This window comes from Blautia fusiformis (assembly GCF_020686995.1).
Lineage (GTDB): Bacteria > Bacillota > Clostridia > Lachnospirales > Lachnospiraceae > Blautia_A > Blautia_A fusiformis.
This window is the reverse complement of the sequence record NZ_JAJEPT010000002.1, coordinates 1-230,686: the sequence shown is the minus strand read 5'-3', so window position 1 is coordinate 230,686 and position 230,686 is coordinate 1. Positions and strand designations below refer to the sequence as shown.

The 230,686-nt window shown below is 43.9% G+C and carries 215 protein-coding genes, 1 other RNA gene, 6 pseudogenes and 1 riboswitch (1 of these 223 cut by a window edge); of the genes and pseudogenes, 24 read left to right on the top strand and 198 right to left on the bottom strand.

Going from position 1 to position 230,686, the window contains the following annotated elements:
- Window positions 1-497, bottom strand: partial view of an N-acetylmuramoyl-L-alanine amidase gene (locus LKD46_RS03005; protein ID WP_110102449.1) — the 5' portion only. 268 nt of this gene lie to the left of the window's left edge; 497 of the gene's 765 nt are visible here — the first part of the coding sequence; the start codon lies at window positions 495-497; its stop codon lies beyond the left edge, outside the window.
- Between the two features lie 226 nt (window positions 498-723).
- On the opposite strand from LKD46_RS03005, the gene LKD46_RS03000 reads away from it, so the two are divergent.
- From LKD46_RS03000 to LKD46_RS02990, 3 genes are all read left to right on the top strand, one after another.
- On the top strand, window positions 724-1,701 hold the full coding sequence (locus LKD46_RS03000) for an ABC transporter substrate-binding protein (RefSeq protein ID WP_044960660.1): 978 nt from the start codon (window positions 724-726) through the stop codon (window positions 1,699-1,701).
- An 89-nt stretch (window positions 1,702-1,790) separates the two neighbouring features.
- Entirely contained in the window at window positions 1,791-2,705 is a 915-nt protein-coding gene (locus LKD46_RS02995; protein ID WP_021650367.1) for an ABC transporter permease, read from the top strand.
- 2 nt (window positions 2,706-2,707) lie between these two features.
- The gene (locus LKD46_RS02990; protein WP_021977269.1) at window positions 2,708-3,502 is read left to right on the top strand and encodes an ABC transporter ATP-binding protein; all 795 of its coding nucleotides are present in this window, start codon (window positions 2,708-2,710) and stop codon (window positions 3,500-3,502) included.
- A gap of 162 nt (window positions 3,503-3,664) precedes the next feature.
- On the opposite strand, the gene LKD46_RS02985 is transcribed toward LKD46_RS02990, so the two are convergent.
- The 13 genes from LKD46_RS02985 to LKD46_RS02925 all read right to left on the bottom strand — a co-directional run bounded on the left by LKD46_RS02985 (window position 3,665) and on the right by LKD46_RS02925 (window position 12,570).
- Window positions 3,665-4,597: a DUF5688 family protein gene (locus LKD46_RS02985; RefSeq protein ID WP_110102448.1), complete on the bottom strand. Its 933-nt coding sequence runs from the start codon at window positions 4,595-4,597 to the stop codon at window positions 3,665-3,667.
- A gap of 306 nt (window positions 4,598-4,903) precedes the next feature.
- The gene (locus LKD46_RS02980; RefSeq protein ID WP_227573794.1) at window positions 4,904-5,374 is read right to left on the bottom strand and encodes a low molecular weight protein-tyrosine-phosphatase; all 471 of its coding nucleotides are present in this window, start codon (window positions 5,372-5,374) and stop codon (window positions 4,904-4,906) included.
- A 167-nt stretch (window positions 5,375-5,541) separates the two neighbouring features.
- Window positions 5,542-6,018, bottom strand: a complete 477-nt coding sequence (locus LKD46_RS02975) for a hypothetical protein (RefSeq protein WP_227573793.1) — start codon at window positions 6,016-6,018, stop codon at window positions 5,542-5,544.
- Window positions 6,019-6,024: 6 nt separating this feature from the next.
- Entirely contained in the window at window positions 6,025-6,579 is a 555-nt protein-coding gene (locus LKD46_RS02970; protein ID WP_117796110.1) for an SLATT domain-containing protein, read from the bottom strand.
- 21 nt (window positions 6,580-6,600) lie between these two features.
- Window positions 6,601-7,419 (bottom strand): SMODS domain-containing nucleotidyltransferase, encoded by an 819-nt coding sequence (locus tag LKD46_RS02965; RefSeq protein WP_227573792.1) that lies wholly within the window; start codon window positions 7,417-7,419, stop codon window positions 6,601-6,603.
- Window positions 7,420-7,545: 126 nt separating this feature from the next.
- Window positions 7,546-8,595, bottom strand: a complete 1,050-nt coding sequence (locus LKD46_RS02960; protein ID WP_408611425.1) for a site-specific integrase — start codon at window positions 8,593-8,595, stop codon at window positions 7,546-7,548.
- A gap of 142 nt (window positions 8,596-8,737) precedes the next feature.
- Window positions 8,738-9,043, bottom strand: coding sequence for a hypothetical protein (locus tag LKD46_RS02955; RefSeq protein ID WP_227573791.1), 306 nt, complete (start codon window positions 9,041-9,043; stop codon window positions 8,738-8,740).
- 19 nt (window positions 9,044-9,062) lie between these two features.
- The gene (locus LKD46_RS02950; RefSeq protein ID WP_227573790.1) at window positions 9,063-9,353 is read right to left on the bottom strand and encodes a hypothetical protein; all 291 of its coding nucleotides are present in this window, start codon (window positions 9,351-9,353) and stop codon (window positions 9,063-9,065) included.
- Between the two features lie 3 nt (window positions 9,354-9,356).
- Window positions 9,357-9,986, bottom strand: coding sequence for a hypothetical protein (locus LKD46_RS02945; protein ID WP_227573789.1), 630 nt, complete (start codon window positions 9,984-9,986; stop codon window positions 9,357-9,359).
- An 83-nt stretch (window positions 9,987-10,069) separates the two neighbouring features.
- The gene (locus LKD46_RS02940; RefSeq protein WP_227573788.1) at window positions 10,070-10,483 is read right to left on the bottom strand and encodes a primase-like DNA-binding domain-containing protein; all 414 of its coding nucleotides are present in this window, start codon (window positions 10,481-10,483) and stop codon (window positions 10,070-10,072) included.
- Entirely contained in the window at window positions 10,480-11,076 is a 597-nt protein-coding gene (locus LKD46_RS02935) for a phage/plasmid primase, P4 family (protein ID WP_331465960.1), read from the bottom strand. The genes LKD46_RS02940 and LKD46_RS02935 overlap by 4 nt, the downstream gene beginning before the upstream one ends.
- Window positions 11,060-12,361, bottom strand: coding sequence for a phage NrS-1 polymerase family protein (locus tag LKD46_RS02930; RefSeq protein WP_227573787.1), 1,302 nt, complete (start codon window positions 12,359-12,361; stop codon window positions 11,060-11,062). The genes LKD46_RS02935 and LKD46_RS02930 overlap by 17 nt, the downstream gene beginning before the upstream one ends.
- Window positions 12,362-12,393: 32 nt before the next feature.
- Window positions 12,394-12,570, bottom strand: coding sequence for a MerR family transcriptional regulator (locus LKD46_RS02925; protein ID WP_227573786.1), 177 nt, complete (start codon window positions 12,568-12,570; stop codon window positions 12,394-12,396).
- Between the two features lie 266 nt (window positions 12,571-12,836).
- Here LKD46_RS02925 and LKD46_RS02920 point away from each other — a divergent pair, with 266 nt between their 5' ends.
- The 5 genes from LKD46_RS02920 (at window position 12,837) to LKD46_RS02900 (ending at window position 19,589) form a co-directional block, all read left to right on the top strand.
- A complete protein-coding gene (locus tag LKD46_RS02920; protein ID WP_227573785.1) occupies window positions 12,837-13,940 on the top strand; it encodes a hypothetical protein in 1,104 nt (367 codons plus the stop codon).
- 212 nt (window positions 13,941-14,152) lie between these two features.
- A complete protein-coding gene (locus LKD46_RS02915) occupies window positions 14,153-14,998 on the top strand; it encodes a DNA adenine methylase (protein WP_227573784.1) in 846 nt (281 codons plus the stop codon).
- Window positions 14,999-15,011: 13 nt separating this feature from the next.
- Window positions 15,012-16,646 carry an McrB family protein gene (locus LKD46_RS02910; RefSeq protein WP_227573783.1) on the top strand — a complete coding sequence of 545 codons (1,635 nt, stop codon included), beginning with the start codon at window positions 15,012-15,014 and terminating at the stop codon, window positions 16,644-16,646.
- 16 nt (window positions 16,647-16,662) lie between these two features.
- Complete coding sequence (locus tag LKD46_RS02905; protein WP_227573782.1) at window positions 16,663-18,228, top strand: LlaJI family restriction endonuclease; 1,566 nt, start codon at window positions 16,663-16,665, stop codon at window positions 18,226-18,228.
- Window positions 18,229-18,347: 119 nt separating this feature from the next.
- Window positions 18,348-19,589, top strand: coding sequence for an IS256 family transposase (locus LKD46_RS02900; RefSeq protein WP_227573781.1), 1,242 nt, complete (start codon window positions 18,348-18,350; stop codon window positions 19,587-19,589).
- Window positions 19,590-19,750: 161 nt separating this feature from the next.
- Here LKD46_RS02900 and LKD46_RS02895 read toward each other — a convergent pair whose 3' ends face one another.
- Window positions 19,751-19,927 (bottom strand): hypothetical protein, encoded by a 177-nt coding sequence (locus tag LKD46_RS02895; RefSeq protein WP_161215702.1) that lies wholly within the window; start codon window positions 19,925-19,927, stop codon window positions 19,751-19,753.
- Window positions 19,928-20,155: 228 nt separating this feature from the next.
- Between LKD46_RS02895 and LKD46_RS02890 the strand changes: the two genes are divergently transcribed.
- Entirely contained in the window at window positions 20,156-21,304 is a 1,149-nt protein-coding gene (locus LKD46_RS02890; protein WP_129974451.1) for an SLC13 family permease, read from the top strand.
- Between the two features lie 226 nt (window positions 21,305-21,530).
- Here LKD46_RS02890 and LKD46_RS02885 read toward each other — a convergent pair whose 3' ends face one another.
- The 5 genes from LKD46_RS02885 to LKD46_RS02865 form a co-directional block, all read right to left on the bottom strand.
- Window positions 21,531-21,878: a nucleotide-binding protein gene (locus LKD46_RS02885; protein WP_330383230.1), complete on the bottom strand. Its 348-nt coding sequence runs from the start codon at window positions 21,876-21,878 to the stop codon at window positions 21,531-21,533.
- A 22-nt stretch (window positions 21,879-21,900) separates the two neighbouring features.
- Window positions 21,901-22,095, bottom strand: coding sequence for a hypothetical protein (locus tag LKD46_RS02880; protein WP_173775303.1), 195 nt, complete (start codon window positions 22,093-22,095; stop codon window positions 21,901-21,903).
- Window positions 22,096-22,111: 16 nt separating this feature from the next.
- Window positions 22,112-23,929 (bottom strand): cobaltochelatase CobT-related protein, encoded by a 1,818-nt coding sequence (locus LKD46_RS02875; RefSeq protein ID WP_227573780.1) that lies wholly within the window; start codon window positions 23,927-23,929, stop codon window positions 22,112-22,114.
- A 6-nt stretch (window positions 23,930-23,935) separates the two neighbouring features.
- Entirely contained in the window at window positions 23,936-24,868 is a 933-nt protein-coding gene (locus tag LKD46_RS02870; protein WP_015524504.1) for an AAA family ATPase, read from the bottom strand.
- An 85-nt stretch (window positions 24,869-24,953) separates the two neighbouring features.
- A complete protein-coding gene (locus tag LKD46_RS02865; protein WP_092070354.1) occupies window positions 24,954-25,724 on the bottom strand; it encodes an ATP-binding protein in 771 nt (256 codons plus the stop codon).
- A 168-nt stretch (window positions 25,725-25,892) separates the two neighbouring features.
- Here LKD46_RS02865 and LKD46_RS02860 point away from each other — a divergent pair, with 168 nt between their 5' ends.
- On the top strand, window positions 25,893-26,540 hold the full coding sequence (locus LKD46_RS02860; RefSeq protein WP_227573779.1) for a TetR/AcrR family transcriptional regulator: 648 nt from the start codon (window positions 25,893-25,895) through the stop codon (window positions 26,538-26,540).
- Here LKD46_RS02860 and LKD46_RS02855 read toward each other — a convergent pair.
- Entirely contained in the window at window positions 26,462-27,088 is a 627-nt protein-coding gene (locus LKD46_RS02855) for a DUF3786 domain-containing protein (RefSeq protein ID WP_227573778.1), read from the bottom strand. The genes LKD46_RS02860 and LKD46_RS02855 overlap by 79 nt on opposite strands.
- A gap of 390 nt (window positions 27,089-27,478) precedes the next feature.
- Between LKD46_RS02855 and LKD46_RS02850 the strand changes: the two genes are divergently transcribed.
- Together LKD46_RS02850 and LKD46_RS16840 are read left to right on the top strand one after the other, a co-directional pair.
- Window positions 27,479-27,934: an Rrf2 family transcriptional regulator gene (locus tag LKD46_RS02850; RefSeq protein ID WP_110102406.1), complete on the top strand. Its 456-nt coding sequence runs from the start codon at window positions 27,479-27,481 to the stop codon at window positions 27,932-27,934.
- A gap of 226 nt (window positions 27,935-28,160) precedes the next feature.
- Window positions 28,161-28,400, top strand: a complete 240-nt coding sequence (locus LKD46_RS16840; RefSeq protein WP_110102405.1) for a helix-turn-helix transcriptional regulator — start codon at window positions 28,161-28,163, stop codon at window positions 28,398-28,400.
- A gap of 151 nt (window positions 28,401-28,551) precedes the next feature.
- On the opposite strand, the gene LKD46_RS02835 is transcribed toward LKD46_RS16840, so the two are convergent.
- The 52 genes and pseudogenes from LKD46_RS02835 to LKD46_RS02580 form a co-directional block, all read right to left on the bottom strand.
- Window positions 28,552-29,835, bottom strand: coding sequence for a cytidylate kinase family protein (locus LKD46_RS02835; protein WP_110102403.1), 1,284 nt, complete (start codon window positions 29,833-29,835; stop codon window positions 28,552-28,554).
- Window positions 29,836-29,849: 14 nt separating this feature from the next.
- Window positions 29,850-30,272 carry a MarR family winged helix-turn-helix transcriptional regulator gene (locus LKD46_RS02830; protein ID WP_110102401.1) on the bottom strand — a complete coding sequence of 141 codons (423 nt, stop codon included), beginning with the start codon at window positions 30,270-30,272 and terminating at the stop codon, window positions 29,850-29,852.
- 452 nt (window positions 30,273-30,724) lie between these two features.
- On the bottom strand, window positions 30,725-31,009 hold the full coding sequence (locus LKD46_RS02825) for a helix-turn-helix domain-containing protein (RefSeq protein ID WP_227573777.1): 285 nt from the start codon (window positions 31,007-31,009) through the stop codon (window positions 30,725-30,727).
- Window positions 30,999-31,265, bottom strand: a pseudogene (locus LKD46_RS02820) (cupin domain-containing protein); the annotation flags it as partial. The pseudogene LKD46_RS02820 and the gene LKD46_RS02825, both read right to left, overlap by 11 nt.
- Entirely contained in the window at window positions 31,160-31,396 is a 237-nt protein-coding gene (locus tag LKD46_RS02815; RefSeq protein WP_227573776.1) for a hypothetical protein, read from the bottom strand. The pseudogene LKD46_RS02820 and the gene LKD46_RS02815, both read right to left, overlap by 106 nt.
- Window positions 31,386-31,707: pseudogene (locus LKD46_RS02810) on the bottom strand (carboxymuconolactone decarboxylase family protein); the annotation flags it as partial. The pseudogene LKD46_RS02810 and the gene LKD46_RS02815, both read right to left, overlap by 11 nt.
- Window positions 31,708-31,731: 24 nt before the next feature.
- Entirely contained in the window at window positions 31,732-32,154 is a 423-nt protein-coding gene (locus LKD46_RS02805) for a cupin domain-containing protein (protein WP_008400007.1), read from the bottom strand.
- Between the two features lie 286 nt (window positions 32,155-32,440).
- The gene (locus LKD46_RS02800; RefSeq protein WP_227573775.1) at window positions 32,441-32,824 is read right to left on the bottom strand and encodes a DUF6262 family protein; all 384 of its coding nucleotides are present in this window, start codon (window positions 32,822-32,824) and stop codon (window positions 32,441-32,443) included.
- Complete coding sequence (locus LKD46_RS02795; protein WP_015535740.1) at window positions 32,790-34,307, bottom strand: tyrosine-type recombinase/integrase; 1,518 nt, start codon at window positions 34,305-34,307, stop codon at window positions 32,790-32,792. Before LKD46_RS02795 ends, LKD46_RS02800 begins: the two co-directional genes overlap by 35 nt.
- Window positions 34,300-36,051 (bottom strand): tyrosine-type recombinase/integrase, encoded by a 1,752-nt coding sequence (locus LKD46_RS02790; protein WP_173703543.1) that lies wholly within the window; start codon window positions 36,049-36,051, stop codon window positions 34,300-34,302. Before LKD46_RS02790 ends, LKD46_RS02795 begins: the two co-directional genes overlap by 8 nt.
- 12 nt (window positions 36,052-36,063) lie before the next feature.
- A complete protein-coding gene (locus tag LKD46_RS02785) occupies window positions 36,064-37,182 on the bottom strand; it encodes a tyrosine-type recombinase/integrase (protein ID WP_015533399.1) in 1,119 nt (372 codons plus the stop codon).
- Window positions 37,183-37,351: 169 nt separating this feature from the next.
- Window positions 37,352-39,328 carry an ATP-dependent DNA helicase gene (locus tag LKD46_RS02780; RefSeq protein ID WP_227573774.1) on the bottom strand — a complete coding sequence of 659 codons (1,977 nt, stop codon included), beginning with the start codon at window positions 39,326-39,328 and terminating at the stop codon, window positions 37,352-37,354.
- A gap of 21 nt (window positions 39,329-39,349) precedes the next feature.
- Window positions 39,350-40,075 (bottom strand): DUF4240 domain-containing protein, encoded by a 726-nt coding sequence (locus tag LKD46_RS02775; protein ID WP_173773845.1) that lies wholly within the window; start codon window positions 40,073-40,075, stop codon window positions 39,350-39,352.
- Between the two features lie 529 nt (window positions 40,076-40,604).
- Entirely contained in the window at window positions 40,605-41,099 is a 495-nt protein-coding gene (locus LKD46_RS02770) for a DUF3846 domain-containing protein (RefSeq protein WP_227573773.1), read from the bottom strand.
- A 56-nt stretch (window positions 41,100-41,155) separates the two neighbouring features.
- Window positions 41,156-41,596 carry an ECF-type sigma factor gene (locus LKD46_RS02765; RefSeq protein ID WP_008400020.1) on the bottom strand — a complete coding sequence of 147 codons (441 nt, stop codon included), beginning with the start codon at window positions 41,594-41,596 and terminating at the stop codon, window positions 41,156-41,158.
- A gap of 272 nt (window positions 41,597-41,868) precedes the next feature.
- The gene (locus tag LKD46_RS02760; protein WP_006428314.1) at window positions 41,869-42,588 is read right to left on the bottom strand and encodes a winged helix-turn-helix transcriptional regulator; all 720 of its coding nucleotides are present in this window, start codon (window positions 42,586-42,588) and stop codon (window positions 41,869-41,871) included.
- 30 nt (window positions 42,589-42,618) lie between these two features.
- On the bottom strand, window positions 42,619-43,035 hold the full coding sequence (locus LKD46_RS02755; RefSeq protein ID WP_006428313.1) for a metal-dependent transcriptional regulator: 417 nt from the start codon (window positions 43,033-43,035) through the stop codon (window positions 42,619-42,621).
- A gap of 18 nt (window positions 43,036-43,053) precedes the next feature.
- A complete protein-coding gene (locus LKD46_RS02750) occupies window positions 43,054-44,802 on the bottom strand; it encodes an ABC transporter ATP-binding protein (protein WP_148462904.1) in 1,749 nt (582 codons plus the stop codon).
- A complete protein-coding gene (locus LKD46_RS02745) occupies window positions 44,803-46,587 on the bottom strand; it encodes an ABC transporter ATP-binding protein (protein ID WP_227573772.1) in 1,785 nt (594 codons plus the stop codon).
- Window positions 46,588-46,603: 16 nt separating this feature from the next.
- On the bottom strand, window positions 46,604-48,070 hold the full coding sequence (locus LKD46_RS02740) for an ABC transporter ATP-binding protein (protein ID WP_227573771.1): 1,467 nt from the start codon (window positions 48,068-48,070) through the stop codon (window positions 46,604-46,606).
- A 2-nt stretch (window positions 48,071-48,072) separates the two neighbouring features.
- Window positions 48,073-48,846: an energy-coupling factor transporter transmembrane component T family protein gene (locus LKD46_RS02735; RefSeq protein ID WP_227573770.1), complete on the bottom strand. Its 774-nt coding sequence runs from the start codon at window positions 48,844-48,846 to the stop codon at window positions 48,073-48,075.
- A gap of 113 nt (window positions 48,847-48,959) precedes the next feature.
- A complete protein-coding gene (locus LKD46_RS02730) occupies window positions 48,960-49,562 on the bottom strand; it encodes an MptD family putative ECF transporter S component (protein WP_227573769.1) in 603 nt (200 codons plus the stop codon).
- 146 nt (window positions 49,563-49,708) lie between these two features.
- Entirely contained in the window at window positions 49,709-50,674 is a 966-nt protein-coding gene (locus tag LKD46_RS02725) for a helix-turn-helix domain-containing protein (protein ID WP_055056950.1), read from the bottom strand.
- 114 nt (window positions 50,675-50,788) lie between these two features.
- A complete protein-coding gene (locus tag LKD46_RS02720) occupies window positions 50,789-52,780 on the bottom strand; it encodes a lysozyme family protein (RefSeq protein WP_227573768.1) in 1,992 nt (663 codons plus the stop codon).
- 31 nt (window positions 52,781-52,811) lie between these two features.
- Window positions 52,812-55,142, bottom strand: a complete 2,331-nt coding sequence (locus LKD46_RS02715) for a VirB4-like conjugal transfer ATPase, CD1110 family (RefSeq protein WP_331465958.1) — start codon at window positions 55,140-55,142, stop codon at window positions 52,812-52,814.
- Window positions 55,135-55,569 carry a PrgI family protein gene (locus tag LKD46_RS02710; RefSeq protein WP_055056947.1) on the bottom strand — a complete coding sequence of 145 codons (435 nt, stop codon included), beginning with the start codon at window positions 55,567-55,569 and terminating at the stop codon, window positions 55,135-55,137. The genes LKD46_RS02715 and LKD46_RS02710 overlap by 8 nt, the downstream gene beginning before the upstream one ends.
- Window positions 55,570-55,577: 8 nt before the next feature.
- Complete coding sequence (locus LKD46_RS02705; RefSeq protein WP_015513380.1) at window positions 55,578-56,015, bottom strand: DUF4313 domain-containing protein; 438 nt, start codon at window positions 56,013-56,015, stop codon at window positions 55,578-55,580.
- A gap of 12 nt (window positions 56,016-56,027) precedes the next feature.
- Complete coding sequence (locus tag LKD46_RS02700; RefSeq protein ID WP_173906683.1) at window positions 56,028-56,867, bottom strand: VirB6/TrbL-like conjugal transfer protein, CD1112 family; 840 nt, start codon at window positions 56,865-56,867, stop codon at window positions 56,028-56,030.
- A 74-nt stretch (window positions 56,868-56,941) separates the two neighbouring features.
- Window positions 56,942-57,316, bottom strand: a complete 375-nt coding sequence (locus LKD46_RS02695) for a hypothetical protein (RefSeq protein WP_008400039.1) — start codon at window positions 57,314-57,316, stop codon at window positions 56,942-56,944.
- On the bottom strand, window positions 57,316-59,049 hold the full coding sequence (locus LKD46_RS02690; RefSeq protein ID WP_055056943.1) for a VirD4-like conjugal transfer protein, CD1115 family: 1,734 nt from the start codon (window positions 59,047-59,049) through the stop codon (window positions 57,316-57,318). Before LKD46_RS02690 ends, LKD46_RS02695 begins: the two co-directional genes overlap by 1 nt.
- 23 nt (window positions 59,050-59,072) lie before the next feature.
- Entirely contained in the window at window positions 59,073-59,324 is a 252-nt protein-coding gene (locus LKD46_RS02685; protein ID WP_015513377.1) for a DUF4314 domain-containing protein, read from the bottom strand.
- A gap of 30 nt (window positions 59,325-59,354) precedes the next feature.
- Entirely contained in the window at window positions 59,355-59,669 is a 315-nt protein-coding gene (locus LKD46_RS02680) for a hypothetical protein (RefSeq protein ID WP_015513376.1), read from the bottom strand.
- Between the two features lie 96 nt (window positions 59,670-59,765).
- A complete protein-coding gene (locus LKD46_RS02675) occupies window positions 59,766-60,704 on the bottom strand; it encodes an ArdC-like ssDNA-binding domain-containing protein (RefSeq protein WP_055057446.1) in 939 nt (312 codons plus the stop codon).
- A 3-nt stretch (window positions 60,705-60,707) separates the two neighbouring features.
- Window positions 60,708-61,547, bottom strand: coding sequence for a PcfB family protein (locus LKD46_RS02670; protein ID WP_215634685.1), 840 nt, complete (start codon window positions 61,545-61,547; stop codon window positions 60,708-60,710).
- A gap of 5 nt (window positions 61,548-61,552) precedes the next feature.
- On the bottom strand, window positions 61,553-62,848 hold the full coding sequence (locus tag LKD46_RS02665; protein WP_055214189.1) for a relaxase/mobilization nuclease domain-containing protein: 1,296 nt from the start codon (window positions 62,846-62,848) through the stop codon (window positions 61,553-61,555).
- A 3-nt stretch (window positions 62,849-62,851) separates the two neighbouring features.
- Window positions 62,852-63,160: a plasmid mobilization protein gene (locus tag LKD46_RS02660; protein ID WP_044920349.1), complete on the bottom strand. Its 309-nt coding sequence runs from the start codon at window positions 63,158-63,160 to the stop codon at window positions 62,852-62,854.
- Window positions 63,161-63,289: 129 nt separating this feature from the next.
- Entirely contained in the window at window positions 63,290-63,667 is a 378-nt protein-coding gene (locus LKD46_RS02655; protein WP_025577043.1) for a DUF3789 domain-containing protein, read from the bottom strand.
- Between the two features lie 142 nt (window positions 63,668-63,809).
- Window positions 63,810-64,133: a DUF7768 domain-containing protein gene (locus LKD46_RS02650; RefSeq protein ID WP_019162195.1), complete on the bottom strand. Its 324-nt coding sequence runs from the start codon at window positions 64,131-64,133 to the stop codon at window positions 63,810-63,812.
- A gap of 149 nt (window positions 64,134-64,282) precedes the next feature.
- Window positions 64,283-65,095 carry a DNA-methyltransferase gene (locus tag LKD46_RS02645; protein WP_227573766.1) on the bottom strand — a complete coding sequence of 271 codons (813 nt, stop codon included), beginning with the start codon at window positions 65,093-65,095 and terminating at the stop codon, window positions 64,283-64,285.
- A 66-nt stretch (window positions 65,096-65,161) separates the two neighbouring features.
- Window positions 65,162-65,941, bottom strand: coding sequence for a hypothetical protein (locus tag LKD46_RS02640; RefSeq protein WP_227573765.1), 780 nt, complete (start codon window positions 65,939-65,941; stop codon window positions 65,162-65,164).
- Window positions 65,941-66,906 carry a DUF3991 domain-containing protein gene (locus LKD46_RS02635; RefSeq protein WP_227573764.1) on the bottom strand — a complete coding sequence of 322 codons (966 nt, stop codon included), beginning with the start codon at window positions 66,904-66,906 and terminating at the stop codon, window positions 65,941-65,943. The genes LKD46_RS02640 and LKD46_RS02635 overlap by 1 nt, the downstream gene beginning before the upstream one ends.
- Complete coding sequence (gene metK, locus LKD46_RS02630; protein WP_055214212.1) at window positions 66,906-68,066, bottom strand: methionine adenosyltransferase; 1,161 nt, start codon at window positions 68,064-68,066, stop codon at window positions 66,906-66,908. The genes LKD46_RS02635 and metK overlap by 1 nt, the downstream gene beginning before the upstream one ends.
- A 234-nt stretch (window positions 68,067-68,300) precedes the next feature.
- The gene (locus tag LKD46_RS02625) at window positions 68,301-69,098 is read right to left on the bottom strand and encodes a class B sortase (protein ID WP_055214194.1); all 798 of its coding nucleotides are present in this window, start codon (window positions 69,096-69,098) and stop codon (window positions 68,301-68,303) included.
- Window positions 69,095-69,556, bottom strand: coding sequence for a gamma-glutamylcyclotransferase family protein (locus LKD46_RS02620; RefSeq protein WP_006428280.1), 462 nt, complete (start codon window positions 69,554-69,556; stop codon window positions 69,095-69,097). The genes LKD46_RS02625 and LKD46_RS02620 overlap by 4 nt, the downstream gene beginning before the upstream one ends.
- A 34-nt stretch (window positions 69,557-69,590) precedes the next feature.
- On the bottom strand, window positions 69,591-75,920 hold the full coding sequence (locus LKD46_RS02615) for a SpaA isopeptide-forming pilin-related protein (protein ID WP_227573763.1): 6,330 nt from the start codon (window positions 75,918-75,920) through the stop codon (window positions 69,591-69,593).
- Between the two features lie 85 nt (window positions 75,921-76,005).
- Window positions 76,006-76,956, bottom strand: coding sequence for an amidoligase family protein (locus LKD46_RS02610; RefSeq protein WP_334297929.1), 951 nt, complete (start codon window positions 76,954-76,956; stop codon window positions 76,006-76,008).
- 5 nt (window positions 76,957-76,961) lie between these two features.
- Window positions 76,962-78,262, bottom strand: a pseudogene (gene dcm / locus LKD46_RS02605) (DNA (cytosine-5-)-methyltransferase).
- A 75-nt stretch (window positions 78,263-78,337) separates the two neighbouring features.
- Entirely contained in the window at window positions 78,338-78,910 is a 573-nt protein-coding gene (locus LKD46_RS02600; protein ID WP_227573761.1) for a hypothetical protein, read from the bottom strand.
- 218 nt (window positions 78,911-79,128) lie between these two features.
- The gene (locus tag LKD46_RS02595; RefSeq protein WP_227573760.1) at window positions 79,129-79,422 is read right to left on the bottom strand and encodes a plasmid segregation centromere-binding protein ParR; all 294 of its coding nucleotides are present in this window, start codon (window positions 79,420-79,422) and stop codon (window positions 79,129-79,131) included.
- Entirely contained in the window at window positions 79,410-80,318 is a 909-nt protein-coding gene (locus LKD46_RS02590; RefSeq protein ID WP_227573806.1) for a ParM/StbA family protein, read from the bottom strand. Before LKD46_RS02590 ends, LKD46_RS02595 begins: the two co-directional genes overlap by 13 nt.
- Before the next feature lie 240 nt (window positions 80,319-80,558).
- Window positions 80,559-83,063, bottom strand: a complete 2,505-nt coding sequence (locus LKD46_RS02585) for a DEAD/DEAH box helicase family protein (RefSeq protein WP_227573759.1) — start codon at window positions 83,061-83,063, stop codon at window positions 80,559-80,561.
- A 209-nt stretch (window positions 83,064-83,272) separates the two neighbouring features.
- Window positions 83,273-83,623 carry a hypothetical protein gene (locus tag LKD46_RS02580; RefSeq protein ID WP_117808214.1) on the bottom strand — a complete coding sequence of 117 codons (351 nt, stop codon included), beginning with the start codon at window positions 83,621-83,623 and terminating at the stop codon, window positions 83,273-83,275.
- Between the two features lie 131 nt (window positions 83,624-83,754).
- Here LKD46_RS02580 and LKD46_RS02575 point away from each other — a divergent pair, with 131 nt between their 5' ends.
- On the top strand, window positions 83,755-84,006 hold the full coding sequence (locus tag LKD46_RS02575) for a helix-turn-helix domain-containing protein (RefSeq protein WP_227573758.1): 252 nt from the start codon (window positions 83,755-83,757) through the stop codon (window positions 84,004-84,006).
- A 52-nt stretch (window positions 84,007-84,058) separates the two neighbouring features.
- Here LKD46_RS02575 and LKD46_RS02570 read toward each other — a convergent pair whose 3' ends face one another.
- The 43 genes and pseudogenes from LKD46_RS02570 to LKD46_RS02365 form a co-directional block, all read right to left on the bottom strand.
- Window positions 84,059-84,667, bottom strand: a complete 609-nt coding sequence (locus LKD46_RS02570) for a DUF6664 family protein (RefSeq protein WP_227573757.1) — start codon at window positions 84,665-84,667, stop codon at window positions 84,059-84,061.
- Between the two features lie 272 nt (window positions 84,668-84,939).
- Window positions 84,940-85,419, bottom strand: coding sequence for a flavodoxin (locus tag LKD46_RS02565; protein ID WP_227573756.1), 480 nt, complete (start codon window positions 85,417-85,419; stop codon window positions 84,940-84,942).
- Window positions 85,420-85,464: 45 nt separating this feature from the next.
- Window positions 85,465-86,097 carry a flavodoxin family protein gene (locus LKD46_RS02560; RefSeq protein ID WP_006427000.1) on the bottom strand — a complete coding sequence of 211 codons (633 nt, stop codon included), beginning with the start codon at window positions 86,095-86,097 and terminating at the stop codon, window positions 85,465-85,467.
- An 18-nt stretch (window positions 86,098-86,115) separates the two neighbouring features.
- Complete coding sequence (locus LKD46_RS02555; RefSeq protein ID WP_182465507.1) at window positions 86,116-87,003, bottom strand: aldo/keto reductase; 888 nt, start codon at window positions 87,001-87,003, stop codon at window positions 86,116-86,118.
- 117 nt (window positions 87,004-87,120) lie between these two features.
- Complete coding sequence (locus tag LKD46_RS02550) at window positions 87,121-88,047, bottom strand: prolyl oligopeptidase family serine peptidase (protein ID WP_110102365.1); 927 nt, start codon at window positions 88,045-88,047, stop codon at window positions 87,121-87,123.
- Window positions 88,048-88,064: 17 nt separating this feature from the next.
- Window positions 88,065-88,757 (bottom strand): DUF4405 domain-containing protein, encoded by a 693-nt coding sequence (locus LKD46_RS02545; protein ID WP_110102363.1) that lies wholly within the window; start codon window positions 88,755-88,757, stop codon window positions 88,065-88,067.
- 158 nt (window positions 88,758-88,915) lie between these two features.
- Window positions 88,916-89,890: a LysR family transcriptional regulator gene (locus tag LKD46_RS02540; protein WP_330409186.1), complete on the bottom strand. Its 975-nt coding sequence runs from the start codon at window positions 89,888-89,890 to the stop codon at window positions 88,916-88,918.
- Window positions 89,833-91,754, bottom strand: a pseudogene (locus LKD46_RS16835) (recombinase family protein); the annotation flags it as partial. The pseudogene LKD46_RS16835 and the gene LKD46_RS02540, both read right to left, overlap by 58 nt.
- 38 nt (window positions 91,755-91,792) lie before the next feature.
- On the bottom strand, window positions 91,793-91,939 hold the full coding sequence (locus LKD46_RS02530; protein WP_199579958.1) for a hypothetical protein: 147 nt from the start codon (window positions 91,937-91,939) through the stop codon (window positions 91,793-91,795).
- A 29-nt stretch (window positions 91,940-91,968) separates the two neighbouring features.
- On the bottom strand, window positions 91,969-93,708 hold the full coding sequence (locus tag LKD46_RS02525; RefSeq protein ID WP_199579957.1) for a recombinase family protein: 1,740 nt from the start codon (window positions 93,706-93,708) through the stop codon (window positions 91,969-91,971).
- Window positions 93,709-93,889: 181 nt separating this feature from the next.
- Window positions 93,890-94,051, bottom strand: coding sequence for a hypothetical protein (locus LKD46_RS02520; protein WP_158526416.1), 162 nt, complete (start codon window positions 94,049-94,051; stop codon window positions 93,890-93,892).
- A 148-nt stretch (window positions 94,052-94,199) separates the two neighbouring features.
- On the bottom strand, window positions 94,200-94,430 hold the full coding sequence (locus LKD46_RS02515) for a hypothetical protein (RefSeq protein WP_021650484.1): 231 nt from the start codon (window positions 94,428-94,430) through the stop codon (window positions 94,200-94,202).
- 4 nt (window positions 94,431-94,434) lie between these two features.
- Window positions 94,435-94,755, bottom strand: a complete 321-nt coding sequence (locus LKD46_RS02510) for a DUF6508 domain-containing protein (RefSeq protein WP_044960788.1) — start codon at window positions 94,753-94,755, stop codon at window positions 94,435-94,437.
- A 463-nt stretch (window positions 94,756-95,218) separates the two neighbouring features.
- Complete coding sequence (locus LKD46_RS02505) at window positions 95,219-95,932, bottom strand: succinate dehydrogenase/fumarate reductase iron-sulfur subunit (RefSeq protein ID WP_330384935.1); 714 nt, start codon at window positions 95,930-95,932, stop codon at window positions 95,219-95,221.
- The gene (locus LKD46_RS02500; RefSeq protein WP_110102355.1) at window positions 95,929-97,473 is read right to left on the bottom strand and encodes an FAD-binding protein; all 1,545 of its coding nucleotides are present in this window, start codon (window positions 97,471-97,473) and stop codon (window positions 95,929-95,931) included. Before LKD46_RS02500 ends, LKD46_RS02505 begins: the two co-directional genes overlap by 4 nt.
- The gene (locus tag LKD46_RS02495; protein WP_009203875.1) at window positions 97,470-98,009 is read right to left on the bottom strand and encodes a hypothetical protein; all 540 of its coding nucleotides are present in this window, start codon (window positions 98,007-98,009) and stop codon (window positions 97,470-97,472) included. Before LKD46_RS02495 ends, LKD46_RS02500 begins: the two co-directional genes overlap by 4 nt.
- A 10-nt stretch (window positions 98,010-98,019) precedes the next feature.
- Window positions 98,020-98,538, bottom strand: coding sequence for a DUF6921 family protein (locus LKD46_RS02490; RefSeq protein WP_021650478.1), 519 nt, complete (start codon window positions 98,536-98,538; stop codon window positions 98,020-98,022).
- A gap of 16 nt (window positions 98,539-98,554) precedes the next feature.
- Window positions 98,555-100,909 carry a heavy metal translocating P-type ATPase gene (locus LKD46_RS02485; protein WP_110102353.1) on the bottom strand — a complete coding sequence of 785 codons (2,355 nt, stop codon included), beginning with the start codon at window positions 100,907-100,909 and terminating at the stop codon, window positions 98,555-98,557.
- Between the two features lie 58 nt (window positions 100,910-100,967).
- Complete coding sequence (locus LKD46_RS02480; protein ID WP_021650476.1) at window positions 100,968-101,327, bottom strand: ArsR/SmtB family transcription factor; 360 nt, start codon at window positions 101,325-101,327, stop codon at window positions 100,968-100,970.
- Between the two features lie 492 nt (window positions 101,328-101,819).
- A complete protein-coding gene (locus tag LKD46_RS02475) occupies window positions 101,820-103,334 on the bottom strand; it encodes a glucosaminidase domain-containing protein (protein ID WP_110102350.1) in 1,515 nt (504 codons plus the stop codon).
- Window positions 103,331-103,747, bottom strand: coding sequence for a phage holin family protein (locus LKD46_RS02470; RefSeq protein WP_021650473.1), 417 nt, complete (start codon window positions 103,745-103,747; stop codon window positions 103,331-103,333). The genes LKD46_RS02475 and LKD46_RS02470 overlap by 4 nt, the downstream gene beginning before the upstream one ends.
- A gap of 92 nt (window positions 103,748-103,839) precedes the next feature.
- Window positions 103,840-105,240, bottom strand: coding sequence for a hypothetical protein (locus LKD46_RS02465; protein WP_021650472.1), 1,401 nt, complete (start codon window positions 105,238-105,240; stop codon window positions 103,840-103,842).
- The gene (locus tag LKD46_RS16890; RefSeq protein WP_244094845.1) at window positions 105,240-105,413 is read right to left on the bottom strand and encodes a hypothetical protein; all 174 of its coding nucleotides are present in this window, start codon (window positions 105,411-105,413) and stop codon (window positions 105,240-105,242) included. Before LKD46_RS16890 ends, LKD46_RS02465 begins: the two co-directional genes overlap by 1 nt.
- 15 nt (window positions 105,414-105,428) lie before the next feature.
- A complete protein-coding gene (locus LKD46_RS02460) occupies window positions 105,429-107,237 on the bottom strand; it encodes a hypothetical protein (RefSeq protein ID WP_331465931.1) in 1,809 nt (602 codons plus the stop codon).
- Window positions 107,238-107,401: 164 nt separating this feature from the next.
- The gene (locus tag LKD46_RS02455) at window positions 107,402-107,686 is read right to left on the bottom strand and encodes a hypothetical protein (protein WP_021651675.1); all 285 of its coding nucleotides are present in this window, start codon (window positions 107,684-107,686) and stop codon (window positions 107,402-107,404) included.
- A 44-nt stretch (window positions 107,687-107,730) separates the two neighbouring features.
- Window positions 107,731-108,333 (bottom strand): alpha/beta hydrolase, encoded by a 603-nt coding sequence (locus tag LKD46_RS02450; RefSeq protein ID WP_110102471.1) that lies wholly within the window; start codon window positions 108,331-108,333, stop codon window positions 107,731-107,733.
- Between the two features lie 34 nt (window positions 108,334-108,367).
- Complete coding sequence (locus LKD46_RS02445) at window positions 108,368-108,835, bottom strand: hypothetical protein (RefSeq protein ID WP_110102348.1); 468 nt, start codon at window positions 108,833-108,835, stop codon at window positions 108,368-108,370.
- A 123-nt stretch (window positions 108,836-108,958) separates the two neighbouring features.
- Complete coding sequence (locus LKD46_RS02440) at window positions 108,959-109,561, bottom strand: Type 1 glutamine amidotransferase-like domain-containing protein (RefSeq protein WP_021651673.1); 603 nt, start codon at window positions 109,559-109,561, stop codon at window positions 108,959-108,961.
- Window positions 109,562-109,765: 204 nt separating this feature from the next.
- Window positions 109,766-110,800 (bottom strand): annotated as a pseudogene (locus tag LKD46_RS02435) (phage tail tape measure protein); the annotation flags it as partial.
- Window positions 110,801-110,947: 147 nt separating this feature from the next.
- The gene (locus tag LKD46_RS02430; RefSeq protein ID WP_110102981.1) at window positions 110,948-111,328 is read right to left on the bottom strand and encodes a DUF4825 domain-containing protein; all 381 of its coding nucleotides are present in this window, start codon (window positions 111,326-111,328) and stop codon (window positions 110,948-110,950) included.
- Between the two features lie 21 nt (window positions 111,329-111,349).
- Window positions 111,350-111,541, bottom strand: coding sequence for a DUF6019 family protein (locus tag LKD46_RS02425; protein ID WP_110102982.1), 192 nt, complete (start codon window positions 111,539-111,541; stop codon window positions 111,350-111,352).
- 63 nt (window positions 111,542-111,604) lie between these two features.
- Window positions 111,605-111,952: a DUF2116 family Zn-ribbon domain-containing protein gene (locus tag LKD46_RS02420; protein WP_110102983.1), complete on the bottom strand. Its 348-nt coding sequence runs from the start codon at window positions 111,950-111,952 to the stop codon at window positions 111,605-111,607.
- A 64-nt stretch (window positions 111,953-112,016) separates the two neighbouring features.
- Window positions 112,017-112,208, bottom strand: a complete 192-nt coding sequence (locus LKD46_RS02415; RefSeq protein ID WP_110102984.1) for a DUF6440 family protein — start codon at window positions 112,206-112,208, stop codon at window positions 112,017-112,019.
- Between the two features lie 210 nt (window positions 112,209-112,418).
- Window positions 112,419-112,550, bottom strand: a pseudogene (locus tag LKD46_RS16705) (SymE family type I addiction module toxin); the annotation flags it as partial.
- A 670-nt stretch (window positions 112,551-113,220) separates the two neighbouring features.
- The gene (locus LKD46_RS02405; RefSeq protein ID WP_110102986.1) at window positions 113,221-113,583 is read right to left on the bottom strand and encodes an AEC family transporter; all 363 of its coding nucleotides are present in this window, start codon (window positions 113,581-113,583) and stop codon (window positions 113,221-113,223) included.
- A gap of 27 nt (window positions 113,584-113,610) precedes the next feature.
- On the bottom strand, window positions 113,611-114,645 hold the full coding sequence (locus tag LKD46_RS02400) for an alcohol dehydrogenase (protein ID WP_227573755.1): 1,035 nt from the start codon (window positions 114,643-114,645) through the stop codon (window positions 113,611-113,613).
- 84 nt (window positions 114,646-114,729) lie between these two features.
- Window positions 114,730-115,878, bottom strand: coding sequence for a beta-aspartyl-peptidase (gene iadA, locus LKD46_RS02395; protein WP_118513287.1), 1,149 nt, complete (start codon window positions 115,876-115,878; stop codon window positions 114,730-114,732).
- A gap of 32 nt (window positions 115,879-115,910) precedes the next feature.
- A complete protein-coding gene (gene yfcC, locus LKD46_RS02390) occupies window positions 115,911-117,431 on the bottom strand; it encodes a putative basic amino acid antiporter YfcC (RefSeq protein WP_118513288.1) in 1,521 nt (506 codons plus the stop codon).
- A gap of 230 nt (window positions 117,432-117,661) precedes the next feature.
- Window positions 117,662-118,879 (bottom strand): carboxynorspermidine decarboxylase, encoded by a 1,218-nt coding sequence (locus LKD46_RS02385; protein WP_227573754.1) that lies wholly within the window; start codon window positions 118,877-118,879, stop codon window positions 117,662-117,664.
- Complete coding sequence (locus LKD46_RS02380) at window positions 118,879-120,138, bottom strand: saccharopine dehydrogenase family protein (protein WP_118624505.1); 1,260 nt, start codon at window positions 120,136-120,138, stop codon at window positions 118,879-118,881. Before LKD46_RS02380 ends, LKD46_RS02385 begins: the two co-directional genes overlap by 1 nt.
- A gap of 42 nt (window positions 120,139-120,180) precedes the next feature.
- The gene (speB, locus tag LKD46_RS02375; protein ID WP_118624503.1) at window positions 120,181-121,038 is read right to left on the bottom strand and encodes an agmatinase; all 858 of its coding nucleotides are present in this window, start codon (window positions 121,036-121,038) and stop codon (window positions 120,181-120,183) included.
- A 3-nt stretch (window positions 121,039-121,041) separates the two neighbouring features.
- Window positions 121,042-121,896, bottom strand: coding sequence for a polyamine aminopropyltransferase (speE, locus tag LKD46_RS02370; RefSeq protein WP_118513292.1), 855 nt, complete (start codon window positions 121,894-121,896; stop codon window positions 121,042-121,044).
- 5 nt (window positions 121,897-121,901) lie between these two features.
- On the bottom strand, window positions 121,902-123,368 hold the full coding sequence (locus LKD46_RS02365; protein ID WP_118624593.1) for an aminotransferase class I/II-fold pyridoxal phosphate-dependent enzyme: 1,467 nt from the start codon (window positions 123,366-123,368) through the stop codon (window positions 121,902-121,904).
- A gap of 572 nt (window positions 123,369-123,940) precedes the next feature.
- On the opposite strand from LKD46_RS02365, the gene LKD46_RS02360 reads away from it, so the two are divergent.
- Entirely contained in the window at window positions 123,941-125,326 is a 1,386-nt protein-coding gene (locus tag LKD46_RS02360) for an MATE family efflux transporter (protein WP_227573753.1), read from the top strand.
- A gap of 90 nt (window positions 125,327-125,416) precedes the next feature.
- Here LKD46_RS02360 and LKD46_RS02355 read toward each other — a convergent pair whose 3' ends face one another.
- The 3 genes from LKD46_RS02355 to LKD46_RS02345 all read right to left on the bottom strand — a co-directional run bounded on the left by LKD46_RS02355 (window position 125,417) and on the right by LKD46_RS02345 (window position 130,121).
- Window positions 125,417-126,883 carry a sensor domain-containing diguanylate cyclase gene (locus LKD46_RS02355; RefSeq protein ID WP_227573752.1) on the bottom strand — a complete coding sequence of 489 codons (1,467 nt, stop codon included), beginning with the start codon at window positions 126,881-126,883 and terminating at the stop codon, window positions 125,417-125,419.
- Between the two features lie 193 nt (window positions 126,884-127,076).
- Window positions 127,077-128,813, bottom strand: a complete 1,737-nt coding sequence (locus LKD46_RS02350) for an adenine deaminase C-terminal domain-containing protein (protein WP_227573751.1) — start codon at window positions 128,811-128,813, stop codon at window positions 127,077-127,079.
- 15 nt (window positions 128,814-128,828) lie between these two features.
- Window positions 128,829-130,121 (bottom strand): NCS2 family permease, encoded by a 1,293-nt coding sequence (locus LKD46_RS02345; RefSeq protein ID WP_227573750.1) that lies wholly within the window; start codon window positions 130,119-130,121, stop codon window positions 128,829-128,831.
- A gap of 137 nt (window positions 130,122-130,258) precedes the next feature.
- Between LKD46_RS02345 and LKD46_RS02340 the strand changes: the two genes are divergently transcribed.
- Window positions 130,259-131,167 carry a LysR family transcriptional regulator gene (locus LKD46_RS02340; protein WP_227573749.1) on the top strand — a complete coding sequence of 303 codons (909 nt, stop codon included), beginning with the start codon at window positions 130,259-130,261 and terminating at the stop codon, window positions 131,165-131,167.
- 265 nt (window positions 131,168-131,432) lie between these two features.
- Here LKD46_RS02340 and LKD46_RS02335 read toward each other — a convergent pair whose 3' ends face one another.
- The 3 genes from LKD46_RS02335 to LKD46_RS02325 form a co-directional block, all read right to left on the bottom strand.
- Entirely contained in the window at window positions 131,433-131,936 is a 504-nt protein-coding gene (locus LKD46_RS02335) for a gamma carbonic anhydrase family protein (protein WP_227573748.1), read from the bottom strand.
- Window positions 131,937-132,023: 87 nt separating this feature from the next.
- Window positions 132,024-133,055 (bottom strand): LacI family DNA-binding transcriptional regulator, encoded by a 1,032-nt coding sequence (locus tag LKD46_RS02330; RefSeq protein WP_227573747.1) that lies wholly within the window; start codon window positions 133,053-133,055, stop codon window positions 132,024-132,026.
- 225 nt (window positions 133,056-133,280) lie between these two features.
- The gene (locus LKD46_RS02325; protein WP_227573746.1) at window positions 133,281-134,771 is read right to left on the bottom strand and encodes an AAA family ATPase; all 1,491 of its coding nucleotides are present in this window, start codon (window positions 134,769-134,771) and stop codon (window positions 133,281-133,283) included.
- Between the two features lie 277 nt (window positions 134,772-135,048).
- Here LKD46_RS02325 and LKD46_RS02320 point away from each other — a divergent pair, with 277 nt between their 5' ends.
- A complete protein-coding gene (locus LKD46_RS02320; RefSeq protein ID WP_227573745.1) occupies window positions 135,049-136,422 on the top strand; it encodes an MATE family efflux transporter in 1,374 nt (457 codons plus the stop codon).
- A gap of 119 nt (window positions 136,423-136,541) precedes the next feature.
- Here the strand turns inward: LKD46_RS02320 and lpdD are convergent, their stop codons facing one another.
- Genes lpdD through LKD46_RS02305 form a run of 3 tightly spaced genes read right to left on the bottom strand, consistent with a single transcriptional unit; the run spans window position 136,542 to window position 138,939 of the window.
- Window positions 136,542-136,922: a prenylated flavin chaperone LpdD gene (gene lpdD / locus LKD46_RS02315; protein WP_227573744.1), complete on the bottom strand. Its 381-nt coding sequence runs from the start codon at window positions 136,920-136,922 to the stop codon at window positions 136,542-136,544.
- On the bottom strand, window positions 136,907-137,476 hold the full coding sequence (locus tag LKD46_RS02310) for a UbiX family flavin prenyltransferase (RefSeq protein ID WP_227573743.1): 570 nt from the start codon (window positions 137,474-137,476) through the stop codon (window positions 136,907-136,909). Before LKD46_RS02310 ends, lpdD begins: the two co-directional genes overlap by 16 nt.
- Window positions 137,473-138,939, bottom strand: a complete 1,467-nt coding sequence (locus LKD46_RS02305) for a UbiD family decarboxylase (RefSeq protein WP_227573742.1) — start codon at window positions 138,937-138,939, stop codon at window positions 137,473-137,475. Before LKD46_RS02305 ends, LKD46_RS02310 begins: the two co-directional genes overlap by 4 nt.
- Before the next feature lie 135 nt (window positions 138,940-139,074).
- On the opposite strand from LKD46_RS02305, the gene LKD46_RS02300 reads away from it, so the two are divergent.
- Complete coding sequence (locus LKD46_RS02300) at window positions 139,075-139,950, top strand: LysR family transcriptional regulator (protein WP_227573741.1); 876 nt, start codon at window positions 139,075-139,077, stop codon at window positions 139,948-139,950.
- Between the two features lie 10 nt (window positions 139,951-139,960).
- Here the strand turns inward: LKD46_RS02300 and feoB are convergent, their stop codons facing one another.
- The 35 genes from feoB to LKD46_RS02125 all read right to left on the bottom strand — a co-directional run bounded on the left by feoB (window position 139,961) and on the right by LKD46_RS02125 (window position 174,456).
- Window positions 139,961-142,339, bottom strand: coding sequence for a ferrous iron transport protein B (gene feoB, locus LKD46_RS02295; protein WP_227573740.1), 2,379 nt, complete (start codon window positions 142,337-142,339; stop codon window positions 139,961-139,963).
- Between the two features lie 329 nt (window positions 142,340-142,668).
- Window positions 142,669-144,114, bottom strand: a complete 1,446-nt coding sequence (gene glgA, locus LKD46_RS02290) for a glycogen synthase GlgA (RefSeq protein ID WP_118513306.1) — start codon at window positions 144,112-144,114, stop codon at window positions 142,669-142,671.
- A gap of 58 nt (window positions 144,115-144,172) precedes the next feature.
- Window positions 144,173-144,979, bottom strand: coding sequence for a sporulation transcription factor Spo0A (spo0A, locus tag LKD46_RS02285; protein WP_118513307.1), 807 nt, complete (start codon window positions 144,977-144,979; stop codon window positions 144,173-144,175).
- Window positions 144,980-145,304: 325 nt separating this feature from the next.
- A complete protein-coding gene (gene spoIVB / locus LKD46_RS02280; protein ID WP_227573739.1) occupies window positions 145,305-146,510 on the bottom strand; it encodes a SpoIVB peptidase in 1,206 nt (401 codons plus the stop codon).
- 150 nt (window positions 146,511-146,660) lie between these two features.
- Window positions 146,661-148,346 (bottom strand): DNA repair protein RecN, encoded by a 1,686-nt coding sequence (gene recN / locus LKD46_RS02275; RefSeq protein WP_227573738.1) that lies wholly within the window; start codon window positions 148,344-148,346, stop codon window positions 146,661-146,663.
- 42 nt (window positions 148,347-148,388) lie between these two features.
- Window positions 148,389-148,850: an arginine repressor gene (gene argR, locus LKD46_RS02270; RefSeq protein WP_021650687.1), complete on the bottom strand. Its 462-nt coding sequence runs from the start codon at window positions 148,848-148,850 to the stop codon at window positions 148,389-148,391.
- A 16-nt stretch (window positions 148,851-148,866) separates the two neighbouring features.
- The gene (locus tag LKD46_RS02265) at window positions 148,867-149,727 is read right to left on the bottom strand and encodes an NAD(+)/NADH kinase (RefSeq protein ID WP_015524460.1); all 861 of its coding nucleotides are present in this window, start codon (window positions 149,725-149,727) and stop codon (window positions 148,867-148,869) included.
- Between the two features lie 23 nt (window positions 149,728-149,750).
- The gene (locus LKD46_RS02260) at window positions 149,751-150,560 is read right to left on the bottom strand and encodes a TlyA family RNA methyltransferase (RefSeq protein ID WP_021650688.1); all 810 of its coding nucleotides are present in this window, start codon (window positions 150,558-150,560) and stop codon (window positions 149,751-149,753) included.
- 84 nt (window positions 150,561-150,644) lie between these two features.
- Entirely contained in the window at window positions 150,645-152,531 is a 1,887-nt protein-coding gene (gene dxs, locus LKD46_RS02255) for a 1-deoxy-D-xylulose-5-phosphate synthase (protein ID WP_182465472.1), read from the bottom strand.
- A gap of 22 nt (window positions 152,532-152,553) precedes the next feature.
- Complete coding sequence (locus LKD46_RS02250) at window positions 152,554-153,441, bottom strand: polyprenyl synthetase family protein (protein ID WP_044960972.1); 888 nt, start codon at window positions 153,439-153,441, stop codon at window positions 152,554-152,556.
- Window positions 153,431-153,649, bottom strand: coding sequence for an exodeoxyribonuclease VII small subunit (xseB, locus tag LKD46_RS02245; protein WP_021650691.1), 219 nt, complete (start codon window positions 153,647-153,649; stop codon window positions 153,431-153,433). The genes LKD46_RS02250 and xseB overlap by 11 nt, the downstream gene beginning before the upstream one ends.
- Window positions 153,649-154,854, bottom strand: coding sequence for an exodeoxyribonuclease VII large subunit (gene xseA, locus LKD46_RS02240; protein WP_022426367.1), 1,206 nt, complete (start codon window positions 154,852-154,854; stop codon window positions 153,649-153,651). The genes xseB and xseA overlap by 1 nt, the downstream gene beginning before the upstream one ends.
- A complete protein-coding gene (gene nusB / locus LKD46_RS02235) occupies window positions 154,851-155,327 on the bottom strand; it encodes a transcription antitermination factor NusB (RefSeq protein ID WP_015524454.1) in 477 nt (158 codons plus the stop codon). The genes xseA and nusB overlap by 4 nt, the downstream gene beginning before the upstream one ends.
- A 32-nt stretch (window positions 155,328-155,359) precedes the next feature.
- Window positions 155,360-155,746, bottom strand: a complete 387-nt coding sequence (locus LKD46_RS02230; RefSeq protein ID WP_015524453.1) for an Asp23/Gls24 family envelope stress response protein — start codon at window positions 155,744-155,746, stop codon at window positions 155,360-155,362.
- 80 nt (window positions 155,747-155,826) lie between these two features.
- On the bottom strand, window positions 155,827-157,416 hold the full coding sequence (locus LKD46_RS02225) for a peptide chain release factor 3 (RefSeq protein WP_227573737.1): 1,590 nt from the start codon (window positions 157,414-157,416) through the stop codon (window positions 155,827-155,829).
- Between the two features lie 87 nt (window positions 157,417-157,503).
- Window positions 157,504-158,328 carry a SpoIIIAH-like family protein gene (locus LKD46_RS02220; protein WP_118513315.1) on the bottom strand — a complete coding sequence of 275 codons (825 nt, stop codon included), beginning with the start codon at window positions 158,326-158,328 and terminating at the stop codon, window positions 157,504-157,506.
- 11 nt (window positions 158,329-158,339) lie between these two features.
- Entirely contained in the window at window positions 158,340-158,654 is a 315-nt protein-coding gene (locus LKD46_RS02215; protein WP_227573736.1) for a SpoIIIAG-related protein, read from the bottom strand.
- On the bottom strand, window positions 158,620-159,192 hold the full coding sequence (locus LKD46_RS02210) for a stage III sporulation protein AF (protein ID WP_173746070.1): 573 nt from the start codon (window positions 159,190-159,192) through the stop codon (window positions 158,620-158,622). The genes LKD46_RS02215 and LKD46_RS02210 overlap by 35 nt, the downstream gene beginning before the upstream one ends.
- A complete protein-coding gene (locus LKD46_RS02205; RefSeq protein WP_215638397.1) occupies window positions 159,189-160,331 on the bottom strand; it encodes a stage III sporulation protein AE in 1,143 nt (380 codons plus the stop codon). Before LKD46_RS02205 ends, LKD46_RS02210 begins: the two co-directional genes overlap by 4 nt.
- Entirely contained in the window at window positions 160,328-160,714 is a 387-nt protein-coding gene (locus tag LKD46_RS02200) for a SpoIIIAC/SpoIIIAD family protein (protein WP_021650699.1), read from the bottom strand. Before LKD46_RS02200 ends, LKD46_RS02205 begins: the two co-directional genes overlap by 4 nt.
- A 16-nt stretch (window positions 160,715-160,730) precedes the next feature.
- On the bottom strand, window positions 160,731-160,925 hold the full coding sequence (gene spoIIIAC / locus LKD46_RS02195; RefSeq protein ID WP_021650700.1) for a stage III sporulation protein AC: 195 nt from the start codon (window positions 160,923-160,925) through the stop codon (window positions 160,731-160,733).
- Between the two features lie 58 nt (window positions 160,926-160,983).
- Window positions 160,984-161,502, bottom strand: a complete 519-nt coding sequence (locus LKD46_RS02190; RefSeq protein ID WP_215638399.1) for a stage III sporulation protein AB — start codon at window positions 161,500-161,502, stop codon at window positions 160,984-160,986.
- The gene (gene spoIIIAA / locus LKD46_RS02185; RefSeq protein WP_015524435.1) at window positions 161,487-162,419 is read right to left on the bottom strand and encodes a stage III sporulation protein AA; all 933 of its coding nucleotides are present in this window, start codon (window positions 162,417-162,419) and stop codon (window positions 161,487-161,489) included. The genes LKD46_RS02190 and spoIIIAA overlap by 16 nt, the downstream gene beginning before the upstream one ends.
- A gap of 84 nt (window positions 162,420-162,503) precedes the next feature.
- Window positions 162,504-163,652 (bottom strand): YncE family protein, encoded by a 1,149-nt coding sequence (locus LKD46_RS02180; RefSeq protein WP_215638400.1) that lies wholly within the window; start codon window positions 163,650-163,652, stop codon window positions 162,504-162,506.
- Window positions 163,653-163,669: 17 nt separating this feature from the next.
- Window positions 163,670-164,218 carry a 4'-phosphopantetheinyl transferase family protein gene (locus tag LKD46_RS02175; RefSeq protein WP_022426374.1) on the bottom strand — a complete coding sequence of 183 codons (549 nt, stop codon included), beginning with the start codon at window positions 164,216-164,218 and terminating at the stop codon, window positions 163,670-163,672.
- Window positions 164,215-166,041 carry an ATP-dependent helicase gene (locus LKD46_RS02170; protein ID WP_129974469.1) on the bottom strand — a complete coding sequence of 609 codons (1,827 nt, stop codon included), beginning with the start codon at window positions 166,039-166,041 and terminating at the stop codon, window positions 164,215-164,217. The genes LKD46_RS02175 and LKD46_RS02170 overlap by 4 nt, the downstream gene beginning before the upstream one ends.
- Window positions 166,042-166,063: 22 nt before the next feature.
- Window positions 166,064-167,518, bottom strand: coding sequence for a glutamate--tRNA ligase (gene gltX / locus LKD46_RS02165; RefSeq protein ID WP_015524432.1), 1,455 nt, complete (start codon window positions 167,516-167,518; stop codon window positions 166,064-166,066).
- 174 nt (window positions 167,519-167,692) lie between these two features.
- Window positions 167,693-167,926, bottom strand: coding sequence for an acyl carrier protein (gene acpP / locus LKD46_RS02160; protein WP_015524431.1), 234 nt, complete (start codon window positions 167,924-167,926; stop codon window positions 167,693-167,695).
- A gap of 141 nt (window positions 167,927-168,067) precedes the next feature.
- A complete protein-coding gene (locus LKD46_RS02155) occupies window positions 168,068-169,228 on the bottom strand; it encodes an FtsW/RodA/SpoVE family cell cycle protein (protein WP_110103029.1) in 1,161 nt (386 codons plus the stop codon).
- Window positions 169,229-169,344: 116 nt separating this feature from the next.
- Window positions 169,345-169,690, bottom strand: a transfer-messenger RNA (tmRNA) gene (gene ssrA, locus LKD46_RS02150).
- A gap of 261 nt (window positions 169,691-169,951) precedes the next feature.
- A complete protein-coding gene (gene efp / locus LKD46_RS02145) occupies window positions 169,952-170,509 on the bottom strand; it encodes an elongation factor P (RefSeq protein WP_015524430.1) in 558 nt (185 codons plus the stop codon).
- A gap of 86 nt (window positions 170,510-170,595) precedes the next feature.
- On the bottom strand, window positions 170,596-171,105 hold the full coding sequence (locus LKD46_RS02140; protein ID WP_015524429.1) for a shikimate kinase: 510 nt from the start codon (window positions 171,103-171,105) through the stop codon (window positions 170,596-170,598).
- Window positions 171,102-171,608 carry a YqeG family HAD IIIA-type phosphatase gene (locus tag LKD46_RS02135; protein WP_110103007.1) on the bottom strand — a complete coding sequence of 169 codons (507 nt, stop codon included), beginning with the start codon at window positions 171,606-171,608 and terminating at the stop codon, window positions 171,102-171,104. The genes LKD46_RS02140 and LKD46_RS02135 overlap by 4 nt, the downstream gene beginning before the upstream one ends.
- A 21-nt stretch (window positions 171,609-171,629) precedes the next feature.
- Entirely contained in the window at window positions 171,630-172,991 is a 1,362-nt protein-coding gene (locus tag LKD46_RS02130) for a citrate/2-methylcitrate synthase (RefSeq protein WP_015524427.1), read from the bottom strand.
- 247 nt (window positions 172,992-173,238) lie between these two features.
- Window positions 173,239-174,456 carry an aminotransferase class I/II-fold pyridoxal phosphate-dependent enzyme gene (locus LKD46_RS02125; protein ID WP_015524426.1) on the bottom strand — a complete coding sequence of 406 codons (1,218 nt, stop codon included), beginning with the start codon at window positions 174,454-174,456 and terminating at the stop codon, window positions 173,239-173,241.
- Window positions 174,457-174,676: 220 nt separating this feature from the next.
- Between LKD46_RS02125 and gdhA the strand changes: the two genes are divergently transcribed.
- Window positions 174,677-176,011, top strand: a complete 1,335-nt coding sequence (gdhA, locus tag LKD46_RS02120) for an NADP-specific glutamate dehydrogenase (RefSeq protein ID WP_118752526.1) — start codon at window positions 174,677-174,679, stop codon at window positions 176,009-176,011.
- Between the two features lie 192 nt (window positions 176,012-176,203).
- Here the strand turns inward: gdhA and nrdR are convergent, their stop codons facing one another.
- Entirely contained in the window at window positions 176,204-176,653 is a 450-nt protein-coding gene (nrdR, locus tag LKD46_RS02115; RefSeq protein ID WP_021976805.1) for a transcriptional regulator NrdR, read from the bottom strand.
- 138 nt (window positions 176,654-176,791) lie between these two features.
- Between nrdR and LKD46_RS02110 the strand changes: the two genes are divergently transcribed.
- Together LKD46_RS02110 and sigG are read left to right on the top strand one after the other, a co-directional pair.
- Window positions 176,792-177,046 carry a YlmC/YmxH family sporulation protein gene (locus LKD46_RS02110; RefSeq protein WP_015524424.1) on the top strand — a complete coding sequence of 85 codons (255 nt, stop codon included), beginning with the start codon at window positions 176,792-176,794 and terminating at the stop codon, window positions 177,044-177,046.
- A 113-nt stretch (window positions 177,047-177,159) separates the two neighbouring features.
- The gene (gene sigG, locus LKD46_RS02105) at window positions 177,160-177,939 is read left to right on the top strand and encodes an RNA polymerase sporulation sigma factor SigG (RefSeq protein ID WP_015524423.1); all 780 of its coding nucleotides are present in this window, start codon (window positions 177,160-177,162) and stop codon (window positions 177,937-177,939) included.
- A 64-nt stretch (window positions 177,940-178,003) separates the two neighbouring features.
- Here sigG and pap read toward each other — a convergent pair whose 3' ends face one another.
- On the bottom strand, window positions 178,004-179,476 hold the full coding sequence (gene pap, locus LKD46_RS02100) for a polyphosphate:AMP phosphotransferase (protein WP_118752541.1): 1,473 nt from the start codon (window positions 179,474-179,476) through the stop codon (window positions 178,004-178,006).
- 269 nt (window positions 179,477-179,745) lie between these two features.
- On the opposite strand from pap, the gene LKD46_RS02095 reads away from it, so the two are divergent.
- Window positions 179,746-180,114 (top strand): hypothetical protein, encoded by a 369-nt coding sequence (locus LKD46_RS02095; protein WP_015524421.1) that lies wholly within the window; start codon window positions 179,746-179,748, stop codon window positions 180,112-180,114.
- Between the two features lie 20 nt (window positions 180,115-180,134).
- On the opposite strand, the gene LKD46_RS02090 is transcribed toward LKD46_RS02095, so the two are convergent.
- Window positions 180,135-181,316, bottom strand: coding sequence for a PP-loop family protein (locus tag LKD46_RS02090; protein WP_092070442.1), 1,182 nt, complete (start codon window positions 181,314-181,316; stop codon window positions 180,135-180,137).
- Window positions 181,317-181,530: 214 nt separating this feature from the next.
- On the opposite strand from LKD46_RS02090, the gene LKD46_RS02085 reads away from it, so the two are divergent.
- Complete coding sequence (locus LKD46_RS02085; protein WP_118752525.1) at window positions 181,531-183,663, top strand: glycogen debranching protein; 2,133 nt, start codon at window positions 181,531-181,533, stop codon at window positions 183,661-183,663.
- A 59-nt stretch (window positions 183,664-183,722) separates the two neighbouring features.
- Entirely contained in the window at window positions 183,723-184,547 is an 825-nt protein-coding gene (eutJ, locus tag LKD46_RS02080) for an ethanolamine utilization protein EutJ (protein WP_015524418.1), read from the top strand.
- On the opposite strand, the gene rlmD is transcribed toward eutJ, so the two are convergent.
- From rlmD to eno, 19 genes are all read right to left on the bottom strand, one after another.
- Entirely contained in the window at window positions 184,544-185,716 is a 1,173-nt protein-coding gene (gene rlmD / locus LKD46_RS02075; RefSeq protein WP_059085471.1) for a 23S rRNA (uracil(1939)-C(5))-methyltransferase RlmD, read from the bottom strand. The genes eutJ and rlmD overlap by 4 nt on opposite strands.
- Before the next feature lie 102 nt (window positions 185,717-185,818).
- Window positions 185,819-186,664 carry a class II fructose-bisphosphate aldolase gene (locus LKD46_RS02070; RefSeq protein WP_227573735.1) on the bottom strand — a complete coding sequence of 282 codons (846 nt, stop codon included), beginning with the start codon at window positions 186,662-186,664 and terminating at the stop codon, window positions 185,819-185,821.
- 160 nt (window positions 186,665-186,824) lie between these two features.
- Window positions 186,825-187,724, bottom strand: a complete 900-nt coding sequence (gene iolE, locus LKD46_RS02065; RefSeq protein ID WP_015524415.1) for a myo-inosose-2 dehydratase — start codon at window positions 187,722-187,724, stop codon at window positions 186,825-186,827.
- 25 nt (window positions 187,725-187,749) lie between these two features.
- Complete coding sequence (gene iolG / locus LKD46_RS02060; protein WP_015524414.1) at window positions 187,750-188,763, bottom strand: inositol 2-dehydrogenase; 1,014 nt, start codon at window positions 188,761-188,763, stop codon at window positions 187,750-187,752.
- Between the two features lie 675 nt (window positions 188,764-189,438).
- Window positions 189,439-190,482: a LacI family DNA-binding transcriptional regulator gene (locus LKD46_RS02055; protein ID WP_173753273.1), complete on the bottom strand. Its 1,044-nt coding sequence runs from the start codon at window positions 190,480-190,482 to the stop codon at window positions 189,439-189,441.
- A 15-nt stretch (window positions 190,483-190,497) separates the two neighbouring features.
- Window positions 190,498-192,084 carry a response regulator transcription factor gene (locus LKD46_RS02050; RefSeq protein WP_173723202.1) on the bottom strand — a complete coding sequence of 529 codons (1,587 nt, stop codon included), beginning with the start codon at window positions 192,082-192,084 and terminating at the stop codon, window positions 190,498-190,500.
- A complete protein-coding gene (locus tag LKD46_RS02045; protein ID WP_110103013.1) occupies window positions 192,084-193,823 on the bottom strand; it encodes a cache domain-containing sensor histidine kinase in 1,740 nt (579 codons plus the stop codon). The genes LKD46_RS02050 and LKD46_RS02045 overlap by 1 nt, the downstream gene beginning before the upstream one ends.
- Window positions 193,824-193,957: 134 nt before the next feature.
- Window positions 193,958-195,325, bottom strand: coding sequence for an MFS transporter (locus tag LKD46_RS02040; protein ID WP_015524410.1), 1,368 nt, complete (start codon window positions 195,323-195,325; stop codon window positions 193,958-193,960).
- A 304-nt stretch (window positions 195,326-195,629) separates the two neighbouring features.
- Window positions 195,630-196,577, bottom strand: coding sequence for a substrate-binding domain-containing protein (locus LKD46_RS02035; RefSeq protein WP_110103014.1), 948 nt, complete (start codon window positions 196,575-196,577; stop codon window positions 195,630-195,632).
- A gap of 119 nt (window positions 196,578-196,696) precedes the next feature.
- Complete coding sequence (locus LKD46_RS02030; protein ID WP_015524408.1) at window positions 196,697-197,848, bottom strand: iron-containing alcohol dehydrogenase; 1,152 nt, start codon at window positions 197,846-197,848, stop codon at window positions 196,697-196,699.
- A gap of 138 nt (window positions 197,849-197,986) precedes the next feature.
- Window positions 197,987-198,772 carry a 5-deoxy-glucuronate isomerase gene (locus LKD46_RS02025; RefSeq protein ID WP_110103015.1) on the bottom strand — a complete coding sequence of 262 codons (786 nt, stop codon included), beginning with the start codon at window positions 198,770-198,772 and terminating at the stop codon, window positions 197,987-197,989.
- A 16-nt stretch (window positions 198,773-198,788) separates the two neighbouring features.
- Window positions 198,789-200,720, bottom strand: a complete 1,932-nt coding sequence (gene iolD / locus LKD46_RS02020; RefSeq protein WP_110103016.1) for a 3D-(3,5/4)-trihydroxycyclohexane-1,2-dione acylhydrolase (decyclizing) — start codon at window positions 200,718-200,720, stop codon at window positions 198,789-198,791.
- A gap of 18 nt (window positions 200,721-200,738) precedes the next feature.
- The gene (gene iolC, locus LKD46_RS02015; RefSeq protein ID WP_015524405.1) at window positions 200,739-201,773 is read right to left on the bottom strand and encodes a 5-dehydro-2-deoxygluconokinase; all 1,035 of its coding nucleotides are present in this window, start codon (window positions 201,771-201,773) and stop codon (window positions 200,739-200,741) included.
- 409 nt (window positions 201,774-202,182) lie between these two features.
- Window positions 202,183-203,211 carry a LacI family DNA-binding transcriptional regulator gene (locus LKD46_RS02010; protein WP_110103017.1) on the bottom strand — a complete coding sequence of 343 codons (1,029 nt, stop codon included), beginning with the start codon at window positions 203,209-203,211 and terminating at the stop codon, window positions 202,183-202,185.
- A gap of 138 nt (window positions 203,212-203,349) precedes the next feature.
- On the bottom strand, window positions 203,350-204,735 hold the full coding sequence (gene larC, locus LKD46_RS02005) for a nickel pincer cofactor biosynthesis protein LarC (protein WP_110103018.1): 1,386 nt from the start codon (window positions 204,733-204,735) through the stop codon (window positions 203,350-203,352).
- Window positions 204,736-205,479 carry a nickel pincer cofactor biosynthesis protein LarB gene (gene larB, locus LKD46_RS02000; protein WP_022426321.1) on the bottom strand — a complete coding sequence of 248 codons (744 nt, stop codon included), beginning with the start codon at window positions 205,477-205,479 and terminating at the stop codon, window positions 204,736-204,738.
- Between the two features lie 149 nt (window positions 205,480-205,628).
- Window positions 205,629-206,366 carry an ABC transporter ATP-binding protein gene (locus LKD46_RS01995; RefSeq protein WP_021651749.1) on the bottom strand — a complete coding sequence of 246 codons (738 nt, stop codon included), beginning with the start codon at window positions 206,364-206,366 and terminating at the stop codon, window positions 205,629-205,631.
- A 12-nt stretch (window positions 206,367-206,378) separates the two neighbouring features.
- Window positions 206,379-207,155 carry an ABC transporter permease gene (locus LKD46_RS01990; protein ID WP_044961662.1) on the bottom strand — a complete coding sequence of 259 codons (777 nt, stop codon included), beginning with the start codon at window positions 207,153-207,155 and terminating at the stop codon, window positions 206,379-206,381.
- A gap of 139 nt (window positions 207,156-207,294) precedes the next feature.
- Entirely contained in the window at window positions 207,295-208,590 is a 1,296-nt protein-coding gene (gene eno, locus LKD46_RS01985) for a phosphopyruvate hydratase (RefSeq protein WP_044961624.1), read from the bottom strand.
- Between the two features lie 488 nt (window positions 208,591-209,078).
- Here eno and LKD46_RS01980 point away from each other — a divergent pair, with 488 nt between their 5' ends.
- The gene (locus tag LKD46_RS01980) at window positions 209,079-209,570 is read left to right on the top strand and encodes a DUF2798 domain-containing protein (protein WP_110103019.1); all 492 of its coding nucleotides are present in this window, start codon (window positions 209,079-209,081) and stop codon (window positions 209,568-209,570) included.
- 125 nt (window positions 209,571-209,695) lie between these two features.
- On the opposite strand, the gene LKD46_RS01975 is transcribed toward LKD46_RS01980, so the two are convergent.
- The 16 genes from LKD46_RS01975 to LKD46_RS01905 form a co-directional block, all read right to left on the bottom strand.
- A complete protein-coding gene (locus LKD46_RS01975; RefSeq protein WP_110103020.1) occupies window positions 209,696-211,027 on the bottom strand; it encodes an MATE family efflux transporter in 1,332 nt (443 codons plus the stop codon).
- Window positions 211,028-211,038: 11 nt separating this feature from the next.
- Window positions 211,039-212,028: a RelA/SpoT-related domain-containing protein gene (locus LKD46_RS01970; protein WP_015524396.1), complete on the bottom strand. Its 990-nt coding sequence runs from the start codon at window positions 212,026-212,028 to the stop codon at window positions 211,039-211,041.
- A gap of 83 nt (window positions 212,029-212,111) precedes the next feature.
- On the bottom strand, window positions 212,112-212,972 hold the full coding sequence (locus tag LKD46_RS01965; protein WP_110103021.1) for an alpha/beta hydrolase: 861 nt from the start codon (window positions 212,970-212,972) through the stop codon (window positions 212,112-212,114).
- A gap of 157 nt (window positions 212,973-213,129) precedes the next feature.
- On the bottom strand, window positions 213,130-213,492 hold the full coding sequence (locus tag LKD46_RS16510) for a YitT family protein (protein WP_021651754.1): 363 nt from the start codon (window positions 213,490-213,492) through the stop codon (window positions 213,130-213,132).
- Window positions 213,479-213,967 carry a YitT family protein gene (locus LKD46_RS16505; protein ID WP_255620649.1) on the bottom strand — a complete coding sequence of 163 codons (489 nt, stop codon included), beginning with the start codon at window positions 213,965-213,967 and terminating at the stop codon, window positions 213,479-213,481. Before LKD46_RS16505 ends, LKD46_RS16510 begins: the two co-directional genes overlap by 14 nt.
- Window positions 213,968-214,160: 193 nt before the next feature.
- Complete coding sequence (gene gnpA, locus LKD46_RS01955) at window positions 214,161-216,323, bottom strand: 1,3-beta-galactosyl-N-acetylhexosamine phosphorylase (protein WP_110103022.1); 2,163 nt, start codon at window positions 216,321-216,323, stop codon at window positions 214,161-214,163.
- Window positions 216,324-216,356: 33 nt separating this feature from the next.
- Complete coding sequence (locus LKD46_RS01950) at window positions 216,357-217,472, bottom strand: phosphotransferase enzyme family protein (protein WP_015524392.1); 1,116 nt, start codon at window positions 217,470-217,472, stop codon at window positions 216,357-216,359.
- A gap of 89 nt (window positions 217,473-217,561) precedes the next feature.
- Entirely contained in the window at window positions 217,562-219,586 is a 2,025-nt protein-coding gene (locus LKD46_RS01945) for a beta-galactosidase (RefSeq protein WP_110103023.1), read from the bottom strand.
- Window positions 219,587-219,767: 181 nt separating this feature from the next.
- A complete protein-coding gene (locus LKD46_RS01940; protein WP_021651760.1) occupies window positions 219,768-220,598 on the bottom strand; it encodes a carbohydrate ABC transporter permease in 831 nt (276 codons plus the stop codon).
- On the bottom strand, window positions 220,591-221,490 hold the full coding sequence (locus LKD46_RS01935; protein ID WP_022426329.1) for a carbohydrate ABC transporter permease: 900 nt from the start codon (window positions 221,488-221,490) through the stop codon (window positions 220,591-220,593). Before LKD46_RS01935 ends, LKD46_RS01940 begins: the two co-directional genes overlap by 8 nt.
- 90 nt (window positions 221,491-221,580) lie before the next feature.
- Complete coding sequence (locus LKD46_RS01930) at window positions 221,581-222,870, bottom strand: ABC transporter substrate-binding protein (RefSeq protein WP_015524390.1); 1,290 nt, start codon at window positions 222,868-222,870, stop codon at window positions 221,581-221,583.
- A gap of 318 nt (window positions 222,871-223,188) precedes the next feature.
- Window positions 223,189-223,701, bottom strand: a complete 513-nt coding sequence (locus tag LKD46_RS01925) for a DUF6106 family protein (protein ID WP_021651763.1) — start codon at window positions 223,699-223,701, stop codon at window positions 223,189-223,191.
- Window positions 223,702-223,788: 87 nt separating this feature from the next.
- Complete coding sequence (locus tag LKD46_RS01920; protein WP_227573734.1) at window positions 223,789-224,724, bottom strand: helix-turn-helix domain-containing protein; 936 nt, start codon at window positions 224,722-224,724, stop codon at window positions 223,789-223,791.
- 157 nt (window positions 224,725-224,881) lie between these two features.
- Complete coding sequence (locus LKD46_RS01915; protein WP_044961632.1) at window positions 224,882-225,982, bottom strand: glycerol dehydrogenase; 1,101 nt, start codon at window positions 225,980-225,982, stop codon at window positions 224,882-224,884.
- Window positions 225,983-226,162: 180 nt separating this feature from the next.
- A complete protein-coding gene (locus LKD46_RS01910; protein ID WP_110103024.1) occupies window positions 226,163-229,369 on the bottom strand; it encodes a hybrid sensor histidine kinase/response regulator in 3,207 nt (1,068 codons plus the stop codon).
- Between the two features lie 232 nt (window positions 229,370-229,601).
- Window positions 229,602-229,692, bottom strand: a riboswitch (cyclic di-GMP riboswitch).
- A 493-nt stretch (window positions 229,693-230,185) separates the two neighbouring features.
- Window positions 230,186-230,686 (bottom strand): IS110 family transposase (locus tag LKD46_RS01905; RefSeq protein WP_227573733.1); only part of this gene is annotated, 501 nt, incomplete at its 5' end.

Below are 230,686 nucleotides of genomic sequence, written 5' to 3'. Positions count from 1 at the left end.
CTTCTGGCAATCTCTTCGAATTTTTTTTCAAAAAGCTGATTATCCTTTTCCGAGTTTATAAATCCGGTCTCGATCAAAAGTGCCGGCATTTTTGTGCGCCGGAGCACTACCAGCCCCGGACGTTCTTTTACGCCCAGTTCCCGAAACCCCAGTTCTCCCAATGCTCCCAGGATATTCTGTGCCATCTGATATTTAATGCCTTTCTTATCATAGACCAGTACTTCAACTCCATTGTATTGTTCCGGCTTGGAACTGCTGTTGCGATGAAAAGAAATAAAAAAATCTGCTCCAGCTTCATTTGCAGCTTTCGCTTTTTCAAAAGGAGTCTGATAAACATCTGTAGTCCTGGTATAAACCACATCCACGCCGTTCTCTTCCAGGATCTTTCCTACTGCAAGGGTCAGTTTCAGATTGTCATCCTTTTCCTTGCGATCTTTATAAACAGCACCCGGATCTTCTCCACCATGTCCGGCATCCAGAACGATTTTATATGCCATGTTCTTTCTCCTTGAGAATTTCATTCACAATATGATATGACTGTATGTTTTTTCCTGTGCCTGCATTTCATTTCATGCTTTATTTTGTTTTCCGGATCTGTTTACTCAACATATTTTCACGTTAATTCTTCTTGACTTTTAAGCGTTAAAGTGTTATATTAACACAATCAGCGTTGTATTTTTAAATAATCCAAAAATGCAGCAACATCGTGAGGAGGAAAACAATATGAAAAAGCGTATTTTAACAGCTGTACTCGCAGCAGCTCTTGTAACAGGAACCTGTGCTGCCACAGTAAGCGCCAAAGAAGAAAAGACTTACACAATAGGTATCTGCCAGCTGGTCCAGCATGACGCACTGGATGCCGCAACCAAGGGTTTTGAGGATGCCATCACTGAAAAGATGGGTGATTCCGTAAAATTTGACGAGCAAAATGCACAGGGTGATTCTAATACCTGTTCTACCATTATCAACAGCTTTGTTTCAGAAGGGGCAGACCTGATCCTTGCAAACGCAACCGCATCTCTTCAGGCTGCAGCTGCCGGAACTTCCGATATCCCAATCCTTGGAACAGCCGTTACCGAATATGGTGTCGCTCTTGGAATCGATGACTTTGACGGAACAGTAGGCGGGAACATTTCCGGTACTTCTGATCTTGCTCCTCTTGATGAGCAGGCCGATATGCTCCATGAGCTTTTCCCGGATGCAAAAAATGTCGGACTTCTCTACTGCTCAGCAGAGCCAAACTCCCAGTATCAGGTAGATACAGTAAAAGATGCTCTCGAGAAGCTTGGTTATACCTGTGAAGATTATGCATTCTCTGATTCCAACGATCTTTCATCCGTTGTTACCACAGCTGCCAATGACAGTGATGTGATCTATGCACCTACAGATAATACTGTAGCATCCAATACTGAGATCATCAACAACATCTGTCTTCCGGCAAAGGTCCCGGTAATCGCTGGTGAAGAAGGTATCTGCCAGGCATGTGGTGTTGCAACACTTTCCATCAGCTACTATGATCTTGGATACAAAACCGGCGAAATGGCAGTCAGCATCCTTCAGGATGGTAAAGATATCTCCAAAATGCCGATTGAATATGCACCAAAATTCACAAAAGAATACAACAAAGACATCTGTGACGAGCTTGGTATTAAAATTCCGGATGGATATGAAGCAATCGAAACAGATAAAACAGCTGAATAATCGGTAAAAAACCTATTATACACTGATACAGCGAGAAGGGAGTTCCCCTTCTCGCTGTTCGTGCATAAAAAAGAGGAGGATAATTTAACATGCAGATTATGAGTTTAATAACCGCACTTCCAGGAGCTGCCGCACAGGGGCTTATCTGGGGAATCATGGCGATCGGTGTGTACATTACATTCCGCATTCTTGATATTGCGGATCTTACCGTTGACGGAACTTTATGTACAGGCGGCGCTGTTTGTATCATGATGATGCTCAGCGGACACAATGTATGGGTGTCCATGCTGGTTGCAACAGGAGCCGGACTTCTGGCCGGTCTTGCCACCGGTATTTTTCATACCTTTATGGGCATCCCGGCTATCCTTGCCGGAATCCTGACACAGCTTTCCCTTTACTCTGTCAACCTGAAGATCATGGGAAAAGCAAACCAGGCGATCAATGTTGATAAATTTAATCTTCTGGTATCCCTTCGACGTGTCAAGGGTGTTGCTCTGACACAGAATACGCTTTTTATCGTAGCAATTATGATCATCATTCTGATTGCAGTCCTTTACTGGTTCTTCGGAACTGAACTCGGATGTTCCCTGCGTGCGACCGGATGTAATCCAAGCATGTCCCGTGCACAGGGTATCAACACAGACCGCAATAAGGTTCTGGGACTGATGCTTTCCAACGGACTTGTTGCTCTTTCCGGCGCTCTTCTCACACAGTACCAGGGATTTGCAGATATCAACATGGGACGTGGTTCTATCGTTATCGGTCTTGCTGCAGTAATTATCGGTGAAGCGATCTTCAGCCGTATTTTCCGCAACTTTGCACTGAAGCTGTTAAGCGTTGTATTTGGTTCTATTCTTTATTATCTGGTACTTCAGATTGTTATCTGGATGGGAATTGATACAGACCTTCTGAAAATGCTTTCCGCACTCGTCGTTGCATTTTTCCTTGCTTTCCCATACTGGAAGGGCAAATACTTTACAAAAGCCAAACAGGGAGGTAAATGATCATGCTGAAACTGATCGATATACATAAAACATTTAATCCGGGCACCATCAATGAAAAGGTTGCTTTAAACGGCGTGGATCTTCATCTGAACGAAGGTGATTTTGTTACAGTCATCGGAGGAAACGGCGCCGGAAAATCTACTATGCTGAATGCAGTTGCAGGTGCCTGGCCTGTAGATTCCGGAAAGATCATTATCGGTGGAACCGATGTCACAAAACTTTCCGAATATAAAAGAGCCGCGTATCTTGGCCGTGTATTCCAGGATCCTATGACCGGAACTGCTGCAACTATGGGAATTGAAGAAAATCTCGCTCTTGCCAAACGCCGCGGAAAATCCCGCCTTCTCCGTCCGGGCATTACCCGCCAGGAACGGGAAGAATACCACGAACTCCTGAAGATTCTCGGTCTTGGTCTTGAGGACCGGCTCACTTCCAAAGTCGGACTCCTCTCCGGTGGCCAGCGTCAGGCATTGACACTTCTGATGGCAACTTTAAAGAAGCCTCAGCTTCTTCTTCTGGATGAGCACACTGCTGCTCTTGATCCGAAGACTGCAGCCAAGGTTCTCGAGATCACAGACATGATCGTAAACCGCGATCATCTGACAACCATGATGATCACCCATAACATGCGTGATGCAATCACTCACGGCAATCGTCTGATCATGATGTGGGAGGGAAAGATCATTTTGGATATCCAGGGCGAAGAAAAGAAAAAGCTTACAGTCAAAGATCTCCTGGACAAATTCGAAGAAGCCAGCGGTGAAGAATTTTCCAACGATTCCGCACTTCTCAGCTAAACCACAAAAAAAGAACTCTTATAATAGTTAAACAAACAGCATAACACATGGAAAAAACCTGGCCGGAATTTCATTCTTTATGATGGATTCCGGCCTTAATTTCTGTTCTAATGCCAAATAACGATAAACTCAAAGCACTTCCACATGTCACCTCTCTTTAGCTCATTTCAATTCCACAGAGAATTCACCACTCCTTCTGCTGTATCGATAAATGGAAGATGTCAGATAATCCTCTTCCGGAGTTGCTTTCTCGAGCGTATCACTTAGAACTTCTTTCAAATCTTCCGGATAAACCACATCCGCATTATGGACCATTACTTCATGAACACTGGTAAAAACCAGATACAGGTCTGACCCCAGAAGTTCAGAAAGACGTCTGGCTACCCCGGGCAAAAAGATTGCTGCCGCTCCATTAGTACGCTTTTCTGTACTCAGGCAATTCCCGGCAATCCCTTTATTTGGATGGTATGTTCCAAGGATATCCATGAAATTATCTCCTTCATATGTTTTATCAAACAGCATTTTTTCCCAATGATAGATTCTTGGTGGACTGATAAAATATGTATTTATTAGAGCAGCTTCGAAAACAGTATCCGCATCTTTTCCCCATTTCTCCACAAAGCTTTTCTTGATCTTTGCACTCAGAACATATCCCTCTTTTTCTCCTGCAAGATAATAAACCACTAAAGCAATATCTCCGATTTTGTGATGAACCAACTCCTTCAGTATAGTCCTGTTTTTATCTGCATTCAGAAGTCGAATAAAAAGTCTGCTTTTTACCTTCTCATAATCTTTCAGATCATCCAAATCACATAGCACACAATTTTCACTGACTTTTTTTATCTCCCTAACACAATCATGAACGATATTTTCAAAAGAATCTTCCTGACAGTACCTTTTATAAAGCTCTTCTGTATGCAACCCGCAGACTGTTTTTGCCTTTTCCATATGACCACTCTCTACAAATAGCCTATCTCCCAAACAGCCATATTTTTCTCCATCGTTTGAAAAATAAATTTCTTCTTCCTTCAGGTCCATAGCCGCAAGAAGAAGCTTTCTCAGGTCCGTGACAAAAGTTTCATAACTTTTTTCCATATTTAATTTCCTTTCTGTGAAACAAAGCGGACGAATGTCCCGACAAAATCCTGTGCGCTCTCACAACGACGCACAAAATGATTCTGATCTGATAACATGATTAGATATTTCTGTGGAAAGAACTTCCACTGTAGAATTGCAGAGAGCAGATTTCTCTGCTGAATTTGAGTTGCTTGCTGTATGGACAAGTATAATAGAAGTTTTCAGATTTGTAAAGAAGTTTTCATCGACAGAAAAAGCAGCTTCCGCTGCCTTTTGCTGTCATACCTTTTGTATTGTTTCAGATTTGTGTCTCATTCCGAAATATCAGTAATGGATTTCTCCATGTTTCTCCAGATAATCCAGAAATCCCTCACAACCTTCCTGTATATCTTCATAAGTTTCGTCAAAATTTCCTGTATACCAAGGATCCGCAATATCCCGTCCTGATCCGGCAAAAGTCAGAAACTTATAAAGCTTCTCTTCCGGGTCATTCTTCAGCATCCTGTTAAGATTACGCATATTAGCAGAATCCATACCAATAATATAATCGGATTTTTCATAATCTGCCCACGTAATCTGCTTCGCTCTGTGCGGAACCAGTGGTATTCCCACTTCTCTCAGCTTGTTCACTGTTCCTCTGTGAGGTGGATTCCCAATCTCCTCTGTACTTGTTGCAAAACTATCGATCAAAAACTGATCTGAAAGGCCGAGCGTTTTTACCTTGTGCGTAAAAACACTCTCGGCCATGGTTGATCTGCAGATATTGCCGTGGCATACGAAAAGTATTTTAATCATAGTTTTGTTTCTCCTTGATTTGTCCCGGAATGCCCCGTTTTGCAAGGGTTTCCGGGGTTATTGTGATATGCTCTGAAATTACAGATTGTGGCAAATCAGAGCAGAATTAAGCAAGTTATTACTACCTGTTAGTAGTAAAATTGGTAGTAAAAGGGAAAGGTTTACTACTAAGGATTTTGAATAAATTCTTTTGTTTCTTTTTCTACATCCTGCCATATATTAGAAGGCATCTCAGCAAAGTTATAATAAGTTCCAAAAGAACCATATGACGAATCTGCATTTTCTGGTTTTACAATCCCTCCCAAGCATCTTGAATCATTAAAATCTACTGCAAGTCTGTACATCGTCCTAATTGCTAACATATATTCATCAACATTTTTCAAAGAATTATCAGCAAAAAATGCTTTTGCACTACGCTTTGCCCTTTCAATATCTTTAAATTGAAAATATCCTTGGACCTCACAAGTACTAGGCACCCTATACTTCGGTGCATTCAACGAAATATCAGCAAATTTTTCACACACATTATAAAAATCCATGTATTTTTCTTTTAATACATTGAAAATCTCCATATCCTTTAGTCTTTCATTTTCAATCAATGAATAATAAAATTGTTCTTTTGAATTGCTTATTCTTCTTCCCATTATGCGTCAACTCCTTTTCTTCCTGCTTGCTACAGGCAAAAAATTTTCAGCTTCTCCCTCATTAAAAGTCTGTTCCTCTTCATCTTTCAATGACTTTTGAGCCTCTTTGTATCCTTTTTTATCTGTTCCCGGATATTTTTTATTTATCTCTGACCATATGCACTGAATTTCATCTCTTCTTGACCTTATATCACTCAAAGGCAAATCACAAAAATCTGTTATCAAAGACGAATATGCTTCTCGAACATCCCACAATTCATCTGCTGCATCCTTATGTTTTTTTATTCGATCATCCAAGTTACTATCTTTCATATATAAATTAAATCCTAATGACAATGCTGATGTAATCCCACCTATCCACGCTAACAGATACTGATTTGTTATAACAGTCGCCAAAAATCCTACCGTTGAAACTGCCGTAAGTATTATCTGACTAATCTTAACTCCTTTATTTATACGCTCTAATCTATTCTGTATTTTATGGTGAGTTGTGTATGTATAAACAACCTTCCCATGCAAATCTATTATCTGATTCAATAATAATTCCTGATTTTCCTCCATAGCACTTTCTACCTTTCTGCACTATACCATATATCTAAGCACTTTTCCCAATACATCCCAGCCTTTTGATGCATCCACCTTCATATTGCTTCCGGGTGCTTGTATCTGCGGTGTAATATATCCATTCAAAGAAATTTCATTATAATATTTCAACATTGCTTCCTCGAAAGTTTCTCTACATCCAGACGGTTGCTCTCCATCACGTAAAAAATGCCATCCCTTAATAGCATTGTGCATAAAAGAATCAATCAATATTCCTGACAAATGATAACTTTGGAAATTGTTGTCTCTAATATAACCAATATGTTTACACGCATCATACAGAAGTCCATTCGATTGTTCATTTTTTTCTTTTATCGCATCCTGCTCTGCTTTGGGATTGGTTGACATCCAATTTCCTCCCATATGGCTATCCGGATATTTATATGTTCCATCCCATCCCCAAATAGTATTATTTTTAAAAGCTGGTAATATTTCAAATTTCATACCATCCGAAAACTTTATAACAACAACTTGTCCATCTCCCCTAATATCTGTTCTAGGATATGTGTCCAATATTGCATTTTTAACAGACTGTAAAAGTCTTGATGGTCCATTTCCATATATATTCGAAAAGTGATTATATTCGGCATCTGGTAATTCAATTAACACATCCAAATCACTTGTATTGATTGCTGTTCCTCTTCCATATGATCCGACATAAAAACTATGTGCCGTATCACTTATACTATTCCAAAATGTCTGATTCACCGCTTTTGTAATTCTTTTATATCGCACTGATATCAATGATCGTGTATCTAAATCAATCACATGCTCATTTTTAGTAACTCTATAGCTCATATAATTTCACCCTTTCTGAATATAATTTCAATATTGTCTGTTTCAATTATTATATCGTCTTTTTCACTTCTTTTCCATAGAAAAAAAACGCCCTAGCCTAAGCCAGAGCGTCATCCCATTTCCATATTATACAACTTTAAACATTTTCTGTGACATCGGTTTCTCCTTCTTCTGCTCAACCTCCGCCTGTGCTTTCCTAAACTCTTCCATCCGTTTCAATTCTTCCTCTGCATCATCAAATCCGATATGCGTGTACACATTCATTGTGACCGATATATCCGAATGCCCCATGAGGTACTGCAGTGTCTTTGGATTCATTCCCGATTTTGCCATATTCGAACAATACGTATGTCGGCATACATGAGGTGTAATGTTTGGCATCTGCACCCGGTAGATGTCATTGTATCTGCCGACCATATGATTGAAACGATGTTGCCAGTGCATTGCCACAAGTGGCATTCCATTATCATCGTAAAACAGGAATCCGCTATATCCGTCTATAGCTTTCTCCACTTTAGGTGCATTTCTGTCCTCAATGATTGCCTGAAACATCTGTGCCACATCCTCTGTGATTGGCAATACTCTTGTTCCGGCATCCGTCTTTGTGCTTTCTATGATATACCGCATATCTGATGTTCTCTGCAACTGATGGTCGATATTTACAGTTCTGTTCTCAAGATCAATATCCTTTAGTGTCAGTCCACAAAATTCCGATATTCGCATTCCTGTATGAAAGAGTATGTACACAACTTCATAGTATTTACAGTACACCACATCGTCATGCACAAACTTTAGGAACTTTCTCATCTGGTCTTTGGAAATTGCCTCTCTTGTGACTGCGTCATTTACCAATACTCCGGCAAGCTGAAATCCGAATGGATTCTTTACCAGAATGTCATCATCCACCGCCATCTGAAAGGCTGGTCGCAACACTCCCCTGATGGTATGAATGGAACTGTAGCTTTTTCCATCTTCCTGCTGTAATTTAATAAGGAACAGCTTTGCATCGGATGTTTTCACACTTCGTATCATCTTTTTGCCAAATGTTTCCTTCGCAAGTAATCTCTGTACTGTAACATATCCCTGTTTCGTGCTTTGCCTTACTCCTGTCTTTGGTTTCAAATCAGATTCCTTTTCAATTTCATTCATAACCTTTCCGGCTGCAACAGTCGGCATACTGTAAGTTCCTATACTAATATCCCTACCCTTTGCAAGAATATCCTCTCTCGCCTCTTTGTTTCTCATCGCATTCCAGAACTGAATATCATATTCTGGCTGTGCCGTAATCTGTGTATTGCTAATCATGCTTTTCTCCTCCTTAATTTCTATCACACACAGGACATTTATAAAGTCCAAGTGTATTTAATGTCAGCTGTCTTCCAATCTGTTTCAAATGATTGCCACACTTCGGGCAATGAATTTCATACGCAAATGCCATTTCCTCTGTATGATCATTGCTCGCATGAAGTCTGTACGTTTTCTTTATCTTTCCATTCTCATCCCGGCTCAGTTCATCCGTCAGATATAAACTGCACATTCTCTGTGCATATTCTTCAGAATAATATGCATTTGACGCATTCAACAATGTTCCTTCCTTATTCAGTTTAGTTAATGGAAATACCATAATAAAATCCTCCTTCGCTCTATCGTCTGCACTTATCACAGGTGTACAGACCAAGTTTATTTGCATCATGATTCTGAGCCATCTGCCTTAATACTGCACCACACAAAGGACAGTGAATTTCTATGCTGTCAGTAGCATTCTGGCTCATCGGCTCTTTTGAATAAAGCCTGTAATAATTGGAAATAATCTCCGACAGGTACATTCTACTGTTCTGCCATACTGTTTCCTTGTCTGTTGATAAAAACATCGGTACCTTTTCCAGTCCATCTGTATCTCCATCAATCAGAGGATGGTATCTTATCATCTGCATCCACTACACCGCCTTTCCATCTAATCTTGTAAATCTATCTCTGCAGAAATCCATTGCATCTTCATAAGTAGGGAACACCAGACACGAAAATCCATACTGCACTTTCCATATTGGAAAATTCTTATCCTGCTTCTGAGATACCACCACAGGCAATCCTGCCCTTCCCTGCAATAAATCCTTGCATTCATATCCCTCTCTTGAAAACATCTTCTTATCAGAATCTGTCAACTTGAAATCAGTTCCATAAAATATTCTGTGTGTCATGTTCTTCACTCCTCCTGCATAATTTATTGTTTTTCCATATTTTAAGCGGAATAACTTATCGTAGCGGTCATAGCCTTGTGCAATCAGCAAATTACTATATTTCATCAGTTCTTCAACACTCTCGCCAATCAGCTCTCTTGGAATATCTCTGACAGTTTTTACGATGATGCATTCGGTCATTGTATCTCCATACCAGAGATATATTGTTGCCTTTTTCTTCATGCTGGACGTATGCATTCCACTGATTTCTACGTTAAATCCATTTCCAAAATCTCTGTAAATTACTCTTTCAAAATCTATAGTTGTTACTCTGTAATCAACTCCGAGGCTCTTACATAATGCTCGGATCATTGTGTCTCGTTTCGACATCTTCTTCTCTCCTTCCTTTTATCTGTGGGTAGCAGTTCTATCTTCCGAGGTAGCAGTACAGGTAGCAGCAATTCTTGTAACTGCTACCCGGCAAGGAACTCTGTTTCCTCATATCCATATTCCTTGGCATAAAGTTCCTTGGTTTCCTCTGTTATCGTGAAATTTTTGTAATAGGTATTACCCTTCTGCCTTGTTGTCACATCAGCAAACGTACCACCAAGATATCCTGCAAGCTGTTCTCTGAACTCTTTTGCAGTTCTGGTATAACCATGATTGTTCTCCCTGCACCATGCCTGATATACCTTGTATATTCTCCCTGTGGTACAATGTCTGACAATCTTTCCATTCTCCCAAGGGCACATACATTCTTTATAAAAAGATATCACGGTACTGTTTGCGCTCTGGTAATCTCTTCTTGCCTCTGCAATGCTGTCCGGCTCTGTAAATCGATATCCATTTGCTATAACAGTCTGCAACGCTTTCACAGCTTTTTTCACAATACCTCTGCGCTCTGCATACATTTTTCTAAAAGCTGCTTGTCCTGCTGTTCTTTCGGTATCACATTCGGGCAATCCACCACCATGATGCGGTCATATACCCATTTGCCGTCATCTCCCCCGAACTTCGGCAGCCGGTTCATGCAGAACCACAGCAATCCATTAAATGTAAATTCAAATGCCTGCTGTCCTTTAAATTCTGCAAAAAGGCTGTCCCCGCCTGTCATTTTCTTGAATGTTTTCAGTTCATCCACAGACAAAAAACTCATATCCGAACTTCCTGCAAGCCTTGTTCCATACACTGCCCCTGTTCCAAACCGGGATTCAATTTCTTTCAGATCAATGCCTATAAAGTTGCCCCTGCCAAGCAGACGCTCCACAAGGCTTTTAAGCTGTGATTTTCCTGTATCTCCCTGCCCTACAAGAAATAATGCTTTTTTCATCCGCCAGCCTTTCACATTGGAAATACAGACACCAATAAATTCCATCAGCAACTGCTTTACCATCTCATCTCCATTGGTAAGCGTGTCCATATAAGAATCAAATACAGGTGCATCAATATCCTCATCTGACCATTCACAAGGAAGTTGTATAGTGGAAAGTATATCTGCTGAATGTGGTATCAGTTGCAGTAATCTTCAAAATTCCATTCTGGAAATTGATGATATCCTCATCTGCATTCAATGCATCCTGACTTACATATGTAAGGTCTGTGGTAATATGCAAAAGCACCTCATTGACCTTACTCATCTTTACAAGTTCCTCGTCATAATCAGCAATATACTTTTTTATGATTCCAAGCAGCATATTATCTGCATAAAGCCTGTAACATCCACCTTCATATACATATTTCAAAAGTCCCTGTTTACCATTGTCCCGGACTAAAATATATTGCAGATGTTCTCTTACATATTTTGCAAGAAGCGGTACACTCACATATGGTTCTCCTGTCTGTTCATTAAACTTTATGAAATCAGGATGTTCCATTTTTGACCTGTGAAACACACCATTACAGACTGAAATTCCTGCATTGATTGTGTTTTCCCTGTAATCGTCCCTTTCCCATTTGCTTCGGTATAAAGCAGAGCTGCGAAACACTTCATCAATCGCATCCGGGTCTGCTCCTGTCCTAAATGCTATCAAAGCACAAAGGGCAGCATCCGCCTCAGACTGGGAACCATATTCACTGAAATCACCTTTATCATAAAGCCGGATGAACTTATCTCCGTTCTTCTGCTTACGAAGATCACAGACAATATCAAATACGGCCCTATCACCATCACGCTTTGCACTGTACTTCGCTTTCGGCTTTTTCCTCATTTCCTTATCCAATGTGGTAAGAACCGCCTGTGTACAGTCAGCTATCGGCAGACTGTTAATCGCATTTCCTGTAAAAGTGCCATATCGGTTTGTAATATCACCGATATAAAGTTCCAATCCAATATCAGAGCGTTTCTGATAATATTCACTATCCAGCACAAGTCTCTTCCTTCTGTCATCAAAATGTACCGGAAGTTTTGTAATATCACACTGACCAATAAGATGAATTCCTTTGCCACTTGGAGATACTTCTGCATAGGAAGAAAACCGAGATAACATAAGCTGTGCAAATGGATCTGAAATATCCTTATGGTCTATATCTAGTAAGAAGAAACCTGTCGGAATCTTCAAGCCAATCCCCGATGCCTGAAACTGATTTCTGGCTGATTCTGCATCATCAAAAGATACCCATGTTCCCTTATGTGCATCATCTGTTCCTGTAGCTCCTCCGTTTGCTGCGAATGGAACTTTGGTAACTTTCCCATTCTTGCCGGGTTTCGCTGACCATAAAAACCACAGCTTTTTACTCTTTAATTCATCCACTGTCATATCTCCCATCCTGCTCACCTCCTCCTTTTCTGCAATTCTTTTTAATGGTTAATAGATGTTCTTACAAGCCATTCTTTATAGGCTTCAATCGGAATCAGAATTCTGACTCCGATTCGTATTGTAGGAAATCCCGGTGTCTTTACCAGTTCATATGCCTTTGGCAGACTGATTCCCATCTGTGCAAATAATTCCTGCACACTCATAGTTGTTTTTTCCATAAGATGTTGTTCCTTTCTTAGATTTTGTTGCGTCCGTCTCTTCAATGGTCGTTTCTCTGCTACCGCTCTTGGCGGCTACCAGTCCCCGCAGTAACAAAGGCTTGTTCATTTAGAACGGGATGAAATTGTCAAAGTACAAATCCGTTACATCATTTTGTGTAACTTTTTATTGTTTTCATGAATATTTTAAGCTATAATGTAACCGAAGCCCAAAAACTGACGGTAACGCTAACGGTTACGAATTAACGATTGGAATGAGGTATGATATGCCATTAAACTGGAATGATGAAACGATTCCATCCGAAACAGATAAAACAACAGATATATTAGGATTTAAAGAAGTCGGTGGTATCGGACAACTGATTTATCACCCTTTTCGTTTCAAAAAATACGAACTTGATATTGATAAAAGCAGTGATTACTGTGCAATACCATTTTGCCGTCCCGGATATGAACCAGTTTTCCCTAAAGAAGATTTTCTTTCCGGGCAGGGACTGCTTGCCAGCCTTTGCAATCTAGCAATGCAGATAAACAGCTTTGATAACAAAATCCCATATACTCAGCTCATAATGAAATGGTGTACAAATAATATGCATCCATATAATATTGATTTCATCTATTCTGAATTGAATGAATCATTTGATATAAACAGCTTCGATGCAGAAATGGTAGAACGAGACGGAACATTTGAGATTAACACCTTCCTAGATGATCTTGGGAAATTATATAATGCAGTCATGTTTTATGTTGCTCTCGAAGGTGTCTGTATTGCCGATGACGAAGCTGCATACAATTTATCAAAAGAAGGAAAATACTTTGAAGGCTACTCTTTCTTTGATAAATATAAGCATCCTATTATTGCAGTACCGGATGACTTAGATTATGGGGATGCAAAAGGAAATCTCATAGAAGAAATGCGAATTGATAATGAGTACATTAAAAATCATCCGGCAGAAAAACCTTCAACTGGAGAATTTGCTACTACACCATATGACGATTACGATGAATTAAGGAATGCACTTATTGACATCATCCCGGAATTTACCATGAAATTAAAGGTAGATCCACGCACTAACCGATTAGAATTTTCTACCGATATTAATTCTGTGTTTGATATTGCATGGCTGACACTTGCAAGAATGCTTTCCGAGGATCCTGCACCAGAAGATAAAGGGAAATCAGATAATCGTCCAGAAGGCATTATGATTCGTTGTCGGAACTGTGGTAAATTCATAATCCGAAAAAGCAATCGACAGGAATTTTGTGACGCCGAAGAATGCCAGAAGGTTCGAAATGCCCGAAAGCAAAAAGCCTATCGTGAGCGAAAAGCCATCGAAAAGGCTCAAAAAAGCAAGAAAAATGCACATTAATTTATATGATTTGGCGAAAAAGCAAATAGATTATTGTATCTGATGTCAGCCAGTTACATGCAATTATGTGCTATGATATTATATAAAATATGTTAAAGGACACCGGAATCCCCCCCTATGCAATTTCGCGAAAAAACGTATTTGAGGGGGAATCGGTCTTTAAGATGAATAGTCACAAAGATAATACTCCCCCTGGGGGTAAGGAGGAATACATGGAGCCATTACTTAAATATAGAGGTGGAAAAAGACGTGAAATACCAAATTTCAGAAATCTTATCCCTCAAAACTACACAACATATATTGAACCATTCTTTGGTGGAGGTGCAGTTTTTTTTGATCAAGAACCAGTCCAATCAATTATAAACGACATAAACCATCCATTGATTAATTTTTATCAGCAAGTTGCCAACAATTATCCTCAGTTAATGCAAGAACTAACTGAATTACATGTGCTCTATGAGCAAAACGAAACTGAATATGCAAGGCAAAAGACCTTACATCCCGAAGCCAGAGTGCCAAATGATAATGAGCCCTTATATTATCAATTGCGTGATATGTATAATGGATTAACACCTTCCCCTTACTTAGATGGCACCTTGTACTATTTCATTAATAAGACAGCCTACTCTGGAATGATTCGTTATAATGCTCAAGGCCAATATAATGTTCCTTTTGGAAGATATAAACATTTTCGCGTAAATAACATATTACCTCAACACAGTACATTACTTCAGAATGCGCAAATATTGCAAACTGATTTTGAAAATATATTTGCACTAGCAAATGCAAACGATTTTATGTTTTTAGATCCACCATATGACTGTATATTTCACGACTACGGCAATATGACAACTAATTTCGGTGAAGATGAACACAGGAGACTAGCTTCTGCTATACAAAACGTCAATTGCAGAATTCTTATGGTAATTGGAAGAACTCCATTAACCGAAGAATTATATGCCGGACATATTGTCTCAGAATATCCGGTAAGATATTCCGTTAACATCCGAAATCGTTTTGATACCGACACCACTCATATTGTTGTCACTAATTATTAGAGGAGGCTTGCTTATGAATTCAACAGATATTATAAGAGACTATATAGACAATCAATTAGGATATACAAGAACTATACGAAATAGTAGTTTGAATATGGATGAAATTATACTCCCTTCCGGAGAAAATGTAATCATCTCATATGTCGATGTTTCTATCACTGGCACAAATAGATCAAAGCCACAAATCAGAATCTTTGCAGACAAGGCAGTTGAAGCCTTTAAGACTGCACGCACCGAAGGAAAACGCTTTTTTTGTTTGACTATTTATAGTAAAGCAATGACATATGTAGCATACATGTCCAATATCACACTAGATGAATACATTATTTCTATTGAAACAAATATGAACAATATGTCAGGTCGTATGGATATCAGAAGCCTATACGAATGGTTAGATAATTATACCGCCACCCACGGTCCACAAGACTATGTAAGATGTAATAAATCAGACCATACCTGTAGCATCTTCCAGGCATCTTTCATAAGAATCAAAAATAGAACCACTAATTTGACCACAAAAATGAAAGAATACTTTGGAATGTTTGATTTGAGGCCATATTTTGTAACTGCATTAAGAGCTTTCAACTATGAACCAAACACAAATACTGATAAGAAAAACATAATTGCATTTGGAGCACCTGGAACAGGGAAAAGCTATGGTTTCAAGAAAAAACTTGATGATTTGGGCGTTTCGTCAACAAATTACGAAAGAGTTACTTTTTTTGCAGACTATTCTTACTCTCAATTTGTTGGAACTTACAAACCTATTGAAATTGGTGGCACAATTACATATAAATTCGTTCCCGGTCCATTTATGAGAATATTAAAAAAAGCATTAGAAAGTGGATTAACCAACACACCCGAAAATTTTTACCTTATTATAGAAGAAATAAATCGTGCAAAGGCTGCTGCCGTATTTGGAGATATGTTTCAACTTTTAGATAGAGACGACAGCGGCAAAAGTGAATACTCGATCAATGCTAGTGAAGATGTCAGAGCATACTTGGCCGATACTTTTGGCGGATCGTCAAATGATTACTCTGAGTTGCGTATTCCAAACAATATGTATATCTATGCTACTATGAACAGCGCTGACCAAGGTGTATTTCCTATGGATACTGCATTCAAACGTAGATGGGGATTTAATTATATTGGTGTAGATGATGAAGAATTTAAAATTGTACCAATTCCTGGAAGCGGAGGTCATGTAACACCTGTAGAGAATCAAAATGACACATTCAACTTAGCCGATGGACCAATTGAATGGAATGTTCTAAGAAGAGCAATAAATCTGAAACTTTCAAATGAAAAAATAAGAATGCATGAAGATAAACTAATGGGACCTTTCTTTATAAAAATATTAGATGCGAGTTGCAATAGTATCTTTTCTCCTGCAACGAAAGATGCAGATTTCATTAAATTGTTCTGTGACAAAGTGCTTATGTACCTATTTGAAGATGCTGCAAAGACCAAACGACCAGACCTATTTGAAGGCATTCGCCCGAAAGAAAAGCTAAACAGATATTCTTTTGTCTGCTCAGAGTTTAGACGAATAGGTCTTGGTATTTTTGGTGACAATTTTAGGACTAAAGAATATGCCAATCAAGAAACAGAACGAAATAATAAAAGAATCGATTTAACACACTAATTAAGGAGTTGATACTATGTCTGTTATTTCCGCTTATGTAAGGGAAGACTGGTATTATTCCATCGAAAGCATTAAGGAGATGTTTCTTTTCAATAAAGAAAGCTACTCCACAGAGGAAGAAGCCTCTAGGCATTTGAAATCTTATATAAAGGAATTACTCAGTAGAAATATTTTAAAAGCCGAAAAAAAACAACAACCTGATGAAGCCGATATCGAATTTGAAAATTATGATGATAGCGATCTTGTTGCAAATACTAAAAGATATAAATTTTCCTTTGTGGGCATAGCCATATGCCAAAATCGAATAATATATGTTTATCCCAAATATATCGGAAGCGCCACTGCTCTTCCAACTTATGAGCCTCAAAAAGAATTAACACAAGTTGTACGTGTTATTGAAAAGTATAGTAGAGAAAAAACAAAACAGGATATTCGAGATATAAATTTATTTGTTGATGAAGATGATAACGGCAAACCGAACACCTTATCTGTAATGTTATTTCTACTTGAAGATTACGCTACGAACGGTCCTTATGAAACAGATGAAGCTATTATAGAAATAAATGGTAGTGATAATATTTTGTGGCAAAAAACAATCGATGATACATATCCTATTATCACAGATAACAGGCCTTTGTATGTCGAATTATACACCCAACGCAATGTATGTGATGATTACGATTTTATTAAAAGACTGCATGCCTATGTTGTAACATCCTGTTCCTATGAAATAGATGCTGCTGGATTAAGTGATTTTTTTAGCCTACCGTATGCTGAAATCTCAGATGATGAAATAGATTCATTTGGTGACACTGATTATATTCTTGAAAAATTAGATTTAGCTTTATCGGAGACATTTGATGATCGAAAGATAATGGTATTAAAAGCTATGAAATTATATTTCAAGAGTAGTAAAATACTTGTTGGTGATACTGAAATCCAACTTATAGGAACTCGTTCTTTCAACTTAATTTGGGAAGAAGTATGCGCAAAAGTATTCAAAAGTCAAAAAGCTGATAAATCCAGACATCCTGACGTAACAGAGATTGAGCCTAATATAGATTACTCCGTTATAAATAAGGAATTTGCACAAAAACCACCGACTTTAGTTGAGCTAATAAAGCAACCAATATGGAAAAAATATAAAAAAGGAAGTACCGGGCTTCCTACCGCTACTTTAAAACCTGATTATTTAAGATTCGAAAATACAGGGCAGAGAAATCACTATATTTTTTATATCTTAGATGCCAAGTACTACTGCCCTGTATGGACTGATAATAAAATTGAAGGTCAACCTGGTGTTGAGGATGTGGCAAAACAATACATGTATTTCATTGCATACAAAGACATACTGAAGCAACTTCGCGAGGTTCAACATCAAACAGTGGAAGTAAAAAATTATTTTCTCATGCCACAACGCGAGAACGATCCTAAAGTAATGGGCTATGTGAAATTCAATGTACTTAAAGACTTAGATGTTAATATTGGTCTAGGTGTAGTCGAGGTTCGTATGCTTTCACCTACTTTTATGTTCAATCACTATCTCAATAACACAACTGCAAATTTAGCCGACTTGCAATAGCTATGTTAGTAAAAGCCACAATCCCTGTGTTCTTGCGAGAGTATGAAACTTTTTCTGTAAAATAATGTTTATAAGGTTCTTCTATGATACAATAAATATCATTAGGAGGGCCTTTTATTATGGCAAGACAAAAGAAACCTGTACATCGTGTACAAATGACAGAAGGAAAACGAAACATCATCCATCAGCTCCTGGAAGAGTACGATATCCAATCTGCAGAAGACATTCAGGATGCGCTCAAGGATCTTTTAGGCGGCACCATTAAGGAAATGATGGAAGCTGAAATGGATGATCATCTTGGTTACGAAAAATCCGAACGCTCAGATAATGATGATTCTCGCAATGGTTATAAGCGGAAACAGGTCAACAGCCGGTATGGCTCGATGGAAATCGAAGTGCCACAGGATCGCAAATCAACGTTTGAACCACAGGTTGTGAAAAAACGTCAGAAAGATATTTCCGATATTGATCAGAAGATCATTTCCATGTATGCCAAAGGAATGACTACCCGGCAGATTTCCGAAACCATCGAAGATATTTATGGCTTTGAAACTTCTGAAAGCTTTATTTCTGATGTGACTGATAAGATCCTGCCACAGATCGAAGACTGGCAGAACCGGCCACTGGACGAGGTCTATCCCATTCTCTACATTGATGCAATCCATTATTCTGTAAGGGATAATGGCGTGATCCGAAAGCTTGCTGCTTACGTGATTCTGGGAATCAACACGGAAGAAAAAAAAGAAGTTTTAACCATCAGTATTGGCGATAATGAAAGCGCAAAATACTGGCTTTCTATTATGAATGAACTGAAAAATCGTGGTGTCAAAGATGTATTAATCATCTGTGCCGATGGTTTAACCGGAATCAAAGAAGCGATCGCAGCAGCTTTTCCAAAGACGGAATACCAGCGCTGTATTGTACACCAGGTAAGAAACACGTTGAAATATGTCCCGGATAAAGACAGAAAAGCCTTCGCTACAGATCTGAAAACCATTTATCAGGCCACGGATGAAAAGAAAGCTCTGGCAGCCTTAGAGCGTGTAACAGAAAAATGGACACCGAAATATCCGAATTCCATGAAGCGCTGGAAGGATAACTGGGACGCAATCTCGCCGATCTTTAAATTTTCAACGACGGTCAGAACGGTGATTTATACTACAAATGCTATTGAATCCCTGAATTCTACCTACCGGAAACTGAATCGCCAGAGAAGCGTATTTCCAAGCGATACAGCTCTATTAAAGGCACTGTATCTTGCCACATTTGAAGCTACGAAGAAATGGACCAGTACGATCCGCAACTGGGCACAGGTGTATGGTGAACTGAGTATTATGTACGAAGGACGCCTCCCAGAGTAACGAATAAACAGGCGAATAAGACGGGCGGAAAACCGCCTGCTCTTGACATGCCATTCAATAACTGTTATATATAAAACAAGGGTGAGAAGCCTGATTTTCAGGCTTGCCACCCTTGCATATCATAGAAGAATCTTATTTACAGACTTTTTCTCACAGTCTCTTCATGGAATGAAAAATATGCATACTTTTTTTGTTTCGTTGTCCTTAAAATATCCGCACATATCGTAATGCCCCGTCTCAAAGGTAATAAGCCTTAATCCATATTTTGCGGCATTAATTTTCATGCTCTTTTTCATGTCATTTGCAAAATCTATAAATTCCTTGGAATTTTTTCCCATAGTCATCTTTTATTGTTTTTCCCTGATATTTTCTGTATAGTTCTTCCAAAACGTTTTCCTTTCATATTCTGAACTTTTGAAATGATGTCGCCATTGATAACATTTTTATTATACAGGAATGAGGCGGTAATCGCAAACACAATCCACAATACAAAATGATATTCTTTTTTTCTGGATGTTTCTGTGATATACTTATACGCGATCGTATCAGACCGGAAAGGAAATATTATGTTACAAAAATTATATGTTTTTTTCAGGAAAGAAACCGTTTTGTCAATTGCAGTGATCCTGGCGCTTCTTTCTATGTTCTGGGTCAGACCGGATAAGGCTTATTTTACTTATATCGATTTCAGGACTCTCGGGCTCCTATTCTGTTTGATGGCAATTGTAGCTGGTTTGAAGGCTGTTGGTGTTTTTGATATACTTGCCAAAAAATTGCTTATGGGAACATCGGGAACTGTGGGTGTGATCAGGCTGTTGGTACTCTTATGTTTCTTCCTGTCAATGGTGATCACCAATGATGTGGCATTGATTACTTTTGTTCCTCTTGCACTGATCATTGTGCATAAACTGCCAAAGGAACTGGGCAATTACTGGCTTCTTAAAATAGTAGCCATGCAGACAATCGCTGCTAATCTCGGAAGCATGCTCACACCAATCGGAAATCCGCAGAACCTTTATCTATATGCCAGAGCAGGGATGTCCGCGGCAGAATTAATAACCCTGATGCTTCCCTATTCCGCCACAGCACTTATCATTCTTCTGATATGGATACAGGTAGCTGCTGCCAAAGCACCTCACGCATGCGGTTCCGAAAAAGATAAAACTCTTTTGGGATTCTCTGACAGAAAAGAACTTAACATGGAATACCTGGCCGCTTACCTGATCTTATTTACAATCTGCCTGCTCACTGTTGCACGTATCATTCCATACCAGATTCCTCTTGTATTGGTTCTTATATATATGCTGCTAAGAAACAGGGAAAATATAAGCAGGGTGGATTACTCCCTGCTTGCCACCTTTATCGCATTATTTATTTTTATCGGCAACCTTGGAAGGATTCCGCAATTCAGCAGTTTTCTGGAAAGAATCATGGCAGGAAGGGAAACACTTACTGCTGTTCTTGCCAGTCAGATTATGAGCAATGTTCCCGCTGCGCTTCTTTTATCCGGCTTTACAGATAATTACCGGGCTTTAATTGTCGGAACCAATATTGGAGGTCTCGGCACTCTGATTGCATCCATGGCAAGCCTGATAAGTTTCAAATATATTGCAAAAGAAAACAGGAATCTGAGAGGGAAGTATTTGGGAATATTCACAGCCTCCAATATTATATTCATGATATTCATGTTAATATTGTATTTTTTTCTTAGATAAAGGTTTTCCCGGAATTACAAAAGCTATAGCAATTCTTTCTTCGCAAAAAATTCTCCGCGGCACTCTCACATCCTGGAAGAAAAGCCGCGGAGAAATAAATATATTTTCGGTGCCAATACAAAGATCATTAATCTTTACACCACTTTACAACTTTTTCATAAAAAAATATCGTACAGGGCTTTCTGATGTATAATGAGTTTGCTCCAACAGCAGATATTTTGTTTTTTTAACTTGTACTAAATCTTGACATAGGACCAGTTCCCAGAACCAGAAGTCGAACACCATTATTTTCTTTTCCGTAAATTTCAGGAATATCATCCACTTTTGGATTGACTTTATAAAAAGTATTACTTTTATCTGCACCTGTTCTCTCCTCAATCAACCTTCTCATTTTACTGATAGGCGTAATACTCTCCAGTTCTTCCTCTGAAAAACCCAGTGCAAGTCCAAGATTTGCATCTGGATCCACATCTACAGCAAATACTTTTTTCCCTTCTTCTGCATACAGCCGTGCTAATACTGCAGATATCGTGGTTTTCCCTACTCCGCCTTTTCCAGTTACAGCAATTTTCATCTGTTATCTCCTTAAATGCTTCTTACTCCACTTCCTCCAGTTCTGTTCCTTCTGGAAGAATATATCCGCAGTTATCACATACTCCATCCTCTGCAAGTATTCCGTCTTTCACAAAGGCTTCAATGCCTCCCGTTTCATGACAGCGTGGACAATCTAATTCCCGTATCTTTTTCTGATTTCTTACATCCTGGCAATTGGCAAATCCAATTTTACCCATAGTGATTCCTCCATTTTCATTCCATATCAATTTGTCTTCGCAAAAAAGTTCCTACCATACGGGAAAAATTGCTGATATTACGAATATAGGCAAAATCTTTTCCATAGATTCTCTTTTCCACGGAGAGTTCTTCTTCATTCCCTACAAAAATACCAATTACGAAAATTCCCTGATTTCTGGCTCGGCGCACCTCATATGCAGTATCTTTCACAGCTCCTTCTCCGTCATAGATCTTGGGCTGGCGGGTTCCTGGTCGTTGTATGCTCATATCACATGGTTTTCCATCACTTAATACGATTAAAATCTTATTTTTTTCCGGTCGCTCCATGAGAGAGGAACAAACGTTTTTCAGTGCAAGCCCATCTCTGTTATTGGCATATGCCCGAAATTGAAAAATTCTTTCATTTGTTTCCCTTGGATCTTCATAATCCCGAAATCTCTGAAGTACTGTATATCCCCAGAAAGCACAGTATCCTGTCACCCGATGAGGAATTCCTGCCTGGCTTAATGCTTCACTGATAATATATCCCTGCGCCGCTACCTGAGCCTGTCTGCCAGCTTGGGAACCACTGGAATCAATCAGGACGTCTATTACAAACTCAGAATCTTCTGATCTCTTTTTTCTATTAAATAACTTGTCATCGTCTGTTCTTCCAATTTTCCATAACCTTTCAGGAACAAGCTGCCCTGCATCAGATCTGCTGACAAAATCATCCTTTCGGATTATAAGTGCCCGTTTCAGTGACTCTGCCAACACAGAAATATTTCTTTTGATGATCCAGTGATTATTTCCATAATAGGCTTTATTTTTTTCAAACTGCAGCTGAGAAAAACGGTATTGATTATTTTTTATCACAGGGTTCTGTAAAATTCCATCTGTAAGATACAGGATACAGTTTTTGTGGATTCCTGTACAAAATTTCCGGTTGACTCTGGCCTGCTCCGATTCACTTAGATACGATTTTCCGTAATTCAGTTCCACATATTCCCGTATCCGTCGCACTGCCTGTGGATTTATATTCTCCGAGTTTTCCGGAACTTCTTCATTTTCCGGAGAGAAATAAAATCTTTTTTTCTTTTTGTTTCTGATATCCAGACTCATCATCTTTTTTTTGAGATTAGAAAGATATTTTTGAATGATGTCTTCCATCTGTTCATCCGTCATGCATTCCTGCCACGCGTCATTGGCCAATGCCATATCCGGTAAATTCAGAATCTTCTCCAGATTTCCATTCCTTTTTTCAAAAGAGGGATCCAGAACATGATTATAAATCTCATCTATCACGTTTATGACCTCTTCCGTATTTTCCGCATCCTTCAAAGAAAGAATCTTGTACAATGCAATCTCTGCCTGTGGATCCATTCCCTCATCGTCTGTGTTCTCCAGAACATGCCTTATATACAGAAGCCTAATCCTGTGAATCAGGTCTGTTCCAGCTTTGTCTGATACCTGCTCTTCCTCGGCCTTTTCCAATTCTCTGAACGCCCGTTCTCTGATTTCCTTTGTTCCCAAACGTTCTCGAATGATAAAACGATTCACTGCAGCATCCATGCATAATCCGGCAAGAGGCAAAAGCATATCTTCTCCAGCAGAAAAATGTAATTTTTTCATCAAATACATGCCAAGTTTCTTCTGATCAAAATATCGTGCAAAGGCACCCTGCTTCACTGCCTCATACAGAACTGTTTGTTTTGAATAAACATATTTTTCTGTATCCGGTTCAAATTCCATATCATAATCACCACTGACTGTCCAAAAAAGATTTCTGATACGATTGCTGATCTCCAGACGATGTTCTTCCAGTTGTTCCGCCGGCCATCTGACATCCTCCATACAAGCTTACCCCCATATATCTTTTCCGGTCCAGGAAGATGGGATTCTGGTAGAAACCACATCTTCTACGATCTCTTTTTCAAATACATCAAAACTTTTATTTATGATCCCCATCTGGATTGCATCAATTGGAGAAAGTCCGCTTCTTGTTGCTTTTACAGCAGAAACCAATCCTCTCAGGTCAAGAGATTTTGTTGAGATTTCTCCATGATAAGCTTTGATCTGCAAATCCAGAAACAGTCCTGCAAAGGCTTTCAGTGCACTTTTTTTCCCATCTGGAAAATGTTGTCTTAATACAAAAAGGACACTATCCTCATCCATTTCAGGCATATCAATTACCATAAACCTTGAAACCAATGCTTCATTTAGCTCTCTGGTACCTGCGTAACCATAATTCATCGTGCCGATAAATCGTGTTGCCGGATGAAGTAAAATCCTGTTATATCCTGGAATATCGATTCTGCGCCGATGATCCAGTGTGGCATGCAATACAGAAACCGCATCATTTTTTGCCATATTGATTTCATCCAGGATTCCAAATCCTCCAAATTCCGCGCATTGGTAGATGGGGCCTTTCCGAAGGCGAACCTCATTATTTATAAAGGTATCCGTTCCGATCAGATCGGCACTGTCTGTATTTACATGAAAAGAAATGTCGTATTCCGGTCTTCCGAATATCCATGCCAGTGTCTCGCATAGTACATTTTTTCCTGTAGCTTTCGCACCGGAAAGTAACAGGTTATCTCCCTGAAGAAGCGCTGCTATTGACATTTCCAGAATCTTTTTCCCATAAAATAGGATATCCGGTTTTTCTACCCGTTCCTTTACCTGATCCTTTACCTCATAACGCATGTGAAAATCTCTCAGTTCTCCAATCAGTTCCTGCGCTATCTTCTGGTCTTCTAAATATTTTTCTATTTCTGTCCAATGATTTCTCATGAGGATTTTCCTTTCTTTGCAATTGGTTATACCAAATCAGATAATATTTCTGTTTACTTAATCTTCAAACTTTCAATCCTCCAACTCACAATCCTAATTTCTTTACAATTTCTCCCAGTGCACTTCTTACAGGAGAATCTTTCGGAAGCCGTATGATCGGCTTTCCAGCACAGTCATACTGATATACCTGGTCATCATGTGGTACAACCCCTAACAGTTCCAGTCCCTGATTTCGGATTTCTTCCAGAGTTCCGGCATCCAGTTTTCCATCTGGAACACGATTCACGATCAATCCGGTTTTCTGTGGTTTAAAGTTTAACTCCTTCATCAGCTTTGCAATACGTCCGGCCGCCTGAACACCTCTTCTGGAACAGTCACTTACAAGAATCGCAACTTCCATCATTGGCAGGATTCCTCTGCTGATATGTTCCATACCTGCTTCGTTATCAACCACAATATATGGATAATGGCTTTGCAGTTTCTGAACCTGGGTCTGCACAAGACCATTTACAAAACAATAGCAGCCCTGTCCCTGGGTTCGCCCCATTACCATCAAATCATAATCATCTTCTTCTGCAATTGCATCGGAGAGACGCATTTCCAGATAAGCCTGTTTTGTTATTCCTGTCGGAATCTGATACCGTGGATCAACTCCTGCACGTTCAATCTCTTCTCTCAGTTCTCCGAGTGTAATCTCCGGTTCAACGCCGAGCACTTCATTCAAATTCGCATTTGCATCTGCATCTACAGCTAAAACCGGATGTTTTCCATTTTCACATAAATATTGAATCAACAATCCACAAAGGGTTGTTTTCCCTACACCGCCTTTTCCTGATACAGCAATTACATGTCCCATGTTTTTCCTCCTAAAATTCTGAACAATCTGTTGACTTTTTCTTTAAATCTCATTATAGTTGTTACTATATAAATTACAATAATCAATCTGTGAGATTTGTATGGCTACTCAACACATCAGAAAAATTGTTGAGGAATCATATGATACCAATTCATACAGGAGTATATAATGTCAGAAAAAACGAGAAAACAAGATCGCCGTACCCGCTATACCAGGCAAACCATAAAAGATACGTTCTTAGAATTGTTAAAACAGAAGAGTTTTACGAAAATTACAGTTACAGAGATCTGCAAAAATGCTGAAATCAACCGTGGCACTTTTTATCTTCATTACTACGATATCCATGATGTATTATCAGATATTTTTAATGATATGACTCAGGATATGTTAACAACTGTAGATCATTTATTCTGTCTAAATCAAAAAAGCTGTTCCTATCCGTTCTGTCAGAAAATACAGATGGAATCACAATACAGGGCACTGTTTCTGGATGATGCAATTGCCCCCATTCTTCTGGAAAAATTAGCAGAAAATACAAAAGAAGGCTATGTGACCTGGCTTATGTCACACAGCCTCCTGACCTTTGAGCAGGCAGAATCGGTTTTTTATTTTCAAATGAATGGCTGCCTTTCCATCAACAGACTGATGCTACGTAATCACTGTAATGACTGGAAACAGATTCAGACAACAATTGACAAATTTATCAAAGCCGGACTGGAAAGTTTTCTGATCCATGATCAGAGGGAAGAAAATGCTTCCGATAATTTTTGCAGCAAAATTTCTCCAACTGTTACCGCAACTTCTACACTCAGATAATGATCGGCATGATCCTGAAGAAATATTTTGCCAGATGCAGGAAATTCTTCATCTGCAAACCATATCTTTAAAGTTACCGGATATCTTGGCAGGACTGGAAAAACAGCACACAAATCCGCCTTTGTCTCTGTGAATTCTGCACCCAGGTTTTTACATGCTTTCTGAATTTTCTCAGGATCTTTATCCTGCAAAAGCTTTTCCAGTTTCTGCTCTGCAGTCCGGTCAAACTTGGTTCCTCGAATCAATCCATCTTTCAGGTTACCAAAAGTAATGAGCTTCTGTGAACCTTCTGTTCCATCGGCCATATCCAGATAATGCAGCAATGTCAGATAATGCCATTCGTCCATGTTTGAGTTAATACGAAACTCAGGGAGTTGAATTTCAATCGTTTCATAAAAACTCAGTACTTCAAGCACATTTCGACTGCTATGAAAAACAGCCCCACTTTTTGCAGCAAGATCCTCTCCGGAACGATTTTGCAGCCGTTTTACTGCTGACTGCAACATTTCCTGAAATGCACGATTTTCTGTTTGATTTTTGTATTCCATAAGCTCTCCTTTGTGAACATTTATAGTATCATGTAATAATCAATGTTTATACAAGGATTTTAGTGTTCTCATAAATCTAACTTTGTCCGGATTCTCTTTTATCCATTCTTGGACAAAACTCATTACCTCAGTCATAGTTTCATAGATTTGTCTACGATCAGCATATTATACACTCCTCCGTAAGTTTCATTACTGTGTTGACTTTTCCTTTAAATTTCATTATAGTTGTAATTATATTATTTACAATCATCAAAATAATAAATATGCACAGTTTCTCAACACATTGAAAAGAACTGTTGAGAACTTGAAATGTTTTAGACAAACCAGAAATATTTTTGTCTCAAAAATGTGAAAAAAATCATTATATCATACTATAAGGAGTTTCTTATCATGAAATATTCAACAAAATTAAGCGATACTGTTCATGTGATGGTTCTGATTGCTATCAACCAGGAAAAATCTCTCTCCAGTGCCTCAATTGCAGAAAGTGTCCATACAAATCCCGGCTTTGTACGCCAGCTTATGTTAAAACTAAAAAAAGCCGGACTTATGACCAGTGTAGCCGGACATGCCCGTCCTTCTCTTTCAAAACCTGCAGATCAGATTACATTGCTGGATATTTATAAAGCAGTTGAAGGTGAGAAGCCGCTGCTTCATTTAGATACTCATACCAACCCTGATTGCGGCGTTGGCATTAATATTCAGTTGTCTTTACAGGAATTCTATAATGAAATCCAAAAAACTGCTGAAGAAAAAATGAATATGATTACTTTACAGGATATCATAGATACCTATTATCAGCGAACATCAATCCTCAATATCTCCCCGGTTAGCCATCACGGTTAAATTTTCATCCCGATTTACGGAAAGTGTTCCTACTACATCCGGTTCACCTTCCTTATGACCGGATTCAGGTTTCCCATAAATACTTCCTGCACAGCCGGATCAGGATTATCAAATCTTGCATCTATGGCTATCTGCATTTCTCTGCGTACCTCTTCTGGTGTTGTGTTGTACTTTTCTGCAATCTTTTCATTTATTATGAGTGTAGACATGCACAGTTTACGCTTTCATCTCGGTAATTGATTGCCGAGGATTCCTGCTTTTTATCCTAAAAAATTATACGGGACAGACTTTTTCTTCTCTTATCCAGAATATACGTCTGTCCAGAGCGGCGAAAATGTTAAAGCAGCCTGATCGTTCTGTTACTGCTGTCATGGAAGAGATCGGTTATTCCAACATTACGCATTTTTATAAAATTTTTGAGAAAAAGTTCCATATGACACCAGCGGAATACCGAAATACTTTATAAGTCCTGTATGTGTCTTATCTGTATACAATAGAAAAGAAAAAGCCTTATAATATTACTGCAAATAATATGTCCCTCAAATATGATTTTTAGATTGACTGTTCCTTAAGGGGCTATATCATTTACGACAAATATTATAAGGCTTTATATATTTTTACAGTTTCATAGCACTGCGGATGCAGTTCTCAATATATTCTTCTCCCAAATCTGTATTCAGGCTGAGATCAAAGTTTCCGGCTGCACCCCACATACGGCGGGTGTAATAACGGTAGTTATCTGCACGGAGTTTTTCATTTTTCTGAACCGTAGCTTTGGCTTCTCCCTCGGAGATATTCTGTCTCTGTGCCACTCTTCTAATTCTGCTCACAAGAGGCGCTGAAAAAAATACTTTCAGACAGTTTCCGGAATTTCTGAGAACGTAATCTGCACAACGGCCTACTATCACGCAGTTGCCTTTTTTCGCAAGATTACGTACAACCTGACATTCTGCCTCGAAAATCTTATCCTTCGGTGCTTCATCCTGCATATCCGCATTCAGATACATCTGATTAACCAGATCATAGATGAGACTGTTTGTCATGATCTCTTCGTTTTTCTTGATAAATTCCGGTGTGTATCCGGTGGTTCCTGCTGTCATCTGGATAATCTCCGCATCATAAAAATCATATCCCAACTTTTCTGCAAGAATCTTGCCAATATCGTGGCCGCCACTTCCAAACTGTCTTCCAATGGCGATAACATTTTTTCCATAGGTTCCTGCTGTCTGTTCTTTTGCTTCGTTCTCGTTTTCTGCAGATACGCTTTCCGGGAAAATCATATCTTTCAGGAATACAAGTTTCTTACCGATGAGTCTAGCGATAAAGCCTACCAGAAGGGCAGCAATAACGGTACCTTCTCTTACACCAGCCAGTCTTCCTGCAAATACGAAAGAAAGTACAGCAGCGATCACTGACATGGATACATCAAAACAGATCTTGGTTGTTCCGAAATTTGTTTTCCATGTAAGAACAATAGCACGGACAAAAGATTCTCCCGGAAGCATGACAACGTCTGCCAAGACCTCCATATATACACCTACGCCAAGAATCAGACATCCCATGAGAAGATATACAATCTTCATGATGTACGCTTCCGGATTGACCCAGGAAAAAAGAATCATGGTAAGATCAATAAAATATCCAAATATGATGGATACCGGAATCTGAAGGATGTGCTCCAATTTAAAGTTCTTTCTCAGGATGATCAACTGCAGTACGATCAGAAAGATACTGAAAAAGATGGTAAAATTTCCAAGTGTAAATGGAAAATTAAGACTTAATACGTAAGGAATTGATGAAATCGGGGATGTTCCTAGGTTTGCCTTTGTGATCAGACTGACTCCCAGGGAGTTTACAAACAATCCCACCAGAAATATTAAATATCGTTTTAGTTTCTCCATTTTTTATTTCCTCCTCATTTCATATCTGCAAGATTTCGATAGATCCGGCAAAAAATATCCATAAACAACTTCTGCTCTTCTTCGGAAATACCATTTAATGCAGTTTTTTCTATTTTCTTAAAAGCCTCCTCCACAAGCTTCTGATTTTTCTTTCCGGATTCTGTCATAAAAATATGAAAAGTACGACGGTTTCCATTGAGCATTTTTCTTTCGATCAGACCTTTTTCTTCCATACGGTTCAAAATGGACGTTAAAGATCCTGCCTCGATGAGGCATCCTGCCGCAATCTCTTTCTGGCTGGCACCATCGCGATCTTTCAGGTAATCCAATACTTTGGGCTGTCCCAAGGTAAGGCCTGTGTCTGCCAGCTGTTCCATTAGTTTTTTCTGGACAGTCATATGGTTTATCATAGACAGGTAGTGAAATGAATCATCCATTTATTATTTAGCTCCTTCTTTTATCATATAAATAGTTATAATTCAAACATTTGGAATTATAACTATATTTGTGGCGTATGTCAATAACTTTTTTAGTATATTGGAATCTTGTACAATGTATTACCCTCTTGATAATATAGTGTCTTTGTTTCAGGGTAATACCATGATATTAGCTCAAACTAAATCGTAATTGATACCTCATCAGCATTTTTCTTTTTTATTATTGTAAAATATTTTTTTACATTTTAACACTATTTTCCTCTTCTATTTGTTTGCAAAAAAAGCCATAAGATTTTCTTTTCAAAATCTTACAGCTCTTCTATCATGTTGCATCCCAAACATCATCTATACTTACATGTAATCCTGAGCGAAAGACACCTAAAAATTTCAACATCCCGGAGACGGAAACCCGGCATCCAGCCTTTTTGGCAGTTTCCGTCTTCTCAGACACTTCAAAATAAATGACTTCCGTCATTTTCCCAGAATGTTGATTGCTTTTTTAACACATCAAGTGCATCTTGGGCATCACGTAATTCACGTCTGAGACGGGCAATTTCCTTCTGCTTATCAGATGCATAATTACCAGAACCACGAACAGGAATATCACCTGATTCCCGGAAGTCTTTCAGCCATTTTGTTAATGTGCTGTATCCGATGCCAAGATTTTCTGCACATCCACGTATTCCGAGATCTTTGTGATCCTGATAGTACTGGACTGCATCAAGTTTATTTTCCATATATCTCATCCGTTACTGTTTCACACCATTCGGATGATGTTTTTTCTCCCGGTACTTCAATTGCCAGATGTGAAAACCATTCATCTGGTGCTGCTCCATGCCAGTGTTTTACTTCTGCCGGAATATTGACACAATCTCCGGGTTTCATTTCTACTGCTTCTTTTCCTTCTTCCTGATAGTATCCACGTCCTGCAATGCAGATAAGAATCTGTCCGCCTCCGCTTTTTGCATGATGAATATGCCAGTTATTCCTGCATTAAACTGGACTACCTCTCCGCAATCTCTTGTAGTTGCTGGCTTTAACGGCATACACATCTGTGCTTTGTGCGAATCTGTCCTGACGAGCAGTTTCTGCCAGGTTATTTTTCTGTTTCTTCCTCGTTCCAAACCTCTTTTGCAAGGTTGAATACTGCCCAGCCCTTTGGCCATCCTGCATAGAATGCTACGTGAGTAATAATCGCTGCGATTTCTTTTTGTGTTACCCCATGATCCTTTGCATTCTGTAAATGGAATTTTAAAGAAGAATCTGTAATTCCCTGTGCCATCAGTGCTACGACTGTGATAATGCTTCTTGTCTTTAAATCAATATCTTCATTGTTCCAGTTCTCTCCGAACAGAACATCATCGTTGAAATGTGCAAACTCCGGTGCAAATGTTCCCAGAGCATTTCTTCCTGCTGTCTGTGTAATCTTTGCCATGACATCAAACCTCCGTCTTTTTATTTATGGTAATTTGTTGTACTCTTCTTCTGGTAAAAACTCCAGCCATTCGTTGGAAGCTCCCTCTGCTGGAACTTCAACAGCCAAATGCTGGAACCAGCTGTCTTTCGCTGCCCCGTGCCAGTGTTTTACTTCTGGTGAAATATTTACTACATCTCCAGCTTTCAATTCACGAGCTGGTTTTCCTTCTTCCTGGTACCATCCTCTTCCACCAGTAACCAGAAGGATCTGTCCACCTTTATGATGGATGTGGTATGCATTGATTGTTCCCGGAGCGAAAGTAACCAGACCAACTGGTACTCTCTCTGTTGTAAGCATATTCAAATAGCATTCACCTGTAAAATACTTTGCGAATGCTACGTTTTCTTCACCGATTGGAAATACGTTACCTCCACCTAAGTCTTTTTTCATCTGTTCGATATCCATAAAAAATTCCTCCTTGCTCTTTTTATTTTATGGTACAACCTGAAGTAAGCTCTAGGTCAATAGATTTTGCAACTTTTTACATAAAGTTCATAATTTTTCTGTGACAGTTTGCATTTCAGGTACACTCTATTTCTTATCGGTATCATCATACTCCCATATTGCTTTCTATGTCCAATACCCATTATTATGGGTTGCTTAATGCCTTTTAAGCATAATCTGTTTCTATATCACAATGCAAAACAGATCTGCTGTATTCTGGCAGACCTACTTTGCATTATGATATAGCTTAAATCTGTTTGATAAGATTCAACTCTTTCTTGGATAGTGCTTTTTTTAACTTCTGGTTTTCCTTTATTAGATTCTCATTTTCGCTTTTCAGTTTCTGTAGCTGTTGCCGGAGCAGATTCATTTCCGCTTCCATCGCCTGACTGATAATGTTTCTCCTTGGATCCACCATACCAGCCTGCTGTTCCATTGCTGTATCAATCTCACCTCTTACAATCGGATTCTTGTAAAAGAATCCTCTAGATAAACCAGTCTTTTGCATCAGTGCTGGTACGGACACCTTTTCTCTCTCCAACACCATTGTCCGTATTGTCAGGACTGCCCGTTCCACTTTTTCTTCGCTCTTTCTTTTATTCAATTCCAGCATCTTGTCGTATTTGCTCATATTCTTCTCCCCATCCGTCCAGATTTGCTAAGATAATCTGTGACATAAGATTTCTTACTTCCCTTGTCTCATCTGCCAGTCGCTGATTGCTCATTTTCCGGTAGTACTGGACGCTTTTCACTCCTTTATGACCCAGGAGCTTTGCTATGGTCCAATCATCCACATGGAGTTCTGTCAGCTTTACCCCATAACAGTGCCGGAACATATGCGTTCCAAATCCGAATAATTTCCCGCTGTCATCTCGGATATCTTTTTCATAGATCATTCGAAGCACTTTATCCTGCAAGGTTTGGTAACTGATTGGTCTCTCCGGTTTGTTCTCGTCCGCAAAGATATAAATGCTTTCAGGATAATGCTCATTTGCATAACTGACTGCCTTTCCAATCAGCTGTGCCAGCTCCCGGCTGATCGGTTTTTCATATCTTCTTGTTTTCGGCTGGTATATGATAATCATATCCTGACGGTCATGTTTATAAAGGCAGTCTTTCCGCAAGGTCAGCGTGTCGGAAATTCTGGTTCCAAGCATCTGGTGGATGATCATTGCCCTTGCTATCTGCTCTTCCATTTTTACAATCTGGGCATTCAGTCTTTTCAGCTCACTGTCCGAATAAGATTTGAATTCTGCTTTCCGTTCTGGCGGAAAATCAGATTTTAAAAACAGTTTTGTAAGATGTGGAAAATCATAAATTTTTCCGATTGTTTCCAGCACATTTCGAAGCTTTAGCAGGTCATCCCGGATGCCATTCCCTCCGTTTGATTCTACCTTGATGTTGATTAAAAATTGTTCTATGATCTCCCGGTCAATCTCTTCGCAGGTGCTGATCTTGGAATGCTTTTCATCCAAATACTTTGAAAATTTATTCATGGCGGACAGTTCACGTTTTATACTGCCAAGGGCTTCGGTTTTCAGATGATGGTAAATTGCTTTTTTTACTTCTTCCCGAATATCTGGTTGCCGGATTCCTCTGAAATTTAGTGTCTTATGGTTGACAATCGGATTTGTCCGCAGGATAAGCGGAAGCCTTTCCAGATGCCAGATATCCTTTGCCAGCTCATTGGTTTCTGATCGGTCCAGTGTAAATTCCAGAAGGCTTTCAAAATACCGGATCAGGGCAGCTTTTTCCACCGATTCAGTCTGAATGTTCGTCACTTTATGCTTCGTCAAAGCCCTACCGTTTTGTATCATCCACATTTTCAACTGCTTTATCCAGAAGTCTTTTTCTCTGTCAAGCAGGCTGTTTTCCTGATGGGACGACTTCTGAAAAAATTCACATAAGCTGTTAAAATAATGCCTTTCCCTTTTTATGGTCAGGATGGATACCTGCGTTCCACGGTAGTAAATGTATTCGACAAATTCTGTCTGAAGCTGGTTTCCCGGCAGTTTATCCAGATCAAAATATTGTTCCTTATTCAGCTTTTCCTTTTGCTCATCGGTAGCCAGCTTATAACATTCCAGTTGTTGGAATTTCAGTTTATTATCCATGCTTCTCTCCTTTCTGCATACAGGCAAGCAGGCTGTTTTCCTCTTCCTCAAAGTATGCGTCATTTTCTTTAGCAATTTTTCTTGGCATATAATCTATATACTGCATGGTCATTTCCTCAAACGTATGTCCCAGATAGTCCCGGATGCTTTGGATTGATACGCCATGCTCATAAAAATTGGTTGCTACGGTATGTCGGTAATCATGAGACTTAAAAATATATTCTCTATTCTGTATGCCTATCTGGGAGCAGTATTTTTTCATCTGCCCCATGAAGGTGCTTTTGGAAAATGCTCCACCTTTCCGATTCCGAAAAATGTATGCTTCTTTTTCGGTAGGGTGCTTTTTCAGATAAACCTGCATCAGACGATACAATGTTACCGGAATGGGAACCCTTTTATAATTTTTCATTTTCACCTGGTAGACCTTCATCCAGCAGTCACCATTCTGGATATAATACGCATCCCCTTTTAAGGTGCAGACCTCACTGATCCGGAGTCCCACACACCAGAGATGTAAAAACATCATTCTCAGGTGTTCAGGAAACTGTGAGAGGTTTTGGATAATTTCCATATACACATCCTCTTCCACACTTCTGTCATGGTGGACTGGGATCTGTTTTTCCAAGTAATACGATGCATAAAACGGAACCTTTTTTATATACCCCTTTACTTCCAGAAATTTCATAAAAAACTGTATTCCCGAAACATTGGTATTAAATGTCTTTGCTCCCATAGCACCATTCTGCAAATTCTTTAAATATACATCAATCAGGCTGGCATCACACTTGGTAACTTCCAGTTCGCTGATCTCCTGCAAAAAATTTCGAATGGTTCGGAATCTTTCGTACACCGTACTGAGCGCCAGTTCTCCGATTCCAATTTCGTACTTCATATATTCCTGAAGCAGCAATCGATTCTTGGGCTGTAAAACTTCCTGAAATGATATTTTTTCTATACTGTCACTCTGGTTTATTCTTTCTTTGGCAATACGAAACCGCTCTAAATACCAGATGGTAGCATCCCATCTTGTTTCATCAGTTTCTATAAAAATCACTTTACGGGCAGTTTCCACAATGCTCTTCAGTCGTTTTCGCCGTTGCTCTTTCTCGACTTTCTGCTTCAGGTAGTCCTGAAATGCTGTTTCCTGTTCCAGCTCCAGAAGCTGGATATCTGTAATCTGCTCCCGGATGCAAAATTCGTAAAAAAGCTGTAGCCCGGTCAGTTTATATTCCCTCAGTCTGGAAATTTCATAATTCTCCAGAATATATTCCAGCACGGTAAAAATCTGACGTTTCAGTTTCTCACTGGCTGCCGCTTTAAAATTCCAGACCATGTTGCTCCGACACCGTACCGTTTCCACACTCTTTACGATTACAGGATCTGAGTGGTATGGAACAAAAAGTATTTCATTTTTATATTTCCATTCACATTCCCTCTGTCCAGCCGGAGTTTTCATCCGTTCCCGGATGTACGCCTGCCGTATCCGGTCGAACGTTCCGGTATATCGGTAAATGTAATTTCGCTTTATCAGCGGTGTTATGTATAATTCAAATTTCATTCGCAGTTCATAATCTATTTCCGAAAGATGTTCTACCATCTCATCTGCCAGAAACAGCAGAATCTGTTCTGTAATGGAACTTCCTGCTTCCTCTTTTGCAAACTCCCGGATTTCTTTTCGTAGCTGCTCAATCCGCCTGCTCCGTTCTTGTTCTGCCTCTATAAAAGACTGTAAAAACGCAGGCATAAAAACCACCTCCTATAGCAATTCCTCAATCCCATACAGGGAGGAGTGTTTCTCGTAGAATTCCTGGCTGGCATCCAGCAGTTCATCATCCACAATGTCCAGATAATTGATGGTTGTCTGGATGTGGCGGTGTCCATAGGCCAGCTGTATCAGTTCCAGCGACCATCCTGCTTTTCTCCGCTCATTTCCAAAGTAATGCCGGAGCATATGAGGCGTGATCTTAATCCCTGTTTTCTTATCCATTCTTTTTAGCATGGAGTATACTGCTTCCACGTTCATTGGTTTTCCGATATTATCCCCGGAAATATTCACAAACAGGCTTGTCTGGTGCTGAAGTAGTTTTCGGTACTCTGCGATATACAGATTTAAAAAGCCGAAGGTATCTTTGCTGATCTTCGCACTTCGGTATTCTGCATTCTTTGCTCTCGCTCCATTTTCATTGTCCTCACGGAAATATACCCGGATTATGTGGTTCTGATAATCAATGTCCTTACTGTAATCAATTCCTAAGATCTCACCGATTCGGTAGCCTGTCTCTGCCAGAAGCAGCATGAGAAGCCGATCTCTTATATTGGTACACGCTTTCAAGATTTCCACAATTTCATCTTTCTTTGCTGCTCTCGCCTTATGCTCTTCCTCTTTTAAATAGCCTTTGAAACTCTTTGATCGTATGCTTTTCTTTACGCCTACTGCATCCACGGCTACAAAATAATTATAGGACAGGACTTTCAGCTCCCCGAACTGCTGGTACTCTTCTTCTATAAAAAGATAGAACCTGAACACATCTCTTAAGTATGCGTTGCAGGTTCCATTGTTTGGAGATCTGTGATTTTTATCTCTGGTATGCTTCCCGGCTTTCAGCCAGTATAAAAATTCCACAAAGTGATTTGTCTGTTCAACATAAGGCATTTGATATACGTCTGTCAATTCCTTTTTCTTTTCATGGATGTATTCCAGATAGTACAGGATTGCAAGTGCGGAGCGCCGCACCGTATTCGGTGAACATTTACTCCGTATCTTGTGCATCAGATATTTGGTTGGAAGCAGGACGATATCCAGTGTTTCCACATCTCTGATAAAGAAATAAACGGTGGAACCCTCTCTTTCTTTTTCCAGTTCATATCGTCTCATTCCTGCTCACTTCCTTTCCTCTAACGCTATACACAGTATACCCAACTCATGCCGATAAAGCTATCACAAATACCACCAATTCGTTCAAAACCGCTCCTGAAATACCACTAAACTTTTTGTCTTATTTTCTGTCCAGATCTGGGCAGAACCAACAACACCACGGATGTTATCAGCTGTAGTAACGCTCCACTTTCCGGCTTCGGATAAAGTCCTCTACTTCATCGATTTTTTCTGCCATCTGGCACTTTGGCAGGGCGTCCAGAACATCTCCCCGGTACTTTCCTTTCTTTGCCGCTCGGTGGTCTAAAATGGACACTACACAGGTGTCCTGCTCCGTCCGGATCGCCCGTCCGAATCCCTGGCGCAGTTTCTTCTGCATATCTGGAACAACAACATTTTGAATGTAGGATTCCAGTGATCGGTATTGTTCCCTTTGTGCTTCATGGATGGGATCCGGTACAGCAAACGGCAATTTTACAATGATCAGGGACGATACCATATCCCCCGGAAAATCCACACCTTCCCAACAGGAGCCGGCTGCAAACAGAACGGCATTTTCCATCTTCTTAAACCGTGCGATTTCTTCCTGTGAGTTTCTCCATACCTGCACCATCGGGAACGGGATCTGATCCCGCAGGAGCTGCTGCACATTTCCCATCAGGGTATAAGATGTAAACAGTACCAGTGTATGCCCAAAAGTAGAACACACCAGATCACGGATCTGGCCTGCAAGTTGCTCGGCCTCTTCCCGGCTTCCCTTGAGCGTCGCTTTTAAATTCTCAGGAATATAAAGCAGACAGTTCTCTCTGTAACAAAATGGGGATTCTGCTACACACTCCCGGACTCTGCTTTTCTTTTCCAGCCCGGTCATCTGTCTGGTCCTTACAAACCCATTTCCGGCTTTTAAAGTTCCACTGGTGAGAATCGAGGGAAATCCCCTGTCCCATAAGGAATCATGGAGAAACCTTGGAATCTCTCTGCTAACAGCCATAAACACAGGATCTCCCCTGCCGTCTGGCTGAAGAAATAAAACGTATCTGGTATCCTTCTTCAGAAACCAGCCGAACAGCTCTTCCATCTCTTCCAGCCGCCGGAAGATCCAGTAAGGGACATTTCCAGCAAGTCTTTTAAGCATAAGACTGAGATTCCCCCTTACCTGCTCCAGAGAAGATCGGCACTTTGCCGGAAAATAGAAATTTTCTTTTCCAGCTATGTCATCTCCCATCCCGGCCTGATCCTTACGGATTTCCATTGAAAGTGTATTAAACCAATCCTGTAGTCTCTTACCTTCCGAACTTTTATGCTCCCTGTTTAAGAAATGCGAGATTTCCTGCACATCCTCTCTTCCAATACTTCTCCCATACATCTGGCTGGCAGCTTCTGGGAGCTTATGTGCTTCATCTACTACCAATGCTCTGTAATCTGCCAGCAGAGGCCGGTATTCATTCATCCGGTGCATGGCGTCTGCCAGAAGATAATTGTGATTGCATATCTGTATAAAAACTTCCTCTTTTTTGGAAACATCCAAATATTTCTGATAACGGCATCCTGCTTTCCCCGGACACTCCCTGGAGCAGAATTTCGGTACGCACACCAGCCTGCGGTCAAAACCGCTCAGGTTATGTACGGAATCTAAATCAAAGTTATGCCGGAGGGACTTCAATGCCTCCATCTGTGCCTGATTTTTATTCTTATCCCGGACTGCCTCCAGTCTTTGGGCCAGCCTGTAATCGCACACAAAATGTTCCTTTCCCTTGCGGACAACTGCCTTTAATTCTCCCTGAAGCAGATCTGCTTTTAACAGTACATCCGATAAAAAAGGAACATATTCCTCTATGATAGCTTTCTGTAGGGCAATGCTGGAAGTGGATACCACCACAGGCCGCCTGTCACATCCCGAATAACCGGAATGCAGTACACTATATTTCCGCATCAGGATGCAGGCAGTCAGATAGGCATAGGTTTTTCCAATGCCCACTCCTGCATCACAGAGCGTGATCTCATTTTTCATAAGGGCATCCAGCATTTCATGGCAGAGACGGATCTGTTCTTCTCTTACGTGAAGCCCGGCTTCCGGTAGAAGCTCCCGAAAGATCTGTTCCACTTCGCCATGTGCCCTTTTCTGATATTCATTTTTATAACACATTACTTCTCCTTGCCAGAAAGCTTATCTTACCGTACCCTTACGGACGAGTCTGGTCGCTTCCGGTGTATTCTGTCCCTGTTCCTGCATTTTCTTTATGGCAGCATTCCCTCTTGCCATCATCCTTCGGATATCCGTCCGGGAAACATTCCATGTCCTTACTTTCTGAGGAGCTTTCCTTACCTGCTCGGACAAATGGCATTCACAGAGTTTCGGATATACCACCATTGCTTCCGGTAATTCCAGCGGATACTCGATCATGGGATGGTACACAATATCCCGGATCACCTGCTCATAACATTCCATCTGCATTCTTGCCGTACTGTCCTGATAGATATTTTTCCCTTTCATGGCACTGTAGACCTGCGATGAGATGTATCCCAACGCTTCAAAACTACAGTACCCATACGGAGTCACGCCGGAAAGGGAATCCGGATCTTTTAAGGCATTCAGATAAACTTCTTTTCCCTGGGCGATCAGCCACATCCGAAAATCGGAAAAACTGTCATCACTGCACCCTGCTTCCATCATAATACCTGCCGCTGTCCATAAGCCGTACTTATAAGCCGCATCCCGGTAACTGTAAACAAGATTGTGGAATTGCAGGACATCTTCCGGTGTCATATAGAAAAGCTGCTGTTTAATCCATACTGCTGAAGCATCCAGATCAGTACCACAGACTTCCTTTGCCTTTTCAATCAGATTCCAGAATTGATCCTTGCTCATTCCACTTCTTTTTGTTTCTTGCATCTTTTCTCTCCCCTTGATGTGACGTTAATACCACAGGAATGCGGCTGTAGTTTCCCACAGCCGCATGGTATCTGATATCAACGACACACTTCTTCATTGATTTCTGTTATTTTATCTTGTTGTTCCGCATTTAACCTCGCACCCCCGGAACCATCCCTGCTTTTCTTCTGGGAAAGGGGACACTACAGGCGGGCGGCTGGCCTGCCGCCTCTCACAGATGTCCTGAGGGTCTTTCTGATTACAACCCGGAGTCCATCTTCCGCTCTTTGGCTGGTAACGTGTATCATTATCCCCCGTCCGTGATCCTGGCGAAAGGCTGCCACCGCCTTATTCACAGCTATGCTTCCTCGCTCCAAGTCTAAGAATCTTTACCCTATACTTAATCATGGCGCTCATGCTGTCACGCTTCTACGGTTGGGAACGTACCTGTAGTGCCGATATTCACTTGCCAAAGAACAGCCGAGGGATGTCCCTCTGCTTACTAGCCGATGGCAGTGTATATTTTTATTCATCCTACAGAAAAATTTTTTTATCTTGCATCCCCGGATCTTTTTTTCTTCTTTGCCGGATGCTTCTGCTGTGCATCGTTCTTCTGGCTTTTCTTCTGTTCTTTTTGTTCCTGCGGCGGCATCTTCATCACATGGAGTTCTCCGTTAAACAGAGTAAAAATTTCCGGTGACTGATATTTTTCTTTAAACTTTTCAATCTGCTCCGGTGTCAGCGAAGTAAAATCATCTTCTGTCAGCCCTACCACAAGGAAAGTTCCGGCTATGGCATCATAAATCTGTCCGTGGTCATCATATAACGCCCGATTCAGTGGCAATCCCTCAAATTTTCCATTACCGTTTAAAAGGATTCCAACTTCATCTTCAAACGGATAGGTCATTTCAATGTCACCGCCTACTGCCTGCTGCAGATTCTCCAGCTCATTCGGGATGCTTTTGACATAAGGTGCTTTCATCGGCTCAACTACCAGTACCGTCATCATTTCTTCCTGCATTTCGGACACTTCTTTCTCATCCATCGTATCAATCCTCCTGTCTGTTCGTTCTAATAGTCAGCCGATGAGAACCTTTTGTTTTATTCAAATTTCATGGACTTTTTGATCTTTTCCCTTAATCTCCGCAGTCTTGTATAAACCGTCTGCTCCGGCAGTTCCATGTGATGACTGATCTCTTTTGGTGCATATCCCATCATCTTCAGGACAATCATCTGAAGAGTTTTCTTATCAGTTGATAACAGGATCTGAAGCAGTTCTTCGTTCTCCACGGTATCCAGCAGAGCTTCCACGCTCTCCGGCTGGGATTCTTTCGTTTCTTTTTCTTCCAGGAGCAGTTCCATACAGTCCAGAAGCGAGGTCTGGTGTTCCCGGAATCTCCGCTCTGCATTGAAATCGTCCCAGTCATACTCCCGAAGCTTCTGGATCGTCTCTTCATCCACGCCCTGTTCACGCAGGATCTTCTCTTCCTCTGCTTTCCACTGGTTCCATCTATATTCTTCTTTTGCTTTATTGTAAGCCACTTATGTTTTCCTCCGATCTGAATTTTTGCGAAATCAAATCGGAGTGTGGCGGTGCTCTGGTCCGTTCTTCCTGTCTACAGGAATGTCCGGCATTTCTGCTGTCTCCCTGCAAACACGGATCTCCTTTGTAATCATATCTTTACAAAGGCACAGTGTATCGGATGCACCTGTCAGTTAACGGTCAGAAAACTGTCAATTGACGGTCAGTTTTTATCACCTTCTTTCCAGAATAAGTAAAATAAGACGAACAATCTTTTTACGGATCATTCGCCTTACTGTTGTTCGTTTTCTTTATTCAATTCAAATTTGTAACCTATATCCCTGACACTGACGATACAATTCCCAGCACCATCTTCAACAACATTCAGCTTTTTTCTCAGTCGCTTTACCAGACACCAGATGATATTTTTAATATCACCAACAGGATAATCTTTCCAGACAAGCTGGTAAATCTGTTCAAACGTGTATACTCTCATCGGTGTCGCCGCTAATAAGTATAAAAAATTATATTCTTGTCGTGTTAAATGTAACGCTACATCATTCCAAAATACTTTATGTTTCTTATGATCCATTACAAGTTTTCCCTTATTAATCATCGTTTCGGATTGCTTTTGAGTTATTTTTTGTTTATTGTTTCGTCGTGCCAATGAAAAAATCTGCAGATCTACTTCTTCTATAGTGCTATTTATATCCATTACACAATCTGCACCAGCGTATATTAATTCTTTTTTCCATGACATACACAATAAAGAAGATGCATCCGTCAAAATAATAATTGGTATCTGCGTTATCTTTCTAATAGCAGATATAATATTACTTATGTTCTCTTTATAAACGATTACTCCTATTACAAGCATATCATAAGAAAATAAACTCAAATTATGCAGTAAAATTTGTAGATTTTCTGCATAATCTGAGTTTATCTCATTGAATAGTTTTCGATATGATTGATTGTCAAAATATGCTAATATCTTGTATTTTGTGTCTTTCATATTTAATCTATTTTAGCAAAGCAACATTTTCTACTTCTTCACAGGAAAATCATCAAATGTATTGTCAATTTTTTGTGAAGCAATCTCTCTCATCGCATGCTCTTTCAGTTTTTGAAAACTTTCATCACTGACTGCATGTTCCATGCGACAAGCATCAACTTCTGCAATTTGTGGATTAACTCCAACGGATATAAGTTGATGAGTAAAAAAACAATGGCGTTCGTAAATTTTTTCAGCCACATCCCAGCCAAGGTCGGTCAGGTGTATATAATGGTTTTCGTCTGTTGTCAAAAAGCCACCCTCTCGTAAAGTTCCTACTGCGTAACATACGCTGGGTTTTGAAACTTCCATGTACCGGGCAACATCCACAGAGCGCACCATACCGAGCTTCTTTTGGAGTATAAGCACGGCCTCCAAATAATCCTCTCCGGCAGTATGAAGTTTCATAGGCAGCTCCTTTCGCCATTAAGCAAGACTCCATCCAGCCGCACTCTTTCGGATATTGACAAAATCCTGATAGATACCGGGCTGTTTCAAAAGTTCCTCATGGTTTCCTTGCTGTGCAATCTGGCCGTTGTCTATAACTAAAATCTGATCAGCAGTTTGGATCGTATTCAGACGATGAGCAATTACAAGCAGGGTCTTTCCCTTCACCAATTCGGAAATAGCTTCCTGAATATAGCTTTCATTGTCTGTATCCACACTTGCGGTAGCTTCGTCCAAAATGACGATAGGCGCGTCTTTCAGGATACAGCGGGCAATCGAAATGCGCTGCTTTTCGCCCCCAGAGAGTGTCGCACCGCCTTCGCCAACCACCGTTTTGAACCCATCAGGCAGAGCCATAATGAAATCATAGCAGCGGGCTTTTCTGGCAGCCTCATAAACTTCTTCTTCCGTAGCATCCGGTTTTCCCATACTGATATTGTTGTAAATGGTGTCCTGAAACAGATACACACGCTGGAATACCATGCTGATCTGATCCATCAATTCCGACAGAGGTACATTGCGAATATCCACGCCCCTTATCGTCACATTGCCAGATTTTACATCCCAAAGTCGCGCCAGCAAGTTTGCAATGGTGGACTTACCACTACCGGATGGCCCAACCAGTGCTGTCATAGAATTTTTCTTCATGGCAAAACTGATATGATGCAGAACCTCTTTGTCCTGATAAGCAAATGTAACATCGTTGAACTGGACTTCTGGCTGTCCTGGCTGTGCCTGAGCTGGAATATGCTGCTTGCCATTGTCGGAAAGTTCTGGTTCGTCCAGTACCGCTTCAATGCGATCAAGGGCAGCGTTCATAACGGTCAGTCTGGATGCTTCTCCATAGAGAGCCTTCAACGGGCCAAAAAGATCAAATACAAACAGCAGAACACCCAACACATAAGCCAAAGAAAGCACACCGCTCTGTTCCAACACAATAGACAGACCGAAAATTGCCGCAATACCAATACCATAAAGGATATTCAGCCCCATTGTCCACGGGGTCATTTTCTGTTCAAAGTCAAGCGATGTATTTCTGGAACGCTTGAAATTGCCGGACAGTTCTTCGGATTTTTCTCCAAGCAGGTTATAGCTCTTAATAACACCAATGCCCTCCACAAAAGACAGCACCGCATCGGTCAGCCGTTCGCTCTGCTCCTGACGGCCTGCTGCTTCTCGCAGGGAAACTTTGTTCATCCCCTTAGATACCAGCCATGCCAAAATAGTAACTATCAAGGCAATCAAGCCAAGCTGCCAATTCAGATAAAACATGAACGCCAGCAAAACCAACGAGGATAGCAGATAGCTCATCATGTTTCCCAGCGTACTCATAGCAACTTCTTCAATGAACACCATGTCGGTACTGAGGACTGAACTGATCTTGCCAATATTGCCGGAAGTGAAGTATCCCATTGGAAGTTTCCTCAGATGGCCGCCCAATTCGATACGCTTGTCGGCAAACATCAAATATCCCGCTGCACTTTGCAGGCTGTCACTAAGATAGTGGACGAACATCTGAACCAGCACAATAGCGACAAGGCCAAGTCCCACATAAAGACAAGTCTGCCCGGTAATTGTCTTATTTGCAAATCCACTCAAAACCACAAAGGCCAGAAAAATCGGCATTTTGGACAGAATGGATTCCAGAAACGCACAAACAAATGCGCCCTGAATACGGCTCTTATAATGGTCGGAAAGTTTCAATATTCTTGAAAACAAAGCAAACATTTATTTCCCCTCCTTTGCAGTATGTACTTTCCACTCGGCGCTGTCCTGTGCCGCTTTCCACAACTTTTGATATTCTGGGCAGGACTGGATCAGCTCCTGATGTTTGCCCGTTGCAACCAGCTTTCCGTGATCCATAACACAAATCTGATCTGCGTTCATAATGGCTGGTAATTTGTGCGCGATAACCACAAGGGTCTTACCTTTTACAAGCTCTGCAATGGCAGCTTCCATCTTTTCCTCATTTTCGGGATCGGCATAGGCAGTTGCCTCGTCAAGCACCACAATAGGAGCATCTTTTAAGATTGCCCTTGCCAGAGAAATACGCTGGCGCTGACCGCCGGAGAGCATTTTTCCTGCATCACCAGCCATCGAATGAATACCCTGCGGAAGTTTCTCAAGGAACTCCATACACTGAGCTTTCTTTGCAGCCTCCACCACTTCTTCATCCGTTGCGTTCAGCCGACCAAGCCGAATGTTTTCGAGCAGAGAGGTGTTGAACAGGTATTGATCCTGCGCCACATAGGAAATACGGCTGTTGAGTGCTTCAAGGCTCATATCGCATAATTTCTGCCCACCGATGGAAATACTGCCTTTCTGTGGGTCATAATAGTGAATCAGCAGTTTCGCTAATGTACTCTTGCCGGAGCCAGATTCACCAACAAGGGCTGTTTTCTGTCCAGCTTTTGCCGTAAAGGAAATGTCATGGAGAACTTCATCCTCAATTACAACAGGCTTTCCATCCGGGCCGGGCTGTGTGGTCTGATAAGCGAAAGAAACATGGTCATAAGTAATGGTGTCATCTTTCCCGTAGAACGCATCTTCTGTCTGCTGGAGCTCTGGCGCATCCAACACCTGCTCCAATGCAGAAATTTTATAGTTGAGCTGGGGCATGGTAGGCAGGAAACCGAGAGATTTCAGCAGTGGCATACCAATACTTAAAGAAAGACACAGTACCAAGATCAAATTAGGCAGAGTAGACCAGCCAGAGAGAACGAACCATGCGCCAACAGGCAAAGTCAAAATAATGGTGCATGGAAGCAGACTGCTGTAAATTGCCATCCACGGCCACGCCGCCTTGTACCACGCCAGAGTATAGTCCCGATAATCTGATACATCTTTGCGGAACCGCTCATAGGAATCTGCGTCCTTATTGAATACCTTGACAACTTCCATACCGTTAATGTACTCAATAATGGTATTGTTCATCTTCTGTCCGGCCATGTAGTAAGGCCCCATTTTCTTCATGCCGACGGAATACATCGTCATCATGGCAATCAGACTGATCGGAATAGATGCCAGCGACAGAAGCGCCAGTTTCCAATCCACAAAGAACATTGCCACATAAACCGCAATAGGGATCATCAGATTTGCAATTCCCTCCGGCATGGAGTGAGCCAGTAAAACTTCCAGACTGTCTACATCATCCACGAACAGCTTTTTGACTGTGCCGGTGCCTTTATCCTGAATGACACCGAGGGGCAGCTTTTCAAACCGTTTTTGAAGTGCCGTTCGCAGACGGAGCAGCGTGTCATAAGCGGCTTTGTGAGAAAGATTCAGTCCCCAGCCATAGAAAAGGGCTTGCAGCACCAGACACGCCAAGACAAGAGCCACGCGCGAAATGATAAAGGATGCTCCAATAGATTCACCCATGACCAGCGGCGCTATCACCTGATAAGCCAACACAAAGGGCAGGACACCCATCAGGACGCTGACCAGCACGATGGCCGTTGCTGCATAAAGCCCCTTCTTATGAGGTCCTGCATACTCAAATACTTTTTGAAACATAATTCCAACCTCCTTATCAGTTAAAATATTTTTCGGACAGCGTTTTCAAAATTTCTGGTGAAAGCCTTTGATTTTGAATATCCCCGTCATCATCCAACTGAACCACCTCCGTACAGGTACGAACAATAAATTCAAAATCGTGTGACACCACAAACACGATCACACCAGAGCTTGAAAGTTGTTCGATCAGTTTGCTGACACGCACCATAGAATCGTAGTCCAAACCACTGGTAGGCTCGTCAAAGTAGATCACTGGGCTGCCCTTTACGATTGCCGCACCGATAGTAACCCTCTGCTTTTGACCACCTGAAAGGGATGCCGGATGCCGTTCACGGTAATCTGACAGTTCCAGTGCTTTCAGCGTTTCATCCACTTTTTCTTTGCAATCATCCTTCATACCAAGGGATAGTTCTTCCTCCACACTGCTGGCAAAAAGCTGATAATCCGTATCTTGCATGACAAGATAGGAAAGTGCCCGCCGCTGGCGTGGTGTAAGTTTTTTACCGTCAAAGCAGACCTCGCCACGCTGCTGCTTTAGCAGACCCGTTAGAATAGATAAGAGGGTTGTTTTTCCGGCTCCGTTATGGCCCAGAATACCGATCACATCTCCTGCATGAACTTCAAAGCTGACATTGTGGAAAATATCCGGCCCTTTCTTGTAGGCAAAACTTAAATTGTGAACTTCCAGCCGATGTGTCTCGTCCTTTGTATGTGGCTTTTCCTGATAATGTTCTGCATCGCGTTCCGGGTATGCTGTCCGCAGACCATAAGAAATTCGTGTTTCTTCGGGCAAAGAGCAAAACTGTTCCCCTGTGAACTCATGCTCAATTTTTCCGTTCTGAATCAAAAAGGCTCTATCAATCAGATCGCGCAAATAATAAAAACGATGCTCTACCACAAAAATTGTGTATCCAGCGTGTTTCAGTTTTCCCATAATTTCTGCCAACCGTTTGGTAGCGGCATAGTCCAGATTGGCCGATGGTTCATCAAAAATATATACTTTTGGCCCCAGCGCATAGACAGAACCGATTGCGATCTGTTGCTTCTCCCCGCTGGATAAAGCAAAGATACTTCTGTTTAAGTAATCTACCAATTCCAACTCTTTCGCCGCTTTTGCAATACGGTCAATCGTTTCCTCGCGTGGCAGTCCGAGATTTTCGCAGCCGAAAGCCAATTCCCGCGTGGTATCCGTCATAAAGAACTGAGAGCGTGGATCTTGGAATACCGTTCCAACCTGTCCTGCCAATTCAGACGGCTTCATTTCCAGCAGCGAATGGCCATCCATGAGCAGATCGCCTTGGATTTCTCCGGGATAAAAGTGCGGAATCAGACCATTGAGTGAACGGATCAGGGTTGTTTTGCCGCAGCCACTTCGCCCAGTCAAAAGAATAAATTCTCCTGTCTGTACGGTCATATCAATGCCACGGAGGGTAAAGTCTTTGCTTTCTTCATAACGAAAGCTAAAATTCTGAAATGAGATCATCGTCACACCCTCCATAAAATGATTTCCCCGATTTTAGTCTGGTCAATAAACAGCAACCCGACCAAAAAGAGGATACCCAACAGTGATACCACAATTTCCCGCCACGAAAAACGGATTGGCCGCAGCGCGTATCGTTTGCACTCCAACTCCAGACCGCGTGTTGTGCCGGATGCTGCCAGTTCATCAGTGACTTTCAAGCACCGCATCAGCAGAGGTATCAAAATGTATTCTATGGTTGCTAACGGATGGGATACCCGTTTCCACACGGTATCACTGATACCGCGAATATCCATTGTGCTTCGGATTTGTCGGTATTCAATCCGTAAAGTAGGGATATATCGGAACATAACAACAAGGGGGATTGTAACTGCCTGGGGCAGCCGCATCCGTTGAAGTGCCACCATTAAGTCATCCATGTATGTAGTTCGCAATATCCAAAGTCCCATCATCATGATAGGGATCAATTTTAAGACCGTCACGCCGAACACACTCATAATCACACTTAAAACCGGAACTTGAACATAACGGAGCAGAGCATTGAGATAAGCAACAACAATATATGTCACTATCATTTTAGCAGCCCATTTTCCACCGTTACCCAAGGCAATAAACAGCCCATACACCAGCATGAGCGCGAGACTGACAACTTCTCCGGCCAGAAAATAACTGACAAAACCAATGCAGACCAAAAGAAGTATCTTGCAGCGTGGGTCGAGGAGCGCAGAGCCATGTAGAGGCTGACGCTCAATTATTTGTTTAATTTGTGCTTCTTCCATTCAAATGTCTCCCTATAAAAATCAAAGCGCGGGACTGTTCTCAGCCCCACGCTCTGAAGTCAGGCAGCCCGCTGGCCTGTATTACCAGATAAAGTTTCAGGGGGCTGATCCTGTTATTTTACTGAAACAAGTCCAGCTTTGATAAAGTGTTTTTTCAATGCTTTCTGACCGATAAAGCCACCAATCAGACCGCCCACCAATCCTGCAGCGACAATGACTACCAGCATGGGAACGGAAGTAATGCTCAACATCCCCTGAATGTACTCCGGGGCAATATTGTTTTTCTCCATTGCTCCGACAAATGCGCTTTGAAGAAATTTGATAGGGCAGATAGCACTAAAAGCAAAAATAGCACTGAACAGCGCATAGGCTGCCATCATGGACTTCATTGTAATTTCATTCCGGCTCATAACCAGGAAATCGCAGATGACACCGCCAATTATCAAACCGATAGGAATGAACCAGAAAGCACCCACCAGCAGAAACAGGATAGCCTGAATTGCGGCGCAAATGGTAAACACGCCTTTCTTCGGTACCTTAGCCAGTAGAAGCATCATAACGATACCATTCGGGATTGCAACAACGGATGGGTAAAATACATTTGTTACTGGGCCAGCCACGCTCATAATGGTGCTGATAATCATGCAAATAATCCACATGAGGGCCGTTAAAACACCGATGAGAATAAAATCTTTCGCATTTAACTTTTGTTTCATAATACTTATTCCTCCTCCCTTTATTTGGAAAATAAAAAATGCGATGTAGTTAATCTTCTCTAACCACATCGCAAATTGTACCAATTTTCGTCGTTACATCCAACCCAAACTCGATTTCATTCTACCCAAAATCGGTATTTTTAGGTTTAGCCAATCGTATTTTCATCTTTATAATTCTTGGGTATTACCCCATATTTCTTTTTGAATGCAGCCGCAAAGTTGCTTGGTTTTGAATATCCAACCAGCATCGCGATCTGACTTACGTTCAAGTCACTTTCCAAAAGAAGCCCCGCAGCCTTTTCCAGTCTTTGATCTATAATATATGCGTGAACCGATGTTCCAAATAAAGAATTAAATCCTTTCGTCAGTTTAGAAACACTGATATTTACCTTTTTCGCCAATTCCTCACAGCTTGGTGCAAAAGCAAGCTGACTGTCAATAATCCTTTTTGCTTCGGTAATCGAATCCCTGTCACTTTTGGAAATGCTAATATGATTCGATGAAAGAATACTGAGTTCCAATACTTCACTTAAATATACAGACAGCAATTCAAAAACTTTACTTTCCAAGAATAGATACCCTAAACCACCTCGGTATTGCGTAAAATCTTTTACCTCCGCAAAAATGTGCTCCATATACGGGGTAACGCTCACTTTTGAAATCCCTGTCAGTAATTTCTTTTCATAAGCGTTTATTTCACTATCTTCAAAGTAGTCATTCAAAATTTTGTGAAAATATGGCATGGGAATTTTTATATTCTTAAAAAGGAAATCTTTCTTCCCAGAATAACACAAATATTCCATTTTACCATGTCCCCGATAAATGCAGGATTCGCCTTTCTGGATGCTGACACTTTGACGTGCATCTGCAATATTCCACGATACGCCATCATTGAAGCAGAATAAAAGTTGAATATAATCTTCGCAGCTTACACCCTGCACATTCATATCTGAAAAATAGTTCATTTTCCAGTCTGATACAACAGCTCCTTGCTTTGTAACAACTTGCGAAATCTGACCTGTTCCCATATCAGCCGGAATATCTATTGTCACTGTCTGTGGAGAGTTGGAGAGCAGATCATGATACAGCTTCGTCATATATTGGTTTGTCATCGTGCGCCCTCCTTTTCTAGTTAGTTGAAGCTAATCACATAATACTTTATATTTGTTTTTTAGTCAAGGTAATCTAAACTATTGACTACTCTCTAAGAGTCAACATATTAATTTTCAAAGTATGCCGTATCCCATGATCGTTCCGTTATTGATATCATAGCTTCTCTTGTTCACGGCATCACTGGAGTTTCCCTCTACCGTATATACGGTACTTCCCTCAGTTTTCTCCACGATTCCCACATGGTCTGAGGTTCCGTCCCCGTTCCAGTCAAAGAAGATCAGGGTTCCGGGTGCTGGCGAGTATCCTCTGCTCTTCCATTTCCCCTTGCTCTGGAACCATGCGATTCCGTCATCGCACAGGGAGAACTTCGGCATCTTGCCGCTCTCGATCAGTCCTGCCTGATCCCCACACCAGCTGGCAAAGCAGGCACACCACGCCACATGGTTGTCAAATCCATACCATGACCAGAACTTCTGGCCTCCTTCATTTCCAAGCTGGGTAAGTGCCACGGATACGATCTGGCCGTTGCCTCCAAACAAGCCGGCAAACAATCCGCCGCTGGAATAATACCGCAGAACGTGAGGGACGTATTCTGGATCACCATAGGCACTCCAGCCATGCGAAGCAGCCTGCTCATTGGAAAACTGCAGGGCATTTTCTGCACTGTAGCCGCCATATTTCTGAATCGCCCACGTTATGTACCCGTTTCCGTAGTTATACCCTTGCAGGGACAGCTTCAGCTTGTCCATGTCCTGTGGGCTGGTGCATCCGGCTTCTCTTAGGCAGTCCGCATAATACTGGATTCCTACCTGTATGGAGTAGTCCGCATCCTGGATGGCATTCGGGCTGTTGGAATACCGGGTGTTGTATGGGCACTCACTGCTCTGCATGGGATCGGTCCCCCGGCCGCCAGATTCCTGCATCATGATTGCCTGTATCACGGAAACGTATTCGGGGATTCCATACTGGTTGGCGTATTTCTGGATGGCTGCCGTATAGGAAAGTACTTCCTGGCTGAGTGCTTCGTTGCTCTCTGAGCTTCCAGAGAATGCCGCACCGCCAATGATCCCGACCATGATAACCAGAAGCAGAACCATGACCGCTCCGGCCGCTCCCAGTGCAGCTATCATGGACTGCACGGTTTTCGCTGCCACTTCCACGGCGGCCCTAGCTGCCTTGAATGTATTCTCCCCTGCCCTTGCCGTTTTCTGTATCCGACGGATTCCATCAGAAGTCTGCAAAGCTGCTTTCTTCGCCGCCTGTTTCGCTGCCCTTCGTTCCATCTGCTTCTGCATCCGGGTTGTCAGGGCATTGGAACTGGCTACACGGAGCTTCTGCTCTGGCTGGATGCTAATCTTCGCAGATGGAGGGGCGGTCTTAATAGTACGCCGCTGTATGGTCTTCGGCTCCAACTGTTTCCGTGGCTTTTCCTTGATCCGGATGGTTTCCGGCTGTTTCTGGCGGATGGCATTCTGTCTTGCAGTATCTGCGGCTGCCTTTTTCCGGCTCTGGTCTCGGATGGAGAACTGCTTCGTTCCTGATAGTTCCTGTCCATTCTGGATTCTCGGTGTCTCTCTGGCTACCCGAATCTTCTGTTCTTTTGTTTTGACAGCATCTGAAACCGCCTTTTGCCGCTTGGCTTTCTGGATCTGGACATCTTTGATCTGTGCTTCCTGAGCTTCCCGGCTTTTAATCTTCACGTTCTCAGATGTCTGTTCCCGGTTCTTTTGCTCTGGTGCTTCCCGACTGACCGGATCGGGAGCCTGTGTGTCCCCTGTTCCTCTGGCGGCTTCTTCCTCCGCTTCTTTTCTGCCAGCGGCTCTCAGTTTGATCTTCTCGTAGGAAGTCTGTGCTGCTGTCTTTCCGGCGCTGGTTACAGTTCTGCCAGACTTTCTGGCAGCCCATTCCTCTGCGAATGCGACTTTTCCACTGGCATACTCGGATGGGGACTGTTCCTCCATGTCATTATCCCTGGCATTTGCGATGGTCTGGGACTTTTCCTTGCTCTCCAGTATGGCCGTCCGCATCAGCTCCTTCGGGATTCTGGAGGCAGGATTTTTAGTCTTTGGTTTTGTTGTGACTTCTTTGGTTTTGATATCCTTCATCTCTCACCTCCAGTCCCGGTCTGTACTGCTCTTACGCTTCGCCCGGCTTGGTCGTCATCAGACGGTACAGCTTTGTATTTCTTGGGAACGAATTTTCAAACGGCACCAGATTCCCGGAGCAGCGGATCAGTCCGTGGCCGGCACCCACATTGGTGATGTAGGATAACTGATTGTCCGAGATATTCAGAAGTGCCGCAAGCTCGTCCCGGTCGGTGGTTGCCTGATTCAAAAGGATCAGGAACTCACTGTTTGCCAGCATCAGGCGGGCGGTATCGGATTTCAGAAGTTCCTCTACATTCTGGGTAAGCCCGGTCACAAATCCCGAATACTTACGGATACGCTTGTACAGGCGGTAGAAAAAGTCTGCACTGTATTCATAGCGGAACAGCAGATAAAACTCATCCGCAAAGATCCATGTCGTTTTTCCCTTCTTCCAGTTCTGGATCACACGGTTAAAAATGGAATCCAGTGTGACCAACATTCCAAGTGGCATCAGCTGTTCGCCCAGCTCCCGGATGTCATAATCGATGATACGGCTCTTCGTATTGACATTGGTTTCCTGGGCAAAGGTGTTCAGGCTTCCGTTAATAAACAGTTCCGAAGACAATGCCAGCCCTCTGGCTTCTTCCTCCAGCTGGAGCATGAGCTGTCGGTACAGATCCTTTAGGGTCGGCACCTGCCCTTGGTATCCGCCCCTCATATAATCCCGGTACACGTCTGCGGTGCAGCGGTCGAGAATGGATTTCTCCTTTGCCGAAAGGTTCCCGGCTCCTACGAGCTGCTCAAACAGGGACAGGATGAATTCGGACTTTTCAATCAGAGGGTTACGGTCATTTCCATAGGCGGAGTCCATGTCCAGTGCATTCAGATGGGTATCGGACGTTGCCGAGATCCGGATGACCTCGCCGTTTAAGGCTTCCACTAGTGAAGCAAACTCGGACTCCGGATCGAGGATAAGGATGTCATCTTCCGTGGAAAGGGCAAGGTCTACGATCTCTTCTTTTGCCGAGAAACTTTTTCCAGAACCGCTGACTCCCAGTCGGAAGGAATTTCCATTTAACAGCTTTCTTCGGTCTGCCACCAGCATATTTTTGCTGACTGCATTCTGCCCATAATAAATGCCGCCCGGCTGCATGATCTCCTGTGTATGGAACGGAATCAAGACGGCAGTGGACTCTGTGGTAAGGGTACGCACCGCATCGATCTTCCGCAGACCATACGGCAGGACGGTATTCAGTCCATCGACCTGTTGCCATTTCAGGGTTGCCATCTGGCAGAGGTGTTTTCTTGCAATGGAATACAGGGTTTCCGTATCAGAATCCAGTTGTTTCTTGCTTTCTGCCATATGTACCATTGTCAGGATACCGAACATCATCCTCTGGTCCCTGGTAGTCAAGTCGTCCAGCATCTCCTTGGTTTCTTTTCTCTGAAGCTCCATATCATAGGGAACCACGGCGGAAAAATTATTGTTTGCATTCTGGCGTCTCTGCCAGTTCGTTACGTTGGTCTCTACGCCCAGCAGTCGATTCTGGATCTCACGCACTGCTTCATCTGTTGGTACCGGGATGATGTCAATAGACAGCATCAGATTCCTGCCAAGGCTGCACAGTTCGGAGATCATCTCGTCTTTCACATAGCTGGCGTAATCTTCCATAAAAAGAACTCTGCCGTACTGCTCGCCCAGCTTGAAATGGTCGTTGTGGAACTCCATCGTGTCCGGGCAGATCCAGTCCTTGAAGCTGTGTCCCTTTTTCGCAAAGGCTTTCATGTCAAACGGAAAGCTCTGCGGAACGTCTGCCTTGAAAAAGTCCCGGAAGATCTGGATCCTCTGTTCTGCATCCAGCTCTTCCCCGATGGAGGACAGCTTGGCCAGATGGGTGATGATATCCGTTCCCACACGGGCAAAGTATGTCCTGGCTTCATCGATGTTCTTCTTGTGGACGCTGACGGTCAGATAGCGTTCCTGGTAAATGCTGTTGTTGGTACCGGAGATCTTGGAAAGGAGCATATCGTTATACTCTTTCCGGTACTCGTCCAGTCCATCTCCTTTCATTGGAATCAGCAGGGACTGCTCAAACTCTTCCTTGTTGATCTTACGGTTGTTCAGGGTAATCTTCGCCGTACAGCCGGAATCCAGTGCATTTAAAAGTTCGGAGTAGTCCAGGAACATCTCTGTCTTATCCGCTTTGCTGGCAATGGAATAGTTGATATCCGTAAACCGGAATGTCCGGGAATACTTGCTCTCCACCTGAAAAATACCGTCCGGCCAGATCTTGCGGATCGGGATCGCCTGCTGGACAGACCTCGGTACTTTGAATTTTTCTTTGTCCTGTTTCAGTGTCTGACTCAAGGTTTTAATCAAAGGCATCACCCCTTCCTCCTGGCTTCTTTGGTTTCTTCTGTTTCGTCCGCTTCTTCTCCAGAAGCTCCGCTCCGTTTCCCATCATCTTTTCACCCAGCCGCAGGCTCTCTTCCATGCAGGAAAAGTACAGGTTCTCCGACTTGAATACCAGCCTTTTCGGATACAGCAGTTCAGATTTGATGACTGCCCATGCAAACTGTTCTGCCGTCATGCCGTGGTAACGGAAAAAGCCGCAGGCTGCAAAGGGAGCCGCCCCAAGCACGCACAGCCATCCGGTTACCTGTTCCCCGGCATATTTCCGGGTGAGGAAATAAATACCAAGGGCTGCCAGAATCGCCAGTACCGAAAATAGGCACTGCCGGAAACTTAAGCCCCAGAACATTGACTCCTGATAGTCTCGGATTTCTTTATTCATTTTCACTTCCATGTTGTTTTCTACCTTTCTCTTTGTAATCTCTGTTTTTTCTTTTGTTTCTGTTTTGGTACATCCCTTTGCCGGATGCCATTTCTTTCCATAAATCTTTTTGTTCCTTCCGGATCAAGCTCTGCCAGTTTTTTCAGGTCGAATGCAACCCTCTGGAAAATGCAGTAACCGGAGGATGCGGTATCCGGCTGTATCGTTCCCAGCTTATGCTGCTTTATAAAACGAAGCTTTTCTTTGCTGAAATTGTGGTCGATATAGGCTTCATTGATACCGCCCAGCGGAGCAAAAGGCAGGTTTACCGTAAGGTCTGCAAAGCTTTCCGGGTATCCATCTTCCATATGGTAAAGCCCGATATAGAGATTGTCATCGCTCATGTAACTGTCTACCCTGAGAAATAATTCCTCCCGGCCATACTGCCAGTCGTAGCTCAGTGTCTTTGGTTCTTCCATTTTTTTCGCCTCCTATAATCCCATGATTTCTTTTACGATCCGGTCGGATGCCTTGACTGCCCCGACAAGTACAAGCAGGTTAAAGACCAGTTCCCCGACATAATTCCAGACAATGGTCACGGCGGACAGGCTGGTGTCCCCGATGGCCGGCGGACTTGCCGCAAATACCGAAAAGATGATGCAGGCCAGTGCGATGATGGCTCCTTCCAAACATACTCCGGCATAGGAACGGATAAAGTTCTTTCCTACAGACTGGGTTGGCTCCCCAGCAAAGGTTGCCAGCGGAATCGGTGCGATGGCCGTGTACATGTACAGCTTGAACATTCTTCCATATACGGTCAGGATCATTACAAAGGAAAGCACGGTAATTAGCAGACTGCCTAACAGGGTTACGATCCACAATGGGATGGATTCCAGCATCCCGACCGCTTCGATCTTGTCCACGATCTCCGAGGGCAGTTCCGTTACGGTTCCCCCTGCCATCCCAGAGTGGGACATGATGTTTGTCACGATGCCCTGCACAATGGAAAAGATCGCAGTCAGAAGCTCCATGCCGGACATAACGGCTCCCTGTGCCAGTGCAAAACGGATAAAGGCTTTCACTACGTGTTCCGGCTTTTTCATATCCGTGAAGCTCCCACAGGTTTTTACCAGCCCTGCCGCAAAGAACAGAACCAGCAGGCCGTACCCGATGGCTTTCAGTCCACCGTTGATGTTCGTCATCACGCTCCAGATTGCCCCGCCCTTGAAATTCTCCGGGCTTTGCGTCAGCAGTGTCCAGATTTCAGCCAGCTTGTCGCTCCAGGTCTGCAAGGCAGAATTTAGATTCTGTACGATCCAGTTATCACTCAAACAGTTTCACCTCCCATCCTCAAAAGTGAGCAGGGAGCCGGCATTTCGCATGGCTCCCCTTCTGGACTCTTCTCCTATCCCATGATCAGGTCCAGGATCTCTTTTGCAAAGGTAATGATGATACCGCCTGCCAGTGTCAGAAATCCGTTTGCCCTCTGGCTTGGATCGTGGCTCTTTAAGGACAGACCGACCTGCACGATACCAAATCCCAGCAGGATCAGGCCAATGGCGCGGATCAGGGAAAAGATAAACGTGGACAGGTTATTGACTACGGTCAGCGGATCGCCTGCGGCATAAACGCAGGTCGCCCCAATGCAGATCGACAGTACCATGACTGCATACAGAGCAAACAGTTTCTTCTGCCCTCTCTTCATCTTCAGCGGTGCGGTCTCTTTCCTGATTTCTGTGTGTTTCTTATTTTTCAGTAAATTCATTGGCATTCCTCCCATCAAAAAAGCTCCCCGATGATGTCCTCATCCAGAAGCAGTTCGTAATCGTCATATCTTGTTTCGTCAAATGTAAAATCGTCATGCGCCAGCGGTGCTTTCGCATAATTGAACGGGCCGGCACCTCCGTCCTCGGTATACCGGATGTTGGGATGCTTCATCAGGTCATACTTGGCATCCAGTATGGGCCGCTCCCCGCGGATAAACAGAAGTGCATTCTGGTTATCCAGCATACGGACTTCATCCGGCTGTAACAGCTCCCTTCCGCTCTGCTGGAAGTTGGTGGAGTAGCTGCCGGATTTTCCTTTGGTCTGCCCGTAGGTGTTGGTGTCTATGGTTTCTTTCCCCAGTAATTCTGATACATATTTGTGTGTCTCTTTTTCATTGCCGCCCAGGTACAAAAACTCATCGCAGTTGCCCACCAGACTTTCCCAGGAGTCCTTGAACAGAGCCTTTAGCTGGCTCATGTTCTGGATGATGATGCTGCAGTAAATGGAACGGGAACGGCAGGTTGCCAGGATCTTCTCAAACTCATTTGGCAGGGATACGTTTGGAAACTCATCCATGATGCAGTTGACCGGAACCGGGAGGGCACCGCCATGCACACGATCTGCCATGTAATAAAGCGTCTGGAAAAGCTGGCTGTAGATCATGCCTACCAGATAATTCAAAGAGGTGTCTGCATCCGGGATACAGCAGAAAAGGGCAACTTTTCTTTCTCCCATGCTGGAAAGATCCAGTTCATCAGTATTGGTCAGCTTGGCGATCTGCGGCAGATTGAAGGCTGCCAGCCGGACACCTACACTGATCAGGATGGACTTGGCGGTCTTTCCTGCCGCCTGCTTGTAAATGTGATACTGCTTGACGGCAATGCTGTCCGGGTCCCGCATCTCCAGACGGTCAAACAAAATGTCCAGAGGGGACTCGTAGTCCTCGTCCTCTTCTTTTACCTGTGCCGAGCCTAACATCTCCATGATCATGGCGAAGTTCTGTTCTTCCGGCGGAGCTTCGTGGAGCAGATACAGCATCAGTGCCTGAAGCAGTGCGGTTTCGCTCTTCTCCCAGAAGGGATCAGAGGACTGGGAACCTTTGGGTGTGGTGTTTTGTATCAGATTGGAAATAAGACGAAGCACGTCTTTGTCATCGTGGACATACTCGAATGGATTGTAGCAAAAAGATGTGTCGGGATTGATGAGGTCAAAGACACGCACCTCATATCCTTTCTTTTCCAGCAGACCGCCTGTCTTTCGGAGCAGCTCGGCTTTCGGATCGGTGATGACCATCGAACAGCAGCACTGCATGATGTTTGGCAGGGCAAAGCCTCTGGATTTTCCTGCACCGGAGCCTCCCACTACGAGAATGTTGAGACATCTGCGGTGCTTGTGGGTGTCAAGGCTAATGCGGAAGTTCTGTGTCAGCAGGATGTTCTGGGAGTACGGCTTCTGGCTATATTTCTTACAGATCTGCCGGGCATCGCCCCATCTAGCAGAGCCATGTTCTTCCCCTCTGCGGTAGTTCTTCTGACTGGAATAAAAAATGCCGATCCCGGCTGCGTAAAGTAACGTGCAGACCAGCATCGACTTGATGGTATATTCCGTATAATGAAACTGGAAGGGATGGTTCAGCTTTTCTGTGAGAACCTCCATCAGCTCGAAAAGATTCCTGCCCGGCTGGATGGCATCCGCAAGCAGGATTGCTACCCACCAGATGACAGGCAGTCCGGCAAGCCAAATCACCCAGTCTGACTTCCGGCTGTTTGTTACCGGGATGGCTGCTGTTTGGGCCTCTCTGCTCTTGGCAGGTCCGTAATGTGGAAGCTGTCCACTCCCGGAACGAGGGCAAGGCTGCTTCCATTCTCCCAGTTTACGTGGATCTGCCCTGCATCGTCTACCATATCCACCTTACCTTTTAAGCCGGGTGGCATGTGGCTCTCCCCCTCCATGCTGTTAAGCGTGACCTCGGTTCCCGGCGGATATCTTCTCCGCATGGCTTCTATTCTTTCTTGTGTCATATTTCTGTATATTTGTACCACATCCTTTCTTCATCTTCCCCTTCCACGGTATGGGCGGTATCTGGATTTCATGATCTTTAACAGGACGCTGTCGATCCCATCGGAATAGCGTCCGTTTTTCAGGTATGTGTCCCGGAGCTGGTTTAAGGCTTCCACGGATTTGCTGTGTTCGGCTTCTGTCAGGTAGAGCTTTCCCTCTTCCTGCTCTGCCAGCTTCAGAACCAGATCCCGTGTGGTATCCACCGGAAGCCCCTGTTCTTTTTCCTGCCGGAACACTTCCCGGAGTGCATGGATCAGCATGTGGTTCATGATCCGGTCCATCTTTACATATCGCATTCTTGTCATAGGCGAGCCTCCTTTTTTCCTCTTTTTTCTCAACCACAACATACCACACTTCCTCCCGGAAAGCTACTGCAAAAGAGCCGGAAAAGCCCCTTTTTATCAGCGTTCCGGGGACTTTTTACTCTTGGCAGGTTTCTCCGTTTTTTCCTCCGGGATGGCAAATTCATCGGTCATAAATTCCTGCTCGCTTTTGCCAAGGTTGCGGTCTACCTGCTTGCCAATGGAATAGGCTGCACTCTTTACATCCTGGATAAAGGAGCGGAGTTCTTTCGGATCTTTCTGTCCGAATGCCTGCATCTGGCATACCTTGTCAAAGGAAAAACCGGAGACATCCACGCCGTATTTCTGTGCTGTCACATACGCCGCACAATAGGCCTGTGCCGATACCCCTGCCCGGCTGTAGCTTCCATCGTGATGGTCAAGGGATGCACAGGCCAGCTCCCGGCTGATGGAATGGAACGTTGCATTTTCGCTCATGCCATTTCGGACATAGATCGTCCGCTTGTTCGGGATGTACTGTGCCTGTACCTTATCCGGCAGATTGTCTGCGATCTGAATCCGTACCTCGCTGTCGGTCAGCAGTGCTTCCATCAGCTGGTCCATCGGCTTTGGCTCTGCCTCTTCTGGCTGCTTGGTACGGATCTGGCTGATGTCATAGGCTTTCTGGATGGAGTACCCCTGCTGGATGACACCGTCCTTTTCATATTCCTGTCCGACAATAAAGTTGTATCCCTTGCTTCCGGTCTTGACTACCTTGCCTTCTTCCTTCCATTTTTCAAAGGTCTTGACCTGCCGGATCTCCGGATTCTGTGCATAAAGCAGGAACAGGTTGTCTGTCCTCTGCGGCTTGCACTGTCCCATAAAATCAAGGAATCCTTTTAAGGAGTCCCCATTCTGGAAGACCTCCTGTGCCTTTCCATCGATCATACCCCAGATTTCTTCCCTCTCCTGCTTTTTCTGTGCGGCGTATTCCTCTTTCGATAACCGCTGGGTGGACGGTTCCTGTGTGTCCTGCCCTAAAAATTTTGTCAGGTCCATCTTCTACCTCGCTTTCACCTTTCGTTTATTTCTTGCTTTCTTCTGCGTTTTCTTTGGTCCACGGTTCTTTTCCCGGCTCCGCTTCTGGGATTCCTCTGCTTTCTCCCGTTTGATGTTCTCCAGCTCCCGGCGGACACTGGGACGTTCCGGTTCCCTTGGCTTTGCTCCATCAGTCCCGTTTTCCTGCCCGGTAGAAATATTTCTGCTGTGCAAGGAAGAGCCGGACAGATTCTCTTCCCCCTCTTCCTGCACCGGGATAAAATTTTCCAGTTCAGAAAACTCCTTTTCGGGGTGGTTCTGATTCTTTTCCCCTTCCGAAAAATCCATATCACCGACCTGGAATGCTTCGTCCAGATCGCTGATCTCGAACTGCACCTCACCCTCCGGCATCTGTACGGTTTCCTGTACTGCTTCGGTTTCCGGTGCTTCCATTCCGGCAGTTACCTCATGGACAGCTTCCCCGACTTCGCTTCTTACAAAATCAAGGTTCATCTTATCCATGACACGGTTGACTTTGGCTGCGTCATCGGCAAAGACCATGACCTCGCTCATCTCCGGGTTCTTTTTATCCCGGATGATCACATAGAGCAGTCCCCGTTTCCTGCCCTCACTGCAGAATTCTCTCAGGCGGTCGGACGGCACGGTAAAGAACTTCAATGGCTTGTTCTCCTTTAACATCCGCACCATCCGGGTTCTGCCCCTCGTTTTCTTCTGGTCTTTTAATACGGCGGCAACAAATACCGCCAGATGCTTTGCCAGCGTACCCGAAAGCCTGAGCCCGTGGTCCACGCCGTCCAGCGAATACCGGACGATCTGGTCCGCCGCATCGCCTCCATAATTCATATCATTCACCTGCTTTCTGTTCTCGGTTGTCTGTTTTTCTCCGTCTGCTCTTCCTGTTCTGCCTGCCTCTGGATCTGCTCTGCCAGACGCATCTTTTCTTCCATCTCTCTGGACTGCTGTTCGATCCGGATACAAAGGCGGATATCCTTCCGAAGCGGCTTTAGTTCTTCGGTGATCTGACCGATCCTGGCACTGTCCGGTTCGCTCCGGTAGAGCCGCTTCCGTTCTTTGGTGAGTGCCTGCACCTGTTCTTCCAATGGAATTCGGTAGACAAGCAGCTCTTCACGGGTAGTGATCTGATGCTTCTGTAGAAATTCCATCTGCTCGATCCTGGCATCCAGTTTTCGGATGTCTGCCCGGAGCACCGGGGAGATCCTTTTCGGCTTCTGCTTTAGGGCACCCATCTGGTACAGATAGGAATAGTACAGGGCCTGTATCCCTTTTAACTTCTTTTTCGGGGATCTGGAATCTCCTTCTTTTCCAACAGGTATCCTGCTCTTGGGCTGCAAGATCCACTGCCGGATGCTCTCTTCCAAGTAATGCTTCCCAAGGCTCCGCAGACGGATATACCGTTCCATCCCCGGTGCTTTTAATGCAATGTACTTCCGGTTCAGCTTCCACTGGTATCCCCTCTGCTTCATCTGTTCCAGAAACTGTTTCCATGTGAAGCTCTCTGCCACAGCATCCCGGATGTCCAGACGGATCGAGGTTCTCCAGGTCGGCTTTCCGTCCTGTTCTGCCATCCACTGTGCATAGGATTTCCCTTTGCCGTTTTTCGGTTCGATGACAGATAAGCCGTATTTCAGGCATAAGGCATCCGAAGCTTTCCTTACATCCTCATAGTAACTCCTGCTGTTGCTGTGGTACTTTTTCCCATCTTCCATGCTCACGGAATTAAACACGATGTGGTTGTGGTAATGCTCCGTATTCAGATGGGTGGTGATGACTGCTTCGTATTTTCCCTGAAGGAGCCTTTCTGCCATTTCCATGCCGATCTGGTGAGCAAGCTCCGGGGTGACTTCCCCTTTGACAAAGCTCTGCACCAGATGGTACCCCTGTACTCCGTCCATCTTGTGGTATCGTTTCTTCGTAGCTACCATATCTTGATAGGCAGTCTCACAGACGCAGCCGATGGCATCCTCAAAAACGGAACGCTCCGTCTTGTCCCGATTCATGGCGTAATCGATGGCTTCTTCCAGAGAGCCGGCACTCTGCCCTTTCTTGGTGGTCTTATCCTTGTTTCGGATGTACGTGATGGAATTGTCCAGACGGCTGACCGGGATGATACTGGTGTATGCCATCGGCTACCATTCCTCTTTGACCAGCCTCCATGTCTCTTTCGTCATGCGGAGCATTTCCCGGATACTCTCTTCCCCGGCCATCCCACAGCCGTTGGCTACATGGGCAAGCTGGTTGGCATTGTTGCACAGACCGGATATTTTCCGCAAAAGCTCCGTATGATGCTCACAGGGTCTTGCCCGGACTTCGCCGCCCATGACAAGGGAACGGATATATTCCTCACGGGACAGGCCGCTTTTCTCTACCTGCTCTTCCAGAAAACGCAGCTCCTTCGCATTGAGGCGGACTGGTATCACATGGTTTCTTTTTCTCATCTCTTCACCTGCTTTCCAACGGGTTATTGGTTGTTGCTCCATTACATTTCACGATTTTTCCAGATCAGGAAACCTGCCAGGACGCCGATGGCTACCGCTGCAGCAATGATTTTTTTCTTCATATGGGCCTCACCCCCTTTCCGATACCTGGCACAGCTCCATCGGGGCGAACATGATCCCTCTCTTTTCCATCTCTTTTGCGAATTCCAGGAGGTTCCATTTTTTCCCATCAATCATAGCAGAATCGGCATCCAGATAGTGGCAGGTGGATACGTTCCGCTCTCCATTTGGGGCATTCTGCACAAGGCTTTCCCCGTCTGCCAGACGGAACAGTTCCTCTCCCTGGCTGTTTACAAAACAGATGCACACGCCGTGGTCAATGATCTCCTTTGGTTTCATCCGGCACCGCTCCAGTGCCTCATCCTCACGTTTTCCAGCTATGAAAAGACACATTGCAAAAACGCCCATTACTCCTCCGGTCATTGTGCCAAGTATAAATCCCAACATTTTTTCGTTCTCCTTTCGTCTGTTTACGGCTCGGTATGGGGGATTGGGGTTCTCCCCAAAGTGCGTTTGGATATCCAAACGCTATGCTTGCAAAACCAGTCGCATCCGGTTTCGTCCCCTCTGAACCAGTCGTTTTTCTGAATCATTCATTTTCCTTGATTTTGCTCAACCCATCCAGTGTGGTACAGATGATATGGAGTCTGTCAGCCATGCTGATCTCCGTGTTCATCGTCCCGGTGGTCTCTTTTCCGCAGACAACCACCATCCTGCACCGCCTTAATATCTGGTGGGACATTCTCCGCATGGCCTGCATATCCTCTGCATCCCCGTCATCAAGGAATGGGGAAAAGCTGTACTGCGGGCAGATCGGCACATATCCCAGTTCGTAGATCTTCCGGCAGTACCGCTGTACTTTGGTCTTTCCTTCTTCTGCAGAACAGCAGACATAAGCAAGTGCCTGTTCCAATACGACCATCTCCTTTCCTGGCCGGACAGGTTTCCTCTGCCCGGCGTTTTTCCAAAAAGAAACACCCACAAAGCATTCCGGCTCTGTGGATGTCTTGTGGACATCTGGATTCTTTTCTTCTCTTTTTCAGATGTCTGCCAGACATCCGGCTACTGTGGTTCTTTGTTTTCCGCTTCTTCCCCAGCTTCCAGTGCAATGCGGACACGGTCGCTTCCCAGCTTATAATACGCATCGGTCACTTCAATGCCGACTGCCTGAAACCCCGACTCTGCCGCCGCAAGGATGGTAGTACCAGCTCCGGCAAACGGGTCTAAGATCAGGCCGCCCGGCTCACAAATCTGGATGACATCCTTCATCAGCTGGAGCGGCTTTTCTGTCACATGGATGCGGTTCTGGGGATTCCCATAACGGAACACACCCGGAAGGCAGGACACCGGGCGGTTGATCGGCATCGGTCCGTTGCTTCCCCATACAATATATTCTGCCTGCTGGCGGAATCTGCCTTTCTGCGGACGGGAGTTCCCCTTGTCCCAGACGGCAGTCCCTCTCCAGATCCACCCTGCCCACTGGAGGGCATCGGTGATGGACGGGTACTGTCTCCAGTCAATAAAGAGGCAGATCGGAGCCCCTCTCTTGCAGGCTTTCCGCACATCGTACAGCCATTCTGCCATCCAGTGGGTCCAGGAACGTTGATCCTTGTTATCCCCATCAAAATCCGGCAGGGCATTCTCTGCTTTCATGCTGCTGTATTTCTGGTTAGTGGTGCGGTTGCGTTCATTCTGCTTGGTTCCCCCGGACGCATAAGGCGGATCGGTCACGACTGCATCAAAAATTCCCGGCAGGAATCCTTTGACCAGTTTTAAGGTATCTCCATGCAGGATACGCCAGTTCTCCCCTCCGGCAGACTCATCCGGCACACAGTCCGATTTTAAAAGATCTTCAAGTTTCAGGGTATTTCCCATAGGCATCATCCTTTCGGTCGCTTATTTTCCAGATTTCTCTGGAAGTGCTTTTCTTTATGGAACTGCTCATCGGCAGGTATCCTCTTTTTTCAGTGTTTCTTTTCTTGGCGTTCTGGGCTGTTCACGGTGGTCCGACAGCTCGGTTTCCACGTATTCGCTGATGATTCCCAGCGCTTCATAGTAATTGCTGCTCTTGTGGACACGATCCGCCATTTCGTTGGCCTGTTCGGACATCCCGGCACGTCTAAGCAGTCTTGCGGCATCCCCAAGGATTGAGAAAATATTTCCGTCATGCCCTAAGAGCTTAAGTTCTGGACGGGACGGCTTTTGTTCCGGCTGCTTTTCCTGCACACCGTTTTCCGGTGCTTTCACCTGTATCTGGAAATCCGAGCCGGCACCAACATAGAAATGTAAGTATAATTCACCGCCGTCTACTTTGATCTCCCGTTGTTCCAGACTTTCTCCCCAGCCATCGCTGTACTGGCCTCTCAGATACTGCCCCACCACACGGTATTCCTCTGGTGTCAGATTCTCCCGGAGTGTCAGGTTTGCACAGCCATATAAAACACCATCCTGTTCTTTTACCGCCATTGTAATGCGTTCCACTTTTTCCTTAATGTCCTTGTTTCGTTCAAAATAATCAATCAAGTTGCATGGCTGGTTGTCAGGCATACCGAGCCGGTTGATCTCGTCAACTTTTTCTGCTATAGCTGGCTGATACTGCACCAGGTCAGGTCCTTCCAATGGTTCCGCATCATCCAGATCCACAATGTCTGAATAGTCAGAGATAAACTCTGCCATCAGAGGGGACAGCATTTCCACTTCTATTTTTTCTTTGATAGACATCACCTCACTTCCTTGCTCTGCCGTTTCTCCGGTGTCCGGGCAGCCATCTTTGCCATGTCCGCCCAGTCTGCCCCTTCGATCTCTGGCAGGTTCTCGATGATCCGATAGCTTCCCTCATAGGCTTTTCGGATATGTTCACACGCCCACCGTCCGGCAAAGTCATTGTCGGTACACACTTCGATCTCGGTGATCTCCGGATGTTGGGATAGAAAATGTTCCAGTGCCTGCGGCTTTTTCATACTCCGCTGGCTCTGTCCTTCTTTTGGTGCACTGATCCCGCCAAGCTCCAGACGGTACTTATCCCGGCTTCCCTGTTCCAGTGTCATGTGAGCCAGCACATCCACACAGGCTTCATAAACGGCAACCCGTCTGCATCCTGTTTGTGCCGGAACACAAAAAGCGTATGCCTTTTCGCTTCCGGCCTGTTCCATCTTAAAAGACTTTCCGCTGGCATCGTAAATCCCACGCAGGAAAGCATACCTTGCCACCTGATTTTCGTCCCGGCCTACGAACACAGCATTGTGATAGGGCAGGCTTTCATATAAGATTCCCAGATGAACACACCGCTGTAAGACCTCGCTGCTGATGCCCCGCTCTTTCAGGTATCGGAACACCCTGCGGCAGTCCGGGCTGGCCGGCGGCAGGACAAACGGCTTTTTAGGCTTTGTCTCCACAGGCGGAGGGATATAGGCAGGATACTCATCTTTCAGCATTTGCACTGCCTCCAGAAAAGAACACCCGTCTACATGAATCAGGAAATTTAAAGCACTGGTGCCCCCGATATCTCTGGATTTCCAGTGCCACTGGCTGGTGAGCTCGTTGATTTTAAAGCTGTCGTGGTCTGTCAGCTCCCATTCATTTCTGGCTGAAGATTTTTTCAGGCGGTTCGGCTGGTATTTCTTCAGGTACTCAATGGCGGTGATCTCCCTTGCCCGTTTGATCTCTTCTTCCGGAATCCACGGCATTACATCACGGTATCCCGGAGCTGCTCTGCCTTATCCGTTTTCTCCCACGGGAATTCCTTTCTTCCAAAATGCCCGAACACCGCACTCTGTCGGTAGATTGGCCGCTTCAGGTGCAGGGTGTCACAGATCTGGCTTGGGGTAAGCCCGAACACCAGAGGGATCGCTGCGGCGAGGCAGTCATCCGCACAGATCTTTCCCGTTCCAAAGGTATCCACCTGCACCATGACTGGCTGGGCAACCCCGATGGCATAGGCAAGGGACACCTGGCATCGGCTGGCAAGTCCGGCAGCTACCATGTTTTTGGCGATGTAACGGGCCATGTATGCCCCGGAACGGTCAACTTTGGAACAATCCTTCCCGGAGAATGCACCGCCGCCATGCGGTACCAAGCTGCCGTAGGTATCCACCATTAGTTTCCTTCCGGTCAGTCCGGTGTCTGCATCCAGACCTCCGCACACAAATCTGCCCGATGGGTTAATCAGGATCTTGGTATCCTCATCCGGTGGCAGCATACGGAGTGCCGGGCGTAACACTTTCTCCCGGATCTCATGCTCCAGCTTCCGAAGAGATTTTTCCTTTTCATGCTGACAGGACACAACGACCGTATCCAGACGGACAGGTCTGTCATCTTCGTATTCCACGGTCACCTGTGCCTTTCCGTCTGGCAGGATTCCCGTGATATATCCACTTCTGCGGCTTGCAGACAGTTCCCTCACAATGCGGTTCGCCAAAACCACTGGCATTGGCATGAGCTGCGGCGTCTCATCACAGGCGTAGCCAATCATGATGCCCTGATCCCCGGCACCGCTGGCAAGTCCGCTCTGAACAGAAACAGTCCCTGCTCTGCGTTCTCTGGATCTCTCCACTGCCCCGGCGATATCCGGACTCTGTTTGTGGATGAGGGCATCCATGTGGATTTCCTCTGCTTCATAGCCTGCACTCTCCAGCACCTTTTTGATGATTTCAAACACCTGTGGCTCAAATCGGCTGGTAATCTCTCCTGCCACAATGATGTTCCCTTTGGTCGCCAGCACCTCGCAGGCCACCCTGGAATTTTCGTCCTCTTTCAGACACGCATCCAGAATGCTGTCTGCGATCAGGTCGCAGAGCTTATCCGGATGTCCTTCTGTTACGGATTCTGCTGTATAAAATCGTTTCATAATCGTTACCATCCTTTCCAAGTAAATAATAACGGCAGGAAACGCTCCTTTCTGGAACACTTTCTGCCGGATCTGGGTTATAAGTTGTCTCACATTCTGCACTTTTCTGGTACTTTCAGACACTTTTTTCAACCTAAATACTACCAATGCACACCCTTACATAATCCCCCTGTTTTGAACACATCCCTGCCCGTGCGGTCATTATTTGTCTCATTTTCTGCACTTTTCGGGTACTTACGAACACTTCTGACTCCACACTGCCCCGGAAACCGGCACCGCCAGGACGATGTTCCTGGCACCGCTCCATTCATATGAACACGTGACGAGCGTCAAAACCTTATCGTATATACACTTCAGGTAATCATCTCCGGTTTCGAACACTTCCCTCTGCTTAGCTGCTTTTAAGTACTCCTGCACTGCCGCCACATCTGGAAGTTTCTGCTGGAACGGGAACAAATTCCTGTCTGCTTTCAGCACCGTGACAATTCGATATTCCTGAATGCTATCCTCTGTCTGAAGATAAGCAAAGGGATGCTCCTGATAATATGTTTCATCTGCATAGAAGTCCAGATTTCCGAACATTGCCCCACTGTTCATGTTGTGACCGTAAATGATAAGGTTCCGACTTTCAGACACTTTGCAGTCTGCCTGTAAAAACAGGCTTCCGTTGATGTCATATTCCTTTTTGTAATTCCGTTTCAGGTAAAACTCCCCATTCTCCTGTTCGGACTGAAGCACCGGGTAATCGATTCCGGTATCTGGTATCGTCAGCCATCCCTGCACATCCAGGTATTGTTTCCGAAGAGTAACAAGGTCTACCGTAGCCACCGGGCATTTTCTTCCAGCTGGTTGGTCTTTCTTTTCAGAGCCTGAGGCTCCCGGAGCTTCCGGCTCCGGGAAATTCCCTTTCAGCTCTGCCACCAGCTTTTTGTTTTCCATTGGAAGATATACCATGTGGTAAATCAGAAATCCGGCACTTAAGAAAAGAGCAGCAAGACATACCGCTTGAAAAAGTTTTTTCACGATTTTCATCGTTCCTGTCCGGCTTTTCTCTTCTTTGGCTGACTCTTCTGTGTCTGTCCCGGCACAGGCGGTTTCCTTGCTGCTTTCAGGATTGGTTCTGTTGGGATCTGATTCTGCCTGCAGCCCTTTAAGATTCCGGTCAGGTACGACCGTCCGGGCGGATTAAAGTTCTGCATGTAATCTTTTGTCATGATATAGACAATGGCTTTGATCTCTCTTCCGCCTTTATTCTTGACGGTGATTTCCTGTTTGTCGTAAAAATCAGGATAGCCTTCATAAAGATCCAGGCTCTTTTCGCAGTCCCCGGTCAGTGACCAGAGGACGCCGTCCACATGGCTTCCCTCTTCCGGAAAGATGGTGGCAAGACCGCTTCCTGCGGCTGCAAAAGTCAGCCGATACCCCTCCAGGCGGACGGTTTCTACCACCTCCGCCTTTGGGCACCGATATGCCATCTGGTCCAGATCCATGTTGCTTCCATACGCAAAATATAATTGTTTCAGCCTATCTGCCCCCTTTTTTCTTCTTTCTTCTGGATGCCACACCCATGCCGATCAGACCGCCTGTGGAAAGGATCAGGCACAGGGCCGGAATCCAGAGGTTGGTGTCATCGCCTGTTTTCGGGTTACTTACAGACGGGGTGTCCTCCGGCAGCTTCTCGTTCGTCATTTTCTGGATGACTTCAATCACTGGGGTTTTGTCATCTACATAAGTAAATGTCACTTCATGCTTGGTCTCATCCAGCTGATATCCTTCCGGTGCTTTGGTCTCAACCAGATAATAAGTGGCTGCCTTATCAAATTTGCCATCCTTATAAGTTCCGATTGCAAGCAGTCCGCTGGTTGCATGACCGTTTTCATCAGTGGTCAGGGTTTCTACCACTTTGCCATCGGCATCCCTCAATTCAAATTCCGCACCTTTCAGTGCAACTCCGGTATCCTTGTCCGTTTTCTCAATGATCAGACGTCCCTTTGCGGTATCATCTTTCATGGCTACCTTCTGGATCTCTGCGGTGTCTGCCACCTCGAAGGTGATCTCTTCCGAAACGACATAACCGTTTGGAGCCTGCTCTTCTTTCAGGGTGTATTTACCGATTGGAAGTTTTTCGATATAATGCGGCTCTTTACCGGAAGTCCAGGTTTCTACGATATTGCCATTTTCATCTATGATGGTCAGTTTGGCTCCTTCGATCTCAGTATCTCCGGTAATATCCGTTTTGCTGATCTCCACTTTGGTCACATCATCTTCCATTACCTGTTTCTGGATCTCTACAGTATTCTCCACGGTGAATGTGATGCTTTCCGCAGTGGCATATCCATCGGCCGGCTTGGTTTCTGTCAGGGTGTACGATTTTCCTACAACCAGTTCTTTGATGATGTGCGGCTCCTTGGTGGATGTCCATTCCTCAACAACAGCCCCGTTTTCATCCGTCAGCTGTAATCTGGCTCCCGGCAGTTCCTCGCCTGTGGTCAGATCGGTTTTGGAAAGTTCCACGGTTGTCGGCTCATCTTCAAATACGAACTCATAGGACACTTCTGCTTCTTTGTCTCCCTGGTACTCAAAAACAAATTCCTGCTCTTCTCCGGTGGTGACAAATCCATCCGGTGCATACAGCTCCTTCACATAATAGGTTCCGTCGATCGGCAGGTCTGCAATAAAGGAAATCTTTCCATCTGCATCTGTTGTTTTTAACTCGATCAGGGTATCTGCTTCCATCAGCACCTTTCCAGATGCGGACAGGATGTCGTTTCTGGTGTACAGTCCAAAGATGCCGCCTTTTAATACACGGTCGGTATCCTTTTCTTTCTTCAGGACGTTCACTTTTACTTTCTGACGGTTGTTCTGCCAGTCCTCATCGTATACGACAACCGGGGTATCCTGGTCACGGTAGGAAAGATCTACATATCGTGGTTCTTCATCCAGCACATAACCATATGCTGTGCCCACCTCTTTGACATAGTATTTTCCAACCGGAAAGTCAGATACTTCTGCAACACCGTTTGCATCAGTAGTCACGGTTGCCACCAGCTCGTCCTTAGCATAATAATCCGGGCTTACACCATCGGCTGCTTTGATATCCTCTGCAGCGTAAATCTCAAAGGTAACGTCTGACAGGCTTCCTGTGATGTACTCAAACAGATGCTCTACAACGCCTTTGACATTGTCCAGCAGGGTGATCTTATCAAGGAATTCACCCTTCTTGTTTACGATCAGCAGGGCTTTCGGCACATCGTCTTTCATTTCCACTTTCTGTACTTTTGCGGTATCCTGAACGGTGAATTCCACATCCGTGGTCTTTAAATAACCAAGCGGTGCAAGAGATTCACGGAGGGTATAAGTTTTTCCAACGGTCAGGTATTTGATCACATGAGGCTCATCCTTTACGGAAGTCCAGCTGTCGATCACATTTCCATCCTTGTCCAGAACAGAAAGGGATGCCCCGTTCAGCTCTACGCCTGTGGTCAGGTCGGATTTTGTCACCTCGATGGTGGTCGGCTGGTTCTTCTTCACAGATTTCAGCTTGATGGTCGGAATGTCCTGCCCCTGATAGGTGGCATCAAATTCCAGTATCTCGTCAGAAGATACAAAACCATCCGGTGCAGAAATTTCTTTCACATAATAAGTTCCAAGCGGCAGGTCCAGGGTGAAGTGTGCCTGTCCTTTTTCATCGCTTGTGATCTCCTGTAATAAGGTATCTGCTTTCACAATAATCTTGTCACCGGATTTGATCTCGTTCTTATTGTAAAGACCGAATGTAGCTCCAGCTACCGTGCTTCCTGTTTCTGCATCCTGTTTTTCCACGGTGATGCTTACTTTCTGGCGTTCATTGGTAAAAGTCACTTCTTCGTCTACGACTGGGGTATCCTGTCCGGCATAGGTAAAAGTTACTTCTTCGCCTTTGGCATTCCAGGTGTAGCCCTCCGGCGTTTTTTTCTCTTCTACACGGTATTTGCCGAGCGGAATGTTCTCTACTACGGCACTTCCGGTTTCATCGGTTGTCACCGTTGCCACCAGTGTGTCTTTGGCATATTCCAGATAACGGTTGCCGTTCTCATCTTTCTGATGGTCTGCGGTATAGATATCTTCTGCGGCATAAACCTCAAACACGGCTCCTGCAAGGCTGGCTTCCTCATAGGTGAAATCCTTGTCAAAACCTTTGACTACTTCTCCTTCCTTGTGGATGGTCAGTCTGCCTTTTGCCGGGTGGTTCTCGAATTCCACCTCGATGATCAGGTCACCGCTGACCGGATCTTCCTGGTATGCAGTATCGCTGTCTACCTTGATTTCCACGGTATTGGCACTGTGGGTGTATCCATCCGGTGCAGTCACTTCTTCGATGCGGTAATTTCCACAAGCCAGATTCTGTGGCAGGATCAGGTATCCATTCTCATCCGTAAAATAAGATTTATGTACCATAGTAGATGGGTAGGTGGTCACCTGTTCCACATATTTCTTGTTATCCAGATCGTATACTTTAAACTCAGTATTCGGAACCAGGACAGATTTCTTTGTCTCGTCATCTTTTTTGACGATCTTTAATTTTGCTTCAAACTCTTCGTCCAGAAGCACACGCCATACCTGCGGCTGATCCGGATTGTTTTCCAAGATCACAACCTTAAAGTCATCGACTGGTTTGAAGTTGTGCGGTGTGGTGGTCTCCCTTACAATGTAGGTTCCGTATGCAAGCGGAATGGAGCATGCATATCCACGCTCATCCGTGAACATTTCTGTCTGTCCGTCTGCGGTCAGTACAACCGGAGTTGCAGATGCAAAGTCATAGGAACCGTCCTTATTTTTCTTCAGGCTGCTCTCCAGATATGCACTGAATCCCACACCTTTTAACAGATCGGCATCGGTCTTACCATTGTTGGCTGCTTTAATGACCTGGAACGGCTGTTTGATCACATCTTCCAGAGAAGTTGCGGTACGTTCTACCGTCTGAACCAGATCTCCCTCGTCATTACACTCCAGATCATGTTCTTCCGGGTCTGCCAGATAACCAACAGGCGGCGTCAATTCTTTCACGTAATACTTTCCGAGATAGAGGTCTGCGATTTCTGCATTTCCCTCGGCATCCGTAGTCAGGGTTGCAATCTGCGTTCCTGCCGGGTAAAGGACACCTGTCTGTCCATCCGGATGAACGATATCCTCACGGGCATACAGTCCGTAAACCGCACCCTCAAGGGTTGCATCTCCCTGTGCGGTCTTTCCGGTTTCGGAATCCTCTTTTACCAGTTTGATCTTCGCATTGACACGCTCGTTCTGGAACGTGTGGCTGAAAGAAACGGTTGCCTCTTTGTCTGTGGTGTACTGGAACGTAAAAGAGTACACATCCTCACTGTTTCTGGTATATCCGGCCGGTGCAGAAACCTCTTTCATGTAGTAGCTGTTAGCGATCGGCAGGTCTGCCTGATATACGGCTTTTCCGTCTGTTCCGGTCACTACCTTCTCAATGAGGGTATCTTTTTTGACCACAACGGTTCCGTCCGCTGCTTTGATGTCGTTTCCGGCATACAGGCCATAAGTGCCGCCCGGAAGGTATTTCCTGGTTTCCTTATCCTGTTTGTATACGCTTACGCTTGCTTTTTGGCGGTCATTTTTGAATGTCACGCTTCCCATGACCTTCTCCACATTGCTTCCGGCATAGGAAAGGGTGATTTCCTGGCTTTCGCCTGTGCATACCAGATTTTGTGGTGCCTGCATTTCTTTTACCACATATTTTCCCAGATATAGATTATCCAGTGTGACACTTCCGTCATCCCCGGTAGTAAGTCCGGCTTTGACCAGTGCGTCTTTTTTATAAATGACGGTTCCGTCTGCGGATACAATATCCGCTGCGGCATAAACATTGTAAACCGCACTCTTCTGTTTCTGCTCGATATAAACAAAGGAAACACCATCATCAGTTACCTTTGCTCCGGTCAGGACTTCTCCTAATTTATAAACAGTCAGGCTTGCCATCTGCTCTGCATCGGTAACGGTTTGTTTTACAGTATCTCCGATGACCAGTTTCACATCGTAGGCTTTGGTATCCAGCAGATATCCGTTTGGTACGGAGATCTCTTTCAGGTATACGGTATCCTGTGTTTTGGTGATCGTAACGCTGGAAGCTCCGTTGGCATCTGTGGCCGGCATCTTTGTGATCAAGTTCTTTCCATCCTTGTCACTGTAAACGCCATAAACTGCACCTGCGATGGCTTTGTTGCTCTTGCGGTCCTTCTTTACGATCTCCAGAGTTGCCTGTTTTACCCATGACACTTTAAAATCTACATACTTCTCATCGGTCACGCCCTCGCCAAATACCAGGGCAAGGTCCTGTGTCTCGCTTCCGGTTGTGATCTTGTAAGCGGAATAGTCTTTGATGATGCTTCCCTTCATGGTAACAGACCATTCCCCTTTGACATCCACTGCCTGTGTCAGCGGTGCAGATAAGTAGAATTTGGTACCGCCGCAGATCTCCACGGATGCACCTGCACTGCTTGTTTTTCTCGTTGTCACATTATGCAGTTTGACACCGGAAGGCAGTTTCATGGTGATGGTCTGCAGTTCGGATGCCTTAAAGGTGATCTCTTCTGTTCTCTGGCTGTTGCCGCTGATATATGCGGTAACATCTGCATTGGAGAAACTCATGTCCACTTCCGGTATCTCCGGTTGGCTCATGCAATAATTGTAGAGTTCCATTGCCAGAGCCTGTCCGGTTGCATTCGTACCGGAAAAAGCGTCACTACTGTTATTGGCATAAGACGCAGCCAGATGGACAATGATAAACTGTTTTCCAGCGGAAAAATCAGGATGTTTCTCTGAGAAAAATCCATTTTCGCCGGATGCTTTTGTGCCGTAGTAGCATACTTTTGCCAGTGCTTTGCTGTCACCCAGTTTAGTGATCTTATAAACACCATCCCCAGGTCCTGCTTTTGACGGCTGCACACAGTAGGCAGTTGCAGACACGTTTCCAAATTTTACGGTATATTTATAGGTTACATAAGAACCCAGACCGTAGTCTGCATAATAGTATGCAGTCCCTCTTGTCACATCTACATCCTGTGTTGCTCTTGTACTGGTATTGACTGCGGTGAAAGAAACGGTTTCCCCATCTTCCATTGCCATAAGGTCAATATCCTGTTCCCCTGCCTGCTCCAGAACATCGCTGAGTGTCAGCCCGGATTCTTTATCGGTTGTATTTTCTGTTTCGGCTTCCTCTAATGCGGCATCAAACTCAGATTCAGAAAGTCCACCCTGAAATTCGGGTTCTGTTTCTTCCGGTTCTTCTGTTTCAGATTCAGCTGTCTCCGGCTCAACAATTTCTGTCTCTACAGGCTCTGTCTCAGTTTCTTCCTGCGAGGCAGCTTCCTCATCATCAGAACCTGTATCCTCTTCTGTAACTGCCTGTTCTGTCTGTGGTTCACTCTGAGACGCTGCCACAGGCTCTTTTACGATCAGGTTTCTCCCAATCTGATAAACCGGGTGGTTCTGGTTGACTGGCTCCACATAATAAACGGCATGGTAAGTGTCTGCATGGCTGGTGCTGAAACTCTCCCCGGCGTCGCTCTCTGCTTTCTGGAATGTCACTTTGACTTTGCTTTCGTCCTTGATTTCCAGATTCGTGCGGTCACTGGAAACATCAAACTCCTGTCCGACTTCCAGCTCCAGATCGTTGGCTTTTACCACTTCCTCTTCATCCAGCAGATCCTTTACGGATTCATAAGCTGGCGGTTCTGCCGTTTTCGGCTCTTCCGAAGCATAAACGGTCAACGGTGAAATGACCGTGGATAAGATGGTGACTGCCGCCATCACCCCTGAAAGGATCCGCCTGAATCGATATTTGCTCTTCATGTTTTCTACCTCTTTCTTATTTTTCTTCATTTCTCATAAGAACAGCCGGATGTTCCCACCCGGCCTGTCTGTTCTCGTTATTCTGTTATCTTGCGTCCTCTGTCCGTCCTGGCTTCTGCAGACAGGCATAGGTGCTTTTGTCATACCGCCATGCTTTATCGCCGTCCAGGTTAGCAAGCAGATGCTTCCGCACATTTTTGTATTCGTCCCCGATTAGTCCGAGGCGGAGCAAAAAGGTACGGAACGTAAATGCCGGGTTATCCCCGATCTCCGTCTTTTTGGCATGGGTACAGGACTGGTTGACCGCCTGTGCGGATATGGCAAGTGCCAGCGTAATGTTTGACCGGACTTTTCCTGCATGGAGGGTGCTTTCAAAACAACGCCATTCCAGTGTTCCCTTGGAAAAAACAGCATGTAGGTTTAAGGCATAATACCTTGTCCAGTTGTAATGCTCGGAGCTTCCGTCATTTCCCTCATACCATGCCCTTTTGAATTTTTCCATCGTGATGGTGCTGTTTGGCATCCGGCGGATCTTCTCCAATACCATAGGACGGACTTTCTGACAATACTCATCTTCCCTTCTCGTCTGTACATTTAAGGCTTTGAACAGAATATCCTCTTTGCAGTACATGATCGTCAGTGCATTTTTCAGACTCCTTGGTGTATGATTAGATGCGTCCACATGGACATGCATGCCACAGGATGAATTGACAAAAGCACCTGCGTTTTTGACACACCGCACCACTTCCTGGAGTTTCCCCATTTCCGAATATTCCAATTTCGGGGATACCATTTCTGTCGAATAATCTCCATCGGCATCTATTACAGTACCATTTGCCAGCCTTTCACAGTCGATACTGCTGTCTCTTGAAAATTTCCACGTTTTTCCATCTGAATCTTTTACACACCAGGAATCGTAAGAACGGATATGATATGGCTCTGTTCCGAACATTCTTCCAATCGCAACAGCCGCATCATAGCGGCTGATACCTGTCATCTCAATCTCTGTACCAAAATACTGGTCTTTTAGGTCGATCTGCTTCACCCACCCTTCGCTTCTGGAACAGGTGAGCCGCTTTGGATCTCTTCATCTACTGCTTTCAAATTTCTGCCTATTGCTTCAATGACATTGACAGTGACACCATTACCGGCCTGCTTGTAAAGCTGGTTATCCGATGTTTCTTTTTCCATCTTGGAAATCTGACCATCCCGATATCCCTGCAGCCGCAGACACTCCCTTGGCGTCAGCCTGCGGATTCTGCCGTGGTAAATCACTCCATGACGGTCAGTTGCCGTAATGGTGAACATTGGCTCTTCCGGTTCTTTCATCCTTCTTCCATTCTGGCGGACTTTTTCCTTGGCCGGTGTCAGCACTGCCCTTGGCGGTTCTTCCACCAGCACCCCGGAACTTTCGCCTCTGTGGTTATGGATGCTGGAATCCTGTCTGGTATTCAGACATCTTGCAACGTCTGTCACCAGCGGCGGAGGGGAGATATCTACAAAATGCAGTGTTCCCTGCTGGTTTCCGGTCGTCAGGGTATGGGCGATCTCATGCCCTACTCTCCCCCTGCGACTGTTGATTCCCGGATATCCGAGATCGATGCTGTCCCCCTCGTAGGCCATCTTGTATCCTTTTCGGGTGTTTTCCTTGATTGGGATACCGACTTCGTATAATCCGGTCTTGCCGCCCATACCACCAGCCCCGCTGGTCAGCGTGCAGCTCAGTCCTTCTTCTGCGTAGACTCTTTCTCCCTGTTTGCCAGCATGGACTTGTATAAGAGCTGTTCCATTTGCTTTTGGGAAAGGTAATATTTTTCCGGCACATCTTCCATCAAGATATCCGACAATATACACCCGCTTCCTTGACTGGGGGACTCCGAAATCCTTGCTGTTAAGCACTTTCCATTCGACATGATACCCCAGTTCAGATAGTGTACTGAGGATGGTGTGAAACGTCCGCCCTTTGTCATGCGAAAGCAGACCGGGTACGTTTTCAAGGAGAAAATACGCAGGTCGTTTGTCTGCAACCAGTCTGCAACTTCAAAGAAAAGGGTTCCTCTTGCATCGGCAAATCCTTCCCTTCGTCCAGCGATTGAGAATGCCTGGCAAGGAAATCCCGCACATAAAAGATCAAAGTCCGGCATTCGTTCTGTTTCAATATTTCTTGCGTCATTGCAGAACCACTCTCCTTCCGTATCAAACAGCACCCGGTAGTTGTGGTCTGCATATGCATCTGCTTCACAGTGTCCGACACAGGTGAAGCCCCCTGCCCTGTGCAGCCCTTCTCGGAATCCTCCGATTCCACTGAACAGGTCAAAAAATCGAATTGTTCCGGCTATCAGCCTCCCTTCGCTGCGAAAAAAACAGTGCAGATTTCTCTGCACCGTTTCCGTCTCTTGGTTTCTGTTTTGTGATGTCTATTCTTCTGATTCCGCTTCCTCTGGCTCAGATTCTTCTGCTTCTTCGGTTTCCAGTTCTGTTGGCTCTGCTTCCTCTGGCTCTTCGTTTTCTGGCTCTGTCGGCTCTTCATCTGCTTCAGCTTCGTCCGATTCTGTCATTTCTCCGTCTGTTTCAGCTTCCAGTGCTTCTGTCTCAGGCTCTTCTGCTTCAGGTTCTGCTGACTCTTCATCCGGTTCTGATTTCGCAGTCTCAGGATCTTCCATTTCTGTTTCTTCGGCTTCCTCTGACTCTGCTTTCCATTTGGCTTCTTCTTTTTCGATTGCATCTTCGATAAGCCCGATTAAGAAGTCTTTCTGTTTCATGCCATTCCTGGCGAGGACTGCTTTCAGTCTGGAAAATAAATCCTCGGTTACTTGTACTGCTACTGTTCTTGAATTTGCCATGTCCGTTTTTTCTCCTTTTCTTGTCATGTGTTCTTCGATTACTATTTCAAGGTATTTTGGTATGCTGATTCCTAACTCTTCGACTTCCAGTTTTAGCTTTTCATGCAGCTCTACCGGGATCTTTCCGCATATGTTTTTCATCTCCATTGCGTTCGTTCTCCTTTCTTTTTTCTACACACAACATACCCTAAAACGTGACAGAAAGCTATTCACAATACTCAACGAATATGAGGCTCTCAAAAGCTCCCAAAGGATGCAGATCTAATAACATTCAATAGGCATCACCCCTTTCAAAAATCCGTGATTTATACTAATTTGACTGCTTGAAATTTGGCTATTTTATCACCGGGAAAGACTTGACTTTTTCAGAATGCATCCTCAAGCCCGGAGAGAAAATCCAACATCTGGGACGGGATTTCTTCCTTCTTTGAAACACTCTCCCCTGAGTCTGAAATGGAAACACCTGCCAGTTCTTCCCGGATTGCCTGCCGGATGCTTTTCTCCAGCTGGTTATTTTCCTGATCTTTTAAAATCACCTGAACCAGATAGCTGCTCTTCTGTCCATCCGGAACACTTTGCAGGATCTCCCATGCCTTTTGGTGATCTGGGTTATCAAGGTTCAGGCGGAACGAGAAAACGGGCCTCTTTACTTCGCGCACATCTGCCCCACAATCCGCTCATAGCCGGAAGCGTTGGCGTGTACGTCCGTCAGGTAAATCTGCCGACACAACCCGTCCTGCGGTGTCACGTGCCGTTTCAGAATGCTGGCTCCGCCGCCCATGATCACGGACGGAATTGCTTTCAGATCGAACCCGGCTTCCATAATTGCAGACAGTATTCTCTCCGTGTAGAGCCTTCCCTGCCGGACAATAATTTCTTTTGCGGACGGGTCCATGCTGCAGCTCTGGCCGTTCAGAACACGTTCGATCTGAATGTCCGTTACAGACAGTCCGGTATTTCTGCGTACCTGCTCGGTGATCTCATCCACGCACCGGATCACACCAAGCTCCAGGCTGCGGCAGGTAGCGGCGTTTGGAACACTGTTGTCCAGCCGCATCAGGTCTACGGTCCAGCCACCGATGTCTGCGAGAAGAACAGAAGGCTCGTCCCGAACACATTCCGGGTGAAGAGCCAGGGCAGAGTATCCCTGTGGGAACAGTTTTACATCCTGAATCCGGATCTCATAGCTCTCATCCTCGTACCGGAAACGCAGAGGCTGCTCTTTCCGAAACAGATATTCCCGGAAGCCTTTTTTCTCCCTGCCAAAACTTGCCAGTGGAAGACCGGCTGCCAGAACTACATCTGTTTTCCGCTCTCCCCGGCGATAGCGGATTTCCTGGGCAATGGCTGCCATTGTCAAAAGATAATAATTGTCATTGGAAGTCTTACTTCTCACCAGCGTCTGCCGCCCGGTTCCACACACATAAAATTTCCCATTGTACTGCAGGACATTCTGCATGGTATACGGCTCGTAATCGTATCCGGTCAGTCCGGTCGGGAAACATACATGGGGAGTTTTTATGGCATAATATCCATGGTCAATTCCTATAATGATAAGTCACCACATCCTTTCTGGTTTTTCTTGTTCTTTTCCAGCAGGTGGTCTTTTGGTCTGGAAAAAGAGAAAAAGGGCAGAACCCCGAAGAGCCCTGCCCGTAATAAAAAATACCGCTATGCATATTTGCAAATAAACACGCATAGCTATATTCCATCATTTTTTATTTGTCAATCAGTGCTGTAAAATAATATAACTTTGCACTAATTCCATTGCTGTTTATTTTTATAATTTGTCCTTTTAATCCTTCCGTTCAAACTTAACTGTATACCTATTGACAATATCATCTTTTCTAAGTTTATATATACGCAGCAATTCATTAATTTTATTTACATCACTAAGATTTCCGTTCTGGCAAAGAGTACTATAGAAATCTCGAAGATTTTTTCTAAAACATGTTAGTTCTTTCTCGGTCATCACTCTCATATTTTCATCAGGAGATGCAACCTCATCAACAACTTTAGATGGATGAATCATTATTGGTACACATTCATTTGGGTATACATAATTCTCCTTAAACCAATTAACTGATCCCGATAATTGATTACAATAATCTTTCTTTATTGTTTGAGTAGTGGCCTCTGTTTTACATTCAATAACCAAATATTTGCCAGTGTCAATTGCCCACAAATTATCAGGTCCGTATCCTCCTGTTTCTTTATCAGGTCTTGAACATACAAAGCCAAGAATTGTTCCTATTTGACTTAATGCCTCCTCAAACTTTTCGTATTCGCTTCCCATACATAAATTTGCCAAAATTCCATCTACATATACTAACAGTTCATTTAACCCAAGTTTTTCAGCATCTAGATTTGTACTGATGGCTTGTGCCTGCGGAATTGTATTAATTGTTCTTTGATATTGTATTCCCGCAATAGGCGACAGAATAGCTGCATTTAATTTTTTGCCCGCTTTTAGCACTTCTTGAGAAAGTGCCGGATCTATTTTATTGGTATATTCAGCCTGAATCTGGTATAAATATCCCTTAGTTTTTTTGTCTTTCTCTTTATCTTTAACACTCTTAATAGTATTTGCAGCATCAGACCACTGCATATTTATAGCATTTTCAAAAGCTTTTCTCTGAGCAACTATTTTTTCATCTACCTTTGCCTCATTTGAGTATTTGACAGTAGCCAAATTTTCCTTACAGGTTGCAACCCATTCTGCATTTTTCTCTAATGAATAATTTGCAAGTTCAAATATTTGATCAATTGTTGGCTTTGAACCAGTTTCACTAACCAATAAATCCCATAATTGTTTTGAAAGATCATATTGGCATCTTGTCGCTACACTAAAATAATCTATTCCTCTATTTCGTGATAACACATCTGTAAGCTCATCACCCATAAGAACAATACAACACTCATCGTCATTAGAACGAATTCCACGCCCCATGCCTTGCTCAATTCTTTGGACTTGTTCCCTTAATAAAACAGTGCTCTGAGGAGCTACACTTTGAATATATCTATCCTTAATGCTATTTAAAGGAGGAAGCCCGTCAATAACCAACATTCTACAAGCATCACCCGGCAAATCAATTCCGTCATATCTATTAACAAAAATTATTTTTCCTACATGTTTACCGCTTTTTAATGCTGCAACTATTTTATCTATGTTATCTTTTGTCGCTGTTCGTATTCCACGTTCATCCCAAAATTTTGCTCTGGAAAAAGAAGGGACAAGTATTACAACATTATACTTTTCAGCTATTTCCTCAATTTTTTCCTTTATCTCAATTTCTGATATATCACTATTTACGTACTTTGGAAAAATAATGAGTCTATCGCCAATATCATTAGCATTCTCTGGCGTAATAATGTTCTTCATATCTTCTGTATTTAATCCTAACGCAGAAACAAACACACTGTCATCAGCTAATGTTGCACTCATATATATGCGTCTACTTGCTTCTTCAAGACTCGATATCTTATCTAAATCAATTCCCTTAGGTGATATTTCAATTGCAGAAGCAGTAATTATACAATCACTTGTTTCCAAGCTTCGCTCTATCAACGGCAACCCAAAATATATTGCAGAATTCTTACTATTATCATATTTCGTTAATATTCTATAAATGTTATCTTGCTGTCTCTGCCATTCCCAATAAGGCACAAGCATTTTTTTTCGACAATCTTTCATTTCAACAATGTCAATATAGTTTTTTGGATTGTAGTCTTTTAACGAAGAACTAAATATAGCAATTAATTCCTTATAGGCATCTGATTCAGCATCAATTTTTATCATAAACTGACTAATGATTTTATCCATACACGCATGTACATCATCAATAATAATACTTCCTATAGGGTAATTGCCACCTTCTCTCATCCCGAAATAACTATAACCATTTACAATAGTCTGAATAGAAGTAACAAGAATTGCTTTTGAATTTGAATAGCTATAATCATCTTTATCTTCCGTTGCAGAAATTCCCAATCTCTTAGCCTCATCAATAACCTGCTTAACCAAATAATTATCAGGCACAACATATATAGCTGGTCCTTTTTCTTCATTTAAGCAGCTCTGAAGCATAATCAACCCAACTACTGTTTTACCGCTACCAGTATTCATTTTTAAAATTACATTTTTCTCATTTCTTATATCAAACCACTTTTTCCATACTTCGCTTTGAACATCTCTAGGATATCCATAACCTGGTGCTTTTGAAGGTAATGTCATAAAAATTTCTCTAGGCTCTATTGTTTTGGCTTTTGCACTAGAACTAAGTTTCGATAAAAGATTCATTATTCCACTCCTGATTTTTTAAATACTGCGTCCTCTGAACTTATATATAAATTTTCTAAGGAACGCAAGCACAATAATCTACTAGAACCGTTGCTAAATTAACTATTAAATCTACTGGGAGTAATCCTTTTCAATTTCACTTGTTAATCTACTTTACAAACTCATTTCTATTGACAATAATACCATAAAAATGCTCTACTGTATATTTTTTATTTATAATCTAGATCTTGAATCCATCTTCGGACCTCTGTTGACACATTTTTGCAAAAATCTTGAATCCATATTTCATGAAGTCTGATTTCTGATTTTGTACTGCCTATATTTCCAACACTCCCACCTGTTTCCCGGAGTGCATTCAAACATTCCCATTCTTTTTTGAAATCTCCTGTAAATTCCATCCAGACTTTTATATGATATTCCTTAAAACCAAGATGATAAATCAGATAGGTCAGCCTGTCAAAATCAGCTAACTGCATTTTTTCTTTCTTGAGTAATAACCTTTTATCATGCTCGCTACATAAATATAAAAATGCAAGCTGCTCTATCTTTGCCTGCTCCATATATTTCTCCCTTCTCTTCTGCTTTGTCTCACTTTTACAACCGATTCTACCTTGTCCAATCGTTAAAATCAATACAGATGGTGCAAAAAGTGAGACAAGCCATCCTTTTACCAGAGAGGAAGAGATTTAAAATGCCAAAGCCAAAGACACAGTCTGGTGAAAAGAATCTGATCAGCCAGCGGTTGATTGAGCTTCGCAGGACTCACAATATGTCTCAGCGTGATCTTGCCTATAAACTCCAGTTAGCTGGTTACGATATGGATAAAAATGTAATCACCAGAATCGAAACAAACAAGCGTTATGTCACTGATCTTGAATTAAAAGCCATTGCTGAAATCTTTCAGGTTTCATACATATTTCTCATTGATGGCAAAGACGAATAGAAGTGACAAATGGGGAAGTTTCTTTCGTGCTTCCCCATTTTATCCGTCCTTATTACAGATTCAGTAGTTCTAAGATTTTCTGCATACCGGCCTGATATAAAGATTCCGCATATAATATCCATCTTTCACTGACTTCAGTAACATATGCGTCTATCGTTTTTCGCTTTTCTTTTGATAATCCCATTGTCTGAACCTGTTCTTCATATTTTGATATTTTTTCCAGCATTCCCTGGTACACTGTATTTTCTTTCAGCTGATCTTCTACCTCATCAATCCAGGTATCCATTAGTAGCTCCAGCAGTTTCTTTGTGTCACCGTCATCCTTTCCCAGTATTGCTTTTTTTATTTTTCCAAGCATCGCTCCATAAGAGATCATTTGAGCCTGTCCCATATAAAAATGGTACTCTTCTTCTATCATTTCCTTTTCGCTCTCCAGTTGAAAATATCGATGCACTGCCTTATGCTCTTCTTCCGTTAGGCTGATTGACTGATTCGTCTCCATAAATGTTTCTATCACTGGATACTTCTCTGTAAATTCCAGTATTTTCTTTTGCAGTCTCTGGTATTCAGCATCATGCTTTTTCAGATAGGTGCATACCTGTTCTCCTATCCGTATCCCCAGGCATTGCTCGTTCCAGATGATATCTGGCTGTAATGACATATCGTTTTCTCCCTTCTGTGTAGTTTCCCTGTTCCAAGCACAAGACTATACCACACTTCTGGAAGAAAGCTATTCAGCAGATCTACTGAAATGACTAGGCAGATACTGTGCAATCTGTTCTTTCGCTATAATAAAAAATGGCATGGAAGAACCTTATTCTTTCATACCTACTACAGATTTCTATCTTTAACTAGATACACATCTTTTTCTATTGGTTGTGTATCATGTACCTATTTATCATAAAAAACAAACTGTATACACTTCATACACCATTATAAACTGTACTCCATTTTAGGATAGCCAATGTATACCGTATCATATGAATCCCAGTTATCAACTGTTGTAGACACCAGTTCCACATCTCTTAAGCTCTCATCATCATGTTCTCTTGACACCCGGCTGTCATCATCTGTCCAGTCAAGGTCATCATCTGTATATGGCTCCACAGGCTCTATTTCAAACAGATCTGCCTCTGTAATTTTTGCTATCTTTTCAGCAACATCTTTTGTATTTCCTGAAGCTGAATAATATACAACCAATGTTTTTCCATTTCCTGTTGATGTATTTTCTGTTGTATCTGTAGTGTTTTCGGAATTTGTATCCGCTTCTTCATTTCCAGACTGGTTTGTACTTGTAGAATGGCTGTCATTATTAGAAGCAGACTGGTTTGTATTGCTTGCTCCACATCCTGCCATCAAACCGATTGCCACGATGCATGTTAAGAGTACTGCTGCTATTTTCTTTGTTTTCATTCTAAGGTCACCTCCTGTCGTATAAAATGTTTGTCACGCTAATTTCTATCGGATGAAATTGGTAAATACAAAATCCGGTGCCTTTGGCATTTCAATTCCCATTTTTGTCGCAACATTTTTACAGTTAATGAAATATGCCATATTGTTTCCAAGGATCTGCATAACCTGCATTCCTTCGAGATCCTGTTTTACTTCATCCGGATTCGTCCCATGTACCATATTCCAATATCTCGATGTGATAATCGGCATCTGCATCAGACCAAAATATTTATTTACCTGATCCCATGTGGCCGTTGTTCCGGCCCTTCTTGCTGAAATTACCACAGCGGCAGGTTTCAGGCGGAATCTGTCGCCGCCACCGTTTAAATCGGCATAAAAGACTCTGTCCATAAAGGATGTGATTGCACCGCCTGCACCACCCCAGTGTACCGGAGTTCCAAATACGAATCCGTCATAATCCCCTGCTATTTCCAGAAATTCATTCACGATATCATCCAGGATGCATTTATTTTTTTCCTGACATTTTCTGCAGGCAATACATCCTGAAATCGGCTTGTTTCCAATCCAAAAAATATCTGTACTTATGCCATTTTCATTTAATGCACTGGATACTTCACAAAGAGCTGTATAAGTACAGCCATTTTTGTGTGGACTTCCATTGACAAGTAATACTTTCATTGATTTTTCCTCTTATGCTTACCAGTTCTTTTTTTCTTTTGAACTGTCATTATTCTTTTTTCTTTCCTCAACCATCTTCACGAACCATTCCACCATATTCGGATCCTGATGCGAGAAGAAGGAGCTTGTCTTCTTGTCCAGTTCTGCAATAGTCTTCATATCTTCATCAGAAAGTGTGAAATCAAAAACATTAAAGTTTTCTTCCATTCTCTCAATGTGTGTTGATTTCGGAATAACCACTACCCCTCTCTGAATATGCCAGCGAAGCATAACCTGTGCCGGAGTCTTCTGATATTTTTCTGCAATCTCTGCGATGACAGGATTCTCAAAGGTGCCTCCTCTGCCCTCACCGAATGGTGCCCATGCTTCTAACCGGATATCATATTTGTCTGCCCATTCCTTCATCTCTTTCTGCTGATTGAAGATGTGGGTTTCCACCTGATTTACCATAGGTTTAATGCGGTTGAAGGATGCAAAATCAACCATTCTGTCTACATAAAAGTTGGAAATTCCGATTGCTCTGATTTTTCCCTCATCGTACAGATCTTCCAATGCATGGTAAGCACCGTAAGCATCTGAAAATGGCTGGTGAAGCAATACCAGATCCAGATAATCTGTCTTTAACTTTTTCATGGATTCAAGAACTGATTTCTTTGCTTCTTCATATCCATAATGTTCGACCCACACCTTTGTTGTAAGGAAGATTTCTTCTCTTGGAATGCCTGACTTTTGGATTGCATTCCCAACCTCTTCCTCATTAAAATAACTCTGTGCTGTATCAATCGCCCGGTATCCAACTTTTAAAACATCAAGCACACATCTTTCACATTCCTCTTTTGTTACCTGATATACGCCATATCCCAGTATTGGCATTTTTACACCATTATTTAATGAAATATATTCCATTGTCGTATCCTCCTTGTTTTCTTTCATTTATCTTACATTCATACTATAATACTGATAGATTCCTTTGAGAAGTTTCGATAAGTTTTTCAGTCTTAACCTTTCGGTTTATTCTGGTTCTTACTGATTGAACAGCCATCCCATAATTTCTTTGTCACGACAAAACAGATAGCCACCGCCATGCTGATAAGTGACCGGTGTTCCTTCAAAGTAATCTTTATCTTTTACATCCAGTACCACCAGTTTATCAATCTCTGATTCCGGTAATCCCTGTTCTTTGTAAAGCTCATGTATCTGCTGGTATGCCTCTTTAAAAGGTTCTGATCCATAGTATTCGTCGCTTTCGCCAATCACAAAATATACCGGCGTTTTCATCTCCACAACCGGCTCATATGCACCATCCCACTGAGAGCTGCACATAAGTGCCGCTGTATATAATTCCGGCTGCTTTGCCAATACCAGTGACAGGGTTTCTCCTCCTCCGGAATAACCATTAATATATACTTTCGATGGATTAATAATATAATGCGTCAGAAAATACTGTGTCAGTTCAATTGTCTGATCTGCTGATGTCTGTCCCCAGTCATTTAACTGTGGAGCTACAATAATCATATCGGTAATATACTTCTGTGCTTCAAATCCAAAATCTTCTGTCCGGATATTTTCTCCCACGCCCTGAAAATATAATCCCTGATATCCGGGTAATGTTACATATAGTGCATATTCCTTTGTCCCGTCATATGCATCCGGAATATATACATTGTAATGAATGTCCCCTTCATTTGGAGAATGAAGAACATTATCCAGGAGGAAGCCCCGGTATTCTTCGCTTCCCGGCGTAACATTTTCCAATTCATCTCCGGATGTATTTTTTTCTGTATTTTCTTTTTTCTCATCTGTCTTCTGCTGTACGGTCTGTACCTGGTTTATTGTTTGTTGATTCTTCTTTTCATCCCTGCCGGGTTTTGAAAAGTAGATATATACCATGATTACCATTGCTAAAATAACAACTCCAATAATTGTAAGTACTAATTTCCGCTTTTCCATAAATACACCACCTTCTTTCAGTATGAACCTTTTCGTTTTCTCTTACCTGTTTTCTTTAGAAACACTCCACTATAATATCCAATAAATGCAATCAATATCATTACTGCCAGATAATCCAGCAGAAAAGGAAAGATCCCCTTTTCATAATCATAAAATACAAAATGCATCCTCATAATCAGATAATCTCCTATCTGTCTCCTGTAAAATGCATATAAACCATAACCTGCAATTGTGGTTGCGACAGATCTTGCTGCCCATGTTCTGATGACGGATGGATGTTCCCATAATCGTCCTGCCATTGCTACCGCTATATTCCAATGAAATCCGAGATGTAATGACATCACCACCAGTCCCCAGTATGCGCAAAACATATGTATCTGTCTGGCTGTCATATATGTTCCGGAAATCTTTATCCATTTAAATATGTGATTTGACAATAATATTCCACTTATCATGGAACCCATTATAAGAATAAGCATGATGATAACCAATACTGTCTGTATCACTCTGAACGCATTATATTTTCCTTTCCTTACAGAGGTCACCCATTTATGATTCAGTATGTAATGTGAAATAAAAAGCACAAGCATCGCCATACCAATCCACTCATGTGCAGTCTCGCTGAGCAGACTATATGGCATAAGAAGAAGCAAACATATCGTCATTCCTATATCTATCAATATTTTTGCTGTAAATCGTTTATTTTTCATATCCTACCTCTTATCTAAAGCATTCTTATTGTCTTTATTTGCATATAGTATCCTCCATTTTCACTTCAGCTAAAGTATAACAAAACGAGACTCCATTAGAAGTCTCGTTTTGTTATTCAGTATTAACCTTTAGGTTTCTACTCGCATGTATTCAATTTTTATTTTACCTTGTTAATAGCATTTATCAGCCGCTTAACCTTAATGGACGGTTTTTTCGAATGAAGAATTCCAAACGGCATAGTATAATCCCACTCTACTGGAATGATTCTGATCAGTGGATGAACACTTTCCCAGCTCTTGAATGCCAGTAATACCTCATTATTGTTTTCGCATCGGTTAAATGCTTCTACATTGTACAGATTAAAGTCTACAATATTGATTTCAGGATGATTTTTCATCATATCATCCCTTAGCATATCGCCATAATAACTCCATCCTCTTCGCATGAGCATAAGATTTTCTCCAGCCAGATCATCAAGTGTAATTTTTTCTTTTTTTGCCAGCCTGTGATGAATTGATACCGCCACACAAAATGGTTCTCTTGAAATCTCAGTGCCATCACAGCCTCTGAGTTCAAGCATTTTTTCATCAAAGATTCCAGCTATCACATCAATATTCTTTCCCATATTAGCCAGTATCTCTCTTGCATTCTCTGGTGTATTTTCAAATGTAATCAATTTAAACTTCATCTCCGGATATATTTTCTGTATCTTAGGCCAAAGTTCCACAAAAACTTCCGGTGGCGTCATCGGAGATATTCCAACACGAATGATTTCTTCATTATGATTCATTGCTTCCTGCGCCCGTATCAACGATTCTTTTGAATATTGAATCAGATATTTTGCATCCTGATAGAGCGATTTACCAGCTTCCGTAATAATAAGACCTCTGTGTGTTCTTTCAAATAATTGCAAATTTAAGCTGTTTTCCAAAGAATTTATCTGTTTAATAACCGCAGGTGCACTTATATATAATTCTTCTGCCGCTTTACTAAAACTTCCAGCTTCTACAACGCAGATAAATGTATCAAGTTGTGGATTATACATCATGTAATTCACTCCTCTTTGTGATTTTAAATCATCTGAAATGCTTTCAGTGCCCCAATAATTGCCTCTTCTTTCTCCTTCGGACATTGTGGTTGCTTTGCTCCCTCTGACCTAGGAATATTAAAATTCTCCGCTAATTCAATTCCACACTTTCTCTTCACCTGTGCAATATACAGATTAGATACCTTCATCCCATCATTATACTCTGCAACATACTTCTTTATCTCCTCATAAGTAGCCTTGCTCTCAGCCGCCGTTAAATCCATCTCGTCCATGTCAAGTCTCACATTCACATGATGCTTCGCTTCGTGGAGTTTGGACAATAAACATACCATCTCGACTGTGTTTTCGTTGAGCAACCGAATTGCTTCGCCTTCAAAACCTTCATAATACACCGGAAATGCCAGATCAATCTGCCTGATGATGCGCCCATCATCCATCTTTTCCGGGTATAACTCAATTGCATCAATAAACAACTGCATAAACTCCTTTTTTTCAATATCTGACATTTCTGCATACAGTATATCAAACTTTTGCAGGATTTGGTACAGTTGTTTTTCACTAATTTGTCTTCCATACGCTGCCTTAATCTTTTCCTCCACATCGGCAATCTCATTCTCAAAACCAGAAATCCTGTCGTAAAGATTATCCAGACGGTCCTGCATGCCCTGGAACTTCCTTGCATAATGCTTATCGCCAGCATCCAAAGTATCCATCATCACAAGCAGTTTATTCTTCGCCCCGACAACCTGCTGTAACTGCCCCTTCAGCTGATCCCGTTCCTCTTCTCTTCCAGCTTCGAGACATCCACCTTTTCCTGCAATCTTTCTCCAATATACTCATGAAACCTTTCATCAGCAATCATCCCTCTGATGAACCACTCCACCTCTGCATTGATCTCATTCTGATTCAGTGATGGCTTAAAATCACAGAAATGTTCCTCATCAATCTTTCTCCTGTGCTGACATCTATAATAGAAGTCATCCTTATATTCACCAGATTTCTTATTCTTCCTTCTCCTCACAGTTCCTGCCATTCCAGCACCACACACCGGACATTTCAAAAGTCCCGACAAAATATGCTCATGTTCAAGACTACGTGTCTTATTCCACTTAACCCCCGTCCTCTTCCTTTTCTCTCTCGCCGCCTCCCACATCTCTTCATCCACAATCGCCTCATGCAGTCCATCTGCCAGCAGGTAATCATCAGTCTTCACACGCCGGTATTCATCCCTCGTTCCCTTCACCTTCTCCGTAACATTCTTCCCGTAAGCAATCTTACCAGTATAAACCGGATTATCCAAAATCTTCATGATCAGTCCTCTGGCAAAATAGTTCAGCTCATGCCCCCTGACCTTTTTCTTCGTATAACCTCTCTGGTTCAGATAATTACAGATAGCATCTGCCCCCATATCCGTATGCCCAAACTTGTCATAAATAATCCGCACAATCTCCGCTTCTTCCTCATTCACCACCAGAGTGCTATTCTTGGAATCCAGATCATATCCGAAAGGAGCCTGTCCGCCATTCCATTTTCCCTCTCTGGCCTTCTGCTTTCTTCCTTCCATTGTCTGGACCAGAATATTCTCCCTTTCAATCTCAGCCACTGCCGACAGCACCGTGATGGTCAGCTTGCCGGAATCCTTAGAAGAATCAATCCCGTCTTCCACACAGATCAGATTCACTCCATAATCCTGGATAAACTGCAGGGAGTTTAAAACATCTGCTGCATTCCTTCCAAAACGTGACAGCTTAAACACCAGAATAAATGCCACTCCGTCACGTTCCTCGGACACATCCTGCAGCATCCTCTGAAACTCCGGTCTGCCCGTAATACTCTTTCCGGATTTACCAGCATCACAGTATTCCCTGACCACTTCCATTTCCTGGAACTCCGCAAACTTCATCAGCCTTTCTTTCTGTGCCTCCAGACTGTAGCCGTCCACCTGCATTGCCGTAAAAACACGGATATAAATATAACATTTTTTCTTCACTCTGCACTCTCCTTCCTGTACTCCACATCCTCATCCAGCATCCGAAAATGCTTCAAAGCATCCAGAATTGCCTTTTCCTTTTCCACCGGACAGACTGGCACATGATTCTTATTTTTCGCTGGTTTGTTATACGCTTTCCCCATATCCAGACCATACTTCCGTTTCACCTGCGCTATATATATAATGTAGGAATATTCATCCCATACTTCTCTTTCACATATGCACGGATCTCTACGTAAGTCGCTTTCGCCTCAGAAGCCGTCACCTGATGCTCCGTACAGTCCACTGCAAAAGTCACCATTTCATCCGGCTCATCATTCACTTTTCTTTTTCCATCGCTCTCATAATAAACAGGAAAACGGAAAACAATCTTTTTCAGGATCCTGCCATCTTCCCTTTCCTCAGAAAAAACATCAATCCGCTCAATAAACTGCCTGCACAGTTCCCTGCGTTCCTCACAGCTCATTCTCTCAAACAGCAGATCAAAGTTATCAAGAATCTTTCGTATATTATCAGAAGAACGAACCCCTTTCTTCAAAGCCTCCATCTTCTTTTTCAGCTTCCGGATCTTCTCCTCCAGACATTCGATCTGGTCATAAGCCCCGTCAATCTTTGCCTGAACAGCCTCATATTCTCCGTCATAGTCCTCTGCAAAAATATCCAGATTGTCCAGTTCCATCCCCAGCTTATATTTCAGATGCTCCTGACTGTGCAGTTCCTTTCTGGTCCTTTTCAGATCCGCTTCACAGGCATCCAGCGAACTCCTGTCCCCAACCACATCCATAACTGCCTGACGGAACTCCCTTGTTTCTGTCACCTTTCCCACAATCTCCATCACAGCCTTATCCAGTTTCTCCTGATTGTATGTCCGCCAGCAGTCACAGACACGCCCTGCACTCTTACGATAATTCCGGCACCCATAAGAATAAACAATCTTATAATAGCCGCCACGATTGCTGTTCTTCCGTTTATTCTTTTTTGTAACCAGCCCTGTTCCGCACACCGGACACTTCACCAATCCGGACAGAAGACTGATCCGCTCCGGATCATCCACCTTCTTCTGCGGTCTTCTCAAGCTCTTCCGCTTTTCCTGTACCCGCATCCAGACATCTTCCGGAATAATCGCCTCATGTCTGCCCCTGATGGAAATAACCTCTTTCGGATTCTTTTTAATCTCCTCAGAATTTATCCGCCTATTATATACGATCATCCCATAATAAATAGGATTTCCCAGCACCGAAGAAACAAAATCCGAAGTGATAACCTTATCCTCTCCCTTCACCACACGCTTATAACCATTCTCATTCATCCAGCCCACAACCGTATTCAGCATCATATCCGGTTCCAGATACTTCTGATAAATCATCCTCACCAGATCCGCCGCCTCAGGAACCACCACCAGTTCCTTATTCACACTCACATATCCATACGGCACGCCGCCGCCCGGCCATCCCCCATTCATCAGCTTCTGCATCCTCGCCGTCGTGAACTGGACTGTAATATTCTCATGCTCCATTTCTGCCACAGCCGACAGGATAGCAAGTGTCAGACGTCCGCCCTGCGTGGAACTGTCAATGGCATCCTCAACACAGACCAGATCCACATCAAAATCCATCAACAGCTGCACAGACTTCAAAATATCTGCCGCATTTCTTCCAAAGCGGGATAACTTAAACACCAGCACACAGGAGATCTCATCTTTCTCACAGGAAATGTCATCCATCATTTCCATAAAAGCCGGTCTGCCCTTGATGCTCATTCCAGATCTGCCTACATCACAGTATTCCCTGACCACTTCCATTTCTTTATAGTCCGCATACTTCCGAAGCCGCTCTGTCTGTGCTTCCAGACTGTATCCCTCTGTCTGAGCCGCTGTAGAAACACGGGTATATATGTAACATTTCTTTCTCAAATCTTCACCTCATTTCGGTTGCCCATCGTCATACGGTTGCCGTACATAAAATATATCGGAATCACCAGTCTGTGCCAACTCGCAGAACGACCAAAAAAACTGCCCCAAAATCCACCTTCTCCTATGCGGTTTCCATAGCGCAAAAAGACCGGCAGCCCCAAAAGACCACCGGCACACTCGATCACTTCCCCTGCAGCTGTGAATTTCTCTCCTCAATCTCCCCCAGAACCACATCCCCGTACTTCTGGATCATTCTTGCCAGAAACTCTGCACACTTTTCCATGTTTAGCCTGGCCTGTTTCTCCGTCAGTCTGCCGGTATCGATCAGTTCAATTTTTCCCATAGCCAAAAACCACCTCCTACTGTTCCAAGGAGTCCTGGTCCCTGATTTTTTGACTTTCCGGACAAAAAAATAAACCCGCTGCCATCCACAGATTTCTCCGCAAACAGCAACAGGTTTCCCCTGATCATTTATTTACTTTATCATCCGTTCAATACCATCGGTCATACGGATTCCCACGCACCCTCTTTGTCTCTGGTGCCTTCTCAATACTCTTTTCAGCTTCTTCCCTCGTTGCAAACAGCCTGTGAGCCTTCACCTGTATTCCGCCGCCCGTATCTGTAAAACGTACCAGGAACATCCCGCCGGAACACCTGCGGATCTCCACTTCTCTCACATACCTGTTTGATTCCACAATATATGCAGTATCCCCGACTTTCATAAAATCACACTCCTGCACTCAAAACATCCTTCATCCTCACCAGAACAGGAAGCACCTGCCCGTCAGCAAATCTCCGTTCAAAAGAACCATTGGAAAAATGATCTTCTCTCAGCAGCATTGTCAGCAACGCCGTACAAAGTTCATAATCCGCTCCCGGAACACGTTTCAGTTCCTCATTACAGTCAATCGGCTCCGTAATCATGTAATCCCCATAATTTGTTTTCAAATCTCCTATTGTCTTTAACAGATCTGCATACAGATTCTCTTGTGGATTCTTTAATTCCAATATTTCCTGAATTTTTCGTAGTTTCTCTGACTTTGTCAATGCTATACACCACCTTGATAAACGTTCGAATATATGTTCTTTATATTTTAACATATACCCAATAATTATTCTAGCGCAAAATATATTCATGTAATATCCACAACAGCAAGGTTTCGTTGCGACTACGAAATTGATACAATTTAACGGTGCACACCCTTGTGAACACCCCTGTTCGCCTTTCGTTAAATAATTAAAATAGGCTACTCTTTTGCATATTTCTGATCAGCCTGTTTCTTCCATAAAAAAAGAGACATTGACATAATTTGATCAATATCTCTTCTGCTGCTTTGCTGAGACATATTCTTCCGACTGGATATACTTCTCAGGGAAGCATCAAATTCATCCTTGACGGAATCCAGTCCATAATAAAACCGCTACCACACCGAAACAAAGGATATGTCTCTATTTTTGGTAAAACCATAGATGTAGGTTAATCATGTTTTTTTAATCAGCGTTTTGATACTCACTGTCTTCCCCAAATAGCTACCGAATTTGACCTCACGATCAATTCTTCGACAGGCAGACCAATCGGGCAAATGTTATGGCAAGCTAATGATTTCCCGCATCCCTCAAAATAATTTTCCTTATATTGAGTTGAAACCTCATTCCGATGGCTTATTTCCTGTTCTTCATTCAGAATCCGAAATGCGTTGACTGCAGCAACAGCGCCTGCGAAAGTCCCATTTGCAGAGAAGTTAGGACACACTTCAAGGCAGCAGCCACACATCAGACAGCGTGCCGACTGGTATCTCGGTTCATGTGTCCACGGATTCATATAAGCTTCACTTTCAAGCCAAAGGTTCAGTTTTTTCAAATTTTCAAACAGAATTGACCGGTCAACGATCAAATCTCTTACAAGCGGAAATTTGCTTAAAGGTTCCAAGGTGATTGTAGAACCTTTTAACGTATGTAAAAATGTAGAGCATGCCAGCCTCGGACGTTCGTTAATCAGCATGGCGCAAGCCCCACATTTTCGCACCATACAGCTACATTCCCAGCTGATGGGAGTAACTATATTCCCTGAATTATCTTTCAAAGGTGTTCTACTGTTCAATTCCTTTAGAACATTGGCAACAGAGCTGTTTTTGCTTCCGTCAAACTCAAATTCCTGCCAATAACTGTCTGATTTCTGACTCTCCTGCCGCCTGATTCTTATTTTATATACCAAGTGAATCACCGCCTTTCTGGAACAGGTACAAAGGAAATCTGTATCTGCTTTCCATCAAATCTGGCTACCGTTGTTTTAAGGTAATCATCGTCATTGCTCTTCGGATAATCCTCCCGCCAGTGTGCACCACGGCTTTCTTTTCTTGCAAGAGCACTCTTTAGAACTGCCATGCCAAGCAATGGAAGATTTCCTGTCAGCGCTTGTACCGTTTGAATCCCATTTAACAACGTATTCTCATTTCTGACAACGCCCATAGTATCCTGCATCACTTTGTTTAATTGCTTTATTTCTGAAATTTGAGACGTTGGTGGAAAATCTATCTGTGTCGCACAAGATAGATCTACTACATCTGCCTGTTCACATGCTGATTTTGCCGCAACACGTCCTCCGTATAACGCTCCTAACAGAGAATTTCCACCAAGACGGTTGGCACCATGATATTGGGCACAGCATTCTCCGGCAGCGTAAAGATTCTGAATCGGCGTTCTGTGCTGCTCATCCACCAGAATGCCTCCCATAAAATAGTGAATTCCCGGTAAAACAGACACCGGTTCCTTTCGTATATCTTTATGCAGATAGGTCATACAATCGTCTGCCAGACCAGATAGCTTATTTGAAATAATCTCCTCCGATATTTCCGTCATGTCAAGAAATACCTCTGATTCATGGCTGACCTTCCATATCTCTCTGGCGGTAATATCTCGTGGCATCAGATTTCCAAGCTCCGGGTATTTTTCCTCCATGAAATACCATTGTTTTCCATCTTTCATGGCAAACAACCTGCCACCTTCCCCTCTGGCCGCCTCGCTGATGAGCATGCGTTTTCCACCACATTTCACAGTTGTCGGATGGTACTGGATCATCTCGCCATTTGCCAGAGGAACACCAAGCCGGAACAATTCTGCGGTGACTTCTCCTGTATTGCTCAGCGAACCCGTTGTATTTCCAAACAATCCGTGCATACCACCGGTGGCAACAATAACCGCATCCCCCGGTAATTCCACAGTCTCCTGACTGTATTCATCCCTGATTACGCAGCCACAACAAATATTGCCACACAGACGAAGTGTTAGGAAAGAATGATGGCTGAACCGTTCTACCATACCAGATGCTTCTTTCCTGCGAACAGCGTCTATCATAGCTGTCATGATCTGCTTCCCGGTATCGCTCTGTGCAAAAGCAGTCCGTTTCTTTTTCTGCCCGCCAAAATTCCGCAGATCCACATCATCATAGCCACTCATGTTAAATTTAACTCCAAGTTTTAGCAGCCAGTGCACCAGCTCCGGTGCTGCCTGTGTCATTCCCCAAACTGCATTTGGATCTGCCAGACCACATGCTGCCTTTATTGTATCTGTAAAATGTTCTTCGGGACTGTCGTTTTCATCTTTTGTATTCAAAGCTGCGTTGATACCGCCCTCCGCCATAACAGACTGTGCCCGCTCTGACGGAAGGGAGGAAACCAGTTTTACATTGCATCCATTTTCCGCTGCCTGCAAAGCCGCTGAAAGTCCTGCCAGTCCAGCACCTATAATAACAATTGTCTTACTCATAGATATTGCCACCCAATATAATATAAAATAACCGCTCCCGCTATAAAAAGAAGAAGCACCGAAAGGATCAAATAAATATCACTCCTTCGTTCTTTATAACTGATGATTCCCAGTGATACGAGCAATGGGCGGATATTGATAAAAATATGAACAAAGATTGCCGCTACGAACAAAAGCTGAGTTACCATCTTTACCGTTGTAAAAGGGAACAAAATATATGTCCCATTCTGCACCTTTCCAAACAAGCCAATATGGAATAACAGCAGAATCAGTATTGCCATCCCACTGGCTCGTCTCGCCCAAAATATGACGTTTTGTTTCAGATACATTTTTCCTGATTGCTTCGCTGTCTGTAAACTCTGAACTGTCAGGATGACACCAATCACCGTATGCACAACAAGAATACCAACACCAATCCATGCAAGAAGTTTCCCTGCACTACTTCCAACTCCGTTCAGCATAAAGCTGCCCATGATTCCATGAATCATAAAAATGAGAAGCATTAAAACAGACAAAATCGTATTCCATTTTCTCATAAATTCCCGCTCACCTCATTTCTTCGCTGTCCATGATCATATAGTCCATCTGTGTTAGCGTTGTAACGTCAATAAAATCATCCGATGCCAGGAATACATCATACTTTCCACTTACCACTCTTGATAGCATCATTGTGTTACTGTACTCTTTCAGATCTACGAAAAAACCGGCCTGTTTCAACCTGTCACAGAGTTTCTTAGCATAACTGACAAGCGGATAATCCGTCTCAGATACATATAACCGAAAACTAATGTCCGTTTTCATGAGATCTGTTTCATTTGTTTCCGAATCGTCCAGTGCCAATTCTTTTAATTTATTCCGGGTGTTCTCGTTGTCGAGACCATCTGACATCATATTAATACCGAGAACATAAGAGCCTTCCAACTGTGCGGAGGCTTGAGCCGCCTTTTTTGACTTCGGTGTTGCTCCTGTGACTGCATCAATCATAGAAGGCGGTGAATGCAAAAGTGCACCGAAACCTGCAAGAAAAACAATTGTAACTGCTAACAGAATCAATTTCCGTTTCACATTGCCACCTCGTTTCTTATTTTTTCAAAATCCTCATTGCGTTCAAGACGGCAATTATGGTAACGCCTACATCACCAAATACAGCTTCCCACATTCCAGCTATACCCAGAGCACCAAGGATCAGGAACACACTCTTAATTCCAAGGGCAATCACTATATTCTGCATGACAATTTGCTTTGTCGCTTTTGCCACATCAATCGCATCCACCAGCTTAGATGGTTCATCTGTCATCAGAACCACATCCGCAGCTTCAATGGCCGCATCTGAACCAAGACCACCCATTGCGATACCAACATCCGCACGAGCAAGGACAGGAGCGTCATTGATACCATCACCAACAAAAGCTAATTTGCTTCCCTGTCTCTTTTTACTGTCTAAAAGCTCAACCTTTTCCACTTTTTGATCAGGAAACAGTTGTGCATAATATTCATCCAACTGCAATTCTTCCGCAACAGCCTTTCCGATTTTTTCATCATCACCAGTAAGCATGACTGTTTTTTCCACACCGATATGTTTCAAATCAGAAATTGCTTTTTTGCTGTCCGGCTTTACTTCATCTGTTATCAAAATGCATCCGGCATATTGACCATCTACTGCTACATAAACCTTTGTACCAACTTTTTCACAGGCTGTGTACTCCACATGCTCTGAATCCATAAGTTTCGTATTGCCAGCATAAACTTTCTTCTTTCCTGCCATGGCACTGATTCCATATCCGGAAATTTCCTTGTAATCAGAGATAACTGATTGGTCAATTTCTTTTCCATAAGCAGAGAGAATGGATTTTGCAATAGGATGGTTAGAAAAGCTCTCTGCCTGGACCGCATACTCCAGAACCTGTTCTTTTGAAAATCCATTTGCAGGCAGAATATCAGTCACATTGAAAACACCCTTTGTAAGTGTTCCAGTTTTATCGAACACAATAATGCTGACATTATTAAGCGCCTCTAAATAATTACTTCCTTTTACAAGAACACCTCGTTTAGATGCCGCACCAATACCTCCGAAGAAAGTCAGCGGGATTGAAATGACCAATGCACATGGGCAAGATACCACAAGGAAAACAAATCCTCTGCGAATCCACTCTGTCCAACCTCCACCAAGAAGGATCGGTGGCAGAATTGCCAGAATAGCTGCTAAGATTACAACAACAGGAGTGTAATAACGTGCAAATGTAGTAATGAAATTTTCTGTTGGTGCTTTTCTACTGGACGCATTCTCCACAAGATCAATAATCTTTGAAGCAGTAGATTCACCAAATGCTTTCGTTGTCTTAATCGTTAAAACACCCGTCTGATTCATACAACCGGAAAGTGCTTCGTCTCCTTTATGAACGCTTCTCGGAACCGATTCTCCAGTTAAAGCCCTCGTATCCAGCATAGAATCTCCATCCAATACCACACCGTCTAATGGGATTTTTTCACCAGGCTTTACAATAATAATCTCGCCAATGGCAACACTTTCAGGAGATATGGTAATCAATTCTCCGTTCCTTCTGACTGTAGCACAATCCGGACGTATATCCATTAAATCTGATATAGATTTTCTGGAACGCTCAACAGCCAATGACTGGAAAAATTCACCAACTTGATAGAACAGCATAACAGCAACTGCTTCCGGATATTCACCAATGACAAAAGCACCAATCGTAGAAACGCTCATCAGGAAATGTTCATCAAATACACGTCCCTTTGAAATATTCCTCACAGCTTGCCATACAACATCCCCGCCAAGAATAATATAGGAGACAATGAGAAAAACTAACTCGACAGGCAGTGGCACTTTCGCAAAAACTGTCAATGCCATACCAATACCATAGATTGCTGCGCCAATCGCTAAACGAATCGTCAACTTCTTGTCCTCATTGTTATAGGATGTATTGGTATCCTGTTTTTTTGCAGGTATATAGTATTCCTGTGCAATTTCGGAAACTTCTACATCTGGCTCATGGCTGTGGACAATCGTTTCAATCTGACTGGCTATTGTATTTGCGGCAACTGGAGCAACATTGATTGTCAGCGTCTGCTTCATCAAATTTACAACTGAGGATTGTACTCCATCCAATTCTCCGACTTCTTTTTCAATTTTTGCGGAGCAGTTCGGACAGTCCAAGCCCTTTAACAAATAACTCTTTGTAACGGGGATAATTGTTTCTTCCTGAACCTCCACACCCGGCTCATGGCTGTGGACAATCGTTTCAATCTGACTGGCTATTGTATTTGCGGCAGCTGGAGCAACATTGATTGTCAGCGTCTGCTTCATCAAATTTACAACTGAGGATTGTACTCCATCCAATTCTCCGACTTCTTTTTCAATTTTTGCGGAGCAGTTCGGACAGTCCAACCCTTTTAATAAAAATATTCGTTTCATAATGACCTCCTTGTAATTTGTTTAGTTGCTCAATTGCTCAACTATAACGCTAAAAATATTATTTCTGCCATAGATGCTCAAATCCCTTATCAATAATCTCTTTCACATGATCATCTGCCAGAGAGTAGTAAACTATCTGCGCTTCTCTACGGAATTTTACCAAATTCGCAAGACGCAATGCCTTTAACTGGTGTGAGATTGCGGATTTCGTTACCCCCAGTAGCACAGCAAGATCACATACACACATCTCACTCTGTTCCAGAGCGTGTAAGATTTGTACTCTGGTACCATCTCCAAATAGCTTAAATAAAGATGCCAACTGGATATAATCATCTTTGGGTTGCATCTTGGATTTCACATCATTCACAATATCCTCATGAATCACATCACAATTACAAATATAAGACGGTTTAGACATACACTTACCTCGTATAATCGGAGTTGAATAGTTGTTCAACTATGATTATATTCATTTTTTGTTCTATGTCAATAAGATTAGTAAATATCTTCTTGGATTTTTGTTTTTAACTGCTTAATACTTTTGTACCGCATCAAAGAATGTGTAGATGAGTTTGAATATAAATTCAAGGACTCCGAAACAGGAAAAATTAAAAAGTTCAAGATAACAGAAAAAAGGATTGTTACTTTTAATCCCAGACTAGCCAAGAAGCAGATATATGAGATTAACTTCTCTTTTTTCTTTTCGTAAAGATTCCTCAAAGTATCTTCCTTTTTCTGATATCTATAAATGAGCAAAGTTCGTGATTTTGCAGAAAAAAAAGATACCTCGATTCCGGATGTTATATTGAAAGCGACCAAAAACTCCACAATGGCAAACAGGGCTTTGCCCTAACAAAAAAAGGCTTCACACCACGACCACCGCCGCAATGCAAAGCCTCATCACTCACTATTATATTCTTGTCACAAAATCCAGCGAGATCCACCCATTCCGCTCTTTCTCATACGCTTTCAGCAGCCCCCACTTTGATGCTCCGACACCGTCAGCCTCAGCAACAATAGTAAAACAGCCAACACCCGTATATTTTCCAACCTTCTCCTGATCCGTTCCCGGCTTCTTCCGGATATTCAGATCCGAAATCTCCACACGAACCAGATACGGACGAAACACCTCTTCCTGCTTCTTATCCACGGAACTGTACACTGCCTTTCCATTCTCATCAAACACCGAAAATCCCGGATGCTCGTCTGCACATTTCTTTGCATTGTCCAGCACCTGAAATGCTCCTGCCTGACTTCTAGCATCCTTCCAGTCTTTTCTCACCCGGTACCAGACCTTTTTCTCCACCTTCACGCCATCAAACCGTGTCAGCCCATACTTCTCAATGATGGCACAGATCTTCTGTACATAAAAACTGTCCGTTGCATAGCCGCCATCCTTAATGATCCGGACAGCCTTCCGGTAATCCTTCTCCCCGGCCAGTCCCGCATATCTCTTTTTCTTCCCATTCATTGCGCCCAGCAGATAAGCAGAATGATCCGCAATAGACTGCTCCACACAGACATACTTCCGGAAATCCGCAGTCACCGTGTACAGCTTTCCGGTTCCATCATCCTCCTGCGTCTTCTTCCGGTACTTATTGGTTCCATCCCAGATACTTCCATTCCAAGTATTCCCAGACAACACGCACTTCATCCCAAAACAGTTATTTGCCTTCTGCGCCAGTTCCGTCCTGCCATAACCCGATTCCAGAATAAACTGCGCCGCAGACACCGAAGCCAGAATCCCACTGGTTTTCATATCCTCTGCACACAGCACTCCAATCCGCTCCGCTGCCTTCTCATCGGAAATCCCCAGAAACACAGAAGCCTGCGTCCCTTCAGCTTTCCCAGACATAGCAGCCTTCACAGCTTTCCTGAATCCATCCATCGTATAAGGCAGTCCCAGACCTTTCCACAGATGCTCCGGATCTCCATGATTTGTAGCAATTCCCCTTGCGTGTCCCTCTCTATGGGAAATCACCACACCATCTGCCAGCGGATCCAGACCAAACTTCTTACAAAGCATGGCAAACAATTCCACCGCTACTTCATACGTCCGCACTGCCGATGCCCTTGCCTTCGCCAGATCGGAGCAGGTAAAACCAGATCCGCTTGTGTACCGGATGCAGGCAGGCTCACACATCTCCACACCAATATGCGTATTATTTCCACTTCCCTTACTACCGGAGCCACAGTGCCATCCCCTGTGGTTCCATGGCAATGCCTGATACACCGTTCCATCATTTCCATCAATAAAACCATGCACACATGCACTTCCAAAAGAAGTGTGATTCCAGGAATCAAGAAAAACCTGTGCTCTCGGCTGCGGACATCCAACCGAGTGAAGCATCAGGCCTTTTACAGTAATTTTTCTCCCTGCAGTATAGCAGGGATTCTTAGTCAGAAAACTTTCAACCAGTCTCATTCCCCATCACTTCCTTTCCCTCTGTCATGCAGCTGTTCCAACACATCTTTCATCTTCTGCGGGATCGGCAGCCCCAGATGTCCTGCATTCTCCAGCAAGCTCACACCCTCATTGGAAATATAGAAAAAGATCACCGCTGTCCTCAGCACGGATCCGTTCCCGATCACAGCCACATCCAAAATATTGGCCATTCCCACCAGCAGAAAGATCAGCACCTTCCTGCAGATTCCCCGGAATCCCACCTCACTGGAAAGCGTATGGTCCGCAAAAGCACACATCACCCCGGTCAGGTAATCGATCACTACAAAAGCGATCAGGGCATACAGAAGCCCGTCACAGCCTCCCATAAACCAGCCCAGCCATCCGCCTACAGCCATAAAAACCATCTGAATAAAGTTCCAAAATTCCTTCATGCCAGAATCCTCCTCCCATGAAAAAAGCAGCCCCCATTTCTGAGAACTGCCGTAAATAAGTTTTCTATCTCCATGCCTTTCGGCAGAAAGACCTACATTATTTCCTCCGTCAGCGTATACGTGATCTTCATCGTTTTGTCCGTATTCTTCACCACCGCTGACGAAAGATTATTGATACTTGCCAGATAAGGCGTCAGAAGATAAGCACACCTGTGCTCCTTCCCGTAACTGCCGCCCCACATAAACACAAAGTTCTTATACTGGAACAAAGGCGTTGCCATGGCTTCAAACCTTGCGCTCCCCTGCGTCTTGATCACCCTGTCATCCGCCGTGATCTGGAAATCCCCTGCCACGATCATGTCCCCGAGAAGTGTCATATACACCTCACAGGAACCAGCCTCCCCAAGGGATTTCAGCTTGGAAGTAAAGCCCAGCGGGATCAGTGTCACATCCGCTGAATTTGCAGTATTGATCTTATAAACTCCCTTCTTATCATAAGAAGGCACATACAGATACCCCTTCCTCACACAGCATTTTACATTCCGTTCCGGATAGGAACCGTCCTTTGCCCTTGTGCCCACTTCCGAAAGCTTCGCCTTGGACAGTGTCCAGCTTCCCTCCGTAAAGGAATAATCCTTTTTGGAGATCCGGATCCATACCATCTTCGCATCCCCGGAAGAATTCGGCTCATTGGAAAATCCATACCAGTATCCGTCATGCCCGTCCATAAACTCCCCGTACTTTGTATAATCCCCCAGGAACGTAAAGCTTTCCGTTGTCAGTGTCTGCTCCTCCAGTACGGTATACGTGGTATCATCCAGCTTCTCATTCAGCCCGATGTTAAACACCGGGATCCGGATCTTCGTAATGGTCACACTGGAAGTCCCAAAGGTGATGGAATACAGCAGGTTCTTTTCAAAATCCAGCTCCACTGCCTCAAACAGTGTCATCTGCTTTGCCTTCGGGATATCCCCGATATCCACCTTTTTCAGAAGCAGGAACGTGCTGGCATCCCCTGCCGCACTGCCAAAAGCATTCTGCCCGCCCAGTGCACTGGTCAGTGCCACCGCTGCAATATTTCCATTCCCCTGGCTGGGAGTAAACTCCCACACAAACTTATATCCATTGTCCAGCTTCTTGCTCTCCGTCTGGTTCAGGCTTCCCCTCGCCACATTGGAACCGGAATTAACATTGTTGGAAGCATAAGCCACCGGCAGGTTCTTCCCCTGCTCGTAAATATGATCCGCCTTTTCTTCCAGCACTGCCGGAAACAGCAGGATCCCCCCGATCATGTTCGGGCAGATGGGAAGCAGCGTCCCGTTCCACAAAACAGAATTGTCATACTCCCCGCTGGCTTTCAGATAAATCCCCATGGGATTCAGCCCCAGAATATTGTTCACTGCCTCCGTGATCATGTTCGTCTCCTGAACTGTCTCCACCGCACCCGTATTCGTATCGGTCAGTTCAATGACCATTTCACCTTTCAACTTCATCACACACCCTCCATTTCTACCGGCCTGCAGAAACCGCTGATTCCCGCTCTCTCAGCAAAATACACTTCAAATCCTCTGTTCACCGTCTCCTTCATCTGCATGGACAGCGATTCCCGGAAACCATTCACATCCAGTCCTCCGCCAATGGCAAATCTCGTGGTATAATCTTCCACCTCAAGCTTTCCGTCCTAGGTTTCCCCTGCCGCCATTGCCTGTCCGCTGACAGAGGCAATGCAGTCTCCCACATCAACGGTCCCGCTGCCATTCTCCATCCAGAGATACACATTGAATGTATTCGTATAATTGGCAACAATCTTCTCAATGGGATAATACAGCGACAAAATATGTTTCCCTGAATGCCAGGTCTCCACCGGACAATGCTCCACGATCTCCTCGTTATTAAATTCAAAGACCACATGACAGACCGCCTGTCCGTCTTCCTGCCACTTCACCGGCAGGCTCACATCCACAGAAACCTCCGAACCACTCCCGGTTCCGGATCCGGAATCCGAGCCACCAGCGACATCATCCGTACTCCCTGTATTCTCATCCCCGGAAGTATTTCCAACTTCATTCCCTGCCGCATCATTTTCAGAACTTCCTGCATCCGATGTCTCCCCGGTTCCATCAGAACCACCCGTACCACTTCCAGTTCCACTGCCGCTTCCGCCCGGAAATGGAATCACCACAGTCCCGGAAGCCTCCGCAGACCGTTCCACCGGATCCGCAGCCACATCCACAACAACCTGTGCAAAAAACTGCATATGGTTTTCCTCAGAAGAAGCAAACTGGATACTGATCAGCTTCACCTTCGTCTGCCCGATCTCATGCGCGGAAGCATTGGTAAACATATGGATCCCGATCTTCCCGGTCTTCGCATTGTCTTCAATCTGATTCAGCAGTCCCGAAATATTCTTGTCATTTCTTGACTTTGCCTGAGCCAGCCTCGGGTTCTTCCCCACACATTTCAGGCTCTGCTTTCCCCCGATCTTCTGTCTGATGGAAGTGATGCAGGTGATCTGTCCCTCATCCGCCTGTCCTCCTGCAAATGTCAGCACATCCCCCGGATCCAGGGCAGGGTTCCCGATTGTATCCGAATCAAAAGGTACATAGTTGATCACTGACAGATCCGTCAATATATTCCTGCACAACATCTCTCTGGTCTCTGCCAGTCCAAACTGCAGAAGTGGGTTCACACCCAGATTCATGGTCAGCCCGTTATCCGGATCCAGAGCATAATACTCTGCAATCTGCGTCTGCTTGTTGGTGGAACTCACTGCCGTGTATCTGGTAATAAAATCCGAAAAACTGGAAGAAAAACGGTGTCTCTGCTCCACCTTCATCACAGGATCCTTCCCGTACTTTCTCAGTTCCAGTTTTCCCTCCCTGTTGATAATAAAGAAACCTCCCAGAACCTGTGCCACATAAAACAGCACGTCCCGGCAGGTCTCAATATCATTTTCAGTATAAACAGAAAGCGTCACCCCGCCATTCGGCATGGCATCAATCTCCGCCCTCTTATTCGCAAACTCCACTTTACACCGCTTACAGCACAAAGTAATAAAATCATAAGCAGTCCCCACAGTCTCAAATCCGTTGAAACTCTTATCAAACCGCAGCATAAAATCATACGCCTTCAGTTCCAGGCACTTCGCCAGACGGTTCGCCTCACTGACCTCAAAAACTCCCATCGGCACATCTTCCACCGAACCATCCGCCAGCACCAGATGAAACACCAGCGTCACCAGTGCATCCTCCAGCGTATACCTGTCAATATCACTCAGAAGTGTGATCCCCATCTCCGCCGCATACACCGTCCCCAGTTCAATCTCCGTACTCCCGCAGCACTGCCTGGAAATATATCCGGAACCCTTCACAATCTCCTTCGCCCCGAGCTCATACGTCATTCCGCCTTTGGTAACGATCGTACCCGTCCAGTAATATTTTCTTGTATTGCTCTTCACAGCCCTCAGAAACCCATCCGACACCGGATACATCCCGCCACCTCCATTTCCCCACGAAAAAGGCACCAGCCAACCAGGTGACTGATGCCTTCGTAAATATAATCATCCTATCTGTTGTAAGTCCAGTGTTTCAGGTACCATTCATGCAGTTCTTCTGTTGTTTTACAGCAGTCTGCAATTTCTTCTCCCTGTGATATCTACCGGCAGGTTTCCCGTCTGAATGTAGCAATATCCAATGCACAAAACTTGTATGTTCCGCCTCGTCTGTGCATCACTTCATCATCACACTGGAACTCAAAATAATCATCCCCGTCCAGAACAACCTTTCCTGTCAGGTTCCACACCCCTGACCACGGAGGACCATCATCCCCCGGAACACAGAAGGACAGCCTTCCATCTTCCAGAATAACAGGAGCCACCGCAATATTTTTCATCCGCGGCATATATGGCTGTTCAAACCAATACGCTTTCCTCTCATCCATTTCTCTTCATCTCCGTGATAACCAACTTCCCTGCAAGCTGGAATTTATTTGGAAGATTTTATTATCCATTCATCAAGAAATTTCATTTGTTCATCCGTATGAAACCAATGCTCTCCATTTTTCATAATAGAAAATGTTGAATTAGTCCTCTGTACAAATTCAAATATCGTTCCATAAGCGGTAAGATTATCTTTTTCACCATACAAAATGTGCGTTGGGATTTCCCATATAATAGGATTTTCTCTTGCATAGCAAAGATAATCCCATGAAAGAGTCTCTCCAAAGGTTGTCTGAATTTCTTTTTTCTCTTTGAGTTCATCCTCTGTAACATTTGCCCAAATCATCATATCAGCAATAAGCCTTTCCATATCTACAACGGGCGAAATAAAATATGCTTTCTCTATTTGCTGATTTGATAAGGCATTGATAGCAAAATACGCTCCAATGCTATTGGCAATTACTTCAACCGTCTTGTAGTTTCTATAAATTGAATTAAAAAGTAATGGAAATTCTTCTTTTGCTTCCCATGGAAACTGTGCAGTATAGTCGAGACCAATCACATCACAATTACTAAAGAGCGGTTTGTAATGAATAGCTTCTTCAGCATTACCACCTTTTCCATGTATATAAATAACTGTTTTATCCACAATAGTTATCCTCCACAAATTCAAATTGTTACACTTAAAAAAGCGGAATTTCACCATCATAGTTTTCTGCTTTTTCCAATAGCGGTCCTTTAGCTCCCATCGTAAACGCGATGTCGCTACTACGGATAGAGGGCAGCTCCATTCCGGGTCTCACCTTCAAAAAATCCATCATTTTCTTCGTAAGAAGAATTTGCCCCTCCTGTGAAATCTCTACCCAGCAGTAGGAACGCCCCTTGTATTTGATAAATTCGCCAGAACCTGCTGAGTAGTCAAGCAACGGTGGAGTATCGTCCAAAATGTGACCAAGTTTTGACGGATGCAAAAGGCCTTTCCGGGTGACGCAGAAGCCACCGGTAATCTTACTTCCGGTAAAAAGATATACTTTTCCTTCATCTGCAATGTGATATTCTTCCATTGCCTGCGGTGGAATCCGCAATGTTCCATCCGTCCGAATGAGTGATTTCCCGAAAATAAATTTTCCTCCCTTATTCATTTGTGGCATAAAAACACCTCCTGAAATTCCGATTTTAATGTCTCTATTATACCATAATGATACTATTATAAAAAAGGAAAAAGAGCTCCTTCGAGCTCTTTTGATTCAGTTCTGTAAACTGGAATTTTCAAATTAGTCTTTGCAAATAACCTTTGAACCTTCACCGTCAATTACAATTCCCTGACGGTTGTTAATTGGGCATAGATTCAAATCCGAAAACTCAGTCATTATTTTCTCGGTAACTTTCTTAAATGGTGCTGTAAGATAATGCGGAAGAACATAGAAATCAATCAAATCAAGCCCTGCATCATCTTCTTGTGAGTAGTCCTCCGGCTTTTCATCCATCTGCTGGATATATTGGATGCTTGGAGCGCATATAATTGCGCCTGCCGACTCGCCGATCATCAATTTTCCATTTGCCAATTCCTTTTTCAGCAGCCCATCAGTTCCCGTTTTACGGAGTCGGTCCATAAGAAAAAAAGAATTTCCGCCGGTAAAATATATCACATCTGCATCTTCAAAAACAGACTGTATCGTTGAATAAGCCTCCGTTGAAATATCAATTTCAGTTACGATTGCTCCCAACTTTTTGAATAATTTTCGAGCCGAGCCGACATAACCGGTGTAGCCTTCACGCAGCGAAGCTGTTGGAATAAATGCGACTTTCTTATTTTCAATTTCTTCCTTTATCAGACTTCCTACACTTGAAAAATGCGAACATAAAAATAGTTTCATCAATATTCTCCTTTATAAATTCCGATTTGATGCTCCCATTATACCATCTCCCTACATCTCCTTCAACGTAAAACTAACCGTCCACAATCCCTTATAACTGGTATCCTTTTTCAGCTTCGCCTTATACCCCGTCACATACATCTCTGCCAGTTTCAGTTCCGCTGTCTCCACATCAAAATACTGCACACTGATCTTATCCTTCTTCGCATACCCTGACAGCTTCACATCCCCGGTCAGGTTCGTCATGATGGAACGCATGGAAGTACCGGCCTGGGAAGCCTTGATACCGGCATTGCCCATCAGACCGATTGCTTCTGCCGTATCCTCAACCGAAAATCCCAGCGCCCCCGCAACCGGCGCACAATACTTGAACGTCTCGCCCATCATGGACACATTGGTATTGGCATTACTGGAAGCAGCCGCCAACACATCCGCAAAATGTCCCGAATCCGCTGCAGTCAGCCCAAAAGCCGTCAGCGCATCCGTCACAATATCAGAAGTCGTTGCCAGGTCTTCCCCGGATGCCGCAGCCAGATACATAACACCCTCAATACCGGACAGCATATCCTCCGTCTTCCATCCGGCCATTGCCATATAGTTCATGGCATCTGCCGCCTCAGTCGCAGAGAACTTCGTTTTGGCACCCATCTCCCTGGCCTTATCCCGGAGGCTATCAAAATTCGATCCCGTTGCCCCAGACACAGCCGCCACCTTACTCATCGCAGAGTCAAAATCAGCGGCAGTTTTCACCGCCGCCGTTCCAAGCCCTGTCACCACTCCCGTCACAGGAAGCAGCTTCTGCCCAACAGAAGAAATCTTGTTTCCAACCGTCTGCAGCTTTTCACCGGTTGCCCCGATTTTCTGCAGGGCAGTCGCAGACTGGTTCGCCTGCTCTTCCAGACTCCGCAGTCTCTGTTCCGTCTCAATGATCTCCCTCTGCAGGGCATCATACTGGTCCTGGGAAATCGTTCCGTTCCGCAATGCCTCATCCGCCTGCTGCTGTGCAGTCTTCAAAGTCTCCAGCTTTTCCCTTGTTTCAGAAACCGCCTGTGCCAGCAGTCTGTGCTTCTGCGCGATCAGCTCCGTATTCCCCGGATCCAGCTTCAGAAGCTTCTCCACATCTTTCAGCTGGCTCTGCGTATTCCTAATTTCCGTATTAACCCCTTTCAGGGCAGTCTGCAATTTTGTGGTATCGCCGCCAATCTCGACAGTGATCCCCCTGATTCTGTTCCCTGCCATACGGCTCACCCCCTAAATCCCATAAAAAAAGGCACAAAAATACCCGGATCACTCCGGGCACAAAAAAAGCATCTGCCATTCCTAACAAATGCTTTCCATATCTTCTTTTATTAAATCAATAGAACTGAAAGTTGTAGAACAATCTCTCTACCGTTCATACGATGCAATGATTTCTTTGCTGTCTGCAATTCTATAATCAAGTGTTCCCAAATTACCAATCAAGTTAAATGTCATATCTGCATTAACCTGCAATTCATCTTCAATCCTGGATGCAGACGGCTCATCTTTTAGAAAAACGGTTAATCCATAAGGCTCTGTTTCAGACTGTATCTCTATACTGTCATATGAATATCCCTCCGGATACTCTTGACTACTTACAATATTTATAACATTCGAAGAATCTCCTACATAATCTGTCTTATACTGCGACAGATCAAGAATTTCGTACAGTTTTTCTTTTTTCCCGCACGTCGAAATCAACATTATTGATACCGTAACTAACATAATTGCAAGTACTTTTTTCTTCATAGAAACACCACCTGAAAATTTTTATTTATCTTCTAACTCAAATCCGAGTTCTTTCAGTTCTTTTTCGTTTCTGACATCTTCATCAGTTTTCTTTCCAGTGATGGCGCTGTAGGCTTCTTTGATACCATTTTTCACTGCCCATTTGATAACGAAATACAGTGCGATCAAAATAACAATTGCGGTTCCTCCACTTATGCCTAATTCATTCCACATAATCATTAACTCCTCCGATTTCGTGACTTTCAATTTATTTTCAACTTTGCAGGCTGGGATTTATCATTGAATAAACCACATCCATACTCCAACTACTATAAGCAATATACCTGATATTCTTCCTGCAAATTTCGACTTTTTATATCCTAGAAAATTTATTGTTTCGGGAGTTGTAAATGGCAATAAAACAACATCTATACCCATTACTATAATTCCAATTCCTATTAAGACATTATTGTTAGAAATAATGCCATAAAACATAACTAAGAAGCCCAAAATAATGCCTAATATAAAATACTTGATTTTATGGCTGTCTTTATCCACCATCTTTTCATAACAATTTTCACATTTGCTGTTACAAAACTCAAAATTGTCATTTAATTTTTTTCCACAATATTTACATTTTTTCATACTGTTTCCTCGGTAATCCTCAAAAATTCATTCAACAGCTCACGATTTTCTCAATTCTCCAAACTTAAATTTGCTTTGTAACTATGACTTTTCCTTCAGAATCCAGAAGAGGTGTAATACTGGCTCCAAGTCCGGAGTTCCAACAAAGGTAGTTAACCCCAGTCTCCTTATCTACAAGAATTTGACGAATTCCTTCATCTTTAAGCATACTTCCGTCTTTAAATATAACTTCAAATCTTTCTTCTTTCTTTGCCATGTTTACTCCTCTTTTCTCAAGCGTTAAATTTTGATAAACCCATTATACCCTTTCTGAATCATCCTGTCACCACATTTCATCAAATCAAAACCTGTCAAAATCCTCCTGTGTGGCAACCTGTCTCCATCCCTTATACTCATCGTTCCGGCTCTCCACAAACATATCGTTCACCATCCCGATAGTCAGCAGATTCACATCCGGCGTGATAATCAGCTGACCATTTTCACATTTCACCCGCACATAATCTCCAAGATGAAATCCCAGTTCTTCCAGCCATTTTCCTTTTAATGTAATTGCCGGAACTGTCTCATATTTATAACCGCTCTGTCCACAAACCTTCATATTTCTTACATTTTTCTTTGCCATAGAATTGACTCCTTTCAAATTTGACTAATAGATTTTCAGATAAAAAGAAAAAGCCGCTGACACGTTATCTTCTAACGCATCAACAGCTTCTGTCTTGCTTTGTTTCAGTGTATTATTCAGTTTTGTAAAGGTTTATTTGCTTTCAGCATTCTCCCTGATACGGTAATAATCATCCATATCAATGCCTATTTTTACCTTGGCATCTGGTTTTCGTTTGCCCAAAAGGCACACAGTCTCCACATGGGCGGTGCAAGAGAACAAATCCATATATTATGGAAAGAAAACTTTTAATTTTGAAGTGTAGTAGTCACCTGGTAGAACCCGATTAACGATTATCAGCAAGGGGTGCATACAATATATACCCGATTAACGATTGCCCCTACATTCCCGAATTTAAAGTCGTTTATTTGTAGTCTCCTGGTAGTCTCACCCCCGGCGGACGCCAAATTATGCCCCAGTTTGCCCCATTATTCCGAGGATTGCGAGTAGTCATGGAGTTCTGCCGTGGCAGATGAAAAATATTTTTATCATTGTTTTATTTCTCCTTGATTTGCCCGGAAATGCCCTGTTTTGCAATGGATTTCGGGGATTTGTGAAATGTGTGTTTTAGCTGCCATCTTGGCAAAATGGGGCAAGATTAAGCAAGTTATTGCGTGATCTTATCATTTCCAAGCAGAATACCAAACAAAGCATATCCCAGCATTCCAGCCTCATATCCTGTCAGTGTAAAGGGAAAATAGATATCCTTTTCTTTTACAAGTTTACAAAGCAGCCTTCCTGCAAAAATCCCACCTGCGGTCACTCCGAAGAAGGTAACTGGAAATATCACAGTATCTGCTTTAATACTTGCCCGATAAAAAGTATAAAACAATGAGATTAGAAGTGTAAAATTCATAACCAATGCCTGAAGTCCTTCAATTCCCTCTGGGCGGATCAGTTTTTTCTCTCTGCAGATTATCCCAATAATAAGCATTATGATCACGGGTAAAATTACTTGTGATAAACTCACTATTGTTCAGCCTCCCGTACCTGTTTCTCAGCATTCCACTGCTACTTTAATCACACCATCTCTCTTATTTTCGAACAATTCATATGCCTCTTCAATCCTGTTTAACGGATATGTATGCGTAATCAGCGGTTCCGTGTTGATCTTACCTTCTGATATCAGCTTCAGAATTTCTTCGCAATCGCAGCCATCCACTCCACCTGTTTTAAAAGTGAGATTTTTACCATACATATCTGGGAGTGGTAACATCTGCGCTTTATCGTAAAGCGCAACCACTGTCACGATTGCATTTGGTCGGGCACATTCCCACGCCAGTTTAAATGTCGATTCTGCTCCGGCAACTTCAAGGACTGCATCAGCTCCACCATGCTCACTATTAGTCTTAACAAACTCTTTACAGTCTTCCGGTGAAACAGTAAGAGTCTCCGGATAATGCTCCTTAATAAAGCGAATACGTGTTTCGTCCTTTTCACATATAATGATCTTCGCTGGATTTTTCAGCATAACACTAAGTAAAGTACATATTCCTGTTGGACCGGCTCCAATGATCAGTACAGTATCTTCCTCTGTGATTTCAGAAATACGTGCTGCCCAATAACCAGTAGCAAGAACATCTCCTACCAGTAAAGCCTGTCTGTCCGTAACACCTTCCGGGATTTTATTCAATCCCTGATCTGCAAAAGGAACCCGGACATATTCTGCCTGTCCCCCATCGATACGACAGCCAAGTGCCCAGCCACCATTCTTGTCGGTACAATTGTTTACATATCCTTTCTTACAGAAAAAACACTCTCCGCAAAAAGTTTCTACATTTACAGTCACCCGGTCTCCCGGTTTTACATGCGTCACCTTAGAACCGACTGCCTCAACAATACCTACCATCTCATGGCCAACTGTAATTCCCGGGACTGCACGCGGTACACTTCCGTGTTTAATATGCAGATCACTGGAACAGATGCTGGCCAGTGTCACCTTTACAATGGCATCTCGTTCATGCATGAGCACTGGTTTCGGTTTTTCCATTAGTTCAAATTTTCCCTTTGAAACATATGTATAAGTCAGCATTATTTTGCCCCCATCTATTAGAATATATGCTAATAAAATATCCGGTACGGAACACTTCTGTTCTTATACCGGATATTTCTGATTCTATCTTGTATACACTGTTTTACCTCTTGCTATTACCTCAACAAGCTGCAGGTCCTGATCCAGGATACAAAGATCCGCATCATAGCCCTCTTCAATCTTTCCTTTTCCATTAAGGCGAAGGATTTCTGCCGGATTGGATGTTATTGTTGAAAGTGCAATTTCCAGCGGGATATCCGCTTTAAACACACACTCTTTTACTTCCTTCAGAAGGCAGCTGGACTGTCCAACACCCATTCCAAGGAATTCGCCATCACTGCTGTACATCGGAAGGCTTCCCTGTCCATCAGAAGAAATTGTCATGCGGTCAGGATTTACTCCTGCATCTAACATCCGTTTGATACCATTACATACACGTACCTCATCACAGATAGTTTCCCAATAGTCAATATCTTCATTTCCGGTAAAATCTACTGCTCCGCCCTTCAGCGCATATTCAACTGACTTACAGAAAAGCATCTCATTTCGATTGATATGTGTTGGCAGTATTTGAGAAGTCGGTATCTCTGTCTCATCTACCACTCGTTCAATAAGATCTAAGCATCTCGGACTGTCACCAAGATGAACATTTACAATGCCAGCTTTCCCGGAAAGAACACCACCAAGTCTTGTATCCGCAACGACACGTGCAAATTCCTCAAAAGTCGGCTGTGAAGACCGATGATCAGAAATCGCGATTTCTCCAGTTCCAATGATTTCCTGAATCATCATGATATCTTTCACAATACTGTCAGTCAACGTACGAACCGGAATATGATAACTGCCTGTATAACAGTATGCAGACATTCCCTGCTCATTCAATCCTTTTGTCTTTGCAACCAATGCACATATATCACGACCGATTCCATCTGTTCCAAGGCAGCCAACAACTGTTGTTACTCCAAACTTCGTAAGTCCTTCCATAGTTGCTTCCGGAGTACGATTGGCGAATCCACCTTCGCCACCGCCTCCTAGTACATGAACATGACTATCAATGAATCCCGGAGTTAAAAGTAACCCCTCTCCATTGATCATTTCTGACTCCGCAAGAAATCCATCTGCAGATATAGAACCTGAATCTTTAATCTTAACAATCTTATCATTGATTATAAGTACGTCTTTTTTCCCCAGATGCTGTGGAGCATAAATATCAATATTCTGAATTAATTTCATCATAAATCACTCCAAATTATACAATGCATGTTTTAGAATCCAATTCCAACTGCAATAAGAACTGTAATGATTGCACCAATCATTAAGACGCCAAGGAATTTCCACATGAATTTAATCCAGTTAGACCACTCAATCTTTGCAATTGCAAGAGATCCGATCAGACATCCAGATGTAGGAACAATCAGGTTTGTAAATGCATCACCAAGCTGGAATGCAACTACAGCTGTCTGTCGTGAAACACCTAACAGGTCTGACAGTGGAGCCATAATCGGCATTGTGATCGCAGCCTGTCCTGTTCCGGATACAACAAAGAAGTTGAATACAGACTGGAACAGATACATAAGTACTGCTGCAACTGCTCCGGAAACTCCAGACAATGCATTTGAAATATTATACATAATTGTATTGATAACTGTAGGTGTTGTCGGATCAGATCCACCAAGAACCTGCATGATACCCTGTGCCATAGCAACAACAAGTGCAGCACCAATCAGATCTTTTGCTCCATCTTTGAATGATATTGCGATATCATTCAGTTTCATATCATTCAGTTTAAAGATAACTCCGATCACACCGGAAACAATTCCCATAATAAAGAACTGTGTAGCAATCTCTGGCATGTAGTATCCTTGAATCATAACGCCCCAAACTACCCATACTACTGTAGCAGCCAGTGTCAGAAGAACTAAAATGTGTCCAAGACCAAATGAATGTCCTTCGTCAATTCCTGTTTTTTCATTCTGCTCACGGAAATATGAATCAGTCTTATATGCGATTGAGATTGTCGGAGTCTTTTTGATCTTTGATGCATAGAACATAGTCATTCCACAGCCGAGTGCTGTAAATACTACCCACATTACCATACGGAATCCTGCTCCGGAGAATACGTCAATACCTGCAATACCCTGTGCGATACCTACAGAAAATGGATTCATCCAGGATGAACCAAAACCAATCTGTGTTGCAACATAAGTAACAAGAACTGCAATAACTGAATCATATCCAACTGCTACAAACAACGGACAAAGAATCATAGTAAACGGAAGCGCTTCTTCTCCCATCCCGAAAACTGCTCCACCAAGAGAAAACAGTACGAAAAGTACCGGAATCAATAGTTTTTCTGCTCCCTTTGACTTGCGGATCAATCCGATCAATCCAGATTCAATCGCACCTGTACGGATCATGATACCAAATGCACCACCTACTACCATAAGAAATGCAATAATCTCGATTGCAGAACTATTTACGATTCCGTTATACATATAGTTGAAAAATCCTGTTCCACCATCTCCACTAAAGAGTGCTACTCCTTCTGTTACTACATTTCCCGTATCATCTGTCAGATACTGGAAACTTCCGTCTTTGATTACCGTACGGGTTTTCTCAACACCATTGATCATATATGAAATATCCTGTGTTTCGTAAAATCCCTTTGGTACAAGAAATGTCATAAGTGCTGCGACAACAACTACTAAAAAGATGATAATGTAGGTATCAGGCACTTGGAACCCCTTGTTAAAAGACTTTAACCCTTTTCCTTCGTTTTTGCTCATTTTTGAATCTCCCTCCCATTTTTGATATACTATATCAGTGTACCACAAAATGCTTAAAATCCAACTAAAACTTTACATATTTTATCAAATTTATTTGTTTTATAAGAACCTGTCAAATTATCTTAACCAAATGCAGATCCACACCTTTTTGAAACATGAAATAATCCCAGTATTTCCTGTATTTATGACACCAATAGCTACATCATGTCAGATTTTCAAAAAAACTGCTCTTATTTCCTGCAGCGTCCAAGTCTGCCTTTAAAATCTTCATACCCAAAATCAGTAAGACGTTCCATGGTTTTATCGCCATGTCTCAGCCATATATCAGGCAAAGGCATTCCATTAAAGGTATTGTTTTTGCAGGTTGTATAAATGGCCATATCACCAAACATGAGGATATCTCCGTACTTCAACGGCTCTGAAAAGCTGTAATCTCCTATGATATCTCCTGACAGGCAGGTTGGTCCTCCGAGTCGGATTGTGACTGCATTTTCTCCCGGTTCATCTGCTCCAAGAAGAGGAGGACGATAAGGCATTTCCAGAACATCCGGCATATGACAGGCAGCACTTCCATCCAAAATCGCAAGCCGGGTATCACCATTTTGCAGCACATCCAGAACAGTTGTCAAAAAGAATCCTGCATTTAAGGCCCATGCCTCTCCAGGCTCCAGATAAACATCTACCTTCCATTCTTCCTTTGCGGCCCTAATGCACTTCTCAAGCCGTGCAATATCATAGCCTGGTCTTGTAATATGATGTCCTCCTCCCAGGTTCAGCCATTTCATCTTAGAAATCAGATCTCCGAATTTCGTCTTTACTGCTGTAAGAGTAGTTTCCAGATCAGAAGAGTCCTGCTCACAAAGGGTGTGAAAATGAATACCATCCAATAATCTGATCAGCTCCGGATGCTTTCTCACCGCAGTTTCCCACTGCGCCCTTGTGGTACCCATTCGGCTGCCTGGAGCACAAGGATCATAAATAGCATGTCCCTCCTGGGTAGAGCATTCCGGATTGATCCGAAGCCCTGCACTTTTCCCGGCCTCCTTCACTCTTTTCCCAAAACGAAGAAGCTGAGAAGGTGAGTTAAACACTATATGATCTGCAAAGCTAAGCAGCTCCTCAAATTCATCCTCACGATATCCGGCGCAAAATACATGTACCTCTTTCCCAGGCATCTCCTGGGCACCAAGCCTGGCTTCGTACAGTCCGCTTGCTTCTGTTCCTGTCAGATAAGGTTCCAAAAGATGATAGCAGTCATAATTACTGAAAGCCTTCTGTGCCAGCAGCATTTTGCAGCCAGTTCTTTTGGCAATATTTCCCATTAATTCTGCATTTTTTATAAGCGCCGCTTCGTCGAGAACATAACAAGGTGTTTTGATCTTCCGCAACTCCGGCGGAATAACTCCGCCGGACGCTGCAAAGGGTGGTCTTGTATCTATTCTTTCCATTAATCCACCAGCTCCGGATCATGATTTTCGCTGCGTGGAAGTCCATATTTGTCAAGTGCTTCCAGGAACGGATCCGGATCAAATTCTTCTACTGTGTACACTCCCGGGCGGATCCATTTTCCGGTAAGCATCATTAATGCTCCGCACATAGCCGGAACGCCTGTCGTATAGCTGATCGCCTGACTTCCAACCTCTTTATAACATTCCTGGTGATCACAAACATTATAAATATAATAGGTTTTCTCTTTTCCATCCTTTACTCCGGTGAAAATGCAGCCAATATTAGTTTTTCCCTTAGTACGTGGACCCAGGCTGGCCGGATCCGGGAGAAGAGCCTTCAAAAACTGGATAGGAACGATTTCCTGTCCGTTATAGTTGATCGGAGTAGTAGAAAGCATTCCCACATCCTCCAGACAGCGCATGTGATCCAGATAGCTCTGTCCGAAGGTCATAAAGAAACGGATTCTCTTTACTCCCGGAATTGTCTGGGCAAGGGACTCAATCTCCTCGTGATGCAGAAGATACATATCTTTATCGCCGACCTGATCAAAATCATATTCCCTCTTGATTGCCATCGGAGGAATTTCCACCCAGTGTCCATTCTCCCAGTAGCTTCCGGGCGCACTTACCTCACGAAGATTGATTTCCGGATTAAAGTTGGTTGCAAATGCATATCCGTGGTCTCCTCCATTGCAGTCCAGAATATCAATGGTATCGATCTGGTCAAACTCATGCTTTAATGCATATGCACAATATGCCTGGGTAACACCCGGATCAAAGCCGCAGCCAAGAAGTGCTGTAAGTCCTGCCTCTTCAAATTTCTTCCGGTATGCCCACTGCCAGGAATAATCAAAATATGCGGAAAATCCCTCTTCCTTACAGCGTTTTTCGTAAATAGCACGCCATTTGGGATCATCCGTATCCTCCGGCTCATAGTTTGCCGTATCCATATAGTTTACACCACATGCCAGACATGCATCCATGATGGTCAGATCTTGGTACGGAAGCGCAATGTTCATTACCAGATCCGGTTTGTAACTATTGATCAGCTGGATCAGCTGGTTTACATCATCTGCATCCACCTTTGCGGTGGTAATAACTGTTTTTGTTTTTCCTTCCAGTTTCCGGGCAAGTGCATCACATTTTTCTTTTGTCCTGCTTGCTATACACAGTTCTGTAAATACAGTATCTGCCTGACAACACTTCTGAATTGCTACACTGGCTACTCCACCGCAGCCGATTACAAGTACTCTGCTCATGTTTTTTGTCTCCTTTTTTATACTCAATTCTCGTAACTGTTTTTATTTTGCCAACGCCAGCAGCAGTTCCCTGACCACCTTACATGCTGTAGCTGTGGAAACACCGCTTGGATCCAGCATAGGTGCCAGCTCATTGACATCTGCTCCCACAATATTTAATTCTGATACCTTCCGGATAGCATCGAGCAATTCAAGGAAGCTTACGCCTCCTGCCTCCGGTGTACCGGTTCCCGGAAATACAGATGGATCCAGACAGTCCAGATCAATGGTAAAATATACCGGAACCTGCTTCCTGGCCAATTCCTGTACGGTTTCTTCCAGGCATTCAAAGGTAAAGGGATGAAAATCTGTATGCTCTTTTGCAAACCGGAATTCTTCTCTTTCCCCGCTTCGGATACAAAACTGATGTATCCGTCCATCTCCCAGAATATCATAGCATCTGCGGATAACACACGCATGACTTAAATGGGCACCAAGATAATCGTCTCTTAAATCTGCATGCGCATCAAAATGAATAATATGAAGTTCCGGATATCTCCCGGCGACAGCTCTCACAGCAGCCAGTGTCACCAAATGCTCTCCCCCCAGGAGCAGCGGCATTTTTCCCTCCTTCAGGATTTCCTCTGCACGATCCTGTATGTCAGCAAGCGCCTTTTCACTGCTGCCGAAGCAAAGCTCCAGATCTCCACTGTCAAATACCTGGATATCCATAAGGTCACGATCCTGATAAGGGCTGTAGGTTTCCAGTCCAAAGCTTTCATGACGAATGGCAGAAGGACCGAACCTGGCTCCCGGACGAAAGCTTGTGGTCGAATCAAAGGGAGCTCCGTAAAGAACAATTTCTGCTTCCTCAAAACTGCTGTCACAACCGATAAAATTTTCAATATTTGGTAAGATCATAAATCAGTCCTCCACCTCCTGAAGCATTTCCTCAAGAAAAGCCGGAAGATAAAATGCACCTTTGTGAAGCCTTGTAGTATAGTAACGGGTGCGAAGATTCAGTGAATTCCATGCCTTCGGATCCAGGTCATCCACCGGATGATATTTCTTACTTGCAAAGCCAAACAGCCAGTAACCGGCAGCAAAGGTAGGAATGTGAGCCTGGTAAACACGGCTGATCTGGAAAGTACTGGCAATTCTTTTGTGACTGCGCTGCATGGCATGCGCATCTTCGGAATAAAAAGGACTTCCCTGCTGATTAACCATAATTCCATCCGCCTTCAGCGCATTATAGCAGTTTCCGTAAAATTCACGGGTAAATAATCCCTCCGATGGGCCAAAGGGATCCGAGGAATCTACAATAATAAGATCATATTTATTTTCGCAGCGGCGTATATATTTCAACGCATTTTCATAATGAAGATGCACTCTCCTGTCATCCAGCCTGCAGGCATTTCCCGGAAGATATGCGCGACAGGCTTCTACTACCATAGGATCCATCTCCACCAGATCAATATGGCTGACACGATCATACCTGGTCAGTTCACGTACAACTCCTCCGTCTCCTGCTCCGATCACAAGAATATCCTTAGCTTCTTTGTGAACAGCCATAGGTACATGAGTGATCATTTCGTCATAAATAAATTCGTCACGCTCTGTGAGCATTACATTACCGTCCAGTGTGAGCACCCTGCCAAATTCCGGTGTCTCAAAAATATCAATTCTCTGATAGTCACTCTGCTTTGAGTAAAGCTGACGGTTTACCCGGATACTATGCTTCACATCCGGTGTATGAAATTCCGAAAACCACATTTCCATTTTCTTTACCTCCCTGCCAGCACGTTCAAACGCAATATATCCGGATCTTCAGGGCCTGTCATATTGCATCCTTTTGCCTTGGCATATTCAATATAATCCAGGATTTCCGGAGTGATTCGTTCCCCCGGAGCCAAAATCGGGATTCCCGGAGGATAACACATTACAAACTCGCTGCATACTTTGCCTTCGGTTTCTCTGAGAGGAAGGCTGCATTTTTCTGCATAAAAAGCTTCCTGAGGACTTGTCACTACCTGAGGATCGATATATTCCTGATCCAGCAATCCTGATTTATCCTTCTGGAATCGCCTGCGGATCTCCGCAAGAGCACTTACCAGCCGCTCTATTTCCTGGGCACGATCTCCGATTGACAGATAAGCCAGAATATTTCCAATATCACCAAATTCGATCTGAATATCATATTCATCTCTCAATATATCGTAAACCTCGATTCCTGCAAGTCCGATGTCCAGGGTATGTACACTTAATTTCGTAATGTCAAAATCAAAAACCGAATCTCCATTCACCAGTTCTTTTCCAAATGCGTAATAGCCGCCAATAGCATTGATCTCTTCCCTTGCATACTCTGCCATATCTGCTACCTGGTGAAAAATCTGGCGTCCTCGCTGTGCAAGATTCCGGCGCGAAATATCAAGACTTGACATCAGAAGATAGCTGCCTGAAGTAGTCTGAGTCAGATTGATGATCTGACGGACATAACCGGCATGAACACCCTGTCCTGTAAGAAGAAGGCTGGACTGGGTCAGGCTTCCGCCGCTTTTATGCATGGATACAGATGCCATATCTGCACCGGCTGCCATTGCCGAAACCGGCAGACCTCCGCCAAAATAAAAATGGGTTCCATGTGCCTCATCTGCCAGACACAGCATTCCTGCTTCATGAGCCATACGTACAATTGCGCGAAGATCACTGCAGATTCCATAATAGGTGGGATTATTCACCAGCACAGCCACCGCATTTGGGTGCTCCTTAATTGCCTTTGCCACCTGTTCACGTCGCATTCCAAGAGAAATTCCAAGTCTCTGATCCACCTCCGGATTCACATAGACCGGGATTGCTCCGCACAGAACCAGCGCATTCAGCACACTTCTGTGGACATTTCGGGGAAGAATGATCTCATCTCCCCTCTTACAGGCAGTTAGCACCATAGTCTGCACTGAGCTTGTAGTTCCTCCAACCATAAGAAATGCATGAGCTGCTCCAAAGGCATCTGCTGCCAGCTCTTCCGCCTCCCGGATCACAGATACGGGATGACAGAGATTATCAAGCGGCTTCATGCTGTTTACATCCACACCTACACATTTTTGTCCCAGAAATTCAGTAAGCTCCGGATTTCCTCTTCCTCTTTTATGTCCCGGCACATCGAAAGGTACTACTCTCATACGCAGGAATTTTTCCAGAGCTTCATGAATTGGAGCATGATTCTGGTCCAGTTTAAAACGACTTCTGTTCATTGCTTCTCCATTTCCAGTTCCTTTATCCGCACAAAAAAAAGCAGGCCGATACAAAACCGTAAACCTGCTTAGATCATTCTTCCAAATTTTATTTTCATCGCATATAAATATGAGAATCCTCATATTTACATGAAATCAAAATCCGGATGATATATGTCAGAGTCTATATAGCAATCATACTTTTACTACTCTTATTGACCGTTTCACAAGTCTGCGCAACAGGCGCATGACGGTTATCAAAGGAACCAACTTATAAAATTTGAGCTTCTAACTCAATCAATAAGGCAACCAAAGTTACCATCAGCGGCAGTGGACCCGGCTGTCCGTATGGCCTTGACTCCAAAATGGAGTGGTCCAAAATAATTGCTTTGAAAAGACTCTTTCTTGTCCTTCAAAATCTTCATAAGCATAGCATATCTGAAAATTCATGTCAACTATCAAAATCGTTTAAATATTTTTAGTATGAACCATTTATAATAATGTCAGAAGGATATTCTTCTCTTGAATCCCTCATATTTTCATGTTAACATATATAATTAGGCCAAAAATACAATTTACAAAATGGAGGAAATATGAATCAAAAAAGTACATCTGCTCCCATAGCAGAAAACAAAATGGGGACCATGCCCATAGGAAGGCTTGTACTAAACATGTCTCTGCCAATGATGATCTCCATGCTGGTGCAGGCATTGTACAACATTGTGGACAGTGTTTTCGTTGCCATGCTTTCCGAAAATGCTCTGACGGCAGTTTCCATGGCTTTTCCACTGCAGACACTTCTGATCGCAGTAGGTGCAGGTACCGGTGTGGGTATGAACGCACTGCTTTCCAAATCCCTTGGAGAAAAGAACTTTGAAAAAGCTGATCGGACAGCCAGCAATTCTGCTTTCCTGTATGGCTTAAGCTATCTGGTTTTCCTGATCCTTGGATTTACAGTAGTAAAACCATTTTATGCCAGCCAGGTACATAACGCAGACCCTGAGATTCTTAAATTTGGGATTGAATATCTGAGCACAGTTATGATATTCTCCTTTGGTCTGCTTGGACAGTTTTTCTTTGAGCGTCTGCTCACATCCACAGGAAAAACCATATTCAGCATGACTTCTCAGCTGTGCGGTGCCATCACCAACATCATCCTTGACCCTATCCTGATCTTTGGTCTGTTCGGTGCTCCGAAAATGGGTGTTACCGGAGCTGCTGTAGCTACTGTGATCGGACAGTGTGTAGCCTGCATCGTTGCAGGAACCTGCAACCATAAATTTAATCATGAAGTCCGGCTCAGCTTCGGGGGCTTCCGTCCTGACCTTAAGATCATCGGCCATATTTATGCAGTAGGTATTCCATCAATCATCATGCAGTCTATCAGTTCTATCATGACCTACTGCATGAATCTGATCCTGGTACAGTTCACAGTCACTGCAACTGCAGTATTTGGTGTTTACTTCAAATTGCAGAGTTTTTTCTTCATGCCTGTATTTGGACTTAACAACGGAATTACACCGATCATTGCCTATAATTATGGTGCACGCCACAGAAAGCGTATGCTTAAAACTGTCAAAGTCAGCATGTCCATTGCATTCTGTTTTACATTCATTGGTTTCCTTGCCTTTGAATTTATTCCGAAAACACTGCTGGGGCTGTTCAGTGCTTCCGAAGATATGCTTACCATCGGAATCCCTGCACTTCGTATCATAGGAATCCACTATCTGATCGCATGGTTCTGTATCATTGCGGGAACTGTATTCCAGGCACTCGGAAAAGCTGTATTCAGTATGATCGTATCTATCATGCGTCAGCTGTTTGTCCTGATACCTGCTGCTTATATCCTTGCTTCCATCGGTGGACTTCACGCAGTATGGTGGTCTTTCCCCATTGCGGAGATCATTTCTCTGATCGTGTCCGTAACTTTCCTGGTTGTCATAAACAGAACGATCATCCAAAAAATTCCGGAAGCATAAGGATATCAAAGCTTCCCATTCCAATTTATACAAAAAAATGACAGAAGATTTCCTTTTTTCTCTTCAGGATATCTTCTGTCTTTTTTATTGTTATTTATAGATCCGGTAGCCATTCCTTCCGGAGCGTTTTACCTGATAAAGAGCAAGATCTGCTTTTTGATACAGTTCCATAAAGGTATCTCCATCCTGTGGTGCAAAAGCAATTCCTGCACTAAAAGTGAATGTATGCTCTCTCATTCCTTCCATTCGGATCTCCCTGAGATTTTCATGAAGATTTTTTATTCTGCTCTCCATATTTTCCTTGGAACCGATATTACAGAGCAGGATCACAAACTCATCCCCGCCGATACGTCCGATCACATCCTGTTCCCGGAACTGCTCTTTAAGAAAACCTCCCAGCATCCTTAAGACATTATCTCCCATGACATGTCCGTAAACATCATTCACTTCTTTAAAATGATCCATATCCAGGATCAGAAAGCCATGAAAGCCTTCCGGAGCTTTTTCTCTCAGAATAGCATCGATCATCTTCTGCGTATTCTCTCTGTTATAAACGCCTGTAAGCGCATCATGCTGGACAGAACGTACCAATTCCGCTTTCTCCTGATTATTTCTTACAACAATGTACAGAAGCAGGATCAATACCAGAATACAGAAGCTTCCCATAAATATAATTTCATAACCGGAAATAAATTCATACGCCTGCTGTGCATTTTTTACAGGAATTGCATAACAGATCATCCAGTCATTGTACCCAAGAGGCATATATGCCAGATATCGGTCCTCTTCTTTTCTCTCTTTGAGGCTAAGCTTCACCAGACCTCTTTCGCCAACTTTAAAATCTTCCTGAATGTCCTGAAGAGCATGCTTCCCTTTAAGATTTTTTTCTCCGTAATATTTAAAAAGATTGATTCCATATGTGATCTCCGTACCGGACGCCGAACCACTGTCAAAAGCAATGATCTCTCCATCACTTGTAGCCAGAAAACTGTTTCCCGCTCCGTCAAAAAGATCATTAAAGAGCATATGACTCAGCGCTGTAACATTACAGGATCCGCCCAGCACACCGATCACTTTATGATCTTTGTATATCGGCACGCCTAAAACCACCCTCACTTCATGGTCCACACTGCTTTCCAGGGGATCACTGATGGTCTGCTCTCCGCTGATGGCCTCCTGAAAATATCTGCGATGAGAAACATTCTTGGTTACTCCATTGTCGTAGTATGCATCTCCATTCTTATCAATAAGAGCAGCCCTCTCCAGGTCTGTTTTTTCATAAATGGATACCAGTCGTTCTTTATTTTCTTCTGAAAAAAGTTCTTCTGATTTTCCCATTGCAGAGGCAATCTCATTCAGATATTGATAATTAATATCCAGTATCGTCTGCAAGTGTTCACTTTGTCTCTGCACATTTATCTTCAATGTATTCTGAGAATTCACCTGTACAGCCCTCTGCACACACTCGAAAAAAATAAGAATCCCTGCTATGACCGCCAAAATAAAAATACCGGTTGCCATAACATAATTTTTTAATTCAAAGTGATTCTTTTTCATATGTTTTCTCCTAATTTGACCTTTTATATCATGTATTTTTATTTTACCATGATTTTTGTTTTTTCTCCATAACAAAAAATCTGCAGATTCCAATCATAAGATTGAAATCTGCAGATTTTTTTACAACGATATCTGATTATTATGCTGCCTTCCGCGACTCACGTCCGCTTATATTGCTGCAATAAGAACAATGTTATTTATTTTTCTTTGTGCTTACGATCAGCGGAACAATTTCTCCTTTTTTTACATCCACCAGTCCCTTATCAGTCAGCTTCAGTGCCGGGCTTACCGGTAATCCAAGTGTTCCCACTGACATGATCGGATTATTATGCACATATCCCAGATCTGTAAGGCTTTTTCTCACCGACTTCAATGCAAGGCCATTCTCCCTGATCGATTTTTCGGATAAAAGCCCGCATACCGGAAGTGCAAGCTCAGAAAGGATCCTTCCATCTTTTACTGTCAGAAATCCCCCCTGCAGTTCCCGGATCCTGTTTACAGCAAATAACATATCATCCGGAGAGCTTCCGGCCACAAAGAGATTATGATGATCATGAAAATATGTTGTTGCCACAGTTCCCTTTTTCAAGCAGGAGCCTGTAAGAAATCCATAGCCGATATTTCCGTTCTTCCCATGACGTTCCACCACCATAGCCAGAAGACATCCGCTGTTTTCCCAGCAGATCTTTCCGTCTTTCACCGGCATTTCCACCAGTTTTTCAGTAGTATGGGTACGATCCGGATTGACCTCCATCACACGAACCGTTGCATATCCTTCCTGAAAAGGAGCATTCACCTGAAAATCCTTCAGAAAAATCTCCGGAAGCTGTACACTCCGGTAAAAATCTGCCGGAAATTCATATTTGGAAGCAGACAGCGGCAACTGCGGTTCATCCTTTACATAAATCGGAACACCATTTTTGAATACAGCTTCCGGTTTAAGAACGGACGGATCTTTGAGCAGCATAAAGTCCGCAAGTTTTCCTGGTGCGATAGCTCCTCTGTCATAAAAATGCATCCGCTGACATGGTGTATATGTGGCACAGTAAATCGCCTGTTCCATCGGAAATCCCATATCGATAGCTTTCTGTACCACTGCATTCAGCGGTCCCTGCTCATACAAAACATCCGCCATGGTATCATCTGTTACAAAGGAACAATACTCGTAGAGCTGGTTCTGACAGATATATTCCAGGATTTCCGGTTTCAACATTTTATCCTGGATTTCAAAAAACATTCCGTTTTCAATCCGCTGCTTTACTTCCTCCAGAGTATGTTCCGTGTGATCACCATTGATACCCAGATAAAGAAATTTTGCAAGATCCAGGTCCAGCAATGACGGACAGTGTCCCTCGATCACATATCCCGGATGTTCTTTTTTCAGATATTCCAGAAACCGGCTGATCTCCAGATCATTTTCCCGGATGATCTGCCGGTAATTCATGATTTCGCCTACACATACCACATCTTTTTCTTCCAGCAGATGCTTCATTGCATTGTAGTCAATGCTTCCACCTGTTGTTTCCAGCTTTTCACTGGTTGACGGAACGCTGCTTGGAATCCCGTAAAAAATATCAATAGGTGCATTCTTTGCCGCAGAGATCATTTCCAGAATCCCTCGGATTCCTTTGACATTGGCCATTTCGTGAGGCTCTGAAACCACCGTTGTCACACCATTTTCTCCTGCACATTTTCCAAAAGAAACCGGTGTGGTCATAGAACTTTCAATATGCATATGAATATCTGTCAGTCCTGGAATCATGTATGATCCCTTTGCATCGATCACATTGTCAGTCTGAAAATCCGTATCCTGTTTTCTGTCTATGTAATAAAATTTTCCATCTTTCACCGCAACATTGGCAGATATGAATTTCTTAAGATAGGAATTAAATACCTTTGCGTTTTTGATCAGCAGATGAATCTGCTCCATACCATTTCACCATCCTTAGATAATTGAATAAAAATACAACAGACAGACTGCTACCAATACATACATGACCGGTTCAACCTTTTTGATCTTTCCTGCTGCGATCTTCATAACGAGGTAAGCCGGAAGCGCCACGCAGATACCATTTGCGATATTATTTGCAAAAATCGTAAAGGTTACACATAAAAATGCCGGAATATACTCTGTAATATCTGAATAATCAATATTTCTCATAGCACCAAGCATATTGATGCCGATATAGATCAGCACCGGACCGGTTGCCGCAGATGGGATCACAAGAGCCAGTGGTGCCAGAAACAGCGAAAGTCCGAAGAAAATACTTGTAAAAATAACTGTAAGTCCCGTTTTTCCTCCTGCTTCTACGCCTGCAGATGACTCCAGATAAGTAGTAAGACTCGGCATTCCAAACAATGCTCCAAAGCTTGTTGCAATTGCATCTACCTTAAAGCATTTATCAATACCCGGAAGATTTCCATCCTTATCCAGATAGCCTGCCTTTGCTCCCACTCCCAGAACTGTTCCGAATGTAGAAAAGAAATCCGGCACAAACAGAGCGATCAGAAATGGAATATAAGCAAAATTCAACGCTCCCAGAAAATCAACTTTCAGGAACTGATGGCCGATACCTGCCGGAAATGCAAAAATGGATTCCGGAGCATGTGTAACACCGAAAGGAATTCCTGCCAGAGTGGTCAGCAGGATCGCGAGGATCATACCGCCCGGAATATTTCGTACCTTGATCACCAGAAGGATCAGAAATCCGATCACTGCTACGATCACAGATGGAGATGCAAGATCTCCAAAGGAAAGACAGTTTTTTGCATCATTTGCCACGATCAGTCCACAGTTTTTTGCACCAAGAAGTGCGATAAACAGACCAATACCTGCACTAACCGCATGTTTCAGGCTTACCGGAATCACACGTACCACTGCTTCTCTCAGACCAAAGAATGAAATTATGATAAAAAGAACACCACTCCAGAATATCACACCTGCTGCGATCGGCATACTTACGCCTTCATTAGTGATCATAGACGCGATGATTCCCACACTTCCGAGTCCCGGTGCCAAAGCAAACGGACGATTGGTGACCAACGCCATTGCACAGCTAGTCAAAATGATCAGAAGGATCATAGCTGTCAGAGTCGTATGTTTGTCATAACCGGCACCTGCCAGAATATTTGGAATCGTGGCCAGCACATATGCCATAGTTACAAAGGTTGTCAGTCCTGCCAGAAGTTCTGTTTTTATATTTGTATTGAACTCAGACAGTCTGAACTGTTTTTCCAACCAGTTTTTCCAACCAGTTTTTCATTTGTTTTCCCCCTTGATATGATGATAGGAAGTATTGTAAAATACACATATCAGGAAGTCAAATTCATATTATACATAAAAATTATGCCAAAATGGAATAGTTGGAGGAAAACATGAACTATCATGAACTGAAGTACATTCTCTGCATTGCTAAATATCAGAATCTTACAAAAGCCGCACAGGAGCTTTATATTTCCCAGCCAACCCTGACCAAGCATCTCCAGAAGCTGGAACGGGAAATGGGGACCAAGCTATTCAACCGCAGCGGAAACAGCTATACACCTACCTTTGCAGGCCGCAAATATATGGAGTATGCCCGAAAGATCCTTCAGATACGACAGGACTGGGAAAAAGAGCTGAAAGATCTTACAGAAAATAATGAAGGAGAACTGAACGTTGCTTTCCCACTGATGAGGAGTACCTGTATGGTTCCTCAGATCATGACCTCTTTTTTTCAAAAATATCCTAAAGTAAAGGTCAATATCTTGGAAGAGGCATATTCCATCCAGGAAAAACTTCTTCTCAATGATCAGCTTGATTTTGGCATTTTCAATGAAGTACATAAACACCCCAAGCTGGAATACGAACTGCTGAAAAAGGAAGAGATCCTTCTGATCATGCATCCGGAGCACCCATTGGCTGCTGCCGGCAGTGTATCCACTCACAGCATATACCCGAAGCTTGATCTCTCACTTCTGGCAGAAGAGCCTTTTATCCTGCATTTTCCGGAACAGACTACCGGACAGCTTTCGCTGGAAGCATTGAAAGCTGCCCATATCAAGCCTTATGTGCCAATTCAGAGCCGCAACACAGAAACCTGCGTCAAGCTCTGCATGCAAGGACTTGGTATGTGTTTCACCCCGGAAACTTATGTCCAAAATATGGACCTCCCTGTAAAACCAGCCTGTTTTTCCATTGGTGAAGATGGCGTTTTCAGTACACTGACAATTGCGTACCGAAGAGGTACCTATCTTCCACAGTACGCCCGGGATTTTATATGTACTGCGAGGAATGTCCTGTAGGGTTTTGATCTACATATGTTGAAGCAAAAAATCTTCTGTTCAGAAGGCATTTTTTTGTTGTATTATTCTGAATATTTCTGTATAATTAATGTAATAATCAAAACTTAAGAGCGTAACGTACAAGGGCGTACAGCACATGTTTCCTATGTCGGTACTGCCATTGCTCTTGGTGATCCCGGTACAGTCCTTGGATAGGCATATTATGGCGAGCGATGCGTGGAGTATTTTTCCGGTAAAAAGGGACTCATCCCTTATCGTGTGCTGTTTATAATACATCCTGCGCTTTCATCTCTTCGGACACAGCAATATATTCTTTGCTGTTTTCCACGATACCAAGCTTCTCTTCCCAGGTAAGGTTTCGTTTGATCCTGGCCGGACTTCCCATTACCAGAGAGCCATCCGGGATCACCGTATTCTTAGTCACAAGGCTTCCGGCTCCTATGATACAGTCATTTCCGATTCTTGCACCATCCAGGATCACGGATCCCATTCCAATCAGTGTCCGGTCTCCGATGGTACATCCATGTAGCACCGCATTATGCCCTACAGTAACATTGTTTCCGATATGAACCGGCATGTTGTGGCTCACATGAATAGTACAGTTTTCCTGGATATTGGTTTCTTCTCCGATTACTATCGGAGCATCATCTCCGCGGATCACCGCATAATATAATACACAGCTGTCACGGCCGATCGTTACATTTCCAAGGATCACAGACTGCTTTGCGATCCTGGCACCTTCTGCGATCTTTACATTTTTATAATCCATTTTGCCTCCTGAATCTGCTTTCCCTGTACAGGATTCTGCCATATGATATTTCTGATCATGGGTTCTATACGCAACAGCAATTCCTTTTTACCCCATATTATATTTTGTCCGGATCACAATATCTGTATACTGATATTCCTTTTCCGGTGCCTTGCTGTCAAAGAGAAGCTGGAACAAAATAGTCACCGGGGAATGTCCCTGTACAGCTGCATCCTGACCGATAAGGAAATTGATCGTCCCCTCTTTCAGCCATTTCAGATTTTCTTCCAGGAAATCATTGGCGATCACATGCATGGTTTTATCCTTTCCAAGCTTCTGCAAGGTCTGGCAGACACCCTTTACACCATGACCTGTAATATAGATACCGGTCAACTCCGGATAAAGTTCCAGAAGCTCTTCCACGATCTTGGATGCCACCCATTCGTCATCATAGGAATACCTTATATCCACGATCTCGGTTCCCGGAAAGCTTTCTTTGATTTCTGTTGAAAATCCCTTCTGCCTGCTGATCAGGCCAGGATTGGCAACCTGTCCGGAAATTATGGCAACCTGCCCGGTTCCGCCTGTCATCTCTCCCATCAGGCCTGCTGCCGTACGACCGGCCTGAAAGGTATTCTGTCCCACAAAGCATAACCTCTTTGTGTCTTCCAGATCTGCATTAAAGGTAACTATCGGAATTCCATACTCTTCCTGATACTGATCGATCCTCGCTCTCAAAAGCTGATCCTCTGATGGAGTCAGCGCAATTCCATTAAAGCCCTTTTCCCGGAGTTCTTCCATTGCAGCCATTACTTTTTCCGGTTCCACGCCTTCGATCTCATAGATCTTTACTGTTCCGCCAAAACTCTCCACTTCTTCTTTTGCTTCCAGGACCCCCTTTAAAACCTGCTGCATAAAGGGAGTCTCCATATACTGAAGGATCACACCGATACGAATCTTCCTCTTTGCCATGGCAAGGGCACGACCGGCACGGCTGGGCTGATATCCCATCTCCCGGGCGATCCTTTTGATCCTTTCCTCTACTTCCGGACGGATACGGCCTCTGTTATTCAGTGCTCTGTCCACAGTGCCTCTCGAAACTCCTGCTGCTTCCGCAATCTGTTGTAATGTTACTGCCATATTTTACCCTCCAAAACCTCTCCTGTGTACTTTGTGTTCACGAGCACGCTCTTTTATCTCATTATACACATTTACACTTTCTCAGGCAATCCCTGATTTCGTTATTTTTATAATTTCCCTTTACGATCAGACATGCCCGGCATAAACAGGTGCATTACCTCAGCCAAAAATGCTTCCGAAAAAATCTCCGGAAGCATTTTTATCATTGCAAAACGGATCCCTTTGTCAGTCCAGAAGCTCCTGTACCATCTCGGGGGTAAAGGTTACAGCCTTCACATGATCTACCTCGATCTGATACAGGGCATTGGCTGCAATATGCTCCGCAGCCTGCTCCAGATCACGGATTCCTGTGGTATCTTCAAATTTCTTAATTACTGCGTCCAGCGCCTCATCCGTTACGATACATTCTTCCTGTTTCAGGCTCATACGTTTCAAAACCTTGGGAAGCGCAAATCTGGAAAAGATGATCTTCTTTTCCTCCGGTGTATAATCCGGAATATCGATCACTGCAAAACGTGACATCAGAGGTGCGCTGATCTGTGCCTTATCATTGGCTGTGGCAATAGGATAGACACCAACTGTCGGAACCATACATTCCATATAGTTATCTGTAAAACCAAGGTTATCCAGCAGTGTCAGAAGCACGTCTGCCGGATTTCCGTTTCCTTTACCTGATGCAGCCTTGTCAAGCTCATTGATGATAAATACCAGATTGGATTCTCCTGCCATGGAAAAAGCCTCCATGATGATTCCCGGCTTGGCATTTGCATAGACACGAGAGCTTCCGGTAAGCTGTTCCGGATCATTGATAGAACTCATATCCAGGGTTGTCCACGGCATTTTCAGGATTCTTGCAACTGCATAAGCGATCTGAGATTTACCGGTACCTGCCGGTCCTACAAGAAGCAGTCCGTAAGCAGGAAGTGTATGGGTACGGTTGATCTGAATGATCGTCTCAATGATCCTCTGTTTTACACGTTCCATTCCGTAAAGCTCCTCATCCAGGATACGGCGTGCTTCCTTCGGATCAATAGACTCAAAATAATTATGCTTCCACTGAATATTCATCATGATGGAAAGTGCTCTCTGGGCATGGCGTCTTTCCTCCTGAGAAACCTCATGAGAACGGGCAACTGCCAGATTTCTTCTTGCCCAGAGACGGATATTATCAGGCATAGTCTTTCCGGCACAGTTCATAAAGTCGGTGATACTCTGAATACTGGTAAGCTTCATATCGTCACCGTCTTCTTCCTCCTCATCGTTCTCATTTTCTTCTGCCGGCGCACTGCTTGCAAACAGACGCTCGATCATAAACTGAAGAAATCCGTCCTCAGCAGAAAGCTTGGTGCCTCCGCCAAAAGCGATCTCTCGGATTTTGTAAACGGCATATCCTTCTTCTGTATTCTGTCCGGAAAGACGGATGTTGATATGATTTTCTCCGAGCCATTTGATCAGGCTTGTAAAACGTGAATCGATCTTCAGGATGTCTGCCGGGAAAACACCGTCCTCTTCCTTAAACTCAAATGCAGTCTGCTTCGCAGGATTGGAAAAATATCCACAGGAATGATGTTTCCACTCTCTTTTGCTGTTATCCAGGATCAGCACCGGTTTCTCCGGCGTGGCTTTTGTTTCATTGGAACGAAACGTTATATATGTGCACTGGCGTTTTGTCTCTTTTTTATCTGCCGGTGCTGCGCTGAAATCAAAAACTGGCATATTTTTTACTCCTCTTTCTCTGAAAAATATCTCCATTCAGTTTATCATGGATTGGAAATCTCAACAACCGCTGATACAATTTTTTACACATTTTTGTATTCGTCATTTTTCCGTAAGTTGTTTAAACAATTTTGCAGTTTGCCGATTGACACTGCCTGTAAACTATGTTATCGTGCAATCATGTCTGCTTTCATTTTTTACAAAAGCTGACACAGTTACCATATATGTGATTTACCGTTTTTCACATCATTGTAATTGTATTTTTTTGGAGGAGGAAATGAGGAATCAACTTTCACAGCGGGATGATTTTTATCCACAGATTGTTAAGCTTGTCATCCCCATCATCATTCAGAACCTGCTAAGTGCAGCGGTCAATTCTGCCGACGTTATCATGCTGAACTTTGTAGGTCAGTCGTCCATCTCCGCAGTATCCCTGGCAGCAAATTATTCCAATATCCTGTTTATGGTATATTACGGTCTTGGTACGGGAGCAACCCTGCTTTGTGCCCAGTATTATGGAAAGGGAGATTACAAAGCCATTCAGATCATCGAGGGAATCGCTCTTCGTTTTTCCATGATCATCTCTGTTCTCGTGGCGCTCGTTGCATTTACCATGCCACAGATGATGATGAAACTATTCACCAATGATCCGGAGCTTCTGGCCATCGGTTCTTCCTATATCCGCATTATGGGTATCACCTATATCTGCTGGGGTATGACAGAGGTTTATCTGGCTGTTCTTCGAAGTATTGGCCGGGTAACTACCAGCATGGCGATGAATATGCTGGCATTTGGACTGAATATCCTTTTGAATGCGACTTTTATCTTCGGATTGTTCGGAGCACCCAAGCTTGGTGCTACCGGTGTGGCTATCGCTACTGCACTTTCCAGAATGATCGAGCTGTTCGCCTGTTTTATTGTTTCTGCTTTCAGCAAAAATGTCCGACTGGATCTTCGATGTATGTTCATAAAAAACAAACTTCTGTTCAGTGATTTCGTGCGGCTTTCCCTGCCGGCTCTTGGTAATGATATTTCCTGGAGTATTGGTTTTTCCATGTACTCTGTGATCCTGGGGCACCTTGGTACGGATGCGGTTGCTGCCAATTCTCTGGTTGTAGTAGTCCGTAATATCGGCTCTGTTTTCTGTTTCGGTATTGCCAGTGCAGGAGGTATTCTTCTTGGCAATGTTATGGGGCAGGGCGATCTGGAACGTTCCAGGCGTTATGCTTCCAAAACACTGAAGCTTACTGTTATTGCAGTTTTTTTTGGCGGACTTATCGTTCTTGCCATCACACCGTTCGTAATGAGATTTGCGTCCCTGACACCCACTGCCATGCATTATCTGAAATATATGCTTCTGATCAACAGCTACTATATTATGGGGTCTGCCGTAAATACAACCCTGATCGCCGGTGTGTTCCGGGCAGGTGGTGATACAAAGTTTGGTCTGATCTGTGACACTATTGATATGTGGGTATATGCAGTACCCCTTGGATTTTTCGCTGCTTTTGTACTGAAGCTGCCGGTTATGTGGGTGTATTTTCTGCTCTGTACGGATGAATTTGTGAAGTGGCCATGGGTGATCAAAAGGTATCTTAGTGGGAAATGGGCTAAAAATATTACCCGTGAGAACATATTTGAAAATAAATAGAATATGATTGCCTTTTAGACGGCTGGAACCTGTGTTATTTTTCAAAAATTCGCTGTTTGAGCGAAGAAAGTCTCCAGACTTTTGAAAAGTAGCTTTAGCAGATTCCAGCCGTTCCTCAACTACATCTGCAGTCCTTCTATCACCTTCTCTGTCAGACACACAACACTTTCCTGTACCTCCCGGATCTCCTTCTCTGAAATACCCTCCTTATGAAATCCCCCGGTGCAAACCACTCTCTTTCCCAGCTCTTTCGAAACCTTCTCCGCCATCCACCGGCAGATCACCTCGTCCTTATGTCCCGGAAAATTCAAAACTGAAGAAGTCGCACTCACAGAACCATCTCCTGTCAGAGACACTCTCGGTTCCGTCTGCACCACACATCCCAGATGAGGCCTTTCTCCTCCTTTCAAGCAGATAAGCACATCCTCTCCGACAAATGCAGCACTGACCTCCAGCTCACAGTCTGCAGTCTCCACACACTCCATTACAATCCATTCCATCTGCGATACTCCTTTGCTTCAATTCCAAACGGTTCCAAAAGCTTTGCAGCCATATGATATACCATATCATCAATATTTTCCGGTTTATGATAAAACGTCAGCATCGGTGGAATGATACGCACTCCCGGAAGCATAGAAAGCTCATAAAGATTTCGGAGATGAATCCCACTTAACGGTGTTTCTCTGGCTGCCAGCACCAGTGTTCTCTGTTCCTTGATCGTCACATCTGCCGCACGCAGAATAAGATTATCCGCATAGCCACTGTGGATCCCCGCGATCGTCTTCATGCTGCAGGGCACGATCAGCATCCCCTCTGTTTTGAAAGAACCACTGGCCGGTTTTGCCCCTATCTCTCCCGGTGCACATACATGATCTGCCAACCGTTTCACATCCTCCGGTTCCAGCTCCGTCTCCTGGCGAAGAGTCAGCTCTGCACTGGAACTCATGATCAGATACGACTCAAAATTCGAATTCTCCCGGATGATCTCCAGACATTTTACAAGGAGCGGCAGGCCGCTTGCACCTGTCGCACCAACTATAATTCTCTTTTTCATTTTTTCAGCCATTTCTCCGGATCCAGTTCCATAAAACGGGCTTTGTGAAAATCTTCCTTCAGATCATAAGGCACCGTACAGTCAAAAATAGTCTTGCATGCAATCCCATGATCACGGATACTTGAAGAAAATGCAGGATCATTGGACGGATCAAGAGGATGACAACGGACACCCGGAATAGTGATCACATCCACATCTCCCTGGAATCTTGTATTCATCGCCCAAAGTACGTCATTCATATCAAAGCAGTCCACATCTTCATCTACCAGAAATACATTTTTCAACTCACTGAAGGCGGAAAATGCAAGAAGTGCAGCCTGACGCTGTCTTCCCTCATCACTTTGAGAAAGCTTTTTAAACTGAAGGACAGCCATATACTTTCCACCGCCGGCACTGCTGCAGTATACGTTCTGAAGTCTTCCAGGCATTGCTTTTTCCACCATACCATAGATGCTGGCTTCTGTAGGGATTCCCGCCATTGATACGTGCTCCTCACTTGGCCCGATACAGGTCTGCATGATCGGATTTTCACGATGTGTCACTGCTGTAACCTTGATCAGCCAGCACTGATCACTTGCAGGCCCTGTATATCCCGGAAACTCCGGCATGGCGTATCCGGTATTGCTGTTCTGATCTTCCTTTACACGCACACCTGGGATTACTTCTCCCTCGATCACGTATTCCGCATTGGCGATGGCACGCTCGTTAACGGTTAAACATTTACAGAGTTCCACCGGCTCTTTGCGCAGTGCACCGGCTACAGACAGCTCATCATACCCCAGTGGTGTTGTAGGCGGCTCAAAACAGGAACCGATCTCAATAGCAGGATCAACTCCGATACTGATAGAAATCGGCAGCCTTTGTCCCAGCTCCTCAGCACGCTCTGCCATTGCTCCGATATGTCTGGCACCAGGTGTAAAGAAAATGGAAAGCTCATCTTTTCCCTGAATGCATAGACGGTGAATAGTCACATCGTGAACTCCTGTATCCGGGTGTGTGGCGTAGCACATGCCAAGTGTGATATACGGACCCGCATCATCTGGCGTGTTCGTTGGCGCAGGAACCAATTTATAGAGGTCAAAATCCGGATCTGCAGCCTTATGCACCACCTGCTGACACGGTGCATCTCCTTCAATATCTACCGGTGGAATTGGATTCTCCACGCTTTTGCAGAGCATCTTTCCAAGATTTTCCGGCTGAGTGTCAAGTAAAGCAGCAACTCTTTTTCTGCTTGCCAGAAGACCGATAGCGACCCTTGCATCCGGATGTCCTTTTATACGATTAAAGATCATGGCAGGTCCTTCCTTTGTAGGACGCTTCACCGTTCCACCGGCTCCTACATAACGATATACCCCTGCAAGCTCTGCCATCGGATCAACTTCCACCTCTGTTTCGATCAGCTGGTTCGGCATCTGCTCCAGAAGTGCCAGGGCACTTCTCAGATCTCTTACTTTTTCTGCCATAAAAACCTCCTGCGTTATCTTTATTTTTTCATATTATTTTATCTCTTTTTAATATGGTGAATCAATTCTTTCTATGATATAATTGTTTCCAATATGGAATGATTCGTCACTATTTTCTAAAAGGCAGGTGTTACCATGACTCTTGAACAGATCGACTATTTTATCTGTACAGCTCAATCCCGGACTTTTTTTGATGCTGCAGAAGCTATGCATATCTCCCAGTCCTCCCTTTCCAAGCAGATCATGAAACTGGAAAAAGAACTGGAGCTTACCTTATGGGACCGCAGCAAGCGTACTGCTGTGCTTACTCCTGAGGGAGAGTTTTTTTACAAAGAAGCACTTAAGATTTCCAGACAGTATCATCGTTCTCTGGAAGCAGTGTACCATTTTAAGGATAGTAAGCTCCAGGCACTTCATATTGGAACACTTCCTTTTCTTTCTCAGTACCATCTTACTTCTGTGATACACAGTTTTTGTGATACACACCCGGAGCTTTCCTTTTCTCTGAAAGAGGTGGAAGACGAAGAACTTCTCTCCGGTCTTGAAAAAGACTTTTTTAATCTGATCTTTGTACGAAAACATATGATAGACCCGGAGCTCTATACTTTTCATGCTCTCACAGAAGACCGTCTGGTTGCTGTTTTTCCTGAAGCTCATCCTTCTGCGTCCAAAAAATCGGTCTCTCTTTCTGAACTGAAAAAAGAGACTTTTATCCTGATGCCTCCGCACACTTCCATTTACCGTTTCTGTATGCAAAGTTTTCATAATGCAGGAATCCACCCTCAGCTTCTGCGTACTGCCCGTGCAGAATCTATTGTCAGCGCAGTGGAAATTGGCGAAGGGATCAGTCTCCTTACAGAAAGCAGCTTTCAGTTCTTTCGTCAGCCTTCGCTTGTTTCTGTCCCGATTAACGGACTGGAAAAGCTATCCGTTGGAATTGCCCATAAAAAAAATATGGCTCTCACAACCTCTGCAAAATGTTTTCTGCAGTTTGTGAAAAGCCATATGTAAGATATTTTTTCTATAATCCAAGCATCATTCCCACACCATGTACCGCAAATGCAACGATCCATGCAGTGGCACACTGTACTGCTACAATACCAGCGGCAGCTCTTACAGTTCCCATCTCCCGCCGCACAGTTGCAATAGCTGCAACACAGGGTGTATAGAGCAAGGTAAAGATCAAAAATACGTAAGCAGTAAACGGCGTAAACAAATCCTGAAGCAATGCCGTATTTCCGCCCAGAAGAACTGTCAGCGTAGACACAACACTCTCTTTTGCCATAAAGCCAGTGATCAATGCGGTGGATACTCTCCAGTCACCAAAGCCCAGCGGTGCAAAAAGTGGTGCCACAATGCTTCCGATCTTTGCCAGAAGGCTCTGATCTGTGCTGGCAACAAGGTTAAGACCTGCATCAAAGTTCTGCAGGAACCACACGATCAGCGTTGCCGCAAAGATAATTGTAAACGCTTTCTGGATAAAGTCCTTCGCCTTTTCCCATATCAGCTGTCCTACGCTTTTTGCAGAAGGAAGCCGGTAATTGGGAAGCTCCATTACAAACGGAACCGGCTCTCCCCTGTATTTCGTCTTTTTCAGGATCAGAGCATACAGGATCCCGCAGAGAATTCCTGCAAAATAAAGGCTGATCATCACAACTCCTCTCCACTGCTTCGGAAAAAATGCACTGGTGAGAAGTCCGTAGATCGGAAGCTTGGCACTGCAGCTCATAAACGGCGTAAGCAGGATCGTCATTTTCCGGTCACGTTCACTGGATAATGTTCTGGTTGCCATAATAGCCGGCACCGAACAGCCGAATCCGATCAGCATCGGCACAAAGCTTCTTCCGGAAAGTCCGACTTTTCGAAGAAGCTTGTCCATAACAAAGGCTACACGAGCCATATATCCGGTATCTTCCAGGATTGACAGAAAGAAAAACAAAGTAACGATCGTGGGAAGAAATCCGATCACGCTTCCGATACCGCTTAAAATTCCATCCACAACCAATGACTGCAGTACTGAGCTGACACCCGCTGCCTCCAGTCCCCTGCCAATAAGTGCAATTACCCAGTTCACGACCATGCTCATTCCGTCTGAAAGCCAGGCTCCCAGATAATTGAACGTCATCACAAATACAATGGCCATAATTCCCACAAAACAGGGAATTGCTGTATATTTTCCGGTAAGGATATGATCTATGGCGACACTTCGTTTATGTTCACGGCTTTCTGCCGGTTTTACCACAGTTTTCTCGCAAAGCTTTTCGATAAAATTGAAGCGCATGTTCGCAAGAGCTGCCTCACGGTCCAGACCGCCATCCTTCTCCATAACATGTACCAGCCCATCAAGAACCTTTTTTTCACCTTCAGGCAAAGCCAGACGTTTTTCGATCAGAGAATCTTTCTCTACGATCTTCGTAGCTGCAAAACGTACAGGAAGTCCTGCTTTTTTTGCATAGGGTTCGATCAGATGAACGGCTGCATGGATACATCTGTGAAGTGCACCTACCGGATCCTTCGGTGACTGATTGTCAGTACAGAAATCAATTCTTCCCGGTGCTTCTCTGTATCTTGCAACATGGACTGCATGATCGATCAGCTCATCAATTCCTTCATTCTTCGCTGCTGAAATAGGTACAACCGGAATTCCTAAAATCTCCTCCAGTTCATTGATCCGAACAGAGCCTCCATTTGCCCTTACCTCATCCATCATATTTAAGGCCAGCACCATTGGGATTCCAAGCTCCATTAGCTGCATGGTAAGATAAAGATTTCTCTCAATATTGGAAGCATCTACAATATTAATGATTCCTGTCGGCTTCTCATTCAGCAGAAAATCTCTTGTTACGATCTCCTCGCTGGAATACGGGGAAAGTGAATAGATTCCAGGAAGATCCGTTACCGTTGCCTCCGGATGCCTCCGGATGCTTCCTTCTTTCTTGTCAACAGTTACACCCGGAAAGTTACCAACATGCTGATTGGAACCTGTCAACTGGTTAAAAAGAGTTGTCTTTCCACAATTCTGATTACCTGCCAGTGCAAACGTGATCGGTTCCCCCTTGGGAATCGTATCACCGATCCGGTTCTTACGATAATCTCGAGCCTTTCCAAGTTCTCCCACACCAGGATGAGCAATCGGCTGATGCCGTTCATTTTCTTTCTTCGTCTCCGACATGGATTCGATTGATACGATCTCAATCTTTGCAGCTTCCGCCAGCCGCAATGTCAGCTCATATCCGCGCAGCACAAGCTGTACCGGATCTCCCATGGGAGCTGTTTTACGAAGAGACACTTCTGTCCCCGGTGTAAGCCCCATATCCAGAAGATGATGTCTCAGCTCCCCCTCGCCACGAACACTGATGATTCTGCCACACTCTCCAGTCTTTAATTTGTCCAGTGTCATATTGTCACCTCATCATAAGTACAATTTACATGGTCAATACATACATCTGTATTATCCACTGGTATAAATGTAACACAATTTAAGTTGTTTGACAATAACTGATTAATCTGATAAGTTTCGTATAAATAATGTTAATTCAAAAGTTATTTATCATTAACTTTTAATTATTTTCTCATTTTAGTGCAATTCGTATTTGATAAACAAGCACCTTCATCTTTTCTTGCAGACATACGATAACATGCATGTATATTCCCGTACTCAAAAAAGCACAGACGACATATTATTGTCGTCTGTGCTTCTTTATTGCTTTGAACCGCTTCGGTGAATCCTTACTCACCAATTAACCAATTGTACATTTCCTCATACTGACGTGCGGAATTATTCCAGGAAAAATCTGCAGCCATCGCGCGGTCTACCATTTTATTCCATTCACGTTTCTTGTCATAATATACACTCTCTGCATAACGGATCGTAGCAAGCATTTCATGTGCATTATAATTTACGAAGGAGAATCCTGTTCCGGTTCCCTCGAATTCATTGTACGGGACAACTGTATCCTTCAGACCACCGGTCTCTCTGACGATCGGAAGGGTTCCATAACGAAGGCTCATCAACTGGCTCAAGCCACATGGTTCGAACAGTGATGGCATCAGAAATGCGTCAGATGCTGCATAAATTCTGTGAGACATTGCTTCATCATAATAGATCTGTGCGGAAACCTTACCATGATACTTCCAGTCAAAATGACGGAACATATTCTCATAACGTTCCTCACCGGTACCAAGCGCAACGATCTGTACCGCATCCTGACACAGTTCATCCATGATATAAGCAATCAGATCAAATCCCTTCTGGTCTGTCAGACGGGATACAATGCCGATCATCATAGCTTTCGGATCCTGCTCAAGTCCAAGATCTTTCTGAAGCTGTATCTTATTCTTGATCTTCTCTTTGCGGAAGTTCTTTGCATTGTAGTTTCTGGTGATATTCGGATCTGTCTCCGGATTGAATTCATTGTAATCAATACCATTTACAATACCGCGCAGGCTGTTGGCTCTCGCATTGAGAAGTCCGTCCAGCTTCTCACCATAAAACGGTGTCTTGATTTCTTCTGCATAGGTATTACTTACTGTGGTAATGGCATCTGCAAATACCATACCGCCCTTCAGGAAGTTTGCGTCCTTGTATGCTTCCAGTTTATCCGGTGCAAAGTAGTAATCGGAAAGACCTGTGATATCCTTAACAGTCTTAACATCCCATACACCCTGAAATTTCAGGTTATGTATTGTCATAACAGTCTTGATTCCACGGAAGAATTCATTCTCCTGGAAAGAATCGTGAAGGTAAACCGGAACAAGTCCTGTCTGCCAGTCATGACAGTGAATGATATCCGGTCTGAATCCGATCACCGGAAGAACCGATAACACAGCTTTGGAAAAGAAAGCAAATTTCTCAAGATCCCATGGTGCACTGTCATATGGTTTCGGACCGCTGAAATAATATTCATTGTCGATGAAGTAAAACTGGATGCCGTCATACTGCATCTGCATAATACCTACATAGCAGTTCTTAAATCCCAGATCCATATAAAAATGGGTCACATACTCCATTTTGTCTTTCCATTCCTGTTTCATGCAGGCATATTTAGGTAAGATCACGCGGATATCAAAATATTTTTTGTCAAAGCACTTAGGCAGTGAGCCGGCAACATCAGCGAGTCCTCCTGTTTTGATAAAAGGTACTGCTTCTGATGTAGCAAACAGAATTTTTTTCATCTGTATTCCCCTCCCTGGGTACACCCGTTTTTATTTATGATTATACTCCAAAATTCATCTAATTTAAAGACCGATTTTTATATTCTAGTCTGATTTTATCTGCGATCAGTGCTATAAATTCAGAATTCGTGGGTTTCCCTTTTCCGGTGCTTACAGTATATCCAAACAATTCATCAATGGTATCCATCTTTCCCCGGCTCCATGCCACCTCGATCGCATGTCGGATCGCCCGCTCCACTCTGCTCGGTGTTGTCTGATGGCGTTTCGCAATGGTTGGATATAATACCTTGGTAATGGAATTGAGCATTTCTATGTCATTGACAGACAAAATGATCGCATCCCTTAAATACTGATACCCTTTGATGTGTGCCGGAACTCCGATCTCATGAATGATATTCGTCACATCGGTTTCCAGATTCCTCTCCGGCTGAGGCTTTTTGGTTTCTGTGATACCTGGCCTTGCAATCTCCCGCACTCTTCTGTCCCCGATCTTCCGAATATGTTTGATCCGGTTTAAAAGTGTAGTGTTGTCAAAAGGCTTCAAAACATAATAGTCTGCTCCAAGACTGAATGCATCCTCTGTAATCCTCTCCTGTCCAATTGCAGATAATACGATAAACACTGGAACTTTTTTGACATTTGCGTTATGGGAAAATTTCTCCATAACGGAAAGGCCGTCCATCTTCGGCATAATGATGTCGAGAATTACCACATCCGGCTCCTTATCTTTGATTATGTTACAGATTTCTTCTCCGTTGTGTGCTTTTCCGACCAGTTCAAGGTCTTTATCTTCTTCGATCATCTGACCGAGCATGTCTGTCATTTTCGCGTTATCATCAGCAATTGCAACATTTAATTTGTCCATGAGGACCCTCCTAACTTCTATCTCCTTGGGTTTCCAGACATACCCCCCGTCACCACGGCAGTAACCGACACTGTTAGCTGCCTGCGCTTTCCCCTTGCTGGCGACAAAATTATTATAGTAGAAATCCCGTAGTAAAATCAAGATAAAAGTAGTTATTTTATCACACTTTCGTACGATATTTTTCGACATTTTTTCTCTTATATATCACAAAATTCACCAAAATGCAGGTATTTCAATCTGTATCCGGCATTTTTCCCCATATAAAAAAGAGGCACTTTTCCCGGACTTTTTCCATGTTTTTTGTGCCTCTTTCCTCAACTGCAGATTATGCATTGCCTGTCATATTTTCAATAAAAATCCCATATCCGCCGGTAGAATCCTGCACGAATACATGAGTCACGGCACCAAAGAGTTTTCCATTCTGGAGCACAGGACTTCCAGACATTCCCTGAACGATCCCACCTGTTTTTTCCAGGAGTTCCTTATCTGTGATCTGGATCACGAAGCTCTTATTAGAATCCTCATGGTTCATATCGATCCTGGTGATCTCTGCGGCATATTCTTTTACTTCGCCGTCTGTGCAGCAGAGAACAGATGCGGGTCCAATTTTCAGATCCTGTTTGTAACCTACAGGAAGCTTCTTCAGATCCAGATTTTTCACCTGGTCAGCATCCACAGTTCCAAAAATACCGTTTTTACTGTTTTTGGAAATCTCACCCAGGATATTACCGGCTTCGTATCGGATCAGACCGGATAGTTCTCCGGGATTTCCCTTTTCTCCTTTCCGGATCCCCAGGATCTGGGCATTGTAAAGATTTCCATCTGCAATGCTTAAAAGTTCGCCGGTATCCACATCGCTGATCCCGTGACCAAGAGCACCGAACTCTCCATTTTCATCCACATAAGTCAGAGTTCCGATTCCCTGTGTATCGTCCCTCACCCAGATCCCAAGCTTGTATTTTCCTTTCTCATCTTTCACCGGAGTCAGGGACAGGGGAATCGTCTCTTTTCCCCGGCGGACTTTCAGCGTCACAGATCCTCCGCAAAGATCTGCCATATCCTCCAGAAGATCCTGCTTACACTGGATCCGGTTCTGATCAAAAGCCACAATATAATCTCCCGGCTTTACAATGTCCCGGGCCGGTTCTTCCATCTCGCCACTTTCCGAAAGGATCTCGCCTGTATCAATGATCAGAACTCCTTTCGTCTGCATATAAATGCCTACTGCATCTCCGCTTGCATATACTTCTTTCGCAGTTATATTTTTCACTTTCACATTCTTAAAAGGAATCACTCCCAAGAGTCTGCAGTGTAACTTATAGCTGTCTTTCCCTGAAACTGTAATAGCATCATCAAAGCTGATAAAAGGGCGCTTAAGAATACTGGCTACTTCCCGGCTGTCCTCATGATCCACCAGGATCTGATCCGGGATCTTCCTGTCCAGAAGCCGGTATCCCAGCCATCCCATCAGAATCAGATCTAGCGCAAGAAATACAAGTAGCAAACATCGGTATTTTCTTTTTCTGTTCATCTTACGTCACATCCTTTGTAATTTTCTGATACAAGCAAATCCCCTCCCACTGCTTATTGCTTTTCGCAATTGAAGCAGGGGACTGACTTGATTCGGTTAAAAAAGAGGACTGACCTTTCGGTCGTCCTCTCTTAGTATGTAACGTATAAATTATTTCAGTCTTGTATTTTTTTGTTGCTGTGCCAATTCCTTCATCTCTCTTGCATTTCCAAGAACAGCCGGAGTGATCTGGGCACCGCCCAGAAGTCTGGCAAGCTCACGGACAGATTTCTCTCCTTCCAGAGGATGGATCTGGGTGATGGTTTCAGTTCCCTCTACATGTTTCTCGATCTCAAAATGGGTATCTGCCATTGCGGCGATCTGTGGAAGATGTGTGATACAAAGCACCTGCCTGTGCTGTCCGATCACTGCCATTTTTTCAGAAACCTTCTGTGCAGTACGCCCACTGATCCCTGTATCGATCTCATCGAAGATCAGTGTATCAATCTGGTCTTTATCTGCAAGGATTGCTTTGATGGCAAGCATGATTCTGGAAAGCTCACCACCGGATACGATCTGTCCCAGCGGTTTTCTGCTCTCACCTGGATTTGTGGAAATCTCATATTCCACCGAATCATAACCATTATCTGTATAATTTTTTCTGCGGTCAAAACGGATAGAAAAATCCACATCCTCAAAATTCAGTTCCTTCAATCCTTCGATAATCTTTTCATCCAGCTGTTTACTGTATTTTTTCCGGATCTCTGAAAGTTCATGCGAAGCTTCCTCAAGAATCTTTTCTGCCTGCATAAGTTTTTCTTTCAGTAACCGGAAATTTTCTTCGAATCTTTGAAGTTTTTCTAATTTTTTCTGCTGTTCCTTCTGATAAGACAAAATTTCCTGGATCGTCTGTCCATACTTTGCCTTCAGACTATTGACCAGATCCAGTCTTTTTTCTGTTTCAAAAAAAGTTTCTTCGTCAAAAGTAAGACTATCCATATAAGAGGACAGATCACGACAGAAGTCACCGAGAAGTGAATCGATTTCCACAAGAGCTTCCTGTAAAGGTGCTAGATCCTTATCGTAATCTGCAATTCTTGAAAACTCTTTCAGGGCATTTCCGGTCATATCTGCGGCGCCCTGTTCATATCCGGTCATCCCACGGACCATTTGTGCTGTTTCCATGATCCTTCTGGCATTGCTCAACTTCCGGTAGCGGTCCTCCAGTGTTTCGTCCTCTCCCGGAATAAGAGCTGCCTCCTCGATCTCATTGATCTCAAATTCCAGAAAGGCTTTTTCACGGTTGCGCTGTTCCTCATCCATATCCAGTGCTTTCAGCTGATCCACACAGTCCCGATACTCCTGATATGCTTTCCGGACCTTCTCCCTGGCAGGAAGGATCTGTTCTTTTCCGTATACATCCAAAATAGCCAGCTGGCGGTCTCCGTAAAGAAGCGACTGATGCTCATGCTGTCCGTGAATGTCCAGAAGACAGGCTGCTGCTGCTTTCATCTGGCTGACTGTACTTGTCTCTCCGTTGATCTTGTTGATACTTCTGCCGTCCATGATCTTACGGGACATCAGCACCTGTCCGTCTTCCGGATAGATGTCAAGCGCCGCAAGGGACTCTCTGGCTTTCGTGTTTTCAACCTGAAACAGCAACTCTACCAGGGCATAGGAAGCATTTTCACGAATCATGCTTCTGGAAGTTTTTCCACCCAGGATGAGCTGTATGGATCCTAACAGAATGGATTTTCCGGCTCCGGTCTCACCGGTTAAGATATTTAAGCCCGGTCCGAATTCCACCTCTGATTCCTCTATCAGTGCAAGATTTTTTACATGCAGATGTACTAACATTGATTTCCTTTCTGGTATAAAGCATTTACATATTCTGTCATTTTATTTTCCTCTGGATAAGATCCCACCAAGCTTCTGAACTACACCCGGTGCCTGTTCAGAAGTTTTCACCACACACATAATGGTATCATCTCCGGCAATACATCCCAGGATTTCCGGCCATTTCATGGCATCAAGAGCTGCTGCTGCCGCCATGGCCATTCCCGGAATTGTTTTTACTACTACGATATTCTGTCCAATGTTCATAGCGATCACTGCATCTTTCAGAACTCTGGAATATTTATCACTTAACACATCCGGTGTATGTTCTTCCAGAATCGCATATCTGGACTTTCCGTTGCTGCCTGCAACCTTTGTCATTTTCAGAGCCCGGATATCTCTGGATACGGTAGCCTGCGTAACCTTAAAACCGGCCTCATTCAGTCTTGCTGCAAGTTCTTCCTGTGTATCGATCTCGTACTGACGGATCAGTTCGATAATTTTTTCATGTCTTGCTACTTTCAAAATTGAACCTCCTGCATCAGCTGTTACTCATTTTCTGTCTCAGAACCTCCACAAAGCTCAGATGGTTCAGCTTGAGGATTTTTGTCCTGACTGTGGCTTTCCGGATCACGATCCGGTCACCGGTGACCATGGATATCTGGGTATCCCCGTCGAAAGAGGCCACCGCTTTCTCAATGGTATTATGTCTTCCCTCACCGATCTCTACTGTAACTGCCTCTTCCCCGGAAAGAATGATACTTCGGGTGTTCATGGTATGGGGAGCGATGGGGGTCATGATCATCATACTGGCACTGGGAGAAACCACGGGACCTCCCGCTGACAGACTATATCCGGTAGAACCGGTCGGAGTGGAAATGATGATACCATCTGCATTGTATGAATTCATATATGCATCATTAACATAATTCTTGAAACGGATCACACGGAGATGTCCTTCTCTTCCGATCACAATGTCATTTAATGCGATATCTTTTCCAATAAGTTCTTCTCCACGATAGATCTTTCCTTCCAGCATCATACGATCTTCCAGCTCATAGTCATCTGACAGAAGCCGATCCAGAGCCGGATACACGGAATTTTTATCCACCTCGGCAAGAAATCCCAGAGTTCCCAGATTGATTCCAAGAAGAGGGATATCCAGATGCACCACATCCCTTGCAGCCTGCAGAAGTGTTCCATCTCCACCCAGTACAATAATGCACTGTGTATCCTGCGGAATCCCATCCGGGTCCGTATAATGATACGGTCCTTCCATTTTTTCGGTGATCTTCTGCACATGACACCTGGCACCATGCTTCTCCAGATAGGCAATGATCCTATTAGAAAATGTCAGTTCCGGATCCTTGGCACTGTTTGGAATTATATAAAATCTGTCCATATTGCTTCAGTCCTTTCCAAACATCAGTCCAGCTGTCCGTGGGCTTCCTTTACCACATCCTCTACGGATACGTCAAGACTCACAGGTACTTCTGTTCCTTCCGGATGTTTTTTCAGATGAAGGAGATATTCAATATTTCCTTCAGGTCCCTTGATGGGAGAAAAGGAAAGATGACAGGGCTCCATAAAAATGCTCATGGCATAATCTCTGACTTTCTCAATGACTTCTTCATGGACCTTCGGATCACGGACAACGCCTTTTTTTCCGACTTTTTCTCTGCCGGCCTCAAACTGAGGTTTGATGAGACATACGATCTCTCCGTCCTCTGTGAGAAGGTTTCTTACAGGAAGAAGCACTTTTGTAAGGGAGATAAAAGAAACATCGATCGAAGAAAATGCTGCCGGACCTTCCAGATCTTCCGGTACCACATAGCGGATATTTGTTTTTTCCATGCATACAACTCTTGGATCATTCCTGAGTTTCCAGTCCAGCTGTCCATATCCCACATCAATGGAATAGACTTTGACCGCTCCGTTCTGAAGCATACAATCTGTGAAACCACCGGTGGATGCGCCTACATCCATGCACACCTTATCCTTCAGTGTCACGCCAAAATTTTTCATGGCTTTTTCCAGCTTCAGTCCGCCTCTGCTGACATAAGGAAGAGTCTTTCCTCTTACCTCCAGCTTGACAGTCTCAGCAAACATGGAGCCAGCCTTGTCTTCCTTCTGACCGTTGACATATACTTCCCCGGCCATGATATACGCTTTTGCTTTTTCGCGTGACGGTGCAAGTCCCTGTTCCACCATCATGATATCCAGTCTTTTTTTCATATTATCCTCCAACAGCCCGGCTCTTTATGTGCCGGGCTGTAAAATGCCTCACAGCTTCGTATTCTTCTGCAAAGGCTATGTCCTTTATTTTCTGTTATTCACAAGATTTTCCCAGCTCTGTTCTACCGCATCCAGGATTCCCTGTACATTTAAACCTATTTTCATTCGCTGACGGTCCACCGTTCCATGCTCAATAAAATGATCCGGTATTGCCAGTGGAAGAACTCTTACTTCCGGATGACAGGCTTCCATATAAGCAGATACATGTTCTCCGAACCCACCGCTTTTTACATTCTCCTCCACAGTGACCAAAAGACTGTGGTTCTGCGAAAGCCGATCAAGAAGCTCTGTATCCAGAGGCTTTACAAAACGGACATTGACAAACGTAGCTCCTGCTATTTTGTGATCTCTTATCTCTTCACAGACCTTCTGACAGACAGAAACCATGCTGCCAACCCCGAGAACTGCAATCTCACTGCCTGGAGTGATCACTTCACTTCTTCCCTTCTTAAGTGGCTCATGACATTCTTCCATATCGGTACATGCCGATCCTTTCGGATATCGGATCGCACAGGGACCATCCAGCTCTTCTACTGCAAATTTCAACATCTCCTCAAGCTCTTTTCCATTCTTGGGAGCCATAACTGTCATATTGGGAATCATGGACAGATAGGATAAATCAAAGCATCCATGATGTGTTTCACCATCTGCTCCGACAAATCCTGCCCTGTCAATGGCAAAGATCACATGAAGATCCTGCATACATACATCGTGAAGGATCTGATCGATCCCTCTCTGCAGGAACGAAGAATATACCGCAAAAACCGGGATCATTCCCCCAAGTGCCATGCCTGCCGCAAAGGTTACTGCATGTTCTTCCGCAATACCCACATCAAAAAAACGCTCCGGGAATTTCTTCCGGAATCGGTTCAGTCCGGTTCCATCTGGCATAGCAGCTGTAATAGCAACTACTTTTTTGTTCTTCTCTGCCAAAGAACATATTGCACCGGAAAAATGATCTGTATATGTCGGCGCTGTTTTTGCTGTAAGAGGTCTGCCACTCTGGATGTCAAAAGGACCTGTTCCGTGAAAACGCTCCGGATGGGAAGATGCCGGTCCATAGCCTCTGCCTTTTTCTGTAAGGACATGGACAACAACCGGTCCCTCCACTCTCTTTGCCTCATTAAAAAGCTTCATCATCTGGCGCATATTATGGCCATCTACCGGTCCCAGATAAGTCAGCCCCATATTTTCAAAAAGCATTCCGGGAATGATCAGCTGCTTGATGCTGCTCTTGGTCTTTCGGACCGTATCTACCACGGCGGTTCCAACATGGGGAATCTTTTTGAGTGTTTTTGTCACGCCGATCTTCATTCCTGTATAAGTCTCAGCTGTACGCAGAGCGCTTAAATAGGTGGACATTCCTCCTACGTTCTTGGAAATAGACATGTTATTATCATTGATGATAATAATAAAATTAGTCTTCAGCTCAGCCGCATTGTTCAATGCTTCATAAGCCATCCCACCGGTAAGCGCACCATCTCCGATCACGGAAACCACATGGTATTTCTCTCCCATCAGGTCTCTGGCACGGACATAGCCAAGTCCTGCGGAAATGGAATTGGAACTGTGTCCGGTATCAAACGAATCACAGTCACTTTCATTCCTTTTTGGAAAACCGCTTAAACCTCCTTCTTTACGAAGATCCTTAAAGCCGTCTTTTCTTCCTGTAAGGATTTTATGTGTATAAGCCTGATGTCCCACATCCCAGATCAGCTTATCCTGTGGAAGATCAAGCACATTATGCAGAGCAAGAGTCAGCTCCACCACACCCAGATTGGATGCCAGATGGCCACCTGTCTCACTTACACTCTGGATCAAAAAGCTCCTGATTTCCTCGGCAAGGCGCGGAAAATCCTCCAATGAAACTTTATGAATATCATTTGGCTTTTTAATTTTTTCCAGAATCATTTGTACCCTTCCTTTGTTCTTTCTATTTCCTGCGGCTGACAAGACTTTCCACAAGAAGATCCAGAAATCCGTTCTTCCTGTCAAGGTCGTCTAAAAGTTCTACCGCATGGTCAGAAAGTTCTTTAACCCTGCTGGCTGCTGCCGGGGCTCCAACAAGGCTTACATAGGTAACCTTGTTGTTTTTTTCATCACTGTGGATCGGTTTTCCCAGTTCCTCCTGGGTACTGGTCACATCAAGGATATCATCCTGGATCTGAAAAGCCAGCCCGATGTTTTCTGCAGCCTGCTCCACAACCTTAAGTTCTTTCTCAGATGCCCCTGCCAGCACAGCACCGGTCATCATGGAAGCCTCGATCAATGCGGAGGTCTTGTTTTTGTAAATATAATCCAGCATCTTGTGTTCCAGAGGTTTCCCATCATTCTCCACATCAACACTCTGTCCACCAAGCATACCGTTGATGCCGGTCTTATCTGCAATGATCCGCATAGCGGCTATCACACGGTCTTTATCCTCGGTCAGATCAAAGGCGGAAAGCATCACTTCATAAGCTCTGTTAAGGAGTGCCACACCGCTTAAAACGCCCATGGCCTCTCCGTATACTTTATGTGTGGTCAGCCTTCCCCTTCGGTAATCATCGTTATCCAGTGCAGGGAGATCATCATGGATCAACGAATGTGTATGGATCATCTCCATAGCCGCCATAAAAGGCTCACAAAGCTTATCCTTTCCTCCAAACAGCTCGTAGGTTTCCCTGATCAGGATCGGGCGGAGTCTCTTTCCACCTGCCGTCATACTGTAATTCATGGCCTCTGCCATGGTTTTTGCAAAACCGGATTCTTCCGGAAGATATTCCCGGATCACATGTTCTGCTTCTTCTGTTCTTCTTTTCAGTTCTTCCTTAAAATTCACGAAATGTCCCATCCTCATTCATCTGAAGCATCTTTTTTTCTACAGTATCCAGTCTTCCGTTCAGATCCTTTAGGAGCTCCATTCCCTGTCTGTAGAGGCGGAAAGACTCCTCAAGAGGTGTTTCTTTATCCTCCAGCTTCCGGGCAAGCAGATCAAGCTCCCCAAAAGTATCTTCTATGGATTTCTCTTCTTTCTTTGCTTCTGCCATTATCGCTCTTCCTTCCTGATGCGATCCGCAACTGCTTCTATGACTCCATCGGTTACTGCAATGGAGATCCTGTCACCTTTTTTTATCTGACTGATCTCTGTCACCGCATGTCCGTCTGAGTCGGACACAAATGCATATCCTCCATTTAGCTTTCTTAATGGAGAAAGTCCCTCAAACCGCTGGATCCATATTGCCAGTTCATGTCTTTTCTCTGTAAGCTTTTGTTCCATGGAAGAACGCAGGCATTCCTCCAGCTCCGATGCATACTGACGTTTTTCACGTAACATGGACTCCGGGCTCAGATACTGGAATCTGTTCTCATAGGCCTTAAGTTTTGCGGCAAAAAGTTCTGTCTTACTGTTCATGGCACGCTGCAGACGGTCTCCGTACATATGAAAGCTCTCCAGAACACTGCGAAAATCATCCACTGCCAGCTCTGCTGCAGCAGATGGTGTAGGTGCCCGCAGGTCTGCTACAAAATCCGCAATGGTAAAATCCGTCTCATGTCCCACTGCCGAGATCACCGGTGTCCTGCACTCAAAAATAGCACGGGCAACGCTCTCCTCGTTAAAGGCCCAGAGATCTTCAATAGAGCCACCTCCACGGCCGACGATGATCACGTCCACCCCTGCTTTATCCAACATCCGGATTCCCTTTACGATACTCTGCGCCGCTCCCTCTCCCTGCACAAGTGCCGGATAAAGGATCACCTGCAGATATGGATTCCTTCTGCCTGCAATATTGCGGATATCCTGTACTGCTGCACCAGTAGGTGCTGTCACCACGCCAAGGGTATGAATAAAATGAGGAATGGGCTGCTTATATTCCTGTGCAAACATCCCCATATCCTCAAGTTCCTGTTTCAGTGCCAGATACCGTTCATAGAGGGCACCAGCACCTTCCAGTGTGATCTCTTTTGCATAAAGCTGATAACGCCCGTCTCTCTCATATACGTCTACAATTCCGCCTGCAACTACCTTATCCCCGTCCTTCATGCGAAAAGCAAGACCCCTACGGTGTCCCGCAAACATCACACAGCTTAATGTGCCTGTTTCATCCTTCAGGGAAAAATAAATATGTCCACTGGTATGGTATTTACAGTTGGATACCTCTCCCTTTACATAGACTTTCCGGAGAAAGTAATCCTGGGTAAACATATTTTTGACATAATGGTTTACCTGACCGACAGAATAGACATTTCTCATGCGTTCTCTTCCGGGGCTTCTGCTGCCTTCTCTTCTGTGTCAGCAGTCTCCTCCTCGTTTTTCTTTTCATCCTTCTCAGATGCGATCTTACCCAGTACTCCATTTACAAAGGAGCCGGAAGCATCTCCGCCAAATCTTTTGGCAAGTTCTACCGCTTCGTTGATAGCTACTCCTGTCGGTACGTCTGCATCATATTCCATCTCATATACTGCTAGACGAAGTGCCGCAAGATCCACACGGCTCATACGCTTTGTCTTCCATCCACGGCTTGCACTGTTCAGCTGTGCATCGATCTCTTCCAGATGTTCTTTCACATGTGCGTACTTCTTCTTCATATATTCCTGGTCCTGTTCTGAAAGTTCTCCAAGACCTTCAAAATAAAGAGAGAGCTGTTCTGTCATCTCTTCTTCTGAATTAAACTCTGTCATAAACATAAGTTTAAATACATGTTCTCTCTGTTCTCTTCTTCTCATAATTTCCTCCTAAGACGGAAAAAAGGAAAGGTTTACTTTCCTTTTTCGTTCTCCATATCCACGCTGGCAATATGAATATTTACATCTGCAACCTCAAGCCCTGTCATATTCTCAATAGCGGATTTAACCTTCTCCTGAACCTTCTTGCTTGTCTCAAGAATGTTTCTGCCATACTCGATATTCAATGACAGATCCACGGTAACGACTCCTTCCAGAATGGTTACTCTCACGCCCTTGGACAGATTCTTCTTTCCAAGTTTACTTACCAGCTCATTGGTGATATTTCCTGCCATGGAAGCAACTCCATCCACATCTGTTGCTGCAAGTCCTGCAACGATTGCAACAACTTCATCTGCAATGTGAACTTCACCGATTCCGCCCAAATCCTGTATCTTATATGTTGTTCTTTTTTCTGCCATGGGAAACCCTCCTACGGATATAATATTTTTGTTCGTAATTTTATACTATTATATCAAAAAAAGTTATGAAATAAAAGGGCTTATTTACTGAATTCTGTCAGTACCAGATCAGGGTTTCTGTCCTCAACCATGCCAACACTCCATGCATTGACAAAGAGCAGCAACGGATTTCCCTTAAGGTCTGTGACTTTCTTCATATCAGAAGTTCCCACGATCTTGTCTACTTTTACAGTCTCCTTGTTGGCAATCCAGCGGATATGCTCATATGGAAGTGTTTCCAGGCGGATATCTACATTATACTCATTCTCCAGACGGTATTTCAGGACATCAAATTGCAGGATACCTACAACACCCACAATGATCTCTTCCATACCGGTGTTAAACTCCTGGAATATCTGGATTGCACCTTCCTGAGCGATCTGGTTGATACCTTTTACAAACTGTTTTCTCTTCATGGTATCGATCTGACGCACACGTGCGAAATGCTCCGGCGCGAAGGTCGGGATCCCCTCAAAGGCAAATTTCTTTCCAGGTGCGCAGATGGTATCTCCAATAGAAAAAATACCCGGGTCAAAGACACCGATGATATCACCTGCATAAGCCTCCTCCACAACATGACGGGCTTCTGCCATCATCTGCTGCGGCTGAAGAAGTCGCATCTTCTTGTCTCCCTGCACATGATAAACCTCTTTTGTCGCATCAAACTTACCTGAACAGATCCTCATAAATGCGATACGGTCTCTGTGAGCCTTGTTCATATTCGCCTGGATCTTAAATACAAAGGCTGAAAAATCATCACTCATAGGATCTACCGATCCGCAGTCTGCAGTTCTCGGAAGTGGAGAAGTGGTCATCTTCAGGAAATGCTCCAGAAATGTTTCCACACCAAAGTTGGTAAGAGCAGAACCGAAAAATACCGGTGTCAGCTGTCCTTTGCTGACCTCTTCCTGAGAAAACTCCGCACTTGCGCCATCCAGAAGCTCGATTTCTTCCATCAGCTGCTCTTTCTGCTCAGGATCCATGATCTCATCTGCACGGGGATCATTAATATCAATCTCTTCTATCACACCTTCCTTGGTACCCTTCTGTGTATCGGAGAAGGTAAGGATCTTCTTTGTATTACGATCAAACACGCCCCGAAATTTCTTACCGGAGCCGATTGGCCAGTTGATCGGACAGGTTGCAATACCAAGCTCTTTTTCGATCTCATCCAGAAGATCAAAAGTATCGTTGGCATCTCTGTCCATCTTATTGATAAAAGTAAAGATCGGAATGTGTCTCATAACACAGACCTTGAAAAGCTTACGAGTCTGTGCCTCAACACCCTTGGATCCATCAATGACCATAACTGCTGAATCCGCAGCCATCAATGTACGGTAGGTATCCTCGGAGAAATCCTGATGTCCAGGTGTATCCAGAATGTTTATACAATATCCGTCATAATGGAACTGAAGAACGGATGAAGTTACGGAAATACCTCTTTCCTTCTCGATTTCCATCCAGTCTGATACTGCATGGCGGGCCGTAGCCTTACCCTTTACACTTCCGGCCAAATTGATGGCCCCACCATACAGCAGAAATTTTTCTGTTAATGTTGTTTTACCGGCATCCGGATGAGAGATGATGGCAAATGTTCTTCTTTTTTCTATTTCTTTCGTATACTTCGACACGTGAGCCTCCTGTATATTCTCTGATATCTCTATTTTACTATAACCTTTCCTATTCTAGTATAGACAAGGCTTTGCTGTCAAGGCAATTCAGTCGTAAATTCCCTCTGTATCAATAGTCTGATCGTTCTGGATATCTGCAGCCGTCTCTGCGTCCTCAGATGTTTGATCCGTCGGATCGCTTTCCACAGATGCAGCGGTATCCTGCACCTCATCACCTGTACTTTCCGCATTATCCTCTGCACCTCCCGTATTTTTTTCAGCTTCATCTGCAGTATTTATAACATCCGATGCATTTTTACTTTGACTCAGAGGCGTGATCACAATGCTCTCTGCTGCCACACCGGTTTTCCTCTTTACAATATCCTCGATCTGTGCACGTTTTGCATCCTCCAGATCTGCATCCGGCACCACAACATCCGCAGTTTCGCCCGTCAGATTTACGATCACATTTTCAAAGCCCTTCGCCTCCAGAAGAAGCTCTGCAGCCGCCTCTTTTTCTGTAAAATCTGTCATGGAAACCATTGTGTTAATGGCATTCTGTTTTTCCTCATCGCTGATGTCTTTATTACTGATGATCGCCTGCAGGTCCGCTTTGTTCTGGGAACGCACCTGCTCCCTGCTGACTTTTGCCTGTGCTGCAAAATCCGAAGCACCGGTAAGTACGGCCTCGCCCGGGGATGCGGTATCCATCACCTCCGACTGGGTTGTGCCATCTGCCCCGTTCTCATCCAGAAGGGCTGTTTCATCGGTCAGGTCATAATTCACATCGTCCAGGATACTGCTGCTGTCCGTACTCGTCTCCTTATCCTTAAATCCCAGATCCACATCTGCGAAATTCAGATATCCGGCCACAGCAATGAGAATGGCCAGCGAGGTGATGATTACCTGATTTTTCTTCATGATCTTTTTCACTTCTACTCTCCTCATTTCATTTTCATTATTCTAATTTTATTAGCGTCGATCTGAAATAATGCCATAATTGCCTGCTGAATATTCTGGACTGTCACTGCGCTGCCTGCTCCCTGGGCCGCCACCAGCACACCGGTAACTTCATCATTGCCGCTTATGGAAAAGTTTTCCGTATTTCCCTCATCCCCGGTCATAATGATCACTTCCACTTCGCCTACTCCTTCCACATTGGAAAGCAGTTCCTCAAGACGGCTCTCCAGGCGGGTTTTCTCCGCATTCTGATCCTCTGCTGTTTTACTGTTCTTTCGGGTTACCGGAAGTCCTGCCACCAGAAGAAGGATTCCCAGAAGAAGGAAAACTCCCCACTCCTTCCATCCCATCCTCAGAAGCCAGGATCTGATACTGTCCTTTCCTGAGTCCGCAGATTCTTTCGAGCTCATTTTTCACCGCCTCCCTCTGTTTTTCTGTGACTGTTCCATAAAGTGTTATGGTCAGCTGAAGCTCTTTCTCCATATCTACTTCTGTTTTTGCCGAAAAAATCCCTTCTTTCCTGAGGATACCCTGAACCTGATCCTTCAGTTCCTGTTCATATGCTCCTTTAAGAAATGTTTCCCTTATTCCTTCTGCTTCTGTCTCCATACGTACCTGTTCTTCTCTCCCATAATTATTGCTGAATCCGGACAGAAGTTCTTCACTTTTTCCCACTACGGCAAATATAGGTGTACAGATCAAAAGCACCAACAGAAGCCCCATAAACAGCCGTATATACTGCTCATAACGCTTATCAGGCAGAATATGCAGAAGTGCTGTAGTAAGTACATGAAAAAAAGCCAGGCTTTTCATCCACTGATAAAGTTCTGTTCTCATCCCAAGCCTCCTCCTGCCATCAAGATCAGAAATGTAAGCATACATAAAATTTCCGCAGTAAACAGGATTCTCATCAGAAGTGCACATCCCTCTGCCATGGTGCCAAAGGCTTCTACCAGCCGTTTGTCTGATACAGGCTGCGCCGCAGCCGCCAGAAAGCGATAGGTCAGTGACAAAAGTCCATATCGGACCAACGGCCCCGCCCCCACCGCCAGGATCACCAGTAAAAGCGCAATGCCCAGACTGTTTCTTACAAGAACAGCTGTGGTAAGGACCAGTTCCGTAACTGCATTTACCGCGCTCCCGATCCCAGGAAGAGCACCTGCAGTTTTTCCTACAGCACTCCGCTTCAGAGAATCCATTACCGGAGCTACAAGCCCACGCACCACCTGCAGTCCTGCTGCCACTCCAAGTAATGTCCGAAGCCCCCAGGAGATCACAGTCTCGATCAGCTCAGCCATTTTTCCCAGCATTTCTTCCCTGGAAAGATGATTCACAAATCTCAGAAGAATATATAAACTCACTCCGGGAAGCAGTACTCGTTCCAGGATCCATTGAAAAAGCCACACCAGAAGCAGTACTCCCTGATAAAAAGCAGCTGCACTGGATGCACCTGACGCTGCTGCCACTGCCATAAAATACACCGGTGAGAGTTCCTTCATAAACTCCGTGATCCACGCAAGCATTGAAAGCAGTGATGCACTCAAACCGGAAAAACTGTTCATCAGAAGAGTAAAAACAAGAAGATACACCACATAAAAACTGATTTCTCCCACCTGCCCGTTATCAAAGGCACCGGCAAACCCGGAAAAAACGGCAGCAAACAACAGCAGAAGCAGCAACTTCACGATCAGCTCTTTTTCTCTTTCAATACCATAAAAAAGGAGACTGTGCAAAAATTCCCGCACACTCTCCTCCGAAAGCACCTCTTCCCCTGACAACAGTCTGTGAAACGCTTCTGTAACAGAAAATGTTTTTTCTCCAAGCATCTCATCTACCATGGACTGCAGGTCGGTAAGCTCCATCTGATCTGTGATCTGTTGTTCCGCCGAAGAAGCATAAACGATCACACCGCCAAAACAGTTTATAACTACAGCCAGAAACAGGGCTGCACAAATCTCTGACCAATATCTTTTCATGCAAGAAATCCCTGTATGGTATCCAACAGTGCCAGAAGAACCGGCATACTTAAGACCATTACAGATAACCGGCAGAACAGTTCGATCTGTGCACCAGTGGAGGAATATCCTGCATCTCTGCATATGCCGGATGAAAATTGTCCGATATAGGTGATCCCGATCATCTTCAGCAAAGTAGTGATATAGCTTCCATCAATCGGGAGACTCTGTTTCAGTCTCTCCAGGGACTGGAACAGATAGCTGATCTTCCCTACCGCTAATCCCAGTATCACAAGACCTATTCCCATCGTAACAAGGCTTACATACTCCGGTGCACGGTCTTTCAGAAGAATCCCCAGAAGAACCCCTGCCGCTCCCAGAACAGAAATCTTCAGAATATCCACGGTTCTTTCCCTCCCCCTACAGTACAAAAAGCTGCTGGATATTTTTAAAAAGCTCATAAATATACGGCACAATCCAGAACAGTACTAAAAGAAGTCCTGAAAAACTCACCAGAAAAGCCTGTTCCTCTCTTCCGCTATGTTTCAGGATCTGAGAAAGAACAGAGACCAGGATCCCTACTGCACCGATCTTAAATATGATACTGACCTCCAAATGATCCCTCCTTTTCTTCTGAAAGCCTGTCCTTCTTACTACTGTCTGATAAACAATACTATACCAGGAGAACCGCAAGCAGCAGGCCTCCAAGAATCCCAATTCCCTGGTACAGTTTTTTCTTTCCGGAAACCTCCGCTTTCCGCTTCAAGATCTCTGCTTCCAAATTATTTTCATACAGGGAAAGCTGTCGCATCTGCATTTCCAGATCCATGTAGCCCAGATATTCTCCGAAAGAAAAAAAAGCGTCCTTTTCCCCATGGGTAAGGCAGCTTTTTTTCAGGGCGTTTTCCGCACATTCCCTGCATATCTGTGAAAGTTTTTCTCCTGTTCCCGCTTTCATCCTGTCCGCGGCACTGATGAGAAACTCTCTGTATTTTCCATTCATTCTTCCTGCTGCTCCATAAAAAGCATCCGGCAGTGATGCATTCCCGCAGCGGATCTCGCCTTTCAGGCAGATCACCATCTGAAGCAGTTTTTCCAGTATACGAATCTGCTCCGAAAGTCTCATACTTCCGGAAAATCCCATTCCGGCTCCTGCCGCCACTACCAGAATACAGCCTACAATCCGGTACATAGGCATTTCCCATTTTCATCATAGATTCCTTCCACGATTCCTGCACGTTCATGCTTTCCCAGAAAAATATATCTCTGGAAAACCCGCGCTTCCCACAATTTCCGGAAAAACGGCTGGGATAATGTTTCTTCCATGGAAGCTCCATGTGCAGTTGCGATCAGACGACATCCACAGTGGATAACTGATTCCACAGCCTTGAAATCTTCTTCTTTTCCAAGTTCATCCACAGCAACCACAACCGGCGACATTGACCGGATCAGCATCTGCATCCCTTCTGCTTTCGGACAGCCGTCCAGGATATCCGTACGCATTCCAAGGTCATTCTGAGGGATCCCCTGATAGCATCCGGCCAGCTCACTGCGCTCATCGACTACTCCTACCGTAACACCGGAAATATTTCCCCATCCATTACTCATCTGCCGGATGATATCCCGAAGAAGCGTGGTCTTCCCACATCTGGGCGGAGAAACGATCAAGGTATGCATGATCTGCTCTCTTGTCTGGATATATGGCAGCACTTCTTCTGCACATCCCTGGATCTCATGTGCCAGACGGACATTGATGCAGGAAATATATTTCATCCCACGGATACGGTTTCCGTCCAGGATCACCTTTCCAGTAACTCCTACACGGTGCCCACCCTGTACACTCAAAAACCCCTGGCGAATCTCATCTTCATAAGCATACAGGGAATAGCCGCTGACATACTCCAGTGTTTCCTTAAGATCCTCCCGCGTAACCAGATAAGGTTCTGTATCTTTTTGCCGGAGGAAACATTCTCCCCCATCATAAGTGAGGAACAGAGGTCTTCCCACGCGGAGACGTATCTCATATAATTTATCATAATCAAGGTCTGCATCCACCAGAAGCTGGCGGACATTACTGGCAAACAGGTTCTGGATCTGGTTTGCGTCCATGTTTTCACCTCTTACACTTAAATATATTGCGGACATGCCGGATTTAGTACCTGTTGTCTTTTTTGATGCTCTCTCGTTTTTTCTTTATTCCGACAGAAAAAAAAGACTTTCTTCTTCGTCATAGGTCTCCATCTTCGAAAGATTCAGCTTCAGGACCCGATCCACAATATTTACGGAGGACGCACGGTATGCATAGGCACAGGATTCAAACATCACATAAAGGCTGTCACCTTCCACCACGATCTGTTCCAGTCGTTCCGGAAAACGATATGTTCTGGCAGAATTCTCGTTTACATACAAACGCTTATCGGATTGTTCATAAAACACCAGCCTGGATGGCAGGATTCCAAAAGAATGAGAGATCAAAAGCTTATCATTATAAAAAGCAATTCCCTGAACCTGCTCCGATATGGTGGAATAATCCAACGGAACTGCCATTTCAAAATCCATGCCCAGTTTCTCGTCCATGGTATTGATCAGTTTTCCCTCTTCGTCAACTCCGTATCGTGCAATTACACTTTCGTTATATTTTTCAAAGCAGCCTACATACAGACACCCCTTATAAAAGGTCATAAAAGAGTCTCTCACGATCCCATAAAGACTGACTATCTGGAAAGTATCCACCGGCAGATGGCTGTCATCATAATCGTAGGCTTCTATTGTATCCATCTTTATACTCACTGCCTGTGCAATCCCGTTGATATTGGAGGAATACCATAATAACTTATGCTCCGGGTCATAGGCAAGTCCTCCCACATGAGGCTGTCCAGGCAGTATCACTTCTTTAATAAAATTATGATTTTCCTTATCGATCACATAAATGACCGAATTATGTTTCTGTGTGCTGCAGTAAGCGCTGACCAGCACATAATCCTCTGTAACCGCCAGTCCCTGAGGCGTCATGGATGTACACATGGCAGGAGTGGCACCCTTTTTTGTGAGCAGCGTCCTGGTATTCTTCAGCCCGGGAATGACATATGTTCCATATTCCTTCTCTTTTTCTCTCCCATCAAAGGCAAAATAAGAAAAATCCTCTTTCTGGGAAAGCATCTGTTTCTGTCCCCGCAGTGTATACACTGCAGCACCTCGATTTGTCACCACAGCTTTTGTGGGCAGCTCCGTTTTTGCACGGTAAACAAATGCATATAAAAAATAACATATGCACAGCACAAAAACAACTGCCAGGATCTTCAGAATGAAAATCCTGAAGCTGCGTTTCATCTCTTTGTTCATTTCATCGTCTCTATTTGCTATTTCAAAATGATGTCTTCGTATTCAAATCGTAATTCCAGGCTGTCCCTGGACCAGATTGCACCACTGTATCCCGGTTCCAGCTCCAGCATTATGTAATTTCCCTTATCCATGGAAATCGTACGCAGATCCCTGGACAGTCCCTCTCCGGTCCATTTGATATATGCCTCTCTCAAAACCCACTGGGCAAAAAAGGCTTTCTCCATATCATCTGCATCCAGGATTTCCCGTATCATATCTGCCGGCACCATTCTTTCAAGGAGCCGTTCGTAATTTACCTTCTTGTGGATCTGCACATCAATGCCCACCTCTTCTCCGGCAAACAGACACATCACATATTTTCCGGAATGTGTGATATTATAATGAATTCTTGGAAGCAGGGTAAAAAACGGTTTCCCATGTTCCCCCTTTGACCGAGGCTCAAAAGCAAGCTTTCGTCCAAATTCCCGCTCAAGTCCGATTTCCAGAAGTTTTTCCCCGATCATATGCTCCATATTCTTGCTGTTATATTCATCTCTGATCTTCGTATAATAAATAATCCCATTCATAATCCGGCCTCCTCAAGAAAACGGGACGGTTCCCGTTCCTTCTCATACTGCTGTCTTACATAATACAGGCAGAGTTTCTTCTTTGCCCGTGTCATACCAACGTAGAAAAGCCTCCGTTCTTCCTCCAGATGTGCCTCCAGGACTGCCTTCCGATAAGGCATGCTGCCTTCATTTACATTCATGATATATACATTGTCATATTCCAGACCTTTGACCGCATGAAGAGTGGATATCACCACTCCTTCCCGTTTCACATCCTGTTTCTTCGCCTGTTCTTCAAGCTTTCTGGTATACTCGTCCATATAGGCCATCCATTCTTCCAATGTTTTCATTCCTCTGGCACTTTCATGGATCCGGTTCAGGGTTTCCATAAGCTCTTCCGGTTTTATTTTACGATACCTTGCATATTCCTGCAAGTATTCTTCGTATCCCATGCCATTCCGGATAAAATTAATGGCTGCATAAGGGGCCATAGTCTTTAAGATCCGAAGATGTGTCTCCATCGTTGTGATCCTGTCACACATCCAGTCTTTGTCTTTGTAAAACTCTCCCAATGCTTTAAAATCAACGTTTTTTTCTGTCAGAGCATCTCTGGCTATGTATCGGTTTGGCCGGTTCATGATCTCCAGAAATGTACTGCGGCTCCGGTCTCCTTCTGCCATTTTCAAATAAGCGATCATATTCCGGCAGATCCAGTGTCGGAACAGGTTGGGCAGTTTTTCCTTCATAGTGAAAGGAACCCCATACTCCATCAACGCAGCGACCAGTCCTTCGGCTTCCTGATTAGTCCTGAAAAGCAGCGCTGTATCTTCAATATTATCCCCTTCTTCCATCCGATTCCGCAGCAGGCCTGCAACTGCCATATATTCGTCTCTGGGATTTCGAAATTCTTTTATCTGCACCGGCTCTCCCGGTTCATTTGGTGTGGAAAGTTTTTTCACATAACGGTTTTCATTATGATCGATCACCTTCATGGCTGTATCCAAGATATTTCCACTGCACCGGTAATTGATATTCAGGATCACCGTCTCCGCATTTTTAAAATCTTCCGGGAAATTCAGCATGATCTCCGGGTGAGCGCCGCGGAAATGATAGATAGACTGATCATCGTCTCCCACCACAAACAGATTGTTCTCCGGTGCTGCCAGCATCTTCACGATATCATACTGAAGATGATTGATATCCTGAAACTCATCCACCAGAATATAGTGAAACTTCTTCTGCCATGCAGATAGGATATCTTTTCGCTTTTTCAGAAGTTCATAACAGCTTAACAGCATATCATCAAAGTCAAGTTTTCTTCTTTCATTCAGGACTTTTCGATATCCCTGAAAAATCTGTCGGAATACTTCATCCGGGCAGCAGGAAGAATAATAATGTTCCAGAGAGATCCTTCCACCTTTTACAACACTGATCTCCTTGGCAATATCTTCCACAAAATCCCCTTCCTGGGACTGTTCTGCAGCACAGTTTACCACCAGTTCTCTTAAGATCGCATATTTTTCTTCTTCTGACAGGATATTTCCTCCATTCAGACCATAAGCCTGTTTGAGGATCCCGTAAAACACTCCGTGAAAAGTCCCGAAAGTAACGCCGGTTCGCTGAACACTGGTAAATTTCAGAAACCGTTCTTTCATTTCCACTGCTGCTGCCCTGGAAAAAGTCACAACAAGAACAGAGGAAGCCGGTATCTTCCCTTCCTGGATCATATGTGCTGTTCTTTCTACTATGACGGAAGTTTTCCCCGAACCGGGGCCTGCCAGAACCATCATAGGTCCTGACAGGTGGGCGATTGCCCTTTTCTGAGATGGATTTCGTTTCATAACTGGATTATCGATCACACTCTTATTTATTTTCAAGCTTTTCGATTGCTGCATGTACACGTTTCAGTGTCTCTTCCTTGCCAATGATCTCCATGATCTCTGTTGCACCGGCCGGTGTCATCTGCTTGCCGGATACTGCTGTACGAAGCGGCCACATAACATAACCATTCTTATATCCGTGCTCCTTTACAAAAGCGCTTAAAGATGCATACAGCGGATCATTGGTATAATCCTCCTGTGCTTCCAGTACCGGAAGCACTTCCTTGAGAACTGCAAGAGAAGTCTCCTCTGTTGTTTTCATCTTTTTGTGGCGGTACATCGCACTGTCATACTCCGGAACTGCCTCAAAGAAATCTACAAGCTCCGGAATATCCGGGAATACTTCAATTCTGGTCTGAACCATTCCTGCAATCTTCTTAAGATCAAAGTCTTTTTTCAGAACTTCTTTCAGATACGGAAGTGCTCTCTCATAGAATGCCTCCGGATCCATCTTCTTGATATACTCACCATTCATCCATTTCAGCTTGGCAATGTCAAAAACTGCCGGTGATTTGTTGATATGATGATAATCAAATGCCTCCACAAGCTCCGGAAGAGAAAAGATCTCACGGTTGTCTGCCGGGCTCCATCCAAGGAGTGCAACATAGTTAATCACTGCCTCTGTCACAAATCCCTGATCGATCAGATCTTCATAGGAAGAATGTCCACATCTCTTGGAAAGCTTCTGATGTGTCTCGTCTGTGATCAGCGGACAGTGAACATAGGTCGGGATTTCCCATCCGAATGCCTCATAAATACGATTATACTTCGGTGAAGAGGAAAGGTATTCGTTACCTCTTACAACATGTGTGATTCCCATAAGGTGATCATCAATTACATTTGCGAAGTTGTAGGTCGGATAACCGTCAGATTTGATCAGGATCAAATCCTCCATCTCCTCATTGTTAACGGTGATATCTCCGTAAATAACATCATGGAATGTAGTGGTTCCCTCTGTTGGCATATTAAAGCGGATAACATGCGGCTCACCTGCATCCAGACGGCGCTGAACCTCTTCCTTGGAAAGATGGAGACATCTCTTGTCATAAATAGAGATCTCCTTACCTGCAACAGTACGTTTCATGCTTTCCAGTTCTTCCTTGCCGCAGAAGCAGTAATATGCATCTCCCTGCTCAATAAGCTGTTTGGCATATTTCAGATACATGCCTGTTGCCTGACGCTCGCTCTGTACATACGGGCCAAATCCGCCATCCTTGTCCGGTCCCTCATCATGGAGAAGTCCTGTTTTCTCAAGAGTACGGTAGATGATATCTACAGCTCCCTCCACATAACGTTCCTGGTCTGTATCTTCAATACGGAGGATAAAATCTCCGCCTTCATGTTTTGTGATCAAATAAGCATAAAGAGCTGTTCTTAAATTACCCACATGCATTCTTCCTGTAGGGCTCGGTGCAAATCTTGTTCTGATCTTTGTCATTTCTTTTCTCCTCATTTTTGTTGTTTCTCTTTATAGGTGCTATTATATACCCAAATCCTTCAAAATGTCCATAGGTTTTCCGGCGGAATACCCTGCCATCCCTCTCATGTATCTTCGCATATACAAAAAAAATCCTCTGAGACACTGTCGTCCCAGAGGATCCTAGATTTCTGCTTATGCTTCTACGCCTTTGTTCTTAAGATAATCGATCACATCTCCAACTGTGTTCAGATCTGTAAGCTCCTCTGCCGGGATCTCAACATTGTACTCATCCTCAAGAGCCATGACCAGTTCAAACAGGTCAAGAGAATCTGCACCAAGATCATCCTTGAAAGATGTCTCCGGTGTGATTGTAGATGCCTCACAATTTAACTGCTCTGCAAGCATTTCTTTCATTTTTTCTAACATGTCTTATTCTCTCCTTTAATCGTTACAGATCGAATCTGTTTCCTCTTTTTGAGCAAAGTATATAGTCTGCAAAAACAGTTGTCAAGAGGATTTTCCCAAAAAATGGCTCCAGAGCAAAAATATTTTGATTTTAAAACTATTTTACTCTTGAAATTTTATCTGACGGGCCACGCTGAGAGCTATTGCCATCTCCAGCATCAGGAACACAATGGACGTTCCTCCGTAACTGATAAAGGGCAAGGTGACACCTGTATTGGGCATCAGATTCAGTACAACGGCAATGTTAAGGATCACCTGCAGCGCAATATGTATAAAAATCCCGGTAACGATCAGTGAGCCAAACAGATCCGGTGCATTCTGCGCAATAAAAAACAACCTGTACAAAAGATATCCGAACAGGATCAGTACAAAAATCCCTCCGAAAATTCCAAGCTCCTCACAGATAATTGAAAAGATCATATCATTTTGTGCTTCCGGAACACTTCCAAGCTTCTGGATACTATTTCCAAGCCCGCGGCCAAAAAGCCCTCCGGAGCCAATGGCATACAATGCCTGCAGCGTCTGATAACCGCCTTCATCGGAATATTTCTCAGGCTGAAGCCATACAAGTACTCGCATAACACGGAAGCTGTCACTATTCTTGGTCGTCGCAACCAGAAAAAGTACTCCGATCACAATAAGGATCACTCCTGCCGCTGCCACAGCAATAAACGGACGCATATCCGGATGTGCCACAAACACCATTCCAACTGTTATTCCCAAAATGATCATGGCTGTACTCAGGTTATCTGTAAGTATATAAGCCGCAAGCGCAAGTCCTGCCCCCGGAAGTCCCAGGATCATACAGCTCTTTAAAGTTTTCACCTTTCGTCCCATTTTTCCGATCATGTAAGCCATCATGATAATAACCGCGATCTTTGCCAGCTCGGCAGGCTGAAAGTTGATCGGTCCGATATACAGCCATCTGGTAGCACCATGAGAGGAATGTCCCAGCGGAGTCCGCACAAGTCCCATAAGGATCAGCGAAGCCACATACAACGCAGTTGTAAAAGGAAGAAGGATATGATAATCCAGTATTTTTGAAATAAATAACGCTCCGATCAGACATGCTGCACTGATCAGTACCTGTTTCTTAAAATAAAACATATCGTTGCCATAATTCACTTCTGCCATATATGAACTGGTACTGTAAAGCATGACCAGTCCAAAGCACACCAGCAGTACAATAACAGCTACCAGATTATAATCATAATAATCAGATTTCTTATTCTGCTTTTTTCTGTTAAGCAGAGTTTTTTTCATTCTATCACCATCGCTTTCTGTATCTGCGAAGAATTCCCTGATATCCACGAGTAATAAAGAAAGTAAAAAAAATTCCCGGAAAGCCGCATAAATGCTGTCTTTCCGGGACGTTCCATAAATGGACCTGAGGGGAATCGAACCCCTGTCCGAAAGCCTATCCCTTAAGGCATCTCCCATCACAGTCGCTGATTTAACATTCCCTCAGCAGTACGCCCACCGACAGGCTTACTGCTTCAGTAGCTTCATGATACATCTACCGGGGCAAAGCTTACCCGGCAAGGTTTCTCACATGGTCGACGCCAGATTCCCGATGTGTGAGTGCAACGGGGCTGACGAGCAGCTTAGGCTGCTAACGCTAACTTTTCGTCTGCGTTTATATTTAGTTCCCGGTTGGTACGCAGTCCAGGAGTCTGCGGATGGCTTCCCTAACTTCAAAGCCCCCGTCGAAACCAGTACAAGCCCTTAAAAGACTTCTGTGACAGGATCATTTCCGGTCATCTCTGGTGGACAGACGAACTTCTTAGTCAGTTTTTTGACTGGGTTTAATTATACCAGAATGATTTTTCGTGTCAAGGATATTTCAAAAAAAGTCCAGACTGTACCGTTTTTTCTTACCTGTACAGTCTGGAATATGCATTCAAACTTTGGTATTTTAAATACTGTCAAAATGATCTTTTAATTTTATGGCACAAAAAAACCCGCTTACGCGGGTTTTTTGCTGCATTATACACGTGAGAGATACTCACCTGTTCTTGTATCGATCTTCAGTTTGTCGCCCTGGTTTACGAACAGAGGAACCTGAACCTGTGCACCTGTCTCAACAGTTGCCGGTTTGGTAGCACCCTGTGCTGTATTTCCTGCGAATCCTGGCTCTGTCTCAATAACCTCAAGCTCTACAAAAAGAGGTGGCTCGATTGCGAATACCTCTCCGTTATGAGAGCAAACCTTAACCATCTCATTATCCTTAACAAATTTCAGAGAATCGCCAACCTGCTCCTCTGTAAGACCAACCTGATCATATGTCTCTGTATTCATGAAGTAGTATAAACCACCATCCTGATACAGATACTGCATATCTACACGCTCAATACGTGCTGCCGGGAATTTCTCTGTAGGACGGAAGGATTTCTCTACTACAGAGCCTGTGATAATGTTCTTGTATTTTGTTCTTACAAAGGCTGCGCCTTTTCCTGGTTTTACATGCTGGAATTCAACGATCTGACATACGTTTCCATCAATTTCAAGTGTGATACCATTTTTGAAATCACCTGCTGAAATCATAAATATTTCCTCCTTAATATATGCGGTTCTTTTTCGCTATGGATTATTCTATAATACCTTTTGCCATTTTTCAACTGTTTTTTTGTTTAAGCCTTCAATTTTTCTTCAATTTCTGCGATCAGCTCATCAAAAGGCTTCACTCCTGTGACAACTTTAATGTCCGCAAACTTCTCATAAACCGGATCTCTCTGTTTCAGAAGTTTCTTGATCTTCTCTTCTTTATTCTCAGTTCCTTCCAATGTGGGATTGTTACTTCCTTCCAGACGTTTGATCAACGTTGCAGCAGATCCCTTCAGATAGATGATCGTTCCCATACTCTGGAGATATTTCTGGTTCTGCTCCTGAAGAGGCAATCCCGCACTTACAGAGATTACCTTCCGTTCGCTGTCTGTGGACAGTTCCTTGACTGCCATAGTCTCCAGCGCACGGTAAAATGCTTCTCCAAAGCGTTCAAATACCTCCTTTACTGACATGTTCATTTTTTTCACGATCAGTCTGTCCACGTCAATAAACGGAAGCCCCAGGTCCTTCGCCAGTCTCTTTCCAACTCGTGTCTTTCCTGAACCCATAAAGCCGATGATTACAATATGGTTCATGAATTCTTTCCCTCCTCTTTTTGGTAAAAATGTAATACTATTTTTTCCAGATATCGCTTCAGTACGATCTGGATCTCCTCTTTTGGATGAATCGGTTTCACAAGGATCGTCCGGATCCCTGCTCTCTTTGCTCCATAAATATCCGTAAACAACTGATCTCCTATAAAGATCGTCCTGTCAAGATCGATTCCGATCACCTGGCAGGCTTTTTTATAATTTTTCACAGCCGGTTTATGGGCATTTTCTATAAAATCCCCCTCTACTGCTTTGGCAAAGGGCTCCACACGAGGTTTCTGGTTATTGGATACAAAACAGTATCGAAACCCGAGAGCCCTCAGCTTTTCAAACAGTTTCTTTGCCCGGTCATCTGCCGGTGCCCCGTGGGGAACAATGGTATTATCGATATCAAAGAGCAGCCCTCTGTATCCTTCTCTGTAAAGCTTCTCATAATCGATCCCATACGCAGAATCCAGATATTCATCCGGAAAAAAGCATCTGAACATCTATTCCACCTCAGTCCTTTCCTATCGCTCGCAAAGAGGAATATACTCTGCTTCCGGAAGGACATTCTTATATGCGGGACGGATGATCTTATCCACATTGATAAGCTCTTCCATACGATGTGCGCTCCAGCCTACGATACGTGCAATAGCAAACATCGGTGTGTAAAGCTCCAGCGGCAGATCCAGCATGCTGTAAACAAATCCGCTGTAAAAATCCACATTGGCACTGACACCCTTATAGATCTTACGCTCCTCTGCGATAACCTTTGGTGCAAGACGCTCTACTGCAGCATACAGCTGATAATCCTTCATTCTGCCCTTTTCTCTTGCAAGCTGTTCCACATAGCCTTTAAAGACTTCTGCACGTGGATCTGAAACAGAATAGATCGCATGTCCCATACCATAGATCAGTCCACGTTTATCAAAGGCCTCTTTATGAAGAAGCTTCTTAAGGTATGCACTGATCTCCTCTTCATCACTGTAGTCATGTACATGTTTACGCATATCGTTAAACATTTTTACGACTTTGATGTTGGCACCGCCGTGTTTCGGGCCTTTCAGAGAACCTAGTGCTGCCGCGATCGCAGAATACGTATCTGTCCCGGAAGAGGAAACCACATGTGTAGTAAAAGTAGAGTTATTACCACCGCCATGCTCCATATGAAGGATCAGAGCAATATCAAGGATCTCTGCCTCCAGTGCCGTATACTTCTTATCCGGTCTTAACAGACGCAGGATATTCTCAGCTGTGGAAAGCTCCTTTTTAGGCTGATGGATATAAAGACTCTCGCCTCTCTCATAGTGGTTATAGGCCTGATATGCATAAACAGATAACAGCGGGAAAACACTGATCAGGTTGATACACTGACGGAGCACATTCTCCAGTTCAATATTATCCGGGTCTTTGTCGTAGGAATAAAGTGTCAGCACGCTTCTTGACAGAGCGTTCATAATATCTCTGGATGGTGCCTTCATAATGACATCCCTTACAAAATTCCGCGGAAGCATACGCTGGTTCGCAAGAATCCCGGAAAATCCATTCAGTTCTTCCTGATCCGGAAGCTTTCCGAAAAGAAGCAGATAGGTTACTTCCTCAAAGCCGAAGCGCCGGTCATTGATAAAACCATTTGTCAGATCCTTAATGTCATACCCGCGATAAGAAAGCTTACCTGCGCAGGGAACCTCTTTTCCGTCCACGATCTTCGTTGCCTGGACATTGGAGATCTGGGTCAGTCCTGCAAGGACACCCTTTCCATTCAGGTCACGCAAGCCTCGCTTGACATCGTATTTACCATATAAAGACAGATCCAGTTTGTCATTCTCACGACAGATCTGGGTAAGTTTCTCAATCTCAGGTGTCACTTTCATGTTGAATTTGCTCATCAGTTATTTCCCCTTTCGATTTCTGTTTTATTGCTGTTCGATAACGGTCCCTCCTCATTCCCCTCTCAAGCAATTCTGGTCTTATTTGTATATCCCGGCGTAGCTGGCCGGGATATTTCAGATATATTATAACATTTTTTTCGGTTCCGGTCTATGCCGAAAATATAACCGAATACCTGCTTTACAGTTTATCGGTTATGAGCAGGCAGCGAATGCGGATCGCAAATCTCTTCTTGTCTATCTGCGATCAGCCCTGCTTATATGTAGCAAAGAACTCTTTCATCTTCTTCATTGCCTTGTCAAGCTGGCGGATATCCGGCAGATAAACAATACGGAAGTGATCCGGCTGGTTCCAGTTGAATCCCTTGCCCGGAACAACAAGCACCTGTTTCTCATGAAGAAAATCCAAAGCAAACTGTTCATCATTGAAAATATTGAATTTCTCAGTATCGATCTTCGGGAATATATAAAATGCCGCATGTGGTTTTACAACGGAAATTCCCGGAATATCATTCAGTGCCTTGTAAATAAAGTCTCTCTGCTCATAAACACGTCCGCCCGGCTGCGTATATTCATTGACACTCTGATATCCGCCAAGTGCAGTCTGTACAATGGACTGTGCCGGAACATTTGAACAGAGACGCATGGAAGAGAGCATATTGATTCCCTCTATATAACCCTTCGCCTTACTTTTTGCACCACTTAAAATCATCCATCCGATGCGGAAACCTGCGATCATATGAGACTTGGACAATCCTGAAAATGTTACACAGAACACATCGGGTGCAAGGGATGCAATCGATGTATGTTTATATCCATCCATAACAAGACGGTCATAGATCTCATCAGAAAAGATGATCAGCTCATTTTCTCTTGCAATGTCTGCAATCTGTTCCAGGATCTCCTTCGGATATACTGCACCTGTAGGGTTATTGGGATTGATGATAACGATCGCCTTGGTCCTTGGTGTGATCTTGCTCTTGATATCCTCAATATCCGGATACCAGTCAGACTGTTCGTCACAGATATAATGAACTACATTTCCGCCTGCCAGTGTTGCAGTAGCTGTCCACAACGGATAATCCGGAGCCGGGATCAGGATCTCATCCCCGTTATCAAGCAGCGCCTGCATACAGAGGTTGATCAGTTCACTGACACCATTTCCCGTATAAATATCATTAATGGTAACTCCCGGGATCCCGCGAAGCTGTGCATACTGCATGATCGCTTTTCTTGCAGAAAAAATGCCCTTGGAATCGGAATATCCCTGGGAAGTACGAACATTACTCAGCATATCCAGGATCACTTCCTGAGGTGCTGAAAACCCAAACGGATACGGATTACCAATATTCAGCTTCAGAATCTCCATTCCATCTTCTTCCATTCTGGCAGCCTCATCCACAACCGGTCCGCGCACATCGTACAGCACGTTGTCAAGCTTTGATGATTTCCCGAATGTTCTCATAAAAACCACTCCTCTTCTAATTTTCACTATTATTTAACCATTTTAATTTCATAGTCAAAAAATATTTATTCTATATCATCTCACATTTAGGCTTTCAACGCAAGAAATAAAAATTTAAAAAAATTAAATTTAGCACTTCCCTTTTTTAGCATGTTAATGTATAATAGCACTCGAATTTAGTTTTCAACGCAATTTAATATGTGATGAGGAGGAAACAACAATGTCTTACACAGAAGAAGTTTATGAAAGAGTTGTAGCACAGAATCCTGGCGAGCCAGAATTCCATCAGGCAGTTAAGGAAGTTCTCGATTCCCTTAAAGTCGTAATTGACAAAAATGAGGAAGAGTATCGTAAACTTTCTATCCTTGAGCGTCTTGTAGAGCCAGAGAGGATCATCTCCTTCAAAGTACCGTGGATCGATGATAACGGAACTGTACAGGTTAACAAGGGATATCGTGTTCAGTTCAACAGCGCCATCGGACCATACAAAGGCGGCTTAAGATTCCATCCTTCTGTAAATCAGGGTATCCTGAAATTCCTTGGTTTTGAGCAGACCTTTAAAAACTCTCTTACAGGCCTTCCGATCGGCGGTGGAAAAGGTGGCTCCAACTTCGATCCTAAGGGTAAATCTGACAGAGAGGTTATGGCATTCTGCCAGAGCTTTATGACAGAGCTTTGCAAATATATCGGCGCAGATACAGATGTTCCGGCTGGTGACATCGGTGTCGGCGGACGTGAGATCGGTTATCTCTTCGGACAGTATAAGAGAATCCGTGGCCTTTATGAGGGTGTCCTTACAGGAAAGGGTCTTTCCTTCGGAGGTTCCCTGATCCGTACAGAGGCTACCGGTTACGGTGTTGTATACATGCTCAACGAGATCGCCAAAGCTCACAATGATTCCGTAGAAGGAAAAACAATCGTTGTAACAGGTTCCGGTAATGTAGCTATTTACGCTGTTGAGAAAGCTACTCAGCTTGGTGCCAAGGTTGTTGCAATGAACGACTCCAACGGATATGTCTACGATCCGAACGGAATCAACCTTGACGTCGTAAAGGATATCAAAGAAGTAAAACGTGGACGTATCAAAGAATATGCAGACCGTGTTGAGGGCGCTACCTACACTGAGGGACTTGGCATCTGGAATATCAAATGTGATATCTACCTTCCATGCGCTACTCAGAACGAGCTTGGTATTGACGGAGCTAAAACACTGGTTGCAAATGGCTGCAAATACGTCGTTGAAGGTGCAAACATGCCTACTACTCTTGATGCAACAACATACCTTCAGGAGAACGGTGTTCTCTTCATGCCTGGTAAAGCCGCAAACGCTGGCGGTGTTGCCACATCTGCACTTGAGATGAGCCAGAACTCCATGAGACTTTCCTGGACAAGAGAAGAGGTTGATGAGAAACTCCACAACATCATGATCGATATCTTCCACAAAACTGATGACGCTGCTAAACGTTACGGTATGGAAGACAACTATGTTGTAGGTGCAAACATCGCCGGCTTCGAAAAAGTTGTTGACGCTATGAAAGCTCAGGGTATTGTTTAATTAAGTTTCCTGAATCATTAATGTATATTTATAGCAGGGACCGCAGAGGATTTTCCCATGCGGTTCCTGTTTTTTTTTGTATCCACTTTTACGATCTCTGAAAAATCAAACATTCATGTTTCAAAAAAGGCCGGTTGTCTTTTGACAATCGGCCTGAAATCTCCTGCATTTGCGGTCTATTCATTTAATCTCTTAATTGATCAGCTTCTTCAGCTCATCCATAAAGGTACTGACATCTTTAAACTCTCTGTATACAGACGCAAAGCGTACATACGCCACCGCATCCAGATCCTTCAGATGCTCCATAACGATCTCTCCGATCTTGGTACTGCTGATCTCACGGTCTTCTGACCGGAAAATATCTCCTTCTATGGAATCGATCATCTCTTCCACTCTCTCAATGGGAATGGGGCGCTTATAGCAGGCACGAAGAACACCATCCTGGATCTTAGAACGTTTATAGCTTTCCCGGTTCTGATCCTTCTTGATCACAGTCAGCGGAATCGTTTCCACCTTCTCATAAGTTGTAAAACGCTTTCCGCAGGCATCACAGAGACGGCGGCGGCGGATGGAATTGGTATCCTCTACAGGTCTGGAATCTACAACTCTTGTATTATCCTGGTTACAGAACGGACATCTCACAGAACTCTCCCCCTTTCCGGATCAGTAAATCATTACTAAATTCGTTTTTATTATAAAATAAATGCACATAATGTGTCAATAATCGGACTTGCATAAATTTTACAGATTTTCCATAAAATCATACCAGGTGATGAATTTATGCGCATCTGTGAGCTGAAACAAAAAGAAGTGATCAATATCCATACCTGCCGCAGTCTTGGCTGCCCTCTTGATGTGGAATTCTGCTGTGAAACCGCACGTCTGAAAGCCCTGATCATGCCGGAACCGGGGAAATTTTGCTGGTGTTTTTCCAAAGAAAATGAATATTCCATTCCATGGGACTGCATCCGCCAGATCGGCGAAGATATCATCCTTGTTGATTTCCGTAATGAAAAACTGCTGTCCGGAGAATAAATACCTCCTTATTGTCAAGGCCCTTTATTTTTTATATTTTCCCTGAAAAAGTATATTTCAACCGCCCTCTGAGAATCATCTTAATGTACTGACAAGACAAGGAGGATTCTAAGATGGCACTGAATAAAGTTGAAATCTGCGGAGTAAATACCTCAACCCTTCCCGTTCTCGATCAGGAAGAAAAGGCGGAGCTCTTTAAAAGAATCAAAGCTGGCGATGAAGAAGCCAGGGAATTGTACATCAAAGGCAATCTGCGGCTTGTTTTAAGCGTGATCCGGCGTTTTCAGAACAGCAGTGAAAATCCGGATGACCTTTTTCAGATCGGCTGCATCGGCCTGATCAAAGCGATCGATAATTTCGACACCACTCTTCAGGTAAAATTTTCCACCTATGCAGTTCCCATGATCATCGGAGAGATCCGAAGATATCTCCGTGATAACAACAGCATACGGGTCAGCCGTTCTCTGCGGGATATCGCTTACAAAACCATCTATACCCGGGAAAACTATATGCGGCAGCATCTCAAAGAGCCTACCATTGCAGAAATCGCTGATGAGATCGGTATCGACAAGGAAATGATCGTCTATGCCATGGATGCGATCCAGAGCCCGGTAAGCCTTTTTGAGCCCGTGTATTCCGAAGGCGGAGATACCCTATATGTTATGGATCAGATCAGTGATAAAAAGAACCTGGAAGAAAACTGGGTGGAGGATATTTCTCTTCGAGATGCCATGAACCGGCTTGGAGAGCGTGAACGTCACATTATCGATCTCCGCTTCTACGAGGGAAAAACCCAAATGGAGGTAGCTGATGAGATTGGTATCTCCCAGGCTCAGGTCAGCCGACTGGAAAAACATGCTCTTCGCAGTATGCGAAACTATCTCCGGAATTGATTCATCTCTCTTCAGACAAAAAGCTGCAGCAGAATATCTGTTATCCTGCCGCAGCTTTTATCTCTTATTTCAGCGCTTTCTCAATTTCTTCGATCACGATCCGAAGCGCCTTCAGCCTTGCATATTTCTTATCTACGGATTCCAGAATGTGCCATGGTGCATAAGCAGTACTGGTTTTCTGAAGCATCTCATCTACTGCTGTTTCATACTGATCCCATTTTTCACGGTTTCTCCAGTCCTCATCCGTGATCTTCCACTGTTTTTCCGGATTGCTCTGGCGGTCGTTGAACCTGGCAAGCTGGGTGTCCTTATCAATGTGGACCCAGAATTTCACGATCACAGCGCCCCAGTCAGAAAGCTCCTTCTCAAATTCATTGATCTCATTGTAGGCACGTCTCCAGTCATTCTCGCTGCAGAAGCCCTCCAGACGTTCTACCATCACTCTTCCGTACCACGTCCGGTCAAAGATGGCAATGTGACCATCCTTGGGAAGCCTTGTCCAGAAACGCCACAGATAATGACGGGCTTTTTCATGAGGCTCCGGACTTGCGATAGGATGTACCTCAAATCCACGGGGATCAAGAGCCTCCGTGATCCTCTTGATATTTCCTCCCTTTCCGGCAGCATCCCAGCCTTCATAGGTGATGATCACAGGCACTCTTTTTCGGTAAAGACGGTTATGCAGACTTCCAAGCTTTGCCTGCAGTTCCTTAAGCTCTGCCTTGTACTCTTCATCCCCCACTTCTTTTCCATCCAGAGGAATCTCGCTTAATCTGGGCATCTCCACCAGAGGAAAAACATTCTGCAGGATCGGCACTGCATGTTTGCTGTTTTCCATGGCAACCTCTATATTGCTGATCATGGTTTCCAGTACCTGCAGTTCTGCCCACTTCCGGTCACCGGCATCGACAATATACCATGGAGCCGCAGATGTATTGGTATCCTGCATATACTGGTCGAAAATCTTTCTGCACTTCTTATAATGATCATTCTGCCAGAGATCATATTCATTGACTCTCCATCTGGTATCCTTGCTTTCCAGAAGGATGCCCATACGTTTTTCCTGTTCTTTCCGGTCGATCTGCATAAAAAATTTCAGGAGTACATATCCATTATCCGTCAGCTGACGTTCAAATCTCCGGATACTGTCAATCCGTTTTGAATAATTGTCACCCTTCAGCTTTTTATCCATACGTTCACGACAGGTCTGATCCATCCATCCTGAATCCAGGAATGTAAACTTGCCCGCTTCCGGGATTTCCCTGAAATATCGGTAAAGAAATGGTTTCCGAAGGTCTTCCTCTGTAGGTGCTGACATAGTCGCAACTTTGAAGAAACGAGGATCGATATTCTTGATCACCTTACTTATGGTACTTCCTTTTCCGGAAGCTCCCCAGCCTTCAAACAGCACGATCACCGGAATCTTATGCTCTTTCAGAGCCATCTGCAATTCATATAATCTGGTTCTTGCAGCGCTTAAACGCACTTTGATATCCTCTTTTTCCGGAATCTGTTCCGGGTTCCAGTTTTTCAACATCTGCATCGTCCTTCCTTGAATTTTTTGAATATTCATATTATACCACAGAAGATCTTATTTTACGATAATTTTTACATAATTTTAACCTTTAGCCTCACAAAAGCAAACAAATTGCACAACAAAAATCATTCATAAGCATCGAAAATCTTTTTAACCTCTTGACATTTTTGTCGCCGCTTCATACAATAGACGCTGATTGTTATTTTTTTAACTTCATAAAAAAGCAGTGCCTGAAAACTGTTGAAATAATAAAGATCAAGGAGCCGATCATGAAACTCACAGAAAAACTTCTGCAGAAAATGGAACAGAAAAAAGAACTCTATGGCGATGGCATCATCATGCCGGACGGGGATTACCGTCTGATCCAGGATGGACACTTAAAAACTCTCATGTCCCTTCTTCCATATACAGAAAACGAAATCTGGAAAATGATCCCCGATGATGATTCCGCACTTTTCTGGCTGGTAGAAAAAACAAGCTGCGTACTGACCGATGTCAATTCCACGATCGGAATGAAGATGACCCCCGCACAGCAGAAAACCTACGAAGCACTTTCCAGTCGCGGGATCATCTCTGATGAATATTATGATCTTACCAAACAGCGGGAAAAAGTAAAAGCTGCCCGGGCTAACGCCTGAGCAGCTTTTATTTATATCTGTCAGTCCTCATACCCTTCCAGAAAAGAATGTTTCACTCCATCTTTTTTGTATGCGATAACTGTATGAAGATTAACATTTTCCACACTTCGGAAAATATTACTTTCTACATGTGGATTTACCTTCTTAAGTTCTGCAATCAGATTCTTGATCTCCATTCTCTTGGAAACACTGGTACCATCTGTACGGCAGGTAGTACAGGTATCGGTAAATTTACATGCACACTGGATAAAATGAAGGTCATTATAATCTCTCCAGTGTTTGATATCTGCCTCCCGGATCAGATACATAGGACGGATCAGCTGCATTCCCTCAAAATTTGTACTATGGAGCTTCGGCATCATAGTCTGTACCTGCGCTCCGTAAAGCATTCCCATCAGGATCGTCTCGATCACATCATCATAGTGATGTCCAAGAGCGATCTTGTTGCAGCCAAGCTCCTTTGCCTTGCTGTAAAGATAGCCCCTTCTCATACGGGCACAGAGATAGCATGGGGATTTTTCTATATTATAAACCGCATCGAAGATCTCAGTCTCAAACACTGTGATCGGAATCCCGAGAAGCCTGGCATTGTGCTCGATCACCGCACGGTTTGCCTCATTATATCCCGGATCCATCACAAGAAACACCAGTTCAAAGGGAAACTTGTTATGACGCTTCAGTTCCTGGAACAGTTTGGCCATCAGCATGGAATCCTTACCACCGGAAATACAGACTGCTATCTTATCTCCCGGCTTCACCAGCTCATAATCGTTGATTCCCCTGGCAAATCTGGAAAACAGCTGCTTATGGAACTTTTTGCGGATACTCAGCTCGATATCCTTCCGCCGCTGTTCCATTGCATCATTTTCCTCTTCTTCACTGTTCTCTTTACCGGATTCTTTCTGCATCTGCTGAAAAAGCCATCCTGTATATCCACCTTTCAGGCTCAGTGCGGGAATTCCTTTTTCCCGGAGCATCTCTGCACCCTCCTGGCTGAAAAGCCCTCTTGTACAGTAAAGGACCGGGATCTTATCCCCCCTCAGTTCTTCTGCCCGCTCTTCCAGTTCCTGTTCCGGAACAGAGATTGCTCCCGGGATCATTCCATATTCTACAGTTACTTTATCACGGGTATCTATCAGAAGATATTTCCCCCGTTCTTTCTCTATCTGGTCAAAAGAAATCTCCAGTGTTTCTTCATTCATACTGCTATTATTCCTTTCCTTACATTTTCAAAGTTTCTGGTTCATATTGTAAGCCTTCCCGTCAAAAACCTCAAGAAGATTTTCCCGAAGGTTCCCGCGTTATTGGAATGCTGCTGTTCACTTTGTTCTCAACAACCCAGCCTGTACTTTTTTCTGAAAATCAGTTATAATATTTTTGTTTGTAAAAAAATTTTCACCAAGGAGGATACCGGAAATGAAAACACAGAATCAGACTATGCTCTCTGAGAATACACTGACATCCCGGCCCACAGATATTATTGCGGGATTTCCTGTACGTCCCGGGTTTTTTGAATTAAATGGCGCTACTCCTCTTTCCAACGGAGTCAACTTTACCGCACATACCCGCCACGGTACATCCTGCGAGCTTCTTCTTTTCCACTCCGGAGAAGAGGAACCCTTCGCAGTCCTTCCTTTTCCCAATGCCTGTCGTATCGGTGATGTCTACTCCATGATCGTCATGGGACTGGACATCGAAGATCTGGAGTACGGCTACCGCATTGACGGTCCTTACGAACCGGAAAAGGGTCACATCTTCGATAAAACAAAGGTTCTTCTTGATCCTTATGCCAAAGCCGTTGCCGGTCAGCGTGAATGGGGCCAGCAAAAGATCGGAAGCTATCATGCCCGTGTGGTACGTGATTCCTTTGACTGGGAAGACATGCCGCAATCCACCCGTAAGATCAGTGACCTGATCATCTATGAGCTTCACGTCCGCGGCTTTACACAGGATTCTTCTTCCGGTGTTATGCACCCGGGAACCTTTGCCGGTCTTCGTGAAAAGATCCCTTATCTCAAGGAACTGGGGATCAACGCCGTAGAGCTGATGCCGATCTTCGAGTTCGACGAGAATATGAATGCCCGTACTGTAAATGGCAAACGGCTTCTGGAATACTGGGGATACAATTCTGTCAACTTCTTTTCTCCAAACACCAGCTATGCTTCCAAGCCGGAGCATAACTGTGAGGGAACTGAGCTGAAAGAGCTGATCCGTGAGCTCCACGAAAATGGCATCGAAGTAATTCTTGATGTTGTATTCAATCATACCGCCGAAGGAAACGAGCTGGGAAAAACCTTCTGCTTTAAGGGCTTTGACAATAAGGTTTATTATATGCTGACTCCAGAGGGAAATTACTACAATTTCAGCGGATGTGGAAATACTCTGAACTGTAACCATCCCATTGTACGTCAGATGATTCTTGAATGCTTACGTTACTGGACCATCAACTACCGTGTGGACGGCTTCCGCTTCGATCTTGCCAGCATTCTCGGACGCCATGAGGACGGTTCTCCACTTAACAATCCGCCCCTTCTGGAGCTTCTCGCTTACGATCCGGTCCTTAGAAATGTCAAACTGATCGCAGAAGCCTGGGATGCCGGCGGGCTGTATCAGGTTGGTTCTTTCCCTGCCAGCCGCAGATGGGCTGAATGGAATGGCCGTTACCGTGACTGCCTCCGTTCCTTCCTGAAGGGAGATTTCTGGAATGCCTGGGACGCTGCATGGAGTATTTCCGGTTCCGGTGATCTGTACGGAGGCTTTTATTCTGATCATAATGACAATTATGCAGGATACAATTCCTGTGTCAATTTCCTTACCTGCCACGATGGCTTCACCATGTATGATCTTTATTCCTACAATGAAAAACACAACGAAGCAAACGGCTGGAATAACACCGACGGTTCCAACGATAACCGCAGCTGGAACTGTGGAGAAGAGGGCGATTCCACCAACCCTGAAGTGCTCTCCCTCCGCTTCCGCATGATACGGAATGCCTGTGCTGTACTGATGTCCAGCCGCGGAACCCCGATGTTCCTTGCAGGTGATGAATTCGGAAACACAAAACACGGAAATAACAATACCTACTGTCAGGATAACGAAACCTCATGGATCAACTGGAAGCTTCTGGAGAAAAATCACGATCTTTTTGAATTTTTCAAATTTATGATCCGGTTCCGTAAAGACCACCCTGTTATCTCCCGGAAGCTTCCCAACGCAGTATGCGGTATGGAAAATATCCACACTCATAACATTGACGCAAGGGATGTGACCATTCCAAGAGATGCCCACACCTTCGCTGTAAGCTTTGCAGGCTATAATAAGAGCAAAGGCACTGATGACCTGATCTACATTGTGATCAACGCATACTGGGAGGACGTAACGGTCACACTTCCGGAGCTTGCCCGTCCCGGTGCATGGTATCTCTGTGTCAACACGTTCGGTGACGGAAATGGCCGTTATTTCTACGAAAAAGGCCAGGAGCCACGCATTGAACACGATTTCTGCATGCGGCCCAGATCCGTTGCCATCTTTACCGGCCGCAATTATTAGAATTTATATCAGGGGCAAAATTCTTTTTGTCCCTGTCTGAAAGAAATGGAGTATTTTGAATGGAATTAAAAAACAGAACTTTGTCCAATTTTGCAGAACTTGTAGAAACAGGTGAATGTAAAAAATTCCGCGGTCGTCTGAAGACAGGCATAGACCTTGGTACTGCCAATACCGTTCTTGCCGTTGTCGACCGGAATAACCGTCCCATAGCCGGAATTTCCGCACCATCCCATGCGATTCAGGATGGAGTGATCGTCAATTACTATGAATCTGTCCAGCTTGTGACAAAGCTTAAAAATGAGCTGGAGGAAAGGCTTGGCACAGAACTTACTTACGGTGCTGCTGCCATCCCTCCGGGAGTTTCTGAAGGCAGTGTCAAAAGCATCGGCTATGTTCTGGAGGGTGCCGGTTTCGAGGTTACAAATATCGTGGACGAGCCTACTGCCGCAGCTGCTGTCCTTAAGATCACAGACGGTGCTGTTGTGGATGTGGGTGGCGGCACAACCGGTATCAGCATCCTGAAAGACGGAAAAGTTATCTACACCGATGATGAGGCTACTGGCGGCAGCCATATGACCATGACAGTCGCCGGTCACTATAAGATCCCTTATGAGGAAGCCGAAGTATTGAAAACTACTCCGGAAAAAGAAGACGAAATTTTCCCTGTGATCAAGGCCACTGTAGAAAAAATGGCTGTGATCACCGAGAAATTTCTAAAGGGCTATCAGGTTCCGGCTGTTTATGTAGTTGGCGGTTCTTCCATGTTTAAGGAATTTACTACCGTTTTTGAAAAGAGGCTGAAGCTTCCGGTATACCGTCCGGTCCATCCGCTTCTTGTTACGCCCCTTGGCATCGCATATCACTGTGAGCTGCCAAAAATCTAAGCTCTTCCCGGTCTGGTCCTACGATTCTCCAGAAGGCAAACAACCTCCACTGAATCGGTGAGCGGGAACATATCAACCGGCTGCATCTTCTTTACCAGGTAATCTCTCTTAGTAAGGCAGGCAAGATCTCTTGCCAGGGTTTCCGGGTTGCAGGATACATAAACAATTTTTTCCGGTGAAAGAGTCAAAAGGGAGTGAAGGAATTTACGGTCACTTCCGGAACGTGGCGGATCCATGAGAACAACCTCCACCTTCTCTCCCTCTGCTGCCATTCCTTCCATAAACCATCCTGCATCTCCCGGAACAAAACGAACATTACGGATCTTGTTTTCCCTGGCATTCATTCTGGCATCACGGATAGCATCACGGTTCAGTTCTACACCAATGACATCCCTGGCATTCCCGGAAGCGATGATCCCGATAGTACCTGTGCCACAGTAAGCATCGATCACCCTCTCTTTTCCTGTCATTGCCGCAAACTCCATAGCCTTTCCGTAAAGTACTTCTGTCTGCACAGGATTTACCTGATAAAAAGAAGATGGAGAAATACGGAAGGTCAGTCCCATAAGTCGATCTTTGATGAATCCCGGTCCGTAAAGTACGATATTGCGGTCTCCAAGTACCATGCTTGTCTGTCTGTCATTGACATTGAGAACCACCGTAGTGATCTCCGGATGCTCTTTACGGAGAGCTTTTACAAAGTTATTCTTAGATGGAAATATTGGAGAAACCGTAACTAATACCACCATGATCTCTCCTGTGGAAAAGCCTCTCCGCACAAGCACATGGCGGAGAAGTCCATATCCTGTATCCTCATCATAGGTCTTGATCTTAAAGGATTTCAGCATACCACGTATGGTACGGATGATTTCCTGACTTTTTTTATCTTCGATCATACAGTCATCTACGGAAACGATCCTATGACTCTTCTCCTCATAAATCCCGGAAATTACGTTTCCCTTCCGGTCACGGCCAAAAGCTGCATGAACTTTGTTTCTGTAATAATAGGGATCTTCCATTCCAATGATCGGCTCTACTTTTCCGAATTTTTTCAGAAGGCCTTCTGTAATTCTCTGTTTCCTGCGAAGCTGCTCCTGGTAGGATACACCCTGATAACGGCAACCGCCGCATTTCTTCGCAACTGAACAGACAGTCTCTTTCTGTTCCATTTTTATCTCTCCTCTTTTATGGGCACAAAAAAGATGTTCCCAGTTATTTTCACTGAGAACATCTTATCAGACCTTTTCTTTTTTTACAAGAAAATCCTTGGCCTACTCCTGATATGGCTCATTAAATACAAGAATATGTTTCTTCACATTCTCGTAAGTACCCTGGGCCATAGCCTCATTGAGGTCAAAGAAATTATGCTTGTCTGTTGATTCCATATATTTCTCCACATGAGCTGTCAGGCTGTTAAAGCTTGCTGTGGCAATATTCACCTTACGGATGCCAAGAGAGATCGCCTTCTGGAAATCTTTATCGGTGATGCCACTGCCGCCATGAAGAACCAGCGGAATATCCACTCTCTCATGGATCTTCTCCAATACATCAAAAGCAAGCGTCGGCGCTACCGGATAATTACCATGGGCATTACCGATGGCAACTGCAAGCGCATCAATACCTGTCTCTCTTGCGTAAACGACCGCATCATCCGGATCTGTGCAGCGGATACCGTGGTCACAGCTTCCATCCTCACTTCCGCCCACAAGTCCCAGCTCAGCCTCAACTGTAGCGCCGTATTTACGTGCTTTCTCCACAACGGCCTTTACTCTGGCGATGTTTTCCTCAAAAGGAAGCGTAGAAGCATCCAGCATAACCGATGTAAAGCCAAGCTCCAGAGCCTTGTCAACCGTCCCAAAAGTAAGACCATGATCCAGATGGACAGCCACATCCACCTTAGCCTCCTTTGCAGCCTGTACCATCATCGGTCCCATCAGGTGAAGCGGAGAATTTTTCAAACGCACCTCCGCGATCTGAAGGATGATCGGAGTATCCAGTTCTTCTGCTGCACGGATCGCACCTCTTACCATTTCCATATTACCAACACTGAAAGCACCGCAGCCAATATTTTTCTCTTCGGCACGTCTCAGCAGATCTTTCATTTTCACAAGTGCCATGATTCGGCCCTCCTGTCCTGTTTATCGTACACTGTTTGCATCTTCTTACAGAAAAAAGCGGTGTCAAAGCACTACTGGCTGATACCGCTTTTTCTATGCAAAGCGGACATCTTTATTCCGCTTAACTGTACATCAGCATGCACCTATTTCCCTGTCGTAATTATAAGCCTGTCTTCTCAGCAATGAATTTTCTTGCACGGATCGCATACTCAAGCGGATTAGCCTTAGCCGGATCCTGCTCAGCCTCAACAACCATATATCCCTCGTAGCCTGCATCCTCGAGAACCTTGAAGATTGGATCATAGTTGATGCATCCATCTCCCGGAATCGTGAAGGCACCGGCTCTTACGCCTGCAAGGAAGCTCATGTTTTCTTTCTTAACCTGCTCAACAACTTCCGGACGGATATCCTTCAGATGAACATGTTTGATCCTGTGAACATATTTCTTTACAACCTCAAGAGGATCCTCTCCACAGTATGTAAAGTGACCGGTATCAAAAAGAAGACTTACATATTCAGGATCTGTATTCTCCATCATACGGTCAACCTCAGCAAGGCTCTGTACAACAGTACCCATATGATGATGGAAAGTAAGAGCAATACCATACTCCTCTTTTGCGATCTTACCAAGCTTGTTCATACCTGTGCAGAAGGTATCCCACTCTTCGTCATTCATCTCATATTTATGTCCGAAAATCGGAGTATCCATCTGGCCCTGAACACTGTGGCTCTGCTCAGATGCGCCGATCACTTTCGCACCCATAGCTTTCAGGAAAGCAAGCTGTGCACGGAACTCCTTCTCAACCTCCTCAAACGGTTTGGTGATCAGGAAGCTTGAGAACCACTGGTTACAGATCTCAACACCACGAAGCTCAAGAGCCTTCTTAAGAACCTCAGGATCCTTCGGATACTTGTTACCCACCTCGGAGCCTGTGAAACCGGCAAGAGCCATCTCACTGACGCACTGCTCAAAAGTATTCTCTTTGCCAAGATCCGGCATATCATCATTTGTCCATGCAATTGGTGCAATACCAAGCTTTACTTTATTCTTATCAAACATTGGTCAATTCTCCTTTTTATTTGAATTATTCCATAATCTCAGAAATCTTAACCGGTCTGTGCTCCTCGCTGGATTTCTTAGCTGCAAGACCCATTAATACCGGCTTCAGACCATCATAAACATTAAGAGGTGTCTCTTTGTCATTAACGATCGCATCAATAAATGCTGCAACCTCTTTACCATAAGCGTCCATGTATCTCTCAAGGAAGAAGAACATCGGCTTCTCGCCTGTAACACCCTCAGCATTGCTGATCACTGTGGAAGACTGGCTGTCATTGGAAATAGCAGCCATACCATCAGAACCGAAAACCTCAGCTCTCTGATCATAGCCATAGGAAGCTCTTCTGCAGTTATCGATAACAGCAATAGCACCATTCTCCATCTGAAGAGTGATAACAGCTGTATCAACATCCCCAGCCTCACCAATAGCCGGATCAACCAGATTTGCGCTCTGAACATAAACCTCTGTAGCATCGCAGCCTGCAAGATAACGAACCATATCGAAATCATGAATTGTCATATCCAGGAACATGCCACCGGAAACCTTAACATAATCAATGCTAGGCGGCTCAGGATCGCGGGAAGTGATCTTGATGATCTCCGGTTTACCAACCTTACCAGCTGCAACAGCCTGCTGAAGAGACTCAAAGTTATGGTCGAATCTTCTGTTAAAACCAACCTGATATTTCAGATTTGTGCCCTCAAGAGCATCGATAACCTCTTTGATCTTGGCAATGTCATGATCGATCGGTTTCTCACAGAAAACATGCTTGCCAGCCTTGATAGCCTCTACAGAAATCGGAGAATGAGTATCTGTAGAAGAACAGATCAGAACTGCGGAAATCTCAGGATCATTGATGATTTCCTTATAATCCTTAGTCGTGTGCTCAACACCCATGCTCTTAGCCCATGCAGCAGTCTCATCATTTAAGAAAGGATCTGCAACCGTCTTGATCACCGCATCCGGCACCCTTGTTGTAATACTAGTAATATGAACTCTACCAATTCTACCTGCTCCGATAATACCAACTTTAATCATAGTTTTGATCTCCTTTTGATTTATTTTCCCAATGTAATCTCTTTGCGTGTCCGAACACGCTCTTTATGCTTAATATAATATCATCGCAACACACAAATCGCAACCCCTAATATTGTACAATATTACCATCTTTTTTCTATTAAAAATGACGAGAACTATTTTTAGCCACAATATGTAATATTTTTAGGTCAACTTCGCCGAAAATATCTCCAACACATTCCCATACAATCACCCTAATCATCCCACACACCACCCCCTTCAAGCATCCTGCACAGCATCACAGCTTACATCCCTTCAAGCATCCAGCGCAGCGCCGATGCCCAAACTCTCCCTGCAAACAGGCGCAAACTCAGCCCTTGCAGTCGTCCAGCGCAGCGCTGACGACCCACAACCTATCGTCAAACGACATTTTTTCTCGCTGGAAGCACCAGCCGCGGAAGGGGATGCTGTCTGGCTCTGCTTCTGCAGGAGGGGAGCTGATTCTTGGACGGCGGGAATCTGCGTTGTTTTTCAAAAGTCCGCTGTCTGAGCGGCAGCAGGCCGCGAGTTCGGACTTTTGAAAAACGCTTTTAGCAGATTTCCGGCGTCCTAGAAGTCAGCCCCCGACGAAGCCGCAGACCAGACAGCATCCCCTTCCGCGGCGTCCCTCCGCACAAAAAAAGGAGACACCCCACTTCAGTGTCTCCCCTCCGGAATCGTATACTCATTCCTTATATATATTTCCGTAAAAATCTTCGCCCTCTCCGGCGCTTCCCCATTAAACAGCAGTCGGAACAAAATCATCACCGGCTCATACCCCTGTATCCTGGCATCCTGCCCGATCAGGAAATGAATAAACCCTTCCCTCATCAGCTCATAATTCCGCCCCATAAAATCATTGGCAACCATCTTCACCCGACCAGCTTTCCCCGCTCCGGCGATTGCCTCACACACCCCCTCCTCACCATGAGAAGTAAGATATATCCCGTCAAGATCCGGAACATCCTTAAATATCCCTTCCGTAATCTCCCTGGCCCTGCCATTCTCCTCAAAGCAATACTCCGGCCCAATGATCTCAATCCCAGGATATTTCCGCGCAATTTCCTCACGGAATCCAACCACCCTGCTGCTCAAAGAAGTATTGGTACTATAGCCGGAAATCACAGCAACCTTTCCTTTTCCACCGGTCAGCTCCCCCATAAGCCCCGCAGCCGCACGGCCACACTGCACACCGTTCTGCCCTACAAAGCAAAGCCGTTTCGTATCCTCCACATCCGAAGTAAACGTCACCACCGGGATCCGAAATTCCTCCACAAACCGGTCAATTTCCCTTTTCACACGTTCCTCATCCAAAGGAACCATGGCAATACCACGAACCTCTTCCATCCGCATCTTCTCCATGGCGAGAATAACATCCTCCGCATTCTGATGCTCGATCTTATGGACCAGGACTGTACCACCAAGATTATCCACCTCAGCGCACGCCTCCTGGATTCCCTTCAGAACTTCTTTCATAAAAGGTGTTTCCGCACCCTGCAGGATCACGCCGATCTTAATATTATTTCTGCTCATGGATAGAGCACGGCCCAGTTGATTCGGCTTATACCCCATCTCATCAGCGATGGCACGGATCCTCTCAGCAACCTCCGGACGGATCCTGCCCCTGTTATTTAACGCTCTGTCAACAGTACCTCTGGAAACACCGGCAGCTTCCGCGATCTGCCTTATAGTAACTCCCATACTAAGCACCTCTTTCTATGATAATCCGGATTCTTTTCTGTATTCCGCAGGACTTAAGCCCGTAAACTTCTTAAATATCTTGGAAAAATAATGATAATCTCCAAACCCGGAACGCAACGCCACATCCTTAACTTTACAGTTTGTCTCTGAAAGAAGCTTCTTTGCACAGTCGATCCGAAGTTCCTGCACATAATTGGAAAAACCGATTTTCATCTCCTGTTTGAAAAGATAACTGAGATAAGCAGGATTCACTTCCGCCGCATCTGCTGCATCCTGAAGGCTGATCGGCGCTTCATAATGTTCCCGGATAAACTCCAGAGCTTTTTTCACAGCAGCAGAGGTCCCCTCCGGAACAGCATCCTCTTCCCCTACAAAAAGCTGTGAAATACAGGCACTGCCCTTTTCCCTGAATTTCTCAAAACTTTCGATATCTCCATACCAGATGGGCTCTTTCTCAATTCCGGCTGTCTGATTCAATTTCTTAAGCCACTGTACCAGAAGTCTTCCGTCGGTATAACGATCCTGACAGTCAGCGAGAACCTGTGTCCAAAGCTCCTCCGCTTTCTTTCGGTCTTTCCCTGCCTTCAGCCTGGAAATCTGCCCTTCCAGCTTCTCAGCACTTTCCGGTAAAACACTGTCCGCTTTCTTCCGTCCTTCAAAATAAAGGATCTCTTTTTTCTCATAAAAATGCAGCTTCATCATTTCTCTGGCCTGCTGATAAGCCTGGCGGATCCCATCCTCTCCCATGCAGACACTGCTGACACTGATACCAAAATCACAAAGATCCTCCTGACAGTGCCGATAGCAGATCGCTGCTGCCTCAGTCAGTCTCTGCTGCATAGCCGATGTCCTGCAGTCTCCGGAAAGATCAAGAAAACAGCAAAAAATCCCTGCGCCAAGATAGACCACTTCCGTAAATTCACTTTCTGTCCCAAGAAGCTCCTCCGTACGTTCCAGCAGTCTGTGACGGAAATGATGGGAATACTGTTCCACTTCCAGCGGCGTCCATTGTCTTTCCCTCTCTGCCCAGTTCTCCATAAACATACAGATCACAGCACTGTTAAAATATTTCCCGGCGATTCCGGCTTCCACACGCTTTTCCTCACGTGCCTGATTTTTCAGCATCCCCGAGATCAGTCCGTTAAAAAAATAATACTTCAGAGCGTGACTTCCCAGATGGATCAGCTTTCTCGTCCGTGCCTGTTCCTGACTTTTTTCTCTGCGCTTCTCGATCAGCCGGGCTGATTTTTCCAGAGTATCATAAAGACTATCCTCGTCCAGACTGTTCTTTAATACATATTCATCCGCCCCAAGACGCATGGCCTCTTTTACATATTCAAAATCATCATGACAGCTGAGCACGATAATATAGATATCCCTGTTTTCCTCACGGATTTTTCTGATCAGCTCAATTCCATCCATCACAGGCATGGTAAGATCCGTCACAAGAACATCGATTTTTTCTTTCTGAAGGAATCCATAAGCTTCCTCCCCGTCTTCTGCATCATCCACGATCTCATATCCTGCTTTTTCCCAGGAATCCAGGGTTTTGAGATAGCTCCTTACAAGAAAATCATCATCTGCCACCAGTGTTCTGTACATTAATTTTTTCTCCCTTCTTCAGGCATATCATAGATCGCAGGCAGAAATACCGTGACCTCTGTACCGTTTCCACTGCTTACGTATTCCATTCCTCCCTGTGTCCCGTAATAAAGCTCCAGGCGTTCTTTTACATTTGGAATCCCCACTGCGGAAAGTCCGTTTGTTTTTTTTGCATGACTGTTAAAAAGATCTCGGATCTGCTCTTTTGTCATTCCTCTGCCGTTATCCTTTACTATGAGGATCAGCTTTCCTTCACTTACGTTTCCGCTGATCCAGATTTTTCCTGTTTGCCGTTTGATGTCGATCCCGTGAAGAAGAGCATTCTCCACAAGCGGCTGAAGGATCAGTCTTGGAATATAGCACCGGTATGCTTCCTCAGAGATCTCATATTTCACCCGAAAGCTTCCCTGATAGCGAAAATCCTGCAGATGGATATAATTTTTCAGTATATGGATCTCATCGGCAACAGAAAGGAAGCTTCCCTTTTTGTTGATACTGGCCTGCAGAAGCTCCACGAAATCTCCAATAAGCCCCGCCAGCTCTTTTTCCCCTTTCAGAAATGCCGCAAATTTGATGGAGTTCAATGTATTATACATAAAATGCGGTGTGATCTGATACTGCAGTGCTTCCAGCTCTGCATCTTTTTTCTGCTGTTCCTCTTCGATCACCTGGGCGATCAGAGCTTCGATATAATCCAGCATGTGGTTGAATTCTTTTCCGAGGGTTCCGATCTCATCAGCAGTAGTCACTTCTGTACGGAGGCTCAGATCTCCCTCACCAACCTTCTCAACCGTGCCAGTCATGGATCTGAGCGGTCCGCAGACTACTCTGGAGAGCCACAGTGCCAGCAGCACAGCTGCCACAAAAACTGCACCAAATATTCCGATCAGAAAGAGCCGCATCCGGGAAAGTCCGCTTAAAACTTCTTTTTTCGGTACCTCCAGATATAAGCCGCAGTCTGAAAAGCTACCTCTGCTGAAAAAAGAGATCACACCGTTTTTTTCTGCATAGCCTTCCATTTTGGGAGCATTCTGGTCTGTAATCTCCGGAAATGTTTTTCCAATGTCACTGTAGTCTCCGGATGTCACGATTTCATCATTTCTGTCTACCAGAACTATTCTGGTGATCTTTTCATCATTGACAGCTTCCAGATATTCGTAATAAATTGCCCGTTCCCTGATGTCTGCGACAACATACCCCAGAATCTCTCCGTTATCATCCTCTACCTTCTGGATCACAGAAAGAAAGCTGCCTCCTTCATGGATCGGAGATTCCACAAGAACCGGAAAGGAATCCAGTTCCTGTATTTTTTCCAATTCCTCGATATGTTCTCCTGAAATCCCCTGCTTGTTTACCGGAAATTCCTCAGAAGTCACAGCCATTTTTTTGTCTGGAAAAACAAAGTAAAGGGAGTTGATATCTTTATATTCCCGACTGTGTTCCCGGAGAAGCCCAGCCATATTTTCCAGGCTGTTTTCATTTCCTGTATAGCTGTATTCCTTCGCATTATTCCGTATATCTGTATCCCAGGCAGTTCTCGTATTCACATAATAAATCTCTTTCAGGGATTCGTCCAGATCTTTTATAGTCTGCTGCATCCGTCCATACAGGATACCTGAATAATTTTCTTCGATCATCCCTGCTGCCCGAAAATAAAATACCACCGTAAGAGAACAGGCAGTAAACATGGTTACTGTCAGGATCGCCAGTAATATCTTTGCCCGGATACTTTTTAACATAGAACTCCTCCCTTCCGTAAAGCGGATATACGCCTCTCTATGCTATATGCCCATAAACGCAGGAAACAGCAGGAGTATCCTACCCCTGCCTGATTTCCTGTTTGCGGTTGAATATATGTTTTACAATAAAATGTTTATAACTGTCCGTGTGCCTCGCGCTCGGTAAGCTCCTGCATGATCGCCGGATACATTTTGTCAAGCTTATATCCGAAAAGCGTTACAATGATCACTGCTGCAATGAGGATCGGTCCAAATTTATAAAGAGAAACGATCATCTCCAGTGCTGTTTCCGGCTGTGCAGTTATTCCTGCAGATGAGCTTACATATCCAGAACTGCTTAAAAGACCTGTGATCACTGCGGAGGCAAGACCTGCGCCAACTTTTGTTCCGATGGAACCGCCTGCAAAGATCAGACTTTCCTGACGGATATGGTTTTTCCACTGTCCGAACTCTACTACATCACCAACCATACTGAATACAACTGCGTTCAGTGGAGCAAGTCCGATGGCACGTGTGACACAGCTCATAACCATGAAGCCGAAGCTGTATGGATTCAGGAAAAACAGAATCTGGCCGCCAAGTGCAACAAATCCGCCGACAAATGCGATATTTCTTTTTCCAAATTTCTTGATCAACGGTGAGCAGATGAAGATTCCCACTACCAGAACCAGGGTTTCTGTAAGGAACAGTGCGCTGTACATCCATGTATCATTGTTGAAAATATATTTACAGTAGTACGGAAGAATGGTTCCTGTGATCGTAAAGGATACACTCTGTACTGTCCACAGAAGCATTACTGCCCAGAAATACTGATTTGCAAAAAGTGCCTTCAGCATTGTCGGAATCGGAAGCTTCTCATCTTTCTTTCTTGCTTCGATCTGAACCTTTTCCTCACATCTGAAGAAGCAGAGAAGCAGAAGTGCAAGTGCAAGCACTGCCCATACACTCATAACCTTGATCCATGCAGCCTGATCATTTCCAAGAAGCTTTACAAGCGGCAGTGTACAGGTTGCTGCAACGATCTTTCCGATAGGTGACAGTCCCATTCTCAATACACTGAGTTTATCTCTCTCTGATGATTCGCGTATCATCATTGAAGAAAGGCTTCCATATGGAAGATTGATCGCTGTATAGCATATGGTCGTACAGAAGTTATAGGTTACAAAGAGATACAGAAACTGAAGCATCCCTGTTGTACGCGGCACTGTGAAAAGCAGTACTGCTGACAGCGCAAACGGAATGCTCATCCACAGAAGCCAGGGTCTTGATTTTCCCCATTTGGAATTGGTCCTCTCTACAATGACACCCATGACCAGATCGGAAAATCCATCAAAGCATCTGGAAAGTAACATTACCAGTCCTACTGTTGCTGCGCTTATCCCTACATAATCTGTGTAAAACAGCGTCAGCAGTGTTCCGATCATTCCGAACACGATATTACATCCTACATCTCCTCCAGCATAACACAGCCCTGTTGATACCGAAAGTTTTTTCTTCTCCATCTTATTATCCCGCCCTTTCATTTCTTTTCGTTTTTTATTTTCGCTTTCCTTTTGATGATTCTATTTTATCGAAAATACGGGATTATCATAGTATGAGAAATTTTAGTTTTTTCGGTATTATTTTTACCTGACTGTTAAATCTGTACCAAAGTTTTTCTGGTTCTGATATCTCTACATCCTTCTTTTGTCCTATTTTTATGTTTTGTGTTTTATTTTTGGATACCAGCCTGACTTTTTACCGAATCAGTCAATGCCTCTGCCGGATTGTAAAAAATAATAAGCAGCGGATGGAAACCTGCTTGTATCAGGGATGAGCATGTCCGTCATCCTTCATATATGTATCAATATTTTCTTCGGTAAGCACCTGGGAATCCAGAATCTCATCTTCTCCTGTTCCCTCTCCCTCCAGATCCTTCACAATATACCGGATAGTTTCATAACCGATCTGATAACCGGACTGCGCGCCAAGCGCCACAATACGCCCATCCTGAACCGCTTTCAAGGCATCTTCCTGAGCATCTACGGAAACAATAGAAATCTCCCGTCCTTCAGTTGCCTCTGAAAGCCCCAGGGCCGTCACTGCACTTGTGGCCATGATTCCGTTAAGATCCGGATACTTCACCAGGATCTCATCCACATCCTTCTGGGAAACCCGCATATTGCTGTATCCGTTCCGAACCATTTCAATGGTGATCCCAGGCTCTTTTTCCATATATTTTTCAAATCCGGCAACACGCATCCGGTGTCCAGCCTGCTTAAAATCACCGGCGATCACGCCAATCTTTCCTTTATGATCCAGAGCCTTTGCAAGCTGCTCGCCCAGCTCATAGCCTAGTTTTTCATTGTCAATTCCAATATAAGGAATTTCTGAATCCTCTATGGGAGTATCACAGGCATATACAGAAATCCCCTTTTCTCTTGCGAAATTTAAATAATCTTCGCATTCATAGGAATCTATAGGAGAAACTGCCATCGCCTGGATATCGGTTTTCAGAAGATCCCGGATCATATTTTTCTGAACCTCTTCTTCTGTTTCGGAATCCGGGGACAGAATCACCACATCTGCATGATATTTTTCTGCCGCATCTTTCATTCCGTCGCAGACAGACAACCAATATTCACTGCTTTTAGATTTTGTAACAACACCGATCGTTACCTGCTCTTCTTCTGTTTTCTTTGCAGAAGACCCGCATCCGGAAAGGCTGCAAACTCCTATGACTGCCACCAGAATACAGATATACTTTTTTCTCATGAAGAATATGCCTCCTTTTCTTTTGCAGCTATATTTGCCACGGGAAAAAAGACTCCGGAGCCTTTTTCTCCGGTCCGGAGTCTTTTCCTATCTGGCAATGCAGGGTTTACATTTACATTTTACCAGAGTTTTCTGTAGATTTCTTTTACTTCCTCTTCTGTTACATCACGCATGGTATTCTGAGGACTTCCACTGTCCATGGCATCATGTGCCATTTTGTCGATGACGTTGAAGAACTCTTCTTTATTGATACCGAACTGCTCCAGAGTCGGAGTATCCAGTTCATTTACAAGTGACTCTACTGCTTTCAGGAATTTCTCAGCTGCTTCCTGATCAGAATCAGTTGCATCCGCCACACCAATATCACGTCCCAACGCTCCGAATCTGTCGTATGCTCCGGGAAGCGCAAAGGTAAGGCACTCCTTCAGAAGCATGGCATTGGAAAGTCCGTGTGCTACATGGAACAGTGCTCCGATCGGACGGCTCATTCCATGGATAATGGTAACAGATGCATTGTTAAATGCGATTCCTGCCTCAAGAGCAGCGACAGACATCTGTACACGAGCTTCTTCATTCTTTCCGTCTTTATATGCAACCGGAAGATATTTAAAGATCCTCTTTACTGCAGATACTGCAAAAGTATCGGAAAGTGTCTGTGCTTTTCTGGATGTATAAGCTTCCACACAGTGGCAAAGTGCATCAAGACCTGTTGCTGCTGTGATCTTTGGAGGTGCAGTCATAGTAAACTGCGGGTCGATAATGGCAAGATCCGGCATGAGAACTTTGCCTTTAAGAAGCATCTTGATGTCTTTTTTGGTATCCGTGATAATCGTGAACTGTGTTGCCTCAGATCCCGTTCCTGCTGTGGTAGGGATCGCCGCCATTGGCGGCATCTTTACATCGATCACTTTTCCCATGTAGTCGGAAATGCTTCCACCGTTTACTACCAGTGAGCCGATGGCTTTCATAGAGTCAATGGGACTTCCGCCTCCCAGAGCTACCAGGAAGTCACAGTTCTCATCTTTATAAATCTGTAAGCCTTTTTCGATCATGGTATCTGTTGGCTCACCACAGATGTCAGAATAAATGCTGTATTCAATGCCCTGATTTGTCAGCGCCTTCTCAACTTTTGCACAGTTTCCCAGGTCGATCATTACTTTATCGGTTACGATCAGAGCTTTTTTACCAAGGAGTTTCAGTGCTCCTTCTGCCATGTCCAGTGCTCCGGAACCAGAAATAATTTCTCCAGGTACAATAAATTCTCTTGCCATTGTCAAAATCTCCCTTCAGTCAGTACAATTTTTTTCATAATAGCAGCAGGTCTACTGCTGTCCGCTCCTCACAAACAACAGCATTTTCCTCTTCCTGCTGCCTGTTATTTACGATCCAGTATCAGTATCTCCGAATCCTTAAAACTCGGCGTCATGAAGCCAGGTATATCTCTCATCCTCGCAGCGGTCTGTCTGCAGCCACGGATTTCCGTCAATGTGGCGGATCATCCAGCATGTATACATCTGATATCCAGGTGCAACTGCCTGCGGATGAAGCTCTCCTCCTGGAATTGCGGAAAAGCTCTCGTCTGTACTCTTAAATACCTGATCACCGACAAAGCTTGCTCCAAACCCTTCCGGATGATCAAATTTGAAAAAGTATGTCTCAGGCTGCGGATGTCTGTGCGGCAGGTATCCGGACCAGTTTCCTCTGTCATTGAGAACCTCACCAAGAACCATATTGGACTCCGGTGAAATGTCATGATCGAAGATGGTGTTTACTCTTCTCTTCGCAACATTTCCGAACTTGCCTACGCAGGAATATCCCCACGGAGCATCTTCCGGTTTGTAGAGTTTTGCACCGAAATCTCTCTCGTTCTTTGTGCACTGAACAAGGATCTGTGACTCTGCATTTGCTACAACTGTAATCTCAGTTCCTGTGCATCCGTGAACACACCATGGTCCCTCTGTGAACACGTCTTTTCTGGTTGCTGCAGCTTCGTTTCCGTTCCATTTATAGGTAATGTTTCCGGAGAGGAGGAGAACTGCTGTCTCCTCACCCTCTCTTAAAAATGTTCTTGTCTCTCCTGATTTCATACGGTAAACACGGATGTCCATCATCATGGCCTTGTACTCATTATCGTATGTTGTAAGAATCTTTTCGCCTTTTTCGTCATATTCCGGATAACCAAATACTTTACTCATTTTCTTACCTCCCAGATTAGTACAGTCTTGCCTCTTCACGGCCTTTCATAACTCCCTCGCAGGCCTTTCTTACGCTTTCTTTCTCAGATGTTGTTGCGATTCCTACATCCCACCAGGACTCATATCCGTCTGTCATAGTCTTCGGGATAACCTTCAGATCAAAGAGGCATGCGATCTCTTGCTTTTTGGCATCTTCCAGAGCATCTATCAGCTCCTGGATCGTGCGGCAGGTATAGGTCTTCAGGCCATAGCCTTCGCCGATCTTTGCATAATCTACAGGGATCAGATCTCCGGTCGGTTTCTTGCCGTCTGTATAACGGAACTCTGTTGCAAGGCTTCCGATTCCGTGGTTCATCTCAAGGTTGTTGATGCAGCCAAATCCGCAGTTATCGAATACCATGATATTGACTTTCTGTCTCTCCTGCATGATAGTCATGATCTCACTGTGGAGCATCTGGAAGCTGGAATCGCCAACTACGCAGTATACTTCGTTATCCGGCTCTGCAAATTTCACGCCAAGGGTAGCGGCAACCTCATATCCCATACAGGAATATCCGTACTCTGCATGATATCCGCCACGTTTGTCTGTTCTCCACATACGCTGCATACAGCTTGGAAGAGAACCGCCTGCTGTGATGATGGTTGCATCTTTGTCGATAGTTCTGTTGATGGCTGCAAGCGCTGCTGTCTGTGTGATCTTTCCGTTTGTAAGCTTTACATATTCCGGAATCGTACGAGGATCTCTTGCCTTGATCAGCGGCTCAAAATCATCTCCTGTGTACTCAATGCTTCCAAGGCGCTCCATCTCTTTATCCCATGCAGCTTTTGCTTTCTCGATCTCATCTGTGTATGCAGATTTATATCCTCTTGCACGAAGCTTTTCTGCTAGTGCTTCTACGGTAGCTTTTGCATCACCCACTGCTTTTACTGCATCCATCTTGTATGCGTGGAATCTGCAGTTGTTGATACTTACAAACTGAACATCCTCATTCTGGAACAGATGCTTGGAGCTTGTTGTAAAGTCAGACATTCTGGAACCGATAGAAATTACCACGTCTGCGTCTTTACCGATGATGTTGGAAGCGTAGGTTCCTGTTACACCGATACCGCCAAGACAGTACGGATTGCCGGACTGGCAGGCGCTCTTTCCGGCCTGTGTCTCGCCGAATGGGATCTTGAATTCCTCGCAGAATTTCTCAACAGCTTCTCCGGCTTCTGAGTAACGGACACCACCACCAACAACGATAAGCGGTTTCTTCGCTCCTGCGATGACCTCTGCCACATCCTCAAGCTCTTCCTCTACTGCAACCGGTCTTGTGATCCTGTGCACTCTCTTCTTGAAGAAGTACTCCGGGAAGTCAAAGGACTCACCCTCAACATCCTGGCAAAGTGCGATGCAGCATGCACCTGTTTCAGCCGGATCTGTAAGAACTCTCATTGCATTGATCAGAGCGGTCATGACCATCTCCGGTCTTGTGATCCTATCCCAGTATTTGCAGACTGGCTTGAATGCATCGTTCGTACTGACGGCAAGGCTGCTGCTCTGCTCCAGCTGCTGGAGAACCGGGTCAGGCTGGCGAGATGCAAAAGTATCTGCCGGGAATACAAGAAGCGGAATATTATTTACAGTTGCTGTTGCACATGCTGTTACCATGTTTGCAGCTCCAGGTCCGATGGAGGAAGCGCATGCAATGATTTTTTTGCGGTTGCTCTGTTTTGCAAAAGCGGTAGCAACGTGACACATACCCTGCTCATTTCTTCCCTGAAGAACCTTCAGCTGTCCCGGATTTGTATCCAGTGCCTCACCAAGTCCTACAGCAATACCGTGTCCGAAGATCGTGAAAAATCCTTCTACGAATTTTGTCTCCACTCCGTCCATGGAAACATACTGATTATCCAGAAATTTTACAATTGCCTGTGCAGTTGTCATTCTTACTGTCTTTGCCATTTTTTCCACTCCTTTTCTTTATACTCTTGCGATCATTTCGCCGAATTTTTCTTTTTCATCTTTAATGAATGCGTGAACTTCATCCGGTCCCGGAAGGGAATCGGAGCAGTTGTTGCTCTTAACCATCATGGATGCCTCAGCAGAACCAAACTCCAAGCAGTCAATGATCTCCCAACCCTGATACAGTCCATACAGGAATCCGGAGCCGTATCCGTCGCCGCCGCCGAAGCCTTTTCTTGCCTCAACCGGGAATGGCTTGATGCTGAACTTCTGTCCATCAACTGTGTAGGCTGTGGAACCCTTCATACCGTGTTTGATGACAACGATCTTTGCATTTTTTGCCTGCCAGTAAGCTGCACTCTCCTCATCAGTCATGCCTTCTTTGATCAGTTTCTCTGTAAGGTCAAACTCTTCTCTGGAGCCCATGATGATGTCAGCTTCCTTAGCTACGATGGAATAGTAGATGGAAATCTCATCTGCATTCTTCCAGTTGTACTCTCTGTAATCAATATCAAAAATGATCTTTGTGTTTACTTTCTTAGCAAGCATAACTGCTTTGATCGCTGCTTCTCTGGAAGGGCTCTCTGCAAGAGCAGTTCCGGAAATGAGGATCGCTTTTGCATTTTTGATATAATCCTCGTGGATGTCGTCTACATGAAGCTGCAGATCTGCGATACGGTTACGATACATGAGGATACTGCTTTCCTTTGGAGAAAGCATCTCGGTAAAGGTAAGTCCCAGCTTCTCTCCGTTTGTACATTTTGTGATCTGTGAGGTATCGATTCCTCTCTCATCAAAATAATCTACAACATACTCACCGAACTGATCATCCGAAACCTTTCCGATAAATCCTGCTTTCAGGCCATGCTTGGTAACACCTACAGCGATGTTTGCAGGAGATCCTCCTACAAATTTCTCAAACATATGTACCTTCTTCAGGGGTTTGAACTCCTCCTTTACCTGATCGTTGTAAGCAGGATTAAAATCAATGGCAACTCTTCCAAGGAGCACCAGGTCCATTGGTCTGGATTCATCAAATTCGATATACTTCATGATCTTACCTCCGTTTGTTTGATGGTTTATTTTTTACTTCTTTTTTATGTGCTTTTTTGATTTGCGTGCTTTTTCTTTTATTTAGCGTGCTTTCTTGCGTGTTTCTTATGATGTTAATATAGCACCGTTTTACAATTTGGGCAAGTACTTCTTTTCATTTTTCTTTTTTTCAGTTATTCTATACAATTTTTGTAGTTTTGTTTTGTTCAAAGTAGCTATTATCTACATGTGCATTTGCGTGTTTATTTTTTTTGGCACGCTATTGGCACGCAATCAAATGTATCCAGACAGTCGTTTTCTTGGAATCTATATTCCATATCGTAGTATCTTACAGATTTCCTGTAATATAAAAAAGCCTGCAGTTTTCATCCTGCAGACTATTTTATATGATACTTTGCACAATACATGTTCAAAGGTTATATTTTGTTTTGATCTTGATATCTGTAAAGAGATATTCTCTCTCCGGCTCCTGTCCTTTTGTCAGGATATCCGCCAGGATCCTTGGCGGTTCATACCCCTGGACATATCCATTCTGGTCGATCAGAAAATCCACATGATCATTCTTCAGTGCCCGTTCATTCTTCGGAGTCTGATCGTAGATCACAACGTAGGGCCTGCGGTCAAGTCTCAGCTTTTCAAATGCCTTACCCACTCCTGCCTGGCCTCCGGATACCACCAGGATCCCGCTGATCCCTGAAGTACTCATCATGGCATTTTCTATAATGTGCTCCACCTCAGCTGCATCATCAAAGCTTCCGTGAACACCGGCGATCTCCAGATGTGGAAAAGCCCGCTTGGCTTCCTCCACAAAGCCATCCACTCGCTGATTGTCAACATGATTGCTGAAATATCCGGTGATGATCAGGATCTTTCCATTTCCTCTTGTCAGCATTCCAAGAAGTCCGGCTGCGGTACGTCCGCTCTTGCGGTTATCCATTCCCACAAAACAGGTTCTTCTCGTTCCTACAATATCAGAGTTAAAGGTTACTACTGGGATATTCTTCTCTTCGATCAAAGCATTCAGTTTCTCCCGGACAGTCTCACTGTCTACCGGCATGATCGCAAGTCCCCGGATTCCTTCCTGTTCCAGTTCCTCAATGGCCTGCAGCTGTTCCTCTTCATCAACGGAAAGACCCTCTTTCAGGATCAGCTGGATCCCTTTTTCTTTCAGTTCCACGGCTGCCTTCTCAATACCACGATTTACTTCCTGCATAAAAGAAGATCTGGCAAGCTGTGTCACCACTCCGATCTTCAGTCTTTCATCTTTAGCTGTTCTGGAATGTTTCCGTTCTTTCTGTACATATCCCATCTCGTCCGCCAGACGGCAGATTCTCTCTGCCACCTCCGGATTGATCCGTCCTCTGTGGTTCAATGCTCTGTCCACGGTTCCCCTGGAAACCCCTGCCTGTTCTGCAATCTGCTGTATTGTTACCGCCATAAATCCTTCTCCTGCCTCTGCCTTACTGTGTCGTTGCCAACTGTTCCGTCCGGCAATAATCTTTCTATATACATTTATATAGTTTTTTCGAAAAGGTGTCAATATGTAAGTGCATTATACAAGGCAACCAACCCGATCTTATCCCCGCACAGCCATATGATATACTTCTTTATAAGAAATCCCTGTTTTTTCACAAAGTTTTTTTACGCTTTCGTATTCCGGATAATAATATTCCTGTCCGTCAAAAGTGCAGACCTTCACTTCTACATTTCCCAGCGGGGTTGTAACCGTTCTTTTCTCTCTTTTCAGAATGGTTCTCTCCATCTCCTGGCGACGGATCCCAATGGTTGTCGTTTCTCTGAAAATGATCTGCTCCATCGCTGAAACCTGTTCTTTTTTACATAGAACGGTAAGCAGCCATGCCGGACGGTTTTTCTTCATAAATACAGGCATGTAATTGGCCTCTCTGGCTCCTGCCTCATACAGAAGCTCCATAACATAGCCAAGCGTTTCTCCTGTACAGTCATCAATGTTGGATTCCAGCTTTATAATGGTGTCTATTTCCGTACAAGCATCATTGCCTGAAGCCTCCTCCCCGGATTCCCGGATCAGCATGGCACGGAGAATTCCCGGGCACTCATACTGGCGCTTGCCTGCTCCGATACCGATCTTCTCCACCGTAAAATCTTCAGGCAGTTTTTCTGATGTAAGGAATGCCGCCACAATGGCTGCTCCTGTAGGCGTTATCAGTTCACCCTGCACCGATGTGATATGCAGCTTCAGCTGATGAGCACTTACAATATTACTTACCGCCGGTACCGGCACCGGAAGGATTCCGTGCTGACAGCGAATCGTTCCGCTACCCTCACAAAGTCTTGGAACGATCACTTCCTCCACATCCAGATCATCCATACAGATTGCAACAGAAAGAATATCCACAATGGAATCCACTGCACCCACTTCATGGAAATGGACCTGATCCACCGGTACATTATGGGCTTTTGCTTCTGCCTCGGCAAGAATCTTAAAAATCCTTTTTCCATAGGATTTTGCACGATCTGTCATATCTGCATGGTCGATAATCTCCATGATCTCGTTAAGGCCACGGTGTTCATGGTGATGGTGTCCGTGGTGGGAATGCATCGTTTCTGTATATGTATGACTGTTTCCATGGGTTTCCTGTACATGATGTTCATGAGAATTGGGATGCTCATGGGATTCCAGGGCTTCTTGACTATGTTTATAATGATGTTCCTCATGATCCTGGCTGTGAGAATCTCCATCATGCCCATACAGATATTTCATATCATGATCATGATTCTCATGATCCAGTAGTACATCAAAATCACAGGCATCGATCCCTGATTTCATCACACGGCTGATCTTTATGTCGAAACCTTTTACCGGCAGACTTTTAAGAGTTCTCACCAGTTTTTTCTGATCTGCACCCAGATCCAGAAGAGCCGCAACTGTCATATCCCCGCTGATCCCGGAGGTACACTCCAGATATAATTTGTTTCTCATTTATTTTCCCTCCGCAAGCCGATTGATCTGGGTTGCCAGATATCCTGCCCCAAATCCGTTGTCAATATTTACTACTGCAATTCCGTTGGCACAGGAATTGATCATTGTCAGAAGCGCTGACAATCCATGAAAGCTGGCGCCATATCCCACAGAAGTAGGTACCGCGATCACCGGACGTTTCACAAGACCACCCATAACACTTGCCAGCGCACCCTCCATTCCTGCTACCGCAACCACACAGTTAGCCTCCTGGATGGTATCCAGCCTGGAAAAGAGTCTGTGCATACCACTGACTCCCACATCATAGATCCTCTCCACATGTGTGCCGAAATACTCTGCTGTCTGGGCAGCTTCCTCCGCAACAGAAATATCTGCTGTTCCGGCTGTACACACTGCCACCTTTCCGATATGCTCCTTCTCTTTTTCAATCTTCAAAATTCCGGAAACCGGATCATAAACCACATCAGGAAGAACCTTTTTTACCAGTTCATACTGATGTTCTGACGCCCTTGTTCCAAAGACTTCTCCATCTTCCTCATAAAGTTTCTGATAGATATTCAAAAGATGTTCGTCTGCTTTTCTCGCACAGTAAACTACCTCCGCAAAACCGGTCCTCGCTTTTCGGGTAGTATCCAGCTTCGCATAATCCATTTCTTCATATCCCTCTTTTTTCAGAAGGTCCTCTGCATGCTCCACAGAGAGCTGGCCTTTTTTTACCTTTTCAAGGATCTGCTGTAAAGTCATCTTTTTGCCTCCCTGTTTTCTTCGTAATATAATAACACAATAGCCAGACATTTGCATCATTTCCGCAAATCGTCTGGCTATCTGCTATTCAAACCGTTCACTGTCCGGTTCTTTTTATTTATGCGACTGCCTAGGCCGCCTTCTGTTCTTTATCTGATCATCTCCGTATATTTGGCCGAGATCTCATCAATATCTCCATATGCGATCAGTTTTCCTTTTTCAAGTATCATTGCTTTATTGCACAAGCGCTGTACCTGTTCCAGAGAATGGGATACAAACAGTACCGTAACGCCCTTATCAAACATACTTAAGACTTTCTTTTCACTCTTTTTCCGGAATTTGGCATCTCCTACAGAAAGGACTTCATCCAGGATCAGGATATCCGGTGATACCAGTGTGGCAATGGAAAATCCAAGTCTTGCCTTCATACCGGAAGAATAATTCTTAATAGGGACATCGATAAATTCCTTCAGTTCAGAAAACTCAACGATCTCATCAAATTTCGATTCCAGAAACTTCTTGGAATATCCGAGCATCGCACCATACAGAAAAATATTCTCACGTCCTGTATACTGCGAATCAAAACCGGCTCCCAGTTCCAGAAGAGGGACCAGACGTCCGTTTCGGACCACCTTGCCTTCGGTAGGCTTGAATACACCGGCAATTACTTTGAGCAGAGTACTTTTTCCCGCTCCATTAAGTCCCAGGATTCCTACACGGTCACCTTTTTTCACCTCAAAATCAACATTCTGAAGAGCCCAGAATTCATTATATTTAATTTCTTTTTTTAAGAATTTAATCACGTAATCCTTCAGGCTGTCTACCTTTTCTTTACTGAGATTAAACTTCATACTTACGTTATCTACAACTACTGCAGGTTTTTCCATATTTTTCTCCTGTTAAATATAAAGGATAAACTCATCCTGTTTCTTCTTGAAACAGAACATTCCGATGGCAATCGTCACAAGGCTGAATACCAGTGCGTATGCCGCATAATGCAGGTTCATCGGCTCCCCGAACATTCCTGAACGAAAAACATCGATGGTACAGTACAGCGGATTATATTTCAGGATCCATGAAAAACCACTTTTCAGCAGTCTGGACGGATAATAAAAGATCGCACAGGTATACATGATCAGCATCAGCGCTACTGACCACAGATATTCCATATCTCTGAAAAAAACGCCAATCGTAGCAAGGATCATTCCACAACCATAAGACAACAGAAATACCAGGATCAGCGCGATCGGGATCTGGAGCATATAAAGTGTCGGCTCCACACCAAGTACTGCTCCTACCGGAACCAGCACGATCAGTGAGATCAGGAAGATCACATAGTTAAAAAGTACACTTGACAGCGGATAGAGATATTTTGGCACATAAACTTTCTTGATCATTGCCGAATTCGCTCTTACTGATTTCAATGCCGCTTTTGTGGCACTGGAATAGAATGTGTACAAAAGACGTCCTGTCAGGATATATACAGGAAATGTCCGATCCTTGTTTCCAAACAGGGTACCGAATACGATCGTCAGTACGATCATGGTAAGCAACGGCTCAAGAAGAGACCAGATGATACCAAGATAGGAACGTCTGTACTTCAGTTTGATTCCTTTTTTTACAAGCTCTCCCAGAAGAAACCTGTAACGCATAAAAGTATTTACGTATTCTTTCATAGCATCTCCAATATTCAATTTTATTTTTTCACACGGCTGTAAATCATAATATACTATTTTGAGAAATCTGGCAACCTTATTTTCGCCAAAAAAAGGCACGCCAAAGCGTACCTTTTTGAGAAATGTGTTAGTTATGATCTTATCTCTTGATATTGAATGCCCGGAATCCCGGATATACTGCTGCATCACCAAGCTCTTCCTCAATACGGAGAAGCTGATTATATTTTGCCACACGTTCGCTTCTGGAAGGAGCTCCTGTCTTGATCTGGCAGGTATTCAGTGCCACTGCAAGATCTGCAATGGTTGTATCCTCTGTCTCTCCGGAACGATGGGAAGAAATCGCTGTATAGCCAGCTTTATGTGCCATTTTGATGGCTTCCAGAGTCTCAGATACAGAACCGATCTGATTCAGTTTGATCAGAATAGAATTTCCGCAGCCAAGGCTGATACCTTTCTCAAGACGCTCTGTATTTGTAACAAACAGGTCATCACCTACAAGCTGTACTTTTCCTCCAAGTTCTTTTGTCATGATCTGCCAGCCTTCCCAGTCTTCCTCATCAAGGCCATCCTCAATAGAGTAGATCGGATATTTTTCGATCAGATTTTTCCAGTGATCAACAAGCTCCGCAGATGTAAATTTCTTTCCGCATTTCGGAAGAACATACTCCCCCTTTTTGTTTCCTTTCCACTCACTGGATGCAGCATCCATGGCAAGTACAAAATCCTTTCCAGGCTCATATCCTGCTTTTTTCACTGCTTCAAGGATGTACTCAATGGCTTCCTCATCGCTTCCAAGGTCTGGTGCAAAACCACCTTCATCTCCAACGCTTGTTGCAAGGCCTTTTTCTTTCAGAAGTGCAGCAAGAGCGTGGAATACCTCCGTACACCAGCGAAGTCCCTCTTTAAAGCTTGGTGCTCCTGCCGGCATGATCATGAATTCCTGAACATCAACGGTATTCGCAGCATGTGCACCACCGTTTAGGATATTCATCATCGGAACCGGAAGTCTGTTTCCGTTCACCCCACCAAGAAATCTGTAAAGGGGGATGTCAAGAGAAATCGCAGCCGCACGTGCGCACGCAATAGAAACCGCAAGAATGGCATTTGCGCCCAGTTTTGATTTGTCCTTTGTTCCATCTGCTTTGAGCATGGCAGCATCCACTGCATAAATATCAGATGCATCCATTCCTGCCAGCGCATCATTAATTACTGTATTGATATTTTCAATGGCCTTCGAAACACCTTTTCCTCCAAAACGGCTTTTATCCTGATCTCTCAGCTCAAGTGCTTCGAATTCTCCTGTGGACGCTCCGCTTGGTGCTGCTCCTCTTCCGACCGTTCCATCTGCCAGATAAACCTCTGCCTCTACGGTCGGATTTCCTCTTGAATCAATGATCTCTCTTCCAATGACCTTCTCAATCTCTAAATAATCCATTTGATATTTATCCTCCTGTCTGGTCTTTTCGCCCTGTCCGTAACTCCTGTTCAGGCCGCATTTTGTCAGGGGATACGGCCCGCCACAAATTTTACGCATTAGTTAGAATCCGCTAACTGTTTACAAGTTTACTATATCTAACTTTAACGGTCAAGAGGAGTTATTGCCATTTTTTTCTCAATTACTCTTCTGATATTTCCATGTTTTTTCAGAACATTCCGCAGGATGTTGCGAATTTTACTTATTGACAAGGCTTTACTACTTATGATATCATAACCGCCGGTATCAAGCGGATATTCGTAAACCGCTCTGCTGCCTGCTTACAGCCAAATAACTGCTTCGCAGTTTGATTTGGTCAAAAAACCGAATATGGTTTATGACAAAATCCTGTCATATATTGGAAACGCACATTCTCCTGAATGATTAACGAACAACACATGCTCTGAGGTTTTACATTATCACTTAATCATTTTAAAGGAGGATTTTTTATGCCAAAAAACAAATTTCAGGAAGTTATCTTTACCCTTATCATGGTATTTTTCATGGTTTACGCCATGATTTGCTACAACATTTCCCTGAACACAGGGAGTATGACAAACCGTGTGTTCCTTGACGCTTTTCATGAACTGGTGATCATGGGACCGATCGCATTTATCCTTGACTTCTTCCTTGTATCCAAGCTTGCTTTTGGTTGTGCAATGCGCATGGTAGATTTCAAAAGCTGCCATCCGTTCAGCAGGATCCTTGCGATCTCCGTTCCTTCCGTTGCTTTCATGTGCCCGTTAATGAGCCTCGCGGCAACCATTCTCTTTAAGGATGCAGGAAATCAGTTTGTAGCTGTATGGCTTCAGACAACCGCATTCAACTTCCCGATGGCATTCTTCTGGCAGCTAATCTATGCAGGTCCGATCGTACGTTTTATTTTCAGACATATCTTTCCTGAAAAGGAAAACGTAAAAGAAGCGACAGAAACTATGTAAAATTAAAGAAAGCACATTGCTATGGTTGAACCACCCCAAAAGTCATACTTTCCGGTGGCGGCTCATTCCATACAATGTGCTTTTTATTTTTCACGCGAATCTTTCTCATCGGATCTTCGAATCTCTCAGACTGTTTTCTTTAATTCCGGCATCTTAAGTATCTTCACGATCAGCGGGATCACCATAATGACCCAGACTATCGGTTCTGCTACGATCACGCCGGTATATCCGAGAAGTGGCACCAGAGTCACCGCGATCACTACTTTTCCGATCATCTCCAGCGCACTGGAAACCAGAGGGATCACCGTTTCTCCAAGGCCCTGCATAGCATTTCTGAGGACACTGATCACAGCCGTTACGAAATAAAAGATCGTATCAAATTTAAGATAATTGGCGGCATTGCGGATCACCGTTTCATTATGGCTTCCTGTGACCAGATAGATCAGCTGTTTTCCAATGGTAAAACTGAAGATCACAGTCATCACGGACCAGATACAGGTATACAGAACTGCAAGACCAATTCCATAGCGTACCCGGTCCATTCTCCCTGCACCTGCGTTCTGGCCACAGAAGATCGCCATGGTCTGGCCGAACACGCCAAACATGATCATAAACATCTCTGTGATCTTACGAGCTGCTGTATGTGCCACAATGATATCTCTTCCCAGCCGATTGATGGAGGTCTGAAGTGCCAGTGTACCAAGATTTACAAGAGAGCTTACAAGTCCCATAGAAAGTCCGGCACTCAGCATATTTTTCATCATATTTCTTTCGAGACCGAAAAAATCCTCTTTTTTCAGCCGTAGGATCTCATACCTGCGGATCATGTAAAACCAGCATATAAGAAATGCCAGCGTCTGTGAAAGTACCGTGGCAACGGCAGCTCCCTGAACTCCTGCTTTTACTACCAGAATAAAAAACAGATCTCCTGCGATATTTAAAGTTACAGACACTGCCAGGATCACAAGAGGCGTCACCGTATCCCCAAGTGCGCGCAGAGATGCCGCGCAGGTATCATAAAGAAACGTTGCCAGCATACCTGCGATAATAATAAAGATATACTGCCTGGCAGTTCCCGTCAAATGATCCGGAACATTCAGGAACCTCAGGATCGGATGCAGAAACAAAAGTCCCAAAACAGTCAGGATCAGAGAAATCACGCTGCCCATTACAAGAGACAGCGCAAAAGATTTTCGTACTTCTTCCCGGTTTCCGGCACCGAATTTCTGTGCGGTGACAATGGCAAATCCATTTGCAAGGCCCATCAGAAAACCGATGATCAGACCGCTTAAAGGACTGGTGGCCCCTACTGCCGCCAGCGCATCTTCTTTAAGAAAGCTTCCCACGATCCGGGTATCTGCCAGGCTGTACGTCAGCTGCAAGAGATTTCCCAGAAATACAGGAAGCGCAAAGGACAGGATCAATGTGGAAGGCTTCCCTTTTGTCAAGTCTTTCATGTCATCCTCCCTCAGTCAACGATATCATTCTGAAAACGGGAAAGATGCTCATAAGGAAGGATCATCCTTCCGCGGAACAGTCCGCAGCCATCATTGATCAGGCTGTTGTTTACCGCACCAAACATATTAACGTCCAGCGCAGCAAGATCCAGTCCAAGAAGCCGCATACCCCGCTCATAGGCCTCGTCAAAATAGATACATTCCCCCTGGGGAACCGCGTCCCTTCTCCTGCGTTCACTTTCCTGTTTTTTCTCATAGCTTAAATGGTTGGCGGAACCAATCTCCGCAACATCATCCATTTCTTTGGTCCGCAGCTGTACTTCCATATAGCTTCGGGAACTGTTATCATAAAACGTGATATGCAGAGACTGATAATCATCCTCACTGTTATTACAGATGTAATCCCTATAGTAAGGCTTTGCTTCTCTGCTGAGCAGTGGCGATGTACTTTCCTGCACTCCTCTGGCCGGCTCTGCGGTAAATCCTCTTTCTTCCAGAAATCCCGGAAGTATATTGGCGATCTCATAAAGATAACGAAGCTCTTCTTCTCTGACATTCTCACCATTTTTCAGATGACATCTGGGCATGGCGATAACGATCCTGTAGGCAATAAAATCGCGGAAACAGCTTAACCGTTCCTTGATCTGGGATACAGAAGGATATTCCCCATATTCTTTATAGTAGTCATAAATAAATTCTACTACATATCCGTTAAATTTTTCCTCCGCACGGATCAGGGATTTGATTCTTCCCTTGAAGGTAAACGCCAGAAACGGATATTCCCCTGCCATATATTTATAAAATTCCCGAATCTTCTGAGACTGGGCAGTGAGGAAATCATTATGCTCCAGAAGCTCCTGGATCTGGATCAAAAAATTACAGTGTACCAGATCGATCTCATTGTGTTTTTCCTTCGCCTCTATCCTAAGATCCCGAATGTATTTCTTCAGTATCCGGAGAAGAGTATCTCCGGAATACAGATAATCGTTTAATGTTATCATTTGTGTTTCTCTTTTCTATTTTAGTCTTTTCAAGATCACATATTTACAACAACTGCTGGATGATCTGTGCTCCTGTCTTTTATTTATTTCAGTTTTTCATGGAAAAAATCTGCGATCCGGTTCCATACCTCATCCTGGAAAAACTGGATATCTGCATGGTCTGCACCATCCAGTGTCAGCAAAGTAACATCACAGTCTTTTTTCTCCAGAAGTCCGTATAAAGTTTCCGACTGAACATAAGGAACGACCTGATCGCAGTTGCCATGGATGATCAGAAATGGCGGTGCATCCTTCGTAACTTTGGAAACCGGACTGCTCTGGTATGCCTTTTCTTTATTTAACATGGAATTAAATCCAAGCAGAAGGGATTCTGCGGAAGAAGCACATTTTTCTGCAGATTCACACGGAAATGCGGAAAGATCCGTAGGCGGATACCATGGGCAGGCAGCCTGTACCTTACTGGATTCTTCCAGATACTCTCCCACATCCAGAGCCGGATCATTGTCCAGCGCAGCCATACAGGTAAGATATCCTCCGGCAGACTCTCCCATAACTCCTATCTGCTCTTTGTTGATGCGGAACCGGTCTGCATGGGCTTTCAGATAACGGATAGCTGCCTTTACATCCTGCAGCGGCATGGGATACGGGCCCTGATTGGAAGTACGATACTCCACACTTGCCACTACAAAACCACTGGATGCCAGTCTGCTCAGATAAAGATTATGTGCGGATTTATCCATCATCAGCCATGCGCCTCCGCAGATCCAGAGGATGCAGGGATAGATTTTTCCATCTTTTGTTTCTGGATAGATTATATCCAGTTTCAGATCCCGCCTGCAATGTCCAAACCAGGAATCCACCTGTGCGTAAGTAACATCATTTACTGTAATATACTGAGGCTTCTCTACTGAAAGCTTCAGTGTCTTTTTTTCTGCTTTTATCATAATCTATCTACCTCTTTTCTTCTGATCATTTTAGTTTGTCTTTGAAATATTTTTCTTCTATTTTATCACAATACTGCTTTTTCTGCTTTTATTTTTCGGAGAAAAAGCACTCTTTTTCTGCAAAAGAAATATCTGCATTCTCATTTACAGACATGCCTTACCGCAGGATCTCGTCAATGGTGGAAACGGTACTGAAAGATCCTTTATTCCTTGAAATGATCTCTTTTACTTCCTGCAGTTCAAAATAATTTACATAGCAGATCAAAGTCTTGTTCTCTCCTGCGATCACGCCGGAAGAGTTGATGATGGTACAGGTTTTATTCAGTTCCTCCTTAATATCACAGATGATCGCATCAGGATCCTTTGTGATGATCGTCACCTGTTTCAGTGCCTCAAAATGATCTGTGAAATGATCAATGATGGAAGTCGCCACAATGTATACCAGAAGACTTAAAAGTGCGGAATCTCTGTCAAGAAGTACAAACACAGCTCCATATACACAGGCATTAAATGCGATCAATATGTAGGAAATACTGTAGTCCTTTCCGGAATGATTGTAGATCTTTTTTTACAATGATATTGGCAAAGATCTCAGAACCGTCAATACAGCCACCGTTTCGAAGGATCAGAGACAGTCCCACACCAAGGATCGCACCTCCAAAGGCTACTGCAATAAAATGCTCTGTATTCAGCTCAAAAGGGATTTTTTCAAAGTAGGAAAGACCTATTGTGTAGACAACAAAACCCACGAACGTTTTTACAAAGAAATACTTACCGATAAGAATGACCCCAGCTATGAGAAACGGCAGAAACACAAGCAGCACACATAACGACAGATTATACCCTGTCAGCTTGCTTATAATAATGGCGATTCCGGCAGTTCCGTAATCGATGGCATCATTGGGAAGCAAAATACAGGCAACAGAAAAACTGGCCAGGATTGCTCCCACAATGATCATCAGATATGAAAACACTGTCTTAATCTTTTTGTTCATAAAGGCCTCCTCTTTGTAAGCAAAATTGTTTGTCAACAATAACAAAAAGCTGTTATAATAGATTTTCTCTATTACAACAGCTTTGTTTTCCTACTTTTGGAATGGATTTATTATATTATAAGTTTTTTTCTCTGTCAACGCCCTCAGACAATTTCACAGCTTTTCTTTATCAGTAAACCTGTATCCTGCTTTCTCAGATCTGATACCAGCGGATCTCATTAGCTTCCAGATGAAGGTCAAAGCTCTTTCCATCCCCTGTGTAAACCGTAGTGTCCTGTGGCTCATAGGTGTTGTTTACCACACAATACTTTTTATTTTTCACATAAGCATGTACTTCCACATTATAATTGGAAGAAAACCAGCAGAAAAGCTCATTTTCTGCCGCTGCTGACCAGAGCACAGCACGATAAAGGATACGGCTGTTGCAGAAGCTGTACGGAAGTCCGCTGATGTAAACACCTCTGCCTTTTCCGAAGGTTTTTACTGCCATCTGGACTTCCTGGTCCTTCTGGATAAGGATCTTCGTATCCGGAAGTGCGAAGATATTCTTTTTCCCCTCACCGAAATCTACGGTTCCGTCTGTATCCTTCAGGATAAAATGATCTTTATGCTCTTCCCAGTTGTATTTATCGGTATTAAGATTAAATCCTCTTTCTTCCTCTACACCAAGGATGTCATCCAGCTGGAAGAATTTTCCCTGCCACTGATGAGCTGCCGGTTCACCGACGCCAATAAATCCGCCGCCATTATAGACAAATTTCCGCACAGCTGTAAGAATCTTCGGATCTGCCCAGTTCTCACCACCGGACTGTGCAGTATCCGCATCACCTACATTGATGATCACATCAAAATCATTCAGCAGATCTTTATCCTGACGGATATCATCAAAGCTGATAAAGGACACATCAAAAGGCGCACCGCTTAATGCCTCGATAATTCCGAAATAGGAATAATTCTGCTTGTAATAGATGGCATGATGTACCATATGGTTGCCCCAGGAGCGCATTTTTCCCCAGCAATTTAAAACAGCCACACGTTTTACACAGTATGGTGTGGTTCCCTGGATATTGTCGTAGAGCACACGGAATTCCTGGCAGACTTCCTTGATATACTGTACAAAATCCGGAAATTCCAGAGCCAGTTTCAGATAACCGCCGTATCCAATTCTCTGGATCGGACTTCGAAGGATAGCTCTTCTTGCAGTCACCCAGTTTACTTTTGCCTCTTTTACAGGATCCCCGCCCTCATGGAAGGTGTCCGGGAAAAAGTACGGCAGAAATCTTCCCTCTGTATATTTTACATGTTTAATATCACTGAACAAACGTAGGGTCGCTCCGTTTCCGACGCTTCCCACTACCGCATCCAGCCCGATGGAAGCAAACTCATCCATAAAGGGCTCCATACCGATCCAGTGATCACCCATGAACATCATGGCCTCTTTTCCGTATTCATGGACAATGTCTACCATTTCCTTTGCAAGCTTCGCCACTTCCCGTCTCTGGAAAGCTTGGAAATCTTTAAATTCTTTTGATGGGATACGGTAGGTGTTGTTCATATATCCCTGATCAATGATAAACTCCGGACGGAACTTATATCCCACTTCCTGCTCAAACTGTTTCAGGATATAGGGGCTCACCGAAGCGGAATATCCAAACCAGTCTACATATTTTTCCCGTGCCATCTCATCAAAGATCAGTGTGAACTGGTGAAAAAATGTAGTAAATCGTACTACATTCACATAATCATGGGAATCCAGAAATCTGCGGAGGCGATTCATGGAATGTGCACGTGTTGCCGGCTGACGCACATCAAAAGTGATCTGAGGTTCTACATCTTTCCAGTCATTGACAACTGCATTGTACATATGTACCGGATCCCACATGATATATGCAAGAAAGCTTACCGTATACTCATGAAACTCTTTCGCCGGCCTGATCACAACATTTCCGTTTTCTTCATCGTATGACCATTCCTCTGTACTGACAGCTTCCCCTGTAGTCCGGTCAATGACTTCCCACCATCTTCTGATATCATCTCTTGTATTCACCGCCAGCATATCCGGATACAAATGATCCATCAGATGGATCTCCAGAGTATCCGACACTGCCGTGTGAAAAGATGTCATGATATACATCTGCTGGATTTCTTCCGGATGGGCCTTTGCCCAGGCATTATCCTTTCTGGTGGTATAATAAGTTGCATAAATCTTTGCGCCGGTTTTCTTCAGCTCTGCCGGAAATTCCGTTCCGTCACAGTCACGGATGGCATCTGCACCCCACTCATCCAGCATTTTCAGTGTCTCCGGGATCACATCCAGATCTGTCGGAATGGTCACTCTTCCTTTTGTTTCGCTCATCACTTTACCTCCATTGTAAAAATTCCTGTTTTTTTATTTCTGATATTTTTTCACGATCGTCTGCATAGTATCCCATTTCTGTTCCATATCAGCCACCAGCTTAAACTGTGTGCGGCAGCGGTCCAGATTGTGTTCTTCCCGGTCGATCTTAAAATAATGATCTCCTTCCAGATAATCGGTAAGAAAGCGAATGCCACATTCATAAGTCATCACCTTAGCTCCCATGGGAAGCATCTCGATCTCTTTTGCACTAAGCTTATCTCCACAGCTTTCCAGAAAGCCTTTTACATAGATTTCATAGAGCTCCATATCACAGGAAACTTTGCTTAAATCTTTCTCATCCTCCAATGCAGTGCTGGCCCCGAAACGAATGGAATCTCCAAAATCATTCATGGCAAGTCCCGGCATAACCGTGTCCAGGTCCACTACACAGATTCCCCTTCCTGTTTCCAAGTCGATCATAACGTTATTCAGCTTCGTATCGTTGTGCGTTACCCGAAGGGGCACCTCACCTTTTGCCAGAAGCTCACCGAATACATTTGCCAGATACTCATGCTGAAACGCAAATGCGATCTCTTCTTTTACGGATGCGGCACGATGGCGGCTGTCCTTCTCTATGGCATTTTTCAAAGTCTGAAAACGTTTCTTTGTATCATGGAAATCCTTTATCGTTTCATGCAGAGTCTCTGCCGGGTAATCTGCCAGCATTTCCTGGAATTTTCCAAATGCAACTGCACTTTCATAAAAATCCTCCGGTTTTTCCGCCAGATCATAACTTACTGCATCGGTAATAAAAATATAAGCTCTCCAGCATTCTCCGTTTTCATCTGTCAGGAATGCCTTCCCGTCCTTTGTCGGAATCAGGTTCAGAACCTCCCGTTCCGGATCTCCTCCCTTCTGAAGAACTTTCTTTTTCAGATGCCCGGTGACTCCGGCAATATTCTCCATCAGTTCTTCCGGTTTCTGAAAGATCTCCCGATTGATCTTCTGAAGGATCACCTTAATGGACCCCATCTCTCCGATCCGATATCTAAGCATATAGGTTTCGTTGATATGCCCGCTTCCGCAGGGGCCGCAGGAAACCAGTTCTCCGGTAAATGCAAACTGATCCGCTATTCTTTTTATCTCTTCTTTTGGTGTACCTGCCATTTTACCTTCTCTTTCCCAGACAGCAGTAAAAAGCATACCGTCCGAAAACAAATATACTTTATACTTTTGCTGTGATTTTTTTACTTTGATTATTTTTTCCGCTTTAAGATCCTGGTGGCAAGCGGAGCCATATTTTCATCCGTTGATCCGTAGAGAACTTCGTAATCCCCCGGGACAGAAACCGTTTCTGTCTTTTCTCCGAAGTTCTGGATAAATAGATATTCCGTATCCTTATTTTCTCTGGTTGTCACAGAAATACCTTCCGGTATAAATGTAAGCGGCATCTTCACGCCTGCTTCCTCTGCTGCCCTTCCCAGAAAATCCTCATAAAAGGCTGCTTCCATATCTGCCGCCACATAATAAACATGGCCCTTTCCGTATTTCTTGTGAGTCAGTACCGGATACCCCTGATAGAAATCCCTTCCATAACGCAGCAGTACTTCCGCATCGGAAACCTTTGCAAGCTCACAGAGATTTTTGCAGGTATAGCTTTCTGTAATTCTGAGATGATTTCCTGTTTCCGGGATACCTACGTTTTCTTCCCAGTCATAAAGTGCATCGATCTCTTCCGTACGGATACCGGCTGCTTCCATCAGCCCGTGAGGGGTTCCCTCCAGATAGCATTTATCTGTTTCATCTACAAGTCCGGACCAGTAGGAAATTACCAAAGTACCACCGTTTTTTGCAAAAGCGCGAAGCTTTTCGGCATATCCATGATAAAACATGTAGGCCATCGGTGCCGTTACCAAACGGTACCGGGACAGCTCATGTTCCATATTGATGATATCTGTATTATAGCCTTTTCTTCGGAGAGCACGATACTGTTTCAGTACATTTTCCTGATAATGCATATCCTCGTTTCGAGGTCCCTGCGCATCCTTCAGCGCCCAGTCATTTTCCCGGTCATAGAGAACAGCCACTGGAGACTTCGTCACGCTTCCAGCAGTTTCCCGGATCTGCTCCAACGCTTCTCCTACCTCTGTCACTTCGCGGAAAATACGAGTATCATCCCCACCGTAGTGATCGATCACCGCACCATGGAATTTCTCAGAGGCTCCCTGGCTCTGACGAAGCTGGAAATACAGAACACTGTCTGAACCATGAGCAACTGCCTGCAGAGAGGCAGCCAGATGTATTCCTGGTTTTTTCAGCTTGTTGATAGGCTTCCAGTTGGTCGCAGAGGGACAGGATTCCATCAGAAGAAACGGTGCTTTCTTGATGCTTCGCATAAGATCATGCTGCATGGCTCCGTCCAACGCTGTGGTATAATTGTCTTTTTTATGCCAGCTTGGATAATTATCCCAGGATGCAATATCCATAACATCCTTAAATTTTTTATAGTCCAGTCCGTTGTAGTCATACATCAGATTGGCAGTTGCCGGAAGCTCGGAACCACCTGCACGGATCGCAGAAATCTCATGCTTCATAAAATCCACAGTCCTGTCTGTAACAAAACGTTTCCAGTCCAAGGTAAGTGCATGAAGAGCATTTTCCCCCTTTGGCGAAGGACTTTCGATCTGATCAAAGCTGTTATAGGTATGGCTCCAAAACGTTGTGCACCAGCTGGAATTTAAATTTTCAATGGTCCCGTATTTTTCTTTCAGCCATTCCCGGAATTTTTCCCGGCACAGAGGACAGTGGCATTCTCCGCCATATTCATTGGAAATATGCCACAAAAGCACTGCGGGATGTTTTCCGAAACGTTCAGAAAGCTTCTTATTAATATTGTAGACTTTTTCCCTGTATACTGGAGAAGTATAACAGTGATTATGTCTTCCACCGAAAAATCTTCTTGTGCGATCCGGATCCATGCGAAGAACTTCTTCATATTTATCTGCCATCCATTTCGGTCTTGCTCCGGATGGTGTGGAAAGTATCGTATAAATTCCTTCTTTATACAGATTATCGATCACTTCTTCCAGCCAGTCAAAGTTATATCTTCCCTCTTCTGGCTCCAGCACTGCCCAGGAAAACATTCCCATGGAAACGGTATTGATATGGGCTTTTTTGAAATATTCGATATCTTTTTTCAGAATATCCGGTCTGTCCAGCCACTGCTCAGGGTTGTAATCGCCGCCGTGCAGATAATGGCTGTATCTAATCTGCTCTGCCATTTTTTATCTCCTTATGATTTGATTCACATCAAGCGGACAAAAGCATCCTCTTCTCTGAGAAAATTTATACCAGACAACTGATCCACAGTTGATCTGGTATAAAAAGAATGCTGCGTGATCCAGTTAAAGCATATTATACAATATACCTACAGATTTCGGCAGCATCCTTTTTGTTTTAAAATTATTTTACAGCTCCGGTAATACCCTCTGCGAACTGTTTCTGTAATACGAAGAATACGATCATGGTCGGAATGGAACAGAATAATACGCCGCACATCAGCATGCCGTAATCCGTTACATATCCTGTGATCAGATTGGCGATCAACATCGGCATGGTCATCGCCTTATTATCTGTCATGATTACCTTCGGCCACAGATAGGAATTCCATGCATTCATAAATGTGATAACTGCTGCCGCCGCATAAGTAGATTTCATAGTCGGGATAAACATCTGGAAAAAGATCCTTACCTCGCTTAATCCGTCAATCCGTGCTGCCTCAATGATATCGATAGGAAATGCTCTGGCATTCTGACGGAACATCATGATCATAAATGGTGTGGAAATGATCGGAAGGATAAAACCTACCGCTGTATTTAAGAGTCCGGCTTTTGAAAACATCTTAAATAAAGGAACCATCGTTGCAACCTGCGGAACCATCATTGCAAGAAGCAGGGTGGAAAACAGTCTGTCTTTCCATCTGTCATGATATACCTCAAAGCCATAACCTGCGATAGAACAGATCAGAAGGCAGATCACTGTAGTAAGAACTGCATAAAACAGAGAGTTTCCAAGAGCTCTCCACAGCGGCTGCTGTGCAGTCAGGTTTTTAAAGTTCTGCATAAAATATGTACCCGGAAGGATACGGCCTCTGGATACATCTGTGGATGTATTGGTTGCCGCAGAGATCATCCAATACAGTGGAAATACAGAGATAAATGATACGATGATCAGAAAAATATATGTAGGGATCAATCTTCTCTGAATTGCGGATTTATTCTTTTTCTCAGTCACGTGTATCACCTACTTTCAAATTGATAAAGGCCAGGATCGCTACCATGATAAATATGATAAATGACATTGCTGCCGCATATCCGAAGTTTGGCACGTTGATGAAGCATGTATTATAAACATAATGGGACATTGTGATGGTTGAGTTCGCCGGGCCACCTTTTGTCAGGTTGACAGACTCATCAAACAACTGCAGTGTACCATTGATCGACATAATAAATGTCATGATAATTGTCGGTTTCAGAAGTGGTACGGTAATTTTCCAGAAGGTCTTCCAGCCATTGGCACCATCGATCTTTGCTGCCTCGTATACAGAATATTCAATATTCTGAAGACCTGCCAGATAGAACACCATGTTATATCCTGTCCATCTCCAGATCAGTGCGATGATGATCACGATCTTTGCACTTGTGGAGTTACCCAGGAAGTTATAGCCAGTTGTTAAAATTCCAAGTTTGATCAGGATGCTGTTGATCAGACCGTCTGTTGCAAACATAGAACGGAAGATCAGAGAATAAGATACAAGAGATGTTGCACATGGAAGAAATACACATGTACGGAAAAAGCCTTTAAATTTCAGATCCTTGTTATTCAGAAGCTGTGCAAGCAGGATCGCAAGGACCAGCATGATCGGTACCTGAATAATAAGATACAGGAAAGTATTGACGATGGACTGCTGGAATACCTTATCCATCATGATACGTTTATAGTTACTGAAGATCGGATCCGCAAACCTCATGTTTGCTCCGGCACCTGTCTGTAAAGAAATGATAAATGCGCGGATCATCGGATAAAAACTCATGACAGCGATCATAATGGTTGCCGGTGCCAGAAAGATCCAGCCGGCCGCTCTTTGTTTCGCTACCAGAGACATGCCACTTTTTTTGGAATTCACAGGAACTCCTCCTTTCAAACATCTAAACCTTTACATAAGACAAGGGACTGCATGCAGTCCCCTGCCCTGTATTTCATTAATATTTCAGCTTTACTCTGTCATCTTGAATGCCAGTGTATCCTGTGCTTCCTGAAGTGCAGATTCTTTATCTGCGCCGTTTACAATATTAACAACAGCTGTGTTGATGCACTCTCTTGCCTCATAGTGGTACGGAGTTTTTGTAAATTCCGGAATGTGTGAAGAGTACTCTACAATTGTTGAGAAGATCGGCTGGTTATTGAAGAACTCGCTTGGCTCATTGTAAACCTCAGACTCACCAGCCGGCAGGTAGCAGGAAATTGCACCTGTTTCCGGAAGGATTGCATCATAGAAGTCTGTGCTGGAACCAAATGTGCTTGCAAGGAAGTCCTCAGCAAGCTCTACATTCTTGCAGTTGGATGTAATGTACCAGGAAGATCCGCCATTGTTTGCATAGTTTGTAGCTGTATCAACGCCGTCAACTTTCGGCATTGTTGTGATCTGCCACAGACCCTTCTGATCCTCTGTTCCCATCAGTGTAGCTGTGATCCAGTTACCGTTAACGATACCGGCAGCCTCTCCGCCTGTGATTGTGGAGATGTACTCATCCCAGTTATTTACTAATTTAACAACATTGTTCTTTACAAGATCCACATAAAGATCTACGCATTTCTCTGCTACATCGTTGCCAACGATATAAGCCTCTCCGTCATCATTTACGAAGTTTGCTCCACAGGACTGGATCATCATCATCAGAGTATCGCCACCTGTTGCTTCACTTGTAAGGAGATATTTACCTGTTTTTTCGTGAACGTCTTTTCCGATCTCCATGAATTTGCTCCATGTGATATCTGTAAGATCATCAATGGTATATCCTGCTTCTTCCAGGATATCTGTACGATAGCAGGCAATTGTTGCACCGTTATCAAACGGAACTCCGTAATGTGTGTCATCTACCATGGAGTAGGACTGTTTCAGTTTTCCGAAATCATCCCAGTTGATATCCATATCCTTCAGATCTGTAAAAGCATCCGGATAACTCTTCAGATATTTCTGATAGCTGTTGTCCTGCATCAGAACGATGTCCGGAAGTGTGCTGTAATCTCCGGCGTTTGCTGCTGTTGTAAGTTTGGTCTGGCAGTCATCAGAAGATGTCTCAACTACATCAACCTTGAATCCTTCGTGATCCTTTGCATACTGCTCACCTGCAATATTCATAGCCTTGATGTTGAAGTTCTGATCCCATGCCCATACAGTCAGGGTGTTATCGTCATCACCTTTTGCATATACTGCTGTAGTAGTTGCAGCAAAAGACATTGCCATGATACCTGTCATTAATACTGCGAGTAATTTTTTCTTCATTTACTTTTCCTCCTTTATTAAGCATTTCCCGTTTGCTTATGAATAGATTATAGCATCCGTATTTCCTCTATAGTTTGCAGAATTGTTCATATAATGTGCAATTTCAACCATTTTATTGATTGTGCACTATTGTCACGCTATATTTTTACAAAAAATATGCACTTTGAGGATTTTTCTTTTTACATTCGTCAGGATGCCCAAAAAAACCTTCTTTTTTGACATTGTGCGAACATTTTTTGTCAAAAAAGAAGGTTTTTGTTTCTATTTCATAAAATTTTATGTTGTTTTTCATACATATTTCACAAACATTTCTGCATATTATGCAAAATAAACCCTTTCAGGAAACTGCGTTTTCATCGTATGCAGCATTTCCTCTGTCAGATCCAGAAGAAGTTTTATTTTACGTCCATCTTCCTGAATGATCATGGTATAGTAAGGCACATCATCTTCATAAGAGGTATAATCGTATTTTTTCAGTTTCTCCGTTCCGGTATTCTTTTTATATTTTGCCACTTTTTCATGATAGTGAGGTGCTGTCACTTCCATCTCCTCAAGCTTCAGCACGTGAGCTGTTTTACGATATTTTTTACCATAGATCACATCTATGGTCAGTTGTCCGTTTTCCATGGTATATTCATAGTCTCTCTGGCTGAATATGTCATAAGCAAAGTAAAGCAGCGCCAGAAGAAATCCCGGAAGCATGAATGCCTGAGAGATCGTGATACCCATCAGTACAAAAATTGCCGCAAAGATCACCATTACTTTTCTGAGAGCTCCTGACATATGTTTCTTTTTTCTGGAGACCTGCTCCACAATCCTGTAATCGTACATTTCTTACCTCTTTCCATCTGCCTGATCCGCATACAGTCTGATATTTCTATTCTGTCGTGATAGATCCATAGATCTGGTTTTGTTGTTTTACCAGCCTTCCTCTGAATGGATGTCAAACTTAAGAAGCTGCTGTTCATAGTTCTCCGGACGTTTTCTCCACTCCAGAGGTGTCATTCCCGTAACCTGACGAAAATTCCGGTTAAATGTGGAATTGGTGGTAAAACCACACTTATGTGCTATATCTGCAATTGGCTGATCTGTTTTTTTCAGATAATCACAGGCCGCCTGGATACGGATCGTATTGATGTATTCCAGCGGGCTCATCTTCATGTAAGTCGTAAATATCCGGCGCAAATGAGTTTCACTGATATGACAGTATTCTGCCAGTTCGTCAATACGAAGATCCTCCATGTAATGATCAGAAATATAATCCTGGAACCTGGAGATCATATCCATGACTTTTCCTCTGCCTTCGCTGTAACGTTCTTCGCCTAAATCTCGGTTTATCCTTGCGATTTCCACAAGAAGCGATGCCAAAACTCCCTTAGCTTCTTCCAGATAAAATTCCTCTCCATCCCGCATGATATCCAGAATCTTAAGGATCTTACCTGCCATGGATCGGTTTTCTTTTTCATTCAGAAAAAGCGATCTGGAGTTGATCCGCTGAACGATTTTTTCTTTTTTTACTGAATTATTAATAAATTTATCCAGGAATCCTTCTACATCAATAAAAAGATACTCCCAGCGGCTGATAGTTCCAATATCACTGTTTGTGGTATGTGGATAATTGGATGGGATCACCGTAAAATCCCGGTCATGAAACTGTACCTTATCCTCTCCAAGTATCATAAATCCCTGTCCTTCATAGCAGAATCCGATTTCCAGATAATTATGAAAATGGAGATAATCGATATCGTTCCCATAATTCTGAACCCACTTCTGTCCAAGCAATGCAAGGATGGGGCTCCCCTCCGGCATCTTATAATATCGAAGCTCCATTTTGGGTTTTCGTTTTTTTGCCACAAATATTCCTCCGTATGTTTTTTGTTCCGATATTTACTGATCTTTCTGTTATATTACAGCCATACATAAAAAAAAGCAACCTGCAGGATAACAATACTTGATAACTCTTGTTTCTGCAGATTGCAATTTTTATATCAGCTATTTACTTTTTATCTGTTTATTCCTCATCCAGGTAATATCTTCCATATGCATCTGCCGCTTTGATTGCTGCAAATACAGTTTCCGGTGTAACTTCAAATGGCATGTTGTGAAGTGTATCATTCTCCGCACATGCAGTTGTGGCAACTTCCATAAGCTGCTCATCCGTTACCTTCCCAGCTCCAAGCTCTGCCAGAGTAACAGGAAGTCCTACTTCAATGCACCATAAGATGATCTCTTCCAGATCTTCCTGGGGAATATTCTCCAGTACCAGCTGTGTGATGGTTCCGAATGCAACTTTTTCTCCATGATACATATGATGGCATTCTTCCAGTACAGTAAATCCGTTATGGATCGCATGTGCACCTGCAAGTCCTGCACTTTCAAAACCAATTCCAGAAAGAAGTGTATTAGCCTCAATCACTTTCTCAACTGCCGGTGTGCATACGCCTGCTTCCAGAGCTATCTTAGCTTTTACGCCCTCATCCATCAAGGTATTAAAGCAAAGTTCAGCCAGTGCCATGGCAGCCTCTGTTGTCTTACCTCCTGCACAGGAAGTTGCTCCGCTTCTCTTGCATGCCCTTGCCTCAAAATATGTTGCCAGTGCATCTCCCATACCAGCCACAGTAAGACGAACCGGCGATTTGGTGATGATATCTGTATCCATCAGAACAAGATTCGGATTCGCCGGAAGAAACAGATATTTTTCAAAAACTCCTTCTTCTGTATAAATAACAGACAAAGCACTGCAAGGGGCATCTGTAGATGCGATCGTCGGGCAGATAAATACCGGTGTTCCCGCATAGTATGCAACTGCCTTCGCTGTATCAAAGATCTTTCCTCCACCAATACCAATGGTAAGATCACACTGCTCATCTTTTACGATCTTTACCAGACGATCAATCTCACTGTTACAGCATTCTCCGTTAAAATAATCAAAAACCACCTCACAGGTACTCTCAGCAAAGCTCTCTTCGATCGTTTTACCGATTCTTTTATATCCGCCTTTACTGATCAGAACCAACGCTTTTTTTCCACTCTTTGCAGCATAAGTTCCAAGATTCTTCATTTCTCCCGCACCCTGTAAATATTTGGACGGACTGATTAAAATTTTCGCCATTTTATACTTCCTTTCTTTGTTTTCAGAAGTCAGCCTCCGCATCCGGCTTTTGTATTTATATTATAATTGCTGTATTTTTTTATTGCAAGGAGTATTTGAGGATTTATGCAGCATCACCTGAGTTACTGTTACTGTTCACTCTGTTCCTAGTAATATACTTTGTGATCACATGAAAATCAGTTACAGCCAGCTTTCCAGAACATCATTCAGCTTATTCATATCCAGCGGTTTCGCGATATGTCCATTCATGCCTGTATTTTTGGCCAGCTGTACATCTTCTGCAAAAGCATTGGCAGTCATGGCAACAATAGGCAGTTTTCCCTTTTCACCCGGAAGGCTCCTGATTGCTGCAGTTGCCTCATAACCATTCATGACAGGCATTTGGATATCCATAAAAACAAGATCATACGAACCTTTCGGAGAAGCTTCCACTTTTTCAACTGCAATTTTCCCATTTTCTGCCGTTTCCACTTTTGCACCTGTCATCTGTAAAATTTCACCAGCAATTTCTCTGTTCAACTCATTATCCTCAACCAGCAGAATCCTTTTTCCCGTGTAGTCTGATTCTGACAGCTTCTCCAGATAATTTCTTGCTATTTTTTCTTTTCTTCCTGAAGTAAACTGCCGCAGTGTTGCCGTCAGCCGGGAACGGAACAGCGGTTTTGCAATAAAAGCATCTACACCTGCAGCCTTTGCTTCTTCTTCAATTTCGCTGAATTCATAGGATGTCAGTACAATGATGGGGATCTCTTTTCCTATCCGCTTCCGGATCTGTCTGGCTGTTTCTATGCCATCCATCTCCGGCATCTTCCAGTCTAAAATAACAGCAAAGTAATCATCTTTCAACTCATGCCGTGCATAACAGCGCTCAACCGCTTCCCTGCCAGAGAGAACCCATTCACCCATAATACCGATTTCCTTTAATGTTGCAACTGTACTTTCACAGCATGTCCTATCATCATCCACAACCAGGACCGGCAGATTCATCAGATTTCTGTCCTGTTCTTTTTCTTTTTCCTGAAGCTCCAGATAAATTGTTACTGTGATTTTAGTTCCCTTGTGCAAGGTACTGTCCACTTTAATAGTGCCATTCATCAGGTTCACAATATTTCTGCTGATTGCCATTCCCAGACCAGTTCCCTGGACTCTGGTTGTCCGGTGGTCATCCGCGCGGCTGAACGGCTCAAACATGATTTTCTGGAATTCCGGTGACATACCGATCCCATTATCCTCAATCGTAAATTCATAGCATCCAAGTTCTGAAAATCCATTTGGCTTTTCCTCTATGGAAAAAATAATATTCCCGCCATCCGGTGTATACTTGATCGCATTACTCATCAGATTCACAAATACCTGCTGAATCCTCAAGCTGTCACCACAGACAGCCTCATGTTCAATATGATTGATGTGTATATCAAAATTATGTTTATGTTCATCAAGCACCGGTTTCGTAAGTGTAATAAGATTATCTACCAGCTCTGACAGATTGAAATCTTCCTGTGCCAGTGTCATTTTTCCACTTTCAATGCGTGCCATATCCAATACTTCATTGATCAGCCCCAGCAGATGGCGGCTTGATTCTGTGATCTTGCCGAGGCATTCAATGACTCTGTCCTGGCTCTCAACATTTGCTCCTGCGATTGCTGTCAGACCCACAATCGCATTCATTGGTGTCCGGATATCATGGGACATATTGGAAAGGAATTCTGTTTTCGCACGATTTGCATTTTCTGCGGACCGGTAAGCCTCTTTCAGTGCCTGACGGGATTCAATCTCTGCTTTCTTCTCCTGTGTCACATCCATGGATGCCAGCAATACCTTTTCCAGCTTTCCATTCTTCCATTCCAAGGGAATATAAGAAGCGATTTTATAAGTCTTTTCATCCAGGCTGCAATACTCAAACTTATAAATATCATTTTCACTTTTCAGTTTTTTCCGAATATTATCCGGGGCTATCAGGATATCTATAACTTCCAATGGTTCCAGTGTCTTATATTTTTCAAGAACCTGCATCTGAAAATCATGATAAAATCCCAGAGGTTTATATATCATCTGTCCATTCAGATTGTAGAATTCATATCTGTCATTTTCCAGATCACAGACAACAAAGCGGTCAACCAGACGCACTATGCTCTGGATCAGCTGCTCCATGGAAGCATTATCTGCTGCCATCTGCAGATGCCGTGCGCTCTCTACCTTTGTCTCTGTGATATCACGTAGAAAGATCATGGCATATTCTGAATCCTCTATTTCGCCACGTATGACCACATTGCGGACCCATCGTTCTTCTCCATTCAGAGTGATACGGCACTCTAAAGCCAATTCGGTTTCCAGCCCCTTCAGCCTTTCTGCAATATAACCACGGTCGTAAAAAGAGGATACCGCCTTCTTATCTGTCTCCACAACATAGGAATCCACAAAATGCCGGATCAATTCATCCCACGTATGACTCTGTTCAAAGACGGTCATCAGGGACGGTTCAACCTTAAAGGTATCAAAAGTATTCGCTTCCAGATTCACATAATACTCGCACAAATCTGCTTTCGTAAAAGCCCGGTGGAAAGCAGCAGATTTTTGTGCCTGCATGATTTCTTTTTTCTCCCCATCAATGTTAATAAAAATCCCGGCAATCCTGCTGGCAGAACCATCCAGACGGCGTATTACTTCTGCCGATGCCCGAAACCACTGGTATTGATTATCCTTCATTCTCATACGATACTCTACCTGGTATTTTATCTGGTTCGTCTTATCCTTAATTGCCGCCTGAAGCTGCACCATTACTCTTTCTTTATCCTGTGGATGCAGAAGATCTGACCAGGATTCCAGTTTATTCGGAAAGTCCAGGGTGTCATGATAGCCAAGCATTTTTCGAAATTCATGACTCCAGTTTGCATTCACAATCTCACTGTTTTCGTCACAGTCAAAATACCAGAAGCCGGAACAGATAGCCTCATTGAGCAGTGCCAAATTTATATGATCCCAGTTGACCTGTACGGACATAACCCAGATCTGTCTGCCCGCCTCATCTGTCGCATCCTCTTTACAAAGCCGTACATTATTCACTGTACCGTCTGCTGCAAGGATCTGTGCTTCCCCTGTTCCGTGAAGCTGCAAAAAACGGTCTCGCTCCAGTATATCTTCCTCGTCATAAAAGAAATTTCTCAATGAGCCTTTTGTCTGTTCCATGAAAGTATCGAATGTATATCCTGTACTATGCAACAGCAGATTATCCACAGACAAAATAGACAGGTTTTGGTCATAAGATCCTGTCATTATACCTACCCCGCCATTATTTTCCAGTGTTTTCTGTACGGCCTGTGACATGGCCTGTGTCTGCCCCGTTACAGTCTCACCTAAGGAATATATTTTGTCTTCATAATTTTTCATTTTATAAAAGTCCTCTCTCCGTCTTATGCCTTCTTCATCCTGCTTTTATCTGTATACAGAAAACCTGTCCCTGCTAGTTTCGTTACCCATTTTTGCATACAAAAAGGACATCTGCCAAAATCTGCCAGTGTCCCTACTATATTCTTTAAAATCACACATCTATATAGTATAAAAGGTATCGGAATCTCTTCTGTTCAAACATCTTTTCCATATATTATGATGATATGGAAACAGTGGCAACCGGCTGACATGGTCAAACTTTCTGACTTTAGTCCCTTCTGGCTTTGCGACCCTGCCTTTCAACAGGTTTGCCTTTAAAATAATTTTCATTTTTTCCAAAAATAAAATACCATGTGGTTTTTCTTACGTCAATAATATTTTGGTGGAAAATTTACATATATTTTAACCGAATCAAGTAACTCCCCTGTGGAGGTTACGAAAAGCAATAAGCAGTGGGTGAGGACCTCTCTATTCTTTTTAGTGCATGTTCAACAAAAATCCTTGATTTTACTGACTTTGCTGAACAGTTAATAAGTTACATATATCTACAAAATAGAGTTTTCTGGATATGAAGTGACTTCATGGAGTCCATTTCTGATGATTTTAGGTACAAGAAATAAAACGTCTTTGTTTCTTCTTATGAAGGCCTTCCTGTTTCCCAAATCCACCTACAGTAACTAACCTCTCATGTCTACCAGGATCACCATCCTCTGACGAGTCCTAAATTGTCGGGTAGAAACACCTATTACTAGGTATATCCCCCACAGATCCGTACGTGCCCAATTCAGGCATACGGCTCTTCACGACACTTATGCCTCAGATTATCCATATAGGCTCACGGCTGTATACCAGGTCTCTTATTTCGGCATAAATGCCTTCTGGCATGTATGGGATTGAATATCTCCCATCCACAACTAGTTTTGCGATTGTTTTCGGATCTTTTGAATCTGTTTTCTTTGGACTGTTATCATCAAGTTCCTTGATCTTCTTAACCGAGAATGGATTGACCATTACTAATCTTTTCTGATGATCATTTACATACTTCACAAACGCAAACCAGTAATGACCTGTTGGCTCGCAGCCGATCAGAACTGCAGTCTTTTTATTCTCAGTCTTAAGTGTCTCTGCCCAAAGGTTGAAAGAATTGAACCCTTCCAGATCGTTATGAAAAGAAAAAATACGTTTTGTAAGTTCGCGTCCTCTGTTATCAAAAGCTCTTGCATAATGTATCTGGCTTCCTATATCAACTCCGACAACCATTGTTGAATCTGTTACTTGCTCAATCTTTTCATTCTGTGTATAATTCATTTGGAACCT

What these genes read in the sequence shown, in the direction of transcription:
- LKD46_RS02875 (WP_227573780.1), bottom strand. Translation starts at nt 23,929, where the DNA reads ATGGAGGATGTCAGATGGCCGGCGGAACAACTGGAAGAACATCGTCTG.
- LKD46_RS01995 (WP_021651749.1), bottom strand. Translation starts at nt 206,366, where the DNA reads ATGGAAAAACCTGCAGTAGTTGTAGATAACGTAAGTATGAAGTTTAAT.
- LKD46_RS02470 (WP_021650473.1), bottom strand. Translation starts at nt 103,747, where the DNA reads ATGAAGGAATTTTGGAACTTTATTCAGATGGTTTTTATGGCTGTAGGC.
- eno (WP_044961624.1), bottom strand. Translation starts at nt 208,590, where the DNA reads ATGGATTATTTAGAGATTGAGAAGGTCATTGGAAGAGAGATCATTGAT.
- LKD46_RS01925 (WP_021651763.1), bottom strand. Translation starts at nt 223,701, where the DNA reads ATGTACGATTACAGGATTGTGGAGCAGGTCTCCAGAAAAAAGAAACAT.
- LKD46_RS02890 (WP_129974451.1), top strand. Translation starts at nt 20,156, where the DNA reads ATGTTACAAAAATTATATGTTTTTTTCAGGAAAGAAACCGTTTTGTCA.
- LKD46_RS02970 (WP_117796110.1), bottom strand. Translation starts at nt 6,579, where the DNA reads ATGGAGGAAAATCAGGAATTATTATTGAATCAGATAATAGATTTGCAT.
- LKD46_RS02635 (WP_227573764.1), bottom strand. Translation starts at nt 66,906, where the DNA reads ATGCCGTGGATTCCGGAAGAAGAGATCAAACGGGCAAGGGAGATCACC.
- LKD46_RS02205 (WP_215638397.1), bottom strand. Translation starts at nt 160,331, where the DNA reads ATGAAAAGATATTGGTCAGAGATTTGTGCAGCCCTGTTTCTGGCTGTA.
- LKD46_RS02445 (WP_110102348.1), bottom strand. Translation starts at nt 108,835, where the DNA reads ATGCCACAAATGAATAAGGGAGGAAAATTTATTTTCGGGAAATCACTC.
- LKD46_RS02565 (WP_227573756.1), bottom strand. Translation starts at nt 85,419, where the DNA reads ATGAAAACAAAGAAAATAGCAGCAGTACTCTTAACATGCATCGTGGCA.
- LKD46_RS02670 (WP_215634685.1), bottom strand. Translation starts at nt 61,547, where the DNA reads ATGAATTATGGAGGCGATGCGGCGGACCAGATCGTCCGGTATTCGCTG.
- LKD46_RS02430 (WP_110102981.1), bottom strand. Translation starts at nt 111,328, where the DNA reads ATGAAGAAAAAAGTACTTGCAATTATGTTAGTTACGGTATCAATAATG.
- LKD46_RS02965 (WP_227573792.1), bottom strand. Translation starts at nt 7,419, where the DNA reads ATGAGCTATAGAGTTACTAAAAATGAGCATGTGATTGATTTAGATACA.
- LKD46_RS02930 (WP_227573787.1), bottom strand. Translation starts at nt 12,361, where the DNA reads ATGGGAGATATGACAGTGGATGAATTAAAGAGTAAAAAGCTGTGGTTT.
- LKD46_RS02675 (WP_055057446.1), bottom strand. Translation starts at nt 60,704, where the DNA reads ATGGACCTGACAAAATTTTTAGGGCAGGACACACAGGAACCGTCCACC.
- LKD46_RS02095 (WP_015524421.1), top strand. Translation starts at nt 179,746, where the DNA reads ATGAAACTCACAGAAAAACTTCTGCAGAAAATGGAACAGAAAAAAGAA.
- LKD46_RS02880 (WP_173775303.1), bottom strand. Translation starts at nt 22,095, where the DNA reads ATGGGTAAAATTGGATTTGCCAATTGCCAGGATGTAAGAAATCAGAAA.
- LKD46_RS02855 (WP_227573778.1), bottom strand. Translation starts at nt 27,088, where the DNA reads ATGGAATACAAAAATCAAACAGAAAATCGTGCATTTCAGGAAATGTTG.
- LKD46_RS02170 (WP_129974469.1), bottom strand. Translation starts at nt 166,041, where the DNA reads ATGAAACGAAATCCATCTCAGAAAAGGGCAATCGCCCACCTGTCAGGA.
- LKD46_RS02330 (WP_227573747.1), bottom strand. Translation starts at nt 133,055, where the DNA reads ATGGCAGTAACATTACAACAGATTGCGGAAGCAGCAGGAGTTTCGAGA.
- LKD46_RS02885 (WP_330383230.1), bottom strand. Translation starts at nt 21,878, where the DNA reads ATGAAAATTGCTGTAACTGGAAAAGGCGGAGTAGGGAAAACCACGATA.
- LKD46_RS01945 (WP_110103023.1), bottom strand. Translation starts at nt 219,586, where the DNA reads ATGGCAGAGCAGATTAGATACAGCCATTATCTGCACGGCGGCGATTAC.
- LKD46_RS02555 (WP_182465507.1), bottom strand. Translation starts at nt 87,003, where the DNA reads ATGGAATATATTTCATTAAATAATGGTGTAAAAATGCCAATACTGGGA.
- LKD46_RS02180 (WP_215638400.1), bottom strand. Translation starts at nt 163,652, where the DNA reads ATGAACAAAGAGATGAAACGCAGCTTCAGGATTTTCATTCTGAAGATC.
- LKD46_RS02740 (WP_227573771.1), bottom strand. Translation starts at nt 48,070, where the DNA reads ATGATCTCATTTCAGAATTTTAGCTTTCGTTATGAAGAAAGCAAAGAC.
- LKD46_RS02720 (WP_227573768.1), bottom strand. Translation starts at nt 52,780, where the DNA reads ATGAAGGATATCAAAACCAAAGAAGTCACAACAAAACCAAAGACTAAA.
- LKD46_RS01930 (WP_015524390.1), bottom strand. Translation starts at nt 222,870, where the DNA reads ATGAAGAAAAAATTACTCGCAGTATTAATGACAGGTATCATGGCAATG.
- LKD46_RS01975 (WP_110103020.1), bottom strand. Translation starts at nt 211,027, where the DNA reads ATGAAAGACTTGACAAAAGGGAAGCCTTCCACATTGATCCTGTCCTTT.
- LKD46_RS02545 (WP_110102363.1), bottom strand. Translation starts at nt 88,757, where the DNA reads ATGAAAAATAAACGATTTACAGCAAAAATATTGATAGATATAGGAATG.
- iolG (WP_015524414.1), bottom strand. Translation starts at nt 188,763, where the DNA reads ATGATTAAAGTTGGTATTATCGGAGCAGGTAGAATTGGTAGAGTTCAT.
- LKD46_RS02780 (WP_227573774.1), bottom strand. Translation starts at nt 39,328, where the DNA reads ATGTGTTATAAAAATGAATATCAGAAAAGGGCACATGGCGAAGTGGAA.
- metK (WP_055214212.1), bottom strand. Translation starts at nt 68,066, where the DNA reads ATGAAACGATTTTATACAGCAGAATCCGTAACAGAAGGACATCCGGAT.
- LKD46_RS02355 (WP_227573752.1), bottom strand. Translation starts at nt 126,883, where the DNA reads ATGAAAAAGAATCACTTTGAATTAAAAAATTATGTTATGGCAACCGGT.
- LKD46_RS02210 (WP_173746070.1), bottom strand. Translation starts at nt 159,192, where the DNA reads ATGAGAACAGAACTTTATCAGTGGATGAAAAGCCTGGCTTTTTTTCAT.
- spoIVB (WP_227573739.1), bottom strand. Translation starts at nt 146,510, where the DNA reads ATGAACAGAAAAAGAAAATACCGATGTTTGCTACTTGTATTTCTTGCG.
- LKD46_RS02950 (WP_227573790.1), bottom strand. Translation starts at nt 9,353, where the DNA reads ATGCAGATGATAAGATACCATCCTCTGATTGATGGAGATACAGATGGA.
- glgA (WP_118513306.1), bottom strand. Translation starts at nt 144,114, where the DNA reads ATGAAAAAAATTCTGTTTGCTACATCAGAAGCAGTACCTTTTATCAAA.
- LKD46_RS02025 (WP_110103015.1), bottom strand. Translation starts at nt 198,772, where the DNA reads ATGAGTAAAGTATTTGGTTATCCGGAATATGACGAAAAAGGCGAAAAG.
- LKD46_RS02755 (WP_006428313.1), bottom strand. Translation starts at nt 43,035, where the DNA reads ATGAAACTTCATACTGCCGGAGAGGATTATTTGGAGGCCGTGCTTATA.
- LKD46_RS02540 (WP_330409186.1), bottom strand. Translation starts at nt 89,890, where the DNA reads ATGTCCGAAGGAGAAAGAAGAGGCAATTATTGGGGCACTGAAAGCATT.
- LKD46_RS02585 (WP_227573759.1), bottom strand. Translation starts at nt 83,063, where the DNA reads ATGAATCTTTTATCGAAACTTAGTTCTAGTGCAAAAGCCAAAACAATA.
- LKD46_RS02825 (WP_227573777.1), bottom strand. Translation starts at nt 31,009, where the DNA reads ATGGAAAATAAACTTGATGCAGTCCAGTACTATCAGGATCACAAAGAT.
- LKD46_RS02905 (WP_227573782.1), top strand. Translation starts at nt 16,663, where the DNA reads ATGTCTGTTATTTCCGCTTATGTAAGGGAAGACTGGTATTATTCCATC.
- LKD46_RS02070 (WP_227573735.1), bottom strand. Translation starts at nt 186,664, where the DNA reads ATGGCACTTGTGAAAATGAAAGATCTGCTGAGACGTGCCGAAGAGAAA.
- LKD46_RS02460 (WP_331465931.1), bottom strand. Translation starts at nt 107,237, where the DNA reads ATGTATCCGGTGTCGGATGGGTTTCTGAGGGCTGTGAAGAGCAATACA.
- LKD46_RS02575 (WP_227573758.1), top strand. Translation starts at nt 83,755, where the DNA reads ATGCCAAAGCCAAAGACACAGTCTGGTGAAAAGAATCTGATCAGCCAG.
- LKD46_RS02305 (WP_227573742.1), bottom strand. Translation starts at nt 138,939, where the DNA reads ATGGCAGAAAAAGTAAGAGATCTGAGAAGTGCCCTGGCACTTCTGGAG.
- larB (WP_022426321.1), bottom strand. Translation starts at nt 205,479, where the DNA reads ATGACTTTACAGCAGATCCTTGAAAAGGTAAAAAAAGGCCAGCTCTCT.
- LKD46_RS02775 (WP_173773845.1), bottom strand. Translation starts at nt 40,075, where the DNA reads ATGCAAGAAACAAAAAGAAGTGGAATGAGCAAGGATCAATTCTGGAAT.
- LKD46_RS02580 (WP_117808214.1), bottom strand. Translation starts at nt 83,623, where the DNA reads ATGGAGCAGGCAAAGATAGAGCAGCTTGCATTTTTATATTTATGTAGC.
- LKD46_RS01910 (WP_110103024.1), bottom strand. Translation starts at nt 229,369, where the DNA reads ATGAAAAATTATGAAGACAAAATATATTCCTTAGGTGAGACTGTAACG.
- LKD46_RS02790 (WP_173703543.1), bottom strand. Translation starts at nt 36,051, where the DNA reads ATGCCTGCGTTTTTACAGTCTTTTATAGAGGCAGAACAAGAACGGAGC.
- pap (WP_118752541.1), bottom strand. Translation starts at nt 179,476, where the DNA reads ATGTTGAAAAACTGGAACCCGGAACAGATTCCGGAAAAAGAGGATATC.
- iadA (WP_118513287.1), bottom strand. Translation starts at nt 115,878, where the DNA reads ATGAAATTAATTCAGAATATTGATATTTATGCTCCACAGCATCTGGGG.
- LKD46_RS02750 (WP_148462904.1), bottom strand. Translation starts at nt 44,802, where the DNA reads ATGTTTGCTTTGTTTTCAAGAATATTGAAACTTTCCGACCATTATAAG.
- LKD46_RS02785 (WP_015533399.1), bottom strand. Translation starts at nt 37,182, where the DNA reads ATGAGACGATATGAACTGGAAAAAGAAAGAGAGGGTTCCACCGTTTAT.
- feoB (WP_227573740.1), bottom strand. Translation starts at nt 142,339, where the DNA reads ATGACACTGGACAAATTAAAGACTGGAGAGTGTGGCAGAATCATCAGT.
- LKD46_RS02805 (WP_008400007.1), bottom strand. Translation starts at nt 32,154, where the DNA reads ATGGATATCGAACAGATGAAAAAAGACTTAGGTGGAGGTAACGTATTT.
- LKD46_RS02335 (WP_227573748.1), bottom strand. Translation starts at nt 131,936, where the DNA reads ATGGATTATAAAAATGTAAAGATCGCAGAAGGTGCCAGGATCGCAAAG.
- LKD46_RS02570 (WP_227573757.1), bottom strand. Translation starts at nt 84,667, where the DNA reads ATGTCATTACAGCCAGATATCATCTGGAACGAGCAATGCCTGGGGATA.
- LKD46_RS02010 (WP_110103017.1), bottom strand. Translation starts at nt 203,211, where the DNA reads ATGGCGGTAACAATACAGCAGATTGCAGAACAGGCAGGGGTTTCCAGG.
- lpdD (WP_227573744.1), bottom strand. Translation starts at nt 136,922, where the DNA reads ATGGAATGGATTGTAATGGAGTGTGTGGAGACTGCAGACTGTGAGCTG.
- LKD46_RS02705 (WP_015513380.1), bottom strand. Translation starts at nt 56,015, where the DNA reads ATGGAAGAACCAAAGACACTGAGCTACGACTGGCAGTATGGCCGGGAG.
- LKD46_RS02625 (WP_055214194.1), bottom strand. Translation starts at nt 69,098, where the DNA reads ATGAAAATCGTGAAAAAACTTTTTCAAGCGGTATGTCTTGCTGCTCTT.
- LKD46_RS02040 (WP_015524410.1), bottom strand. Translation starts at nt 195,325, where the DNA reads ATGGAGAAGAAAAAACTTTCGGTATCAACAGGGCTGTGTTATGCTGGA.
- spo0A (WP_118513307.1), bottom strand. Translation starts at nt 144,979, where the DNA reads ATGGACAAATTAAATGTTGCAATTGCTGATGATAACGCGAAAATGACA.
- gnpA (WP_110103022.1), bottom strand. Translation starts at nt 216,323, where the DNA reads ATGAGCGAAACAAAAGGAAGAGTGACCATTCCGACAGATCTGGATGTG.
- speE (WP_118513292.1), bottom strand. Translation starts at nt 121,896, where the DNA reads ATGGAAATGTGGTTTTCGGAATTTCATACACCGGATGTGAAGCATAGT.
- LKD46_RS02135 (WP_110103007.1), bottom strand. Translation starts at nt 171,608, where the DNA reads ATGTTCAGATGCTTTTTTCCGGATGAATATCTGGATTCTGCGTATGGG.
- LKD46_RS02300 (WP_227573741.1), top strand. Translation starts at nt 139,075, where the DNA reads ATGACTCTTGAACAGATCGACTATTTTATCTGTACAGCTCAATCCCGG.
- speB (WP_118624503.1), bottom strand. Translation starts at nt 121,038, where the DNA reads ATGATCTTACCAAATATTGAAAATTTTATCGGTTGTGACAGCAGTTTT.
- LKD46_RS02725 (WP_055056950.1), bottom strand. Translation starts at nt 50,674, where the DNA reads ATGACAAACCAATATATGACGAAGCTGTATCATGATCTGCTCTCCAAC.
- LKD46_RS02380 (WP_118624505.1), bottom strand. Translation starts at nt 120,138, where the DNA reads ATGAGCAGAGTACTTGTAATCGGCTGCGGTGGAGTAGCCAGTGTAGCA.
- LKD46_RS02515 (WP_021650484.1), bottom strand. Translation starts at nt 94,430, where the DNA reads ATGAAAGTCGGGGATACTGCATATATTGTGGAATCAAACAGGTATGTG.
- LKD46_RS02680 (WP_015513376.1), bottom strand. Translation starts at nt 59,669, where the DNA reads ATGACAAGAATGCGATATGTAAAGATGGACCGGATCATGAACCACATG.
- LKD46_RS02090 (WP_092070442.1), bottom strand. Translation starts at nt 181,316, where the DNA reads ATGAATGAAGAAACACTGGAGATTTCTTTTGACCAGATAGAGAAAGAA.
- LKD46_RS02520 (WP_158526416.1), bottom strand. Translation starts at nt 94,051, where the DNA reads ATGGGAAAAATTGAACTGATCGATACCGGCAGACTGACGGAGAAACAG.
- gdhA (WP_118752526.1), top strand. Translation starts at nt 174,677, where the DNA reads ATGTCTTACACAGAAGAAGTTTATGAAAGAGTTGTAGCACAGAATCCT.
- LKD46_RS02735 (WP_227573770.1), bottom strand. Translation starts at nt 48,846, where the DNA reads ATGGAAGAAGCACAAATTAAACAAATAATTGAGCGTCAGCCTCTACAT.
- LKD46_RS02945 (WP_227573789.1), bottom strand. Translation starts at nt 9,986, where the DNA reads ATGTCGAAACGAGACACAATGATCCGAGCATTATGTAAGAGCCTCGGA.
- LKD46_RS02645 (WP_227573766.1), bottom strand. Translation starts at nt 65,095, where the DNA reads ATGGGAAATACCCTGAAACTTGAAGATCTTTTAAAATCGGACTGTGTG.
- LKD46_RS02485 (WP_110102353.1), bottom strand. Translation starts at nt 100,909, where the DNA reads ATGAAACGAATATTTTTATTAAAAGGGTTGGACTGTCCGAACTGCTCC.
- LKD46_RS02340 (WP_227573749.1), top strand. Translation starts at nt 130,259, where the DNA reads ATGAACTATCATGAACTGAAGTACATTCTCTGCATTGCTAAATATCAG.
- LKD46_RS02710 (WP_055056947.1), bottom strand. Translation starts at nt 55,569, where the DNA reads ATGGAAGTGAAAATGAATAAAGAAATCCGAGACTATCAGGAGTCAATG.
- LKD46_RS02925 (WP_227573786.1), bottom strand. Translation starts at nt 12,570, where the DNA reads ATGGAAAAAACAACTATGAGTGTGCAGGAATTATTTGCACAGATGGGA.
- LKD46_RS02050 (WP_173723202.1), bottom strand. Translation starts at nt 192,084, where the DNA reads ATGTACAGAACACTGGTGGCAGATGATGATTTTCTTGTAAGGAGCTAT.
- LKD46_RS02265 (WP_015524460.1), bottom strand. Translation starts at nt 149,727, where the DNA reads ATGGACAGATTTTATATAATTCCAAACAGTGCCAAGGATCCGGAACTG.
- sigG (WP_015524423.1), top strand. Translation starts at nt 177,160, where the DNA reads ATGGCACTGAATAAAGTTGAAATCTGCGGAGTAAATACCTCAACCCTT.
- LKD46_RS02640 (WP_227573765.1), bottom strand. Translation starts at nt 65,941, where the DNA reads ATGTCTATCAAAGAAAAAATAGAAGTGGAAATGCTGTCCCCTCTGATG.
- nusB (WP_015524454.1), bottom strand. Translation starts at nt 155,327, where the DNA reads ATGAGAAGAAGAGAACAGAGAGAACATGTATTTAAACTTATGTTTATG.
- LKD46_RS02660 (WP_044920349.1), bottom strand. Translation starts at nt 63,160, where the DNA reads ATGAGAAAAAGAAACCATGTGATACCAGTCCGCCTCAATGCGAAGGAG.
- LKD46_RS02440 (WP_021651673.1), bottom strand. Translation starts at nt 109,561, where the DNA reads ATGAAACTATTTTTATGTTCGCATTTTTCAAGTGTAGGAAGTCTGATA.
- LKD46_RS16505 (WP_255620649.1), bottom strand. Translation starts at nt 213,967, where the DNA reads ATGAACAAAAAGATTAAGACAGTGTTTTCATATCTGATGATCATTGTG.
- LKD46_RS02495 (WP_009203875.1), bottom strand. Translation starts at nt 98,009, where the DNA reads ATGAGAAAATGGAATACGATTTTGTCTGTTTTAATGCTTCTCATTTTT.
- LKD46_RS02920 (WP_227573785.1), top strand. Translation starts at nt 12,837, where the DNA reads ATGCCATTAAACTGGAATGATGAAACGATTCCATCCGAAACAGATAAA.
- LKD46_RS02260 (WP_021650688.1), bottom strand. Translation starts at nt 150,560, where the DNA reads ATGAAAAAAAGACTGGATATCATGATGGTGGAACAGGGACTTGCACCG.
- LKD46_RS02560 (WP_006427000.1), bottom strand. Translation starts at nt 86,097, where the DNA reads ATGAAAGTATTACTTGTCAATGGAAGTCCACACAAAAATGGCTGTACT.
- LKD46_RS02955 (WP_227573791.1), bottom strand. Translation starts at nt 9,043, where the DNA reads ATGGTATTTCCATTAACTAAACTGAATAAGGAAGGAACATTGTTGAAT.
- LKD46_RS02995 (WP_021650367.1), top strand. Translation starts at nt 1,791, where the DNA reads ATGCAGATTATGAGTTTAATAACCGCACTTCCAGGAGCTGCCGCACAG.
- LKD46_RS02830 (WP_110102401.1), bottom strand. Translation starts at nt 30,272, where the DNA reads ATGGATGATTCATTTCACTACCTGTCTATGATAAACCATATGACTGTC.
- dxs (WP_182465472.1), bottom strand. Translation starts at nt 152,531, where the DNA reads ATGATTCTGGAAAAAATTAAAAAGCCAAATGATATTCATAAAGTTTCA.
- LKD46_RS02615 (WP_227573763.1), bottom strand. Translation starts at nt 75,920, where the DNA reads ATGAAGAGCAAATATCGATTCAGGCGGATCCTTTCAGGGGTGATGGCG.
- LKD46_RS02870 (WP_015524504.1), bottom strand. Translation starts at nt 24,868, where the DNA reads ATGAGAAATCATTGGACAGAAATAGAAAAATATTTAGAAGACCAGAAG.
- LKD46_RS01965 (WP_110103021.1), bottom strand. Translation starts at nt 212,972, where the DNA reads ATGATAAAAGCAGAAAAAAAGACACTGAAGCTTTCAGTAGAGAAGCCT.
- LKD46_RS02960 (WP_408611425.1), bottom strand. Translation starts at nt 8,595, where the DNA reads ATGCCGACTGTTGCAGCCGGAAAGGTTATGAATGAAATTGAAAAGGAA.
- LKD46_RS02035 (WP_110103014.1), bottom strand. Translation starts at nt 196,577, where the DNA reads ATGAGAAAAAAGTATATCTGTATTCTGGTGGCAGTCATAGGAGTTTGC.
- LKD46_RS02360 (WP_227573753.1), top strand. Translation starts at nt 123,941, where the DNA reads ATGAATCAAAAAAGTACATCTGCTCCCATAGCAGAAAACAAAATGGGG.
- LKD46_RS02385 (WP_227573754.1), bottom strand. Translation starts at nt 118,879, where the DNA reads ATGGAAAGAATAGATACAAGACCACCCTTTGCAGCGTCCGGCGGAGTT.
- LKD46_RS02415 (WP_110102984.1), bottom strand. Translation starts at nt 112,208, where the DNA reads ATGGCAAAGAAAGAAGAAAGATTTGAAGTTATATTTAAAGACGGAAGT.
- LKD46_RS02500 (WP_110102355.1), bottom strand. Translation starts at nt 97,473, where the DNA reads ATGAGTAAGACAATTGTTATTATAGGTGCTGGACTGGCAGGACTTTCA.
- LKD46_RS02895 (WP_161215702.1), bottom strand. Translation starts at nt 19,927, where the DNA reads ATGGGAAAAAATTCCAAGGAATTTATAGATTTTGCAAATGACATGAAA.
- LKD46_RS02110 (WP_015524424.1), top strand. Translation starts at nt 176,792, where the DNA reads ATGCGCATCTGTGAGCTGAAACAAAAAGAAGTGATCAATATCCATACC.
- LKD46_RS02455 (WP_021651675.1), bottom strand. Translation starts at nt 107,686, where the DNA reads ATGGATGAGAGGAAAGCGTATTGGTTTGAACAGCCATATATGCCGCGG.
- LKD46_RS02990 (WP_021977269.1), top strand. Translation starts at nt 2,708, where the DNA reads ATGCTGAAACTGATCGATATACATAAAACATTTAATCCGGGCACCATC.
- iolD (WP_110103016.1), bottom strand. Translation starts at nt 200,720, where the DNA reads ATGGCAAAGACAGTAAGAATGACAACTGCACAGGCAATTGTAAAATTT.
- LKD46_RS02175 (WP_022426374.1), bottom strand. Translation starts at nt 164,218, where the DNA reads ATGAATGGGATTATTTATTATACGAAGATCAGAGATGAATATAACAGC.
- recN (WP_227573738.1), bottom strand. Translation starts at nt 148,346, where the DNA reads ATGTTAGTACATCTGCATGTAAAAAATCTTGCACTGATAGAGGAATCA.
- LKD46_RS02865 (WP_092070354.1), bottom strand. Translation starts at nt 25,724, where the DNA reads ATGGGACATGTAATTGCTGTATCAGGAAAAGGCGGTGTAGGGAAAACA.
- yfcC (WP_118513288.1), bottom strand. Translation starts at nt 117,431, where the DNA reads ATGAGCAAAAACGAAGGAAAAGGGTTAAAGTCTTTTAACAAGGGGTTC.
- LKD46_RS03000 (WP_044960660.1), top strand. Translation starts at nt 724, where the DNA reads ATGAAAAAGCGTATTTTAACAGCTGTACTCGCAGCAGCTCTTGTAACA.
- LKD46_RS02800 (WP_227573775.1), bottom strand. Translation starts at nt 32,824, where the DNA reads ATGAGCAAATACGACAAGATGCTGGAATTGAATAAAAGAAAGAGCGAA.
- LKD46_RS02230 (WP_015524453.1), bottom strand. Translation starts at nt 155,746, where the DNA reads ATGGCAGAAAAAAGAACAACATATAAGATACAGGATTTGGGCGGAATC.
- LKD46_RS02055 (WP_173753273.1), bottom strand. Translation starts at nt 190,482, where the DNA reads ATGGGAGTTACTATAAGGCAGATCGCGGAAGCTGCCGGTGTTTCCAGA.
- larC (WP_110103018.1), bottom strand. Translation starts at nt 204,735, where the DNA reads ATGAGAAACAAATTATATCTGGAGTGTACCTCCGGGATCAGCGGGGAT.
- xseB (WP_021650691.1), bottom strand. Translation starts at nt 153,649, where the DNA reads ATGGCAGAAGCAAAGAAAGAAGAGAAATCCATAGAAGATACTTTTGGG.
- LKD46_RS01980 (WP_110103019.1), top strand. Translation starts at nt 209,079, where the DNA reads ATGCCAAAAAACAAATTTCAGGAAGTTATCTTTACCCTTATCATGGTA.
- LKD46_RS02310 (WP_227573743.1), bottom strand. Translation starts at nt 137,476, where the DNA reads ATGAAAAAGAGAATTATAGTTGGTGCGACAGGTGCAAGCGGCCTGCCG.
- LKD46_RS02730 (WP_227573769.1), bottom strand. Translation starts at nt 49,562, where the DNA reads ATGAAACAAAAGTTAAATGCGAAAGATTTTATTCTCATCGGTGTTTTA.
- LKD46_RS02190 (WP_215638399.1), bottom strand. Translation starts at nt 161,502, where the DNA reads ATGTACCGGATTGTAGGCTGTATTCTGGTAGTGGCGGCAGGAGCCGGA.
- LKD46_RS02550 (WP_110102365.1), bottom strand. Translation starts at nt 88,047, where the DNA reads ATGGAAAAGCGGAAATTAGTACTTACAATTATTGGAGTTGTTATTTTA.
- LKD46_RS02760 (WP_006428314.1), bottom strand. Translation starts at nt 42,588, where the DNA reads ATGAAAGACACAAAATACAAGATATTAGCATATTTTGACAATCAATCA.
- xseA (WP_022426367.1), bottom strand. Translation starts at nt 154,854, where the DNA reads ATGAGAAATGTCTATTCTGTCGGTCAGGTAAACCATTATGTCAAAAAT.
- rlmD (WP_059085471.1), bottom strand. Translation starts at nt 185,716, where the DNA reads ATGGAACAGAAAGAGACTGTCTGTTCAGTTGCGAAGAAATGCGGCGGT.
- LKD46_RS02655 (WP_025577043.1), bottom strand. Translation starts at nt 63,667, where the DNA reads ATGTTGGGATTTATACTTGGCACAATGACCGGAGGAGTAATGGGCGTT.
- LKD46_RS02915 (WP_227573784.1), top strand. Translation starts at nt 14,153, where the DNA reads ATGGAGCCATTACTTAAATATAGAGGTGGAAAAAGACGTGAAATACCA.
- LKD46_RS01990 (WP_044961662.1), bottom strand. Translation starts at nt 207,155, where the DNA reads ATGAAAGAATACGTAAATACTTTTATGCGTTACAGGTTTCTTCTGGGA.
- LKD46_RS02350 (WP_227573751.1), bottom strand. Translation starts at nt 128,813, where the DNA reads ATGGAGCAGATTCATCTGCTGATCAAAAACGCAAAGGTATTTAATTCC.
- iolE (WP_015524415.1), bottom strand. Translation starts at nt 187,724, where the DNA reads ATGTTTGATAAGAATAAAGTAAAGCTTGGTATTGCACCAATTGCATGG.
- LKD46_RS02320 (WP_227573745.1), top strand. Translation starts at nt 135,049, where the DNA reads ATGAGGAATCAACTTTCACAGCGGGATGATTTTTATCCACAGATTGTT.
- iolC (WP_015524405.1), bottom strand. Translation starts at nt 201,773, where the DNA reads ATGAAGTATATCGAATTTGATGAATCCAGACCAATGGACCTGGTGCTC.
- LKD46_RS02860 (WP_227573779.1), top strand. Translation starts at nt 25,893, where the DNA reads ATGTCAGAAAAAACGAGAAAACAAGATCGCCGTACCCGCTATACCAGG.
- LKD46_RS02420 (WP_110102983.1), bottom strand. Translation starts at nt 111,952, where the DNA reads ATGAAAAAATGTAAATATTGTGGAAAAAAATTAAATGACAATTTTGAG.
- eutJ (WP_015524418.1), top strand. Translation starts at nt 183,723, where the DNA reads ATGGAATTAAAAAACAGAACTTTGTCCAATTTTGCAGAACTTGTAGAA.
- LKD46_RS02130 (WP_015524427.1), bottom strand. Translation starts at nt 172,991, where the DNA reads ATGAGCAAATTCAACATGAAAGTGACACCTGAGATTGAGAAACTTACC.
- gltX (WP_015524432.1), bottom strand. Translation starts at nt 167,518, where the DNA reads ATGACAAAGATCAGAACAAGATTTGCACCGAGCCCTACAGGAAGAATG.
- LKD46_RS02900 (WP_227573781.1), top strand. Translation starts at nt 18,348, where the DNA reads ATGGCAAGACAAAAGAAACCTGTACATCGTGTACAAATGACAGAAGGA.
- LKD46_RS02685 (WP_015513377.1), bottom strand. Translation starts at nt 59,324, where the DNA reads ATGACACAAGAAAGAATAGAAGCCATGCGGAGAAGATATCCGCCGGGA.
- LKD46_RS02770 (WP_227573773.1), bottom strand. Translation starts at nt 41,099, where the DNA reads ATGGATGAGAAAGAAGTGTCCGAAATGCAGGAAGAAATGATGACGGTA.
- LKD46_RS02530 (WP_199579958.1), bottom strand. Translation starts at nt 91,939, where the DNA reads ATGGGGAAAGCGTATAACAAACCAGCGAAAAATAAGAATCATGTGCCA.
- LKD46_RS02980 (WP_227573794.1), bottom strand. Translation starts at nt 5,374, where the DNA reads ATGATTAAAATACTTTTCGTATGCCACGGCAATATCTGCAGATCAACC.
- LKD46_RS02030 (WP_015524408.1), bottom strand. Translation starts at nt 197,848, where the DNA reads ATGGCAAGAGAATTTATTGTACCTGGAGAAATTATTTCTGGTTCCGGA.
- LKD46_RS02400 (WP_227573755.1), bottom strand. Translation starts at nt 114,645, where the DNA reads ATGCTGACTTATACATATGTTTCAAAGGGAAAATTTGAACTAATGGAA.
- LKD46_RS02695 (WP_008400039.1), bottom strand. Translation starts at nt 57,316, where the DNA reads ATGGGAGGAATGCCAATGAATTTACTGAAAAATAAGAAACACACAGAA.
- LKD46_RS02600 (WP_227573761.1), bottom strand. Translation starts at nt 78,910, where the DNA reads ATGGAGATGAAAAACATATGCGGAAAGATCCCGGTAGAGCTGCATGAA.
- LKD46_RS02325 (WP_227573746.1), bottom strand. Translation starts at nt 134,771, where the DNA reads ATGCCAGTTTTTGATTTCAGCGCAGCACCGGCAGATAAAAAAGAGACA.
- LKD46_RS02985 (WP_110102448.1), bottom strand. Translation starts at nt 4,597, where the DNA reads ATGGAAAAAAGTTATGAAACTTTTGTCACGGACCTGAGAAAGCTTCTT.
- LKD46_RS02480 (WP_021650476.1), bottom strand. Translation starts at nt 101,327, where the DNA reads ATGTCTAAACCGTCTTATATTTGTAATTGTGATGTGATTCATGAGGAT.
- LKD46_RS02475 (WP_110102350.1), bottom strand. Translation starts at nt 103,334, where the DNA reads ATGAGACTGGTTGAAAGTTTTCTGACTAAGAATCCCTGCTATACTGCA.
- spoIIIAA (WP_015524435.1), bottom strand. Translation starts at nt 162,419, where the DNA reads ATGGACGCAAACCAGATCCAGAACCTGTTTGCCAGTAATGTCCGCCAG.
- LKD46_RS02975 (WP_227573793.1), bottom strand. Translation starts at nt 6,018, where the DNA reads ATGGGAAGAAGAATAAGCAATTCAAAAGAACAATTTTATTATTCATTG.
- LKD46_RS02795 (WP_015535740.1), bottom strand. Translation starts at nt 34,307, where the DNA reads ATGGATAATAAACTGAAATTCCAACAACTGGAATGTTATAAGCTGGCT.
- LKD46_RS02425 (WP_110102982.1), bottom strand. Translation starts at nt 111,541, where the DNA reads ATGTGGAATGAATTAGGCATAAGTGGAGGAACCGCAATTGTTATTTTG.
- LKD46_RS02045 (WP_110103013.1), bottom strand. Translation starts at nt 193,823, where the DNA reads ATGTTAAAAAGTATCCGGGCAAAGATATTACTGGCGATCCTGACAGTA.
- LKD46_RS02665 (WP_055214189.1), bottom strand. Translation starts at nt 62,848, where the DNA reads ATGGCATACACCAGTATCATCCCGGTCAGCCGTCTGGACAATTCCATC.
- LKD46_RS02365 (WP_118624593.1), bottom strand. Translation starts at nt 123,368, where the DNA reads ATGAACAGAAGTCGTTTTAAACTGGACCAGAATCATGCTCCAATTCAT.
- LKD46_RS02085 (WP_118752525.1), top strand. Translation starts at nt 181,531, where the DNA reads ATGAAAACACAGAATCAGACTATGCTCTCTGAGAATACACTGACATCC.
- efp (WP_015524430.1), bottom strand. Translation starts at nt 170,509, where the DNA reads ATGATTTCAGCAGGTGATTTCAAAAATGGTATCACACTTGAAATTGAT.
- LKD46_RS02835 (WP_110102403.1), bottom strand. Translation starts at nt 29,835, where the DNA reads ATGGAGAAACTAAAACGATATTTAATATTTCTGGTGGGATTGTTTGTA.
- acpP (WP_015524431.1), bottom strand. Translation starts at nt 167,926, where the DNA reads ATGTTAGAAAAAATGAAAGAAATGCTTGCAGAGCAGTTAAATTGTGAG.
- LKD46_RS02910 (WP_227573783.1), top strand. Translation starts at nt 15,012, where the DNA reads ATGAATTCAACAGATATTATAAGAGACTATATAGACAATCAATTAGGA.
- LKD46_RS02155 (WP_110103029.1), bottom strand. Translation starts at nt 169,228, where the DNA reads ATGAAAAAAACTCTGCTTAACAGAAAAAAGCAGAATAAGAAATCTGAT.
- LKD46_RS02620 (WP_006428280.1), bottom strand. Translation starts at nt 69,556, where the DNA reads ATGGATCTGGACCAGATGGCATATCGGTGCCCAAAGGCGGAGGTGGTA.
- LKD46_RS02850 (WP_110102406.1), top strand. Translation starts at nt 27,479, where the DNA reads ATGAAATATTCAACAAAATTAAGCGATACTGTTCATGTGATGGTTCTG.
- LKD46_RS02140 (WP_015524429.1), bottom strand. Translation starts at nt 171,105, where the DNA reads ATGAACCATATTGTAATCATCGGCTTTATGGGTTCAGGAAAGACACGA.
- LKD46_RS02125 (WP_015524426.1), bottom strand. Translation starts at nt 174,456, where the DNA reads ATGAGAACATTCGGGAAATCATCAAAGCTTGACAACGTGCTGTACGAT.
- LKD46_RS01915 (WP_044961632.1), bottom strand. Translation starts at nt 225,982, where the DNA reads ATGGCGAAAATTTTAATCAGTCCGTCCAAATATTTACAGGGTGCGGGA.
- LKD46_RS01970 (WP_015524396.1), bottom strand. Translation starts at nt 212,028, where the DNA reads ATGATAACATTAAACGATTATCTGTATTCCGGAGATACTCTTCTCCGG.
- LKD46_RS02465 (WP_021650472.1), bottom strand. Translation starts at nt 105,240, where the DNA reads ATGAAGTTGAAAGGTGAAATGGTCATTGAACTGACCGATACGAATACG.
- LKD46_RS01950 (WP_015524392.1), bottom strand. Translation starts at nt 217,472, where the DNA reads ATGGCAGGTACACCAAAAGAAGAGATAAAAAGAATAGCGGATCAGTTT.
- LKD46_RS02745 (WP_227573772.1), bottom strand. Translation starts at nt 46,587, where the DNA reads ATGTTTCAAAAAGTATTTGAGTATGCAGGACCTCATAAGAAGGGGCTT.